180 protein-coding genes, 2 tRNA genes, 3 rRNA genes, 1 other RNA gene and 1 pseudogene (2 of these 187 cut by a window edge) are annotated in these 230,686 nt (G+C 58.0%); 144 read left to right on the top strand and 43 right to left on the bottom strand.

Annotation, left to right across the window (positions count from 1 at the left end; genetic code table 11):
• From HMPREF9451_RS07375 to tsaD, 4 genes are all read left to right on the top strand, one after another.
• Positions 1-1,152, top strand: partial view of a Sapep family Mn(2+)-dependent dipeptidase gene (locus HMPREF9451_RS07375; RefSeq protein ID WP_009139676.1) — the 3' portion only. It extends 270 nt beyond the left edge of the window; the window shows 1,152 of its 1,422 coding nt (coding positions 271-1,422); the start codon falls outside the window, past its left edge; it ends in the stop codon at positions 1,150-1,152.
• Positions 1,153-1,206: 54 nt separating this feature from the next.
• Positions 1,207-1,289: transfer RNA gene (locus HMPREF9451_RS07370), tRNA-Leu, on the top strand.
• A gap of 102 nt (positions 1,290-1,391) precedes the next feature.
• Positions 1,392-1,967 carry a biotin transporter BioY gene (locus tag HMPREF9451_RS07365; RefSeq protein WP_009139675.1) on the top strand — a complete coding sequence of 192 codons (576 nt, stop codon included), beginning with the start codon at positions 1,392-1,394 and terminating at the stop codon, positions 1,965-1,967.
• Positions 1,968-2,271: 304 nt separating this feature from the next.
• Positions 2,272-4,725 carry a tRNA (adenosine(37)-N6)-threonylcarbamoyltransferase complex transferase subunit TsaD gene (gene tsaD / locus HMPREF9451_RS07360; protein ID WP_009139674.1) on the top strand — a complete coding sequence of 818 codons (2,454 nt, stop codon included), beginning with the start codon at positions 2,272-2,274 and terminating at the stop codon, positions 4,723-4,725.
• 228 nt (positions 4,726-4,953) lie between these two features.
• On the opposite strand, the gene HMPREF9451_RS07355 is transcribed toward tsaD, so the two are convergent.
• On the bottom strand, positions 4,954-6,618 hold the full coding sequence (locus HMPREF9451_RS07355) for an AAA family ATPase (protein ID WP_009139673.1): 1,665 nt from the start codon (positions 6,616-6,618) through the stop codon (positions 4,954-4,956).
• A 271-nt stretch (positions 6,619-6,889) separates the two neighbouring features.
• On the opposite strand from HMPREF9451_RS07355, the gene HMPREF9451_RS07350 reads away from it, so the two are divergent.
• The 5 genes from HMPREF9451_RS07350 to HMPREF9451_RS07325 all read left to right on the top strand — a co-directional run bounded on the left by HMPREF9451_RS07350 (position 6,890) and on the right by HMPREF9451_RS07325 (position 13,817).
• Positions 6,890-8,182, top strand: a complete 1,293-nt coding sequence (locus tag HMPREF9451_RS07350; RefSeq protein ID WP_009139672.1) for an MFS transporter — start codon at positions 6,890-6,892, stop codon at positions 8,180-8,182.
• Between the two features lie 259 nt (positions 8,183-8,441).
• Positions 8,442-9,329, top strand: coding sequence for a trimeric intracellular cation channel family protein (locus tag HMPREF9451_RS07345; protein ID WP_009139671.1), 888 nt, complete (start codon positions 8,442-8,444; stop codon positions 9,327-9,329).
• Positions 9,330-9,539: 210 nt separating this feature from the next.
• The gene (locus HMPREF9451_RS07340) at positions 9,540-10,862 is read left to right on the top strand and encodes a hemolysin family protein (RefSeq protein ID WP_009139670.1); all 1,323 of its coding nucleotides are present in this window, start codon (positions 9,540-9,542) and stop codon (positions 10,860-10,862) included.
• 349 nt (positions 10,863-11,211) lie between these two features.
• Positions 11,212-12,744 carry an alanine/glycine:cation symporter family protein gene (locus HMPREF9451_RS07330; RefSeq protein WP_009139669.1) on the top strand — a complete coding sequence of 511 codons (1,533 nt, stop codon included), beginning with the start codon at positions 11,212-11,214 and terminating at the stop codon, positions 12,742-12,744.
• Positions 12,745-13,025: 281 nt separating this feature from the next.
• Positions 13,026-13,817: a peptidylprolyl isomerase gene (locus HMPREF9451_RS07325; RefSeq protein ID WP_009139668.1), complete on the top strand. Its 792-nt coding sequence runs from the start codon at positions 13,026-13,028 to the stop codon at positions 13,815-13,817.
• A gap of 76 nt (positions 13,818-13,893) precedes the next feature.
• Here the strand turns inward: HMPREF9451_RS07325 and HMPREF9451_RS10270 are convergent, their stop codons facing one another.
• Genes HMPREF9451_RS10270 through HMPREF9451_RS09505 form a run of 3 tightly spaced genes read right to left on the bottom strand, consistent with a single transcriptional unit; the run spans position 13,894 to position 15,373 of the window.
• Positions 13,894-14,100: a response regulator transcription factor gene (locus tag HMPREF9451_RS10270; protein WP_083851871.1), complete on the bottom strand. Its 207-nt coding sequence runs from the start codon at positions 14,098-14,100 to the stop codon at positions 13,894-13,896.
• Positions 14,097-15,026 carry a hypothetical protein gene (locus HMPREF9451_RS07320; protein WP_148508566.1) on the bottom strand — a complete coding sequence of 310 codons (930 nt, stop codon included), beginning with the start codon at positions 15,024-15,026 and terminating at the stop codon, positions 14,097-14,099. The genes HMPREF9451_RS10270 and HMPREF9451_RS07320 overlap by 4 nt, the downstream gene beginning before the upstream one ends.
• Before the next feature lie 47 nt (positions 15,027-15,073).
• Positions 15,074-15,373 (bottom strand): hypothetical protein, encoded by a 300-nt coding sequence (locus HMPREF9451_RS09505; protein ID WP_009139666.1) that lies wholly within the window; start codon positions 15,371-15,373, stop codon positions 15,074-15,076.
• Positions 15,374-15,659: 286 nt separating this feature from the next.
• On the opposite strand from HMPREF9451_RS09505, the gene HMPREF9451_RS07315 reads away from it, so the two are divergent.
• Together HMPREF9451_RS07315 and HMPREF9451_RS07310 are read left to right on the top strand one after the other, a co-directional pair.
• A complete protein-coding gene (locus HMPREF9451_RS07315; protein ID WP_009139665.1) occupies positions 15,660-17,345 on the top strand; it encodes an FAD-dependent oxidoreductase in 1,686 nt (561 codons plus the stop codon).
• Between the two features lie 130 nt (positions 17,346-17,475).
• Positions 17,476-18,129 (top strand): cytochrome c3 family protein, encoded by a 654-nt coding sequence (locus HMPREF9451_RS07310; RefSeq protein ID WP_009139664.1) that lies wholly within the window; start codon positions 17,476-17,478, stop codon positions 18,127-18,129.
• 99 nt (positions 18,130-18,228) lie between these two features.
• Here the strand turns inward: HMPREF9451_RS07310 and HMPREF9451_RS07305 are convergent, their stop codons facing one another.
• The 3 genes from HMPREF9451_RS07305 to HMPREF9451_RS07295 form a co-directional block, all read right to left on the bottom strand.
• Entirely contained in the window at positions 18,229-19,920 is a 1,692-nt protein-coding gene (locus tag HMPREF9451_RS07305; RefSeq protein WP_009139663.1) for an FAD-dependent oxidoreductase, read from the bottom strand.
• Between the two features lie 102 nt (positions 19,921-20,022).
• The gene (locus HMPREF9451_RS07300) at positions 20,023-20,625 is read right to left on the bottom strand and encodes a helix-turn-helix transcriptional regulator (protein WP_009139662.1); all 603 of its coding nucleotides are present in this window, start codon (positions 20,623-20,625) and stop codon (positions 20,023-20,025) included.
• Between the two features lie 146 nt (positions 20,626-20,771).
• Positions 20,772-22,199 carry a helix-turn-helix transcriptional regulator gene (locus HMPREF9451_RS07295; RefSeq protein ID WP_009139661.1) on the bottom strand — a complete coding sequence of 476 codons (1,428 nt, stop codon included), beginning with the start codon at positions 22,197-22,199 and terminating at the stop codon, positions 20,772-20,774.
• A gap of 188 nt (positions 22,200-22,387) precedes the next feature.
• Here HMPREF9451_RS07295 and HMPREF9451_RS07290 point away from each other — a divergent pair, with 188 nt between their 5' ends.
• Positions 22,388-24,145, top strand: coding sequence for an FAD-dependent oxidoreductase (locus HMPREF9451_RS07290; RefSeq protein ID WP_009139660.1), 1,758 nt, complete (start codon positions 22,388-22,390; stop codon positions 24,143-24,145).
• Positions 24,146-24,460: 315 nt separating this feature from the next.
• Here the strand turns inward: HMPREF9451_RS07290 and HMPREF9451_RS07285 are convergent.
• Together HMPREF9451_RS07285 and HMPREF9451_RS10160 are read right to left on the bottom strand one after the other, a co-directional pair.
• Positions 24,461-25,969 (bottom strand): annotated as a pseudogene (locus tag HMPREF9451_RS07285) (FAD-binding protein); the annotation flags it as partial.
• Between the two features lie 17 nt (positions 25,970-25,986).
• Complete coding sequence (locus HMPREF9451_RS10160; RefSeq protein WP_009139658.1) at positions 25,987-26,226, bottom strand: twin-arginine translocation signal domain-containing protein; 240 nt, start codon at positions 26,224-26,226, stop codon at positions 25,987-25,989.
• 301 nt (positions 26,227-26,527) lie between these two features.
• Here HMPREF9451_RS10160 and HMPREF9451_RS07280 point away from each other — a divergent pair, with 301 nt between their 5' ends.
• Positions 26,528-28,057 carry a helix-turn-helix transcriptional regulator gene (locus tag HMPREF9451_RS07280; RefSeq protein WP_009139657.1) on the top strand — a complete coding sequence of 510 codons (1,530 nt, stop codon included), beginning with the start codon at positions 26,528-26,530 and terminating at the stop codon, positions 28,055-28,057.
• Positions 28,058-28,127: 70 nt separating this feature from the next.
• On the opposite strand, the gene HMPREF9451_RS07275 is transcribed toward HMPREF9451_RS07280, so the two are convergent.
• The gene (locus tag HMPREF9451_RS07275; RefSeq protein ID WP_009139656.1) at positions 28,128-28,877 is read right to left on the bottom strand and encodes a VanZ family protein; all 750 of its coding nucleotides are present in this window, start codon (positions 28,875-28,877) and stop codon (positions 28,128-28,130) included.
• A gap of 12 nt (positions 28,878-28,889) precedes the next feature.
• Positions 28,890-29,642: a C39 family peptidase gene (locus HMPREF9451_RS09710; protein ID WP_009139655.1), complete on the bottom strand. Its 753-nt coding sequence runs from the start codon at positions 29,640-29,642 to the stop codon at positions 28,890-28,892.
• 227 nt (positions 29,643-29,869) lie between these two features.
• Between HMPREF9451_RS09710 and HMPREF9451_RS07265 the strand changes: the two genes are divergently transcribed.
• Both HMPREF9451_RS07265 and HMPREF9451_RS09500 read left to right on the top strand, forming a co-directional pair.
• Positions 29,870-30,604, top strand: coding sequence for a response regulator transcription factor (locus tag HMPREF9451_RS07265; protein ID WP_009139654.1), 735 nt, complete (start codon positions 29,870-29,872; stop codon positions 30,602-30,604).
• Between the two features lie 55 nt (positions 30,605-30,659).
• Positions 30,660-32,363 carry a sensor histidine kinase gene (locus HMPREF9451_RS09500; RefSeq protein WP_009139653.1) on the top strand — a complete coding sequence of 568 codons (1,704 nt, stop codon included), beginning with the start codon at positions 30,660-30,662 and terminating at the stop codon, positions 32,361-32,363.
• Between the two features lie 3 nt (positions 32,364-32,366).
• Here HMPREF9451_RS09500 and HMPREF9451_RS07255 read toward each other — a convergent pair whose 3' ends face one another.
• Positions 32,367-33,251: a LysR family transcriptional regulator gene (locus HMPREF9451_RS07255; protein ID WP_009139652.1), complete on the bottom strand. Its 885-nt coding sequence runs from the start codon at positions 33,249-33,251 to the stop codon at positions 32,367-32,369.
• Positions 33,252-34,000: 749 nt separating this feature from the next.
• Between HMPREF9451_RS07255 and rpoB the strand changes: the two genes are divergently transcribed.
• From rpoB to HMPREF9451_RS07230, 4 genes are all read left to right on the top strand, one after another.
• On the top strand, positions 34,001-37,576 hold the full coding sequence (gene rpoB, locus HMPREF9451_RS07245) for a DNA-directed RNA polymerase subunit beta (protein ID WP_009139650.1): 3,576 nt from the start codon (positions 34,001-34,003) through the stop codon (positions 37,574-37,576).
• Positions 37,577-41,959 (top strand): DNA-directed RNA polymerase subunit beta', encoded by a 4,383-nt coding sequence (locus tag HMPREF9451_RS07240; protein ID WP_009139649.1) that lies wholly within the window; start codon positions 37,577-37,579, stop codon positions 41,957-41,959. It abuts the gene before it with no gap.
• A gap of 231 nt (positions 41,960-42,190) precedes the next feature.
• Positions 42,191-43,405 carry an amidohydrolase gene (locus HMPREF9451_RS07235; RefSeq protein WP_009139648.1) on the top strand — a complete coding sequence of 405 codons (1,215 nt, stop codon included), beginning with the start codon at positions 42,191-42,193 and terminating at the stop codon, positions 43,403-43,405.
• A gap of 243 nt (positions 43,406-43,648) precedes the next feature.
• On the top strand, positions 43,649-45,739 hold the full coding sequence (locus HMPREF9451_RS07230) for a glutamine synthetase III family protein (protein ID WP_009139647.1): 2,091 nt from the start codon (positions 43,649-43,651) through the stop codon (positions 45,737-45,739).
• Between the two features lie 337 nt (positions 45,740-46,076).
• Here HMPREF9451_RS07230 and HMPREF9451_RS09875 read toward each other — a convergent pair whose 3' ends face one another.
• Positions 46,077-46,544, bottom strand: a complete 468-nt coding sequence (locus tag HMPREF9451_RS09875) for a putative quinol monooxygenase (protein WP_009139645.1) — start codon at positions 46,542-46,544, stop codon at positions 46,077-46,079.
• A 74-nt stretch (positions 46,545-46,618) separates the two neighbouring features.
• Positions 46,619-47,758: an SLC13 family permease gene (locus HMPREF9451_RS09705; RefSeq protein ID WP_040626708.1), complete on the bottom strand. Its 1,140-nt coding sequence runs from the start codon at positions 47,756-47,758 to the stop codon at positions 46,619-46,621.
• A gap of 372 nt (positions 47,759-48,130) precedes the next feature.
• On the opposite strand from HMPREF9451_RS09705, the gene HMPREF9451_RS07210 reads away from it, so the two are divergent.
• The 7 genes from HMPREF9451_RS07210 to HMPREF9451_RS07180 all read left to right on the top strand — a co-directional run bounded on the left by HMPREF9451_RS07210 (position 48,131) and on the right by HMPREF9451_RS07180 (position 57,069).
• Positions 48,131-49,641: ribosomal RNA gene (locus HMPREF9451_RS07210) — 16S ribosomal RNA — on the top strand.
• A 389-nt stretch (positions 49,642-50,030) separates the two neighbouring features.
• Positions 50,031-53,005 (top strand): 23S ribosomal RNA (locus HMPREF9451_RS07205).
• Between the two features lie 113 nt (positions 53,006-53,118).
• Positions 53,119-53,233 (top strand): 5S ribosomal RNA (gene rrf / locus HMPREF9451_RS07200).
• Together the 16S, 23S and 5S rRNA genes form the textbook arrangement of a ribosomal RNA operon.
• 447 nt (positions 53,234-53,680) lie before the next feature.
• Positions 53,681-53,977, top strand: coding sequence for a YerC/YecD family TrpR-related protein (locus tag HMPREF9451_RS07195; RefSeq protein WP_040626139.1), 297 nt, complete (start codon positions 53,681-53,683; stop codon positions 53,975-53,977).
• Positions 53,978-54,100: 123 nt separating this feature from the next.
• Positions 54,101-54,520, top strand: coding sequence for a molybdenum cofactor biosynthesis protein MoaE (locus HMPREF9451_RS07190; protein WP_009139642.1), 420 nt, complete (start codon positions 54,101-54,103; stop codon positions 54,518-54,520).
• 189 nt (positions 54,521-54,709) lie between these two features.
• Positions 54,710-55,894, top strand: coding sequence for a molybdopterin-guanine dinucleotide biosynthesis protein B (gene mobB / locus HMPREF9451_RS07185; RefSeq protein ID WP_009139641.1), 1,185 nt, complete (start codon positions 54,710-54,712; stop codon positions 55,892-55,894).
• 2 nt (positions 55,895-55,896) lie between these two features.
• Positions 55,897-57,069 carry a 4Fe-4S binding protein gene (locus HMPREF9451_RS07180; protein ID WP_009139640.1) on the top strand — a complete coding sequence of 391 codons (1,173 nt, stop codon included), beginning with the start codon at positions 55,897-55,899 and terminating at the stop codon, positions 57,067-57,069.
• A gap of 86 nt (positions 57,070-57,155) precedes the next feature.
• Here the strand turns inward: HMPREF9451_RS07180 and HMPREF9451_RS07175 are convergent, their stop codons facing one another.
• On the bottom strand, positions 57,156-57,509 hold the full coding sequence (locus tag HMPREF9451_RS07175) for a winged helix-turn-helix domain-containing protein (protein ID WP_009139639.1): 354 nt from the start codon (positions 57,507-57,509) through the stop codon (positions 57,156-57,158).
• 316 nt (positions 57,510-57,825) lie between these two features.
• On the opposite strand from HMPREF9451_RS07175, the gene modA reads away from it, so the two are divergent.
• The 5 genes from modA to moaC all read left to right on the top strand — a co-directional run bounded on the left by modA (position 57,826) and on the right by moaC (position 62,822).
• Positions 57,826-58,671 (top strand): molybdate ABC transporter substrate-binding protein, encoded by an 846-nt coding sequence (modA, locus tag HMPREF9451_RS07170; protein ID WP_232204097.1) that lies wholly within the window; start codon positions 57,826-57,828, stop codon positions 58,669-58,671.
• A gap of 31 nt (positions 58,672-58,702) precedes the next feature.
• Positions 58,703-60,091: a molybdate ABC transporter permease subunit gene (gene modB, locus HMPREF9451_RS07165; protein WP_009139637.1), complete on the top strand. Its 1,389-nt coding sequence runs from the start codon at positions 58,703-58,705 to the stop codon at positions 60,089-60,091.
• 3 nt (positions 60,092-60,094) lie between these two features.
• Complete coding sequence (locus HMPREF9451_RS07160) at positions 60,095-61,225, top strand: sulfate/molybdate ABC transporter ATP-binding protein (RefSeq protein ID WP_009139636.1); 1,131 nt, start codon at positions 60,095-60,097, stop codon at positions 61,223-61,225.
• Positions 61,226-61,296: 71 nt separating this feature from the next.
• On the top strand, positions 61,297-62,301 hold the full coding sequence (gene moaA / locus HMPREF9451_RS07155; protein WP_009139635.1) for a GTP 3',8-cyclase MoaA: 1,005 nt from the start codon (positions 61,297-61,299) through the stop codon (positions 62,299-62,301).
• An 8-nt stretch (positions 62,302-62,309) separates the two neighbouring features.
• Entirely contained in the window at positions 62,310-62,822 is a 513-nt protein-coding gene (gene moaC, locus HMPREF9451_RS07150; protein WP_009139634.1) for a cyclic pyranopterin monophosphate synthase MoaC, read from the top strand.
• 235 nt (positions 62,823-63,057) lie between these two features.
• Here the strand turns inward: moaC and HMPREF9451_RS07145 are convergent, their stop codons facing one another.
• From HMPREF9451_RS07145 to HMPREF9451_RS07135, 3 genes are all read right to left on the bottom strand, one after another.
• Positions 63,058-63,552 carry a MogA/MoaB family molybdenum cofactor biosynthesis protein gene (locus tag HMPREF9451_RS07145; protein WP_009139633.1) on the bottom strand — a complete coding sequence of 165 codons (495 nt, stop codon included), beginning with the start codon at positions 63,550-63,552 and terminating at the stop codon, positions 63,058-63,060.
• 96 nt (positions 63,553-63,648) lie between these two features.
• Positions 63,649-64,914, bottom strand: coding sequence for a molybdopterin molybdotransferase MoeA (locus HMPREF9451_RS07140; protein WP_009139632.1), 1,266 nt, complete (start codon positions 64,912-64,914; stop codon positions 63,649-63,651).
• A gap of 112 nt (positions 64,915-65,026) precedes the next feature.
• Positions 65,027-65,902: a class I SAM-dependent methyltransferase gene (locus HMPREF9451_RS07135; protein WP_051000988.1), complete on the bottom strand. Its 876-nt coding sequence runs from the start codon at positions 65,900-65,902 to the stop codon at positions 65,027-65,029.
• A 204-nt stretch (positions 65,903-66,106) separates the two neighbouring features.
• Here HMPREF9451_RS07135 and argS point away from each other — a divergent pair, with 204 nt between their 5' ends.
• Both argS and HMPREF9451_RS07125 read left to right on the top strand, forming a co-directional pair.
• Complete coding sequence (gene argS / locus HMPREF9451_RS07130) at positions 66,107-67,831, top strand: arginine--tRNA ligase (protein ID WP_040626137.1); 1,725 nt, start codon at positions 66,107-66,109, stop codon at positions 67,829-67,831.
• A 91-nt stretch (positions 67,832-67,922) separates the two neighbouring features.
• Positions 67,923-68,234 (top strand): thioredoxin family protein, encoded by a 312-nt coding sequence (locus tag HMPREF9451_RS07125; protein WP_009139630.1) that lies wholly within the window; start codon positions 67,923-67,925, stop codon positions 68,232-68,234.
• A 59-nt stretch (positions 68,235-68,293) separates the two neighbouring features.
• Here HMPREF9451_RS07125 and HMPREF9451_RS07120 read toward each other — a convergent pair whose 3' ends face one another.
• Positions 68,294-69,820 carry a response regulator transcription factor gene (locus HMPREF9451_RS07120; protein ID WP_009139629.1) on the bottom strand — a complete coding sequence of 509 codons (1,527 nt, stop codon included), beginning with the start codon at positions 69,818-69,820 and terminating at the stop codon, positions 68,294-68,296.
• A 328-nt stretch (positions 69,821-70,148) separates the two neighbouring features.
• Here HMPREF9451_RS07120 and HMPREF9451_RS07115 point away from each other — a divergent pair, with 328 nt between their 5' ends.
• The gene (locus tag HMPREF9451_RS07115; RefSeq protein WP_009139628.1) at positions 70,149-71,837 is read left to right on the top strand and encodes a molybdopterin-dependent oxidoreductase; all 1,689 of its coding nucleotides are present in this window, start codon (positions 70,149-70,151) and stop codon (positions 71,835-71,837) included.
• Positions 71,838-71,856: 19 nt separating this feature from the next.
• Complete coding sequence (locus HMPREF9451_RS07110; protein ID WP_009139627.1) at positions 71,857-72,936, top strand: molybdopterin-dependent oxidoreductase; 1,080 nt, start codon at positions 71,857-71,859, stop codon at positions 72,934-72,936.
• Between the two features lie 183 nt (positions 72,937-73,119).
• On the opposite strand, the gene HMPREF9451_RS07105 is transcribed toward HMPREF9451_RS07110, so the two are convergent.
• Positions 73,120-74,529, bottom strand: a complete 1,410-nt coding sequence (locus HMPREF9451_RS07105; RefSeq protein ID WP_009139626.1) for a helix-turn-helix domain-containing protein — start codon at positions 74,527-74,529, stop codon at positions 73,120-73,122.
• 215 nt (positions 74,530-74,744) lie between these two features.
• Here HMPREF9451_RS07105 and HMPREF9451_RS07100 point away from each other — a divergent pair, with 215 nt between their 5' ends.
• A complete protein-coding gene (locus HMPREF9451_RS07100; protein WP_009139625.1) occupies positions 74,745-76,394 on the top strand; it encodes an FAD-dependent oxidoreductase in 1,650 nt (549 codons plus the stop codon).
• A 189-nt stretch (positions 76,395-76,583) separates the two neighbouring features.
• On the opposite strand, the gene HMPREF9451_RS07095 is transcribed toward HMPREF9451_RS07100, so the two are convergent.
• The 3 genes from HMPREF9451_RS07095 to HMPREF9451_RS10265 form a co-directional block, all read right to left on the bottom strand.
• Positions 76,584-77,855 (bottom strand): aspartate aminotransferase family protein, encoded by a 1,272-nt coding sequence (locus HMPREF9451_RS07095; RefSeq protein ID WP_009139624.1) that lies wholly within the window; start codon positions 77,853-77,855, stop codon positions 76,584-76,586.
• 76 nt (positions 77,856-77,931) lie between these two features.
• On the bottom strand, positions 77,932-79,026 hold the full coding sequence (argC, locus tag HMPREF9451_RS07090; RefSeq protein ID WP_232204096.1) for an N-acetyl-gamma-glutamyl-phosphate reductase: 1,095 nt from the start codon (positions 79,024-79,026) through the stop codon (positions 77,932-77,934).
• 98 nt (positions 79,027-79,124) lie between these two features.
• On the bottom strand, positions 79,125-79,223 hold the full coding sequence (locus HMPREF9451_RS10265) for a LuxR C-terminal-related transcriptional regulator (RefSeq protein WP_148508705.1): 99 nt from the start codon (positions 79,221-79,223) through the stop codon (positions 79,125-79,127).
• A gap of 823 nt (positions 79,224-80,046) precedes the next feature.
• Between HMPREF9451_RS10265 and rplM the strand changes: the two genes are divergently transcribed.
• From rplM to HMPREF9451_RS07075, 3 genes are all read left to right on the top strand, one after another.
• Positions 80,047-80,484, top strand: a complete 438-nt coding sequence (rplM, locus tag HMPREF9451_RS07085) for a 50S ribosomal protein L13 (protein ID WP_009139622.1) — start codon at positions 80,047-80,049, stop codon at positions 80,482-80,484.
• Positions 80,485-80,486: 2 nt separating this feature from the next.
• Entirely contained in the window at positions 80,487-80,879 is a 393-nt protein-coding gene (rpsI, locus tag HMPREF9451_RS07080; protein WP_009139621.1) for a 30S ribosomal protein S9, read from the top strand.
• A gap of 253 nt (positions 80,880-81,132) precedes the next feature.
• Positions 81,133-82,548, top strand: a complete 1,416-nt coding sequence (locus tag HMPREF9451_RS07075; RefSeq protein ID WP_009139620.1) for a Na+/H+ antiporter NhaC family protein — start codon at positions 81,133-81,135, stop codon at positions 82,546-82,548.
• 704 nt (positions 82,549-83,252) lie between these two features.
• On the opposite strand, the gene HMPREF9451_RS07070 is transcribed toward HMPREF9451_RS07075, so the two are convergent.
• Positions 83,253-83,717 (bottom strand): S-ribosylhomocysteine lyase, encoded by a 465-nt coding sequence (locus HMPREF9451_RS07070; RefSeq protein WP_009139619.1) that lies wholly within the window; start codon positions 83,715-83,717, stop codon positions 83,253-83,255.
• A 281-nt stretch (positions 83,718-83,998) separates the two neighbouring features.
• On the opposite strand from HMPREF9451_RS07070, the gene HMPREF9451_RS07065 reads away from it, so the two are divergent.
• The 3 genes from HMPREF9451_RS07065 (at position 83,999) to glmM (ending at position 86,961) form a co-directional block, all read left to right on the top strand.
• On the top strand, positions 83,999-85,012 hold the full coding sequence (locus tag HMPREF9451_RS07065; RefSeq protein WP_198001812.1) for a DMT family transporter: 1,014 nt from the start codon (positions 83,999-84,001) through the stop codon (positions 85,010-85,012).
• Positions 85,009-85,470, top strand: a complete 462-nt coding sequence (locus HMPREF9451_RS07060) for a YrvL family regulatory protein (protein WP_009139617.1) — start codon at positions 85,009-85,011, stop codon at positions 85,468-85,470. The genes HMPREF9451_RS07065 and HMPREF9451_RS07060 overlap by 4 nt, the downstream gene beginning before the upstream one ends.
• Positions 85,471-85,590: 120 nt before the next feature.
• The gene (glmM, locus tag HMPREF9451_RS07055) at positions 85,591-86,961 is read left to right on the top strand and encodes a phosphoglucosamine mutase (RefSeq protein WP_009139616.1); all 1,371 of its coding nucleotides are present in this window, start codon (positions 85,591-85,593) and stop codon (positions 86,959-86,961) included.
• 77 nt (positions 86,962-87,038) lie between these two features.
• Here glmM and HMPREF9451_RS09865 read toward each other — a convergent pair whose 3' ends face one another.
• Positions 87,039-87,185: a hypothetical protein gene (locus HMPREF9451_RS09865; protein ID WP_156789201.1), complete on the bottom strand. Its 147-nt coding sequence runs from the start codon at positions 87,183-87,185 to the stop codon at positions 87,039-87,041.
• A gap of 121 nt (positions 87,186-87,306) precedes the next feature.
• Here HMPREF9451_RS09865 and HMPREF9451_RS07050 point away from each other — a divergent pair, with 121 nt between their 5' ends.
• From HMPREF9451_RS07050 to pth, 11 genes are all read left to right on the top strand, one after another.
• The gene (locus HMPREF9451_RS07050) at positions 87,307-89,904 is read left to right on the top strand and encodes an excinuclease ABC subunit UvrA (RefSeq protein ID WP_148508699.1); all 2,598 of its coding nucleotides are present in this window, start codon (positions 87,307-87,309) and stop codon (positions 89,902-89,904) included.
• 303 nt (positions 89,905-90,207) lie between these two features.
• Positions 90,208-91,857 (top strand): ABC transporter substrate-binding protein, encoded by a 1,650-nt coding sequence (locus HMPREF9451_RS07045; protein WP_009139613.1) that lies wholly within the window; start codon positions 90,208-90,210, stop codon positions 91,855-91,857.
• Positions 91,858-91,905: 48 nt separating this feature from the next.
• Positions 91,906-92,889, top strand: a complete 984-nt coding sequence (locus HMPREF9451_RS07040) for an ABC transporter permease (protein WP_009139612.1) — start codon at positions 91,906-91,908, stop codon at positions 92,887-92,889.
• A complete protein-coding gene (locus HMPREF9451_RS07035) occupies positions 92,882-93,817 on the top strand; it encodes an ABC transporter permease (protein WP_009139611.1) in 936 nt (311 codons plus the stop codon). Before HMPREF9451_RS07040 ends, HMPREF9451_RS07035 begins: the two co-directional genes overlap by 8 nt.
• Before the next feature lie 2 nt (positions 93,818-93,819).
• On the top strand, positions 93,820-94,755 hold the full coding sequence (locus tag HMPREF9451_RS07030) for an ATP-binding cassette domain-containing protein (RefSeq protein WP_009139610.1): 936 nt from the start codon (positions 93,820-93,822) through the stop codon (positions 94,753-94,755).
• Positions 94,749-95,339 carry an ABC transporter ATP-binding protein gene (locus HMPREF9451_RS07025; protein ID WP_009139609.1) on the top strand — a complete coding sequence of 197 codons (591 nt, stop codon included), beginning with the start codon at positions 94,749-94,751 and terminating at the stop codon, positions 95,337-95,339. Before HMPREF9451_RS07030 ends, HMPREF9451_RS07025 begins: the two co-directional genes overlap by 7 nt.
• A 182-nt stretch (positions 95,340-95,521) precedes the next feature.
• Positions 95,522-96,403 (top strand): tRNA (guanine(46)-N(7))-methyltransferase TrmB, encoded by an 882-nt coding sequence (trmB, locus tag HMPREF9451_RS07020; protein WP_009139608.1) that lies wholly within the window; start codon positions 95,522-95,524, stop codon positions 96,401-96,403.
• A gap of 175 nt (positions 96,404-96,578) precedes the next feature.
• Positions 96,579-98,006 carry a bifunctional UDP-N-acetylglucosamine diphosphorylase/glucosamine-1-phosphate N-acetyltransferase GlmU gene (glmU, locus tag HMPREF9451_RS07015; RefSeq protein ID WP_009139607.1) on the top strand — a complete coding sequence of 476 codons (1,428 nt, stop codon included), beginning with the start codon at positions 96,579-96,581 and terminating at the stop codon, positions 98,004-98,006.
• Positions 98,007-98,118: 112 nt separating this feature from the next.
• Positions 98,119-99,075 carry a ribose-phosphate diphosphokinase gene (locus HMPREF9451_RS07010; protein WP_009139606.1) on the top strand — a complete coding sequence of 319 codons (957 nt, stop codon included), beginning with the start codon at positions 98,119-98,121 and terminating at the stop codon, positions 99,073-99,075.
• Between the two features lie 245 nt (positions 99,076-99,320).
• Entirely contained in the window at positions 99,321-100,463 is a 1,143-nt protein-coding gene (locus HMPREF9451_RS07005; RefSeq protein WP_009139605.1) for an Mbeg1-like protein, read from the top strand.
• Positions 100,464-100,585: 122 nt separating this feature from the next.
• A complete protein-coding gene (pth, locus tag HMPREF9451_RS07000; protein ID WP_009139604.1) occupies positions 100,586-101,143 on the top strand; it encodes an aminoacyl-tRNA hydrolase in 558 nt (185 codons plus the stop codon).
• 230 nt (positions 101,144-101,373) lie between these two features.
• Here pth and HMPREF9451_RS06995 read toward each other — a convergent pair whose 3' ends face one another.
• A complete protein-coding gene (locus HMPREF9451_RS06995) occupies positions 101,374-103,338 on the bottom strand; it encodes an FAD-dependent oxidoreductase (protein WP_009139603.1) in 1,965 nt (654 codons plus the stop codon).
• Between the two features lie 317 nt (positions 103,339-103,655).
• Between HMPREF9451_RS06995 and HMPREF9451_RS06990 the strand changes: the two genes are divergently transcribed.
• From HMPREF9451_RS06990 to HMPREF9451_RS06965, 6 genes are all read left to right on the top strand, one after another.
• A complete protein-coding gene (locus HMPREF9451_RS06990; protein WP_040626135.1) occupies positions 103,656-105,101 on the top strand; it encodes a helix-turn-helix transcriptional regulator in 1,446 nt (481 codons plus the stop codon).
• A gap of 203 nt (positions 105,102-105,304) precedes the next feature.
• Positions 105,305-108,769, top strand: a complete 3,465-nt coding sequence (recJ, locus tag HMPREF9451_RS06985; RefSeq protein ID WP_009139601.1) for a single-stranded-DNA-specific exonuclease RecJ — start codon at positions 105,305-105,307, stop codon at positions 108,767-108,769.
• The gene (locus tag HMPREF9451_RS06980; protein ID WP_009139600.1) at positions 108,759-111,125 is read left to right on the top strand and encodes a RelA/SpoT family protein; all 2,367 of its coding nucleotides are present in this window, start codon (positions 108,759-108,761) and stop codon (positions 111,123-111,125) included. Before recJ ends, HMPREF9451_RS06980 begins: the two co-directional genes overlap by 11 nt.
• A 113-nt stretch (positions 111,126-111,238) precedes the next feature.
• Positions 111,239-111,919: an MBL fold metallo-hydrolase gene (locus tag HMPREF9451_RS06975; RefSeq protein ID WP_009139599.1), complete on the top strand. Its 681-nt coding sequence runs from the start codon at positions 111,239-111,241 to the stop codon at positions 111,917-111,919.
• A 40-nt stretch (positions 111,920-111,959) separates the two neighbouring features.
• Positions 111,960-113,012, top strand: coding sequence for an inorganic phosphate transporter (locus HMPREF9451_RS06970; RefSeq protein WP_009139598.1), 1,053 nt, complete (start codon positions 111,960-111,962; stop codon positions 113,010-113,012).
• 90 nt (positions 113,013-113,102) lie between these two features.
• Positions 113,103-113,732: a DUF47 domain-containing protein gene (locus HMPREF9451_RS06965; protein WP_009139597.1), complete on the top strand. Its 630-nt coding sequence runs from the start codon at positions 113,103-113,105 to the stop codon at positions 113,730-113,732.
• Positions 113,733-113,857: 125 nt separating this feature from the next.
• On the opposite strand, the gene HMPREF9451_RS06960 is transcribed toward HMPREF9451_RS06965, so the two are convergent.
• Positions 113,858-114,700: a SurA N-terminal domain-containing protein gene (locus HMPREF9451_RS06960; protein WP_009139596.1), complete on the bottom strand. Its 843-nt coding sequence runs from the start codon at positions 114,698-114,700 to the stop codon at positions 113,858-113,860.
• A 632-nt stretch (positions 114,701-115,332) separates the two neighbouring features.
• Here HMPREF9451_RS06960 and HMPREF9451_RS09860 point away from each other — a divergent pair.
• The gene (locus HMPREF9451_RS09860) at positions 115,333-115,497 is read left to right on the top strand and encodes a hypothetical protein (RefSeq protein WP_009139595.1); all 165 of its coding nucleotides are present in this window, start codon (positions 115,333-115,335) and stop codon (positions 115,495-115,497) included.
• Positions 115,498-115,695: 198 nt separating this feature from the next.
• On the opposite strand, the gene HMPREF9451_RS06955 is transcribed toward HMPREF9451_RS09860, so the two are convergent.
• Positions 115,696-117,177 (bottom strand): FAD-dependent oxidoreductase, encoded by a 1,482-nt coding sequence (locus HMPREF9451_RS06955; RefSeq protein ID WP_232204110.1) that lies wholly within the window; start codon positions 117,175-117,177, stop codon positions 115,696-115,698.
• Complete coding sequence (locus HMPREF9451_RS10150; RefSeq protein WP_009139593.1) at positions 117,090-117,389, bottom strand: hypothetical protein; 300 nt, start codon at positions 117,387-117,389, stop codon at positions 117,090-117,092. Before HMPREF9451_RS10150 ends, HMPREF9451_RS06955 begins: the two co-directional genes overlap by 88 nt.
• A 412-nt stretch (positions 117,390-117,801) precedes the next feature.
• Between HMPREF9451_RS10150 and HMPREF9451_RS06945 the strand changes: the two genes are divergently transcribed.
• From HMPREF9451_RS06945 to aspS, 4 genes are all read left to right on the top strand, one after another.
• Positions 117,802-119,262: a response regulator transcription factor gene (locus tag HMPREF9451_RS06945; protein WP_009139592.1), complete on the top strand. Its 1,461-nt coding sequence runs from the start codon at positions 117,802-117,804 to the stop codon at positions 119,260-119,262.
• Positions 119,263-119,831: 569 nt separating this feature from the next.
• A complete protein-coding gene (locus HMPREF9451_RS06940) occupies positions 119,832-122,870 on the top strand; it encodes an insulinase family protein (protein WP_009139591.1) in 3,039 nt (1,012 codons plus the stop codon).
• A gap of 269 nt (positions 122,871-123,139) precedes the next feature.
• Positions 123,140-124,534, top strand: coding sequence for a histidine--tRNA ligase (gene hisS, locus HMPREF9451_RS06935; protein ID WP_009139590.1), 1,395 nt, complete (start codon positions 123,140-123,142; stop codon positions 124,532-124,534).
• An 8-nt stretch (positions 124,535-124,542) separates the two neighbouring features.
• Complete coding sequence (aspS, locus tag HMPREF9451_RS06930; RefSeq protein ID WP_009139589.1) at positions 124,543-126,321, top strand: aspartate--tRNA ligase; 1,779 nt, start codon at positions 124,543-124,545, stop codon at positions 126,319-126,321.
• A gap of 353 nt (positions 126,322-126,674) precedes the next feature.
• Here the strand turns inward: aspS and HMPREF9451_RS10145 are convergent, their stop codons facing one another.
• The 3 genes from HMPREF9451_RS10145 to HMPREF9451_RS10260 all read right to left on the bottom strand — a co-directional run bounded on the left by HMPREF9451_RS10145 (position 126,675) and on the right by HMPREF9451_RS10260 (position 128,210).
• Positions 126,675-126,935, bottom strand: a complete 261-nt coding sequence (locus HMPREF9451_RS10145) for a hypothetical protein (RefSeq protein WP_009139588.1) — start codon at positions 126,933-126,935, stop codon at positions 126,675-126,677.
• A gap of 239 nt (positions 126,936-127,174) precedes the next feature.
• Positions 127,175-127,846, bottom strand: coding sequence for a nitroreductase family protein (locus HMPREF9451_RS06920; protein WP_009139587.1), 672 nt, complete (start codon positions 127,844-127,846; stop codon positions 127,175-127,177).
• Positions 127,824-128,210 carry an ArsR/SmtB family transcription factor gene (locus HMPREF9451_RS10260; protein ID WP_392391645.1) on the bottom strand — a complete coding sequence of 129 codons (387 nt, stop codon included), beginning with the start codon at positions 128,208-128,210 and terminating at the stop codon, positions 127,824-127,826. Before HMPREF9451_RS10260 ends, HMPREF9451_RS06920 begins: the two co-directional genes overlap by 23 nt.
• A 313-nt stretch (positions 128,211-128,523) precedes the next feature.
• On the opposite strand from HMPREF9451_RS10260, the gene HMPREF9451_RS06910 reads away from it, so the two are divergent.
• Both HMPREF9451_RS06910 and HMPREF9451_RS06905 read left to right on the top strand, forming a co-directional pair.
• Complete coding sequence (locus tag HMPREF9451_RS06910) at positions 128,524-129,363, top strand: deoxyribonuclease IV (protein ID WP_009139585.1); 840 nt, start codon at positions 128,524-128,526, stop codon at positions 129,361-129,363.
• 12 nt (positions 129,364-129,375) lie between these two features.
• Entirely contained in the window at positions 129,376-130,287 is a 912-nt protein-coding gene (locus HMPREF9451_RS06905; protein WP_009139584.1) for a Ppx/GppA phosphatase family protein, read from the top strand.
• Positions 130,288-130,458: 171 nt separating this feature from the next.
• Here HMPREF9451_RS06905 and HMPREF9451_RS06900 read toward each other — a convergent pair whose 3' ends face one another.
• Positions 130,459-130,902 carry an Hsp20/alpha crystallin family protein gene (locus HMPREF9451_RS06900; protein WP_009139583.1) on the bottom strand — a complete coding sequence of 148 codons (444 nt, stop codon included), beginning with the start codon at positions 130,900-130,902 and terminating at the stop codon, positions 130,459-130,461.
• Between the two features lie 546 nt (positions 130,903-131,448).
• Here HMPREF9451_RS06900 and HMPREF9451_RS06895 point away from each other — a divergent pair.
• The 19 genes from HMPREF9451_RS06895 to HMPREF9451_RS06800 all read left to right on the top strand — a co-directional run bounded on the left by HMPREF9451_RS06895 (position 131,449) and on the right by HMPREF9451_RS06800 (position 155,007).
• Complete coding sequence (locus tag HMPREF9451_RS06895) at positions 131,449-132,786, top strand: sodium-dependent transporter (RefSeq protein WP_009139582.1); 1,338 nt, start codon at positions 131,449-131,451, stop codon at positions 132,784-132,786.
• A 403-nt stretch (positions 132,787-133,189) separates the two neighbouring features.
• A complete protein-coding gene (locus tag HMPREF9451_RS06890; protein ID WP_009139581.1) occupies positions 133,190-133,786 on the top strand; it encodes a tryptophan transporter in 597 nt (198 codons plus the stop codon).
• A 30-nt stretch (positions 133,787-133,816) separates the two neighbouring features.
• Positions 133,817-135,700 carry an ABC transporter ATP-binding protein gene (locus HMPREF9451_RS10140; RefSeq protein ID WP_009139580.1) on the top strand — a complete coding sequence of 628 codons (1,884 nt, stop codon included), beginning with the start codon at positions 133,817-133,819 and terminating at the stop codon, positions 135,698-135,700.
• Entirely contained in the window at positions 135,697-136,467 is a 771-nt protein-coding gene (locus HMPREF9451_RS06880; RefSeq protein WP_009139579.1) for an energy-coupling factor transporter transmembrane component T family protein, read from the top strand. The genes HMPREF9451_RS10140 and HMPREF9451_RS06880 overlap by 4 nt, the downstream gene beginning before the upstream one ends.
• 178 nt (positions 136,468-136,645) lie before the next feature.
• Positions 136,646-137,731: an FHA domain-containing protein gene (locus HMPREF9451_RS06875; protein ID WP_009139578.1), complete on the top strand. Its 1,086-nt coding sequence runs from the start codon at positions 136,646-136,648 to the stop codon at positions 137,729-137,731.
• A 112-nt stretch (positions 137,732-137,843) separates the two neighbouring features.
• Positions 137,844-139,262: a Sel1-like repeat-containing protein kinase family protein gene (locus tag HMPREF9451_RS06870; RefSeq protein WP_187364036.1), complete on the top strand. Its 1,419-nt coding sequence runs from the start codon at positions 137,844-137,846 to the stop codon at positions 139,260-139,262.
• Between the two features lie 87 nt (positions 139,263-139,349).
• Positions 139,350-140,312 (top strand): vWA domain-containing protein, encoded by a 963-nt coding sequence (locus tag HMPREF9451_RS06865; RefSeq protein WP_009139576.1) that lies wholly within the window; start codon positions 139,350-139,352, stop codon positions 140,310-140,312.
• 5 nt (positions 140,313-140,317) lie between these two features.
• A complete protein-coding gene (locus HMPREF9451_RS06860) occupies positions 140,318-141,286 on the top strand; it encodes a protein phosphatase 2C domain-containing protein (RefSeq protein ID WP_009139575.1) in 969 nt (322 codons plus the stop codon).
• Complete coding sequence (locus HMPREF9451_RS06855; RefSeq protein WP_009139574.1) at positions 141,277-142,494, top strand: hypothetical protein; 1,218 nt, start codon at positions 141,277-141,279, stop codon at positions 142,492-142,494. Before HMPREF9451_RS06860 ends, HMPREF9451_RS06855 begins: the two co-directional genes overlap by 10 nt.
• 12 nt (positions 142,495-142,506) lie before the next feature.
• Entirely contained in the window at positions 142,507-143,394 is an 888-nt protein-coding gene (locus HMPREF9451_RS06850) for a serine/threonine protein kinase (protein WP_009139573.1), read from the top strand.
• Positions 143,395-143,510: 116 nt separating this feature from the next.
• Positions 143,511-143,604, top strand: an RNA gene (gene ffs, locus HMPREF9451_RS09685) — signal recognition particle sRNA small type.
• Between the two features lie 208 nt (positions 143,605-143,812).
• The gene (locus HMPREF9451_RS06840; RefSeq protein ID WP_009139572.1) at positions 143,813-144,481 is read left to right on the top strand and encodes a VTT domain-containing protein; all 669 of its coding nucleotides are present in this window, start codon (positions 143,813-143,815) and stop codon (positions 144,479-144,481) included.
• A gap of 256 nt (positions 144,482-144,737) precedes the next feature.
• Positions 144,738-147,833: a DNA polymerase III subunit gamma/tau gene (gene dnaX / locus HMPREF9451_RS06835; RefSeq protein WP_009139571.1), complete on the top strand. Its 3,096-nt coding sequence runs from the start codon at positions 144,738-144,740 to the stop codon at positions 147,831-147,833.
• Positions 147,834-147,973: 140 nt separating this feature from the next.
• Entirely contained in the window at positions 147,974-148,282 is a 309-nt protein-coding gene (locus tag HMPREF9451_RS06830) for a YbaB/EbfC family nucleoid-associated protein (protein ID WP_009139570.1), read from the top strand.
• A 10-nt stretch (positions 148,283-148,292) separates the two neighbouring features.
• On the top strand, positions 148,293-148,889 hold the full coding sequence (gene recR, locus HMPREF9451_RS06825) for a recombination mediator RecR (RefSeq protein WP_009139569.1): 597 nt from the start codon (positions 148,293-148,295) through the stop codon (positions 148,887-148,889).
• 1,029 nt (positions 148,890-149,918) lie between these two features.
• Positions 149,919-151,157, top strand: a complete 1,239-nt coding sequence (gene arcA, locus HMPREF9451_RS06815; protein ID WP_009139568.1) for an arginine deiminase — start codon at positions 149,919-149,921, stop codon at positions 151,155-151,157.
• Between the two features lie 105 nt (positions 151,158-151,262).
• Positions 151,263-152,258, top strand: a complete 996-nt coding sequence (gene argF, locus HMPREF9451_RS06810) for an ornithine carbamoyltransferase (RefSeq protein WP_009139567.1) — start codon at positions 151,263-151,265, stop codon at positions 152,256-152,258.
• A 31-nt stretch (positions 152,259-152,289) separates the two neighbouring features.
• Positions 152,290-153,228, top strand: coding sequence for a carbamate kinase (gene arcC / locus HMPREF9451_RS06805; RefSeq protein WP_009139566.1), 939 nt, complete (start codon positions 152,290-152,292; stop codon positions 153,226-153,228).
• Between the two features lie 300 nt (positions 153,229-153,528).
• Entirely contained in the window at positions 153,529-155,007 is a 1,479-nt protein-coding gene (locus HMPREF9451_RS06800; RefSeq protein WP_009139565.1) for a YfcC family protein, read from the top strand.
• A 293-nt stretch (positions 155,008-155,300) separates the two neighbouring features.
• Here the strand turns inward: HMPREF9451_RS06800 and HMPREF9451_RS06795 are convergent, their stop codons facing one another.
• Both HMPREF9451_RS06795 and HMPREF9451_RS06790 read right to left on the bottom strand, forming a co-directional pair.
• Positions 155,301-156,584 (bottom strand): IS256 family transposase, encoded by a 1,284-nt coding sequence (locus tag HMPREF9451_RS06795; protein ID WP_009139564.1) that lies wholly within the window; start codon positions 156,582-156,584, stop codon positions 155,301-155,303.
• Positions 156,585-156,919: 335 nt separating this feature from the next.
• A tRNA-Val gene (locus HMPREF9451_RS06790) sits at positions 156,920-156,994 on the bottom strand.
• Positions 156,995-157,364: 370 nt separating this feature from the next.
• Here HMPREF9451_RS06790 and cpaB point away from each other — a divergent pair.
• The 20 genes from cpaB to HMPREF9451_RS06690 all read left to right on the top strand — a co-directional run bounded on the left by cpaB (position 157,365) and on the right by HMPREF9451_RS06690 (position 175,421).
• Entirely contained in the window at positions 157,365-158,225 is an 861-nt protein-coding gene (gene cpaB, locus HMPREF9451_RS06785) for a Flp pilus assembly protein CpaB (protein ID WP_009139563.1), read from the top strand.
• Complete coding sequence (locus tag HMPREF9451_RS06780) at positions 158,222-159,553, top strand: AAA family ATPase (RefSeq protein ID WP_009139562.1); 1,332 nt, start codon at positions 158,222-158,224, stop codon at positions 159,551-159,553. The genes cpaB and HMPREF9451_RS06780 overlap by 4 nt, the downstream gene beginning before the upstream one ends.
• The gene (locus HMPREF9451_RS06775) at positions 159,550-160,872 is read left to right on the top strand and encodes a CpaF family protein (protein ID WP_009139561.1); all 1,323 of its coding nucleotides are present in this window, start codon (positions 159,550-159,552) and stop codon (positions 160,870-160,872) included. Before HMPREF9451_RS06780 ends, HMPREF9451_RS06775 begins: the two co-directional genes overlap by 4 nt.
• A gap of 332 nt (positions 160,873-161,204) precedes the next feature.
• Positions 161,205-161,843 carry a type II secretion system F family protein gene (locus HMPREF9451_RS09985; RefSeq protein WP_187364035.1) on the top strand — a complete coding sequence of 213 codons (639 nt, stop codon included), beginning with the start codon at positions 161,205-161,207 and terminating at the stop codon, positions 161,841-161,843.
• A 45-nt stretch (positions 161,844-161,888) separates the two neighbouring features.
• The gene (locus HMPREF9451_RS09475) at positions 161,889-162,551 is read left to right on the top strand and encodes a type II secretion system F family protein (RefSeq protein ID WP_083851862.1); all 663 of its coding nucleotides are present in this window, start codon (positions 161,889-161,891) and stop codon (positions 162,549-162,551) included.
• 29 nt (positions 162,552-162,580) lie between these two features.
• Positions 162,581-162,859: a class III signal peptide-containing protein gene (locus tag HMPREF9451_RS06760; RefSeq protein ID WP_009139558.1), complete on the top strand. Its 279-nt coding sequence runs from the start codon at positions 162,581-162,583 to the stop codon at positions 162,857-162,859.
• A 49-nt stretch (positions 162,860-162,908) separates the two neighbouring features.
• Positions 162,909-163,115 (top strand): hypothetical protein, encoded by a 207-nt coding sequence (locus HMPREF9451_RS06755; RefSeq protein ID WP_040626127.1) that lies wholly within the window; start codon positions 162,909-162,911, stop codon positions 163,113-163,115.
• A 15-nt stretch (positions 163,116-163,130) separates the two neighbouring features.
• Positions 163,131-163,637 (top strand): TadE/TadG family type IV pilus assembly protein, encoded by a 507-nt coding sequence (locus HMPREF9451_RS06750; protein ID WP_009139556.1) that lies wholly within the window; start codon positions 163,131-163,133, stop codon positions 163,635-163,637.
• Positions 163,638-163,673: 36 nt separating this feature from the next.
• On the top strand, positions 163,674-165,530 hold the full coding sequence (locus HMPREF9451_RS06745; RefSeq protein ID WP_040626668.1) for a hypothetical protein: 1,857 nt from the start codon (positions 163,674-163,676) through the stop codon (positions 165,528-165,530).
• A gap of 207 nt (positions 165,531-165,737) precedes the next feature.
• Positions 165,738-166,118, top strand: coding sequence for a hypothetical protein (locus HMPREF9451_RS06740; RefSeq protein ID WP_148508554.1), 381 nt, complete (start codon positions 165,738-165,740; stop codon positions 166,116-166,118).
• Complete coding sequence (locus HMPREF9451_RS09470; protein ID WP_148508552.1) at positions 166,115-166,507, top strand: hypothetical protein; 393 nt, start codon at positions 166,115-166,117, stop codon at positions 166,505-166,507. Before HMPREF9451_RS06740 ends, HMPREF9451_RS09470 begins: the two co-directional genes overlap by 4 nt.
• Positions 166,485-167,162 carry a hypothetical protein gene (locus HMPREF9451_RS09465; RefSeq protein WP_009139552.1) on the top strand — a complete coding sequence of 226 codons (678 nt, stop codon included), beginning with the start codon at positions 166,485-166,487 and terminating at the stop codon, positions 167,160-167,162. Before HMPREF9451_RS09470 ends, HMPREF9451_RS09465 begins: the two co-directional genes overlap by 23 nt.
• A gap of 203 nt (positions 167,163-167,365) precedes the next feature.
• Positions 167,366-167,770 (top strand): FeoA family protein, encoded by a 405-nt coding sequence (locus HMPREF9451_RS06725; RefSeq protein ID WP_009139551.1) that lies wholly within the window; start codon positions 167,366-167,368, stop codon positions 167,768-167,770.
• A gap of 164 nt (positions 167,771-167,934) precedes the next feature.
• On the top strand, positions 167,935-168,180 hold the full coding sequence (locus HMPREF9451_RS06720; RefSeq protein WP_040626658.1) for a FeoA family protein: 246 nt from the start codon (positions 167,935-167,937) through the stop codon (positions 168,178-168,180).
• A 147-nt stretch (positions 168,181-168,327) separates the two neighbouring features.
• Complete coding sequence (gene feoB / locus HMPREF9451_RS06715; protein ID WP_009139549.1) at positions 168,328-170,682, top strand: ferrous iron transporter B; 2,355 nt, start codon at positions 168,328-168,330, stop codon at positions 170,680-170,682.
• A gap of 5 nt (positions 170,683-170,687) precedes the next feature.
• Positions 170,688-170,933 (top strand): hypothetical protein, encoded by a 246-nt coding sequence (locus HMPREF9451_RS06710; RefSeq protein ID WP_009139548.1) that lies wholly within the window; start codon positions 170,688-170,690, stop codon positions 170,931-170,933.
• A 193-nt stretch (positions 170,934-171,126) separates the two neighbouring features.
• Positions 171,127-171,561, top strand: a complete 435-nt coding sequence (locus HMPREF9451_RS06705; protein ID WP_009139547.1) for a metal-dependent transcriptional regulator — start codon at positions 171,127-171,129, stop codon at positions 171,559-171,561.
• A 217-nt stretch (positions 171,562-171,778) separates the two neighbouring features.
• Entirely contained in the window at positions 171,779-172,459 is a 681-nt protein-coding gene (gene thyX / locus HMPREF9451_RS06700; protein WP_009139546.1) for an FAD-dependent thymidylate synthase, read from the top strand.
• Positions 172,459-173,610 (top strand): DUF1385 domain-containing protein, encoded by a 1,152-nt coding sequence (locus HMPREF9451_RS06695; protein ID WP_009139545.1) that lies wholly within the window; start codon positions 172,459-172,461, stop codon positions 173,608-173,610. The genes thyX and HMPREF9451_RS06695 overlap by 1 nt, the downstream gene beginning before the upstream one ends.
• 515 nt (positions 173,611-174,125) lie before the next feature.
• Complete coding sequence (locus HMPREF9451_RS06690; protein ID WP_009139543.1) at positions 174,126-175,421, top strand: hypothetical protein; 1,296 nt, start codon at positions 174,126-174,128, stop codon at positions 175,419-175,421.
• A gap of 174 nt (positions 175,422-175,595) precedes the next feature.
• Here the strand turns inward: HMPREF9451_RS06690 and HMPREF9451_RS06685 are convergent, their stop codons facing one another.
• Positions 175,596-176,252, bottom strand: a complete 657-nt coding sequence (locus HMPREF9451_RS06685; RefSeq protein ID WP_009139542.1) for an MBL fold metallo-hydrolase — start codon at positions 176,250-176,252, stop codon at positions 175,596-175,598.
• Positions 176,253-176,409: 157 nt separating this feature from the next.
• Here HMPREF9451_RS06685 and HMPREF9451_RS06680 point away from each other — a divergent pair, with 157 nt between their 5' ends.
• Positions 176,410-177,183, top strand: a complete 774-nt coding sequence (locus HMPREF9451_RS06680) for a DNA/RNA non-specific endonuclease (RefSeq protein WP_009139541.1) — start codon at positions 176,410-176,412, stop codon at positions 177,181-177,183.
• 2 nt (positions 177,184-177,185) lie between these two features.
• Here HMPREF9451_RS06680 and HMPREF9451_RS06675 read toward each other — a convergent pair whose 3' ends face one another.
• On the bottom strand, positions 177,186-177,947 hold the full coding sequence (locus HMPREF9451_RS06675) for a mechanosensitive ion channel family protein (RefSeq protein WP_009139540.1): 762 nt from the start codon (positions 177,945-177,947) through the stop codon (positions 177,186-177,188).
• Between the two features lie 342 nt (positions 177,948-178,289).
• Here HMPREF9451_RS06675 and rpsA point away from each other — a divergent pair, with 342 nt between their 5' ends.
• The 10 genes from rpsA to HMPREF9451_RS06615 all read left to right on the top strand — a co-directional run bounded on the left by rpsA (position 178,290) and on the right by HMPREF9451_RS06615 (position 192,051).
• Positions 178,290-179,480: a 30S ribosomal protein S1 gene (rpsA, locus tag HMPREF9451_RS06670; RefSeq protein ID WP_009139539.1), complete on the top strand. Its 1,191-nt coding sequence runs from the start codon at positions 178,290-178,292 to the stop codon at positions 179,478-179,480.
• Positions 179,481-180,323: 843 nt separating this feature from the next.
• On the top strand, positions 180,324-181,436 hold the full coding sequence (gene mnmA / locus HMPREF9451_RS06655) for a tRNA 2-thiouridine(34) synthase MnmA (protein WP_051001030.1): 1,113 nt from the start codon (positions 180,324-180,326) through the stop codon (positions 181,434-181,436).
• 158 nt (positions 181,437-181,594) lie between these two features.
• Complete coding sequence (locus tag HMPREF9451_RS06650) at positions 181,595-182,626, top strand: 3-deoxy-7-phosphoheptulonate synthase (protein WP_009139537.1); 1,032 nt, start codon at positions 181,595-181,597, stop codon at positions 182,624-182,626.
• Positions 182,627-182,698: 72 nt separating this feature from the next.
• Positions 182,699-183,289, top strand: coding sequence for a dephospho-CoA kinase (gene coaE / locus HMPREF9451_RS06645; protein ID WP_009139536.1), 591 nt, complete (start codon positions 182,699-182,701; stop codon positions 183,287-183,289).
• Positions 183,290-183,443: 154 nt separating this feature from the next.
• Positions 183,444-185,849 (top strand): glycoside hydrolase family 3 C-terminal domain-containing protein, encoded by a 2,406-nt coding sequence (locus HMPREF9451_RS06640; protein ID WP_009139535.1) that lies wholly within the window; start codon positions 183,444-183,446, stop codon positions 185,847-185,849.
• A 221-nt stretch (positions 185,850-186,070) separates the two neighbouring features.
• Positions 186,071-188,230 carry an excinuclease ABC subunit UvrB gene (gene uvrB, locus HMPREF9451_RS06635; protein ID WP_009139534.1) on the top strand — a complete coding sequence of 720 codons (2,160 nt, stop codon included), beginning with the start codon at positions 186,071-186,073 and terminating at the stop codon, positions 188,228-188,230.
• A 231-nt stretch (positions 188,231-188,461) separates the two neighbouring features.
• The gene (locus HMPREF9451_RS06630) at positions 188,462-189,853 is read left to right on the top strand and encodes an MFS transporter (RefSeq protein ID WP_009139533.1); all 1,392 of its coding nucleotides are present in this window, start codon (positions 188,462-188,464) and stop codon (positions 189,851-189,853) included.
• A gap of 137 nt (positions 189,854-189,990) precedes the next feature.
• Positions 189,991-190,713 carry a DUF554 domain-containing protein gene (locus tag HMPREF9451_RS06625; RefSeq protein ID WP_009139532.1) on the top strand — a complete coding sequence of 241 codons (723 nt, stop codon included), beginning with the start codon at positions 189,991-189,993 and terminating at the stop codon, positions 190,711-190,713.
• Complete coding sequence (locus tag HMPREF9451_RS06620; RefSeq protein WP_009139531.1) at positions 190,710-191,273, top strand: manganese efflux pump MntP; 564 nt, start codon at positions 190,710-190,712, stop codon at positions 191,271-191,273. The genes HMPREF9451_RS06625 and HMPREF9451_RS06620 overlap by 4 nt, the downstream gene beginning before the upstream one ends.
• A 37-nt stretch (positions 191,274-191,310) precedes the next feature.
• The gene (locus HMPREF9451_RS06615; RefSeq protein WP_009139530.1) at positions 191,311-192,051 is read left to right on the top strand and encodes a metallophosphoesterase family protein; all 741 of its coding nucleotides are present in this window, start codon (positions 191,311-191,313) and stop codon (positions 192,049-192,051) included.
• Positions 192,052-192,059: 8 nt separating this feature from the next.
• Here the strand turns inward: HMPREF9451_RS06615 and pth2 are convergent, their stop codons facing one another.
• Positions 192,060-192,482 carry an aminoacyl-tRNA hydrolase gene (gene pth2 / locus HMPREF9451_RS06610; RefSeq protein WP_009139529.1) on the bottom strand — a complete coding sequence of 141 codons (423 nt, stop codon included), beginning with the start codon at positions 192,480-192,482 and terminating at the stop codon, positions 192,060-192,062.
• Between the two features lie 313 nt (positions 192,483-192,795).
• On the opposite strand from pth2, the gene HMPREF9451_RS06605 reads away from it, so the two are divergent.
• The 6 genes from HMPREF9451_RS06605 to HMPREF9451_RS06580 all read left to right on the top strand — a co-directional run bounded on the left by HMPREF9451_RS06605 (position 192,796) and on the right by HMPREF9451_RS06580 (position 197,889).
• On the top strand, positions 192,796-194,169 hold the full coding sequence (locus HMPREF9451_RS06605; protein WP_009139528.1) for a M18 family aminopeptidase: 1,374 nt from the start codon (positions 192,796-192,798) through the stop codon (positions 194,167-194,169).
• A gap of 70 nt (positions 194,170-194,239) precedes the next feature.
• A complete protein-coding gene (locus HMPREF9451_RS06600) occupies positions 194,240-195,154 on the top strand; it encodes a ketopantoate reductase family protein (RefSeq protein ID WP_009139527.1) in 915 nt (304 codons plus the stop codon).
• 22 nt (positions 195,155-195,176) lie between these two features.
• Positions 195,177-195,518 (top strand): DUF3784 domain-containing protein, encoded by a 342-nt coding sequence (locus tag HMPREF9451_RS06595; protein WP_009139526.1) that lies wholly within the window; start codon positions 195,177-195,179, stop codon positions 195,516-195,518.
• A gap of 53 nt (positions 195,519-195,571) precedes the next feature.
• The gene (locus HMPREF9451_RS06590) at positions 195,572-196,198 is read left to right on the top strand and encodes an L-threonylcarbamoyladenylate synthase (protein ID WP_040626651.1); all 627 of its coding nucleotides are present in this window, start codon (positions 195,572-195,574) and stop codon (positions 196,196-196,198) included.
• Positions 196,146-197,174: a hypothetical protein gene (locus tag HMPREF9451_RS06585; protein WP_009139524.1), complete on the top strand. Its 1,029-nt coding sequence runs from the start codon at positions 196,146-196,148 to the stop codon at positions 197,172-197,174. Before HMPREF9451_RS06590 ends, HMPREF9451_RS06585 begins: the two co-directional genes overlap by 53 nt.
• A 37-nt stretch (positions 197,175-197,211) precedes the next feature.
• Positions 197,212-197,889 (top strand): prepilin peptidase, encoded by a 678-nt coding sequence (locus HMPREF9451_RS06580; RefSeq protein ID WP_009139523.1) that lies wholly within the window; start codon positions 197,212-197,214, stop codon positions 197,887-197,889.
• 33 nt (positions 197,890-197,922) lie between these two features.
• Here HMPREF9451_RS06580 and HMPREF9451_RS06575 read toward each other — a convergent pair whose 3' ends face one another.
• A complete protein-coding gene (locus HMPREF9451_RS06575) occupies positions 197,923-199,050 on the bottom strand; it encodes an aldo/keto reductase (RefSeq protein ID WP_009139522.1) in 1,128 nt (375 codons plus the stop codon).
• A gap of 134 nt (positions 199,051-199,184) precedes the next feature.
• Between HMPREF9451_RS06575 and HMPREF9451_RS06570 the strand changes: the two genes are divergently transcribed.
• Entirely contained in the window at positions 199,185-200,129 is a 945-nt protein-coding gene (locus HMPREF9451_RS06570; RefSeq protein WP_009139521.1) for an alpha/beta fold hydrolase, read from the top strand.
• A 220-nt stretch (positions 200,130-200,349) separates the two neighbouring features.
• On the opposite strand, the gene HMPREF9451_RS09460 is transcribed toward HMPREF9451_RS06570, so the two are convergent.
• Both HMPREF9451_RS09460 and HMPREF9451_RS06560 read right to left on the bottom strand, forming a co-directional pair.
• Positions 200,350-201,510 carry a helix-turn-helix domain-containing protein gene (locus HMPREF9451_RS09460; RefSeq protein ID WP_009139520.1) on the bottom strand — a complete coding sequence of 387 codons (1,161 nt, stop codon included), beginning with the start codon at positions 201,508-201,510 and terminating at the stop codon, positions 200,350-200,352.
• Positions 201,511-201,947: 437 nt separating this feature from the next.
• Complete coding sequence (locus HMPREF9451_RS06560; protein ID WP_009139519.1) at positions 201,948-203,852, bottom strand: FAD-dependent oxidoreductase; 1,905 nt, start codon at positions 203,850-203,852, stop codon at positions 201,948-201,950.
• 267 nt (positions 203,853-204,119) lie between these two features.
• Between HMPREF9451_RS06560 and HMPREF9451_RS06555 the strand changes: the two genes are divergently transcribed.
• From HMPREF9451_RS06555 to atpC, 17 genes are all read left to right on the top strand, one after another.
• Complete coding sequence (locus HMPREF9451_RS06555; RefSeq protein WP_009139518.1) at positions 204,120-205,754, top strand: helix-turn-helix transcriptional regulator; 1,635 nt, start codon at positions 204,120-204,122, stop codon at positions 205,752-205,754.
• 147 nt (positions 205,755-205,901) lie between these two features.
• Positions 205,902-206,159 (top strand): hypothetical protein, encoded by a 258-nt coding sequence (locus tag HMPREF9451_RS06550; protein WP_009139517.1) that lies wholly within the window; start codon positions 205,902-205,904, stop codon positions 206,157-206,159.
• Between the two features lie 189 nt (positions 206,160-206,348).
• A complete protein-coding gene (locus tag HMPREF9451_RS09455; protein ID WP_009139516.1) occupies positions 206,349-209,240 on the top strand; it encodes an AAA family ATPase in 2,892 nt (963 codons plus the stop codon).
• Between the two features lie 203 nt (positions 209,241-209,443).
• Positions 209,444-210,949 (top strand): glycerol kinase GlpK, encoded by a 1,506-nt coding sequence (gene glpK, locus HMPREF9451_RS06540; protein WP_009139515.1) that lies wholly within the window; start codon positions 209,444-209,446, stop codon positions 210,947-210,949.
• 129 nt (positions 210,950-211,078) lie between these two features.
• Positions 211,079-211,561 (top strand): ribose 5-phosphate isomerase B, encoded by a 483-nt coding sequence (gene rpiB / locus HMPREF9451_RS06535; protein WP_009139514.1) that lies wholly within the window; start codon positions 211,079-211,081, stop codon positions 211,559-211,561.
• A 179-nt stretch (positions 211,562-211,740) separates the two neighbouring features.
• Positions 211,741-212,991, top strand: coding sequence for a serine hydroxymethyltransferase (gene glyA / locus HMPREF9451_RS06530; RefSeq protein ID WP_009139513.1), 1,251 nt, complete (start codon positions 211,741-211,743; stop codon positions 212,989-212,991).
• A gap of 75 nt (positions 212,992-213,066) precedes the next feature.
• Positions 213,067-213,711, top strand: coding sequence for a uracil phosphoribosyltransferase (gene upp, locus HMPREF9451_RS06525; RefSeq protein WP_009139512.1), 645 nt, complete (start codon positions 213,067-213,069; stop codon positions 213,709-213,711).
• Positions 213,712-213,783: 72 nt separating this feature from the next.
• On the top strand, positions 213,784-214,251 hold the full coding sequence (locus tag HMPREF9451_RS06520) for a deoxycytidylate deaminase (protein ID WP_009139511.1): 468 nt from the start codon (positions 213,784-213,786) through the stop codon (positions 214,249-214,251).
• A 153-nt stretch (positions 214,252-214,404) separates the two neighbouring features.
• Positions 214,405-214,695, top strand: a complete 291-nt coding sequence (locus HMPREF9451_RS06515) for a hypothetical protein (RefSeq protein ID WP_009139510.1) — start codon at positions 214,405-214,407, stop codon at positions 214,693-214,695.
• A 25-nt stretch (positions 214,696-214,720) separates the two neighbouring features.
• Positions 214,721-215,515, top strand: a complete 795-nt coding sequence (atpB, locus tag HMPREF9451_RS06510) for a F0F1 ATP synthase subunit A (protein ID WP_009139509.1) — start codon at positions 214,721-214,723, stop codon at positions 215,513-215,515.
• Between the two features lie 130 nt (positions 215,516-215,645).
• Positions 215,646-215,864, top strand: a complete 219-nt coding sequence (gene atpE, locus HMPREF9451_RS06505) for an ATP synthase F0 subunit C (protein WP_009139508.1) — start codon at positions 215,646-215,648, stop codon at positions 215,862-215,864.
• Positions 215,865-215,917: 53 nt separating this feature from the next.
• Positions 215,918-216,526, top strand: a complete 609-nt coding sequence (atpF, locus tag HMPREF9451_RS06500) for a F0F1 ATP synthase subunit B (RefSeq protein ID WP_009139507.1) — start codon at positions 215,918-215,920, stop codon at positions 216,524-216,526.
• Complete coding sequence (atpH, locus tag HMPREF9451_RS06495) at positions 216,516-217,094, top strand: ATP synthase F1 subunit delta (protein WP_009139506.1); 579 nt, start codon at positions 216,516-216,518, stop codon at positions 217,092-217,094. Before atpF ends, atpH begins: the two co-directional genes overlap by 11 nt.
• Positions 217,088-218,653: a F0F1 ATP synthase subunit alpha gene (atpA, locus tag HMPREF9451_RS06490; protein WP_187364034.1), complete on the top strand. Its 1,566-nt coding sequence runs from the start codon at positions 217,088-217,090 to the stop codon at positions 218,651-218,653. Before atpH ends, atpA begins: the two co-directional genes overlap by 7 nt.
• A gap of 14 nt (positions 218,654-218,667) precedes the next feature.
• Positions 218,668-219,567, top strand: coding sequence for an ATP synthase F1 subunit gamma (gene atpG, locus HMPREF9451_RS06485; protein ID WP_009139504.1), 900 nt, complete (start codon positions 218,668-218,670; stop codon positions 219,565-219,567).
• Positions 219,568-221,025 carry a F0F1 ATP synthase subunit beta gene (atpD, locus tag HMPREF9451_RS06480; RefSeq protein WP_009139503.1) on the top strand — a complete coding sequence of 486 codons (1,458 nt, stop codon included), beginning with the start codon at positions 219,568-219,570 and terminating at the stop codon, positions 221,023-221,025.
• A gap of 1 nt (position 221,026) precedes the next feature.
• Positions 221,027-221,290, top strand: a complete 264-nt coding sequence (gene atpC, locus HMPREF9451_RS06475) for an ATP synthase F1 subunit epsilon (RefSeq protein WP_009139502.1) — start codon at positions 221,027-221,029, stop codon at positions 221,288-221,290.
• Positions 221,291-222,151: 861 nt separating this feature from the next.
• On the opposite strand, the gene HMPREF9451_RS06465 is transcribed toward atpC, so the two are convergent.
• Positions 222,152-223,735, bottom strand: coding sequence for a YfcC family protein (locus HMPREF9451_RS06465; protein WP_009139500.1), 1,584 nt, complete (start codon positions 223,733-223,735; stop codon positions 222,152-222,154).
• A gap of 364 nt (positions 223,736-224,099) precedes the next feature.
• On the opposite strand from HMPREF9451_RS06465, the gene HMPREF9451_RS06460 reads away from it, so the two are divergent.
• Positions 224,100-225,071 (top strand): helix-turn-helix domain-containing protein, encoded by a 972-nt coding sequence (locus HMPREF9451_RS06460; protein ID WP_009139499.1) that lies wholly within the window; start codon positions 224,100-224,102, stop codon positions 225,069-225,071.
• Positions 225,072-225,080: 9 nt separating this feature from the next.
• Here the strand turns inward: HMPREF9451_RS06460 and HMPREF9451_RS06455 are convergent, their stop codons facing one another.
• Positions 225,081-225,800, bottom strand: coding sequence for a B3/B4 domain-containing protein (locus tag HMPREF9451_RS06455; RefSeq protein ID WP_009139498.1), 720 nt, complete (start codon positions 225,798-225,800; stop codon positions 225,081-225,083).
• A gap of 72 nt (positions 225,801-225,872) precedes the next feature.
• Between HMPREF9451_RS06455 and HMPREF9451_RS06450 the strand changes: the two genes are divergently transcribed.
• The 3 genes from HMPREF9451_RS06450 to truA all read left to right on the top strand — a co-directional run.
• Positions 225,873-226,373, top strand: a complete 501-nt coding sequence (locus tag HMPREF9451_RS06450) for a phosphatase PAP2 family protein (RefSeq protein ID WP_009139497.1) — start codon at positions 225,873-225,875, stop codon at positions 226,371-226,373.
• A gap of 224 nt (positions 226,374-226,597) precedes the next feature.
• Positions 226,598-230,059 (top strand): DNA polymerase III subunit alpha, encoded by a 3,462-nt coding sequence (gene dnaE / locus HMPREF9451_RS06445; RefSeq protein ID WP_009139496.1) that lies wholly within the window; start codon positions 226,598-226,600, stop codon positions 230,057-230,059.
• A 4-nt stretch (positions 230,060-230,063) separates the two neighbouring features.
• On the top strand, positions 230,064-230,686 hold the 5' portion of the coding sequence (gene truA / locus HMPREF9451_RS06440; protein ID WP_009139495.1) for a tRNA pseudouridine(38-40) synthase TruA. Its footprint extends 190 nt past the window's final position; 623 of the gene's 813 nt are visible here — the first part of the coding sequence; the start codon lies at positions 230,064-230,066; its stop codon lies off the right edge, out of view.

The raw sequence follows: 230,686 nt of genomic DNA, 5'->3' as shown, positions 1-230,686 counted from the left end.
ATCTGCCATTCCGACGTGGTTGCTCCTGGTGTCGGCTGGACGCTCGACCCCTGGACGCTTCTGCGCAAGGATGGATTTTTGCTTGGACGCGGCGTTTTGGACGACAAGGGCCCGCTTGTCGCTGCGCTGTACTGCATGAAGTTTTTCAAAGACAAGGGCGAGAAACTTCCGTACACGTTGCGCATGCTTATCGGCACCAACGAGGAAACGGGTACTATGCGCGATGTCGCGTACTATCTGGAGAACTATCCCGCCCCTGCATTCACGTTTACGCCGGATGATATGTTCCCTGTTTGCTACGGGGAAAAAGGCGGCTTTGACGGCCTGATTTGCTCGAAGCAATTCACCGGCGGCAATATTATTGACTTCACCACCGGCGAGGCTTCTACCAATGCCGTACCGAGCCAGGCAACCCTGGTTGTCCGCGCCGACGCCGAGGCTCTTCCTGCGGCGGACAATATCGACATCTATGCCGAGGGCGATTACGCCATGCTCGTGGCGACCGGTCGCGGCGGCCACGCATCCATGCCCGCCGGCACGGTGAATGCCATAGACCTGCTGGTGAAATACGCGCTCGCAAACAATCTGTGCACGGAAGAGGAAAACGTCTTCTTGCGCATGATAGGCCGCATCATGGATTCCACGGACGGCAGCTCTGTAGGAATCGACACGTGCGACGGCTTCTTCGACCCCCTTACCTGTATCGCAGGAACCATTCACTTCGAAGAAGGTCGCCTGAAGCTGACCATCGACATTCGATTCCCCACGTCTACGAGCAAAGAAGACCTTCTGGCGAAACTCGTCCCCGTTGTTGAGGAAGGCGAGGCGACCATCGAGAACACCCTGCTCATGGAGCCTTTCTTGATGAAGCCCGATAGCCCTGCCATCGTTGCTCTTGTGGAGTCGTACCGCGAGGCTACGGGCCTCGACGGCGAACCGTTCACCATCGGTGGCGGCACGTATGCTCGCGAATTCCCGTGCGCTGCCAGCTTTGGGCCCGAAGACCCCCATGACGAATATCCCGAATGGGTTGGCCCGATGCATGGCGCAGACGAAGGCGTTTCCGAAGAAAGCCTGAAACGTGCAATGCGCGTTTACATTCTTACGATCAAGCGCCTGATGGAAATGGATCTTTTGGCGCTGAGCGAATAGCCGCAACTGGATCGGTTGTTTTTACGTCGAGCTTCGTTTATAATCCATCTCCGCGCCCGAGTGGCGGAATGGCAGACGCGGCGGTCTCAAAAACCGTTGTCTTTGACGTGCGAGTTCGACTCTCGCCTCGGGCACCATCTGCATTATTCGAACCCGTTGAAGCAGCGATGCTCGGCGGGTTCGTTGTTTTTCGTCCGCATTTCGTACTGGGCTGCTTTGCTCAGGAAAAGGAGGGGGTCATGGATCGAGGCGTTGCGATGAAGCGGAGTGAATCTATTGCGTTCAGCGGGTTGTCCATAGCTTTGCTGACGGTGTGTTCGTGGGTGAGCATTCCTTTCGGTCCGGTGCCGTTTACTCTGCAGACCATGATGCTTGCGTTCATCGTCGTGCTCTTCCCTGCGCGTGAGGCTTTGATGAGCGTTTTCGGCTACCTGATTATCGGCGCAATAGGTGTTCCGGTGTTTTCCGGAATGACGGGCGGCCTCGGAGCCATCATGGGACCGACGGGCGGATTTCTGATGGGCTTCGGCGTGGGCACGGCCCTTGTGGCGCTTCTGTCGTCGCGCTGGAAAGAGCCGGAAGGCAAGCTTGCGGCCACCATGCGCGAGGCTTCTTTCGCGGTGATTTTGCTTCTGTGCTCGTATGCGTGCGGTTGGGTGCAGTTCATGACAGTTACCGGAATGGAGCCTCTTGCGGCGTTCGCGGTGAGCATCGCCCCATTCATCGTGCTCGATGTTGTGAAGATGTCCGTCGGCGTAAGCCTTGCACACATGCTTAAAGTTGCAGTTCCGGCATTGCGCCGCAAGAAAATCTAAAAAAGCCTGAAGGCGCCGGCGAAAAGTCGGCGCTTTTTGCATGGGTTCCTTGCGCCGGTCGTCCGCTATAAGATTCTTGATTATGTGCGCAATCGTGCGGATTGGCGCGTCTTCTTCTGGCCTGCGTTGTAGAATTCACAAGATTGCAGCATGCGCCGCCGCGATGCACGGAGGCGCATGCTGTATTTTGCGGCGGTTCTTCTCTTGCGCGCGGGCCGCATTCGGCATCGCGGCCTGCGCGTAGGGGATGCGTGCACGTGTAGAAGCGCGTGTGTTATAGAAGAAAGATTCGGGGGTTTCGTCAATGGCTCAGGGGGCATATGTTCTTGCGTTCGATACGGCAAACGAGGTGGTCGCCGTAGGCGTCGGCCGTGTTGGCGTGCAGGACGAAGGCAGCTGCGCGTTCGTGCTGGCTCCTTGCTCGCAAGAAGGGATTGTGGCAACGAAGGAAGTTGCGGCGCATAGGGCGAGCAACACCGTTTTGCTGCACGAGGTTGATGCGCTTTTGGCGGAATCGGGCGTTTCGAAAGAGGAAATTGCGGCGGTGGTGTGCGGCCGCGGCCCCGGAAGCTTCACGGGCGTGCGCATCTGCATGGCAACGGCGAAGGGAATGGCTTCGGCGCTTGAGGTGCCGCTGCTTGGTGTATCGACCCTTGACGCCGTTGCATGGAATGCGTGGGCAAGCGGGGTGCGTGGCAGGGTTTTGGTTGCGGCCGACGCCATGCGCAAAGAGGTGTATCCCGTTCTTTTCGACATAGACGATCAAGGCGTGCGACGTTTGACAACCGATACGGTGGTCAAAGCCGCAGATGCGCCGTCGTGGGTGTCGGAAGCCTTGCAGACGTTTGGTGCAAACCAGGACCAGGGCAGCGCGCTTGATGCTATTTTGGGTGATGCGCTTGTGAAATACGCCGATATCTTCGAGCCGCTTGGCGCTCTTGCAGATGAATCGCTGTGGGCGGTAAGCGGCCGTGGCCTGCTTCTTGCCGAGCGTGCAGGGGGTAATCCCGCCACGTTGCTGCCCGTGTATACGCGTCTTTCCGACGCGGAGGAAAACGAGCGCATTCGTTTGGCGAAAGAGGACGGTGGTAAAAACCTCCGAACGGGAGTGCAGCTGTTCGAGGGGTCTCAGGATGCAGCTCCTCTTTCGTATAGGCCGCTCGATGCAGCCCATGCGCCCGATGTTGCCGCTCTTGAATCTGTCGTCATGGGAAGCGACGCGTGGAAGGCGTCTCTCGTCGCAGACGAGCTTCCCCGCAAAGACCGCACCTGGTGGGCTGCTTTCGACGGCAATGTGCTTGCGGGCTACTGCGGTGGATGGATCGTCGACGGACAGGTGCAGATTCTTAAAATAGCCACCGATCCGGCGTATCGCCGTCGCGGCATTGCGGCCGAGCTCCTTGCGTTGGTCGCCTCCGATGCACGCAATTTGGGCGCAACCGAAATGACCCTGGAGGTTCGTGCGTCGAATGCCGACGCACAGACGTTTTACGAGCGCATGGGGCTGCGCAATATAGGAACGCGCCCCCATTACTATAGCGACCGCGAAGACGCCGTCATCATGTCTGGTCCTCTGCCCGAGGCGCGCCGTGATGTTGCGGGCATGCGTTTGCATGTGGACGATGTGGCCCAGCAACCGGCGAACGCTTGCGAAGCGGATTCTCCCCGTAAAGCCGACTCCTCTTGCGAGGCGGATTCTTCGGGTGCGGCGAACCGCTCGCATCCGCTGATTCTTGCCATTGAGAGCTCGTGCGACGAAACCGCGGCGTCTGTCGTTGATGGCAACGGTGTCCTTCGTTCGGACGTGGTGGCTTCTCAGATTGACTTTCATGCGCGTTTCGGCGGCGTGGTTCCCGAGATTGCAAGCCGCAAACACATCGAGGCCATCTGCGGCGTATGCGACGAATGTCTTGATTCGGCGGCTCGAAGCCTGGGTACAAGCCGCCTTCGTTGGCGTGACCTCGATGCCGTTGCGGTTACGTATGCGCCTGGCCTGGTGGGGGCGCTCGTCGTGGGCGTTGCGTTCGCAAAGGGCGCTGCATGGGGCGCCGATATTCCGCTTATTGCCGTGAACCATCTTGAGGGGCATCTGTATGCGAACAAAATCGCGACACCCGATATTCAGCCTCCCATGGTGGTATCGCTTGTGTCGGGCGGGCATACCATGCTCGTGCACGTGAAGGATTGGGGCGAGTACGTCACCATGGGCTCCACAATCGATGATGCGGTGGGCGAGGCGTTCGATAAGGTGGCCAAGGCTCTTGGCCTGGGATATCCGGGTGGCCCGATTATCAGCAAGCTTGCTGCTAAGGGCAATCCCAAAGCGATTGGCTTTCCGCGTGCGCTCATGCATTCGGGCGATCTGCGCTTCAGCCTGTCGGGGCTGAAAACCGCGGTGACCATCTATATCCAGAAAGAGCAGCAGGCTGGCCGCGAGCTCAACATGCCTGACATTGCCGCAAGCTTCCAGCAGGCCGTGGTGGACGTGCAGGTGAAAAAAGCCATGGTCGCGCTTGACGAAACGGGCGCGAGGGAGTTTTGCGTGGGCGGCGGCGTATCCGCAAACCCGGGACTTCGCGCCGCGTACGAGAAGGCGTGCAAGAAACGCGGCGTGCGTTTGTCCATGCCGCCGCTTTCGGCCTGCGGCGACCAGGCGGCTATGATCGCGCTTGTGGCGCACGATCGCTACAAGCAGGGCAAGTTCGAAGACTGGTCTCTCGATGTGAAAGCGCATGCGCCGCTCGACGAGGCTTACTAGTTGCGTCGGCCTGTCGGCCGACGCAACGGAGTCGTCCGGCTACGGACGGACGGGGCGGCGCATTCGGCGCTCCAGGCGGGTCTTACGTACCGAAGTACGCTACGCCTCGCCTTCACGCCGACTGCATCCGCCCCGCCCGCCTTCGCCTGCGCTTCGGCGACCTGAAGGGATTTGCTTCTCAAGCCCTTCCAACCCAGGGCGCGCACGAAGCCTTGCCCGCGCCCGTTCTTATAGCAATCTAAACGCCAGGCTGTTCACGGCTTTTTGCTGCGCCTGCAAAGGAAATCCCCTGAATTCCGTGTAGTAGCCAAGTGCGCGGTCCTGGCTCGGTTCAAGACCTCCCGTATCGGCGGGGCGCACTCCGTCGCCGGTGCGGACAAAATTGCTCGGTTGCCACGACCAGCTGCCCGTTTCCTCTCCGTTTTCGTCCGTGTCGGGTGTGTACCTTGCTCCGCTTTCTATCTGATAGAACATCACATCGAGCGGGCTTTTTACCTTGCACGTGCAATCGGCCAGGGAAAGAAGCGTTCTGAGTCCTTTTGGCGTGCGATCCTTGGCGGAAAACCAGTCGCGCAAAAGCGAGAGAAGCGAGTTCAGCAGCACGATCTCCGCAAGTGTATAGTCGTTGGACGCTCGCAGCCCGTGTTTGTCGATTTCGATGGAGCTGCTATGTTCCAGGAGCGCTGCGGCGTATTCCACGTCGCTTTCGCCAAGAGACGCATGGGGGTCAAGCTTAATGGTTCCGTTGTGGGACATCAGGTAATTGTGCGTTTTGCTTAGGAGTCCGTATGCCGCACTGGCCGAAAGGCGTTCCTGCTCAGAGCGTTGAGGGGCGGGTTCGGGCATCTCGCTTGGCTCTCCCTGCTCAATGTCGAAGTCGAGTTCGCCGTTGCGCGCTGTGAGCGTGACGGACGCTACAGGATGCGTGTTTGCCAGAGCGCGCCAGAGCGCGCCGAAGAATACGTCGTTGATCTGCTGATTGATGGAACGCGCTCCATAGTGGGCCTCGAGCGCGTTTTCCACCAGCGCATCCTCGGCTGCGGGATCGATGGAAAAGCGTGCGCCCGCAGGAAGCATGCGGGCGTATTCGTTTTGCTTGTTGCGTCTGACGATCTCGCGCAGCGCCTCTTCGTTCAAAGCCGCAAGGAAACGCACTGTGGAAAGACGTCCCGCCATCTCGCGCGGCATGCCCCATGTTTCGACGTCTTCCAAAGAGACGCGCTCGCGCAAGCCGTCTTCCGAGAGGTCGTTCTCGGAGGGGGCGTTTTCTGAGGCGGAGCTGAACCCGATGGTCGAACGCGAGATGCCGATGCGCGACGCGATGATGTCCTCGATGCCGGTGAACGCGCCCGCCATCACGAAAATGCAGCGGTCGCAATCGAGAGCGTAGGGCGTTCCGTTGCGGGAGTCGTCCGACCCTTCGAGGATGCCGCCTTCAAGCGGCTTGAGCAGGTCGTAGATGGCTGTGCCTTCGCGGCTGGTATGGGTTTGGGCGAACAGCTTGTCCACCTCGTCGACGAAGATGAGGATGTTGCGATCGGGGTTTTCGTCGAGCGCCGCGCATGCCCTGACCCACTGTTTGCCGAATGAGTCGCCTATATACCCGGCGGCCGACATGCTGCTCGCGTCTATCTGTTGGAAGAGCAGGCCCGATGTTTTCGCGAACGTCTTGAGCAAGTGCGATTTGCCCGAAGCCGTCGGGCCCACGATAAGCGCCGAGCCGACGTTGGGAAGCGAGAGAGCGTCAATGCCTTGCTCGTGGATGATGCGCGATCGCGCGCATGCGGCGTCGGCGAATGTGCACAGCCAGTCGACTGCCTCGTCTTGGCCGATGACGGTCTTTTTTACCTCGGCCGCAATTTCGGCGAGACTCTTGTCGTTTCCTCCGTACATGCGATCGTCCTTTCCTCGCGTGCGGATTTTCGTTTGCCGAATCGTAGCACTTGTGCTACGATTCGGCTGCTCGCCGTTCTTGGGTGAGCTTTTCGTCTCCATCGTCGAAAGGATTTATGCAGGTGTAGTCGTCTTTCCTGTAGGAAATAGCTTGTTCGCATAGCGCGTTCGTCACGGCATGGCCGTCATGCGTTCTGCGTTTCTGCATCAAGCGGCTTTGTAGCCGCGGTTTTTTGCATACCTGCATTCTTTCAACGTAAGGAGAACTTCCATGGGTTTTTCTTCCCAACCGCTTCCGGGCAATTCCGCCGAATCGCGCCTGAGCGCATCCGGCCGTCCACTTTCCAGAAATTGGCTCGCAATCATTGCTTTCATCTGGGCGGGCCAGGCCGTTTCCATGTTTACGAGCTATGCGGCAAGCTTCGCCGCCGTGTGGTACGTTACCGAAACCACGGGCAGTGCCATTCTTCTCTCTGTCATGAGCATTTGCGCCTATCTGCCGCAGGGCATTCTTTCGCCGTATGGCGGCGTGATCGCCGATCGCTACAATCGCAAGGCGGTCATTATCGCGGCGGATATGGCGGTCGGGCTGGTGTCGTTTGTGCTTGGCGTGCTCATTCTGCTCGATGACGTAAGCATTGCTGCGATCATGCTCATGGTAATCGCTCGCAGCGTTGGCCAGGCGTTTCACGGGCCCGCCATGATGGCGGCTATGCCTATGCTTGTGCCTGAAAAGCATCTTCTGCGCATCAATACGCTCGATATGATGCTCATGAGCGTGGCGGGCATCGTGTCTCCGGCGCTTGGCATCATGCTCTACGAGGGCGTGGGCTTTCATGCGGTCATGTTCCTCGACTTCGTGGGCGCTGCGCTTGCGTGCCTCGCGCTGGTCAAGGCGAGCATCCCTTCCGTTCGCGATTGCGCGGCTTCATGCGAGAAGCGCCATCCGCTGGTCGAGATGAAAGAGGGCTGGAGCGCGCTGCGGGTGAATCGCGGACTGTTCCTGTTAATCGTGCTGATCACGCTGGGCATGGTGAGCTTCGGGCCGATGGGCTCGCTCTATCCGCTCATGACCTACGACCACTTCGGCGGCGACGGCTTCATGGTTGCTGTGGCCGAGGCTACGTTTGCGGGCGGTTTGTTTGTCGGGTCGCTTATCATTATGGCGTGGGGCGGCGGCAAGCGTCTGGCGTTGCTTTTGGCCGCATCATGCGTGGCATTCGGTGTTCTTGCCGCAGCATCGGGCCTGCTTTCCCCTACGATGTTTTGGGTGTTCGCTGTGCTGTGCGCGGCTATGGGCATGGTGTGCGCTTGGTTCAACGGTCCCACGGTCACGTTGGTGCAGCGTAATGTGCCCGAAGAGAAGATGGGCCGCGCGCTCGGTTTCGTCACGGCCGCCATGGGCTTGGCGTCCCCTGTCGGCATTGCTCTGGGTGGTATGGCGGCCGAAGCCATTGGCGTGGCGTCATTCTTCGTGGTTGACGGCGTTATCTGCGCGATTATCGGCGTGGTGCTTTATCTCCCGAAAAGCGTCCGTGCTCTCGACGAACCTTCTGCTGAATAATCATGTGCTGCTGCGGATTTGCGATGGAGCCGATCCGCAGCTGGTTTTTCATGCGGCAGGGTCGGCAGTGCGCCGGCGCCGCCTCCCGGTGCGGCTCCCGCCGCCTTCGATTTCGCGTCCGCATCTCGGCGCCGTGCATAAGGTGGGCTTGGCGCAATGGAGTGCCGGCGGCATTTGCCGGTTGGATGCATCTTTGCGCGAATGCTAAGATGCCAAAAGGCGTATCTTGCTTTGCCGCGTGCTTGTTCTTGGAGGGGCAATGGACGAATTGGTCGTATGGTTTACCGAGCGAATTGTTGCCAGCGGCGGCGTTGTCCCTGCGTTCATCGATTATTTTGCGGTTGTTGTGGGCGTGGTTACGGGCGCTATGTTTGCATGCGACCGAAAGCTCGATATTGTCGGAACCGTGGTGTGCGGCCTGTTCACGGCATACGGCGGCGGCGTGCTGCGCGACTTTCTCCTGCAGGATGAAGGCGTGTATTTCATGTCGCATCCGTACCTATTTCTTCTTTGCGTCTTTCTCTGCGTCTTCGTGTTCTACTTCCGCGGTCTTTTCCGACATCTTCCTTCGACGATTTTTCTGTGCGACACCCTTTCGGTCGCGCTTTATGCGGTTGCCGGCGCAAGCAAGGCTTTCGACTGCGGGAGCGGCTTTATCATGTCCATTGTCTTGGGCGCCATCGTCGGCGTGGGCGGCGGTGCCATTCGCGATTCGTTCGTCGGAGAGGTACCGGGGATCTTCCGATCGAGCAACTTCTACGCCGTGGCGGCGATCGGCGGTTCGTTCACGTATGTGTTGCTGGTCCAATTCGGCTCCGATCCGGCGGGCGCTGCGATTCTCTGCGTTGCCGTCGTGCTGGCGCTGCGCTATCTGAGCGTGTTCTTTGACTGGAGAACCGGCGACGACCCCATTGATTTGACTCCGTATGTCTCGCGTCCCTTGAAAAGCTTTGGCTACATCGTGCGCGGCTTGTTCTTGGGCGGTGGCAAAAAGGAACGCCGGCATTACGTCCGTTCGTTCAAAATGAAGAGTTTGTCCTCCGAAAAGGCTCAACGACGGTATGACCATGAAGAAGGGGATGCCGGTTCGGAGGGGCGCACGGAAAGCGAAGCGGGTTCCAACGACCCGTTAGCGTTCATGCGGTGATTTTTATCAGCCTTGAAAGCGGCGACGGGCACGGAGAATATATCCGATTCGTGACAGATCGGCGTAAGAGTTTTCCGAGGGGGCGTATTACCGCGCTGTCGGGTATTATGATGTGTTGCAATCGGGCAACGACGTTGCCTTTTCCGGAAGTCGTACAGCGACTTCCGATGAGACCCTTTGTAACCGTCTTGAAAGGAGAGAGTCTCACCTATGCCTGTTGGCCTAAGTTTGCTTCTTGTTCTGTTTTTTCTTTTGATGAACGCGTTTTTCGTCGTGGCCGAGTTTTCGCTTGTTCGCGTGCGCAAGTCGCAGGTGGATATGCTGGTTGAAGAGGGCCGGCCCGGCTCGAAATACGCTCAGTTGATTGCCAACAACGTCAACGCCTACCTATCGGCATGCCAGTTGGGCATTACGCTTGCTTCGCTTGCTCTCGGCTGGTTGGGCGAGCCTGCCGTTTCGGCTTTGTTCCATCCGCTGTTCACATTGCTCGGCGTGCCCGACAGCGTGAATTTCGCGGTGTCGGTGGCGATCGGCTTCTGCCTGGTCACTGCGTTGCATATCGTGGTGGGCGAGCTCATTCCCAAGTCTTTGGCTATTTTCAGCACCGAGAAATACGCTCTGTTCACGGCGGCTCCGCTGGTGTGGTTCTACCGTCTTACGTTCCCGATCATGTGGCTGTTCAATAGCATCACCAACGGCGTGGTGCGCCTGATGGGTCACGATCCGGCTGACGAGCACGATGTCTATACCGAAGAGGAGATTCGTCTGCTGATTGACGAAAGCACCGAAAACGGCCTGATCGATTCCGAGCAGAATGAGTTCGTGGACAATATCTTCGATATTGCGGACAAAGATGTCGAAGCCATTATGACGCCGCGTCCCGACATGGTGTGTCTGGGCCTCGAGGATTCGCTCGAAGAGAATCTGCGCGTGGTCGAAGAGCATAAGTTCACGCGATTCCCTGTGTATCGCAAAGATAAGGACGACATCGTCGGCTTCGTGCATATCAAGGACCTGTATCGTCTGGATGAGCATGCCACCATGGCGGACATCCGCATTCGCCGCATCGTCGCCGCTCCTGAGAGCATGCCGGTTGTTAAGCTGCTCCAGCTGCTGAAGAAGGAGAAGACGAAGATTGCCATCGTCGTCGACGAGCATGGCGGCACGTCTGGCGTTGTCACCATGGGCGATATTTTCGAGGAGATCATCGGCGATTACGACGACGAATACGTGCACAGCAACAACGAGACGTTGACCGAGGTGTCCGACGGGCATTATCTGACGACGGGCGCATGCTCAATCGACGATTTCGCCGAAACCGTCGGGTTCGATTCCGACGACTTCCCTGAGTACGAAACATTGGGCGGTCTTTTGCTTGAATCGTTCGACCGAATCCCCGATGTGGGCGATGAGACCACCTATTTCGAGGGCAATACCACGGTGCGTTTCATCGTGCGCTCCATGGAAGCCCGTCGCATCGGCCAGGTCGAGTTCTGGGTGAGCGTCGAAGAGCCTGACGACGAAAAGGAGTAGCGGGCTCGCTGCGCCGCGCTGCGTTCCTGCGTGCGAAAATTCAATACTGCTGACGAAAGGACGGCACCCCGGAGTGCCGTCCTTTTTTGCGTCATGGGGCCTTCGAGGTGCTCGAATGGGCGCCGTCAGGTGGTTCTGTTCGTGCGGAGCAAGTTGTGCATGGTCTGTTCGCCGTGTTTCCATGCGCGCATGAAAGCTTTTTCGTTTCGTGGGCGTCTTCCGTTCGGGGACCGATATGGGGCATCTTTCGATTTCGCGCTCTATTCTGGTGGATCAATTGTGAATTTCTGATAAAATTTGCAGCTTGGAATGTAAGGGATTCAACGAAAAACAAGAAAGGGGGCTCTGCATGAACGGAGAACTGATGGATTCCCTAATCGCAATCACGGGTCAAATCAGCGATTTCATGTACACCTACATCCTGGTGTTCCTGCTTGTCTTCTGCGCGGTTTATTTCACCATCCGCACGAAGGGCGTACAAATTCGCTATATCAAGGATATGTTCACCCAGCTTACGGAGAAAAGGCACGTAGAAGGCAAGAAGTCCATTTCGTCGTTCCAGGCGCTCATGGTTTCTACCGCTTCCCGCGTCGGTACGGGCAATATCGCCGGTATCGCCACGGCGGTTGCCACGGGCGGTCCTGGTGCCGTGTTCTGGATGTGGGTTATGGCCTTGGCGGGCGCCGCGTCGGCGTTTGTCGAATCCACACTCGCGCAGATCTGGAAGGTGCGTGGCAAAGAGGGCGAGTTCCGCGGCGGTCCCGCATACTACATCGAGCAGGCTCTCGGTAAGCGCTGGGTTGGTGTGCTGTTCGCCATTTTGCTCATCATCTGCTATGCATACGGCTTTAACGGCCTGCAGGCTTTCAACATGGCAAGTGCGCTTGAGTACTACATTCCCGATTACGCCACGAACGGCGCAGCGGTTGCTCTGGGCATTGTCCTCGTTGTCATGACGGCGTTCGTCATTTTCGGCGGTTCCAAGCGCATTAGCATCATCACCTCCATCGTGGTGCCCGTCATGGCTCTTGCTTATATCGGTCTTGGTTTGTTCATCACGTTCACCAACCTCGACCAGTTGCCGGCCGTTTTCGCCTACATTGGCGAATCCGCTTTCGACTTCCAGTCGATCTTCGGTGGCTTCGCGGGTTCGGTTGTCGTTCTTGGCATTAAGCGCGGCCTGTTCTCCAATGAGGCAGGTATGGGTTCCGCCCCGAACGCCGCTGCAACTGCAAGCGTCTCTCACCCCGTCAAGCAGGGTCTGGTGCAGAGCCTTTCCGTCTACATTGACACGCTGATCGTGTGCACCTGCTCCGCTTTCATGGTCCTGATTTTCTATGTACAGTCCGGTGGAACCTTTGGCGAGCTCAACGGCATGCCTCTCGTGCAGATGGCCGTCAATTCCGCTGTGGGCGAGATGGGCATTCACTTCGTTACGTTCGCGATTTTCGCCTTCGCGTTCTCGAGCTTGATCGGCAACTACTTCTATGCGGAAAGCAACATTCGCTTCATCAAGAACAGCCCTGTTCTTCTGACCGTCTTCCGCATCACTTGCTTGGTTGCCATCATGGTGGGCTGCCTGAACAACTTCACGCTGGCATGGAACTTCGCCGACATCACCATGGGCTTCATGGCCATCGTCAACCTTATTGCCATCCTGCTGCTGGGCAAGTGGGCTTTCAAGGCGCTTGACGATTACACGGCGCAGAGGAAGCTTGGCAAAGACCCCGTCTTCGTGGCTGACAGCATTGAAGGTATGCCCGCAACGCAGTGCTGGCATATTGGTAGCGACGATTTGAAGGATGTCGGTCCCCAGCCTGTAAAAGAATACTTCGAGGAAGCGATCGACGCCGACGGAGATTCTTTCGAGCCGGTTAAATAACGTCAGGGTTTCTGCGGCTGGGCGTTCCAAATGCGCCATGCTGCATGAAAGCCGCGTTCAATAAGCCCGATGCAACACCGGGCGAGGGCTCAAAGCCTTTTGGCGCAACGTGCCCCCATTTCTCCGAAACGAGAAATGGGGGTTTCTTTGTATTGGGGTGCATGCGACGAAGCGGCTTGCTGCAGGCCTTACGAGGAGTTATGCAAAATCGGATTATGGATGCGATGCCGTTTTTCCGAAGGCATGGTAGGGTTCGCTCGTTTAAAGAAAGGTGGACCGACATGGCAAGAATAGTTTTGCCGCTGTATCGACCCCGTTACATCCCGACGGGCGAAGAAGTGGCCGTGTTTGAAATGAGCAAGGGAACGATTAAGGCGCATTTGCTGGGGAAGGAATGCCCCCAAACGGTGGGAAGCTTCGTGGAGCTTGCCCAGAAGGGATTCTACGACGACCTCAATTTCTACGGCAGGGTCGAAGGCGATGTCGTGGTGGGCGGCTGCCCTATAACGCGTCCTTTGAATCCGCATCGCGTTCGAATGGCCGTGCGCGAACAGTTGCGCGGGGTTCATCCAGGAATCGGAAACTGCGGATATCGAATTGCCGACGAATGGGAGGGTAATCCCCTCAACCATCACGTCTTCGGGTCGCTTTCGTTGACGCATCGGATGGAGCCCGATTCCGGGTGCTGCCAATTCTTCTTTTCGCTGGCGCCGCGACCCGATTATGACGAGAAGTTCACCATGTTCGGAACGGTGGTGGAAGGCATCGAAGTCGTTCAGCAGCTTCAGATCGGCGATCCTATCAAGCGCGTTTTCATAGAAGGTGCGCATGAGCTTCCCTGCGACGACGAGGAAATTCTGGAAGCGGACCGAATTCAGCAAGATGATGCTGACGCGGCCGTTCAAGAGGCTACGGCTGCGGCTCGGGAAAGCGCGGAAAGCGAGCTTTCCGAAGAAGCGCTTGAACGCATATGCAGTCAAACGCGCGATGCAATCATCGATGACGAGCTGCATCAGCAGGCCCTGGCCATAGCGGGTCTTCGTCGAATGATGGCGAAGAAGAAGATCATGTAGCAATCGTGTGCAAGAAATCGGAAAGCGCCCCTGCGTCCGGCTTGGCCAATACGCAGGGGCGCTTGTCGTTGCGGGCTTATGCCTTCTTCTCCCATGCCTCCACCATGTCGATGAGGTCTTGTTGTTTGTGGATGCCCGTCTTCCGGTAGATTTTCTCGATGTGCGACCGTGCTGTGTTTTGGGCTATGTGCAGGTCGCGAGCAACAATAGCGAGCGTTCTTCCGCGTGCGAGAAAAACCAAAACTTCGCTTTCCCGCGGCGTGAGGCCGTAGGTCTGCGCTATGGCATGACAGGCTTTCTCAAGAGGAGGCGCATCGGGCTCCTCGGGGGGGGGGTATCATCCTTGGCTTTTTTCTGCAGTAGCATTCCCAGAGCGCTTTCGGGAAGTACGAGAAACGCCGTTATTGCCAGAAACGTCGTAGCGATGATGGCGACGCCTGCTGTTTCGATGGAGCCGTTTTGCAACGACGGGGCAATAGCAAACTGTCCCACGGCGTATCCGCCGGCCATACCGGCGAATGTGCAGCCGATTCCCATGCCGAACGCACGATACGCCGACTGCCCTTTTCGTTGGGCTATGCCGCTGAAGAGCACCCACGACAGAAGGTCGAAGAGTTCGTATCCAATGCAAACGCGCGCAATTGATACGGCGGCGTGCTGGTCGTAGAACAGCGCCACAACGGTGAGCCCGAATGCCATGAGGGGCAAAGAGAGTCTATAGACCAAAAGAATGTCGAAGTGTTTCTTTCGAAGTATTCCCACTATGGCGATAAACAAGACTCCGACAACAACCAGGGAGAACGTGGCGCTTCCTCCAAGCGGCGCGAATGGGTCGTTTCCGGTGACGGGCATTGCGTCGAAGATGCGAACAAGAAACGCAAAAGCTGCGGCGGAGAATATGAGGCGCATGGTGGGCTCGCCATGCGTTGGCTGCGTTTGATTTTGAGGCTCTTCCTCTTGACATGCGGCCTGTATGCGGGGGTGCAAGGTTGCGAATTCTCGAGTGGTTTCAAGTGCAAGAAGGCAAAGCGATGCAACCGGCATGACGATAAGGACGAAAGCGCTTAGCTCGGTCGATATGACGGCAAGGGTTGTTCCTGTGACGATCGCTGCCGTCGGAGTGCAGGCGAGCGCGAATTTCGGGTCGTGGCGAGTGAAGCACGTGCCCCAGGCAGCCTGAAGAAGGGCCGCTCCGGCTCCCCCTGCCATGAGGGCGACGGTCATGAGGGATGTGGAATGAAAGCACGCAGCCGCCGTCATGAAAGCGCAGGATAGCGCGACGCATGCGACGAGCGCGAGGGAAAAGACGGACGCTTTTTCTCGGAAAACGGTTTTTTGCCATCCGCTGCGGCGCACAAGAATGCGGCGAGCGCGCCTGCAGCGAGAAAATGCCAATTGATTCCCGATGGCTCGCTCGTTGCAACGCCCGCCGAAAGGCAGAAGACAATCCAGGCTCTGCAAAGGCCGAATCCTACCGTAGTGATGGCCCCGCTTGTAAGCAGCTCATCGTGACCGCGCTTGTTCGAAGACCGCACGGTTTCCTCCTGATGCGACATGGGTACTCCTCCATGATATCCGTACGAAATTCTATCCCATGACGAGTTCGCACTCTACAGCATGGAGGATGGTATAGGTGGCATCGGGGCTGCTCGGCTTCGTTTCGCATGGGGGATTGGGAATCCCATATAGAGGTATCAACCTGGTAAAACGCATTTTTTCGAAAAATCACATCCATCATATGCTGCGTTTGCGACGAGGGCTCTTTATGGTCTGTTCCGTTGGACGTCTTGCCCGGAAAGGGCATCGCTTAGAAGCGACTTTGTCCAGGAACAAGGAGGAAACATGGAGAACAAAGGACTTTCGCGTCGTTCCTTTCTGAAGGGTGCTGCCGTTACGGGTGCCGCACTTGCTGGAACGGCTGGTCTGGCGGGCTGCGCTTCGGGTTCTTCGGCTGCGGGCAATCCGCTTGCAGAAATCCAGAAGCCGGAAAACGCCATGCCTGAATCGTGGGATGCGGAAACCGACATTGTCGTGGTCGGCTACGGCGGAGCGGGCATGTGGGCCTCGCTGATCGGCTCCGACGAAGGCGCGTCGAGCGTTGTCGTGTTGGAGAAAGCTCCCGTCGAAGGCGGCGGAAACAGCCGCATCAACAACGGCGAATGGACCGTTATCAAGGATGTAGAGAAGTTCAAGGAATACTGCAAGGCGTTCGGCCATGGCCAGATCGAAGAAGAGATGACCGACGCGTATACGGAAGAGGCTCAGCGCCATACCGAGTATGCGGATAAGTACGGCATGACCTACGAGGTGGCAGAGCAGGCTTTGGCGGGAACCATCCCCGAGTATTGGTTCCTCGATGATGGCGCCTATGCTGGAATCATCGGCGTTGCCGACGTCGAGGGCTTCGGCATGACGACCTTCCATGAGCTCGAAGCAAAGCGCGCCGAGCTTGGCTTGCCCGTCGAGTTTCAGTTCGACTGCCACGATGAGCATTTGATTCAGAATCCCGAGACGCGCGACATCGTCGGCGTTCGCTACATTCAGGGTGACACCGAAAAGACCATCAAGGCTAAGAAGGGTGTCATTTTGACTTGCGGCGGCTTCGAGTTTAACGAAGAGCTCAAGAGCAAGTACCTCAAGATCTACCCCTTCAAGTTCGAAGGCTGGAAGTGGAACACCGGCGATGGTATCCGCATGGTCGAAGAGGTCGGCGCGAAGCTGTGGCACATGGACATGGTCATTTCCACCACGGCCATGTGGACGCGCGATCCCGAATACGACTTCGCTATCTTCGCACCCCCGCAGTCCGATGCATTCTTCAACGTGAACCGCCTTGGCAAGCGCTTCCAGAACGAAAGCAAGACCGGCGGCACGGCACACAATGGCTGGCATACGCTCATGTCCTTCAGCGACGCCATCGACGATTACGATCGAATTTCCACCTGGACTATTTTCGACCAGAAAGGTATCGACGGCGGCCCGATGGGTACGCAGCAGGGCGGCTTCTTCGAATGCGGAAACTACGCCACCGACTTTCCCGACGAATTGCGCGCATGGGACGGCTGGTTCGATGACAACCAGGTCGAGATCGAGCGCGGCTGGGTTTTGAAGGGCGACACCCTTGAAGAGCTTGGCCAGAAGATCAAGGAGTTCGATAGCTGGATGGACATTGACGCGCTGAAGGCGACGTTCGACGAATACCAGGGCTTCTGCGATGCCGGCATGGATGCTCGCTTCGATCGCGAACTGACGGCCGAGAACAAGCTGAGCGAATCTGGTCCGTATTACGCCATTTCCATCTATCCCGGTTCCTGCTCTACGCTGGGCGGCCCGAAGAAGAAGAATGCCAATGCCCAGGTGGTAGACCCCGCGGGTAACGTCATTCCTCGTTTGTACGCCGCAGGTTGCTTCGGCAATTTCCAGGCTCACAGCTATGGCATCACGGGCGGCAACAACTCCGAGAACATGGTATGGGGTCGTATCGCAGGCCGCCATTGCGCAGGCCTGGAGCCGTGGGACGCAAAATAGCAGTCTTTCGCAAGCGAGACTTGCGTTGACGTTGCCGGTATCGCTCCCTCCCTCCTATGCGATACGCGGCATATGCAAGCCCGGCCGGTTTTGCCGGCCGGGCTTTTCGGTATGAAGAAGGAAGTTCCTTATGACCAATGTAACAAACACAATGTGGAATAGAATCTTGGTCGCAGGCGTCGTTTTCGCCGCAGTAGCTTTGATGGCGGCATTGATTTTCGCCCTTGCGGGTTGCGCTCCAAAACAAGTGAGCGAGCCGAAGCAGGAGACGGACCCTATGGCAAACGTGGTGTTCGAGTGGAAAGACGATGCCGATTGTGCTGCATGCCATAAAAACGAAGAGGCCATGATGGCCGATGCTTCTTGCGCACAAGCAAACTTGCATGCCGACCTCGAGTGCTTCCAGTGCCACACCGACACCTCCAAGCTTGCGGAGGTCCATAACGGCGTGACATACGGTCAAACCGTTCCCGAGGAGGCAACGCTGGAGACGGTTGACGCGGCAACATGCCAGGATCCGGAGTGTCATGGCACTATGGAAGAGATGGCCGAGCTCACCAAGGACAGCACGGCGCTTGTGGACGAGAAGGGCAAAGTGCAAAATCCGCACGAATTCACGAGCGGAGAGCAGCATGACGCCAATCAGCCCCAGTGCACCGACTGCCACAAGATTCACTCCGAAGAGCTAGAGAAGGATGCCATGATGTGGTGTGCACAATGCCATCACAAGGGTGTCTTCCAGTGCGGAACGTGCCACGAGCTGCGTCAGCGCGCGGTGTCGTAGCCAAGCTTGCATTCGCAAAAAAGCGCGCCAGGCGGGAGGGGTGCCTGGCGCGCATGCGAATGGTTGGCGCTTGGAGGGCGTCAACTTCCGAGGAGTCGTTTACTCGAAATCAAGCTTGCTGACGACCGTGTCCTTGGCGATGGCCTGGCCGACCAGTTCGCCGAAAGTGACGCAGCGGCCGTGGCTGACGCCGGGGAAGTGCACCTGGTAATCGTCGCCGAAGAAATCGCCCTGAACGTTGCCGATGGCATACAGACCCTTGATGACCTGGTCGTCTTCGGTAAGAACCTGGGACTCTGCGTTGACGTGCAGGCCGAACGGGATGGTCAGCAGGCTGCAAACGTTCTTCGTGGCGTAGAACGGAGCGGTCTGGACGGGCGCGAGGAAGTTTGCAGGAACGCCGAAGTCGATATCCTCGCCATTTGCGGCAAGCTCGTTGTAGCGCTCAATGGTTGCCTTGAGGTTGTCGGCGGGAACGCCGATTTTCTCGGCGAGCTCTTCGATGGTGTTTGCTTTGACGAGAGTGCCTTTCTGCTCCCAGTCGGCCATGACGTCTTCCACGCCGTCCATGAAGCGATCGTAACGGGTTGCCTGCTGTTTTTGAACGTACGTGGGGTAGTCGGCGTCGAACAGCGACCAGGCAACGTTGCCCGGAGTGTTCATGCGGGCGTTGGTCAGCATGGGCTCGAACGGCATTTCGGCACCGTAGCGCTTGCCTTCGGAATCCACGGCAAGCCAGCACATGATGAACGAAGTCAGGTTCAGCGTGAGGGAGTCGGCGGTGAACTGGTGAATCATCGGGGCAGCGGTGCTCTTCTGGATTGCGGCACCTGCCCAGCAGCCCATGAGGATGCCGTCGCCGGTATTGCAGCCTTCGGGGGTGTAGGTGTTAGCGTCTGCGCGGTTGGCGATGGGGGCAAATACGTCGATCATCTCCTGGTTGCCGCCGATATCGCCCGTTGCCAGGATGACTGCCTTGGCGCCGTCATACTGGATATTCTTGCCGTCTTTCGTAGATGCGATAACGCCCGTGATGCCGCTTTCGGCGTCGCCAACAAGCTGCTCGGCATGGGTGTCGAAGATGAATTCAGCGCCGTTTTCGACGGCGGAGTCGTAGAGCATTTCGCCGAGGGTCCAGTTGACGGTCTTGCCGTCGCCGCGTACGTCGTAGGTCTCGTCGCCGCGAACGAAGGACACGGCGTCGGGATAGACGCGCCATTGGCCATCAAGCTGATCCCAGCCGTCGTATTTGGCGGTGCCGGAAAGTGCATGGGTCATGCTGACGCTAATGGGCTCGCCGAGCTTTTCGAGGTAGTCGAAAACTTCGCCGGAGCGGCTTGCCCAGACGGAGATGAGCTCATAGTTGGTTTTCTGGCGCGAGTCCGTATGAAGCTGGCGGGCGGGAATGTGCCAGTCGATGTCGAAGCCTTCGCTCTTGTGGAAGTTGCTTCCGATGTTGCCCACGTCAACGCCGCGGATGGAAATGCCCGTCGAGCGCTCGATGACGGTGACTTTGGCGCCGCTGCGTGCGGCGGATTCGGCGGCAGAGATGCCCGCGAGGCCCGCGCCGACGATGACGATGTCATAGCTCTTCGTTTCTGCGATGTCGGTAATGGGCTCGGGCTTTACTTCCCACGTGTGCTTGGCTTCTCCGCTCGTCGTCGAATCGACGTTGCCGTCAGAGCCGGAATCGGACGAAGCGGGGCTGCAAGAAGTGAGTGCTGCTCCTGCTGCGGCGACTGCGCCCGTGGCGAATGCTTCCTTGAGGAAATTCCTGCGATCGAGTTCCATGGTGTCCTCCCTTTCCTTGTGCGCGATGCTTTTGGCGCATCGCGAATCTTGCTCGAGAATGCAGGGTTTTTCCGGGATGGACAACGCGTGATTCGCTTGATTTTATTCTTCTAATTCGCTGCTAGTGAGACGTTTCTTTTCCTCATGTGATTCAGGTGATGTGACGGAAAATGCCAGGTCAATGAATTGCTGCCTGTCATGAACCTCCGTTTTCTGGTAAATGTGGCGCACATGGGTGCCCACGGTGTTCTCGGATATGCCAAGCATGTCGGCAATGCGCGGTTGCGTGCGGCCTTGCGCAAGGAGCACGGCGATTTCTTTTTCGCGTGCGGTGAAACGCATCTCGTCGCCCCATTGAGCAAGCCGTTCCTCTATTGTCTTTTCGGGCGAAGGAACCGATATGGGAAGTGGAGGCTGTGCGTTTCTAAGAAGGACTCGCGATTCGTCGCTGCTGATAAGCAAAACGGTGGCGATGACTACGAGGTATCCAACGAAGGTGGTCTCTTGGGACGCGAGCTGCCCCTGTGATTCCTGCATCATGGAAAGCGCGAGGGCTATGCCGCAGCCGAATGCCGCACAAAGACTTGCAAAAAGACGTATTACGGCATTGGTGCGAAGCATGTTTTTCGATTGCGTGCGGGCTATGTGGGAAAAGGCCACCCAGGTGAACAGGTCAAAAGCGGTGTAGCCGGCAATAATGAGCATGCCCGAAACAAGGAAATTCCCTCCGCGAAAAGTATGCCTGTGCGATGCGGGGGGCGGCCGCTTTTGGATTGAAAGCGTGCGTATCGAGCCAATTGGCGACGGTGCTCGATCGTGCCTGCTGCGCTTTCCGATCGCGCCCCTGCTGCCTATGCTTCGGAGTCAAGATCCACGGTCTCTATGAGGGATATGATTTCTTGCTTGCTGTGGACGTCTAGCACAAGGTAGAGCTTTTTGGTGTGCGTGCGCACAGTGTTTTCCGAGATGAAAAACCTCTTTGCGATGGAGGGGATATCGTATCCGTGCGAAAAAAGCACCAGAATCTCGTGTTGGCGTTCCGTGAGCTTGTATTGCTCCGCCAAAATGGCGCACTGCCTTTCTGCTCGGTCCTCGATATCTCGATGTGGCTGTTCGGCTTGCGTGTCAGGTGATTGGAGGGGCGTTGCCTCGTGGCGAGATTTTCTTGAAACGAGAAACATGACGATAGAGAGTAGGTAAACGAGCAAAAAGGCTGCTGCCATAGGCAGTGTGTCGTTAGGAATCGAGCTTTGCCCCAGAACGAAGGACACGCCGTCTCCGACAAAACGCGAAGCATAGGTTACGAAAGCGAATAACGCATACAGGCCGATAAGTCCCTCGTGTTTCTCTTCGGATATTTCTATGCACGATATCATCATGACAATGGAGAAGAAGGTGAATCCGAACGATGCCGCGAAGGATGCTGCTTGCTTCATTTCGTCCGAAACGAAGGGGAAGAAAAAGAGGGCTGTGACAAATAGGGGGAAGACGAGATAGTAGGCTCTTTTTATGGTGATGGCCTTGTCGAATGCAAACCACGCAACTCCAAGCACGATAGCCGACAGGACGTTTGCCCCATGGACAATGAATCCTCTTCCCATGAGGTTGCTGCCTTCGTTCGGCATTGCTCCGTCTATGACCGGGGAAATGACGCCGATTGCGAGGATGCAAAGAAGAAGCCCTGCGTACTCTTTGAGGCTTTTCGCATTAAGCGCGAAGGGGAGGTTTTCCTGCTTTTCGGGAATGGCTTTCAGACAGAAATACATCGTGGCGATGCTTCCGAATGCGAGAACCATGATGGCGAAAAGCGTCAACGAATTGTCGGCTGTTGCGAAAAAAGCAAAAGATGCCGCCGAGAGGACAGAGCCCGCAAGAATGCATAGCTTCCTTTGGCGGTCGCCCATGCGGGAGAACACCGTTTCCCAGCAGACAAAGCAGCACGTTGTTCCCACGCCGACGCATCCTCCGCTCAAGAAGAGCAGTGGCAGATTCTCGCTTCCTAGAAAACCAAGTAGACAGATCAAGCCGCAGGCGACAAATCCAACGGCTCCAGCGAGGGGTGGGTGTTTCGCCTTGTTTTTCGAGGCCGCAATTACGAAGACAAGAAAGGCCGCCGTATTGCTAAGCGCCAAAGGCAGGCTCCATGCTTTGTCGGCATGGGCGCCCATGACGAATTCGGGGAGGTATGAAAACCCCCAAAGCGAAAATGAATTCATGGCAAGAAAGCAGGCGAATCCTATCGAGGCCGCAACGATGGGCGCCCGTGCGTTGATCTTCAAGCGATTCTCCTTATCTGCTTATCTTTGAAACTTCGACATACGATAGTTTACCTGGGAGGATGACAAAATCACCCAATCTGTGTGAAACGCTTTTCGTTCATGCGTCCTATTGTTTTGGCCGTAAGCAGGAGCGCCTTCACGCAAGGGGCGTTCAGGCTCGCGTATCCGATTCTAAGGAGGGAATGGAAATGGAGCTGACGCGAAGGAATTTTCTCAAAGGGGCTTTGGCGGGCGGTGCCATGGCAGGGGCGAGCGCCGCTCTCGCTTCGTGCGCACCGCAAGGTTCGGGCGAGGTGGCAAGCGATTCGGCGGCATCGGCAATGACGGCGGAATCGTATGCCGATACGAAATGGAGCTTCGAGATTGCTCCCGATCCCGTTTCGGAAGATGAAATCGCCGAAACGATTACACGCGATATCGTAATCGTCGGAGCCGGCATGGCGGGCTTGTGCACCGCGTGCGCCGCTGCTGAAAAAGGGGCGGATGTCATCGTGTTCTCCGCGTCGAGCAAGCCCATCAGCCGTGGCGGATCGAATCATGCGGTAGGGTCGAAATATCAGAAGGAGAAGGGCATCGACTACACGCCCGAAGCTGCCCGAAAGATTGTCAAGGCCGAACAGACGGCGGGAACCTATTTCATGGACAAGAAGAAATGGGAGCGTTGGATCAACAACTCCGCCGAGTCGATTGACTGGACGATAGACCTCATGGAGGCGAAAGGGCTCAAGACCTCGCTAGAACCGGGATTCCCCGACCCCGATGGCGTGATAGAGATTCCTCCCGCGTCGCATAATTTCTTCAACGACGAACAGCCTTTCGGCGCTCTGTACGGCGCTCCCTTGCAGGCGCAAGCCTATGCGGACACGTTTACGGATGATTTTGGCGGAACGATAGACTACAACGTGGTTGCAAAGTACCTCATCAGGGAGGACGATAACAAAGGTCGCGTTTCTGCCGTTGTCGCTCAGCGCGAGGACGGTTCGTATGTGAAGTACGTCGCCAACAAGGCGGTTGTTCTTGCCACGGGCGATTTTTCCAAGAACCCCGATATGATGGCGAAGTACTGCCCGTTTGCTTGGGAGCATTTCAAAGATACGCTTTCCACGGGCGAAGTCGACTACGATGCCGAGCTGGTGTATTCGGGATTGATGCCGGGCGACGGCCAGAAGATGGGCCTTTGGGTGGGCGCGGCATGGCAGAAATGCCAGCCGAATCCGCCTATGATTAACGGTGGAGCAGCAGGTCCTTCGCACGGTGTGATTTCCAATTTCTGGGGCATTAACATGGACATCCATGGCGAGCGTTATATGAACGAAGTGACGAATTTCGCTTATGGCGCCATGGCCGTTTTGCAGCTCCCCCAGAAGACCGCGTATTCCGTGTGGGACAAAGCGTATGCGTATACGGAAGAGCAGTGGGAGCCGTTTGGAACCTGCATCGATCTGGTGAACGGCATCGTGCCCGCTACTCCCGAAGAAGAGATAGCAAGCTGGGATAAAAACGTCGACGACCCCTCGAGCGGCATCGGAACAGGCGCTGCATATTATCGTGCCGACACCATCGAAGAGCTTCTTGCCCAGATGGAAGGCATAGACGTCGAGGCGGCGAAGGCGACGATCGAGCGATACAACAAATATGCCGAACAGGGGCTCGACGAAGAATTCCATGTGAATCCCGAGTGCCTGCACCCCATTTCCACGCCTCCTTTCTACGGAGCGAAAATCACGGGTGCGACGTTTTTGACGGTATGCGGCGGCTTGCGCACCGACGAGCATATGCGCGTATGCGACGCTGACGACAATCCCATAGAAGGTCTGTACAACACAGGCATTATGACAGGCGATTTCTATGCCAATAGCTACAACTTCGTCATGCCCGGTCAAAACCTTGGCGCTGTGTGCGGAACCCTTTCGTACCTGCTGGGTCGCGACCTCGCGGAACTCTAGCCTATTATGCCCTCCCCAAAGCGTGCCCTGCTGTGCGTATCTGCGCATTGCGGGGCACGTTTTGTATTGGAGCTCGATTGTCTTAAGCGTTATGGAATCGTGTTTGGGCGGCCGTGCGGAACGGCTTGGTCCCGAAAGCAACAAAGACGCCGTCCGAGGGAGGGCGACGGCGTCTTTTGGAAAAATGCCCGAAAGAGACGAAGAATGGCGTTTGCTGGTGTTTTACGAACAGCGGAATGCGTTCTTTCAGGCAGCGAGTTGTCTAAGCGGAGCGCGCGAGGCCGTGCCATCGCGCGCTCCGAAACCAGTTCGCGCTTAGATGCCCTGCGCGGCGTTTTTGCCGGCGAGGCGACCGAAGCTCATCGCGGTGCCCAGGCTGATGCCTGCCACGACGACGGGGTATTCCACCAGGAAGCGGCGGCCCATGGTGTTGCCCGCCACGTAAAGGCCGGGAATGATCTTGTCTTCGGTGTCGAGCGCGTGCATGTCAAGGTCGCAGTTGATGCCGCCGCAAAGCACCAGCATGCCGGCGCTTGCGAACTTGCAAGCGTAAAACGGCGGGTTCTCCACGGGGAACATACGCTTGGACATCTTGCCGAAGTCCTCGTCAAGGCCTGCATGGCACAGCTCGTTGTAGCGTTCGATCTCGGCCTTTGCCACATCGGCGGGAAGACCCATCTGGGAGATGAGGTCGTCGATCGTGTCGGCCTTGATGGTGACGGCCTCTTCGACCATCTGGTCGGTGGTGTAGCCCAGTCCGAAGCCTGCGAGCACGGTGGGATACTGGTCAACCTGGTCGGCGGGGATGTAATGGTTCACATAGCCGTGTCCGTCGGGCATGTCCTTAATCTGCTCGGGCCACTTCGCATCGAAGATCTGCCAAGACTTCACGCCTGCCTCGCGGTCTTCGGCGCTTTCGGCCAAAGGCTGGCGGCTCAGCTGGTCGGCGATGTTCTGGCCGGGCACGTCCTCGTTCATGAAGCGCTTGCCCTCCATGTTGAGCTGCAGGTAGCCGTCGACGCCCAGGGCGCCACCCATGTGATGGGTCATGGGAGCGTGGGGGCCGAGTTCCATTTTGGCGCCCGCCCACATGCACATGAGGTGGCCGTCGCCGGTGTTGCAGATGGTGCCTGCGGCGTCGCTGTTGCCGTAGAAGCTCACGAACTCGTCGGCCCAAGGAATGTAGTAGCGGCGCATCTCCATGTTGTTGCCGTAGTCGCCCGTGGTCACGACGACGGATTTGCAGTTGATTTTGGTGTAGGCTCCGTCGGCGTCGTGAACGTAGATGCCTGCGATCGCGCCGCTTTCGTCCTTAATGAGCTGCTCGCCCCAGGTGCTGAACATGGTCTCGACGTTGCCCGTGGCGGCTGCGGCGTCCTGCGCGGCCTGGCATGCCCACTGCATGTTGGGGTTCGTGGTGATGGTGCCGTGGAAGTAGGGGTAGTACTCCTCTTTCCAGTCGTAGCCTTCAAGCGCGGGGAAGCACTTGGGGCGGATGTAGTTCGGCTTGTCGGTTGCCTGGTTGGCCGCCGTGGTGGGCAGGACCTCGTAATCGGCGCCCTCGATGAACCAGTCGAAGTCCTCGCCGGAGTGGTCGTACCAATAGCCCAAAAACTTCGGGTCGGGGCGGAAGGCCATGTCTTTCATCAGCTCGTTGACGATATCTTCCTTCGGTGCCCATTCGATGCCTAGGTCTTTCTGAATTTTGGAGCTGACCACGCCGAAGTCGCCTGCCATGGAGACTACGGAGTAGTTCTCTTCCGCCTGCTTTTCGACGACGATGACCTTGGCGCCTTCTTCCGCCGCCGCCTTTGCGGCTGCAGAGCCAGCAAGGCCGTAGCCTACGACGACAACGTCGCAATCCTTTTTTCCTTGACTTCGCCCGGAACTGCCGGAGCGGTCAGGAAGGACGGCTCGAAGGCCATGACGTCTCCGCCTGCGTTGCCTGCCGCGCCGGCGGCTTCGTCTGCCGCTTTTTCGCCGTTGCCGCTCGGCGCGCAGCCGGCGAGTCCTGCGCCGGCGACGGCTGCGGTCATGGCTCCCAGGCCTAAGAAGGCACGGCGGCTCATGTCTTGCTTCATGTTTCCCTCCTCTGTGTTGCCGCTTTTGGAAAGCGGCGTGCTTTCGCCCCGGGTTAGGGGGCGCTTTCAGCACGATGCGCAGCCGTGTGCTCGATGGGGCGCAAGGCCCCGCCAAGACCATCCTGCCGTTGAGCGGATTGTGCGGCCGATGCATCTGCGTTGATTCGAAAGATAGACCCTCATCTGCGCATATGCGCCACCTTATGCGGGTAGAGTTTTGAAGGCCTAGATGCCCTACCCGCAGCGAGTAGGGCGCAGTTCGGCGCTTGCGGTATACTTTTGGACACATTGAAGGGGGATTATGGAACGCGTACGCGATTTATGCGCAGGTTTCACGGCGCGCGAGCGTTTGCTATTCGGCGGCTATGCGCTGTACCTTGCCTTCGGATATATGGCGTTTGAGTCGTCGACGCTTCTTGCCTCGGGCGGTTTGGATGCCGCGTTCTCCTCCTCGCTTTTTCTTATTTCGGTTATCGTCGCGCGCGTGGTGGTGTATGTGTGCGGGGCGCTTGCATACCGCAGGCGCAATCTTGTCACTGTGCCGTGCGTTGTAGCATCGTGCGTCGCAGGCGCGCTGGGGTTCGTCGTCCTGGGCATGCTCGTGCAGTTTTCCGGCGTGCTGCCTCTTGACGGAGTGCTGTCCTGGCTTGCTCTCTGCGGCGGCGCTCTTGGCGTGGGCGGCTCTCTTCTCGGCATCCTGTGGATTCGCTTCGCTACGTCTTTTTCGCTTCGCTCGGTTTATCTGTTCGCCATGATTTCGAACCTGACCAGTCTGGTCGTGTATTTTCTTGCCATGTCGGCGCCTGCTGCTTTCCACGTCCCCCTTTGCGGCCTGCTCTTTGCGGCATCGGCGTGGTGTTCCTGGCGTTGTCTTGTTTTGCGTCCCGAAAAAGAGCAGCGCTACGAAAAGGCTGCGTTTTCTCAGGCATGGCGTATCTTGTGGAGGCCTGTGCTGAGTACGTCGGTTCTTGCATTTATGGCTGGATTCATGCTGCAAGTGGCAATGTTGCATCCTATTCCTTTGAATGTGTTTCAGGGGACATCGCTCATAACCCAGTTTGCGGTCGTTTTGGTTTTGCTCGTGCCGGCGCTTCTGGTGAAGAAGGCTTTCGCGCTCGAATCGGTCTACAAAGCCGCCTTGCCTCTTTCTGCTGCAGGATTTTTGCTGCTGCCGGTTATTTGGAACGGGGTCGAAGGACTGGCGAACGCATGTGCTCAACTGGGGATACTCGTGGCGGGTATCATTCTGTGGTGCATGGTGGCCGATGCGGCTCGTGTGTGCAAGGTGTCAAGCACGCCGTTGTTTTCCGTCTGCATGCTGTGCGTGTCGCTTGCCCAGCTGGCGGGCACGCTGTTCGGGTTTTTCCGGGCGGAATACCTGCAGCCGGGAGATATAGCGTCGACGGCCGTCGCGCTTGCGGCGCTGTATGCAGTGTTCATGATTTCGACGTTTTTATTCAAAGATAGAAGGTTCAAAGACGGGTCCGACCGGGCGGACGCGAGCGCCGAGGACTCGTTTGCCGCATCCGGCTTGGACGTTTCTTCGACTTCGAGAGAGCAGGCTGCGGCGTTATCGGCCGAGCTTTTGCGCGAAGAACGCGAAGCGGCCCTTGATGCTCGGTGCGCGCACATCGCTGAGCGAGCTGCTTTTACGCCGCGCGAACGCGAGGTCTTCGCCTTGGTGGCGCGCGGTAAAACGAATGCGGCGGTGGCCGAAGAGCTGGTGATGTCTGAGAACACGGTTAAATTCCACCTTAAAAGTATCTATCAGAAACTAGGTATCCATTCAAAAGCGGAAGTCATGAAGCTGATTGAGAACAATGATGAGTAGCGATACTCGCTTGGTGCGCTGTGCGCGAGCCGATGGACGAATACGCCTCTTTCGAGCGAAGCTTTCATTGTCAGAACCCGTACAACATGCCTGCTGCGGCCAGTTCGTTGAATAGCACGAATCGGCCGAGGAAGGCGGCTGCGGCAATTCCGAAAAACACAACCGTTGCGCCGCTTCGTCGTGGGCGGGCGCTCGTGCAGTCCCTATTTCGTTGGAGGGCCGTGCGAGCTGTGCGTCTTCGAAAGGCGCTGTCTTGCATGAGACGTGCGGCCGCCAGGGCGATTGCGAATCCAATGCAGCCTCCTAGCGTATTCATGACGAGGTCATCTATGTCGAACGTGCGGTTGCTCAAAAGCTGGCTCGTTTCGATGGCAAGGGAAAAGGCAAAGCTTCCCGCGGCCGTCTTTGCAAGGTTCATTGCCGTTCGCTTGCAGGCGCTTGCTCGCTTTTTCGTAAGGAAGTCATGCGGCGCTCTTCTGCCGAGAGCCCTGCCGAAAAAGCATCCAAAGGGAACGAAAAGTGCTGCGTTGAGCAGAAGCTGGGTTGGGTCTGCCCCGTTGACGAAGGGAACGAGATTGTATTGGTTCCGACTTCCGAATCCTCGCAGAAGCCCGTCATGAATGGTTCCTGCTCCTGTTATATGAAGCACTGCGGCTATATAGAGAGCGAAGGTGCCGTAGGTCAAGACTGCGGCCGATGTGGGGAGCTGCTTGGCTTTTCGGGAAAGAATCGCCGCGGTTATGGCGGCGGGCGCAAGTTCCGTCGCCAGTTCGTAGAGCAAGATCAGGGCATCGTTCGGAAAAGGGAGGATGTTGTTCATGCGTATGTCTCCTTATCGTGCGCTGTAGGCCCATAAGTTCGCGCATTGGTTGAGGACGTCTTGGGCATCCCAGCTTCGGCTGCTGCGTTCGGGGCTGTTGGGGTCGTGGACGATGAGATTTTCCGCTTCGTCGACGCCTGCTATGACGATGAAATGGCCGACGGTGGTGAAGTCCCCTGGTAGCACGGATGCTATGACGGGCCTGCCCTCGCGCAGGGCGGCAGTGAGCACGCTTGCGTCGGCGGGAAGTTCTTCTGCTGAAAGTCCCAGCATGGCGGCCCCTTCGGTCATGAAGCTCCAGGCAGTCATTCCCGAGTCTACGAATCCGTTTGCCTCGGAAAACGCCGCCATGGAGGCGGGGTCGTAGTCGGTTTTGCCCGTCAGGCCCGCATACACCATGGTCATGCAGGTCGGTCCGCAGCCGGCGGTGGCCACGTCGGACCCTGCGTACGCTTCGTTCGCCCATGCGGGGTCGGTTTGGTAAAGGTGAGGAATCGTTCCGCGCTTCCATGCGCTTTTCTCCGTGCTCGACGATGGCGCGCCTTGTTGTCCTGAGCCGAAGATGCGAAAGCTCTCTTCGAGGGTGCTTTGAACGCTGGGCAATGCCAAGCATGCGGCAAGAGCGAACGCGATGGCGAAAAAGAGAGCGAACAGCCAGCCTGTACGGGGCTGCTTGACGGGAGCCGGTCGCGGAGCAGGGACGGGCGCGGCGTATCGGCTGCGAAAAGGCGCGGGCTTTCTTGCGTCAAGGGTTGTGCGGCGCATAATGCGCTCCTTTCATGCGTTGGTTTCGGCTCTGCCGTGCATGCTAAGAGCGACGTGCCTTAATGGTCTTGCAAGGCATGGTCACAGATCGGGTTCGTTTCTTAATCTTTCCTTAAAGCGGTCAAGAGCCGCTTTGGGCTATAGGGCGCCAATGGTAGGATTTCGGGAAAACGAAGGCCTGGCATGCGGTCCCGGCCTGGTGTAGGACCGTATTGGAGAGGGCGGGCATGCAGCAGTTGCGAAGCGGAGAAGCCAATGGGGCCGTCGCGCCTCGTCGACGTATCTTGATATGCGACGACGAGTGCGAAATTGCCGATATGGTGGCAAGCCTGATGGAGCGCGAAGGCTTTTCTTGCAGGGCATGCTACGACCCCCGCAAAGCGCTCGAGATGATGAAGGAAAATCCTTTTGACCTGGTGATTCTTGATATTATGATGCCTGGCATGGACGGCTACGAGCTCGCACGTCGCATCAGGGCATTTTCGAACGTGCCGCTGATTTTTCTTTCCGCCAAAGACGAAGAGATAGATTCCGTACTCGGTTTTGCCGTCGGTGCCGACGATTATGTGACCAAGCCGTTCCGTCCGCGCGAGCTCGGTATGCGCGTGCGGGCTTGTCTTCGTCGTGCGCTCGCGTCCGCTTCGCCCGCGCCGAGCGGCTTGCTGAGCATGCGCGGCATCGAGCTCGACCCTCGATCCCACGAGGCGTCGCTTCATGGCAAACCCCTTTCTCTCACGCCGAAAGAGTTCGAGCTTTTGCGGGTTTTGATGGAGGCGGGAGGCGAGCCCCGCTCTGCGGCCGAGCTGTTCGAGTGCGTCTGGGGCGAACAGGCCGATGCCGCAGCGTCGAACACGGTTATGGTGCATGTGCGTCATGTGCGCCAGAAGCTTGCGGCCATCGATTCGTCGTTCGATTTCATCGTCACGGTGTGGGGCGTTGGCTATCGCATGAATGCCGAATAGCGGCAGCGTGATAAGCCGCCGAGCTCTTCATGTTTCGTCGAAAGGAAATGTCTGCATGAAAAGGCAGTCGGGCTATCGTAGTGAACAACTTCGCACGTTGAGCGGCGGTTTCGTTCGCAGGGTGGCCGTCGGCCTGATTGCCTGGACCGTGTTTTTTGCCGTTTGGCTTGCGGCGGTCGACGCCTTTATTGCCCCGCGCGCTGCGGATGCTATCTCTTCGGCGTGCCCGTGGCGGTCGGTTTCGGCGGAAGAGGCGGGGCTGGAAGATACCGTATGGTTCGAAGGGTCGCTCGAGCGGACGCGCATCACGATGATTTCGTGCTATGCCGCCATGCTGACGGAGGACCGGACGCTCTATGGCGAGGCGTCTGCGGACGCGCGCGGCACAGCGGATGCCCTTGCGGCTGGGCGGGGTGAAGCGGCCGGCGCGGATGGTGCCGTCGAGTCCGACGCCGCTGCGGCCGTTTCTGGCAACTCTGCTGACGAAGAAATCGCACTGCAGGATTCGACTGCGGCAGCCGACGGCGCAGAATCGGATGGGATGGGTTTCAATTCTGGGGCAACTCACGAATTCCGCTCGTCTTCTTCGTCGGATGACGCTATTGTGACCGAGGCCCTTGAATCCTTGGATGAATCCGCCGAAAACGCTCTGTTCGAAGAGGCCTGTTCGGCGCTTGAAACGTCGCCTTCGGCTGTGCGTGTGGAATCCCCCCGGTCTCAGGAGCAATCGAGGCAAATGTGGAACGAAATCTACTATGCCGACGGCCATATGGAATACAGGGATTTGCAGGTCTACGATTTCGTGCGTTCCTTGCGGCTTCCCGCGGCGATGCTTGTGTACTTGGCGGGTGCCTCTGTGGTTGTCGGGTTCGCGCTTTCGTGGTTGACGCGGTGTTTCGGAAGCCTTTTCGACGCCATGGAGGTGCTATTCTCGAAGCGAAGCGACGGACCGGAGCTTCCTCGCGAGCTTGCGCCCACGGCGCGTGCGCTTGCCGACTTGCGGCGTGCGCGCGACGATGCCGAGCAAGCGGCGCTTGCGGCCGAGCAGCGCAAAAACGAATTAGTGGCCTATCTTGCTCACGATATCCGCACGCCGCTCACGTCGATCGTCGGCTATCTTACCCTGCTTGCCGAAGCCCCCGATATGCCGGAGACCCAGCGTGCCCGTTATGCGCAGGTCGCGCTCGACCGATCGTATCGTCTTGAGGCGATGATGGAGGAGTTTTTCGAGATTACGCGCTACAACCTAAGCTCTATTCCCATCGAGCGCCAGCACTTTGACGCCGCTCTTCTATGCCGCCAGGTGGCGGATGAATTCTACCCGTCCGCCCAGGCGCGTTCGATCGATATCGAGGTGCGAACCGAGGAGCCGCTCGAATGCTTCGCCGATGCGGAGAAGGTGTCGCGCGTGCTGAACAATCTGCTGAAAAATGCCGTTGCCTATGCGGATGGGGAGTCGACTGTCGTGGTGAGCGCTCGTCGCGAGGAGGCGCTGGCGAGCGATGCCGATGGTAATAGGGATGCAAAAAGCGCGGCTCTTGTGGTTGAAGTAGAAAATCAGGGTCGCGAAATCAGCCCCGAGCGCCTGCAGGCCATCTTCGAGAAATTCTATCGCGAAGATGGAGCTCGTTCCACGCAGGGCGGGGGTGCGGGGCTCGGCCTGGCTATCGCGCGTGAGATTGCTCGAGCGCACGGGGGAGAGTTGACGGCACGAAGCGTCGAGGGGCGCACGACGTTCACGCTGCGCATTCCCGCATAGGATTTATTTGTTGCTTTTCGCAATCCACTGGCGAACGTATTCGATGAATGCCTTCGTCGCCATGGAGGCGAGACCGTGCGAGCGCACAGCCAAGGCAAGCTCTCGATGCATAGGGATCTCAAGTTCTACGCGAGCGAGCTCGAAGGGGGCGCTCTCAAGAACAAGCTGGGGGAACATGCTGAAGCCGAAGCCTTTGTTCACCATTCCCATCACGGCTTGGTCGTTGTCCATGACGAAACGCGTGCGGGGGGCTACTTCGTGGCGCGCGAATACGGCATCGAACTCGGTGTGGTCATCGCTGCTTCTTACTTTTATGTAAGGCTCGGTTGCCAGGGATTCTTTAGGAAAGAACGGGGCATGGGCGAGGGGGTGGTTGGGCGGGAGTACCACGTATACGGGGTCCTGCGCCAGCGGGATGGTGAAGAAATCGAGTTTTGCCGGCAATATGACGAAGCAGCAGTCGAACTCTCCGCGCCATGTGGCTTCTTCCATCTCGTTCTGGCTTTCGTAGGTCACAAGTTCGTAGTCTATATTGGGATGGTCGTTGAGAAACATTTCCATGATGCCGGGAAGCCACTGCACGGCAATGCTGCCGAAGGAGGCGACGCGCAGACTTCCGTATTCAACGCTGCGAAGTTCTTCGAGGCGGGTCTGCAGCGCCTGCTCGCTTGCGCACACGTCTTGTATCCAGGGGAGGAGGTTGCGTCCGTCGGCCGTGAGGCGCGCTCCGGAGTGGTCGCGTGTGAAAAGGGCGGTTCCCATCTCCTGCTCAAGCGAGCTCATCATGTAGCTGACACCCGCCTGGGTGTAGCCCAGGATTTCGGCGGTTTTTTTGAAACTGCCTGTTTTCGCGACGGTGACGAACGCTTCGTATTTCTGATTCGGCATGAGCTCTCCTGCTTTGCGCGCGGTTGTGCGCCTTGTGCCTGCACGCATAAGAATAGGTATAAGGAAATCCTAATTATTTATAAGATACACTCATTTTACTTTTATTGAATATGTAATTACTATGCACTTGTCGGGAGTTCAGACAGGCATGGCGACCGTCTGCTGAACCTGCATCCCGAATCCGACACCCATGGCGCGCGGCCGCGAGGCGCCGCATCTCAGCGACCTTCACGGCTGCGCGCATCCGGACTTCCGATTGATTGGACGTCCGTCAGGTGCGGATGTTGATAACCTTCTTCTTCGCGTTGATTTTCGCGAATTGGAACAAGGTGGGGCGCAACCTCTCTCTTGGCTTTCTCTTCCCCATACCGAAGCCTCGCCGCCTCACTTTTGATTTCGCATGCGACACCCTTCTCGGCCACCTCGTGCCCGTTTGCCGAGAAAGGTGTCGCTTTTTTTTGTGCCGTTATTGCCGGGCGGCTCTGCGTTCGGTCTACGACTCGTCTCATTCTGCGATTGCTCTCCTCGTTCCAAATCTTTTTATGTGTGATAGTTGCGAAAAGAAAGTTTATATTTTTAAGAAACCAACAATCTATAGCCCCAGTTCAGCTTGCAGGTACTTTAGATAGAATACAGAAAACATCCATACTTCCTTAAAAAAAGTCTTGACTTAATTTTTCAACGTGATTAAATTATTCGTTTGCGTATTTACGCCTGTATAGTCTATTTCCCTAACGGAAGGAAGACCTGTGGCCAAAGCAGAAAATTGCGCTCCCACCAGCCTTTACAGGGAACGTCGCAGCTTTGCGAAGATTCCCGACGTCATGGATGTCCCTAATTTGATTTCCATCCAGACGGACAGCTTCAAGTGGTTCATGGAAGAAGGAATCACCGAGGCTTTCAACGACGTGTGCCCCATCGAAAACGCAACGAAAGATATGTGCGTTGAGCTTGGCGCTCACAAATTCGGCGACCCCAAATACACGGTCGACGAATGCAAAGAGAAGGACGTGTCGTTCCAGGCTCCTCTGTTCGCTCAGATTCGCTTCATCAATCGCGAAACCGGCGAAATCAAGGAGCAGGAAGTCTTCATGGGCGATTTCCCGCTCATGACCCCGCGCGGCACCTTCATCATCAACGGTACCGAGCGCGTTGTCGTTTCTCAGCTGGTTCGCTCTCCCGGCGTGTACTTCAGCTCCGAGCGCGATAAGACTTCTGACAAAACTATTTTCGGCGCAAAGGTCATTCCTTCCCGCGGTGCTTGGCTCGAATTCGAGACTGACAAGCGCGACATTCTTTCTGTGCGCATCGATCGCAAGCGTAAGCAGCCGGCCACGCTGCTTCTGCGCGCTCTTGGCATTGCGGAAACCCGCGAGGAAATCGTCGAGGTCCTCGGCAGCTCCGAGATGGTTCTGCGCACCCTCGACCGCGACCCCGCAACCACGAAAGACGAAGCCCTCATTGAGCTGTACAAGCGCTTCCGCCCCGGTGAGCCGCCGACGATCGACTCCGCGCGTACGCTGCTCGACGGCTTGTTCTTCAACCCCCAGCGTTATGACCTCGCAAAGGTCGGTCGCTACAAGGCGAATAAAAAGCTCGGCTTCGATCCCGATTTCGACTCCTCTACGCTGACCGAGGATGACATCATCGCAACCATGCGCTACATCGTTGCTTTGCACGAGGGCGAAGAAGGCTTTGCTGTCGACGATATCGACCACTTCGGCAACCGTCGCATCCGCACGGTGGGCGAGCTCATCCAGAACCAGTTCCGCATCGGTCTTTCCCGCATGGAGCGCGTCGTGCGCGAGCGCATGAGCATGCAGGAGCCCGACGAGATCACTCCGCAGTCTCTGGTCAATATTCGTCCGATTGTCGCCTCCATCAAGGAGTTCTTCGGATCTTCTCAGCTCTCCCAGTTCATGGACCAGGCAAACCCCGCTGCGGGCATCACGCACAAGCGCCGCTTGTCCGCACTTGGCCCGGGCGGTCTGTCCCGCGAGCGTGCAGGCTTCGAGGTTCGAGACGTTCATAACTCCCACTACGGCCGCATGTGCCCGATCGAGACTCCTGAAGGCCCGAACATCGGTCTTATCGGCTCGTTGGCAACCTATGCCCGCGTGAACAGCTACGGCTTCATCGAGACCCCGTATCGCCGCGTCGTGGACGGCAAGGTTACCGACGAAGTAGACTACCTGACTGCGGATGAAGAGGAAAACTACGCAATCGCCCAGGCGAACGAGCTGTTCGACCAGGAGACCCGCGAGTTCGGTCGCACGGTCGACGGCGTGTTCGTGCCTGCCGAGAAGGTTCTCTGCCGCACGCGCGACGCCGCTGGCGTTTTCGGCGAGCCCGACGAGGTCGTTCCCGAGGCCGTGAACTACATGGACGTTTCCCCGCGTCAGATGACCTCTGTCGCAACGTCTCTCATTCCCTTCCTCGAGCACGACGACGCGAACCGCGCGCTCATGGGTTCGAACATGCAGCGTCAGGCTGTGCCTCTGCTGCGTCCCCATGCTCCGCTGGTCGGCACGGGCATCGAGCATCGCATCGCTGTTGACTCCGGCGAGGTTTTGGTCGCCCAGAACCCCGGCGTCGTCGACTACGTGGACGGCTCCACCATCATCATCCGCAACGACGAGGGCGAATTCGACGAGTATCTGGTTCCGAAGTTCCAGCGCTCCAACCAGTCCGGCTGCATCAACCATAAGCCCATCGTACGCAAGGGCGACGAGGTCCATGCGGGCGATGTCCTGGCGGACGGTCCTAGCTGCGACCACGCAGAGCTCGCGCTGGGCCAGAACCTCATGGTTGCCTACATGACCTGGGAAGGCTTCAACTACGAGGACGCTATCATCGTGTCCGAGCGCGTGGTTGCCGAAGACCTCCTCACGTCTATCCATATTTCCGAATACGAAATCGACGCGCGCGATACCAAGCTCGGCCCCGAGGAAATCACCCGCGAGATTCCGAATATCTCCGAGGATATGATCTCCGACCTGGATGCCGACGGCATCATCCGCGTTGGCGCTGAGGTCTTCCCGGGCGATGTCTTGGTGGGCAAGGTCACCCCGAAGGGTGAGACCGAGCTGACTGCAGAAGAGCGCTTGCTGCGCGCCATTTTCGGCGAGAAGGCTCGCGAGGTTCGCGACACGTCTCTGAAGGTTCCCCACGGCGCAGGCGGCCGCGTTGTCGGCATCTATCGCTTCAGCCGCGAGGCCGGAGACGAGCTTGCTCCGGGCGTCAACGAGCTCGTTCGCGTCTACATCGCGCAGAAGCGTAAGGTCCAGCAGGGCGACAAGCTGTCCGGTCGTCACGGCAACAAGGGTGTTATCTCCCGCGTTCTGCCCGTCGAGGACATGCCGTACCTCGCTGACGGCACGCCGATCGACGTCATGCTGAACCCCCTGGGCGTTCCTTCCCGTATGAATGTCGGTCAGCTGCTCGAGTGCCACCTTGGCTGGGCTGCGAAATGGGGCTTCTCTGACGACGAGAACGCCACCGCCGCCGTCGAGGGCCCGACCTATGTCGCAACCCCTGTCTTCGACGGTGCGACCGAGCCCGAGATCGTGGACGTCATTCAGAAGGCGAACGAGAACCTCATCAAGCTCAACCACGAGAAGTACGGCGATAAGGCGCGCGACGAGTTCGTCCCGCAGCTTTCTGTCACCGGCAAGACCACGCTTTACGACGGCCGTACTGGCGAGCCGTTCCGCGAGCAGATTACCGTTGGCTTCCCGTACATCCTGAAACTGGGCCACATGGTCGACGACAAGATCCATGCCCGTTCGACCGGCCCTTACAGCTTGATCACCCAGCAGCCTCTGGGCGGCAAAGCTCAGTTCGGCGGCCAGCGCTTCGGCGAGATGGAGGTGTGGGCGCTGTATGCCTACGGCGCATCCAACGTCTTGCAGGAGATTTTGACCATCAAGTCCGACGACACGGCGGGTCGCGTCAAGGCGTACGAGGCCATCGTGAAGGGCGACAACATCGACGATGCCGAGGTCCCCGAGTCCTTCAAGGTTCTTATGAAGGAAATGAAGTCTCTGGGTCTTAACGTCGAGATGGTCGCTCAGGACCAGCACACGATCAACTTCGATGCTGCCGACATGGAGACGAGGGGCCACGTCAACGCCGTTCAGTCGATGATGGAGGCCGATGCGGCCAAGACCGAGGCAGAAGAAGGGGATGCCCTCAAGGACATCGCTGCCGACCTGCGTTCCCTGATGGACGATGACCTTCTGGGCGGCGCCGACGCCGATGTGGAAAGCCTCATCGGCACCCAGAGCGCTACCGATACCGAAACCGGCGAAGGAGAAGAGCGATAAATGAGCGAATTCGACGTTAACAATTTCGACGCCCTGCGTATTTCCCTCGCCAGCGCCGAGGATATCCGCGGCTGGTCTCACGGCGAGGTGAAAAAGGCCGAGACGATCAACTACCGTACGCTCAAGCCTGAAAAAGACGGTTTGTTCTGCGAGAAGATCTTCGGCCCCACCAAAGACTGGGAGTGCGCCTGCGGCAAATACAAGCGCGTGCGCTTCAAGGGCATCGTCTGCGAGCGATGCGGCGTTGAGGTGACCCGCAGCAAGGTTCGCCGCGAGCGCATGGGCCATATCGAGCTCGCCGCTCCCGTGAGCCACATCTGGTATTTCAAAGGCTCCCCGTCCCGTCTGGGCTACCTGCTCGACATTGCTCCTAAGGAGCTCGAGAAGGTGCTGTACTTCGCATCTTCCATCGTGACGTGGGTCGACGAAGAGGCGCGCGAAGAAGACGTGGAGGAGCTGCGTGACGAGCTTGCGGCAGACCTCGAAGAGCTGGACGCCGAGCGCGACCGCCTCATCGAGGCCACCCGTCGCCTTTCAACCGAATATGTTCCCGAGGACGACGAGTTCATCGATGAAATCGACGAAGACGAGCGCATGAGCCCCGAGGAGGTCGACGAGGAAATCGCCGATATCTACGAGGAGTTCAGCGAGCGTAAGGCGCTTCGTTCCGAGGCTTTCGATACGTTCTTGAAGATCGTTCCGAAGCAGCTCGTTCCCGATGAGGCGCTGTATCGCGAGATGCGCCTCAACTACAGCGACTACTTCCAGGGCGGCATGGGCGCAGAGGCTGTGCGCGATCTGCTTGATGCCATGGACCTGGAGAAAGTGGCCGAAGAGCTCAAAGAGACCATCGAAACGGGCAAGGGCCAGAAGCGCGCCAAGGCCATCAAACGCCTGAAGGTCGTCGACGCATTCTTGAAGTCCGACAACAGCCCGTCCGACATGATTCTCGACGTTATCCCGGTCATTCCGCCGGATCTTCGTCCTATGGTCCAGCTCGACGGCGGCCGTTTCGCGACGTCCGACCTCAACGACCTGTACCGTCGCGTCATCAACCGCAATAACCGCTTGAAGCGACTGCTCGACCTCGGTGCCCCCGAAATCATCGTGAACAACGAGAAGCGTATGCTCCAGGAGGCTGTGGACTCCCTGTTCGACAACGGCCGTCGCGGCCGTCCTGTCACCGGTCCTGGCAATCGTCCGCTGAAGTCGCTCTCTGACATGCTCAAGGGCAAGCAGGGCCGTTTCCGTCAGAACCTGCTCGGCAAGCGTGTCGACTATTCCGGCCGTTCGGTTATCGTCGTCGGCCCGAACCTGAAGCTGCATCAGTGCGGTCTGCCTCAGCAGATGGCCTTGGAGCTGTTCAAGCCCTTCGTCATGAAGCGCTTGGTCGAGCTTGAATACGCTGCGAATATCAAAGCCGCAAAGCGCGCTGTCGACCGCGGTGCGAGCTACGTGTGGGATGTTCTGGAAGAGGTCATCGTCGACCATCCCGTTCTGCTCAACCGCGCACCAACCCTGCATCGTCTGGGCATCCAGGCATTCGAGCCGGTGCTTGTCGAAGGCAAGGCCATCAAGCTGCATCCGCTGGTCTGCACCGCGTTTAACGCTGACTTTGACGGCGACCAGATGGCTGTGCATGTGCCTTTGGGCAATGAGGCCCAGGCCGAGGCGCGCGTGCTCATGCTGTCCTCCAACAACATCAAGAGCCCTGCCCATGGTCGCCCGCTGACCATTCCTACGCAGGACATGATCATCGGCCTGTATTACCTCACGGCCGTGCGCGATGGCTTCCCGGGCGAAGGCCGCGTGTTCATCGACTTTGACGACGCGCTCAACGCCTACGACGCCCGCGCCGATCTGGACCTGCAGGCCAAGATTTTCGTTCGCTTGACCCAGGACACCCAGGTCGCAACCTCTTACGGCGTGTTCGAGGACCACAAGGCGGGCGAGCGCATCGAGACCAGCGTCGGCCGCATCACGTTCAACGCGGTGCTGCCCGACGACCATCCGTTCATCAACTACGAGATGAACAAGAAGGAAATCGGCCGCCTGATCGAAGACTGCAGCAACCGCTACAGCCTCTCCGAGATGCCTGCCATCCTGGACGGCCTCAAAGACGCAGGCTTCCACTACGCGACGCGCGCAGGCATCACCGTGTCCGTCTTCGACGCCACGGTGCCGCCGAACAAGGCCGAGCTGCTTGCCGCCGCCGACGAAAAGGTCGCTGCGATCGACGAAGACTACGAGATGGGCCTCATGAGCCCCGAGGAGCGTCATAAGCAGGTTATCGACATCTGGAACGAGACGGCCGACAAGGTCGGCGACGCCATGGCGGAGAACTTCGACAAGTTCAACCCCATCTACATGATGGCGTTCTCCGGCGCTCGAGGTAACATCAAGCAGATTCGTCAGCTTGCGGGTATGCGTGGTCTGATGGGCAACACGAAGGGTGGCACTATCGACCGCCCGGTTAAGTCCAACTTCCGCGAGGGCCTTTCCGTTCTGGAGTACTTCATCTCCACGCACGGCACGCGTAAGGGTATGACCGACACCGCGCTGCGTACGGCAGACTCGGGCTATCTGACCCGTCGCCTTGTCGACGTTGCGCAGGACGTTATCGTTCGTGAAATCGATTGCGGCACGCACGAGGGCGTTCCTTATCCGCTGCATAACGAAAAGGGAGAGCTGGACGAGAACCTGATCGGCCGCTGCCTCGTCGCTGACGCGGGCGACTTCAAAGAGGGCGAATACCTGTCTTCCATGGAAGACCTCAAGGCTCTCGAGGCCGCAGGCGTGGAAGAGGTCGTCATCCGCACGGTCATGACCTGCCATGCAGAGCACGGCGTATGCCAGAAGTGCTACGGCTGGGACCTTGCCACCGCTCGTCCGGTCAATATCGGCACGGCTGTCGGCGTTATCGCGGCTCAGTCCATCGGCGAGCCCGGCACGCAGCTGACCATGCGTACGTTCCACGCCGGCGGCGTTGCGGGCGACGACATCACCCACGGTCTTCCGCGTGTTACCGAGCTGTTCGAAGCCCGCAAGCCTAAGGGTCTGGCTGTTCTTGCCGAAATCGGCGGTACGCTGCAGGTTTCGTCCGACAAGACCACCAAGACGCTCACGGTACACGACCAGGAAGGCAACTTCCGTGAGTACGTTGTCTCCGCGCGTGCCCAGCTGCTTCCCGGCATTTTCGACGGCTGCCAGGTCAAGCCTGGCCAGCAGCTTACGAAGGGCTCCGTCAACCCGCATGACCTGCTGCGTCTGACCGACCCCAACACCACGCTGCGCTACATCGTGTCCGAGGTCCAGGACGTGTACGTCTCCCAGGGCGTAGACATTAACGACAAGCACATAGAGGTCATTGCGCGCCAGATGCTGCGCAAAGAGGTCGTCATGGACGCTGGCGATTCCGAGCTTCTGCCTGGTCGCCAGGTCAATCGTCACGAGTTCGAGCGCATCGCAAACGAGCTCATCGCGGAAGGCAAGCAGCCTCCTGTGGGCCAGCCTTTGCTGCTCGGCATCACGAAGGCGTCTTTGGCAACCGACTCGTTCTTGTCCGCAGCTTCGTTCCAGGAGACCACCAAGGTTCTCACCGACGCTGCGATTGAGGGCAAGACCGACGTGCTGTCCGGCCTGAAGGAAAACGTCATCATCGGCAAGCCGATTCCCGCCGGCACGGGCCTGTCCCGCTACCACCAGGTCGGCCTGACCTACAAGGGCCAGTCCGTCAATGGTGAAATCGAGGAGCAGCTGCCTGACTTCGCGCCCTCCGAGCTGCGTGAGATCGAAAGCCTGTTGCCTCAGCCTCAGGATTGGTCGCTCGACGAGAACTACATGAACGGCTATTCCAGCTACTTCGGCGGCAGCAGCTTCCGTGGCGGACATACCCCGCAGCTCTCCGACGAAGACGCGCGTCTGTACCTCTACGACGACCTTGGTGTGTCCCAGCGTTGGGCCAACAAGTTCAGCGAGGCTGGAATCGACACGGTCGCCGACCTCGTCGGCTACACCGAAAACGAGCTGCTTCGCATCGAGGGCATCGGCGCGAAGGCGCTCGAAGAGCTTAAGGCCGGCCTCAAAGAGCACGAGCTTGGATACCTGCTCGAAGACGACCTGTCTGCTTCGAGCGATGACATGAGCCAGCTGCTCGACATGGTCTTCAGCCCCGACGACACCATCCTCATCGGCGGCGACCAGTCTGCGACGTACAGCAACGACGGCGAAGAGATGCTCGGCGAGGCATTGCCCTCTCGCAGCTATCATCGCGATCTGAGCGAGCTTGATGCGCTGCTTGGCGGTCTTGGCGATTTGGGCTTCGGAGAGACCTCTGAAGACTCCGAGTCCGAAGGCGGCGAGGAAGGCGAAGACGAGGAATAGGCTAGTCCTGCTCTGAATTGCCTGACGCAGCGTTTGAGCATGCTTTCAAAGGCGGCAACCACGCAGGTTGCCGCCTTTTTGTATGTACTTGAGGGTTTGACCGTTTGCGCGGGGCGTGGGCTTTCGTTCGTGAGCCTTGTGGTAGGGTAGGAAAGAGAAACAAGCCAGCAGACCCTTTCGTCATGGGTATCGCGGAAAGTGCGGGGTCTGCGCAGCGAAGGAGCATGCAGCATGGGAACGGAGCAGCAAATCACGGAGCGAATTAAGGAGCTCGCTGCCGCCACGGAAGAGACCATCATCGCCGATAGGCGCTATTTTCACGCCCATCCTGAGCTTTCGAGCAAGGAAGTGAGCACGGCGGGCACCATCTGCGCACGTCTTGCGCGTATGGGCATTCCTTACGAGCGCGTGGCGAAAACAGGAATCATCGCCACCATCGCCGGCACGGCCGACGACGCTTACGACGCGCAGGGCAATCCGAAAAAACGCGTTGCTCTTCGCGCTGATATCGACGCATTGCCCGTTCTTGAACGCACGGGTCTTCCTTATGAATCGAAGAATACTGGCGTCATGCATGCATGCGGTCACGATTGCCATATCGCCATGTTGCTTGGCGCGGCGCGTATCCTCGTGCAGATGCGTGACCAAATCCATGGCGAAGTGCGCCTGATATTTCAGCCTGCCGAGGAAATTTCCATCGGTTCTCGCATGATGATCAAAGCAGGCGCCCTTGACGGCGTCGACGGAATTTTCGGCATGCATATCTGGAGCGAAATAGAGGCGGGTCTGATTTCTGCCGACCCCGGTCAGCGCATGGCCAACACTGATTGGTTCCGTGTGGACATCGAAGGCGTGAGCGCCCACGGGTCCATGCCCCATAAAGGAGTCGACGCCGTGGTGGTTGCCGCCGAGCTTGTCGTTGCGCTCCAGGTCCTGGTCAGCCGCGACATCTCTCCGTTCGAGCCGTTGGTCGTCACGGTAGGCGAGGTCCATGGCGGCGAAGCGCGCAACATCATGGCGGGTTCGGCGTATTTGACGGGCACCGTGCGTACGTGGAGCAAAAAGACGCGCGAGGCCATGCCCGATCGGCTAAGGCGTTTGATCGATCGCTCGGCCAAGGCTTTCGGCGCCACGGCCAAGTTGACATACGAAGCGGGCAATGCCGGCCTTTCCAATGACAAGAAGAGTGCCGAACGTGCGCAGGTAAGCGTCAAGAAACTCTTCGGCGAAGAGGCCCTGGCTGATTACCAGGGCACGCTTGCGGGCGAGGATTTCGCGGAATACCTCGAGCGAGTTCCGGGAGCATTCGTCTTTTTGGGCTGCCGCAACCCCAAGATGGACGCCGTGCATGCGCAGCATAGTTGCTATTACCGCATTGACGAAAGCGTGCTCGCAAAAGGGTCTATGCTCTCAACGCAATACGCGGTCGATTTCCTGGCTGAATAGCGCAGCGAACGGAACAATTATCGGTCGGCAGCGACGCGTGATTTCGCTGCTGTCGGCCGTTTTGCCTGAGCCTCCTTGCTGGCGACCGCATTTTAATTTGTGCATGCTTTCGCACGCTAAAGCATCTTTCAACGGTTACAATAATCGATTATTGAAAAGAGGATGTTTTCGCAGCACGCATTGAAGCGTCAGCCTTCTACGGCGCTTCAATGCGACAATCGGGCGTAGTCGAAGGAGTCGAGCATGACCGATCTTACGAAGAAGTACGGCACGATGGTCTTTTCGGAGCACGTGATGAAGCAGCGTCTTCCTTCGGATACGTACAAGAAGCTGTCCAAAACCATCAAAGAGGGCAAGCCGCTCGATCTTGACGTGGCGAATTCCGTCGCGCATACCATGAAGGAATGGGCCATCGAGCACGGGGCAACGCATTTCGCGCATTGGTTCCAGCCTTTGACGGGAATCACGTCCGAAAAGCACGATGCGTTCCTCGACCCGGTCGGCGACGGCACGGCTATCACGAAATTCTCCGGCAAAGAACTCATCCAAGGCGAGCCCGACGCGTCGAGCTTTCCCAATGGTGGTCTGCGTGCAACGTTCGAGGCGCGCGGATATTCCGCATGGGATCCCACGAGCTATGCGTTCATCAAGGACGAAGTGCTCTGCATTCCCACGGCGTTTTGCTCTTATACCGGCGAAGCGCTCGATAAGAAAACGCCTCTTCTGCGCTCTATGGCCGCCATCGATGAGCAAGCGAAGCGCGTGCTCGCCTTCTTCGGAAAGAAGCCTGCCAAGGTTACGGTCAACGTCGGCACCGAGCAGGAGTACTTCCTTATCTCTGAGAAGGACTACGCCCAGCGTCAAGACCTGGTGATGTGCGGCCGCACGCTCTTCGGCGCGCCGCCGTGCAAGGGCCAAGAGCTCGACGAGCATTATTTCGGCGCCATTCGCCCCACGGTGAACGATTTTATGAAGGAGCTCGACGACGTGCTGTGGGGCTTCGCCGTGGCCGCGAAGACGAAGCATAACGAAGTCGCTCCTGCTCAGCACGAGCTCGCGCCCGTGTTCTGCAACGCGAACAGGGCCATTGACGAAAACCTTCTTACCATGGAGATGATGAAGCTGCTGGCAAGCCACCACGGCCTTGTGTGCCTTCAGCATGAAAAACCTTTCGAGGGAATCAACGGTTCCGGCAAGCACAACAACTGGTCCATCGGTTCCGAGGACGAAAACCTCCTTGATCCGGGCGATACCCCTGAAGAAAATCTCCAGTTCTTGGTGTTTTTGACCTGCGTCATTTCTGCCGTGGACGATTACCAGGATCTTCTCCGCATGAGCGTTGCGTCATGCGGCAATGACCATCGCCTTGGCGCGCACGAGGCGCCTCCGGCGATTATTTCAATCTTTTTGGGCGATGAGCTCTCCGATATCATCGACGCTTTGGCCGAAGGCCATGAAGCGGGCCACGCGTCGCGCGAGTCTCTCGATTTCGGCGTGGCGGTTCTTCCTACGTTCGACCGCGACACCACCGATCGTAACCGCACGAGCCCCTTCGCCTTTACGGGCAACAAATTCGAATTCCGCATGCCCGGCTCTGCCGTTAACGTTGCGGATGCGAACACTATGCTCGACACGGCGGTCGCAAAGGCCCTGAAGGATTTCGCGGATGCGATGGACGAGCGTGGAGACGCCTCCTTCGAATCGGCCGCAATAGCCTACATTCGCAAAAGCCTTGCCGCCCACAAGCGCATTCTGTTTTCGGGGGATGGGTACTCGGAGGAATGGCACGAAGAAGCCGTTCGTCGCGGCCTGTGCAATTTCCCCACGACGGCGGATGCGCTGCCGGCCTTCGTCGAGCAGAAGAACATAGATCTGCTTGCGGGCATGGGCGTGCTTTCCGAGACGGAGGTGCGAAGCCGCTACGAGGTCAAGCTCGAGAAGTATAACAAGCTCATGAATATCGAGGCGACCACGATGGAGCGCATGGCGCGACGTACGTATCTGCCCGTCATCAGCGCGTATGCGACAAAGATCGCCAAGGGCATCACTACGGTTACCAGCGCCATGCCGGCTGCGGAGATGTCGCACGAACGACGCGAGCTCTCCACGCTTCTTGACGGCGTCGATGCGATCTACGAAGGCATCGACAACCTCGCCGACCTCCATCGTAAGGCAAAGGCTTTCGAATGCGCGCAGGACCAGGCGAATTGCTATGCGCACGAGGTTTCTCCCGCGATGGACCGTTTGCGCGAAGCGGTCGACGCAATGGAGCCGATTGTCGCCCGCGAGTACTGGCCTGTTCCTACGTATGACGACCTGCTGTTCTACGTGTAAGGCGTAGCGGCTTATAAACAAGCGCCCCTTTTCGACCCCTTCGGTTTCTGAATGCAGAAATCGAAGGGCGTTTCCGAGGAGGGGCGCATTGCGTTACGCAGGGGTGGATGCTATCGTTCGATTCCTGCGATAATACGGAAGTGACGGGCAATGCGCCTGGGAAAGAAGGAGTCGTGCAACAGACGAATTCGAGCGAAGACTGCCTCTGCCGAGAGCCGATGTATGCTCAAGAGACTTCCCAAAACGAAGCATTGACGGAAAAGGCTGGGTGTTCGCCGAGCAAGGGCGCGTCCGTTTCGACTTCGACTGCTTCCGAAGAAGTAGACCGTGCTGTTCTTCATGGCGAATCATCCAAGAAGAGTTTCGAAGGAAGAGAGCTCTCATCAATAAATGGCCTCGCTTTGGGACTCTGTCTCGGCGTTGCCTTCGGCATTATTTTCGACAGCCTGGCGATCGGCATAGGATTAGGCCTTGCCCTGGGCGCCGCCTTCGACGCCCTCAAGGGAAAGATTGGAAAATAATCAACCAAATCTCTCGACGTGCGTTTCTTGCACGGAGCGGTCTTGATTTCCATCGACGCTGCCGTATGCGGTTGCTCGAGATAGGCTTGCCGGCAGGCTCGCGAAGTCCATTTAAGGAGAAGAGCAAGGCTTTCTTTCTTCGCCGAGCAGTAGCAGCGGTATTCGAGACAGCTGTTTTCGCGGCGAACTTTATCGAGCAAGCCGCTGTCGAGGACGTCTTTCAAAAAGGCGTTGCGCATTCCGGGCTTGACGGTATAACGGACATGCAGCACGCAATTGCCCATGAGCAGCTCCTTTTCTCGCGCTGAAAATCTCGAAAATCCGCCTTGAGCATAGCGCGAAGGGATGAGCGTCTGGTTTACATCGGGTAAAACGCCTTGAACGCAAGGTAAAGGGCGCACAGCAAGGCGAGAAACGCCGCATTCGCCACGGCAAACTCCTTCAGGAACGTAGATAGTCGGGTTTCCGGGGTGTGAAGGTAGAGCCTCATTGCTATCAAGCTTGCGAGAGAAGCGATAGGCGTTCCGAGTCCTCCCAGGTCGACGCCAAGCAAAAGAGCAGGCCAATTGGAGGTGAATTCCGAAAGCAGAACGGCTGCGGGAACATTGCTTATGACCTGGCTTGCTGCGAGGGCAACGGCAAAGGGAGCCGCGTTCATGGCCGACCCAAGCGTTGTCTGGACAAAGGGGATGGACGACATGTTTCCCGAGAAGACGAAAAAGCAAAGGAACGTCGCAAGCAGTCCGTAATCGATTTTTCTATATATACCTCGGTCGAATAGAAGAAGGGCAAGCAACGTGACGGGGAAAAGAACCGAATAAGGAAGGATTCGGACAGCTGCGGCAAGGCAAAGAAGAAAAAGGGCGGAATGGAGCAGCGCCCTGCTTCGTCGAATCGGCTCGCTTCCAAAAGAAACGGACACGTGGACGTTTTCTCTGGGAAAAGTCAGGCAAACGACCGCAAGAACGAAGAGCGTTGCAAGCGCGAAGGGGAGAAGGGCGAGGAAGAACTGCAGGAAGGGCGTTTGGAACGTCGTATATATAAAAAGATTCTGAGGGTTGCCAACAGGCGTGACCATGCCGCCGATATTGGCGGCGACGGCCTGAAGGACGACGATTCGTGGGAGATGGCGTTTTTTGTCCGTGATGCTGAGGGTAAGAATGGCGAATGGAACAAATGCCAACAGCGCGACATCGTTCGTCACAACCATGGCGGCGAAGAAGGGGAGGGCAACAAGAAGGAAGCTAAGCTGCCTGAATCCAGAGACCCTCGAGAGAAGACAATGCGCGCTGCGGGAAAGCACGCCGGCGTTCTGAAGGCCCGCCGTTGCGCCCATCAGGCAAAACAGAAGAACAATAACGCGAAGGTCGACCGATGAGGCGAAATTATGTCCTGCGGGAACGAAGAAAGAGGAGACAAGCGCGCAGATGAAGGCGATGCAGAGGACCGCTTCATTTCTGCAGAAAGAGGCAATTGTTCTAAGGATGTGTGATTTCATATCTTTAGTATACGTTGAAGGAAGAGCGGACGCCTTCACTTTCGAAAGCATGTCTTTCAGGTTGTTCAGCCGCGGGGCGGGCCGTGCCCGCGGCCGATGGCGTACCGCGGCTCGCGCCCCGTATATGGAGGAAATATGGAGAGCGAAACCGGCCCTTGCGCAGGGGGCGGGGGGCGCGTAATATACAACCTCGCCGCTTGACGCGGCAGCCCTCCGAAGGGAGGGCGGGGACCTTGAAAACCGGATACTGTGGAACAGGAATTAGGAACAGCCATACACCCCTCCTCGGAGGGGGTCGATTCCGATGAAGGATAGACAATAAACGGACCGGGACGATCTCACAGAACACGACGCCCCCCCGGGGGCGCTTTTCGAACGGAGAGTTTGATCCTGGCTCAGGATGAACGCTGGCGGCGTGCCTAACACATGCAAGTCGAACGGTTAAGGCGCCTTCGGGCGCGCATAGAGTGGCGAACGGGTGAGTAACACGTGACCAACCTGCCCCCTCCTCCGGGACAACCTCGGGAAACCGAGGCTAATACCGGATGGTCCCGCCGGGCCGCATGGCCGGGCGGGGAAAGCCCAGGCGGGAGGGGATGGGGTCGCGGCCCATCAGGTAGTAGGCGGGGTGACGGCCCACCTAGCTGACGACGGGTAGCCGCGCTGAGAGGCGGACCGGCCACATTGGGACTGAGACACGGCCCAGACTCCTACGGGAGGCAGCAGTGGGGAATTTTGCGCAATGGGGGAAACCCTGACGCAGCAACGCCGCGTGCGGGACGAAGGCCTTCGGGTCGTAAACCGCTTTCAGCAGGGAAGAAGAATGACGGTACCTGCAGAAGAAGCCCCGGCTAACTACGTGCCAGCAGCCGCGGTAATACGTAGGGGGCGAGCGTTATCCGGATTCATTGGGCGTAAAGCGCGCGTAGGCGTCCCTTCAAGCGGCACCGTCGAAGCCGGGGGCTCAACCCCCGGAAGCGGGCCGAACTGGGGGGATCGAGTGCGGTAGGGGAAGGCGGAATTCCCGGTGTAGCGGTGAAATGCGCAGATATCGGGAAGAACACCGACGGCGAAGGCAGCCTTCTGGGCCGCCACTGACGCTGAGGCGCGAAAGCTGGGGGAGCGAACAGGATTAGATACCCTGGTAGTCCCAGCCGTAAACGATGGGCGCTAGGTGTGGGGGGAGATGTCCCTCCGTGCCGCAGCCAACGCATTAAGCGCCCCGCCTGGGGAGTACGGCCGCAAGGCTAAAACTCAAAGGAATTGACGGGGGCCCGCACAAGCAGCGGAGCATGTGGCTTAATTCGAAGCAACGCGAAGAACCTTACCAGGGCTTGACATCACCGTGAGCCGCCGGAGACGGCGGGGCCGAAAGGAGCGGTGACAGGTGGTGCATGGCTGTCGTCAGCTCGTGTCGTGAGATGTTGGGTTAAGTCCCGCAACGAGCGCAACCCCCGCCGCGTGTTGCCAGCATTGAGTTGGGCACTCGCGCGGGACTGCCGGCGTCAAGCCGGAGGAAGGTGGGGACGACGTCAAGTCATCATGCCCCTCATGCCCTGGGCTGCACACGTGCTACAATGGCCGGTACAGCGGGCTGCGACGCCGCGAGGCGGAGCGAATCCCACAAAGCCGGCCCCAGTTCGGACCGCAGGCTGCAACCCGCCTGCGCGAAGCCGGAGTTGCTAGTAATCGCGGATCAGCATGCCGCGGTGAATACGTTCCCGGGCCTTGTACACACCGCCCGTCACACCACCCGAGTCGTCTGCACCCGAAGCCGCCGGCCGAACCCGCAAGGGGCGGAGGCGTCGAAGGTGTGGAGGGTGAGGGGGGTGAAGTCGTAACAAGGTAGCCGTACCGGAAGGTGCGGCTGGATCACCTCCTTTCTAGGGAGACCCTAGTTCCAGAGAAAGTCCCCGACGACGCCGGTCCGGCGCCGGGGCAGGCTCCTCCCCCGTTCCCAGCATCCGGCTTCCAGGGCACCCCTGGGGCACCTTGACAGCCGCATAGCGTTTGAGAGAGACGAATCTCTGATTGCGCAACCACGAATCAGAAACGTGAAGCTGCATGCAAAGACCATCTTTAGGATGAGAGTCTTCGCCGGCTTCCGCAAAGAGGTGGTCGCATCGAGATCGCGAATAGACTAGACAATGGAATCTACCCAGATTCCTCGGTCGCCCCGGAAGGGGCGCACCGAGCGACTCATATTTTCTCATGACCTACTACATCATGAGCCTTCAGGTCTAATCTCCGGGCGGGGCGCGTCCCCGCTCGGGAGCAAGATACCGAGGGCGCACGGCGGATGCCTTGGCATCGGAAGTCGACGAAGGGCGCGGCAAGCTGCGATAAGCCCCGGGGAGGCGCAAACGGCCTTCGATCCGGGGATTCCCGAATGGGGGAACCCGCCAGGGGCCATGCCCTGGCACCCCCGCCCGAACACATAGGGCGGAGGGAGGCAACCGGGGGAACTGAAACATCTAAGTACCCCGAGGAGGAGAAATCAAACGAGATTGCGCGAGTAGCGGCGAGCGAAAGCGCACCCAGCCCAAACCCGCGTACGCGTTACAGCCCGGAGGCGCTGCGACGCGGGGGTCGCGGGCCCGCACCGCCCGGGGCTTCGGAGCCCGGGGCGCGGTGACAAAGGGGAGAGGGAGCGGAACGGCCCGGACAGGCCGGCGAGACAGGGTGAAGGCCCCGTACGCGAACCCCCTCCCCCCGCGCGATGCGGGGCCCGAGTAGCGCCGGACACGTGAAATCCGGCGCGAAGCAGGGGGGACCACCCTCCAAGGCTGAATACTCTCCGATGACCGATAGCGAACCAGTACCGTGAGGGAAAGGTGAAAAGCACCCCGAGAGGGGAGTGAAACAGTACCTGAAACCGTGCGCCCACAAGCAGTCGGAGCGGACAATGCGTTCCGTGACGGCGTGCCTTTTGTAGAATGAGCCTGCGAGTCGCGGCGCGCGGCGAGGTTAAGGACTACCGAGCCGCAGCGAAAGCGAGTCTGAACAGGGCGTTCAGTCGCGCGCCGCGGACGCGAAGCCGGGTGAGCTATCCATGGGCAGGCTGAAGCGGGGGTAAGACCCCGTGGAGGGCCGAACCCACTTCGGTTGAAAACGGAGGGGATGACCCGTGGATAGGGGTGAAAGGCCAATCAAACCCGGAGATATCTCGTTCTCCCCGAAATAGCTTTAGGGCTAGCCTCGGGCGTTAAATGGCGGAGGTAGAGCACTGGACCGGCGAGGGGGCCTCACCGCCTACCGACCCAGACCAAACTCCGAATGCCGCCATTCGAAAGCCCGGGAGTCAGAGCATGTGGGCTAAGCTGTGTGCTCGAGAGGGAAACAGCCCAGACCGCCCGCTAAGGCCCCCAAGTCCGTGCTGAGTGGCAAAGGATGTGCGTTTGCCTAGACAACCAGGATGTTGGCTTAGAAGCAGCCATGCATTTAAAGAGTGCGTAACAGCTCACTGGTCAAGTGGACATGCGCCGACAATTCACGGGGCTAAGCACGGCGCCGAAGCGGCGGACCGTATACATTACGATGGTAGGGGAGCTTTCCGCGCAGGGCGGAAGCCGGAGGGGCGACCCCCGGTGGACCGCGCGGAAGTGAGGATGCAGGCATGAGTAGCGAGAGCAGGGCGAGAAACCCTGCCGCCGCAAGCCTAAGGTTTCCTGGGCGAGGCTAATCCCCCCAGGGTCAGTCGGGAGCTAAGGCGAGGCCGGGAGGCGTAGCCGATGCGCAACGGGCGGACATTCCCGTACCGCCGGGGCGGCGCTTACGACCGATGGGGCGACGGAGAAGGGTAGCCGGGCGGGGTTCTGGACGTCCCCGTGAAAGCGCGTAGGGCGCGAGGCAGGCAAATCCGCCTCGCATCAGGCCCGAGACGCGAGACGAAGCTTCGAGCGAAGCCGGCGATCCCACGCTTCCGAGAAAAACCCCTAGGCAGGCGCCCCGGCGCCCGTACCAAAACCGACACAGGTGGGCGGGTAGAACATACCGAGGCGATCGGGTGAACCATGGTCAAGGAACTCGGCATAATGGCCCCGTAACTTAGGGAGAAGGGGCGCCCCCCGCGGTGAAGGAGCGAGCCTCCGGAGCGGCGGGGGGCCGCAGCGAAACGGCCCAAGCGACTGTTTATCAAAAACACAGGACTCTGCCAAGCCGCAAGGCGACGTATAGGGTCTGACGCCTGCCCGGTGCCGGAAGGTCACGGGGAACCGTCAGCCGAAAGGCGAAGCGGCGAACCTAAGCCCCGGTAAACGGCGGCCGTAACTATAACGGTCCTAAGGTAGCGAAATTCCTTGTCGGGTAAGTTCCGACCTGCACGAACGGCGTAACGATTTGGGCGCTGTCTCGACCATGGACCCGGCGAAATTGCACTATTCGTGAAGATGCGAATTACCCGCGGAAGGACGGAAAGACCCCGTGAACCTTTACTGCAGCTTGGCATTGGCCGACGGCGCGTCGCGTAGAGGATAGGCAGGAGCCCGCGAAGCGGGGGCGCAAGCCCCCGTGGAGGCGACCTTGGAATACTGCCCCCGGCGCGTCGGCGGCCTAACCCCGACCCGTGCACCCGGGCGGGGGACCGTGCCAGGCGGGTAGTTTGACTGGGGCGGTCGCCTCCCAAAGAGTAACGGAGGCGCGCGCAAGGTTGGCTCAGGGCGGTCGGCAATCGCCCGCAGAGCGCAAGAGTGCAAGCCAGCCTGACTGCGAGGCCCACAAGCCGAGCAGGGACGAAAGTCGGCTCTAGTGATCCGGCGGCCCAGAGTGGAATGGCCGTCGCTCAACGGATAAAAGGTACTCCGGGGATAACAGGCTGATCTTGCCCAAGAGTCCACATCGACGGCAAGGTTTGGCACCTCGATGTCGGCTCATCGCATCCTGGGGCTGAAGTCGGTCCCAAGGGTACGGCTGTTCGCCGTTTAAAGCGGTACGCGAGCTGGGTTCAGAACGTCGTGAGACAGTTCGGTCCCTATCCTCCGTGGGCGCAGGAGAATTGAGGAGGTCTACCCCTAGTACGAGAGGACCGGGGCGGACGGGCCTCTGGTGTCCCGGTTGTCGACCAACGGCACGGCCGGCTAGCCACGCCCGGAACGGATAACCGCTGAAAGCATCTAAGCGGGAAGCCGTCTCCGAGATGAGTTCTCCCTCCGGTAAGGGCCCTCGTAGACCACGAGGTCGATAGGCCGCAGCTGCAAGCGCCGCGAGGCGTTCAGGCGAGCGGTACTAATAGCCCGAGCTCTTGCTTCCCGACCCCGGATGCCCGGGGCGGGCGGTCTCGAGAGGAGGAACGTCTCCCGAACGACGCTATGCGGCCGCCAGGGCGCCCGTGGGGTCCCGGACGCGCAGGGGGCGCCCTGCGCGAGCGCGGCCACGGAGGCGGGGATCGCCCGATCCCATCCCGAACTCGGCAGCTAAGCCCGCCATCGCCCAAAGTACTGCGGAGCAAGTCCGCGGGAGGACGGGACGCCGCGCTCGCGCAGGGCGCGTCCGCCCCCATCGGGGGCAGGGCGCGCGCAGGGGAGGGGCCGCAGGGTCCCTTCCGCGCTTCCAGGGGGCCGCGAGGCCCCCTTTCCTTTTTTATGTTGAATCGCAGCCAGCACAGGCTTTTTGCATGCTTGAGGACTGGATATCACGCTTGTTGACGCTATTGGTGCCAGGTCATCATTTCTTGTTTACAGATTGTCTTACGATATACAGCCGACGTCTCGCTCTTTGTCGAGACGTTTTTCTGTATAGGGCGGTATTGGTTTGCAAATTCGCAAGATGAACAGGCATTACTGCTCTTTACCACCTTTTCAAGAGACGAATTTGAATTATCCATGCATTCCTCCCCTCTGTTGGGCATGAACCCGTATTTCTCTGAAACACTCCATCAAAGTGGAGTACAATAGCGTAGTGAGAGAGATTGAAAGTGGGTGGGATATGAGCAACCTGCGTACGCCGGAGGTCGAGGACCTTCTTGAGGTTCTTAGCTCTATGACAGACAAGGACGCGCTGTACGCCTTGTTTGAAGACCTTTTTACTATTCGCGAGATTAAAGAGACCTCGCAGCGTTTGTCTGTTGCGCGTCTTTTGGACGACGGAAAGCCGTATACCGCGATTGCGGAAGCTACGGGTGCATCGGCAACGACCATAGCACGTGTCTCGAAGGCATTGAACTACGGGAGCGGCGGATATCGTCATGCGCTTGACGTGCTATCCGGATCGGCCGAAGACTGATATTTCAAACCCTGCAAATGCGGGGTTTTTTATGCCCAATTTTCATTCTTGCGATAAGCTTCTAAGCTAATCGGTTTTACGCTCGTCCAAGACTCTTTGGTCGGCACGATAGAAGGAGCAGGAATGTCTCATCCCATCCCGTCCATGGATGAATGGCTTCGCGAGGCGAAGCTTGATCCCGATGCCCCTATGGTGGGCATGTATCTCACGCATAACGGCGTAGTGCGAGCGACCCCGAAGAAGCAAGTGCGCGCCGTCTCGGAGGAAGAGGCCGCTCAGGGTGCTTCGCTTGGAGAAGTGGTCTCGATTGATTTCTCTTATGATGCTCAAGGTCTTGAAGACGCCATTGCTGAGGCTCGTACGTGGCCGGGCGTATACTATGTTCGCGTATGGCTGAATGAGGGCGTGCTCGAGGTGGGGGATTCTCTCATGTACGTGCTTATCGGCGCGGACATTCGTCCTCATGCTGTGGATGCGCTGCAGCGTTTGGTCGGTCATATTAAAAACAATCTTGTGGTGGAAAAGGAACGTTATTCCGCATAGCGATACTTCGGAATAGATCGTTTTGCTCCGAGGGGCGATATGTCGGTGCTTCGAATGCGTTTCGTGAATGCATGCGTCTTTGAGCGCGGCTCACGAATCTATCATGGGAATGGTGTCGCCTGTTCGCGGGGCGGCTTGTGAATAATCGCGTTCGTTATGCGATGGGCGTGAGTGCGTATAAGGGGAACTATGGAATTGGGATTCGACAAGCCTAGTCCGGCAATTTCTTTTGTGGGGAGGCATAATTCGGGAAAAACCACGCTTATCGTCAAAGTAATCTCTGAGCTTGTTTCTCGGGGCTTGAATATCGGCTCCATCAAGCATCACGGGCATCCAGACTTCGATATCGATTATCCGGGGAAAGATTCATATCGTCATCGTGAAGCGGGCTCGTGCGATGTCGTCGTCATCTCTCCCGCTCGCATGGCTCGTATTACCGAGATATATGACGAGCCATCGTGCGACGAGGTGGTTGCTTCTATGCCAAATCATGATTTGGTGATTGTGGAAGGATATCGTCAGAGCGGACTTCCTGTCATCGAAGTGCTTCGCCAGGGCAACGAAAGAGACATACCGGCGGCAGAGCAGCTTTGCACTGAAGGTCATGTTCGAGGTGTCGTCCCCGTTGCTGTCGTCACCGATATGGAATCGGTTGTGTCTTATGCGAAGAGCGAGGCGATTCCTTGCTTCGATATCGACGACGTGCAAGGTGTTGCCGATTTCCTCCAGAATCGGTATGCCCGCCCGAAGCTTACGGTGGCTATTCAGGCCGGCGGCGAGTCGCGTCGCATGGGCCAGAGCAAGGCGACGGTGCCGTTCCTTGGGCGGCCTTTGATCGAACGTATCGTTGAACGCGTTGCTCCCGTCGCGGATGAGATTGTGATCACAACCAATGAAGCGGAGAATCTCGCGTTTCTCGATACTCTTGACCTCTGCTGCGACCTTCGCTTGGTTCCCGACGTGTACGAGGAGCGCGGCGCACTGCGGGGTCTGTATTCCGCGCTGAGCGCGGCATCGAATCCTTGCGTTGCGGTTGTGGCGTGCGACATGGTGTTCGCGTCGGCGCCGTTGATAGCCCATGAGGCCGTTGCCATGCAAATGCGCCGGGCCGATGCCGTGGTGCCGTGCAACAGGTTTGGCTTCGAGCCGTTCCACGCGGTGTACAGGGCGGATGCTTGCCTTCCTGCCATTTCCGATGCTATAGCTCAAAGAAAGGTTCGAGCTCGGGACTTTTACGAGTGCATCAATCTAAGCCGCTTCGGGCGAGAAGATATAGAAAAAGCCGCTCCTGGAGGAGGATGCTTCGCTAACGTGAACACGCCCGAAGAACTTGCGCGCATGGAGCGCTCGATTCAGGAAAACGGAGATAGGTAGTCATGCCTTCAGTTATGGACATGGTCGAGATCATGGAGAGGCTTGAAAGCAAAGCGCTCCATGTCGACCCCGCGCACTGCGTGAAAATACGGAACAGAAACGCTTCATGTTCGCGTTGCGCCGACGCGTGCCCTTCGGGTGCTATTGCGCTGCATGACAATGCCTTAGACATAGACAGCGAGAAATGCATGGCATGCGGAGCCTGCGCTTCGGCGTGCCCTACGAACGCAATCAGCTTCATGAAGCCGACTGACGAAGAGCTTGATAGCGCCGTGGACGAATCTGCTCAGGCGCTCGAGGGCGATGCGGTGGTCGTGTGCGCTCGCGTAGCCTCGCACCGCGCGGCCGACGTTGAAGCGACGGCAACTGTGCCGTGCGTTTCGAGGCTCGATACGCAAGCTCTGGTGGGCGCGTGCGCAAGAAACGACGCTTCTCTTGTCGTAGTGGACGGCGGGTGCAAGACGTGTAAGTATCGGTTCGCGAGCCGCCAGTTCGACATCTCCCAAAAAGAGGCGAATGAGCTTCTGTCGGCATGGGATGTTCCTTTTCGCATCGAACGAACCCAGCAAGTTCCTCTTCGGGCTGCTGCCAAAGACGCATCGCAGGGCGTCGGCGGTGTCTCCCGCCGTGGGTTCTTCACGGAAATGAAGGCTTCCGCCAAAGATATCGCAGTGGAAGCCGTCAATGTGACCGTCGAAAGCGAGCTTGGCATTCGTCGGAAGGGCCCCGATTCGCTTCGCGATATATTGAAGGTCGACAACGACGGAAACATGCCTCGCATTGCTCCCGCAAGGCACGATGCCCTTATGGAGTATCTTTTCGAAATGGGGGAGCCGAGGGAGGGCTCTTCTGTGAAGACCAGGCTTTGGGGCAAGGTTGATATCGACGAAACCCTCTGCACGCGTTGCGGAATGTGTGCTACGTTCTGTCCGACGGGGGCTCTCTCGAAGGTTTTCGGAGAAGAGGACGGGAAAAAGAGGCCTTCGATAGAAGGAATTGAGTTCCGCCTTGCCGATTGCGTGCAGTGCCGTCTATGCGAAGACTCCTGCATGCAGAAGGCGCTTCGTGTGTCCGATGAGATTCCTTGCGATCTCATTCTTGATCTTGAGCCAAGGCTGTTCAAGGGAGAGGCTCGAAAGGCCGGATCCGCCATGCGGGGCTTGTTCGGAAATTAATCAGATCGAATGACGCTTCTTTTCTTGCGGGGCTTGCCGCAGGACAAGAGGCGTCTTTTGATGAGGGCGAGCGTTCGGTGAAGGCTCTAAGGCTGCCTGTTCTTCAGGATTTCCTCGAGCTGCTTTTCCGCGTAGAGAGCAACACGTTGTTGCAGCTCGTCATAAGCATGAAGGAGCAGGGCTCCTTCGGAGGTGAGGATTGAACCGTGCGCGCCGTTGCGCTCGAGGAGCTGGATGCCGAATGAGGCCTCGGTGTGTTTCATGATCCTCCAGGCTTTGCTGTAGGCCATGTTCATCTCTTTTGCCGCCCTGTTCAACGAGCCCCATTGCTCCACGCCGCGACAGAGCTGAGCGACGCCGCTTCCGAATACGGCGCTGTCTTGTCTGCTTTGGGATTGCAAGCTGAGCTTGATGCGCGGGGCTATGCGGGCGATATCCATGCGTCCTCCTAGACGGCCGGTTGGGTCAAATTTCGTATGACTTCAGCACTTTCTCATCCAAGCGGGCAGAGCTGCTGAACGCAGAGTCGAAGTCCGTGATTCCATCAATCATAACGCATGGCGCACGTGCTCTTGGGATTCGCTTTGCGAATGACGAATCGATCTTGCTTTGCGTGCGGTTCCTTTAATCTTGACCGAGAATTATTCTTATGAGAGAATAATTCAATCGAATAGGGAGGGGCTGTGGAGAATTCTTCCAAGACGCTCCCGTTGGCTTGGGCAGGAGGCTTCAATGCGGTTGTGGAAAAAGATATCGATGACTTTCGCCACGGCAGCGGCTTTGACCGCGCTCGTGGCTCTTATCGGTTGCTCAGGGGGATCGAACGCGGCTGACGAAAAGGCGGACGCCGCCGCAGAGGGTGCTTCGGAGCCCGTGCAGCTGCAGATTTTCGCGGCGAATTCGCTTTCGAAGGCGCTTGATGAAGTGCAGAGCCTCTATACGCAGAACAATCCCGACGTGACGTTTGCCGATACGCAGTACAAGGCTTCTGGCGAATTGGTCGAAATGCTGAAGGCGGGTTCTTCTGCGGACATCTTCATTTCGGCTTCCAAGGGGACGATGGACAATGCCGTCGATGGCGGATTCATTGACGAAGGAACGCGCTTCGATATGTTCACGAACGACCTTGTTATGGTGACGGGCGAGAGCAATACCGACATTCCCGAGGGCTTGACGCTTGAAGAGGCCGTATCGGGCGATTACACCATTTGCGTGGGCGACGAGTCTGTTCCTGCGGGCAATTATGCATGCCAGTCTCTGTACACGGTTGGTGCGTATTCTGACGAATCCGGTAAAGGCGGCGAGTTCACCGGCGCTATCGCCGACAAGGTGGTGCTCGACACGTCCGTGGGCAACGTATGCAAGCATGCCGAATCGGGCGACGTCGACATCGCGTTTGTCTACAGCTCGGACGTGTATCGTTTCGGCGGCGTGAAGGTTCTTTCCACCGTTCCCGCCGATACGCACAAGGCAATCGTGTATCCTGCGGCTATCACGGCGGGAAGCGAAAACGCCGAAGCTTCGAAAGCGTTTTTGGATTGGGCGGTAAGCGATCCTGCCGCCTTGGAGATTTGGCAGAAATGGGGCTTTGAGCTTGCCTAGACGCGCACTACAAGCACTGACGGCATTTGTTATGGGCATCGCATTGGCGGTGCCCATTTCGGCATATGCCCAAGAACCCGATTTCGCGGCGTACGAATCGGCCGTTTCGGACGTTGTCGCGGACGAAGGCGGGCTTGCGTCGATTCCCGTGGATGCTTCGGGAATCGAAATCGATCCCGAGGGGGAGGATGCGCTTGCGAACGGAGCGCCCTTCGACGTCGCCGGTTTCTCGCGTGCGCAAAAAGGGAGCAATCGCGCTATCGACGGCGCCTATCAGGGGTATTCCTATCTCCAGGGTGACGCCCGAAACGACGTATGCCTCGTGGCAGTCGACGGCTATGCGGTGCTCTACGTGGATTCTGGAGCGCTCGAGGAGAGAATCGGTTCGGGTGATCGTGACGCAGGCTTGTCCTGGGTGGTGGCGTATCTTCAAAAGCTTGACGCCGAGGCGGCAAGCGGTTCGGCTCGGCTTAAGCCGGAGACGCCGGTGTATGTGACCGCCGATGAATCGTTCGACCTTGAGGGCGAAGGCCTTCGCTTCCTCTTCAACCAGGAATACACATCCGGCGCATTCTACACCAGCGTGATAGGAATCGACGGCTCCGATGTGACGGATTCGGCTTCCGCTTCGTATGCCGAGCTTCGCTACGCGGACTTTCTCGATTTTGCCGCATGGGAAGAGGGAACGTTCGTCGAAGAATCTTCTGCCATGGATAAAGCCGGCCAATTTCTTGCAAAGCTCGATTGGAGCCCCTTGTGGGTGACGCTGAAAACGACGGGTACGGCGATCGTCCTTGTGTTTGTACTGGGTCTTCTTGCGGCATGGTGGAGCCTCCGTATTCCTTCAAGAGCGCAGGATATCGCCGACTCCATCTTCACCATTCCCATGGTTTTGCCGCCGACGGTGTGCGGCTTCGTACTGTTGCTTCTTTTGGGCAACAACACGGCGCTCGGCCGCTGGTTCATCGACATAGGCTTTCCGCTCATCTTCAGCTGGCCTGCCACGGTGCTTGCCGCGGTGGTGGTTTCGTTTCCGCTCATGTATAGAAGCGCCCGCGGCGCGTTCGAGGGCATAGACCGCAACATGCTCGATGCCGCTCGCACGCTGGGCTGGAGCGAGGGGCGCATCTTCTTCAAGCTTATGCTGCCTTTGGCATGGTCGTCCATTGCGGCTGGCACGGTGCTTGCCTTTGCACGCGCGTTGGGAGAGTTTGGAGCGACGCTGTTTCTTGCGGGAAACTACGTGGGAATCACGCGAACCATTCCCATCGCCATCTATTTCGAATGGATGAACGGAAACACCGATGTTGCCTTGTTCTGGACGGCGGTTATCATCGCGTTCAGTTTCCTGGTGATATTGTTCATAAACCTTTGGAGCCGGCGAACCACGCGCTATCGCTCGCGTCGGCAGGAGGAGTAGGGCATGAGCCTTGAGGTTGACATCAAGAAGGACATGGGGTCGTTCAAGCTCGATGTCTCATTTTGCGCAGGTGATGAGACGCTGGGATTTCTCGGCGCATCGGGCTGCGGTAAATCCCTGACGCTGCGCTGCATCGCAGGCATCGAGAAGCCCGATGAAGGCCGTATCGTCGTGAACGGCGTGACGTTTTTCGAAAAAGAGGCAGGTAGGCGCGCTCGCGTCGATTTAACGCCGCAGCAGCGAAAAACGGCGCTCTTGTTTCAAAGCTACATGCTTTTCCCGAACATGACTGTCGAGCAGAACGTGGCTGCGGGCATGGAACGGAGTCTTGCCGAGTCTGAGAAGAATCGTATTGTGGGCGAGCAGTTGAAGCGTTTCGGCCTGATCGGGATGGAAAAGCGCTTTCCCGCCCAGCTTTCGGGAGGCCAACAGCAGCGCGTTGCCCTTGCCCGCATGCTTGCTGCCCGCCCGGGGATCCTCATGCTGGACGAGCCGTTTTCGGCGCTCGATGCCCATCTGAAAAGCTCGCTCGAGCAAAACCTGATCGGGCTGTTCGAGGAGTATCGAGGGACCATTCTCTATGTAAGCCATGACATCGACGAAGCATACCGGTTCTGCGACCGCATTGCTGTTGTGGACAATGGGCGTATATGCGAAATCGGGCCGAAGCATCGCGTGGTGCACCATCCCGAGAGCCTTGCCGCGGTGAAACTGTCGGGGTGCAAGAATACGACGCCTGCGCGTTACGTGGACGATCATACGGTTGAGCTGCCCGATTGGGGCATCAGGCTTGTAAGCGAAACCCCCGTGCCTCGCGACGTTCGCTGGTTCGGCGTGCGCGCGTTCTTCCTGCGGCGTGCTGAAAAGCCGGGGCCGAACGTGTTTCGCGTTCGGGCCGATCGCGTGAGCGACTCGCGCTTTGAGCGCACGGTCATGCTTTCGTTTCTCGATGCGGCCGATAGCCCTCGCTTGAAACACGATATGGCCGAAGAGGATGCGACCATGAAGTTTCTCAAGATTCATGTGCAGTGGAAGGTGGACAAGCTCGCGGTGCCCGAGTCCCAGCTGCCTTGTGAGGGCGACGAGCTTCTTATAGAAATCCCCTCCGAAAGCATGTATCTGGTTTCGCGATAACCGTGCGGCAAACGGGTTCTTTGCCGCACTATCCTTTATACTGTAGCGAGAATATAGAGGAGAGGGATTTCATGAAGGATTCTCACGGTAGGACCATCGATTATCTGCGCATCTCGCTCACTGATCGTTGCAATCTTCGCTGTATATACTGCATGCCCGAAGAGGGGGTTTCTGCCCTTTCGCACAAGGACATTCTTTCGCTCGAAGAGATAGAGCGCCTTGTGTCCGTTGCGGCGGGCATAGGCATCAAGCGATTGCGCCTCACCGGTGGCGAACCCCTGGTCCGTCTGGGCGTTGCCGATTTGATTCGCGGTCTGAATCGCATTCCCGGCATTGAGAGCATCGCGCTTACGACCAACGGTATTCTCTTGCCGAAAATGGCCGACGAGCTCAAGTCGGCTGGGCTTTCGCGTGTGAATATTTCGCTCGATACGCTCGACCCGGCCCAATACGCGGCCATCACACGACGGGATAAATTCGACGAGGCAATGGCGGGTATCGATGCGGCGCTCGAGGCGGGCTTTGACCCCGTGAAGCTGAACTCGGTGGTGGTGCGCTCGCTTGACCAGGATGTATTCGGTTTTGCCCGCATGTCGATCGATCGCCCACTGCATGTGCGCTTCATTGAATACATGCCCGTGGGCGAAAGCGCCGGGTCGTGCGGCTGCGGCTGGGGCAAAGAAGATGTTATCGAAAGCGAAGAGCTTTTCGGCATGATAAACGAACAGGCCGTCGCGTCCGGTCTTGGAGAGCTTAAGCCTGCTGGGAGCCGCAAGCCTGCTGGCTGGGGTCCTGCGCGTTACTTCGAGTTCGAGGGTGCGAAGGGCACGGTCGGCTTCATTTCTCCGCTTTCGCGCCATTTTTGCAGCGAATGCAATCGCCTTCGTTTGACGGCGGATGGCAAAATTCGTCCGTGCCTTTTCTCTGACGAAGAATTCGACGTGCGTGCCGCATTGCGTTCGGGCGAAGGAGACAAGGCGGTGCGTGACGTGCTCTTGAGGGCGCTTGGCGCAAAGCCAGACGAGCATCATGACAAGGTGGGAACCGAACGCAATATGAGCCAGATCGGCGGATAGGAGTATTGATGGCGGAACAGCAGCTTACCCATATTGACGAAGCCGGCGACGTTCGCATGGTTGACGTTTCCCAGAAGGCCGACACCGAACGCGTTGCGGTGGCTGAGGGCTTTATTGCCATGCGCCCTGAAACGCTTGAGCTCATCACGTCGGGCGCGGCGGCGAAGGGCGACGTGCTTGCGTGCGCCCGCGTGGCGGGGGTGATGGCAGCGAAGAAGACGAGCGAGCTTATTCCTATGTGCCATCCGCTTAATATCACGAAGGCGAAAGTGTCGTGCGAACCCGTGCGCGAAGGCCAGCGCGAGGATGGGTTGGTGGGCATTCACGTGGTCACCACGTGCGGCGTGACCGGCAAGACTGGCATCGAGATGGAGGCGCTGACCGCTGCGAGCGTGGCGTGCCTGACCGTGTACGACATGTGCAAGGCCGTCGATCGCGGCATGGAGATTATGGACGTTCGTCTGTTGAAGAAAGACGGCGGGAAAACAGGACTCTGGGAGCGCTCGCAGGGGCGCGAGTAAATCGCCCACTGCGCTACCGCCCCTCTTCGAGGGGCTATGCGCTTCGTTCTGCGTTTTCGGTTTTTTTAAATAAAGGAAGAGCGAGAAACGCAAGCGATTTTCTCGCGCCCCTGCTCGCTTGGGCCTTTTGGTTGACCTGCGGGGCGGGGAAAACGCTTCGCTCTTCCCCTTTCTGGTCTGATCTTTATACGCAAAAGGAGCCCGATCGGGCTCCTTTTGCGTTGCATGCGATCTCTTAGTGGCCGCCGCCTTGTTTCATGAGGGCGGCATGAGGGAGGACGTCGGCGATGGCTTCCCAGTTTTCACGGGCGGCTTTTTCGCTGCCGGGGAAGTTGATGACCACGCTGCCTTCGCGCTCCATGCAGACTCCGCGGGAGAGCATGGCGCGCGGGGTGATGAGCATGCTGTGGGCGCGCATGGCCTCGGCGATGCCGGGTACGTTGCGCTTGCATACGTCGATGGTTGCTTCGGGGGTGACGTCACGCGGGGAAAGGCCGCTGCCGCCGCAGGTCAGAACGAAGTCGGCATGCAAATCTTCGATGGCGTGCAAAAGCGCTCCGGAAATGAACGGGCGCTCGTCTTCTACGACAACGTGTTCAAGGCATACCCAGCCGCGCTCGGCGATAAGCTCTTTGAGGGCAGCGCCCGCCGTATCGGTTTCGAGGGTGCGAGTGTCTGAGCATGTGATGATAGCGAACGTGGGCGTTGGTTCGGTGTATTCGGAAGACATGGCGTTCCTTTCGTATTAATTGGTTTGGAGCGGCAACGGTGTTTGTGCTGCGTGGCGGCTCCGGCTGAGGCTTTTAGACGGTTTGATGCGGCAACGTTACACGATGGCCTCTTCGGGCACGTCGAGAAGGATGCACTCCACCAAGTCTCCTTCGTTTACGGGGTCAAGGCCTTCGGGAATGACGGCGATGCAGTTGCTGCGCTGTATGACGCCGAAAAGCCCCGAGCTCTGGTTTTTCGCGGGCGTGACTTCGAGCACGCCGTCCTCGTTGCGCGCAATGGTGGCTCGCTCGAAAATGCGGCGCGGGTCCTTCTTCTTTTTGCCGCGGGTGATGCGGGCCTGTACGTGCGGATGCTCGAGCGCGGAGTATCCCTGCATGGCGCGAAGTGCGGGACGAATGATAAGCGAGAATCCCATGTAGGCCGCCGCGGGGTTTCCAGGCAGGCCAAAGACCGGCGTGCCGTCGACGATGCCGAAGGTCTGCGCTTTGCCGGGTCGCATGTTGACGGTGGTCATGTAGAGGGTGCCTAGGCGCTCCACGACGGGTTTGATGAAGTCGAAGTCGCCGTTGGACGCACCGCCGGTGGTCACCACGAAGTCATACGTCTTGCAGGCTTCCTTTACGGCTTGCGCCAGGGCGTCTTCATCGTCAGGCACGATGGGCAGCATGTCGCATGCTGCTCCCGCCGCATGCGCGCATGCGGCCATGGCGTAGCCGTTCGAGTTGCGGATATGGCCGGGGCCGGGCTTTTCGGAAGGTTCGACGAGCTCGCTGCCGATGGGAATGACCGCAATGCGGGGCCGGCGATAGACGCTTGCTTCGAGGGCTCCGCATCCAGCTAGAAAACCAATGCCTGCGGGGTTGATGATCTCGCCGGCACGAACGATAACCTCGCCTTCCTTGGCCTCTTCGCCTGCTTCTCGGATGTTTGCACGTGCTGCGGGCACGGAGGCGAAGCGGACGCGGCTTCCGGTTTTGCCGTCTCCGGTCACATTCTCGACGATTTCGTATTTCACGACCGCGTCGGCATCGGCCGGGAGCGCGGCGCCTGTCATGATGCGCACGCATTGGCCCGCTTCGATGCTGCCTTCGTATGTGGCCCCTGCGGGCACTTCGGCAATTACGTCGAGCTCGACGGGCAGGTCGGCTTCGTTGCTGGGAAAGTCGGCAAGGCGTACGGCGAAGCCGTCCATGGCCGCATGCGCAAAGGGGCTAACATCCATATCGCTCGTGATATCCTCGGCAGCTACGCGTCCTGACGCTTCGATGAGAGGCACGGTTTCGGCGGGGATGCGGGTTGTGTGGGAGAGGACGAGCTCTTGTGCTTCTTCAAGGGAAATCATTCGGGGAATTTCGGTCATGGATACTCCAATCGTTTTACGCGGGCGGCTGTGTGAAAAGCATCATGGTTTACTGCGCGCTGCACGCCGCGGACGGCGTTGCTTGGGCGCAGGCGAACGGTTCGAGGGCGGTCTAGTATGCGCTCTGCCCCTGCGTGTCCCAGGTGATGCACGCCCAGGATATGACGCGAAGGACGTCGAGGCAGAGAATGCCTTCGGGCAGGCCTTTTTTGTCGGGCTTGCCGGCATCGGGGTTTTCGACGATGTGCTCGGCGAGCCATTGCGAAAGGCGATCTTTGGCGATGGCCTTCTCTTCGTCAGAAAGCGGGGTGCCGCATCGTTCTATCATGCGGGAGAAGTCGCAAAGCGCCTCCTCATGGGAGTCGAACGTGTCTTTGCGCGTGGAATATAGATAGTCGACGCGAGGTTCGAATCCTTTTTGGGCAAGGGTTCCGAAAGCATACAGATAGTCCTTCGTGGGCGATACGGGAACGCCGATGGCGGAAAGTATGCGAGCGTCTACGTAAGGGGCTGTTCCGGTGGTCATGGTGATGCAGCAGTGGCGGCGCGCGATACGCGTGAGTTTGTCGAGCGCTTCGTCGAGGCGGGGGACGGTCATGGAGCGCGAGGCTATGGCGACGTCTACCATATTGTCCGCTAATCCGAAATGGGACCAGGTATCTTCCCATCTCATCTTGATGGCGTCGATGCGCACATCGTGCATGCGTGCATTTTCGGAGAGCTTCTCCAGCATCCCGTCGCTGAAATCGGCGGCAAGAACGCTGTGTCCTTGCTGAGCAAGAAGGACGTCTATGGTTCCCGTACCGCAGCCCATGTCGAAGACGGATTCGCCGGGCAGTATTCCGGCCTTCTTGATGAATTCTTCGGCGTAGGCGTTTTTTGCGTCCTTATTGTCGTAGCGGGCAGAGCGCTTGTTCCAGCCTTGGGCATCCGTCGGCTTCGGGCGCGTTTGCTGGATGAATTCCCATTCCTTTTCGAAATCGAGCATAAGGGGCCTTTCGCCGTGGGTATTATTCTCATATATGATAACGCGAAGGGCGGGTTTCGTTGCGCCCGTTTCTGGGTGCTTTCCCTTTTCGTGTGCCTTTATTTTGCCCGTAGTTTGCGTGGTACAATTGAAAAGCTTGTAGGTATTTTTAATAGCAGGCTTATTCTCAGAAGGTCTGCGGCTCGAACGAAAGGGAAGAACCCCATGCAACCACGTGAAGAATTGACGCAGCTCATAGGCGCTGCCCTGGATGCGGCAATTGCATCCGGAAAACTTCAGATGGAAAAAGCCCCCGAAATCACGCTCGAGCGACCCCGAGATGAGGGCCATGGCGACTGGGCATGCACGGCGGCAATGCGCTGCGCGAAAGAGGCCAAGCGCAATCCTCGCGAAATTGCACAGGATATCGTCGACGCCCTTCCTGAGAACATCCTGGTGAACAAAGTCGAAATTGCAGGTCCCGGCTTTATCAACTTCTACCTGAACAACAACGCGCTGCAGGATGTGGTTTCCAAGGTTCGTTCCGAAAAGGGCGATTACGGCCGTGGCACGGTTCCCGAGGGCAAGCGCAAGATCAACATCGAGTATATTTCCGCAAACCCCACCGGTCCTATGCATGTAGGCCATGGTCGCTGGGCCGCGCTTGGTTCCGCTACGGCGAATCTGATGCGCCATGCGGGTTATGACGTGTTCGAGGAGTTCTATATCAACGACCACGGCGTGCAGATGGACAAATTCGGTCTGTCTATTGCGGCGCGCTACCTTCAGCAGCTCGGCCACGAAGACGCTGAGGTTCCCGAGGGCGGTTACAACGGCCTCTACGTCAATGACATCGCCAAGGAAATCATCGACCGCGACGGCAACAAGTGGGAAAACGCCGACGAACATGAGCGCATGGTGGAATTCCGCGAGTATGGCTACGCTTACATCATGAAGATGTTCCGCGATATCACGACTCGCTTCGGCAACCACTTCGAACGTTGGCAGTCCGAGCGCGAGATGTATATTCCCTCTGACGAGTTCAATGGCCAGAGCCCCTTTGATTTCTGCCTGGGTAAACTGCGCGACAAGGGCGACATCTATGACGCCGAAGATGCGGTGTGGTTCCGCTCTTCCAAATACGGCGACGAAAAGGACCGCGTTGTTCGCAAGGCTGACGGCGACTACACGTACTTCGCCTCCGACGTTGCGTATCATTACTGGAAGAAAATGCGCGGGTTCGATCACCTGATCGACATCTGGGGCGCCGACCATCACGGCTACATCGCCCGCGTTGCGGCCGTTTTGTCGGCCATGGGCTATCCCGGCGCGCTTGAGGTCATGCTCGGCCAGCTGGTCAACCTGTTCCGCGACGGCAAGCCTGTGCGTATGTCCAAGCGTACCGGAGAGATGATCACGTTCGAAGAGCTCATCGACGAAGTGGGCATTGATGCAACGCGTTACTACATGCTCAGCCGTTCGAGCGAGCAGCCTATCGACTTCGACATCGATGTGGCGAAGAAGCAAGACGCCTCCAACCCGGTTTATTACGACCAGTATGCCCATGCTCGCATTTGCAAGCTGCTGCGCGACGCTTCCGGCCACTCGGGCGAAGAGAACCTGGATATGGACGCCGTTGCTGCCGAGTGCATTCCTTCAGACGTCGATTTGAGCGTGCTCACCGACCCGTCCGAGTTCGCCCTTATGCGCAAGATGAGCGAGTTCGGCGACCTGATCAGCCTTGCCGCCCGCGACCGCGCTCCGTTCCGTCTGACGCATTATGCGCAGGATCTGGCAAGCCTGTTCCATCAGTTCTATACGAACTGCCCGGTGCTCAAGGTTGAGGACGAAAACCTCAAGAACGCCCGTTTGGCCCTTTGCGACGCTACGCGTATCGTCATGTCCACCACGCTGGGTATTCTGGGTATTTCTTCGCCGCAGCGTATGTAATGATCGCCTGACGTGCGTTTTCGAAAAAGATAATGTCTTTGCCGGGTTCCGATGCGTCGGAGCCCGGTTTTTTATCATGAGGGGGATGGGTATGAAGCTGATACAACTCGATAAGGAGAACTTCGACGAGCTGGTTACAAATTCCGATAAGCCTGCGATCGTGGAATTCTTCAGCCCCGGATGCGGTCCGTGCAACGCGCTCGCAATGCTTCTCGAAGAGGTGGCCGATATGCATCCAGAGGTGCGCTTCGCCGCTATGGATACCGTTCGTTTTCCTGATGTCGCCTGGGCGTTCGATGTCATGGCGGCGCCGACTACGGTGAAATTCGTCGAGGGGCGAATGGTCACTTCGGTGGCAGGCTACGTTCCTCGAGAGCGCATAGAGGAGCTTTTGCTCGAGTAATTGCCGGGTCGAATACAGGGCGGCTTGCGTTGCGGCTCAATGCGCCGCCGCAGCGATGTTCAGCGCCGCTGTGGTTCTTCGTCCTTCTGCCCTTTGAGTTCGGCTTTGTTTTCGGCGACGTCCAATACGATATCGATCATGTCTTGCCGATCACGTACGCCCAGTTTCGTGTAAATGTGGGCCACGTGGGACTTCACGGTGTTCTCCGCCAAAACGAGCTCTTCTTGAATGTAGGTTCGCGTGCGGCCTTGCGCCAAAAGCACAAGGATTTCGCTTTCGCGTGGTGACAGCTTATAGGCTTCGGACACTTCGGCGCAGCGTTTTTCTAGCGCATCCATCACGTTCGTCGCAGAAGGAGAAGGCTCGTTTTCGCCTTCTCGTTTATTCCAGCTGTAATGCATCGACGCCATGGCGAGTACGTAGATGACGACGATGACAATAAGGTTTTCAACGGCGTCCGCATTGCCGAGGAAAAGCACCCATGCGATAGATCCTGCGGAATACAGCGATGCCCCTATGCCTATGACTCGATACGAAGGCGTTGCGGAGATGTCCAGAAGAATGGAGACGACGGCCCAGAACATAAGATGGGAAAACGAATCGTTGAGCCTCATCAGGGTGTCGAGCAGCGCGGGGTCGGCATGAGGGTCTCCTGCAAGAATCATCGACACGGAAAGCGTGATGATGATGGTCACGAAAGACGGCTGAAAGCGCAGTCGCAGCGACCAATTCGCCGTGCGTCCGAGGGCGGCGTATGAAAAGACGGCGAGGCCCGCGGCATAGCCGAGCCAAAGCAACGGGTTCGATGTCATAGAGGGCTCTCCATCGGCATCCATGTGCCCTTCTCCCCAAAGCCCCACGAAGCTCAGGCTTCGCACGGTCGCAAGCAGCAGAGAAGCCGCTGCTATGAGGATGAGCGCGCTGCTCGTGTCGCTTCGTCCTTCGGCTGCGGAAGGGGTGCGCGGCCGCGAGGGGATTCCAAATACCGTACGTCCGCTGCCCTTCTCGCTGCTTCGCTGTTTAAGTGCGGCGTGGCGGGCGCATTGGAAAAGCGCTGCGGACAGGATGGGCATCAAAACGACGATGGACACCTGTAGTTCGGCATGCAGGGAATGCTCCACGAATGCGACGAGCATGGGTTCGACGATAAGGGAAAACGCCAAGCAGGCGATGGTACAGGAATAGGTTTGCGTTCGTGCAAGAAGCAGGACGAATCGGGCGGTAAGCCAGAAGTATCCTATGCCGAATAACAAAAGTCCGCCTATGGAGAGAACGGCGGGGGAGAAAGCGCTTTGGCTTGAGGCGATGGCGAAACACGCCGTTCCCATGCAGGCAAGAAGCGCTACGGCAGGCCACAGGGATGCGTCAACCTCGCGCGCTTTTCTCGGCAAAACGGTGAAAACCACGCTCATGACGAGGATGCCCATAAGAAAGAATGCGCGTGGATTCACGGGAACGTCCAGGCTTGCAAGGGCGTTGGTGAAGCCGGGCGTATGCCCTGCGAGCGTACACCACGTCAGGTTCACGGTAAGGCCGACGGCGGCGAAAAGCGCGCAAAAGCCGGCATCCTTGAAAGATGCGAGCATTTCCCCTCCCCTGGTTGTGCAACGAGGCCCGAAGACGCGCCTTTTCGATGCGAGGCGTTTTCGATGTGTGCAACATTGTCCGTTAAAACGGCGGAGCTGTCTATCGCGTCCTTTCGAGCGAAAGCTCGAAAGGACGCTTTTCTCGCATCAACCAAAACGGGCTATGTCCTCTACCAGGCATTTAGCGCGGATGTGTTGATGCGCGCGCGTATAGCGCAGCGGTATTGTCCTGTGCGTAAGGCGGGCTTTGGAAAGCCCGGAGGGGGCGACGGCGGGTTCGTTTTCGACAGGGCGAAGCGAGCCAGCTGTCGCGAAAAGAGAAGGGGGAATGATGAAGAAGGTGACGAAGCGTGGCGCCATGGTGACAGGCATCGCGGCAGTGCTCGCAGCGTCGGCTCTCATAGTGCCTGCTTTTGCTGCTGACTCGGCTTCCACTGCGGACGAGATCGTCCGAGGCGGAGAGCCGGACGGCGACGTTCAGTATCCTGGCAAGGAATACATCGTCGAAAACTACGAGAAGTGGGACCAGATCGCTGAGGACTACGCGCCTGAAGTTCGCCAGCTTCCCAACGGCAAACTGGTGCAGCGTACGCCGAGCGAGTACGAGTGCCCGCATTGGATGCAGCAAAGCTGGACCATTTCGTACAACACGTACTATCTCGACGCCGACAAGAAGGGGTGCAACTCCTGCCATGCCGACCTCAACGAGATGATTATGGGCATGGAATACCGTCATGCAGTGCTTCCTAACAAAGATCTCGAAACGTACAGCGATGTCGAACAGTGCATCACCTGCCATCGCGACAACGGCGATGAGTTTGGCCGCTTGATACACGGCATCCATTTCAACAGCCGTAATACCGAGAAGTTCTCCGAAGGTCTCAACGGCACGTGCGATTCCTGTCACAGCGCTACGGGCAACGGCGAGGGCCTTCAGCTGTGGGAGAACGTGAAGTACGAGGCGCTCGGCGATAGCATTACGACGGTCGAAAACGTCGAGGGAACATTCAATTTCACGCAGGACAAGGTTCAGGGCATGGACGATCTGTATAGCTATGATTTCGTTCACGGCTACTACGACCACATGCGCTACGCCTGCAGCGAGGCGGCTCTCAATCTTGAGCTTCCGCAGAGCATGATGGACGAATGGGAAATCACCATCGAGGGTAATGTGCCCAATCCCTACACCGCAAAGCTCGTTGATCTAATCAAAGAGGCCGAAGAGGCCGGCGTCGTGGTGACCAAGCCTTCCAAGATGGTCTGCGAGCTCAACCCCATCGGTGGCGGCGGCATCGGCCAGACTGAAATCACGGGCATTCCTGTAAGCTGGCTTATCGAGCGTGCGGGCGGCATGACCGAGGGGACGAATTCTGTCCGCTGCGTGCGTGCCGACGGCTCCTCCAAGAGCGGTATTGACGTCGCCAAGCTCGAAGACAATTATCTGGTCTACAAAATGGGCGGCGAATACCTTGATGCCCGTCGTGGCTTCCCCTGCACCAACTGGGTTGAAGGCTATGACGCGCAGATTTTCAGCAAGCAGCTTTCTGGCTACATGGTTTCTTCCGACGTCATGGACGAGCGAGTATGCGGTCAGGTGAACCAGGAGGATGCGCATGTGAACCGCCCGAACGCAACGATCTGCGGAACTCCCGAGGGCGTCATTATCGAGACGGGCAAGCCCTATACCTTCCAGGGTTACGTGGACGCGTTCGACCATAAGGTCAAAAGCATCGAATTCTCCATGGACCACGGCGAAACGTGGACAACCTACGACCTCGGGGACACCGATGTGAATCGTTGGATCTGGTGGACGTTCGAGTGGACCCCGCCCGAGCATGGCGCATATTGCCTAAGCGTGCGCGCCACCACTGAAGAGGGCGAAGTGAGCTATCGCGAGCACGAAGTCATGGTGAACGCGAAGGACGAGTTACCGGCAGAAGACAAGGTCATCAAGGCCGGCGGTCCCGATTCCGATCTGCCCTTGATGTTCTCGACCGGCCTTGAGAACGAAGCATAGAGCGAAGGAGCGTTTTCTTATGAACAAGAAGAAAGCAATGGCTGCAGGAGCGGCTGGTGGCGCCCTTCTGCTGGGAATGACCGGCGTTGCCGTGGCGGCGGGCGGTCCTGCGATCCTGGACGGTTCGGATGCCCCCGAGGGCGCGACGCACGAAAACAACGGGTATCAGATTGATTCCCATACGTTGATGCTCGAGGAGAGCGACTATACCAAGATTGCCAACAAGGAGGGCGCGTTCTTTTTCAACCAGGACGGCGTGACCCCTAATGACGAGTTGTTCAACGTGTTCGGCACGGCCATCACCTCGATGTGTTCCAAGCCCGCTAACGAGCTTATGGCGGGAGAGCCCGCCGAAGGCGTGGCGACGTATTATGTCAACGTCGGCGGCAATATCAAGGAAAACTTCTCCGTGAACCTCGAAGATATGGAGGACGAATCCGAGGAGCAGACCATGGTGTGCTCGTGCGCGACAGGCGCGCCGTTCGGCCAGGCCGCTGTGGTGGGCGTTCCGCTTGCAGCCGTGATTGATATGGCCGACCTGGAAGACGGCGTGAACACGGTGACTGCCTACGGCGTTGACGGCTTCGGCCAGGCGCTGCCTTTGCAGTACTGCCTCGACCGCGACGCGCTGCTGGTCTACGAGGTTAACGGCGAAAAACTCCAGAGCGAAGCCGGCCCTTCCGCCCAGCTGTGGATGCCCGAAACCGTGGCACGTTACTTCACGCGCAACGTTGTCGACATCAAACTGACTGCCGAAGAGCGGGTGCCCGATGTGCAATCTGTCGATCCTGCGTATCGCAACAAGATTGAAATCATGAACAGCGCCGACGGCTGCGTGTTCTTCGCCGGCAACTCCATTACGTTCGAGGGCGTGGCGGACGATCTGGGCAGCCCCATCGAGGCGATCGAATTCTCCTTCGACGGCGGCGAAACCTGGACCGAGTGCCCCACCGAAGGCGCTACCGCCGACAAATGGGTGAACTGGCAGTTCGAGACTTCGTTCGAAGAAGCAGGCGAGTATCAGCTCACCGTTCGCGCTCGCACGACTGACGGAGTGGTCTCTCCGCTCGAAGCGAGCCTTTCGTTCGAGGTTCTGTAACCTTTCGGGCGGTTCTTGCCGAAGCTGGGCATGCTGAAGACGAAATCGCGGCTCTGCTCTTGATTTGTCTTCGCATATTCTCGTACGCCCGCGCGGGCGACGCCCCCTCCTTTTCGTCGCCAAGAGCGCTTGCGGCCCCTTTTGCTATCCGTGCGAAAGGGGCCGTTTGTCGTTCGCGGACGATTACGCCTGCTCTACGACGTCATAAAGGCTTCGCCGATCGCTTACTCCGAGTTTACGGTAGATGTTGCTCACATGGTGCTTCGCGGTTCCTTGCGCAATGACCAGCTCGTTGCATACGTCTTGTACGGTGCGTCCGCGCACAAGCAGACCGAGTACCTCGGCTTCGCGCGACGTCAGGCCGGCGGACTTCACTATCGCGTCGCAACGCTGCGAGAGCGTGGGTCTTTCGTCGTCGAGCGACGTACGCGGGGTTTCGTAGCATTGCTGCAGGTCGGTCTGCGTGAATAAAAGCGTTCCTGCGATGGCGAGCACCCCCAGGCACAGTGCGGCAAGGGTAATAAACGAGGCGTCCCAGGCCATGTGCGGCATCATGGTTGCTCCGGCAACCGACCCGAGGAGCGTTCCGCTGCGCGATACGAATACGGCGGTTCCGAAAATGCGCGTAGTGGGGATTTTGCACCGAAACGCCAGGTCGGTCGATGCAAGCATCAAGAACATGTCAAGGCAGTAGATTCCCATGGCAATGAGGCCGTTGCCTATGAAGGCGAACGACGGTGGCAGCGCTATGAGGGCCATCAGCCCCGCCGCCATGGCGGGTATGACGGGGCGATAGAGCGCGGCGGTTTCGGACGGCGGTGCGCTGAGGGTGAGATTAAGAGCGAACGCCCCTATGGCGATGCCAGCCACGAACATAGTCATGCCCATGAAGTTTCCCGAAGAAGCGTTTGCGGCGACGTGAGGAACGATGTTTTGGCTGATTCCCCACACCATGCTGAGAACCAGCATGAACGCGATGGCTTTTATGGAGGAGACCCTGTTGATTGTATGAGGCGAAAGTCCTTGCATTCTTTTAGGCTCGCTTTCGCACGAATGAAGAATAGTCGCCGAAAGCAAAGGGAAGGTGCAGACCAGAAGACCTGCGAACGGATGGGGGAGGGCGAAGACGCCGAAGAAGAGCAGGAATGCGAATGCATAAGAGAGGTAGAGATGCCTTCCGACCCGCCCCGTTGCAAGCGTTCCCCAGAGCTCTCCCCACATCATGAGAAGCGATGCATTGCCGAAGGATATGCTTGTGAGCGAGAAGACCAGGGCGACAACTTCAAGGCTTGGGTCGCTGAGGTACGGTGCGAACATCAAGACGAGCGTGCCGAAGGCCATGGAGAAAGACGACCCCATGAGGTCGAACGGTCGCTTGGGACGCAAAGCGCTTTTCTCGCTTGCCGCCATGACGACAAGGTAGCCAAGCGTCGTGCACGCTATGGCGAGGGTCTTGAGAGAGATGCCCGAATGGGGCGTATCGTCGATGATGGCACTCGAACAGAAAGCGGCCATTTGCCACGCCTGCCAAAACCCGAGTCCGATTAGATGATGTCGCGCCAGGCTGCTCGTGTGCGCTGCGGGCTGTCCCATTACTTCCCCTCCTGTTTATTCGAATGCAGGCGATTATAGCGTTTTACCTGATGGATGCCATATGGTCCAATTCGGCCCATATGGCGAAATGGGTCGCAGCGCCGATTGGGCGCGGCAGCTGTCCGTGGCATGCTTCATCTGTCGACGCAAGAGGAGACAAAACAAAAAGGAATGCTCTTGCGGCGTACAAAATCCAAATACAGGAGGAGGGAATCATGAACGAAGGGATTTCGCGTCGTAATTTTTTGACCGGTGCGGCATTTGCCGGGGTTGCCGCAGCGGGCGCCGGGCTTGTCGGCTGCTCGCCTTCCCAGGGCGGCGGCGAAGGGACTTCTGGCTCCGAGACCGCTGCAACGGGCGAGGCTCGCTATGAGTGGGAAATTGCCCCGGAACCTATCACCGATATCGCAAAGACGGTCGATACCGACATCCTGGTTATCGGTGCAGGCCTTGCCGGTTGCGCAATGGCATGCTCTGCTGCCGAAAACGGCGGCAAGGTGACGGTTGTCGAGAAAACCTCGAGCTGGAATGGGCGCGGCGGCGGATTCGGCGCCATCAACTCGCGTTATATGGACGAGCTGGGCATCAAGGTTGACAAGGTGAACGCGAAGCAGCATTGGATCGCTCAGTGCGCAAGCCGTGCCAACGAAGACCTCATCGTCAAGTTCTTCAACAATTCCGAAGAGGCTAGCAACTGGCTGCTCGACAAGGTGGAGGCCATAGGCGGCAGCGCCATGGTGGGTGCGTTCTACAGCCACGACGACGTGTATGCCGAACAGCCCGGGTACCACATGCTCATTCTTCCCGAGGATAGCGGTCTTACTTCGACGGGTTTTGCCGGTGCTGAGATTCTGTACAACGGCGCCGTTGAGGCTGGTGCGGAGTTCGTGTTTGATTCTCCGGCGGTTCAGCTTGTCAAAGAAGGCGAGAAGGTGACCGGCTGCATTTGCGAGACGTCCGAGGGCTATGTGCAGTACAACGCGAGCAAGGGCGTGGTGCTGTGCACGGGCGATATCGGCGGCAATCTTGAGATGTGCAAAGCGTACGCTCCCATTTGCGTCGAATACGGCCAGCCGCGCAGCCAGTACACGCCAGTGGGCATGAACACGGGCGACGGTCACAAGATGGGCATGTGGGCCGGCGCGCAGCTGCAGGATCTTCCGTTCCCGACGATGATGCACCCGCAGGCGTTTTGCTGGTTCCACGGTCCGTTCTTGTTCGTGAACGACAACGGTGAGCGCTTTATGTGCGAAGACACGTGGGTTCAGGGCAAATCCCTGGCCATCAACCGTCAGCCCAATGGCGAGGCGTGGTCTATCTTCGATGCGAACTGGGAGACCGACTTGGTGGACGGCCTTCCGTATGGCGGCGGCATGTTCTGGGATAGCTTCCGCCCGTATGGTTCCGACCTGAGCCTGGCTCCCGAGTACTTCAAGACCCAGATTCCCACCTATATTGAAAGCGGCATGGCATATCAGGCGGACACGCTTGACGAGCTCGCCGAGAAGATCGGCTGCGACGCCGAGACGTTCAAGGCCACGGTTGAGCGTTACAACGGCATGTGCGAGGCGGGGGAAGACACGGACTATTACAAAAAGCCCGTGTTCCTGACGCCGGTCAAAGAAGGCCCGTTCTATGCGCTCAAGGTCGGTCCCGCGCTGCTTGCGGTTACGGGCGGCCTGAAGACCAACGTAGATTTCCAGTGCCTTGATGCCGAAGGAAAGCCCATTGAAGGCCTGTATGCGCTCGGCAACTGCCAAGGCGACATCACTGCGGTGGACTATCCGATCAACGTTGCCGGCAACAGCCACGGCCGCTGCATTACCTACGGCTATCTGCTCGGTCGAGACTTGGCGAAAGCGTAGGCGCAAGCGCGTGAATCAATTCTCGCAAACGCATACCCCCTCCCTTACGCGTTTGCTTTCACGAAAAGGGGCGAGCCGTTTGGCTCGCCCCTTCATTTGTTTGCCGATGGCGGTGATTGCCGCTGCGCGTTTCGATGAAGACGATGCATTTCTTATTCGGCTGCGTGTCCGAATTCCACTTGTTGGCAGTTAGCTTTGCGAGACTTTCTCCAAAACGCGATCCAGCGCTTCCACGAAGGCGTCCGCGTGCGATTTTTCGCAAATCAGGGGAGGAAGCAAACGCAGCGTGCGCGGGCCGGTTGCATTGAGGACGAACCCTTCGTCAAGCATGGCGGCAACGATATCGTGCGCGTCGGGCATTCCTTCTGCGAGGTCGCATCCGATCATGAGGCCTTTGCCGCGCACCTCGACCACGTGGTCAAGCGCGGAAAGGGCATCGGAAAGATACGCGCCCACTTCTTTGATTTTTTCGCGATAGCCGCCCTCGTCAAGCTCGGAAAGAACGGCATGGGCGGCGGCACAGGCGAGGGGGCTTCCGCCGAAGGTGGTGCCGTGGTCTCCTGGGCGGTATACGTCTGCGATTTCCGCCCGTGCGGCACAGGCGCCCATGGGTACGCCGCCCGCAATGCCCTTCGCCATGGTGAAGATGTCGGGGACAACGTCGAAGAGCTGGAAGGCGAAAGGTGCTCCGCAGCGGAAGACGCCCGTCTGTACTTCGTCGCAGATCATGAGCGCGTCGTTTTCAAGGGTGAGGCGTCGAACGGCCTGCATGAACGATTTCGTCATGGGGTGCACGCCGCTTTCGCCCTGAATGGGCTCGAGCATGACCGCGCAAATGTCCTTGCCGTGTTCGGCGAAGATGCGCTCGAGCTCGTCTTCGTTGTTCGGGGTGCAGGGGAGAAAGCCGCCGGGCAGGGGCTGGAAGTCATTCTGGAGGCGGTCCTGCATGGTTGCGGCAACCGTTTCAAGCGTGCGTCCGTGGAAGCTTCCCCTGAGGCAGACGATGGTGTTGGCGCTTTTGCCTGCGCGTTTCTGGCGAAGGCGAGCGAGCTTCATGGCGCATTCGTTGGCTTCGGCGCCGGAATTGGCGAAAAACGTCTTCCAGGCGACTTCCTTCCCCGATGCGGATTCGTCGGCACGTTCGGCGGCGTCGGCGCGTTCGTTGGCAAGTTTGTTGATGAGCTCGGCCACTTCGGCGCGATGTTCTACGTAGAAGTAGTTGGAAACATGCAGGAGATTTCCGGCCTGTTCCTGCAGCGTCTTCGTCAGAACGGGGTGGTTGTGGCCAAGGCTGCATACGGCAATGCCAGCGAGGAAATCGAGGTAGGTTTTACCGGTGGAATCGGTAAGCTCCATGCCCGAACCCTGTACGAATTCGACATTGTTGCGGGCAAAGGTGGACATGACGTAGCGGTCTTCGAGCTCTTTTACATGGGCGATCGATTGGGATGGCGCATTCATGGGGTTCTCCATTCTCTAGGGTCTGCCATACCTGATGGTGCGGGTGATAGGTCGGTGGTTGCGGGCGCGGCGTTGGCTAAGGGATACATGCGAGCAGCTCAAGGCCGGTGTTTTCGGGCAGGCCGCATACGATGTTGGCACATTGGACCGCCTGGGCCGATGCGCCTTTTCCAAGGTTGTCGATGGCGCACATGCACACGGCAACCTGCTCTTCCTCGTTGACCGATACGTTGACGTGCGCGCGGGCCGTTCCTTCGACCGACGCGGTTTTGGGCCACACGCCTTCGGGAAGCACGGAAACCAAAGCTTCGTCGGCATAGTGCTTTTCGTAGAGCGCGTGAAGATCGCGGGTTGTGGTCTGCTTCGCGAGGGGAATGTAGACCGTGGAAAGAAGTCCGCGGCGAAGCGGTGCGAGATGCGGCGTGAAAATGACATGCACCAGGCCACCGTCGTCAAGGCGCGGATGAAGGCGGGCGTAAGCCTGGGCTATTTCGGGTGCATGGCGATGATGGGGAAGCCCGTACGCTTCAACGGATTCGTCCGCGGAGCAGAAGTGGGTCTTTGCCGTGGCTTTGCGTCCGGCTCCGGTGACGCCGGATATGGCATCGATGATTACGGGGGATGCCTCCTGCGCAAGCCCTGCGTGCATGGCGGGCGCGGCGGCGAGGATGGATGCCGTGACGTAGCAGCCGGCGCACCCTACGACGACGGCATCCCCTTGGGCGTGTTCTTCGGCGAGGCGGACGAGCTCTGCGCGCATGGTTTCGGGTTGGCCGTACACGGCGTGTTCGAGGAGTTCCGGCGCGGTGTGGGTGGTTTTGTAGATGCTCTCGTAACGGTCCTTGTCGGAGAAGCGGAAGTCGGCGGAAAGGTCGACGACGGAAACGCCTGCTTCCGCAAGCCGTTGTGCATGCTGCATGCCAGCGGTGTGGGGAACGGCGGTAAACACTACGTCGCAGGAAAGCAGCGATTCGTCATCATGGGGTACGAGGGTTGTCTTGGGATAGGCGTGTTCAAGTGCTGGGTAAAGCTTGCCTATTTCGGTGCCCGCTTCGGCTCCTGCCGTAAGGGCGACCGCCTCAAAGACGGGATGCTGCGCGATCAGCCTGGCAAGCTCTGCTCCGGCGAATCCTGTTGCGCCGACGATTCCTACGCGTATGCTGTCCATCATGGCCTCCGTACCCCAGTGTATTCGTGACTATGCATTTTACAGCATTAAAATTCATAGTTATCCATTGAATTGGAGTAATGTCGGGCTCAAATACGCCTTTAGGCACTCTCCATGCGATCGATGATTTCCTGGCGCGAATGCAGGTCGGTTTTAGCGTAGACGTGCTTGATGTGCACGCGCACGGTTGCGGGCGTGATGAAAGGTCTTCGGCAATTGCCTGCTGGGTTTTGCCCAGGGCATAAAGCGCTATGACCTCGGCTTCACGGTCGGACAGGCCGAATTCTTCCTTTAGCTTTTCTGCATCGTGCAAGATGAGCTCCTTGCGCATGGAAGCGCTGCTGAGCTGCGTTCCTTTCAGGCCAAGGAGCTTTTCAAGGCGCTGCGTGTTTTCCTGCGCGGCTCCTGCGTCGCTGTATGCCGTTTTAAGAAGCCGGATGAACACGAACGGCGAGTCCCCGCGCCGCTTAAAAACGACGATAGAAGTAATTTCTCCGCTGTTTTTTGGTGGTGATGGCCGCCGTACCGCTGACTTTCGTCATGTAGCGGGCCGCATGGTAGCTTGTCGGGAAAGAGCAGACTAGGCGCTTTGGCGCCAGAGAGACCGGGCATCCCCCGGTCTCTCTGCATGTATGCAGTCAACAGGTTCGTGCATGCGGCCATCGGCTTCGACGGGTCGAGTCTGTGCTTGCGGGTGCTTCGTGTTTTCCGAGGACTTCGGGCCTTCTCGAGGCGCATCGGGCAGGCGGCTGCGAAATGTTGTCGTGCGTTTATGGTTTCTAAAAGAAACCGCATGTCATATGCGGAAAATGCACACATTTTTTCGTTAATTTTTATTGACGGGACGTTGGGTCATTTTTATACTGAAAAAGTTCGCTTTCAAAAGCCCCGTACTTGCTGCGCAAAAACAGGGCACAGCGCTTAAGGAAGTCCAGATCCGGCGGCGTTGGTTTGGCGTAGGAACCCGAACAGTCTTGTTGCCAGCACTTTTGAACTAGAACAAAGATTCTATTGGAGGATACAGTGAAGACGTATTACGCAAAGCCGCTTGAGGTTGAGCGCGAGTGGGTCGTTATCGACGCCACCGACCAGGTTCTGGGTCGTGTTGCCGCTAAGGCTGCCCATATTCTCAAGGGCAAGCATAAGCCGCAGTACACTCCCCATGTTGACACCGGCGACTTCGTCATCATCGTGAATGCTGACAAGATCCGCATGACGGGCACCAAGGCTACCAGCAAGGAATACTACCGTCACTCCGGTTTCCCCGGCGGCTTGAAGATGGAGACCTTCGCTGAGGCCATGCAGAAGCATCCCGAGCGCGTTATCGAGCATGCTGTCAAGGGCATGCTTCCCAAGAACACGCTTGGCCGCAAGCAGGGCAAGAAGCTGAAGGTGTACGTCGGTCCTGAGCATCCGCATGCAGCTCAGAAGCCTCGTGAGATCAAGATGGAGGAGAACTAACAATGGCAGGTGAAGCAATCTATTACGGCACTGGCCGTCGTAAGAACGCCGTTGCTCGCGTCCGCTTGGTCCCCGGCACCGGCAAGATCACGGTTAACGGCCGTGATGGTCAGGAGTACTTCGGCCGCGAAGCTCTCGTGAACTACGCTGCTGCTCCTTTCAAGGTCACCGACACCCAGGGTCACTTCGACGTCATCGCTCGTTGCAATGGCGGCGGCGTGTCCGGTCAGGCTGGCGCTCTTCGCCACGGCATCAGCCGTGCTTTGCTCGAGGCTGGCGAGTATCGCCCCGAGCTCAAGAAGGCAGGCTTCCTGACTCGTGACCCCCGTATGGTCGAGCGCAAGAAGTACGGCCTCAAGAAGGCTCGCAAGCGCCCGCAGTTCAGCAAGCGCTAAGCATTACATATATCTGTATGCTTCAGAAAGCCCGCTTCGGCGGGCTTTCTTTGTGCATGGAGTATTTTGGACAATTGCGCAACGATGCATAGGCTGGTCCTTTGTGGTGTCGGGACGGTATCGACCCCGCTTGAGGCCGGCTCGTCGATGCTGCAGCGAATAGAATCGAAAGAATACGCGCTACTGCATCCATCGGCCTTTCGGGCATGGATTGCATGCATGCGTGGTTTCGGAATGCGAAAGAAGGTTAATCGTGGCTGGGAAGACAAAGACGAAAAAAGAGGTGAAATTCCGTCACGGACTGCTCGCCTTCGCTCTGCTTGCGGCGGTCATGTTCGGATGCGTCGTAGGCCTGGGGTCGGAGCCGCAGATTCCCATGGTCGCGGGTTGTGCTATCGCGGGCGCTATCGCGATGTATTTGGGCAACAGTTGGGAGGAGGTTCTCAACGGCGCCATGAAGGGCGTTCTCGATGCCATGGAGGCTGTTCTTATCCTGATGTGTATCGGTATGCTCGTGGGTACGTGGATTCTCTCCGGCACCGTGCCGACCCTTATTTACTACGGGCTTAGCGTAATCAGCCCTGAGCTGTTTTTGCCTGTGGCATTTTTAGGAACGCTCCTGGTGGGCATCGTGCTGGGGTCGTGGGGCGCTGCCGGCACAATTGGCATTGCGTTCATGGGCATTGCCGCTGCGCTTGATATTCCGCTCGGCATGGCAGCGGGTGCCATCATCGCCGCTGCTTATGTGAGTGAAATTGCCTCGCCTCTGACGGACGGCCCAGTGCTGTGTGCGGCCATCGCCGACGTAAGCGTGTTCTCGCTGTGCAAAAAGTTCCTTCCCATCGTGATCGCGGTATGCCTCGTGAGCGTCGGGCTGTATTTCTTTATTGGCAGCACGCTAGGAACCGGCATGACGGAGGCAGGCGCGAGCCAAGTCGATGAGCTGCTTTCCGCGCTTGACCAGTCTTACGCGATCGGGCCTGTGACGTTGATTCCTCTCGTGGTTATGATCGCCTGCATCGTAATGCAGGTCCCTGCCATTCCTTCATTTTTGCTCGGTGTGCTTCTGGCCATTGTCGAAGCGGTGTTGTTGCAGGGGGCTGACCTGGGCGTTGCCGTGGCCGCAGCGAACACCGGCGTGGTGAGCGAGACGGGCTTCGAGGTGCTCGACAGCCTGTTCTCCACGGGAGGCATCGAAGAGATGCTGCCGACCATTTCCATCGTGATTCTGGTCATGGCCTATGTGGGTATCCTCCAGCATACGGGCCTCATGCAGTCGCTTATCGAGCCCATTACCTCGAGGCTTAAAAGCTTCGGGTCGCTTGCTGGGGCAACCGTCGCGAGCGGCGCCGCATTCAACGTGCTGCTTCCCGATCAATATCCGGCTATCGCGCTTTCGTGCAAGATGTACGGCGATGCGTTCAAGGAGCGCAAGGTGCCGGGCGAGGTATGGAGTAATATCGTGAATTCGAGCGCGGGAATCACTTCCGTTCTTGTTCCGTGGAACACCTGTTCAATCTACATGGTCACGATTCTCGGCGTGGCTTGCGTAGAATACTTGCCCTTCGCCTTCTTCTGCTATCTCTATCCTATTGCAGTCGCCATTGTGGCGGTTCTGCTCGGAAAACGTCTTGGCTGGACGGCTTGCGCCGAAAAGCCCGCGGCTTAGCCTCTTGCGTTCGGCGGCTCCGACGTCATGTTCGTCCGAAACCACCGGATATCTTTGGGAGCCTTCTTTCGATTTGCGAACGCGTCGCGGTGGCTTCAGAGCTCTGCTCAGGGTTTGTCGGGTCGTGTTTGTGCTTGCGCGTTAAATGGGTCGAGGCGTTTTGCGTTGGTTCGCTTCGTTTGCATGGTCAATGTGGCTGAGTATGGAGAAACGCGGACGCTCTTTTTGCGGCGCGTGGTCAAACGAGGGTGATATGGAGAATTCTTCCCTTGATTGCGAAGAACCGTCGTCGCTCTGAACAGGCAATATGCAATTGGCTGTTTTCAGGTCATCTTAGTTGAGCGCTTTTCGATGGGTAAACGGGCGTAATACGGCGGTGAACGGCAAGCATCTTTCGCCATATTAGGGGTTTTTGACCATGGATGCTAAACAGGACGGAACTACTTCGCCACATGATGCGTTTTTGGCCAATTCCGGAATCGATTGCTCATCGTCAAGAAGGGGGCTTTGCGAGAAACGAAGAAAGCCGCCACTGTGGCGGCTTTCTTGCATGCGGGATAATTCAGCGCGGGTGCGCGGGTGCGCGGGTGCGCGGGTGCGCGGGTGCGCGGGTGCGCGGGTGCGCGGGTGCGCGGGTGCGCGGGTGCGCGGGTGCGCGGGTGCGCGGGTGCGCGGGTGCGCGGGTGCGCGTTTCGCCGGGGGCTCTATTTCTCGTATGCCAAGTCGGCAGGAGTCCAATCGCGCAGAATGGGAATCATCTTGCGTGCGATATTCTTAGCACCCTCGAGGTCTTGTTCGCGGTAGTTGCCGCATTCAACTTCGGTTGCGCCGGGAACGTCGCCTTCGAAATCGGCGATGAAAGCCAGCATGTCGTTGATGAGATCGATGGCAACGGCAGGTTCCATATTGCGTACGAGGAAGTAGAATCCCGTGCGGCAGCCCATAGGTCCGACGTAAATCACCTGGTCGGACAGTTCCGTGCTGCGAACATAGGTGGCAAAGAGGTGCTCGAAGCTATGAATGGCCGCGTAGGGGAGATAGGTGCCGCAGTTCGGCTTCACCATGCGAATGTCGTAGGTGGTGATGTCGCCGTCGACGCGGGAGGTGTACATGCCCTCGACGAGTTTGGTGTGGTCTACCTGAAAGCTTGCAATCTGCTTCAATTCCATAGGGTGCTCCGTTTCGCGCTAAGAGGCCCCTTTGCGGGACGCTGCGTATCTTTTGGTCGTCGTACAGAATAGCGCACTCAGAGGGAAAGCGCGCGTTGCGGGGGCGTGTTGCCTCGCAACGGGGAGAAGCCGTGCATTGTGGGGCGTGTTGCCTCGCAACGGGGAGAAGCCGTGCATTGTGGGGCGTATTGCCTCGCAACGAGGAGAAGGCCATGTGTTGCGGGCGCGTATCGTCGGATGGCGAAGGGCGGGCGCGCTGCGGGGCAAACGGGAAGAGGAGCGTGTCGCTGAGCCGTTCGTTTGCGACGTTCGTGCATGTTATCCTGTTCGTCATGAAAACGAATCGAAATACACGCGGCGTTTTGCTGGCTCTCATCGGGGGCACGGGCTGGGGTTTTTCTGGCGCATGCTCTCAGTATCTTTTCGCTCAAAACGTCGATCCTTTATGGGCATCGGCGGTGGCTATGGCGGTTGCCGGTGCCGCTTTAATGCTTTATGCCGCAACGCGCAGAAGAGAATCGTTGCGCGCATTGTTCTCGAACCCGCGCTCCGTTGCTCGGCTGGTTCTGTTTTCCCTGGTAGGACTCACGCTTTGCAGGGTGACGTATTTGCTGGCCATTCAATATTCGAACGCGGGCACGGCAACGGTGCTGCAATACGTCGGCCCCGTTCTCATCGTTGTGGCGTCGTGTTTTTCAAAACGCCGTCCTCCAAGCGCGAAGGAGGCCGTTGCGGTTGCGTGCGTGGTGCTGGGAACGTATTTGCTTGCCACGCATGGCAACCCCTCGACCATGGCTTTATCTTTCGAGGGCGTGTTCTGGGGGCTGTCCGCCGCCGTCGCCGTGGCAATTTACTCCCTGCTTCCTGGGTCTCTCATGAAAGAATACGGGAGCGTGTCAGTTGTCGCATGCGGCCTGCTTTTGGGCGGAGTGGTGCTATACCTAGGTGCTGGCTGCTGGAACCGGGCTCCTGATCTTGACATTGCGGGGCTGCTCGCCATGTACGGCGGTCTGACGGGCGTCGGCACGCTCGTGGGATTCGCGGCATATTTGACGGCCATCAACGACATCGGCGCCGCTCGCGCAAGTCTTCTTGCAAGCGTCGAGACGGTTTCGGCAACGCTATGCGCGCTCTTGTGGCTGCGGACCGAATTTGTAGCGATGGACATGATCGGGTTCGTGCTAATCATGGCAACGGTCTTTCTTTTGGCGAAGAAAGGCGATGCAAGCCAAGGGAAGAAAGCCATTCGAGAGGGCGACAAAGACTCGCTGGAAGGGAAAGGGAGTTTCCAATGATGCAGCCTCCCCGTATTGCGGGCGGTATTCTTGCAACGGTGCTTGCCGCGGTGCTGTTTTTCGTCGTGGTGGGTATCTGCGCGCTGTTCCAGGGCGGCGTCATGTCCTATCTAGGGTTCGAATACGAATCCGTCGGCGCGTTCTTCCTCTTTTTCTTTTTGGGGTATCTGATTTGCACCCCGTTTGATTTCATTGTCGAGGCAATCCCCGTAGCGCTTTTCAAGATTGGCGCGTTGAAAAACGAAGGGGGCGTAGGCTTTTACGCGCTTCACACCGCCGCAGACGCGCTTTTCACGGCTGGCTGCCTTGCGGTGGTCGATGTCTTTATGGATTCCGTGTCTGCATCATGGGCGGCGCTTGCCGTCTCTTCGCTGGCGCTTGCGGTTGTCGATTCGTGGATAGATTACCGCTTCATGAAGCGGTTGTCCGATGCGGGCGAGATGGGCGCAGGCAACTAGCGAGCGCAAAGAAGAGGCGACCCCCGGCGCCTCGGTCTGCCCACGTTCGTCGGCGCGTGAACGCTCTTTTAGCCTGCAGTGGTAGAATGTAGGAGTTCATTCACCTGAAAGGAGCACTTCATGGCTCGACTTTTCGGAACCGACGGTGTGCGCGGCGTCGCAAACGTCGATTTGACGTGCGAACTCGCATACCGTTTGGGACAAGCTTCCGTTGCATTCATGGGCAAGACCATCGTGCTCGGCAAGGACACGCGCAAAAGCGGCGACATGCTGGAAGCGGCCGTTGTTGCGGGCATCACCAGCGCCGGTGGCGACGCTCTGCTTGCCGGAGTGATTCCCACGCCCGCCGTGGCGCTGCTTACGCGCGAGCTGCACGCCGACGGCGGCATCGTCATCTCCGCTTCTCACAATCCGCCGGAGTACAACGGCATTAAGTTCTTCGACGCTCAGGGTTTCAAACTGCCTGATGCCGTGGAAGACGAAATCGAGCAGTTTATCGCCGAAGGCGGTCTTGAAGGTGCGGTCGAGCGCGTGCTCAAGCAGGGAGAAGAAGCTTCCATGCCCGCAGGCGCCTTGGTAGGCGTTGCCGTGGAGGTCGAAGATGCCTGCGAGATGTATATCGATCACGTGGTGAATTCCATTCAGGCCCAAGGCATCGATTTTTCGGGGCTGCATGTGGCGCTTGATACTGGCCACGGCGCTTCGTCTCTTACCAGCGCAGAAGCGCTTCGCCGCCTAGGCGCCGAGGTGACGGTCATCAACGACGACTTCGATGGAAACGACATCAACGTCGAATGCGGATCGACCCACCTGGGTCCGTTGTCTGAGCTTATGGCGGAAAGCGGCGCCGACGTGGGCATTGCTCACGATGGCGATGCCGATCGCGTCATGATGCTTGCCGTTGACGGCACAGAGATTGACGGCGACATGATGGAGGCCGTGCTTGCCGTTGACCTGAAGAATCGCGGCTGCCTGCCGGGCAACGTCGCCGTTTCCACGGTCATGACCAATCTGGGCTTCGTGCATGCAATGCGCGAAGCGGGTATCGAGGTGCTTCAGACCAAGGTGGGCGATCGCTATGTGCTCGAAGCCATGCGCGAAGGCGGCTACGTCCTTGGCGGCGAGCAGTCGGGCCACATGATTTTGCTCGAGCACAATTCCACGGGCGACGGCCTTATGACGGCATGTCAGTTCCTGGCGGCGGTTCGTCGAAGCGAAAAGCCGGTCGAGGAGGCTATCAAGGTCATGACTCGCTTCCCCCAGACGCTGATTAACGTGCGCGTGAAGGACAAGCATGCGCTTGACGGCAACGAGGCAATCTGGGGCGCCGTGCGTACCGCCGAAGAGGCCATGGGGGATTCCGGCCGCGTGCTGGTTCGCACTAGCGGTACCGAACCTTTGGTGCGCGTCATGGTGGAGGCTGAAACGCAGGATGTGGCCGACGCCCATGCTCGTACCATCGCCGATGTGGTAGAGGCGCAGCTGGCGTAAATTCGTTTCGTATGTACAGAAGGCTGGTGCAACAGGATTGCGCCAGCCTTCTTCGTTAATTCAAGATGCGATTGTTGTCAGTCGGTGTTGCGGAGGTATTTCAGAAGCGCCCTGATGCCAAGGACAAGGGCTACAATGAGCAGCACTCCGATAACGAGGGGAATTGCGAAGACGGCAGAAGTGATTGCCAATTCGGGAAAGCCGAGCCCAAAAACTTTCATCATGGCTCCTTTCTATCCTGATATGCATATTGTACCAGCTCAAATGCGCCCCAAGGCGCTCTAGCAAGGTTTTCTGGCTATGAATGAATGGGCTTCGAAAGACGAAAGGGGCGGTATGCGAAAGATGCACGAAGAAGGTGGCAGGGGCGCTCAGGCGTTTGCCGCACCGGATTGCATCGAGGTGCGCGGCGCGCGGGTTCACAACCTGAAGAATATCGACGTCGATATTCCCCTGGGAAAGCTTGTGGGCATTGCGGGCGTTTCCGGCTCGGGCAAAAGCTCTCTTGCCTTGGGCGTGTTATACGCCGAAGGCTCGCGCCGCTACCTCGATGCGCTTTCCACGTACACACGTCGCCGTATCGCGCAAGATTCTCGTCCGCAGGTCGACGAAGTGCTGCACGTGCCCGCGGCCATTGCGCTTCGTCAACGCCCGGGCATTCCCGGCGTTCATTCCACGTTCGGCACCTCCACGGAGCTGTTGAATTATCTTCGCCTTCTGTTTTCGCGCGTAGCGGAGCACGTGTGTCCCCACGGCCATTACGTGCCGGCTTCGGTGAATGTGGCGCTTGAGAGGCCGCTTGCGTGTCCTGTCTGCGGCGCGGAGTTCTTCGGCCCTGGCGCCGAAGAACTAGCGTTCAACAGTGCGGGCGCCTGTTCTGCGTGCTCGGGCACAGGCGTGGTGCGCGAAGTGGACGAATCCACGTTGGTACCGGACGAATCGCTGAGTATCCAAGACGGCGCTGTGGCTTCGTGGCGTCAGCTCATGTGGTCTCTCATGCCGCAGGTGGCGCAGGAGATGGGCGTGCGCATAGACGTGCCGTTTCGCGAATTGACCGAGCAAGAGCGCGATATCGTATTTCACGGTCCTGCGGAGAAGCGCCACATTATCTACCAGTCTCCGAAAACGGGCCAAGTCGCCGAGCTCGATTTCACGTATTTCAACGCGGTCTATACCGTTGAAAATTCGCTTTCGAAGGCAAAGGACGAAAAAGGTCTTGCTCGCGTGGCGAAGTTCCTGAAAGAAGGCGTTTGTCCCGATTGCGGGGGAACGCGTCTTGCCGCCCGCGCCCGCGCGCCGCGTATTGGCGGCGTTACCTTGCCGCAGGCAAGCGCGATGGTGCTCGATGAACTTTCGGCATGGGCGGCTTCGGTTCCCGATGCGGTGCCCTCCGAAGTGCGCGATATGGCACGCGCGATCGTAGGCGAAATGGCCGAGCCCATGCGGCGCCTGCAGCAGCTGGGCTTGGGGTATTTGAGCCTTGATCGTGCAAGCTCATCGCTTTCGACGGGAGAGCGTCAGCGCGTACAGCTTGCTCGTGCCGTGCGGGGTCGTACAACGGGTGCGCTTTATGTTCTTGATGAGCCGTCCATAGGCTTGCACCCCTCGAACGTCGACGGTCTTTTGGGCGTGGTGGACGATCTTCTTGCCGACGGGAACTCCGTGGTGCTGGTCGACCATGACGTAAGGGTGCTTCGCCATGCCGACCATCTTGTGGAGATAGGCCCCGGATCGGGTGCGAACGGCGGTCACGTCATAGCGCAGGGGTCTCCGTCGGAGCTCATAGAGTGCCCTCGGTCTCGGACGGGCGCGTTTCTTTCGGGCGGCCGGCGCGTGCGTGTGCGCAATCGTGCGGAAAAGGCGACCATGTTCGACCTTGGCTGCATCGAGCTTTCGACGGGCAAGATGCACACGGTCAAGCCGCTTTCGGTGCGCATTCCTCGTGGACGCCTTGTGGCGGTGACGGGTGTTTCCGGCTCGGGGAAGACCACGCTGGTTCTCGAGGGGCTTGTGCCCGCGTTGCGCGCGGTCGCCGAAGGCGCGGCAATGCCGAAGCATGTAAGGAGCCTTGAGCCGGCTGGTATCGAGCGTGTTCATCTGATTGACGCGAGTCCTGTAGGGGCCAATGTGCGCTCGACCGTAGCGACGTATTCAGGCGTGCTTGACGATTTGCGCCGCGCGTACGCGAAAACGCCTGTGGCGCAGGAGCGAGGCCTTAAAATGGGCGCATTTTCCTACAATACGGGTTCGCTGCGTTGCGAAGTCTGTGATGGAACGGGTCAGGTTTCGCTTGACGTGCAGTTCCTTCCCGATGTGGACATGCCGTGTCCCTCGTGCGGAGGTTCGCGCTATGGCCGCGAGGCGTATGAGGTGAAGCGAACGGTTTCGGCGGGCCGGCTAAACGGCGCCTCAGACGTTGAGGTTGCCGGCGCTTCGTCTGAATCGGTCGCATGCGAACAGGAGGTATCCCTTCCTGAGCTTCTTGCCATGACGGTGGATGAAGCGTGCGGCTCTGTTGCGGGTTTGCGCAGCGTTAAGACCAAGCTCGACGTTCTGCACAATTTGGGGCTGGGATACCTCACGCTCGGCGAGGCGACGCCGGCGCTTTCGGGCGGCGAAGCGCAGCGCCTGAAGCTTGCGGGGGAGTTGACGCGCAGCCAGGACAATGCATTGTTTGTGTTCGACGAACCTACCATCGGGCTGCATCCTCTTGATGTGGAAGTGCTGTTGGACGTTTTGCAACGTCTGGTTGACGCCGGTGCCACCGTGGTGGTGATTGAGCACGACCTGGATATGATCACCAACGCCGATTACGTGATAGATCTAGGGCCTGGTGGTGGCGAGGACGGCGGTGAAGTTGTGGTGTGTGGCACGCCCGAAGACGTTGCATCGTGTGAGCGAAGCGTGACGGGGCGCTATATCAAAGAGGAGCTTGAGCTCTAGCGTGCTCGTGCGAAGCGCAGCGTTCGGTGCGTGCATGCAGGTTGGACGAGCAGGAGGGCTCCGTGTGGGGCGCGGTGTTTGGCGTGCGGATGCGGAGGACCTCGAAGGGGGTTTGGGTCCCGCGGCCGTGCGACGCGCCTCCCGTGACCCCCTTCGCTCTTTCTACCGCTTGCAGCAATCTTGAGCCTCTGGTGTTACGAATATTGATTAAGTAATACCCTTGCTTTATGGTGTTACGAGTTTTGAAAAAGTAACACTCTTGGGTGCGGAGCAAATCCGCGCCGCTCTTTCGAAGGAGAAGCCATGTCTGCACTTCCCACGAATATGACCCGCCGCCGTTTTGCGCAGCTGATTGCTGCCGGAGGTGCGAGCGTCGCATGCGCCGGCGTGCTTTCCGCATGCGGCGGCAACGGCGCCGACGGAAGCCCTTCTGCGAACGACGCGGGGGTAAAGAACCAGGTCATTGTTGCCATGAACATGAACAGCGAGCCGGCCGCCGGCTTCGACCCCTTTGTGTCGTGGGGCTGCGGCGAACACGTGCATGAGCCCTTGATCCAATCCACCCTCATCACCACGGATGCCAATCTCGAGTTCGTCAACGATCTTGCCACGGAGTATTACTGCGCAGACGATGGAATGACCTGGTATTTCACTATTCGTGACGACGCGAAGTTCACCGACGGAGAGCCTCTGAGCGCATCTGATGTGGCGTTCACCATCAACGGCATTATCGAATCCGAGGCGGCCGAGGCCGACCTTTCCATGGTCGAAAAGGCCGTGGCGACCGATGACACGCATGTGGAAATTACCATGACGAAGCCTTATAACGCGCTTCTGTACACGCTTGCCGTCGTGGGCATCGTGCCCGAGCATGCCCATGGGGAGGACTACGGCGCCAATCCGATCGGTTCGGGCCGCTATATGCTTGAGCAGTGGGATCGCGGCCAGCAGGTCATTCTCAAGGCGAACCCCGACTACTACGGCGAGGCCCCTAAGATGGAACGCGTCGTGGTGGTCTTCATGGAGGAAGATGCCGCTCTTGCTGCGGTGCGCGCCGGTCAGGTGGACATTGCCTACACGTCTGCCACCTACAGCGACCAGACAAGCGAAGGCTACGAGCTTTTTGCGTGCGAAACGGTCGATTCGCGTGGAATTTCTCTTCCGAGCATCGCTGCGGGGCAGACCAAGGCCGACGGAGCGAACGAATATCCTGCCGGCAACGACGTGACCTGCGATTTGACGGTTCGTCGAGCCATCAACTACGGTGTGGACAGGCAGGCTATGATTGACAACGTGCTCAACGGGTACGGCACACCGGCGTACAGCGTATGCGATTCGTCTCCGTGGGGAAGCCCCGATATGAAGGTCGAAACCGACGTCGAGGCTGCGAAAAAGCTGCTTGACGAAGCCGGATGGGCCTTGGGCGAAGACGGCATTCGTTCGAAAGACGGCGTTCGTGCGGCGTTCGACATGTATTACGCGTCGGACGACTCTGTTCGTCAGGCGTTGGCCGCCGAGTTCGCCGACCAGATGAAAGAGCTGGGCATCGAGGTGAGTATCAAGGGGGCAAGCTGGGACGACATCTATCCCCACGAGTTTGCCACGCCCATTCTGTGGGGCTGGGGGTCTAATGCGCCGACGGAGCTTTACGAGCTCACCTATTCGAAGGGCTGGGGCAACTACGCATGCTATGACAACGCCGAAATCGACAGTTATCTGGACGAAGCGCTCGCTGTTCCCTATATCGAAGATTCCTACGAACTGTTCCAGAAGGCGCAGTGGGACGGAACGCAGGGGGTTGCTCCTCAGGGCGCGGCTACGTGGGTGTGGCTTGCCAACGTGGACCATCTGTACTTCAAGCGCACAGGTCTCGAGGTTGCCGAGCAGAAGCCTCATCCGCACGGGCATGGCTGGAGCCTGGTGAACAACGTCGACCGGTGGAGCTGGGCGTAGCCATCGCGCGGCTTCGCACGAACGAAGAAAAGGTACAATAGCAACCCTATGCTCAAATTCATCGCTCGACATATCGTCAAATTCGTGCTGCTCATGCTTGCGGTAAGCGCGGTGGTGTTCATCCTGGTGAGCCTTTCGCCGATCGATCCGGTGCAGGCCAATGTTGGACAGGCTGCCTACGTGAGCATGAGCGAGGCGAAGCGCGCCCAGTTGGCGTCCTATTGGGGGGTCGACACCCCGCTGTGGGAGCGTTATGCGAACTGGTTGGTTGCGTTCGTCCAGGGCGACATGGGAACGTCGCTGCGGTTCAATGCGCCCGTTTCCGAGGTTGTTGCCGTGCGGTTTTTGAATTCATTTGCGCTCATGGCCGTCGCCTGGGCGGTAAGCGGCGTTCTCGGGTTTGCTCTTGGCGTTATAGCCGGCGTGTTCAAGGGGCGTTGGCCCGATCGCGTGGTGAAGGGGTATTGCTTCGTGCTTGCTTCCACGCCGACGTTTTGGCTTGGTCTTGTGGCCTTGATGGTATTTTCCGTATGGCTTGGGTGGTTCCCGCTGGGCTTCTCCGTTCCCATCGGCATGTCTGCTGCGGACGTGACACTTGCTGACGCCGTGCATCATATGGCACTTCCCGCGTTGGTGTTATCCGTGGTGGGCGTTGCCAACATCGCGTTGCATACGCGTGAAAAACTGGTCGACATCCTGGAGTCCGACTACATGCGGTTTGCCCGTGCGCGCGGTCTGAGCACGTGGGCGGCAGTCCGCCGTCACGGTCTGCGCAATTTGGCGCTTCCCGCTTTGACGCTGCAGTTTGCGTCTATTTCCGAAATATTCGGCGGTTCGGTCCTTGTGGAGCAGGTGTTTTCCTATCCTGGGCTCGGCCAAGCGGCCATCACGGCCGGTCTTGGCGGCGATGCCGCGCTGCTTGCCGGCATTGCCGTTGCATCGGCTGCGCTCGTGTTCGGAGGCAATTTGGCCGCGAACATTCTCTACGGCGTCATCGACCCTCGCATGAGGAAGGAGACGCGCCATGCTTAAAGAGCCTGCTGTTCAGGCCGCGGCCTCCCAGGGGGCTTTTTCGCTGCGCGGGGGGATGTTCGCGCAGCGCCCGTTGACCGAAGGCGTGCTGCTTCATGCTCCATGCGTGAAGTCTTCGAATCGCATGGCGACTCTTGTGAAATTTGCCATTGCCGTAGCGGTGCTTGCGTCAGTGGTCGTTGCCGGCGCTGTGCTGCAAGACGCGGCAAGCGCGACGGACTTCACGCAGAAGAATCTGGCGCCGAGCCTTGCTCACCCGTTTGGAACCGACTGGATGGGACGCGATATGCTGGTGCGCACCGTGGCGGGGCTTTCCACCAGCGTGTTGGTGGGGCTTCTGGCTGCGGGGGTCTCCTCGGTCATAGCCGTGGTGCTCGGAACGGCGGCCGCCCTGGGAGGAAAGCGCGTCGATGCCGCGGTGACCTGGCTCATCGACCTTATGATGGGCGTTCCTCACATTGTCTTGCTCATTTTGATCTCTTACGCGCTCGGCAAGGGCTTCTGGGGCGTTGCCGTGGGTGTCGCTATTACGCATTGGCCGAGTTTGGCGCGTGTGGTGCGTGCCGAAGTGCTGCAATGCAAGGAGGCGGACTTTGTGGCGATGGCTCGAAGGCTTGGGAAAAGCCCGGTTGCTATAGCCGTTCGTCACATGCTTCCGTATGTGTTTCCCCAGTATCTCGTGGGCTTGATCTTGCTGTTTCCCCATGCCATATTGCACGAAGCGTCTATTACGTTTCTGGGGTTCGGCCTTCCGCCCGAGCAGCCGGCCATCGGCATCATTCTCAGCGAATCTATGGGTTACCTTTCCGCCGGCATGTGGTGGCTCGCGGTGTTTCCGGGCTTGGCGCTGGTAGCCGTCGTGCTGCTGTTCGACATGGCAGGGTCCAGTTTGCGCACGCTTGTCGATCCCCATACGTCGCAGGAGTAGCTATGGTAGAGCAGAGCAACGAAAGCGCATTTGCGCACGAGCAGACCGACCATGCTTCGGCCGAGCTGCATCATCACCATAGCCACGCGACGGCTTCGAAGCATATCGGCGGGCATCATCTGCTCCAGGTGGAAAACCTCGGGGTTTCGTTTTCCATGTACGATTCGTCCGACAGGTGTTTTTTCCGGGCGAGGAAACGAACGGTCCAGGTCATTCACGACCTGAGCGTTTCGGTGCATGCGGGCGAGATTGTGGCTGTGGTGGGCGCGTCGGGTTCGGGCAAGACGCTTTTGGCCGATTCCGTTCTGGGCCTTTTCGAGCCGAATGCTACGGTGACGGGAACGATTTGGTTCGACGGACGGCAATGCGACGCGCGAGACCTCGAGCGCTTGCGCGGAAGAGGCATATCGCTGGTCCCCCAAAGCAGCGCGAACCTTGACCCCCTCATGAAAGTGGGCCGTCAGGTGCGCGGCGTGGCGAAAGACGCCGAAGATGCGAAAAGGCGCGCCGCCCTTCAGCGGGAGCTTTTCGCACGTTACGGTCTTGAGCCGCAGGTTGCCAATCTGTATCCGTTCGAGCTTTCGGGCGGTATGGTTCGACGTGTTCTTCTGTGCTGCGCGCTGGTGGACGAGCCGAAGCTCATCGTTGCGGACGAGCCGACGCCCGGGCTTGACCTCGACCTGGCCGTGAGAGCCTTAGACGACCTGCGGTCGTTCGCTGACGGGGGAGGCGGCGTCTTGCTGATCACGCACGACATCGAACTTGCGCTGCGCGTTGCTGACCGCGTGGCGGTGTTCAAGGACGGCACCGTGGTAGAAGAGACCGCCGTCGCAAATTTCGCTTCTCCGGATTTGCTTCGTCATCCTTTTACCAAGGAGCTTTGGCGCGCGTTGCCCGATCACGATTTCGACATCCCGAAAGGTGGTGGGACATGCTAGAGGCTCTCGATATTCGTTTCGCCTACCCAGGAGACAGACCGTTGTATGATGGATTCTCGCTCTCGGTGGACAAAGGGGAGCGCGTGGCGCTTTCTTCGCCGAGCGGTACGGGAAAGACCACGCTGTGCCGCATTCTTTCCGGCTATCTTCGCCCGCAGCAGGGCAGGGTGCTCGTAGACGGCGTTGCTTTGCCGAAGCGGGGAGCATGCCCCGTGCAGCTCATAGGCCAGCATCCCGAGCGCATGGTCGATCCGCGCATGCGCATGCGGGCCGTTTTGGAAGAGGCGGGCCCGGTGCGCAGCGACTTGTGCGAAGCTTTGGGCATTCGCGAGGAATGGATGCTTCGCCACCCGCATGAGCTTTCGGGCGGAGAGCTGCAGCGGTTCTGCATCGTTCGCGCCTTGGCATCGAATCCGCGATATCTCATCTGCGATGAAACGACCGCCATGCTCGACGCCGTGACGCAGGCCCAGGTGTGGCGTTTCCTCATGGAATACACGAGCGATCGGGAAATAGGCGTTTTGCTAGTCTCGCATTCTCCCGCGCTGCTGCGACGCGTGGCGACTCGCATGGTCGAGCTGTAGGGATATTCTTCGTTGTTTTTTCTCGTCAAGAACGCCCTGACGCGTTAAGATTGGCGATTGCTTCGCACGCCCGATCGTTTGCATGCCGGATCGTTTTTCGCGTATCCGATTGCTTTATGCGTTCGGTCGCATGCGCCGATTTTCGCGAAGCGCGTTCATTGCCGTCAGAAAGGACCGTCCCCATGCGCACCGCTCGCTCTCGTATGCCGAAAAGCTTTTCGCTCGAAGAGCGCCTTGCGGGATGCGCCCGGGCGGTGGAATCTCAGCCCGGTTCATGGGCCGGTTCGTGGCGCAGGTGGGCTCCTCAGGAGGAGCCTTTCGCCGAACGAGCCTTCCGCGAAAGGCCATACGAACATGTGTGCCTCGATTTAGGCTGCGGAAAAGGGGAGTATACGGTGGCATGCGCGAAGGCGAACCCCGACGTGCTGTTCATCGGGCTTGATATCGAAGGCGTGTGCGTGATGCGCGGCGCCGAGCGCGCTCTGGCCGAAGGCGTTTCGAACGCGGTGTTCGTGTTCGAGGAAGATCCCGACCTCGATCTTTCGACCATATTCGCTCCGGGCGAGCTTGATGCCATCCTGCTGAATTTCTCGACGCCGTTTCCCAAGAAGAAAAAAGCCCCGTTGCGTTTGACGTACGTGGATAGGCTCATGGCGTATCGCGCCGTGTTGGCCGAAGGAGGCATGGTGCGTTTGCGCACCGACAGCCAGCCGCTGCGCGATTTTTCTCTGACGCAGCTCGAGCTGGCGGGCTATGAGGTACGTTGGTGCACCGATGATGTGCGCGCGATGTTTCCGGAAGAACCTTGGAGCGGCTACGAAAACAAGCTGGTTGCCCAGGGCGCTACGGTATACGGCTTCGAGGCCACGCCGCGCATTCCGGGCCCTGACCCGGAGAGCATCGTGCAGACTGCTCCGTTGAGCCTGGTGAGCTATTTGCCCGAAGATATCGAGAGCTTGGAATACGTTCCCCACGGCATGCAAGGCTGCGTGGAGAACATGCGCGGCCGCCGCGCGAACAGACGTGCGAAGGGTCTTCCCGAATGGACGAGGCCGATTATCTGATTCGCGCGCTTTTTCTTGCGCGTTGCGTCATGTTTGAGCGCCGCTTCGCTTGATGGCGCCCATTGCCCATTTGTTTCCTGCGAATTGCGTGGGTCTTCGTCGTAGCTGCAAGGGCTTGGAGCTGACCTGCGGTATACTGCGCGTGTCTTATTGTCGATGCGAAGAAGGTTCTCGCATGAACGCTAAAGCTTTGATTCTTGCTGCGGGTGCAGGCACTCGCATGAAGTCGGAGAAGCCCAAGGTGGCACATGAGGTTTTGGGCAAGCCGCTTGTCCGCTGGGTCGTCGATGCGGCGCACGATGCCGGTATTTCCGACGTTATTTCCGTTCTTGGCCATATGAGCGAAAAGGTGGCTCCCTTGGTCGAGTCCGACACTCAAATCGTCATCCAGACGCAGCAGCTTGGCACGGGCGATGCCGTTAATGCCGCTCGTGAAGCCATGACCTGCGAAGACGGCTCTATTGCCGAGGGTTCTTTGGTTGTCCTCTCGGGCGACTGTCCTCTGATCACCCCTGAAACCATCTCTGCCCTTGTCGCCAAGCGCGAGCAGACGAACGCCGCCGTGGTGGTGCTCACCATGAAGATGGACGATCCTTTCGGGTATGGTCGCATTGTGCGCGAAGGCGAAGGCGATTCGGTTGCCCGCATCGTCGAGCAGAAGGACGCAACGCCTGAAGAGGCTTCCATCAACGAATGCAACGCCGGTTTCTACTGCTTCGATGCGCCGGCGCTTTTCGACGCGCTTTCCCGCATTACGAACGACAACGCGCAGGGCGAGTACTACCTTACCGACGTGCTTGAGATCTGCCGCAACGACGGCCGCGACGTGCTTGCCCTGGTCACCGACGATGCCGAAGAGGCCATGGGCGTTAATTCGCGCATCCAGCTCTCTCAGGCAAGTGTTGCCATGCAGCATCGCATCAACCAGCGTCACATGGCCGCCGGCGTTACCATGTGGGATCCTTCCACGGTATGGATCGGCCCCTACGTCAAGATAGAAAACGATGTCGAACTGTTGCCCATGACGTTTCTGATGGGAAAGACTTCCGTCGGTCGCGATAGCGTTATCGGTCCTAATACGCGCCTTACGGATACCGTGGTAGGCCGCGGCTGCCGCATTGACGAGACGGTCGCCGAAGACGCGCGTCTCGATGATCGCGCGACGTCCGGCCCCCGCGCATACCTGCGCCCCGGCACCCATCTGTGCGAGGGAGCCAAGGCGGGCACGCATGTGGAGATCAAGAAATCCACCATCGGTGCCGGCAGCAAGGTTCCGCACCTTTCTTATATCGGCGATACCACCATGGGATCGGGCGTCAATATTGGCGCGGGTTCCATCACCTGCAACTACGACGGCGTGAGCAAGCATGCCACGGTTATCGGAGACGACGTATTCGTCGGAAGCGATTCCATGCTGGTTGCTCCCGTGACCATCGGTGAAGGCGCCATCATCGGCGCGGCGTCGTGCATCACGCGCGATGTCGAGGCTGACGCTCTTGCGCTCGAACGTGCCGAGCAGCGTCAGATTCCGGGCTGGGCGTCCAAGCACATGGCGAAGCTGCGCGATAAAAAAGCCCAGGCGCAGCAGGCGAAAGCTGAATAAGTTCGCGCAATAGGGCATAATACGCTATACGTACACGCGCTCCTGTTCGCGCACTTGGCGGGCAGGAGCTTTTTTCGGCAGAGGTCTTGAGGAAAATAAGGAGCGATCATCCATGACCGAAATGAAGAAGAGCATAGCCGTTTTCAGCGGTTCCGTGAACCCTGAGCTTGCTGACCAGATTGCCAATGAGCTGGGAGTTTCCCTTGGCAATGTGAAGCTCGAGAAGTTCGCGAACGGCGAAATCTATGCGCGCTACCTTGAGAGCGTGCGCGGCGCCGATGTGTTCTTGATCCAGTCCGTCGCTGGTGCTCACATCAACGATGCGCTCATGGAGCTTCTGATCATGATTGATGCCGCCAAGCGCGCGTCCGCCCGTACCATCTCGGCCGTTATCACCCACTTCGGCTATGCGCGTCAGGACCGCAAGGCCGCACCGCGCGAGCCCATCACGGCGAAGCTCGTGGCCGACCTGCTTGAGACCGCCGGCGTGAACAACGTGATTACGATCGACCTTCATCAGGATGCTATCCAGGGCTTTTTCGACCGTCCGGTCAACCACATGACCGCTATGCCCATCTTTGTCGACTACTTCAAGAAGAAGGGCTTCGACCCCGAGAAGCTGTGCGTCGTTTCTCCCGACGTTGGACGTGCCAAGGCCGCCAAGAAGTTCCAGACCATGCTTGGCAGTGATATCGCGATCATGCACAAGGACCGTCCGCGTCACAACCAGGCGGAAATCACCGCTTTGATCGGCGATGTCACGGATAAAATCTGCATCCTCAACGACGATATGATCGATACGGCGGGCTCTCTTGTCGCCGCCGCCGAAACGCTGAAGGCGAAGGGCGCTGCGCAGGTCTTTGCATGCGCGACGCACGGCATCTTCAGCGGCCCGGCATATGAGCGCATTGCCAATTCCTGCATCGAAGAGGTCGTCGTCACCAACGTTATCCCCGTTCCTCTTGAGCGTCAGACGGGCAAGATCAAGGTTCTTTCCGTTGCTCCGTTGTTCGCAAAGACCATTCGCAACGTCTACGAGAACGGCTCTGTTGCATCTCTGTTCGAATAAGAGCATGCGCGCATGCGTGCGCGTTTGACGTTTTGCTATCAATCGGCCCGTCGCCTTGTGCAGCGGGCCTTTTGTATGGGAAGGTGATGGCGCGTCGAAGTAACGGGCTTGCAGGTGCACGGAAAACCTTTTGCGGCCATTTTCGCGGACAGGCTGCCTTGTCCGTGTCTTCGGGCCTCCTTCGTTGGCAGTCGTTTACGGGCGCTTGTTCTTGTGGGTAAGGAATCTATGCGGAAAGGTCGCGTATGAAAACCATCATGGATTATCTGGCGACCGAGTTCGCCACATTCGAAGAGGTGCCGTTTTGTGCGGTCGACGCGCTTGTTCTTTCCGAGTTCTGCATGGTGCGCATGGAGAAAGTTATGCCCCCCATGCGAGAAGAGAAGACGCTTGGTGGCATTGCTGCGGCACGTTTGCGCTCGGTTTTAGCGTCTCAGCGGGGCCTTCGGTTCAAAGACGCGCTTCTTGCCGAGTGCTACGACGAGATGTTCGTCGGCCTTGTTCCCCATAAGATCAAAGACCTCATGCTTGCCTTGGCGGCGAGTCCTCGGTTTCGCGATATGCATATGAGCGAATGCGCGAGCGTGTTCGACGAGAAGAACAACACGCAGTTTGCCGCGCTTTCGTTCTCGTATAAAAACAAATTCGCCTTTGTGGGGTTTCGCGGCACGGACTGCTCGTTTACGGGATGGCGCGAAGATTTCGATATGGCCTACATGGACCGCGTGCCCTCTCAGACGGGCGCGTTGCGGTACTTGGAAGCCGTTGCGTGCCGTCTGCCGAAGACGCTGTATGTCGGCGGTCATTCCAAGGGCGGAAACCTCGCCGTGTACGCCGCGGCGAAATGCAACGAGAAGACGCGCAGGCGCATCCGGCGCGTGTACTGCCTCGACGCTCCTGGTTTTCGCTCGGGCATGTTTTCCGAAAACGAACGTGCTGCGGTTGTTCCTCTGATAGAGCGCTATGTGCCGCGTGAGTCGTTGATCGGCATGCTCATGAAGCACGCTTCTCCGTATACCGTGGTGAAATCGAGTGCTTCCGGCGCTTGGCAGCACGATCCTTTCACATGGGGGATAGACGGCTTCGAATTCGAGACGTGCGACGAGCTTTCCCAATCGGCCCGGTTCGCGCACGACGTCTTGAACGATTGGCTTGCTCGCTACGATGACAAAGAGGCTCGCGTTATCGTGGACGCGATGTTTTCGGCCATGCGGGCGAGCGGGGCGCAGGATTTTGCCGAAATCATCCAGCCGGGGCCTAGGACTCTCGCGCTGCTGCGGGACGCTGCCAAAAACACCGACGAGAAGACGCGGGCTACGCTCATGGACGCTATCGGGGATCTGGCCGAGGTGGCGGCGCGCCGTGCATGGTATGGGCAGAAAAGATAAGGGCCGATTATGCGCGGATCGTTGCCAAGAAGGCTCAGCACGGGGTGCGTGTTTTGTGCATTTCGGGAAGCGCTGCGTGACGCATGGCACAATTCTTGTCGAAATACTGCAAGGAGGAATGCATGCGATTGATTGTTGGCCTGGGAAATCCCGGCGACGACTACGCCCATACGCGCCACAATGCTGGCTTCGATGCCATTGACGATTTGGCCGAGCAGCTTAGGGCTACATATTGGAAGACCGAATGCGGCGCTCTGACCGCAAAGGTGAAATACCGCGGTGAGGAGCTCATCTTGGCCAAGCCGCAAAGCTATATGAACGTTTCGGGCGGGCCGGTGAAGCAGCTGTGTGCTACATACAGAATAGCACCTGCCGACATCGTGGTCATACATGACGAGCTGGACATAGACCCCGGCACGGTTCGCGTCAAATTCGGTGGCGGCTTGGCGGGGCATAACGGCTTGAAGTCGATTGCTGACAAGCTTCAGACGAAGGATTGGACGCGTGTGCGCACAGGGATCGGTCGCCCTCCGGGACGCATGCCTGTTGCGGACTGGGTTTTGAGCCTTCCGAAAAAAGAGGCGCGCGATGATTTCGACCAGGCCACACATCTGGCGGCCGAAGCGGTGCTGTTCTTGTTGGAAAACGGCTTGGAGAAAACCCAGCAGCGCTTTAACTGATACAGCCCGCGTTACCTGTCTTCGTCTGCTTGGTGTGCCGAGGAAGACGGCGCTGAAAAGAGAACGAGAAAAAGGACAGCCGAAGCTGTCCTTTTTCATGGAGGGGTTGGTGTTTGCGCCGTGCCGCCTTGAATGCATGCAGTTGATACGGCGCTATCGCAAAACTTGGATAAGGCGGGATGCGCGATATAAAGAGGGAGGGGCGTGCATCCCGCGATTGGGAATGGCTCTTACAGGCCGGCCTTTGCCAGGGCGTCTTTGGTCGCGTCGATGATGGCGCGGCTCGACATGGTAGCGCCTGCGACGACGTCGACGTCGGCCGAGTTGGCCTCGACGATTGCGGAGGGAATCGTCTCGATGGCCGGCGTGCCGATGCCGGCGGTTTCATGATGCTCGACGACTTCGACGTTGGTGATGGTGGAGCCGTCCAGCGTCACCTTGACGAGCGCCTGGCCGCCCATGCCCGAATCGGAAGCGCCGACGTACTGGTTCGCCTCGGTCTTGACGCTTGCCGGGTCGGTTTCCACGGTGCTGCTGCCGCTGCCCTGCGTGTATTCGATTTCGGATTCCACGTTGACGGGCAAAGGAGGCAGCGGATCTTTCTGCGCTGCGGCGCCCTTGCCGGCGAGGCGGCCGAAGATCAGACATTCCGCCATGTTGCCGCCGCCGTTGTACTGATACGGGGTGATGCCGCCGAATTCGCCCGCGCTGTACAGATGGGGGATCGGCTCGCCGTCGATACCGATGACCTCGGCGTTACCGTTGCGGCGCGCGCCGCCCTGCGTGTTGAGGATGGCCTGGCGCAGCTCGATGGCGTAGTAGGGGCCGGTTTCCGAGAAGGGTCGCATGGATTCGGGGGCGCGGCGGAAGTCGGGGTCGAACCCGTCTTTGGCGGAACGGTTGAATCCGTCGATGGTCGACTGCAGCGCGCCTTCGCGGATGCCCAGCGCAGCTTCAAGTTCGGCGATGGTATTGGCGGTCACGAGCGTCTCGTCATAGCCCGCAAGGCCGTTCATCTTCTCGATGAGCTCGTTGTGCGCGCTGTCCCAAACCCACCAGGTGGTGTGTGGGCGCTTGATCATGACCCATTCGCCGTTCACGGGCATGTGTCCGTGACGGGCCACGGCGTCTTCGGTCATATAACGCTGGCCGTCGTCGCCGACCACCACGTAGCTGCCGCTGACCAGATACGGGTTGTTCATGACGCTACGCAGGGAATGCTCGGTCTCCTTGATGGGGAAGGACGCGCCGCCGAAATGGAAGCAGTTGCCCTCGTAGGCCTCCATGTGCCAGAAATCCGCGCCGACTTCGGAGGCGAGCTTGATGCCATCGCCCGTGTTGAAAAGCGTTCCGCTGACGGTGAACTTGGAAAGGCCCAGGTAGCTCTCGACCATCGTCTTGTTGTTCTCGAAGCCGCCGCAGCTCAAAACCACGCCGTTGAGCGCGCGCACGTTGACGGGCTCGCCGTCTTTTTCGACGGTCAGGCCGATGACGGCCTTGCTCACGGGATCTTGGAACAGGTGCGTGGCGGGCGCGTTGCACCAGACGTCGATCTTGTCGCTCATGCTGTCGATCTTCTTGCGGTAGGCCTTCCACAGATGCGAGAAGCCCTGCTCTTCGCGGTTGACGCTGATGAGGTCGAGCGCTTCGCCGCCTTCGATTTCGGGGTACTCGGGAAGGAAGTGCGCGATCAGCGGCTGCAGGCTGCAGTCGTCTTTCCAGTGCTGGAAGTTCTCTTCGGGCACGTCGAAGTCGTTAATCAGCATCTGCTTGGTCTCGGTGAGGCCCTGGCAGTAGGTTTCCAGCACGTCTTCGGGCAGGTCGTGTCCCGCCGCGAGGCCCGCGTAGTACTTCTTCATGGCCTCTTTGTCCTCGGAATACACGATGAGCTGGCCGCAATAGCGGGTGTTGCCGCCCTCGTTGCCGAGCGGGGCCTTGTCGATCAGAAGCACTCGGGCTCCCTCTTCGGCCGCATAGCGCGCGGCCACCGCGCCCGCGCCGCCGAAGCCGACCACCACGACGTCGTATTCGCCGTTCCACTCAATCGTGTCGGCGTAGGTCATGCCGTCTTTGGCAGCGCCGCCTCCGGAGCCGGCGCCTTTCGGAGCGCAACCTGCAAGCGCCCCTGCGCCTGCCATGGCGGCAAGGCCGACGACGGAGCCTTTGAGGAAGTTTCTGCGTGAATACTCTCCCATTGTTCCCTCCTGTGTTTGAATGCGGTATGCGTCGATACATCACGCGTCGATGCGTCGCGCTTCGCGGCGATTCGTCTTCGTGCAGGCTTTGACTCGCTTGCGTGGACGAAGCAGCGCAATTGCCCGCTCTTGCGGATTGGCGAACGCGCATCGACGCTGCTACCATAGCGTTGGCAAAAGGGGTCAATAATGAGTAACCTCTGCGGCGAAAGCGGTGCTTTATTACGCCGTTCGGGGGTTATTGGCCAATAACCCTGCGCCGCATTGCTCTTGAAAGCAAGCGTTTTGCCTGTTCAACGAATTTCGATGGGGGAATCGTGAAAAAGACGACGAAGGCGGCCACTATGCTGCATGCGCTTGATGCGCGAATGCGCGACGCTTCGCGCGACGGCCTTCTTGTGGGAATGGCGTGCAATTTCGCCTTCGTGACCCAGGTGTTTTTCGCTCCGGCGATGACGCATGTCACGCCGTTCATGCTTTCGTTTACCGACATGTCGTATGTATTCGGCGCCTTGTGTGCGGCGTTTTTGCTCGTGCGCTCTCGCGGCTCGTTGCCCCGCATGAGCATGCCGCTGCTTTGGGGGCTTTCGCTTGCCATGGCGGTTTTGTTCGCGCTGTACGGGCTTTTGATAACCGACGTGAACGACATAGCCTCGGTGAATTTCGCCACGAACGCGATGTTTCTTGTCGGCGGGGCGCTGTTTGGGGCATACCTTGCATACGTGATTCCCCTGTGGCTGCGGGTGTGTGCGGCCCACGACCCCGAAGAGATTGTGTGGACCATCCTGCTTGCTGGCGCGCTTGGATCGGTGCTCGTGTGGTTTTTGGGCGACATGGGTCCGGCGCGTCTTTTGGTGGCGTCGGACAGCATGCTTTTGCTGGGGACGTACATGCTTGGGAGGGCGGTTGCCGCCGCGCAGGAAAGCGTGTTTTCCCGGTCGGGGGAAAGCGATGGCGAGCAGAAGCTCCCCGTGCGTTTGTTCGCGGCCTGCTTTCTGATGGCCTTTGCGTTTGCAATTGCCATTTCGTCGGCGGAGTCTCGCGGAGCTTCGTCATCATATGCCACAGGTACGTTTTTCGCGCCCGTGCTGATTGCATGCGTCTGTTTGCTGGTGCTTCGCGGGCTTACGGTGTCTTCGCTTTTGAACATGGCCGTGCCCATCATCACCGCCGTGGTCATGTCTGTGTCGTTTTTCGGGGTTGAGCCCGTGCTGTCGTTCGATCTGGCCGTTGCGGGCATGTTCCTTTTTCTCGTCCACGCCGTCATGACGGTCCTGTTTTCCCTGTACGGTTCGTCGTCTGCTTCGTACCGGGCGTTTCTTGCCATTGCCGCCTCGTTTGCCGGCGGTTGCGTCGTGGGGCGTATTGGCTCGGCGTTCGCCGTTGCATGGGGTTCCGTTTCGTCGAATACCGTCATGTTTCTGTCCATTCTTGCGGTCATGGGCGCGCTTCTTCTATGTGTCAGGGCCGGCTCGTCGTCTGTGCATGAATCCGACGTGGACTTATGCGTCGCCCCGCTTGCCCGGCCTTCTGACGAGCTTCTTGTGCAAAGGCGCATTGATGCCGCAGCCGACCGGTGCGGCCTTGGCCGCCGTGAGAAAGAGACGCTTGAGCTTTTGCTTGCTGGCAAAACCGCGGCTGAAATTGCCGAAGCCATGGTTGTTGCGCCCGGCACGGCGAAATCGCACGTTTGCCACGTGTATCGAAAGCTCGGGGTTCACAGCCGCGCCGAGCTTTTCGACGAATTCGGCCTGAATTCGTGACGTCTTGCTCAAAGCGCCTGGTTTAAGCCGCGTCGGCAGCGTCTTCGCAAGCCAAGGAGCAAAGGCCCGGGCTCCGTTTCGCTCTGCGGTCCAAAACGTCTGCGGGTTCATCTGTGCAACCTCTGTTGCTGCATCTTGAAAGCGCGTCAAATGTGCGACAATGACACGTGAAAAAGAGTTCATGACCTAAGGCATGTGACATTATGACAGCGCAATTTCATGTGGCGTCGACCGACGAGACGCTTGTTTCATCTTTCCAGCAAGAATTCGGCTTGCCTCGCTTTATCGCCAAGACCATGGCGGCCCACGGTATCGAAAGCATCCAAGAGGCCGAAGCGTTTCTTTCGCCCGACCTTGCCCGCGATTGGCGCAATCCTTACGAAATTCCTGACATGGACCGAGCGGCCGACCGTCTTGAGGAGGCTGTTCGTTCAGGCCAGAAGATTCTCATCTTCGGCGATTTCGATCTTGATGGCATCTCGGCCACGACGGTGCTTACCCGGGGTTTGCGCGCGCTTGGCGCGAACGTTACGCCGCTTATTCCCAAGCGGTTCGAGGAAGGCTACGGCCTTACTTCTGCAGCCCTTGAGCGGGCGAAAGGGTACGACCCCGATCTTATTGTCACGGTGGACTGCGGCATCTCCTGCAAAGAGGAGGTGGAGGCGGTCAAGGCCGACGGAATAGACGTGGTGATCACCGACCATCACGAGCCCGGTTCCACGGTGCCCGAGGGGGTTCCCGTTGCCGACCCGAAATGCGATCCGAAATGCGAAAGCTCTATTCTTGCGGGCGTCGGTGTTGCTCTCAAGATGGTTCAGGTGCTCGGCGGTCGCCTCGGAAAGCCCCATCTGTGGCGTGATTACACCGATTTCGCCACCCTGGGAACGGTTGCAGACCTCATGCCTTTGCGTGGGGAGAACCGCGCCTTGGTGGCGGACGGCATAGAGAAAATGAACAAGCATCCTCGTCCTTGCATCGCCGCGCTCGTAGGCGTGTGCAACGTGGCGGGGAAACCGCTTTCCTCGACGAACCTTTCGTTTTCGCTTATTCCTCGCTTGAATGCGGCGGGGCGAATGGGCATTGCCGATCTAGCTCTTGAGCTTTTGATGACGGACGATTTCGAGGCCGCTCAGGCGAAAGCTGCAGAGCTGGACCGCGTCAACGACGAACGCCGCGCAATCGAGGCCGACCTTGCCGAAGAGGCACGCGCGAAGGCGGATGCCATCTACGACGGTCAGCGTGCGCTTGTCGTGGCAGGCGAGGGGTGGCACGAAGGAGTCAAGGGCATCGTCGCGTCCCGACTGGTCAATGCGTTCGGCGTTCCGTCTTTGCTCTTCACCATAGAGGACGGCGAAGCGCGCGGGTCGGGCCGAAGCGTCGGTCAGGTGAACCTGTTCAAGGCCGTCGAATCCGCATCCGACATTCTCACGCGTTTCGGGGGGCACGGAGCTGCGGTTGGAGTGACCCTTCCGGCCGATAAGCTTCCGGAGTTCTCCGAGCGATTGCGCGCATATATGGACGAGCTTCCCGAGGACAGCTTCCATCCGCTCATCGAGATCGACTCTATGGTCAATCTTTCGGAGCTCACGATTGAAAACGTCGAAGAGCTTGATCGTCTTGCTCCTTTCGGCCAGGAAAACCTGACGCCGCGCTACTTGGCCCGCAATGTTCGCCTTGCTAACTGCCGCGCAGTCGGCGCGGGAAAGAACCACCTCGCCTGCACGCTTACCGATGGGGCTTCGTCGGTCGATGCGATTATGTTTCATTGTGACGGGATCGATTCCCTCATGGCCTGCGGAAGCGTGGTGGACGCTGCATTCCAGGTGCAGATTGACGAATGGCGCGGTCGCAGGACGGTCAAGTGCATGCTCGACGCCATAGAGCCGGCTTGTCCATGCCCCGCGTTGCGCGCTTGTCTTCCGAGCGAGGATGTGGACTTCATCCAAGAGCTTTGCGAGGCAACGCAGGAAATGGAGGAAACCGCCGATTGCGGGTGCGCTTCCGAACGGTGCCGCCGCCGCGAGCAGTGGGAGGAGATCGCACGTCGCGAGCCTGAGGCCCTGACAGGAAGGCTGGTGGAGGCATGCATTGGGAAAAGGGCTCTGCATCCTTCTCAGGAACGTGCGCTGAAGTGCCTTGCCGAGGGCGTCAACACGCTTGCCGTCATGGGAACGGGACGCGGGAAATCGCTCATCTTTCAAATACATGCCGCACGCTGCGCCTTGAGCCAGGGCAAGGCGAGCATTCTGGTGTATCCGTTGCGCGCTCTCATCTCCGACCAGGAGTTTCATCTCAACGCGCTTTTCGAACAGTTCGGTCTTCGCGCGGCTGCCCTGACCGGTGAGACGCCTTCGGCTCAGCGCGGCGCGGTATACGAGGGGCTTTCCAGCGGGGGAATCGACGTGGTGCTCACCACGCCCGAGTACCTCGCGTGTCATGCGGACGATGTGTCCGCATGCGGGCGTATCGGCTTCATGGTTGTTGACGAAGCCCACCATATGGCGCAAGCGGGCGCTGGAAAGCGGCCGGCCTATGACGTCTTGGGCGCGTTTGCCCGCAAGCTCGCAGACCCCGTGGTTCTCGCCGTCACTGCAACGGCCCCGATTGATGTTGCCTCCTATATTGTGCAATCGCTCGGTATTCAGGCGGTCGTACGCGACGAAGCTGACCGGTGCAACCTCACTGTCGACGACCACCGAAGCCTGCGCGACAAGGATAGCTATCTTGCCCGCATCGTCGCATCGGGCGAGAAGACGATTGTCTATGTGAATTCTCGCATGGGGTCGGTCGACCTCACGCGTCATTTGCGCGCTATGGTCCCTCAGGTTGCTATGCAGGTCGGTTTTTACAATGCGGGACTTTCGCGAGATGAGCGTTTGCGCATAGAACGTCTTTTCCGCGAGAACGTCTTGCGCGTCCTGGTATGCACGTCGGCTTTCGGCGAGGGCATCGATATCCCCGACGTGCGCCATGTGGTTCTCTACGGCATGCCGTTTTCGGAGATAGAGTTCAATCAGATGAGCGGTCGCGCTGGTCGAAATGGCGGCGATGCAACGGTTCATCTGCTGTTCGGATCGCGCGATGCCGCTTCGAACAGGGGCGTGCTCAACCAGGGAACTCCTGAGCATGACGCCATGGCCCAGATATACCGCGAGCTGCGTCGCATGCAGCGAGAGGCTGCCCAGGGTGTCGCTGTCGGCTCGTCCGGAGCCTTCGTGCCGGTTCGCGGTCGGGAAAGCGCCGTTGCCGGCGATGAATCCCGGATGGAAAAAGACGTCGTGTCCGTTTCTACCCACGATGGCGATGTTTTCTTTACAATGACTACCGATGGGTTGGCGCATATATGCACGCAGCGTTCGCCCCATTTCCCGATAACGCCCGATATGTGCGCGTGCGGGCTCGCCGTCTTCGAAGAGCTTGGCCTCGTGCGTATGCGTTCATGCTCGTGCGCATGCGACCAGCGTTACGAGGTCCATGTGTGCGATTTCGGCGGGAAGGTGGAATTGGGCGATAGCGTGCGTTATCGCGAAGGCATGGGGGAGGCCGAAGCGTTTGCGCACTTTACCGAATGGGTGATGCGCAGTCCCGCATCGGTTCTGCGCGATCGCATTATTCGACCCATCCTGCCCGATGACATGCAAGGGGAAGGGGGACGCGATGTCCGATGAGAAAAACGCTTCGCAGGTCGGTGCTCCGATCGATCCTGTTCTCGCCAGGGCTTCGGGAGCGTGGGCCTTCGAGATATACGAGGGCGGCATAGCCCCTTCCGCGAAGCCTTCCGAGGCAAGGGCTCCCGAAGTGCGCTTTGCGAAGCTTCAGGGAGTTACGGCGGAGTACATCAACGAAGATGATCAGGCTCTGCTTGAGAAAGCGTATCGTTTTGCGAGCGAGGCTCACAAGGAGCAAAAGCGTAAAAGCGGCGAGCCGTTCATTGCCCACCCCATAGAAGTGGCGCTCATTCTTGCCGATTTGCGCATGGACGCCGACACGCTGTGTGCGGCTCTTCTTCACGACACGGTGGAAGATACGCCGACGACGGTCGAAGAAGTGTCCGAGCTGTTCAACCCGCAGGTCGCTCAGCTGGTGCAGGGCGTTACGAAGATTACGCGCATCGAGGTGGGAAGCCTGACCGATGAGCAGGCGGCAACCATTCGTAAGATGTTCGTCGCCATGAGCAAAGACATTCGCGTCATCGTCATCAAGCTTGCCGACCGCCTGCACAACATGCGTACGCTTTCGGCGCTCAAGGAAGATCGCCGTATCTTCAAGGCGCGCGAAACGCTTGAAATTTATGCCCCTATAGCCCATCGCCTTGGTATCGGCTCCATCAAGTGGGAGCTTGAAGACCTTTCGTTCTACTATCTCGATCCGGCGAAATTCGGTCAGATCAGCCGCATGGTGGCGGAAAGCCGTGTAGAGCGCGAGCGCTACCTTGCCGACGTCATAGAAACGCTTACGGGCGAGCTTACCAAAGTCAATATCACCGGCCACATTGCGGGGCGTCCGAAGCATCTGTACTCCATCTATCAGAAGATGACGAAGCGCGGCAAAGGCTTCTCCGAGATCTATGACCTGATTGCCGTGCGCGTTATCGTGAAGACGGTCAAGGACTGCTATTCAGTGCTCGGCGCCGTTCATGCGTTATGGCACCCTATGCCCGGCCGATTCAAAGACTATATCGCCATGCCGAAGCTCAACATGTATCAGAGCCTGCATACCACCGTCATCGGTCCGTCGGGCCGCCCGCTTGAGGTTCAGATCAGAACCGAGGAAATGCATCGCATGAGCGAATACGGCGTTGCCGCGCATTGGCGCTATAAGGAAAAGGGCAGCAAGGCCGACGAAGCGTTCGATCGTCAGATCGCCTGGCTGCGCCAGATGGTGGACTGGCAGGAGGAGACGAAGGATTCCCGCGAGTTCCTGAGCGATTTGAAGGTTGACTTGGCGCCTACGGAGGTCTTCGTGTTCACGCCCGCAGGCGATGTCATGAGCCTGCGCAGCGGCTCGACGCCGGTCGACTTCGCCTACAACGTTCATTCCGAAGTGGGCAACCACTGCGTAGGGGCGAAGGTCAACGGCGCGATCGTTCCGCTTTCTTATGAGCTTCAGATGGGCGATCGCGTGGAAATCCTCACGCAGAAGAGCGCTACGCCGTCGCGCGACTGGATCAAGATGGTCAAAACTCCGTCGGCGCGCAGCAAGCTCCGCAGCTATTTTTCCAAGGTGAGCCGAAGCGACGATCTCATTCAAGGCCGAGACAAGCTCGCTCGCGAGATGAAGAAGCATGGCTTCGGGCTTGGGTCCACATCGTCGGTGCGCGCTCAGAAATCCGTCGCTGAGCAGATGGGTTACAAAGACGTAGAGGACATGATGGTTGCCATAGGCGCGGGCAAAGAGACCGTGCTGCATGTGGCCAACCGTCTCCTGAAGATTCTCAACCCCCAGCCGGTCAACGACACGCCGAGCATTCCCATGATGAGCAGCGGCGTCATGCCTCCGCTTATCACGTCGGTCAAGCGCCCGAACGTGCGCAGGAAGGCCCATGCCTCGAATGGGGTTATTGTCGCCGGGTTGGAAAATGCCCCGGTGCGCCTTTCTCGCTGTTGCAATCCCGTTCCGGGTGACGCAATCATCGGTTTCGTTACGCGAGGTCGCGGCGTGTCCGTCCATCGGGCCGATTGCCCGAATGCGAAAGACCTCATGCGTGACCAGGGACGCTTGATCAAGGTTGAATGGGAAGCAACCGCGGAAACTACAAGTTCGTATCAAGTGGAGGTCTTTATCGAAGCCCTCGATCGCATGAACCTTTTGCGTGATATTATCAACACGTTGTCCGATACGGGCGTAAACGTGCTTGCGTCGAACACGGTGAGCCATTCCGACGGCATAGTCGAGATGCGGTATTTGTTCCAGGTCTCTCAGGTGTCGCACATAGAGAACATCCTGGAGTCTTTGCTCAGGATCGACGGCGTCTTCGACGCCAGGCGCATGCTTCCAGGAGATGCGGCTCATAAGAAGAAATAGAGGTCTGTGCGCCTGGCGCGCAGACGCGAAGCCACCCCGGCCGGTTTTCGGTCGGGGTTGTAATATGCTGGATGCGAAAGCGAAGTGCTTTCGCCGGTTGAAAGGAATGTTCGATGCGTGCGAACTGCAAGCGTGTCGTTACCGATTCGAACGGTTGCGTCCCGGTGACCATCCTCGTTATCGGAATGATGGATAATAACTGCTTCATCGTGTCTGACGGCCGCGACGAAGGGGCTCCGGCGCTCGTGGTCGATCCTGCGGGCGACCCTGAAGCCATCAAGAAGGCTCTTGGCTGGCTCGACCTTCAGTACATAGTTTGCACCCATGACCATAACGACCATCTGGTGGGCCTTCCCGCGCTCGCAAAGACGACGGGAGCGAAGGTTGTTTCGAGCGTTGCGGATTCCAAAATCATCGAACGCGGGCAAGGCGGCTATTTCGGAGACTGGGATGCTGTCGCCCCTGTTCACGTCGATCGCAAGGTTAAAGACGGAGAGACCATCAAGCTTGGCTCCCTCGAGCTCGAAGTTCTGCTTACCCCTGGTCACACCAAGGGAGGCATCTGCCTGTATCTGAAGGGGTTCGACGGCAAGCCCGGCATTCTCTTCTCGGGCGATACGTTGTTCCGCGGCGCGACGGGTCGCGTGGACTTCGAAGGCGGCAGCGAACGCGAAATGCGCGAAAGCCTTCGTACGAAGCTCGCTCCGCTTCCCGATTCGACCATTGTCTATCCCGGCCACGAAGGCTTGACGACGATCGGCATGGAGCGCCGTCGCGTCATCCAGGCTTTCTAGCGGGCTTAGACCTGGCGCATTCGTGTGATCGGAGGACCTTTTGAGCGTCGAGCTTGGAACTTTTGTCGCGGGGCTTATGTCTGACCCCCTCATGCTTGCGGTGACCCTTCTCAATATCGGCGTCATCGTAGTGAACGGAGCAACCGATGCCCCGAACGCTATTGCAACAGTGGTTTCCACTCGCTCTATGAAACCGCGCCCCGCCATCGTCATGGCGGCCGTGTGCAATTTCCTAGGTTTGCTGGTGGTGTCGCTTTTCACGAGCGCCGTCGCCAACACCATCTTCAAAATGGTCGATTTCGGCGGAGACAACCAGGCGGCCCTTGCCGCCCTAGCTGCCGCGATGGTGGCCATCATCGTCTGGGGCGCGGCTGCCTGGTTTTTCGGCATACCCACGTCGCAGAGTCATTCGCTTATCGCCGGCTTGACGGGTGCGGCTATAGCCGCGGTCGGCAGCTTCGACGCCATCAACTGGAATGAGTGGATGAAGGTTATCTATGGAATCCTTCTTTCCACGTTTCTGGGTTTCGGCATGGGATGGCTTACTGCGCGCCTTATCGCGCGACTTTGCAGAAGAGCTCCGCGCAATAAGGCGAACCAGGTCTTTCATTGGGGCCAGATAATCGCCGGCGCAGGCGTCGCCTTTATGCACGGTGCTCAGGACGGACAGAAGTTCATGAGCATCTTCATGCTTGGCATTGCGCTTACCGCCGGATTAGGACAGCCCGCTGAATTAGCGCTTCCCGTATGGCTGATGGTGCTCTGTGCGGTTAACATGGGCCTTGGCACGGCGATCGGCGGAGAGAGAATCATCAAAAACGTCGCCATGAACATGGTGAAACTCGAGGTTTACCAAGGCTTCGCGGCAAGCCTTTCTGCCACGTTGTGTCTCATGCTTGCCACGTTTACCGGCATGCCGGTTTCCACCACGCACGTGAAGACCACGGCCATCATGGGCGTTGGAGCGGCCAAGCGCAAAAGCGCCGTGAAATGGCAGGTTGCCATTGATATGGTGAAAACCTGGGTTCTGACATTTCCCGGGTGCGGTCTTATCGGTTTCTTAACGGCGGAGTTGTTCCTCCTGTTTGTATAAGAGGTTGCGCTTCGCTTCGTCCGAACTGTGCATGCGCGAAGCGCTCTGGGGAAGGCGCGGCTGTTGCCGCGCGAGCGAGAAAGGGCAGCGATGTCTCTCAAGCAGAAATTCAACTATTTCGACGCGTTCGAAAAGCAGGCCGATCTGGCATGCCGGGAGGCGGAGCTTCTTATTGAAATCATCGAGAACTTCACCACGTCTGACACGCTTCTGCCTGACATCGAACGTGCTCACGAAATCGAGCATGCCGCCGACAAGGTCTGCCATAGCATCTTCCAGGCTGTCAGCGTTGACTTCATCACGCCGATCGACCGAGAAGACATCATCTCTCTGACGCAGAGCATGGACGATATTCTTGACTACATGGAAGCGACCATCCAACGTTTCTACATGTTCAATCTCGCTTCCATGCACCCGCGCGCTATCGATTTTGCGCGCCTGCTGCTTAAGAGCTGCGAAGCCCTGAAGGTTGCCATGGGGGAATTCAGGAACTTCAAGAATTCCAAGAAGCTTCCTGCCCTTATCGTGAAGGTTGGCGATGCGGAAGAGGAGATGGATAGCCTCTTTTTCACGGCGATGCACGGTCTGTACAAGGAATCGCGAGAGGACGCTCTCGACATCTTCATCTGGGACAAGCTGTTCCAGCGCATGGAGAACACGGCAGACACGTGCGAGCGTGCATCCGACATTATGGACTCCATTATCATGAAGTACGCGTAAGGCGCTGCTTCGCTGGATATCTCGTACATGAGGTGCGCTTGAGGCCGCTGTTTCGAGGGATGGGTGCTTTTTCGAACGCGTTCAAAGCTGTCGCTGTTTTGCCGAATGGTTTCCGCTCGCGGTTTCTACCGTTGCAACAAATGCTCTACCGCCCAATCAAGCGCGACATCTCGTCGCGCTTTTTGATAGAGCATCCAGGTCTTTCCCGTAGCCGTAAGTTCTTCGAGAAGCTCTTTCTCTTTTCCGGGGGCAAGCTCTGTGAGCGTTGCGTCTATCTTGTCCTGGTCAACGGAAAGCCCTTGCTTGATGAATACAAGATCGAGCGCGATATCGGTTGAGAGTTCGTCGAAAGCTTCGTCATAAAGCTCGTCTTCGACTTCTTGGGGCTTTACGCGGTGGGCAATGCGGTACTCCCGATACGTCAGACCTTTGTCGGCGAGGTATTGCTGGAACTGCTCTTTCTTCAAAGCGAGGGCTTTGCGCAGCAGCCGATCGGGTATAGTGCCGTTGACCCGTGCGCGAAGTGTTTCCTGCACGAGGACTCGATCGGAAAGCGACGAGGTGCGACGCGCTCCGTCTTTTGCCGTTTTGGGACGCCTGCGGACAATGGGGGCTTCACAATCTATATCCATTGAGGGAACGGGGTAGACGCGGGCATGGAAAGAGAAAGACTCCTGTTCGCGCAAGGGCGAGTTGCTTTCGAGCTCGGGCGCGCCCATGAATAAAGGCGCCGTTTTCTCGAGGGCCGTCTCTGAGGCGCGCGCCATAATGGTTTCTTCGAGAAACTTTTGTATCTCACGTGCGGTGAGAAGCTCCTCGGTACGTTGTCGCACACGGCTTTCGTCGCATTTGAGAATACGAGCCATGCGCTTCCATGCGCCGGCTGCAAGACTGTCCACTTCCTCCGCCTCGAGACGTACGTCTATTTCGAAAGGGGAGGTTTGCCCCTCCATTGCGCTTATTTCCACGGAAGCCTCCTTGCATGCGAAACGCTTCATTCGACCAGAAGATGCCCTCATTGTGGCATAGGGCGCCCGACGTTCTGGTCGCAATGATTGTGCGGGAGAAAAAGAACAGAGGGAAAGGGCGGAGCATGCTTGCCGAAAGCGCCACGCGACTCGTTCATGCTGCGTGTCTGTTGGAAGTGCGGTATGCGGCAATCTGTCGGAGCATGCCACCGAAAGCGCATCGGGTGTTGTCTCCCTCGGGGAACGCCTGCCAAGGTGCGTCATACATGGCATCCATTGGAGTGCTTGTTGAGAGCGCATCGTGCGCCGCATCCATACTATTTAGGCGGTTTTTGCAGGGAAAATGCACGTTTTGCCTAGATAGTATGGATGCATTTCGGGTACTTGGGCGATCCTTGTGACAACAAGCCTGTGAACAGGGGTTTCATGTTTCGAAAAAAAACGCGGTCGACGATGTGCTTCGGAAATCCATACTATCTCGTATTCTCGTGCGTTTCGCGTGTCAAAAACCTACGAGATAGTATGGATGAACGTTGTTCAGGGGCCAGATGCTCGGAATCGGATAAAAGCGAGTCTTCGCGAAGACGCAAGGGAGGGGTTTTTCACGAGGGGTCTTGTGTGAGGGGTCTTGAATGGAGGGTAGGTCTTGCACGAAGGGGATTGCGCAAAGGGGCGCCTGGCGTGTGAAGGTTCGCTATGATGCGGCGCCGGTGCGTCGTTACGGCGTGGGCGCACCTCAGTATCGAGAGCGCGCCCACGCTGCGGAGGGTGGGTCTACGGTAGGAGGGTCGTCGTAGCCGGCAAATGCGCCGATGCGGGGCGAGCCGGCCGGCTGCGGCGACGGATGCGCTTGCGCGAAGCGCCGGCTGTCGCAGCGAAGGATACGCTTGCGAGAAACACCGGCTATTGCGGCAGCGGATGCGCCCGCGCGGTGTCATGGGTGCTGTCGGCACCGCGCGGATGTCGCCCGAAAAATGCTTCGGTATTCGGCGATGCTACTTCGCGGCCAGCGCCTTGCCGATCATACGTGCAAAGGTGACGGAGCATCCGCAGCAGTTGCCGGTGGACATATTCGGATACGTATGCGCGTAGTACGATCCCGAATCGACGCCCGTGACATAGAGGCCCTCGATCGCTTCGCCTCCGTCGTTTACGGCCTGGAAGTTCTCGTTGATGGTGATGCCGTCCAGGGTGCACAGCATGTAGCCGGAGGTGCGCACGCCGTAGAACGGAGCGGTACGGATAGCGGACAGACGGTGCGTGTCTTTGCCAAAATCGGGGTCAACGCCGGCATCGAAGTTTTCGTTCTGTCGCTCGACCGTCGCCTTAAGCGCATCGGCGGGGATGCCCAGGCCCTCGGCGAGTTCTTCGATGGTGTCGGCGACGACAATGTATCCGTCGTCGATCAGACCCTGGTTGAGGCCTTTGACGGCATCGAGCGTCATGTTGGTGGGAGCGCCGTTGACGCGTGCGCATCCGTGGATGTCGAACTGCTCGAGATACTGTTCGTAGTCCGAGTCCCAGATATCGACAACGGTATGGTGCGGTTGTGTCAGCGTGGCGTTGAGGATGTAATCGTACGGTGCGGCTTCGTTGGCGAAGCGCTCGCCGTTGAGATTGACCTTCAGCCACGGGTTGGAACCCATCCAGAACAAGGAGCCGACCGTGTCCGATCCGCCGAACTCGTCGGGCTTTACGGCAACGCGGTCGAAGACCATCGCGGTGTGGACCTCGTCCATGTGAGCGCCCGCCCACAGGCATGCCTTGATGCCGTCGCCCGTGGTGCCATCGATGGCAATGGAGAGGGAGTACTTGTCCATGGTCTGAGGCTGCAGGGCTTTGAGCATGTCTTCGTTGCGTGCGTAGCCGCCCGTGCACACCACCGTGCCTTTGCTTGCGTTGATTTTGATATAGCCGTCGGGTCCTTCGGCGATTGCGCCCGTTACTGCGCCGCTTTCGTCCTGGACAAGCTTGACCATGGGGGTGTTGAAGCGGAATTCGACGCCCTTGGATTCCGCGTAATCGCCCAGGACGATTTTGCCGTTGACAACGTCGGAAAGGCCGGCGAATTCAGTATCGGCGGGCCAGCTGGGAATATGGCCGGTAGCCCAGTGTTTGTACAGAGAGGGCTTGGCATCTTTCGCGCCCTCGAAGAAGAGCTCGAATCCTGCTTCTTCGAGACGGTCCTGATACCAGTCGATCGCCTCACCGGAGTTTTGCGCCCAGATGTGGTACAGGCGTGGGTTGCAGTAGTTGTCCGCGTAGCGGATCATGTCGTTGACGATTTCGTTTTCGTCGATCGTCTCGCCCGCCTCTTGCTGCAGTCGGCTGTTGAGTGCTCCGAGGTTGTCGCGCACGCCGCCGCCGATGGCGCCTTTTTCAAGGCAGACTACCTTTGCGCCTTCTTCGGCTGCGGAGCATGCGGCAAAAAGTCCTGACGTGCCTGCGCCGCAGACACTGACGTGCCTGCGCCGCAGACAAGGATTTCGGTGTCGATGGTTTCGACGATTTCGTCTTCGGCGATTTCCGGTGCGGAGCCGAGCCAGTCTTCGGCTGCGCCGCCTGCCTTAGGCGCGGTGGCAGGCTTTCCGGCGGAGCACCCGGCAAGGCCTGCTCCTGCGATAGCCGCCGTGGCGGCGCCAAGGCCCAAGAATGCGCGGCGAGACATGCCCTTGGTTTCGGTCTTCATGAAATTCCCTCCTTGTATGTCGTTTCTGCTTCGTATCCATATGCGGCGCGCTTGCGTTGCACAGCGGTGCAGCTGCGTTCGGCAAAAGACAGCGAGGCCGATGTTGCTGCGGACGCGGCCTTGCAGGTCGATACCGATACGGACGCGCCCTGCGGGCCGATGCTGGTGCGGACGCGGCCTTGCGGGTCGTGCAACGCGACGGCGTTTCACGGACGAAGCGTTCGAACGACGAAATCGTATGCCTCGTGTGCGAAAAACGCGTCGTACTACTCGGGTGAGATTTATCGAAATGTAATTTGAACTGGGAAAATGTAGTTGCGGTATGAGATGTTTTCGTACGCTTAGCCCGTACGTCGAGGAGTCTCTCCTGCTAGAATACCCTGCATGAATGCGCACTGTAAGGGAGGGTTTGGTGGGCAATATCATGCAGCGGGCCATGTTGGCCAAGGCTCGTGCGTGCGGGGGAGAGAACGGTCCGACTATGCTGTGCGCCTTGGCGCTCACGCTGACGTTTTCCGAATACTGGCTGCTGAATTACAGCGCCTTTCCGCTGTTCGACTTGATTTTCATATGGACGCGCGAAGTGAGCGCGTGTGTCGGAGGAGCGGCGCTTGCCGCTATCGCCGTATTGTCGTTTTGGAGGTCGCATCCTCTCGACGGCCGCATTTTCACATGGGGTGTCGTCTTCTTGATGGCGGTCGGCGGCGCGTTGTGCGTGGCGGGGACGTTGTGCGATTCGGTTTTTCTCACGGTTGCGGGCGCTTCGCTTGTAACTGTTGGGGGAGGACTTGCAAACATCTGCGTCGGTCTTGCCTGCACCGGTCTTACTTTGCGTCGTGCCGGCATCGTCGTCGTGTGGTCCTATGTCGCATCGTTTGTGCTTCGCGGTCTTTTCCGCATCCTGCCTCTCGAGGCAAATCTGGCGATGTTTTTGCTTTTTCCGATCGGGGCCGTTGCTTTGTCGGCGCGGCTTTCGCTGCGTGTGCGTGATTTTTCCAGCAGCGATTCTCCTGCTCAGATATCCATCACTTCGCCTGGTTCGTTCGTTCCGTTCGGCCATCAGGTGTTTATATCGCTGGTCGTCTTTCGATTTGTTTACGGCTATTCTCTGACTTTCGGCGAAGTCGATCGCGTACCCGTGGTTGCATTTTCGGCGTTGGCTGCGCTGTGTGCCGTTGCCGTGTGCGTGTTCGCCAGCAGCAAACCTCTTTCTTCCGATGGGTTGTTCCGCGTGTCGATTCTTGTCTCGGTGGCGGGTTTTCTCGTTCTCTCCATAACGGGCACTCCGCGCGACGCGCTTGCGAGCTCGCTGCTCTCTGCGGGGACGGGCATCTTCGAGATACTCATGTACTACGTGCTTATTGCAATCGGAGCGAAAAATCCAACGGGCGCTCTTTCCGTGTTTGCTTGGGGTAACGCAATGGCTTCGTGGGGAACCATCCTGGGGGCTGTGTTCGGAAGGGTGACGAACGAGGCGTATCGGACCGACGGCACGGTTCTTGCTATCATCTCGGCTGCTGTGGTTTTCGTTCTGGTTGCCTACGTGCTGTTCGTGCTCGGCACATTCAGCTTCTCGAAGACCATCGAGTCGGTTTTGCCGTCCGTCGACGTCAAGGTCGTCGAAGGAAAAGAAGAAGGCGGCGACGAAGGGTCGCTGGAAGAGCGCTGCGGCAGGCTTGCCACAGACGCATGCCTGACCGAGCGTGAGCGGGAGGTGTTTCTGCTCTTGGCGCACGGGCGCAATGCTCGCTATATCCAGGAGACCCTGGTCGTTTCGTACAATACGGTGAAGACTCACGTTTCGCACGTGTACGCAAAGCTTGGAGTGCATTCGCATCAGGAATTGATAGACCTTGTTGAATCGAAAGGATGAGTTTCGCAGGCCGACAAGTGGGTGCGATGAATCCTCCTGTGTCGGCGCCGGTCGGCATCCTATCGACGTTGCGTCGCCCGCTTTTGCTCGGTAGTTCGAGGCGCCGTTTTTATGTCGTCCATGCTCGACATTGTATCGGTGTCGTGCCTGCGTCGTGGGACAAAGTGCGGGAGCCTGCGTTTTTCGGGCTCGAAAGACGCACGGATTCGTTCCCTTGGGTTCGGAAAACGCATGGGTTCGCCCCTTCGGACTCGCAAAATGCACGAGCTCGCTCCCTCGGATTCGCAAAACGCACGAAGTGTATCAATGCGTTCCGAGCATTTCAGGATATAATCTATGAAAATAGACAAAGTATTGATAAATGTGGAATAACGTGAGGGAAATTGTGCTATGAGCTGCAGGCGCGCTGTAAATCGGGTACGTTTCGCGCATTTTGCGAGTTTCGCACGGCAGTTTGGTGCATTTTAATCTGCGTCTGAGCCTTTTCGGTGTGTTGACGGGGCGTGAACGGCGGCGGCAAGGGCGTGGACTATAATTCTCCGCATTATCCAGATGCGAAGGGACATTCCATGCTTTCATCTCACGATTCATCTTTCGATTTCGCGCCGGGTGTGCAGACGCACGGCTTCATCGTCCAATCAAGCGAACCCTTGTCGGAAATTGACGGGTTTGCGCATGTGATGAGGCACGAGAAAAGCGGCGCTCGGCTACTTTTCCTTCAGAACGAAGATGCCAATAAGGCATTTTCCATAGCGTTCAAAACACCGCCTGCGGATGACACGGGCGTCTTTCACATCTTGGAGCATTCGGTACTGTGCGGATCCGAGAAGTTTCCCGTTAAAGAGCCTTTCGTGGATTTGCTCAAAACGTCCATGCAGACGTTTCTTAATGCGTTGACGTTTCCCGATAAAACCATGTATCCGGTGGCCAGTACGAACGAACAGGACCTGATTAATCTCATCGACGTCTACATGGATGCGGTCTTGCATCCTGCGATTTATGGTAAGCGCGCCATCTTCGAGCAGGAAGGATGGCACTACGAGCTCGAAGAGGCCGAAGGCGAGGCTATCGCCGACGCTGCTGCTTTCGAGGGTGGGGCGGCCGCCGAGAATGGCGCGCCTGATAAGGTCGCCATCGAAAAAGACGCTTCAGGTGAGCGCCTGCGCTACAACGGCGTTGTTTTCAATGAAATGAAAGGTGCGCTATCCGATCCCGATAGCGTGCTCTACCACGCAGTGAACAGGGCTCTTTTCCCCGATACGTGCTACGCTTTCGAATCGGGCGGGCATCCGAGGGCCATCCCCCAGTTGACCTATGAGGGCTATCTGGATACCCACGCGCGCCACTATCGCCTGGACAATTCTTATATCGTGCTGTACGGAAACCTCGATGCCGACCGTATTCTGGGCTTTCTGGACGAAAACTACCTTTCGGTGTTCGAGCCGTGCAGTGATGCGGCGCCGAACGCCATTGGAACCCAGGAGCCGTGTGTGACGCTCGACGAAACGGTTCGGATGGAGACCGCTCCCGAAAACGCGGGTGTCGGACTGGCCTATGTCGTGGGCGAGGCGCGCGATTTCGAGCGCGTGCTGGCGTGCGACATCCTTCTTGATGCGCTGATGGGCGGCAACGAATCCCCTATCAAGCGCGCTATTCTCGATGCCGGTCTCGGCGGTGACGCCATGGCCTATCTTCTCGACTCGCAGGCGCAGCCTGTGGCGATGTTCCAGCTGCGCAATGCCAACGACGGCGCTGCGCGGCCGTTCATGGAGCTTGTTGAATCCGAGGTCCGTCGCCTGGTTCGTGACGGTATTCCCCGAGACGTGCTTGAGGCGTCGCTTGCGCAGATGTCTTTTGACCTGCGCGAACGCGACCGCGGCATGGCTGACGGCGTGCCCTTGGCCATGAATGCGCTTGCGGGTTGGCTGTATGACGAAGACATGCCCACGACATACTTGCGCTACGAAGACGCGCTTGCCCATATGCGCGCCGGTCTCGAGGGGCGCTATTTCGAAGACGTGCTCGAAGCGCTCGTATGCAAGAGCAACCATAAGGCCTTAGTCGAGCTTGTCCCTGAGAAAACCGAGGGCGATTCCGAAGAAGCCGCCGAACTTGCGACCAAGCTTGCACAGATGGACGAAGCGGACAAACAAGAAATTCGCGACGAGGTGGCTGCGCTGCGCGTAATGCAGGAAAGCCCCGATGCCCCCGAAGCCGTCGAAACCCTTCCGCGTCTGCACGTGAGCGATATAGGCCCCGCGAGTCCTGACCCCGAGATGCAGGTTTTTGCGGAGGGGCCCATCACGTGCCTGTTCCACAACGTGCCCACGCGCAAGATAAGCTACCTTTACCTATATTTCGGTATCGACGACCTTGCGTGGGAGGACGTACCGTACCTGAGCGTGCTTGGCATGCTTCTTTCGCGCCTCGATATCGAGCGCCATACTGCGGCCGATCTGGATGTCCTTATGCGCTTGCACCTGGGATCTCTGCGCTTTTTTGCCGATGCGTTCGTCGACGACGCCGACCCTTCGAGGGTGTCGCTCAAGATGACCGTCGCCACCAGCGCGCTTTCGGAAGAGCTCGAGCAGATGGCGTGCATCCCGCGCGAAATCTGGGAAACCACAAAGTTCGATGACGCCGACAAGATTCGCGATATCTTGGTGCAGCGCCGCATTGCCATGGAGCAGTCGTTTGCCAACGAAGGCCACGTGCGCGCGATGAACAGGCTTTCCTCGTACGAATTCAAATCGGGGGTTTTGAAAGAGGCCATGGGGGGCGTGGATTTCTACCGCTTCCTGTGCGATTTGATCGACAACTTCGACGAACGTTTCGACGCGTTGCAATCGCGTTTGCGAGACGTGTGCTCGCGTGTTTTCACGAAGCGCGATGTGGTGGCGAGCTTTACGGGATCGGAGGCTGACAGGGAGGCTTTCTTCCGTATGGCGGGTGATTTCGGCCTGCCTGGAGAGGCAAGGGCGTTCGACGGCAAGCCCTCTGTTCCCGCTTTCGGCGAGAAGATTCCCGATCCCGTAATGAGGCGCGAGGCGTTCATCGTGCCGAGCGACGTGTGCTATGTTGCCAAAGGCGCCGACGTGGGCAGCCTTGGAGCGTACGCGGGCGAATGGCAGGTGCTCGCAAGCGCGCTTTCATTCGACTACCTGTGGAACGAAGTGCGCGTGAAAGGCGGCGCGTACGGCGTGGGCTTCCGTCGTACGCCCGAAGGCTTCGGACGGTTCTACTCCTTCCGCGATCCAGCGGTCGACCCGACCATCGAACGTTTCGACGCGGCGGGTTCGTGGCTTGCGTCGTTTGACCCGAGCGAAGAAGAGATGGAGGGCTACATCGTAAGCACGGTGGCATCGCACGATGCTCCGGCGAAGCCGAGGCAGGTTGCCCGGCGCCAGGATGCCCAGTTCTTCTGCGAAAAGCCTGCGGGCTACCGCGAGCGGCTGCGGGCGGAAAAGCTGGCCACAACGCCGGAAAAGCTGCGTGCGTGCTCTGCGGTGCTCGACGAAGTTGCCCGACGTGGCAGCGTCTGCGTCTTCGGCGGGGAAGAGGTCGTGCACGCTTCGGCGGAGAAACTCGACGTTATCGAATTGATATAGGCTAAGACTGTTTATAGAAAGGGGCGCAATCGCTGCGCCCCTTTCTACGTTGCGGGTTCACGAAGTATTTGCAGGCCTGTGGCGTAGCGGCAAGCCGCAGGCGCTCCTGCGCGTTCGGGGGTCCTTTGGTGCGCATCCTGCCCGACGGGCATGCGACGCGCCGCGTCTTGCGTTGAAAGCGTGGCGCGTAGCGCGTATTCTCATCAGACTTCCCACGCAAGGTGCTACAATGTTGCGTTACGAATAACGCCACGTCGCAAAGGATGTCCATGCCTTACAATGCACCCGAGGGAACTGCCGACATGCTTCCCGCCGTCGCGCGCCTGTGGCGCTCAACGACGGAAACCGCGGCAAAGCTTTTTGCTGCGTATGGCTACGAGCCCATCGATACGCCTATCTTCGAGATGACCGAAGTGTTTACGCGCGGCATCGGCGAAGCAACCGATGTCGTGGGCAAAGAAATGTTCACTGTTCGCAGCGGCGAAAACTACAAACGCGCGCTTGCTGCCGGCTCCGACGAGGGCTTGAAGTCCAAGCAGAAGCTTTCTCTTCGCCCCGAAGGTACGGCCGGTGTGGTTCGTGCGGTGGTTCAGCATAATCTGGTCGAGCAGGGAGCGGCTCCGGCGAAGCTCTTCTATGCTGGTCCGATGTTTCGCGCGGAACGTCCCCAGAAAGGACGCCTGCGCCAGTTCCATCAGATAGGCGTCGAATGCCTGGGCGCAACCGAACCCACGGCTGACGCTGAGATGATTATCATGCTCATGCGCTTCTACGAAACCATGGGTGTACCTCGTCAGAATATGCGCCTGCTCATTAATTCCATGGGCGACGACGCATGTCGTCCTGCATATCGCGAAAGCGTGCGCCAATTCATTCTCGACCATGAGGACGAAATGTGCGAAGAGTGCCATCGTCGTGCGGAAACCAACCCGCTGCGTGCGTTCGACTGCAAGAACGAAACGTGCTCTCGCGTTATGGAGGCCGCCCCGAAGATCACCGACAATCTGTGCGACGATTGCCGAACCCATTACGAAGCGGTCAAGGCTCTGCTTGACGCTGCGGGCATTTCCTACATCGAAGATCCCACGCTGGTGCGCGGTCTCGACTACTACACGCGCACGGTTTTCGAGGCTCAGGTCACCGAGGGCATGGGTTCTCAGAGCGCCATCGGCGGCGGCGGTCGCTACGACAAGCTTGCCGAATCTGTAGGAGGCCGTCCCACTCCGGGCCTCGGCTTCGCGCTCGGTTTCGAACGCATGGTTCTCGCGCTTGAGGCCGCCGGCGCTCTGGGCGAAAGCACCAAGCGTGTTGACGGATATGTCGCCTGCGTGGACGATTCTGTTCGCGCGGCCGCTTTTGATTTGGTATGCGCCGCTCGCGACGCCGGGCTTTGCGTCGAGATGGACCATCAGGGGAAGAGCCTGAAAAGCCAGTTCAAGATGGCAGACAAAGTCAATGCCCGCGTTGTGATCGTGCTCGGTCCCGACGAGCTTTCCCAAGGCAAGGCGCGTATTCGCAACATGCGCAGTCACGCCGAGAAGCTGGTCGATATTGCTGCGGCGAAACGTCTGCTTTCCCAGTTCGGCGGGCAGCGCGTAGGGGGCGCTTCGTCTCCCATCAACATCGATACTGTGTTCTCGCTTGAGAATGACGATAAGGAGTAAGAGAGCAAATGACGGATTACTTGAACGATTACTGCATGCATGACCACACGTGCGGCCAGCTGCGTGCGTCCGACGTGGATTCCCAGGTCACGCTGACCGGCTGGGTGTGGCATAACCGCGACCACGGCGGACTTATCTTCGTCGACCTGCGCGACCGCGAGGGATACACCCAGGTCGTCATCGACCCCGATTGCGTCAGCGCCGAAGACTTCGCCGTCGCGGAGCATTTGGGCCGCGAGTACGTTGTCGAGATCGTCGGCAAGGTGCGCGCTCGTGCGGAGGGCACGGTCAATCCCAATATGGCAACCGGCGAAATCGAGGTCTTGGCGACGTCCGTCAAGGTGCTCAACACCTCCGTCACTCCGCCGTTCTCCATCGAAGACGGCATTGAGACCGATGAGACCACTCGCATGAAGTGGCGCTATATGGATCTTCGCCGTCCCGAGATGTTTAACGCCATCAAGCTTCGTCACACCGTGGCGCAGGCTATGCGCTCCGCGCTGAATGATCGCGGCTTTATCGAGGTCGAGACCCCTATTCTCGCGAACTCCACTCCCGAGGGCGCACGTGACTACATTGTTCCTTCTCGTCCGAACCCGGGTAAATTCTACGCGCTTCCGCAGAGCCCGCAGCAGTTCAAGCAGATGCTGATGTGCGGCGGCATCGAGCGCTACTATCAGATCGCCCGCTGCTTCCGCGACGAGGATCTGCGCGCTGATCGTCAGCCCGAGTTTACCCAGGTGGATATTGAGATGTCCTTCGTCCAGGGCGAAGATGTCATGGATATGATGGAAGGCGTCATGAGCGAAGTGCTGGCCGCCGCCGGCGTTGAGCACGAGTTCCCGCTGCAGCGCATGCAGTACGCAGACGCCATGGAATACTACGGCTGCGACCGCCCCGACGTTCGCTTCGATATGAAGCTCGTCAACCTGACCGAGATAGTGCGCGGCTGCGGCTTCGGCGTATTCGCCAAGGCCGTGGAGGCCGGCGGCGTGGTCAAGGCAATCAACGCCAAGGGCGCAGGTGACTGGAGCCGCGGCGACATTGACAAACTGGCAAACATCGCTGCAGCCAACGGCGCGAAGGGTATGGCGTGGATCGCCTACACCACCGACGGCGCCGAGAAGAGCCCCATCATCAAGTTCTTCGATGACGAGACCTACGCAAAGATGAAAGAGGCTTTGAACGTGGAGCCCGGCGACCTGGTGCTTTTCGCCGCTGACACCGCCGATGTAGCCAATGCCGTGCTGTCCGCTTTGCGCCTTCATATGGCAGAGGCTCTCAACATCCCGCGCGAAGGCCATGCGCTTTTGTGGGTCGTCAACTTCCCCATGTTCCGTTACGACGAGGAAGAGAAGAAATACGCTGCCGAGCATCATCCGTTCACCATGGTTCCTCCCGAGGAGCAGTATAAGATTGAAGAGGCTCCGCTTGAGTGCGGCAGCTATTCCTACGACCTGGTCATGGACGGTTTCGAATGCGGTGGCGGTACCATCCGTATTCACACTGCCGAGCTGCAGCGCCGTATTCTGCGCGTGTGCGGCCTGACCGACGAGCAGATCGACGAAAAGTTCGGGCACCTCATCCATGCTCTCGAGCTGGGCGCTCCTCCGCACGGCGGCATCGCGCTCGGCCTCGACCGACTGGTCATGCTACTTGCGGGCAAGCAGTCTATTCGCGATGTCATCGCGTTCCCGAAGACCTCTTCCGCGTCCGACCCCATGACGGGCGCTCCGAACGAGGTTACGAGCCGCCAGCTCAAGGAAGTAGCGCTGCGTACGCTCTAAAAGCAATGCTGCGTGTGTCCTGGCTTGCCGGCCCGAAAGGTGGCAACGGACGCATTTCAAGGTTCTTTTGAATATGATTAAGGACGTTGGCTCAGGTCAGCGTCCTTTTTCTATGCTGTCGAAATTAGAAAAGCCGCCTGCACGAACCGCAAGGTGTGGGTGCGATTCAAAGCGAGGCGGCTTCGACTAAGGAGGCTAGGGAATTCGATACCGCAGCCTGCGGCATGTGCGCGGTTGCAAAAAAGCGGTTGCTGCCCGATCCTTCGGCCCCGCGGTTGGAGGGGGGTGAAATGCGGGGCCGAAGGCGCGGCTGTCGGTATCGGAGGAGGGTGGTTGCGGTACGCTTGCCGAGGTTACGGCATGACGGCCATAAGCAGACCAAGACCGATGAGGGCAAGGCCCGGGCCGGGCAGGATAAGAAGCGGTACGCCGATGAGCGCTATGCCCAAACCAAGGAGGCGTCTGCCAAGATGGAGGCTTCTTTTCGGCATGGCCGCCGCGCCTGATGCGCTTGCGAAGGGTTTCTGCCCAACGAAGCCGGCGGGGATGGCCGTCTTGCTTCCATCCTTCTCAATGACGTATGCCTCAACTGTCTGTGCGTTGTTCGTGCTCATTGCGGTGCCTTTCTCTGCATGAATGCACTATGGCATAAGAGGAAGGCTTTCCTAGGCGTCGTGTGCGTTTCGTCATTGCGGCGTCACGCGTGCGTTTCCGTGCCGTAAGCAGTCCTCCTTTGTATCGTCATAATTGACTTCGGTTGTCATGTGGCCGCAGCGAATATCGGTTTATGACGGAGCGAGATGGTTTTGCGTCTGTGCTCGTAGAGGTCGCCGCCCTCTGGCGCTTTCGGCGTTTATCTCCAGTGCCACGAGGGCAGGACGCTTTGTGCGCCAATTTCGAAATGACGTTTCACGATGCCAAGGTCGATGGCGGTGCAAGGGCCGCCAAGCGATGATATGTGCACGGTTTTTTCGTTCAGCTCGATGAGGAAACGCTGTCGGTTCATAGCGGTCGGTGCAAGCTGTGCGGCACGGGCTCCTGCGATGAACCAGTCAGGTGCAGGATTTTCGTCGCAGCGGCAGAGCTTCTCGAGCGATTTGGTGACGTGGGATTTTCCTTGATTGGCGCCGTATCCAATCGCTAGGACGCAAGGACACGTTTCGTCGGGTCCTATACGTGCCTTCAGATGCTTTTTGCGATACGTTAAAGCTACCCAGCAGCTGTTCAGACCGGCCCGCTGCGCTTCGAGCGCGATGAGCTCGCCATAGTAGCCTATCTTCTCCTCGAGACCGTCTTCTTGTCGCCCGACGAAAGCGATGCAATCACGTACGCCTTTGAACATGCCGTATGAGGCGAGCCGCGAGAAGGCGGAGGGACATTCTCTGACCAATTGAAAGCGAAGACCCCCTTCGGCGTTGCACCGTGCGATGACCTTCTCGAGGTGTGCGACAGCTTCATGTGAAAGAGGCTTGTCTCGATAACTTCGCACGGCATGGCGCTCTTCAATTGCTTGCATCAGGTCCATCGATGTTCCTTTCCTTCCCGAAGGTGAGCATCCTCTGGCATGTTTCTTTCGAGGCTTCTTCTTCAACGAAGCGATACGCTTTCCAAGCAAGCTGTGAAAGGGTTTTCCACGGCTTCGTATTTTCGTTCGGATGATAAATTCGTACGGTTCCGATATGCTCTACCGATACAATGCCTGCCTTTTTCATGATGCTGAGATGATGAGATACGGTCGGCTTCGAAAGGCCGACGTGCTCGGCGATTTCATACGTTCTCAAGCCGCCCCAGTTACGAAGAAGGTCAAGGAAAATAGCCTGTCGGTTTTCGTTTCCCAAGGCAGAAAGCAACGCTGAGCAGGCAGAGAATTCCTCGCCAAGAAGGACCATATGCTGTGCCATTTGGGACCTGCCGTTTGCTTCGTCCGATTTGCATGCGGATGAATCATGCGCTTGCTTGTGCGGGGGTTTTCCCATCATGTGACAGGTAAGTCGGTTCTCCATGGCTTCGTCTCCGTTTCCGATGCTGCGGATACGGGGGATTGTAGGGCGCAGACGCCGTTTCGTCAGCATTGAGAAAGAAAATCGATTCGAAGCGTCTTTCGCGCCCTCCCTTCATTTCGGGTGTCATTTGATATGGGTTTTGCAAAGGCTCTTTTTGTCCGCGCTATACTAGTGGGGTTTTGCAAAGAGGAAGGAAACCATGCTGTCTATCGGATGTCATCTGTCATCGTCAAAGGGGTTCGCAGCCATGGGAAATGCTGCCTCTTCCATCGGGGCGAATACGTTTGCGTTCTTCACGCGCAACCCAAGGGGTGGTGCGGCGAAGGCAATCGATCCGGCGGATGCGGAGGCGTTGCGCGCGCATATGGAGGTGGAAGGGTTTGCCAAGCTCGTCGCGCATGCGCCGTATACCCTGAATTGTTGTTCGGATAAGCCTCATGCACGGCAGTTTGCCCGCCAGGCAATGGCGGAAGACCTGCAGCGCATGGAGTTTCTGCCGAACAATTACTACAACTTCCACCCTGGAAGCCATGTGAAGCAGGGCGCCGAAGCGGGCATTTCCATGATCGCCGAAGTGCTCAATGACGTTCTTGCCCCCGATCAGAGCACGGTTGTGCTGCTTGAGACCATGGCGGGCAAAGGTACCGAGGTCGGCCGCACGTTCGAGGAGCTTGCTGCCATCATTGACCGCGTTGAGCTTTCGGACCACATGGGCGTATGCCTAGATACCTGCCATGTGCACGATGCCGGATATGACATTGTCAACGACCTTGATGGGGTGCTCGAGGAATTCGACCGGGTTTTGGGCATCGAGCGTCTTCGTGCGGTTCATATCAACGACAGCAAGAACCCGTGCGGCGCGCACAAAGACCGCCATGAAGTGATAGGAAAAGGCTATATCGGTCTTGAGGCGTTCGAGCGCATCGTGAACCATCCCGCCCTGAGTGCATTGCCCTTTATTCTAGAAACACCCAACGAACTGCCCGGGTATGCTGAAGAGATAGAGCTCTTGCGCGGGTTCTCGAAGCCTTGTTCGTAAAGGAAACGCAAGATGAACTATGGAGTAATCGACGTCGGGTCGAACACGGTGCGCTTGTGCGTCTACGATGTGTCGGCCGACGGGAAGAAGTTCAAGACCATCATGAATCGCAAGACCATGGCCGGTCTTGCGTCATATGTGCGCGATGGAAAAATCAGCGAAGAGGGTATCGCCGTCGCTGCGGAAAGCATAAGCAAGTGCCTCAAGCGTGCGAGCTATTTGAAGCCGGTGCGTGTCGATGTGTTTGCAACGGCGGTGTTGCGCAATATCTCGAACAGCGCCCAGGCAATCGCGGCCATCGAGTCCGAGGCACATTGCTCGATCGTGCTGCTTTCGGAAGAAGACGAGGCCCATCTGGGGTTTGTCGGAGCATCTTCTCGGGACACGATGGAAAATGGCGTGCTGATCGATATCGGGGGAGGCTCTTCCGAAGTTACGCTCATCGTGAACGGCAACGACGTGATGCGCGCAAGCCTGCCCGTGGGGTCTCTGTCGTCCTACAAGGGTCATGTTGGGGATATTCTTCCGACGGAAGAGGAATTCGCATCCATCCGGCGTGCGGTGCGAGACCTTCTTGACGCCGATGCCCACGGCATGTCCGAGCACAGGGTACGTCGCCTGTTCGGCGTCGGCGGAAGTATCCGTGCACTTGCCGGAGTGAACGCACGGATGCTTGACGATGCCTCCGAGCGGGACATGACGCACGAAGACGTGGACAGGCTCGTGTGCGACCTTTTCGAAAGACGGCGTGCGTTCTTGGACGCGGTTCTGCACGTTTCGCCGGAGCGCGTGCACACGATTGCGTGCGGCCTGGCTATTCTTGTCGAGCTTTTCGACGACTTCGATGCAAGCATGCTGCATGTATGCGCGAATGGCGTGCGTGAGGGATATCTGATCGATCGCATGCTGAAAAGCGTGCATTAAGGTCAGGAAAAGCCTATCGACTTGAGGCTTGTGGGATGATGGATATCGCATGCCCGGCTTGCGATACTCTTCGAAGAACGAAGAAGGGGACCCGAATGAATCGGGTCCCCTTTGTGCATACGCACCGATGCTTTGGAGGTCGATGGCCTAGAGGCTGCGCCTTGGCGGGAACTACCCTTCGATCGAAATGAGCTTCTTGGCATCTTCGGGAGCGGGAAGCTCCTTCTTCGGAACGACAATGCGCAAGATGCCGTCTTCGAACTTCGCACGGATATCGTCTTCCGATATTTCCTCGCCTACGTAGAAGCTGCGGCGGCAGCTGCCGGTGAAGCGCTCTTTGCGCAGGTAGGTGCCGTTTTCAGACTTCTCTTCGGTCTCGGATTCAGTGCTTGCCTGAATGGTGAGGTAGCCGTCCTGCAGTTCGGCGTGGACGTTTTCCTTCTTAAAGCCCGGAAGGTCGATATCGAACTCATAAGCCTTTTCGGTCTCCTTGATATCGGTCTTCATCATGGAAGGCATGGCTTGCTTCGGCTGCGGACGGCTGCCGAACGCATCGAAGGGGTCGCTCAGAAAATCGGCGAAGAAATCGTTCTTACGTGCGGGAACCAACATCATGGTCATCTCCTGTCTGTGCGGCGGATGCTATCTCGTAGGGTTCTTCGTTGCGGGATGTGCTCTGCATTCGCTCGACTTGCTTGATTACGTCTCGTACTATAAGCCCGTTATTAGCACTCTGCAAGTGAGAGTGCTAATACGCCACCGTATCGTTACCTTTCAAGATTGCGCGGGAAGCCGCGTCGTGCCGCCCGCATCTCCGTCTGCCGACTCTTGTATTCTGCAGTGGCTCCTAACACTTTCTTATGGTAAAGTGACCGCCATACGGAAAGCGGCACGGCATGGTGCCGTTTTGCATGCAGGCTGCACGCGGTTCGCCGGTGCGCTTCGGTCCGAAAGGAGTTGTAATGAACCAGACGTTTTCCATGTTCGTGACTATTGCTCCTTCTCGGGCATGGTGGTGGCGAAGCTCCTAATCACTCGGTCGATCGAGAGCTTTCGTCACGCAAAAACGTGGAATAAAAGGCTTCGGGCGACCGGGGCCTTTTCTTATGGAATCCTTGAGGCAAGCCGCCTCTCTTCGGGACTTTTTGGAAGGAAGAACGCATGGCAACCTCTACCTCATCGCGCGACTCGTTCACTTCGCGCACGGCGTTTATCATTGCCTGTATCGGCTCGGCCGTGGGCATGAGCGCCATCTGGCTTTTTCCGTATCGCGTTGCCGAAATGGGCGGTGCGGCGTTTCTTATCCCGTATCTCATCTTCGTCGTCCTGCTTGGCCTGACGGGCGTTATCGGGGAGATGGCGTTTGGGCGAGCTATGGGCACTGGTCCTATGGGCGCATTCTCGAAGGCGCTTGAAAAGCGCGGGGTCAACCATGCCGGCCCCTTGGGCAAGGTTATCGGCGCCGTTCCCACGCTCGGCTCGCTCGGCATTGCTATCGGGTATTCGGTGGTTTTGGGCTGGTTTTTGAAGTATCTGCTTGCTGCGGGAACGGGTTCTCTTTTGCAGGTTCCCGACATGGGCGCGTATTTCGGCACCCTGGCAAGCGATTTCGGCAGCGTGGGGTATCACGTGGCTGCGCTGGCTATCACGTTTGCCGTCATGTTGCTGGGAATCTCGCGTGGCATCGAGCGCCTGAACAAGATTATGATGCCCCTCTTTTTCGTCCTGTTCGTCATCATGCTCGTTCGCGTTGCCATGCTTCCGGGTGCTCTTGAGGGATATAAATATCTCTTCGTTCCCGACTGGAGCGCGCTTGCCAACCCCCAGACGTGGGTGTTCGCGCTCGGTCAGGCATTCTTCGGACTCTCTCTTGCCGGCAGCGGAACGCTCGTCTATGGCAGCTACCTGAAGAAAGACGTTGACGTGGTATCTTCTGCGAAAAACGTCGTGGTTTTCTCCACGTTGGCGGCGGTGCTTTCCGCCATGATCGTGGTGCCCGCCGTGTTCGCGTTCGGCTTGGATACGCAGTCCGGCCCTCCGCTGATGTTCATTGCGCTGCCTCAGGTGTTTCAGGAAATGCCCGCGGGTGGCATCTTCTGCTTCGTGTTCTTCCTGGCCGTCGCCTGTGCCGCCATTACAAGCCTGGTGAACTTGTTCGAAACCCCCATTGAAGCGCTGCAGGAGCAGCTGCATCTTCCCCGTTGGGGCGCGGTTGCCATTGTTGCGGCCGTTGCGTTCGGCGTGGGCGTGTTCATCGAAAGCGGCGACGCGGTGAGCGCCTGGATGGACGCCGTGTCCATCTACGCTATTCCGCTTGGCGCGCTGCTGGCGGCCATTATGTTCTTCTGGGTGTGTCCGAAGCATTTCGCCAAAGAACAGGCGCAGCTCGGCCGTGACAAGAAGATCGGCGCATGGTTCGAACCTATGACGAAGTATCTTTTCGTCGGCATTACCGCAGTGGTTATTGTTTTGGGAATTTTCTACGGTGGCATTGGATAATTCTGCCTCGTTGTTTTTAGTTCGAATTAACATCGCTGTTACACTCTGCTGTGATAAAGTAGTTGTACACAAGAGCTTCGCTGCGAAGCGAAGCACGATTCTTCAGAAAGGAGTGCGAAATGGCTCGCATTGCAAACAGCACCACGGCGTTTTCTTTCTCCATGAGCTGGTGGTGGCGCAATGCTGAAACGGTCGTCCGATCGTGAGCTTTTCGCGCCTCTGATTTCGCAGGTGAAGGCTCCCGGGCGAACCGGGAGCCTTTTTCTTTGCCTGCATCCTGGTTCGTTCGTTGTTTTCATATGTGCTCGGTGGCGCGAAGCTGCTTCCGACCGTTTCGGCATTGCGCGCCTCCGTTGCAAGGATACGCGCGGCATGACGCCGCAATACCGAAAGGAAAACAACCATGTCTCAGGAAACCGCCTCCGTTCGCGCTTCTCAGCCTCGTGTCGTTTCTTCCGTCGAGAAAAAGAACGGCACGCTCGACATATCTGCGCTTGTTCTTATTGCCATCCTGCTTGCAGCAGGCGCTGTTCTCAAGCTGACGGTGGGTTCTCTTCTTGCTTCAATGGGAATGAAGCCCAACTTCATCATCGCCATGTACTGCCTGGCCATCATTCTAGTGAGGCCGAAAGTGGGACAGGCCGTGATTGTCGGATTGCTCGCCGGTGTCTTGTGTCAGATTCCCATGCTCAACGCAACGCCTCTTCTGAATATTCCTTCCGAATTGCTCGGTGCGCTTGCGTGCGGTCTTCTCATCAAGGTTCCTATGAACATTGGCGGCAAGCTCGATTTGAACCCCTTGGCGACCACGTTCGTTTCGACCCTCATCTCCGGCGGCGTGTTTGCGGCGCTTTCCATCTGCATCAACGTCGTTTCCACAGGCGGCGACATTTTCGTCGCATTTGCGGCATACGCGGCGATTGTTCTCGGCACGGCTACGTTCAATGCCGTGATCGTTCAGATCCTTGTCGTGCCGTTGCGCAAGGTCCTGAAGAAATAGCGTTGGAATGCAGACCGCGGGGAGTTGGAGATGATACAGCTACGAGATTTCGGTTTTCGCTATCGCGAGCATGCGGAGTGCGCGATACATGATGTGAACTTGGACATTCCAGAGGGAGCGTTCGTCGGCATCACGGGCGCGGCGGCCTCGGGGAAATCCACCCTGACCTATGCGCTGAACGGGATCATCCCGCATTGCTATTCCGGGGATTTTTACGGTAGCGTCGTCATTGACGGCGTCGATACGGTGGAGGCGAGCCTGACGGAGATATCCCGCCTGGTAGGAAGCGTCTGCCAAGATATCGAAAGCCAGATCGTTACCCCGCTTGTGGAAGACGAGATTCTCTACGGCCTTGAAAACTTCGGCGTTGCGCGCGACGAGGGCGTTGCGCGCATGGAGGATGTTCTTGGCGCAATGGGCATAGAGGAGCTGCGTTCATGCGAGATATCGTCGCTTTCGGGCGGACAGAAGCAGAAAGTGGCCATAGCTTCCATTTTGGCTTTGCGCCCGCGTGTGCTCGTTCTTGACGAGCCTACGGCCGAGCTCGATCCGGCGGCTTCCCGCGGCGTATTCGACCTTTTGAAGCAATACTCTCGAGAGCATAAGATCACTGTGGTGGCGGTTGAGCAGAAGATTGCCCTGCTGTGCGACTATGCCGACATGATCGTGGTCATGGAAGAGGGTTCTGTCCGCGTTTCGGGAACGCCCGACGAGGTTCTCGTGCGCGCCCCCGAGCTCTATGCCATGGGCGTGAACGTTCCTCGCGTGACGTCTCTGACGAGGTCGCTGCGTGACAAGGGCGTCTATGAGGGGCCGGTGTGTCGCACCGTCTCGCAGGGTGCGTTGCATATAGCGCAGTCTCTGCGGGCGAAGGGCCAAGCCATCCCGCCGGATGCTGCACCGGGCGGTTCTTTTGCCGAATGCGTCGCTTCATGCGAAAAGGAGGCAGGGAAAGGCGAAGAGCGGACAAGGAGAAACGGGAAAGCCGGGCTTGCCGCCCTTGAGTTCCATGATGTCTATGCAGGCTACGAAGGAGAGCTGGCGGTCTTGAAAGGCGTGGATTTCGCTATTCAAGAAGGCGAGTTCGTGGCGTTCGTGGGAGCGAACGGGGCGGGAAAATCTACGACGATGCGCCTGATGAACGGCTTGATCAAACCCAGTGCGGGCAAAGTTTCGGTGTTCGGCACCTCGACGGCGTCATGCCCGACGAGCGAGCTTGCGCGCACGGTAGGGTTTCTGTTCCAAAACCCCGATCGTCAGATCTGCAAGACGACGGTGCGCGAGGAGCTTCTGTTCGGGTTCGAGGCCACGGGGCGCGTTGACGCCCGGGCGCAACGTGCGGTCGATGAGGCCATAGAGAAGTTCGGGCTCGACGCTTCGGCCGATCCGTTTCTGCTGAGCCGAGGGTCGAGGCAGCTTCTCGCTTTGGCCTCCATCGCGGTGAGCGCTCCGCGCGTGGTTGTCTTGGACGAGCCTACGACGGGTCTCGATTACCGCGAATGCGAGAAGATCATGCAATGTGTGAGCCGCTTGCACGAAAACGGAACGACGGTCGTCATGGTTTGCCACGATATGGAGGTCGTTGCCGACTTCGCCGGTCGCGTTATCGTCATGACGGCGGGGTGCGTAGTGGCCGACGGCCCTATTTTCGAGGTCATGCGCGACGAAGAAGTGCTGGCGAAGGCTTCGATAGAACCTTCTCAGATGACGGCGCTTTCGATGCTTCTCGGGAAAGGTCTGTCGGGAGGGCTTCGCGAACGCGTCTTGTCCTCTAACACATTGGAAGAATTGAGCATCGTCTTGGGCGATGCTCTGGCCGGCGGCGCTTCGGCATCTTCGGCGGTCCACGACCTTTTACCTGGACGCGCCGCCGGTGGTAAATGCCGCGTTCGCACGGAAGGGGAACTGCGATGAAGGGTTTTCTCGAGTATGTCGATGGCACGAGCGTGCTTCACCGAATGAATCCTGTTGCAAAGCTCGTTTGCTCGTTTTTGACCTGTATAGCGTGCTTCTGCACGTCGAACCTGCCTTTCCTGTTCGCGGTGCTTGTTGGCGGTTTTCTCCTTGCCGTTTCCTGCGGAATGGCCCGTCAGGTCGTGGGACTTGCGAAGGCGGTCTTCATGTTTTCCCTGATCCTTGCCATCGTGCAGATTCTCACGACGTCGGGCGGCGCCTCCCTTGTCATGCTGCCATGGGGGCATATCGGAACGGCGGGCCTTGTGGCCGCGTTCACCACGGTAGCTCGTCTGCTTGCGGCGGCCGTCCCGTTGTTCTTGACGCTGTACGTGACGCGGATGACAGACCTTGCGAATGCGCTGGTGAAAAACGTGCGTCTTCCGTACAAATACGCATTTACGTTCACGTCCACGATCCGATTTATCCCCGCTTTCCTCAATGACATGGCCGCCATCATAGAGGCCCAGACAGCTCGTGGCGTGCAATTCGACCAAGGGGGCATAGTGAGCAGGGTGCGTTTGACCGTGCCTTTGTGCGTGCCGCTTCTGGTGTCTTCGGTGCGCAAGGTCAACAGCGCGGCCATAGCCGCGGAGGTGCGTGGATTCAGCCTTCGCAATGCGAAGAGCGGGTATCGGGAGTATCCCATGGCGCTTTGCGACGGCATGGCTGTGGCGGCCTGCGTGTTTTTGCTTGCGGCGGCTCTTGCCGTAAACGTTCTTTTCTAATCGCCTTGCCCTTGTAGCCGGATGAGACGTCTCGGCCGGGTTTATCAAAGCGAATGCGAACCGGGTCAGAGTGTGCCTTTTCCGACCTGAGGGCGGCGGGCGACGAAGCGCGCTTCTCTTGCTGCGTTCTTATAGCGATACAATGGCATCGTGTACGAAGCGGAAAGGCGTTGCTGCTATGAAGGAATGGTATTACTCGGGGCTTCAGGGTTTGTGCGTGTCTTTGTCCAAGCATTCCTCGGCCTTTGACGGAAGCGCTTCGGCTTCGGCGCTTCTCGCTCGAGAGCTTTTCAACGACGATAGTCGCTTCGACAGCGCATCGAACGTTTCGCGCACGTGGAGGCTTTCTTCCGCGCGTCGCGCCCGTATGTTCGAGGAGCGATGGGCCTCTATGGGACGTTCGGTCCGGGCTTCGGACGACGTGCGTGCGGTGCTTGCTTGTGTGGCACACCTGCGCGCTTCCGAGGAGTCTTTCCTGCTGCGCGAGGCTCTCTGCGACGTTGCGGATGCGGTTTCCATCGTGAAGGATGAAATCTTGCCGGCTATGGAAAGCGGCTTTACCACGGAGCGGTATCCCGATTACGCGATTCGCGCCTTTTCCGACGACGCGCGCTCGCTCGTGGCCGCGTTCGATTGCTTTGACGAAGATGCGGCAGGGACCTTGCTGGTGCGCTTTGTCTCGGCGGCCGTGTACGGACCTTTGCATACGTTGGCGCTTTCATCCGGCCGCGCGCGCACGGATTTGGCGGTTGGGACGCAGGGGTCGTCTGGCGATGCGTTCGAATCGCAAGGGGTCGTTCTCATGCAGGTTGAAGATCCGTCGGTCGCGCGCGTGCGCGACGTTCGCATGGTGGGCAGCGATACCGCGGTGTTCATCGGCCGTTCTGCCCGCATGGAACGCTATGAAGAAGCGGCGTCTGATCTGTCCGACGTGCTGGGCGGCAAAAAACGGGAGCTTTTTCATCTTACGGAGTCTTTTCGTCGCGTGTCGGCATGCCATGGCGTGCTGGTTGAGACGGGCGGACGCTGGATGTATTACGATCTTGGGTCAACGAACGGAACCGCGGCGGGCGACGAAGGCTCTATGGTCGATGTGAACCCTGCGGTCATGGTCAAGCCGGGCGATTTCTTATGGTTGGGTGCATCGGCTTCGGAGGCGAAAGGCGTCGCGGAATCGGGGCGTGGTGCATTGCTGAAAGTCGCCGAGCATGTTCGCTCGTTCGGGGCCGAGGAGAACGGGGGCGGTCATGGCCTCTGCGGCTAGTTCGGGCAACTCGTGCGGTTGGACGGAGCGGACAGATGCAAACGCCGCGAAAGAAAGCCGCCGCACGTTGGCGGCGCTGAACGGCTCATTGGTCCGTTTCAGGGTCGATCGCATGCGAGAAGCACCGTTTTCCCTGCTGAGCGGCATGGTCTGTTTGTCTGTGGAGTACTCGGTCGCATGTGGAGGGCAGGGGGAGGTTTTTCGAGCCTCGGCGTTTTTGGACGATTCTTCGTATTCGGCACCGTGCGCTCTGAAGGTTTTCTCCACACGGGAGGACGCCTATACGGAATGGGATATGCTCGTGGCCCACGAAGACGACCTGACGGTTCCTTCTCCTTACGCGGTGGGCTTGGTAGAGCATGAAGGCGTGCAGCGCTGGGCCATACTCATGGAATTCGTCGAGGGAACCAGCCTGTCCGAGCTCATGAAGGATGCCCGGCGCCGAACCGGGCGCGGCATGTTCCTGGAAGACGCTCTGCGCATCATGGCCCCCATCGTGCGGTTCGCGGCGAATTGCTGTCATTCGCGCCGCGTGGACGTTCATCGCGATATAAAGCCGTCGAATATCGTGATCGATGTGAACCAGACAACCCGTCTTCTTGATTTCGGGATCGCCTCCAACGCGCGCGGCGGCCGTCGTGCGCGCGGTACGGAGTTCTTCGCCGCGCCGGAGATTCGCTTTCCCGAACGGAGCCAGGGCGATCCCGACGATGCGCGCGTCGATTCATATGGCATCGCTGCGACGCTGTACGCTCTTACGCTGGGTGAAGGCGAGCCTCCTTCTTATGCCGCGAATTCCCGCGCGTTGGGACGTCCGTTTCTCCATGACGATGCCATGCGTGCGGCCGTTGTCAAGAAGACTGCGCGTATGGCGGAGGAACGCTTTTCTGTCGAGATGGCCCCGGATTCGATCGAAAGAGCGTGCAATGCCGCGTTTTCCCATATGGACGAACGCGTGCGCGACGCCTTGACGAGGGGCTTGGCCTTGCATCAGGCCGACCGCCCCGATCCCGCGAAGCTCGAACGCCTTCTTCCGCTCGATCGCGACGAATACGAATATCGGTTAGTCAGCGAAGCTGTGCAAGAGTGTCTTCGCTTGGCATGCGAATGCGGCGCATTTGCCGATCATGTTCTGGCCGACGAATCGGGTCGCGATTTCATCGACGCCTTGGATGCGTTCAATGCGGGGCGTTACGGCGAGGCCGTTCCCATCCTGCGCGCGCAGGCGGCGAAAGGCAATGCTGCGGCAACCTACTACCTGGGCGTGTGCGTGAGGGACGGGCTCGGCGTCGATGGATGCGATTTGCAGCAGGCGGCATGGCTTTTCTCCGAGGCGGCGGAGGCGGGCAATATGCTCGCCCAAAACGCCCTCGGCCGCATGCTCTACGAAGGACGCGGCGTGCCGAAGAACGAAAGGCTTGGGGAGCAATGGATTCGCGCCGCCGCGCGCGACGACGCCGCATCGGGTCGATGCGGATTCGCTCCTGCGAAGGAATGGCTTGCCTCCCGCTCAATTTCAAGCCAAGCGTAAAACGGCGTGCGCCATTGCGCAATTCGCTTTCTTTCTCTCCTTTTACGATATGCGCCAGCAAGGCGGATTTCGAAGAAAGGAAGAGCCATGATGTTCGCCGATAGGGTTACGAGGGCGTTTTCGGGGTCGGGCGGCCGTGCGCGCCGCGGCGGTTTTTCGGATATGCCGACGCGCGCTTTCTCAAAGACTCGGGTCATGTCGAGGGGAAACGCTGCCTCGAGCTCGTCGTTTGCGGCAGGAACCTCCCGAGAAGACGGTCGGGAAACGATTAATTCGCGCGACTCGCGTTTCGGAGTGCTTCCTTGGGAGGCGAACGTGACGCTTCTTTTCGATGCGTCGAAATCCATGCCGCAAAGCGCCCTTGACTACGTATTCTCGGAGGGATTGCAGGCCATATTCTCCGCTCTTTCCGCCACGCAGGCATCGGCGGGCTATCGCTACAACCTCCGAATCGCGGCCTTTTCGAGCGGCGTGAAAGAGATTCTTCCCTTCACTTCCCTCGAAGAGGCGAAAAAACTGCGCTATCGAGCGCCCCAGGCTGCGGGCGTGACTATGCTCGAAGAGGCCATGCGCGACGTTTTTGGCAAGACTGACGAGCTGAAGCGCGAGCAGGATGGCGCCTATCCCCGACGTCCTCGCGTCGGCAGCCTGGTTGTGGTGGTGACCGACGGCCGTCCTACCGATTGCCACGGTAATCGCCAGCCGCTCTCTCGCGCCTTGGTTCGCGAAATAGCCGAACGCAATGAGACGCGCAAGACCACCACGTTCGCCATAGGCATGGGCAACGCCCACGACGATATTCTCAAAGAGCTGGGTCCGACGAGTTTTTTGTTCGAGCAGGGTTCGTACCGCGAAGTGCCCCACGCGATTCGCTACAAGGGGGAGACCTACGACGATGTAGCCTGCTGGAGGACCGCCTGCGACATCATTGGCAGCGCCTCGTCGAGCCGGTCGGGCTCTCCTTCAATCGTCTACCGAGGAAGCATTGACCCTGTGGCCTGCGAAGACGTTGTCGAAATAGACCCAGAACGCTATGCGATCGTGAGGTGATAGCGGTGAGGTGCTACAGGTTCACCCAGACAGGCGCCGCCCATGCGCTTCGGGGCGGGGGCAACGAAGACGCCTGCCTGCTTGCGCACCGCGGCGACACCGTGCTCGCTTTCATGGCGGACGGCATGGGCTCGGCAGCGTTCGGGGGAGATGCCGCGCGGTTGTGCGTCGATGTTGGAAGCAGGGTGGCATGCGCGGCGTTCGCTCCCCATGAGCTGATGAGCGACGAATCGGGGGCCGTGGCGGTGAAGGCCGCGTTTCTGGCGGCCTTCAACGAGCTGCAGAAGGATTCCGTTCTCGCAAACCATCCGCTTGCCGAGCTGCAGACGACGTTCATGGCGGTCGCCTTCGACGCTCGAACGGGCGTGCTCCGATTTGGCTATTGCGGCGACGGCGGGCTTTTCGTCTGCCTCAAGGACGGTTCGTTCGCCGTGGCCGCTCAGCCCCAGAAGGGCGAAAACGTCAACCTGACAAACGGCGTTCTGGACTGCGACTCGTGGACGTTCGGAAGGCTTGAGAACGTGGCGGGTTTCATGATGGCGACCGACGGATTGTTCGATCGCATGTCGAAGGTCGACGGCAGCGGGCGCGTCATTGCGACGTTGGAGGCGCTTCGGGCGTTCGCCGCCGCGTTTTCCGGTGCTCAGAGCGGCGCCTACTGCAATGCTGATGCCCTGTTCGCCTCGTTAGATGCTGCAGAATCAACGCCGTTTTCCACGGTTTCCGACGATAGGACGGTCTGCGTTGCGGCGTCGGAGGATGTGCGGCTTTCGGCGCTTCGGCTCGCCTCTTTCCGCCCCGATTGCGAAAGACCGTTTTGCAAAGACGATGCAGCCGAGCCTTTGTGCGATGAATCGGTCGCAGGGGGCGATGCTTGGAGTGAATATGTCCCGCTTCCGCTTTGTCGTTCATCGCGCGGGAAGAGGACGGTCATGCGACGGGCTGCGAAGAAGGGGGCATTGCCATGGAGCTGAAGACGGAGACGGGCGCTTCGGTTGCCCTGGGGGAAGAAATCGGCCGCGGCGGACGCGGGTCGGTGTATGCGGCGTTCGGAGGGAAAAAGGCCGTGAAGGTTTTCAAGGGCCAATCCCGCACGGAGCGCCGCCGCAAGAAGGTGGCATGCGAGCGAAAGCTCGCCAAGACATGCGAGGCGTCGGTTGCCTGGCCTCTCGACGATGTGTTCGAAGATGGGTCGTGGGCGGGTTATACCATGAATCGCATTATCGGGCGCGGCCTTGACGAAGTGAGCCACGACGAGGACGTTTCGTTCGTCGATCGCGTCAGGTATGCGCTCGAAGTCTGCATCATTGTCGACGATTTGCATAAAAGCGGCATCGTGATGGGGGACCTCTCCTTATCCAACTTCGTTGCTTCCTGGGGGCGCCGCAGCAAGGTGGTTGCTATAGACCCCGATTCCTTTCAGGTCAAAGACGACGAGGAAGGCGTGTGCTACCCCACAACGGAGAGTCGCGAGAAGTCGCTTGAAATGATCGATCGCGGCAATCTTGGGACGTATTTTCTCACGTCGCGCAGCGATGATTTCCTGCTGGCATGTGCGGTGTTCGAGCTGCTTTTCGGCGTGCATCCCCTCGATGACGGGCGGTCGGATGTTTCTCCGACGCAGTGTCGTCAGCAAAACGCGAAAAGCCGCACGTTCGCCTTCCTCGAGCGTCCGGGTGCGGAGCTTTCGTCTGTCGGCAAGGACCTGGAGGCGCTTTTCATGAGGTCGTTTGCGGGCGATGGAAAGGTTGTTCCCGCAGCCTCGGAGTACGCTTTGGCGCTTGGCGACCTGTTGGACGAACTGTATGACGAGCTGTATGACGGGGGAGGGTCTTTCATGGTGAGGGCTTTGGCTGGATTGGCGAGGATTGTCGGCGTGGTTTTTCCTGCCGTGGTGGCGCTGCTCTGTCTTTGCGTCCTTGCGTTCGATAGCACCGTCCTGTTCGTTGAGACGGCCGATTTGAAAGGATGCGCGCTGGTCTGCTGCGCTCTGGCTGCGGGATCTGCCCTGTTCGGACGGTGGTTCTCGTGTGCGAGCATTGCGGCGACCGCTTTGTTGCTGGGATATTCCGACGCTGCAATGTATGCCGTCTACACCGCCCCGGATACGGTGCAGGCGATATTTTGCGCCGGGGCCAAATACGCGGACGGCGCCTTCGAGGACGCCAGCCTTCTTCTGTAGAGGAGCTAGACCATGCTTTATATGGATGATGCGGCGGGTGCCGTCAAAGGTGGGAATGCGAGCGTGTACAGGGCCTATGACGACGAACGCCTCTCAACGGTGGTGTTGAAGGTCTCAGACGAACGCAAGGGCGTCTTACGTGAGGAAGGATGCACGAAGTCTACCGAGGCGGCCCCGTGCTCTCCCGATGCTATGCTGCGCTCCGAATACGATTTTCTCACGCTGCTTGCTATGCGAGGATGTTCGTGCGTGCCGAAGCCGTATGCGCTGCGCACGGTGTACGCTCCGAGGCGAACGGAGATTCACGAGCGCGCATGCCTCGAGATGCAGCGCCTCGAAGGGACCACGCTCGCCGATGCGCTCGAGGCCCGCGAAAAGACCCTGAGCGAATTTCAAGCGGCGTATCTTGCGTACGAAGTCATGCGCGCGGGGGCTCAGGTACAGCATTGCGGGGTGCTTCACCGCGACGTTCATCCTGGCAACGTGCTTCTTGGCAGCGGAGGGGTCTATCTGATAGATTTCGGCACCGCATGCACCGTCGAAGCTGCGGAAAGGGGAGATGCCCTATGTCTGACCAGCGGATATGAGCCTCCCGAGGCATGCGTAGGGGGCTTATGGAGCAAAGCGAGCGACGTGTACGCCATTGCTCGCACGGTGATTCGTGCGCGATGGGGCCGCCTCTTCGCCTCTCCCGAGGATATCCCTGACACGGTTCTCGGGCGTTGGCTTGCGCGTTGCGTCCAGCTCGAGCCGAAGATGCGCTTCTCGTCATGCGCGGAGGCCGTCTCGTGCCTTGAGGTGGCGCTGTCGAAAAGACCTCTGCTGCGTTGGTCGTGCTCTCCTTCGCTTCGGCGCGCTATGGAGTGGCATCTGGTTGCGAACCACTGCGGAATCGTTTGATCGGGCGATGGTTTATTGCGGCTCGGCTCGCTTTCGTCGATACGTGACGGTTTCGTGACGGCTTTTGGAGCGGAGCATATTTCGGGTATACTTCCCATGTCGAAAACCAGTGCTACGGATGGGCTTGGGCGGCGCCAAGTTTCGAACCTGGTCAGGTCCGGGAGGAAGCAGCCATAAGGGACCGCTGACGAGCGCCCATGCCTATCCGTAGCACTGAGCCTTTACGGCAATGCAACTCGACACCGCAACGGCCTGAGGCGTCCCGTTTTCATCGCAGCCGTGCGCTATGCGTACGGCTGCACGTTCGGGACCTCGGGCTGTTTTCATGATGCAACGAAGCACGCAATCGTTTCGTTTCGGTTGGTTGCGCTCTCCTTCGTACGGTTGCCTTCGTGTCTTTCCAGTCGAAAGGTCTGCCTTGGAAATCATTCAGTTTTTCATGAACCTTCTTTCCGATCCCCGTGGCGCCATTGCGGGATGGATTGTGGCTTTGGGCCCGTTTTGGGTTTACAGCCCCCTCTTCCTGATCGTCTTCGTTGAAACGGGCTTAGTGTTCTTTCCGTTTCTGCCTGGCGACTCGCTGCTGTTCGCGGCCGGTGTGTTTTCTGCCGATGGCGGCGGCCTGAATATATGGGCCACTCTGTTCATCTTCTACGCAGCAGCAATTTTGGGTAATACGTCCAATTACTGGATTGCTCGATTCTTCGGATCGCGCATCATCGACTCGGGCAAGGTGAAGGCCCTGACCCCCGAGCGCATGGCCAAGCTCGATCATTTCTTCGCAAAATACGGCGGCCTGACCATCATCATTACGCGCTTTATGCCGTTTTTCCGCACGTTCGCGCCGTTTATTGCCGGTACCGGCCATATGAACTTCGCCAAGTTCACCCTGTTCAACGTTATAGGCGGCGTTTCGTGGGTCACTTCGTTCGTTTTGGTGGGATACTTCTTCGGCGGCATTTCGTTCGTGCAAGAGCACTTTGAGGTCATTGTGCTCGGTATCGTGGCTGTTTCCGTTGCGCCGGCGATTATCGGTGCCATCAAGGCTGCGATGAACTCGCGTAAGAAAAAAAAGGAACAGGCGTAGTTCGCGTTCTTTCCGATTAAAACGACTGACGAAGCCGTTGCGCTCGATGATGCGCGGCGGCTTTTTCTGTTGCGGCGTATGAGCTTTCCGGCGCAGATGGCGGCATGCGCGGTGCGGAAAGTGGGCCGTGCATGCGGTGTGCAAGGCCCGACGGGCGGCTTCAAGCGGTTCTGTGGCGAATGCGCGACGCCGTTTTCTATCTCTTATAATGTCGTGAAACACTTGTGCGAACGAGGGAAATCGGAGACGCAACGCTATGGCAGAGGCATTGTATAGAAAGTATCGTCCGCAGACGTTCGAGGACGTGGTGGGGCAGACCCATATCGAACGCACGCTGAAAAACGCCATCGAGTCCGATAAGGTCAGCCATGCGTATCTGTTTTGCGGGCCGCGAGGCACGGGCAAAACAACCACGGCTCGCTTGCTGGCCAAGGCGCTTCTGTGCGAGCACGGTCCCACGCCTTCTCCCGACGGTACGTGTGAACAGTGCCTTGCCATCGCCGAGGGGAACCACCCCGATGTCAACGAACTCGACGCCGCAAGCCGTACGGGTGTAGAGAACGTGCGCGAAGAAATCATCGGGCGCGTTCAATACGCTCCCACGCGTGGGCGCTATAAGATCTACATCATCGACGAGGTCCACATGCTGTCAACGGCGGCGTTCAATGCGCTTCTCAAGACGCTCGAAGAGCCGCCGAGCCATGTTGTTTTCGTCCTGTGCACCACAGATCCCCAGAAGGTTCCCGAAACCATTCACTCGCGTTGCCAGCGCTTCGACTTCCATCGTCTTTCCAACGACGAGATCGTGTCGCGTCTTGGTGCGGTGTGCATGGCCGAAGGAGTGGAGTTCGAAGGCGATGCGCTCGACCTTGCCGCGCATCGCGCGCAGGGCGGAATGCGCGACGCTCTCACGACCCTTGAACAGTTGATCGCCTTCGGCGGCGGAAAAGTGACGCTTGAGGTCGCGCAAAGCGTTCTTGGCTCCATTGATGCAACCGATATTTCGACGGTCGTGAACGGCATCGTGAAACGCGATGCCGCCATGTGCTTCACCTGGCTTTCCGAGTACGTTGAAACCGGGGCCGATCTTGCGCGATTCGCCCGCGATCTGGCCGCCTATATACGCGATCTCTATGTGCTGTGCCTGACCGATGGCGCCCTTGCGGTGGATGCCCCTCAGGCTTCGCGCGCTTCCATGGCTGCGGAAGCCCAGGCTTTCGGAGCCGACAGACTGTCGTATGTATTGCGCGTTCTGGGGGATTTGAACAACGAATTGCGCACATCGACCAATCCTCGTCTTTCTTTCGAAATCGCCCTCACGCGCATGGTCCGTCCCGAAAGCGACCTGACTCTCGAAGCGCTCGCGGCGCGTATTGCTGCTCTTGAACAGCTTGTTGCGTCTGGTTCGCTGTCCTCCTCGGCCGCAACCAGCGTTGAGGCTTCGCGGCCCCATGAATCTGCAGGGAGCCTTTCGGTCCGGTCTTCTGCGGGTTCGGCTTCTCCCATTCGCGACCAGAAATCGATCAGTGACGCGTCTCGTCCTTTCGAGGAAGAGGGTCCCAATCCCATGATGATGCGCGCTTCTTCGGCCTCCGCGTCGAGCGGGCCTGCTCGACGCGAGATTTCGCAGCCTCAGACGACGCCGCAGATGCAGGCGTCGGTTCCCCCCGTATCAGGGGGGTTCCGCTCTCCCGAGCAGCGTCCTGTTCCATCTCAGGCATCGCCCGCGGTCGTTCCTCCCGCAACGGTGATGCATGCTGCTGCGGCAATGGATAGGGCGGCGGCGTTTCGGGCGAAGCTTGAAGAGCGCAGGGCTGCGAATGCGGCAGCTCGACAGGCGGGTGCGACCGCGTCGCGTCCTCCGGCGTTTTCCGAGGGCGCGTATGCGGCTTCCTCGACGGCGGTTTCTGCGCCGGAGTTTGCTCTGCGCGCGGATGCTCGCGGCGGCGACGTTTCCATGCCTCATTTCGATGGGGCTCGGGACGCTTCGTCGGCCGCGCTTTCCCGAGAAGGCTCGGACGCTTCTGCTGCCGCCTTGTCTCAGAATGCGCCGATTTCTTCCGGGGAGGCTTCTGCGGATGTGAGGGCAAAACTGTCCGACCCGTCGGCGCTTCAGCGCTGCTGGAAGGCGGCCATAGCCGATCTTAAGCGTCAACGGGCAGCTTATGGAGCCCTGCTTCTTTCCGCGCGTGCGAGCGTCTCTCCCGACGGTGCCAAGCTTCTCATAGAATTCTCCCAGGAGAACACGTTCGCCTTCTCGGCTGCGCAAAAGCCTGATTTCGCCCAGGCGGCATCGGCGGCTTTGCAGGCGGCGTTCGGCGGCTTCGTTCCCTTCGAGGTCATCCAGGCAGCTTCGGCCTTCGCTCCTCGCGCTGCAGGTGGCCAGGGGTTTGGGCAGGGCGGCCAGGCGCCGGCTTCTTCTGCGCCGACATCGTTCGGCGGCGCTCCTTCGTATGAAGACGACGATCGGGTTCCGTATACGGACGCAGATGTTGCCTCGTACGCAGACGACGTGGTTCCCTACGATGATGCGGACGCGTTTTCGTATGGTGAACAGGAGGCACCGGAAGAGGGCGTCGCGCTGGCCGAATCGCCTGCTCCTGCATATCGCGCACCATGGGATGCTGCAGACTCGCTCGATGCGTCTCAAGAAGTACCTCAGAAAGAGCCAGCCTCTCCGGCATCTTCTGCGTCTTTCGGTTCGGCCGAATCGACGGATGCCGCCTTTGAGGTTCCATCCGGCTCGGATGGTCGTGTCGTTTTGGGCGTAGCAGGTCCTGAGCCTGTTGACCCGTACATTGTGGGCAAAAAACTCGGGTTCGATTCGATGCCTCAACCGAAAAAGCGGCATAAGGGGATGATCGATCCGAAGGGCTGGCCCGAGCGAGGCGTTGATGCTTCGCAATCGAACACGCCCGCTCTTTCCCAGGAGCCGGCTGGTTCTCAAGTTGTTTGCGCGGGCGGCTCTTCATCGCAGAATGCAACGGATGCCGCGTATTCGCGCGGCGTTGCCGAAAACGCTGATGCAGGGGCAGAAGCTTCAGGCCAAGATGGCGCTGCGGAACGCGATGCAGCGGGCACGGCGTTCTCTTCTCCGAGAGAGGCGGGTGCCGCAGCGTCCCCCATGGGAGCGGGCGCCGAATCGGCGGATACCGTTGCTGTCGCTTCGTTTGGTGCCGTGCCTGCGCGACCAAATCCGTTCGCCTCACGTCCCATGCCTGCAGGAATCGGAGCTCAAAAACCTGACGAGCAGGTGTTTTCTGCAAGCGGTCTCTCGCACGGCAACGAAATGGACGTCGCTGACATATTCGGCTCGTTCGGCGTTTCGTTCGACAGCGTGCAGGAGGAGTAATTCGATTTATTATTCGTCATCGCGGGCGAGCGGTGCGTTTGACCTCTTCGGTATGATAGGCTTTCGGTCGCAGCGTGCTGTGCGCTGCGGTGAGAGAAGAAAAATGCGTGCCGCTCGGCACATGGAAAAGGAGATTTGCCATGGATATGAAGGCAATGATGCGCCAAGCTCAGAAAATGCAGGTCGAGCTTGCAAAAGCGCAGGAAGAGATCAAGAGCATGACCGCCGAGGCAACCGCTGGCGGCGGCATGGTGAAGGTCGTTGCTCAGGGCGACATGACCATTCAGTCCATCGTCATCGACCCTGCGGCCGTCGATCCCGAAGACACCGAAATGCTGCAGGACATTGTCACCGCTGCGGTGAACGAGGCTCTTCGCGCCGTTTCCGCGCAGGGCTCTGCTCGCATTAATGCTGCGACCGGTGGCATGAACATCCCGGGCTTGATGTAGGAATCGGTTCGTGGAATCTGCTCCCGCCATCCAGAGGCTGCTCGACGAGCTCGAACGCATGCCGGGCATAGGCCCGAAAAGCGCTCAGCGAATTGCGTATTGGATGCTTAATTCCGATCGAGAGACCGTGCTGCGTCTTGCCGAGGCCATCGTCGAAGTGAAGGAAACGGTGCATTTTTGCTCGAGATGTTTCAACTACGCCGAAGACGAGCTATGCGAAATATGCTCTTCGGCGAAAAGGGACGCTTCGGCCATATGCGTGGTAAGCGAGCCGCGCGATATTGCGGCTATAGAACGGACGGCGGTTTTTTTCGGCACATACCATGTGCTAGGAGGCGCTTTGTCTCCTATGGACGGCATCGGCCCTGATGACCTTCATATTGCCGAACTCATGCAGCGCCTCGCAAGCGGGGAGGTAAAGGAGGTCCTGATTGCGACGAATCCCAATGTTGAAGGGGAGACTACCGCGGCGTATTTGGCGCGACTTATCAAGCCTCTGGGAGTCGAGGTGACAAGGCTCGCAAGCGGTTTGCCCGTCGGGGGCGATCTTGAGTTCGCGGACGAGATCACGCTGGGCAGGGCTATAGAAAGCCGGCGCGTCTTGTAAGGATGGCGTCCGAAGTTTCCGGCGTCCTTTATTGAAAACGGTCTCGCGTAGTATTCGGGGCAAGGAAGGCGTCTTCTGCCGGGGAGAATTGGTATCTTTTTCCCAGGCGAAAGAGTACAATGCTTGTATATTACAGAGGCGAAATAGCTTCGGTAAGGATGAGGGTTCTGTTAATAGGAGGGGAACAGAACCCTCTGTCTTTGTATCGGGCGCATTCGCAAGCTTGATTTATGCACGATATCGCACGTCAGGGCCGCCTGGGCTTTGAGCCGCGTCTTTCGAGTCTGGATTTAGAAATGAAAACCCAGACTCGAAAGACGCGGTTTGTCCCAGGCGGTCTTTTACGTTGATGCAGCGTGGTCGGATATTGCAGCAGCGTGTGGCTCCTTCTTCTGTCCGTACACATGCTTGCGGGTCGTCTGCACCGAGCAAGGTATATATAACCGTTTGCCGAATCCCTCTCTTTCGCACATAAATGAATAAAAGAAATTCTTTTCATCATCTTCGCAAAGGGTTTTGCCTTGCGACGGCAAAGGGACATCGCGAAGAGAAAAGAGGCCATTTCGCATTTTCTGAGTCGGTCTTTTTTCGATTGCGAAGATCCCGGCTTCATTTATATGTAAATGCATACTAAAGTAAATATATGCATTATATAAAAACAATATGCAGAAAAACCAGCATAAAATGAATAGTATGGCAGACAAAAGAGAATTATCCGTAAAAAAATGCATATATGCATGAGTTGTGTAAAACCGAAAATCACTCATCACGTAAAACTGTTGATTAATTTTAGATGTATCGACGGAATTTAGTGAATAGCAAAAAATTTGATTCAAATTAGCGCGAATTAGCCTCAATAAGGCGTTTGAAAATATTAAGTTTTGGATAAATGTCAAATAAGATACAAAAAAGTGAGTTTCCCCAGTTCAATGAGGTAAAAAAAAGACTTGCAATTTTGTGCGATGGGGGCGATGATGACTTAGTCGGATTTGGGAAGACCGACAAGAGAGAGGAAAAAAGGAGGCTCACATGAAGGGTATTCATGTAACGAGCGAAATTGGCAAGCTTAAGCAGGTTTGCCTTCACCGTCCTGGTGATGAATTGCTGAACCTTCCGCCGTTCGAGCTCGAGCGTCTGCTGTTTGACGACGTGCCGTTCTTGGAAGTTGCTCAGGCTGAGCATGACCGCTTTGCCGAGCTTATGCGCGAGCAGGGTGTCGAGGTTCTCTACCTCGAGAAGCTGGTTGCCGAGGCTTTCGATGCCGACCCGACCGCTCGCCAGGATTTCTTGGAGGAGTATCTCGCCGAGGCCGACATCAAGGGCGGCAAGGCAATGGTTCAGGTTGTTCGCGAATACCTGGAATCCATCGAAGATAACTTCGAGTTCGTCAAGAAGACCATGGCTGGTATCGCCAAATCCGAAATCGACATGCCCACGGCGCTCGACTTCGAATCCATGGCATTCTCCGGTGAGCAGTCCGATCTGGTCATCGACCCCATGCCGAACCTGTACTTCACCCGCGACCCGTTCGCGACTGTCGGTGAGGGCGTCAGCCTGAACCATATGTACTCCGTCACTCGTAACCGCGAGACGCTGTACGGCAAGTATGTCTTTACCCGTCATCCCGAGTATGCAGGAACCGCATTGTGGTACAACCGCGATGCCAAGTTCAGCATCGAAGGTGGCGATATCCTGAACCTGAGCAAGACGGCTTTGGCCATCGGTATCTCTCAGCGTACCCAGGCTGCTGCTATTGAGCAGATTGCTCAGAACATCTTCTGGAAGACCGAGGGCTGCCTGATTGAGAAAATCTTCGCCTTCGACATTCCTAACAACCGTGCAATGATGCACCTTGACACCGTCTTTACCCAGATTGATATGGATAAATTCACCATCCATCCCGCAATCATGGGCACGCTGCGCGTCTTTGAAATCACCAAGGGCGCACACGAGGGCGAAATCGAGGTCAAAGAGCACACCGATTCTCTCGAGAAGATTCTCGACTACGCTCTCGGCGTTGACGGCGTCAAGCTGATTCCCTGCGGCGGTGGCGACCCGATCGCAGCTGCTCGCGAGCAGTGGAACGACGGTTCCAACACGCTTTGCATCCAGCCTGGTCAGATCGTTGTCTACCAGCGCAACAACGTCACGAACGACGTTCTCTACAAAGAGGGTCTGGATCTTCTGGTTATGCCTTCCGCTGAGCTGTCCCGTGGTCGTGGCGGCCCGCGTTGCATGAGCATGCCGTTCCAGCGCGAGGACCTCTAACAATTATCGCGACCCCGCCCGTGAATAGCGGGGTCGCATTATTCTCTTTACTTTGCCGTTTTAGAGACCTATATGGGAGGTCTCTAGTAAGAAAGGATGGACAAAATGGGTGTCAATCTTAGCGGTCGCAACTTCATTCGTCTCCTTGACTTCACCACGGAAGAGATTGAGTACCTGCTCAAGCTCTCCAAGAACTTCAAGGACATGAAGCGTGCTGGTGTTCCCCATCGTTACCTCGAGGGCAAGAACATCGTTCTTCTGTTCCAGAAGACCTCTACCCGTACCCGCTGCGCATTTGAGGTTGGCGGCATGGATCTCGGCATGGGCGTGACCTATCTCGATCCCGGCAGCTCCCAGATGGGCAAGAAGGAGTCCATCGAGGACACCGCTCGCGTTCTTGGCCGCATGTATGACGGCATCGAGTTCCGCGGCTTCGCTCAGGCTGACGTCGAGGAGCTCGGCGCAAACGCTGGCGTTCCTGTCTGGAATGGTCTGACCGACGCATGGCATCCCACTCAGATGCTCGCTGACGTTCTCACCATGCAGGAGAACTTCAACTACGATCTCAAGGGCCGCACTGTCGTCTTCATGGCTGACGCTGCTAACAACGTTGCTCGTTCCATGATGGTTGTCTGCGCTAAGCTTGGCATGAACTTCGTCGGCTGCGCTCCCGAGACCAACTGGCCCGACGCTGAGCTCGTCGAAGAGTGCAAGGCTATCGCTGCTGAGCACGGCGCAACCGTCAAGCTGACCGCTGACGTGAAGGAAGCTTGCACCGGCGCTGACGTCATCTACGCTGACGTTTGGGTTTCCATGGGCGATCCCGACGAGGTTTGGGCTGAGCGCATCAAGAACCTCGAGCCGTATCGCGTTACCAAGGAAGTCATGTCCTACGCTAATGATGACGCTATCTTCCTGCACTGCCTCCCCGCATTCCATGACACCAACACCGTCATTGGCGCTGAGAAGGCTGAGCAGTTCGGTCTCACCGAGATGGAAGTTTCCGACGAGGTCTTCGAGTCCAAGCAGTCCAAGGTCTTCGACGAGGCTGAGAACCGCATGCACACCATCAAGGCTGTCATGTACGCTACCTTGAAGTAAAGTCTTCTGAGTATTAAGAGGTAAATTAGCTATGGCAAACAAGCGTCTCGTTATTGCCCTGGGCGGTAACGCTCTCGGCAATACCCCCGAGGAGCAGCTCGAGCTGGTTTCCAACACCGCTGCTCCCATCGTTGACCTCATCGAAGAGGGCTTCGACGTCATCGTTACCCACGGTAACGGTCCCCAGGTCGGCATGATCAAGGTTGCAACCGACAACTCTGCGACGAAGGTGGGCGGCACCCCGTCCATCCCGTTCCCCGAGTGCGGTGCTATGAGCCAGGGTTATATCGGCTATCACCTGCAGCAGGCTATGCAGCGCGAGTTCGCTCGTCGCGGCATGGACAAGGCTTGCGCTTCCATCGTGACGCAGACCGTCGTCGACGCAGCCGATCCTGCTTTCCAGGATCCCACCAAGCCCGTTGGCGCTTTCTTCACCGAGGAAGAGGCTGCCAAGCTCATGGAGGAAACCGGCAACAAGTATGTTGAGGATGCTGGCCGTGGCTGGCGCTGGGTTGTCGCTTCTCCCGCACCGGTTCGCATCGTCGAGCTTCCGCTGATCAACAACCTCGTCGAGGCTGGCATGTGCGTCATCTCCACCGGTGGCGGCGGCATTCCCGTCATCGAGGAGGACGGCGGCTACAAGGGCGTTCCTGCCGTTATCGACAAGGACCGCTCCGCTGCACTGCTCGCTGGCGAAGCTAACGCTGATATGCTGGTCATCCTGACCGCTGTCGATCGCGTTTGCATCAACTTCAACAAGCCGGATCAGCAGGAACTCGCTTCCATGACGATTGCCGAAGCTGAGAAGTACATGGAGGAAGGTCAGTTCGCCAAGGGTTCCATGCTGCCCAAGGTTGAGGCGTGTCTCTCCTTCGTCAAGGCAAACCCGAACGGTAAGGCCCTGATCACCTCTCTCGAGCGTGCTAAGGAAGCTCTTGCTGGCGAGACTGGTACGGTTATCACCGCTTAAGTCTCCTTCGGATTTTGTTCTTTCTTGTCTGCCGAGGGCATTGTGCCCTCGGCAGATTATTGGATGGCACATCTTGCCGTCAATGCGAGCTTTTCAGGTAGGGGTGCCTGGTGGGCTCGTTGAATCAGTTGGGTATGGTGACACCGACTGTCGGGATTCGACGCATCAGGGGTGATTGCGGAGAATCTCGATTCCATGGGATGTAGTAGGGGTGCTCGTCTCATGGGTATGCGCACTTGCATGCACATTCATACGTGCTTCGTCTAAACGATGCTCGTTAGCCCATTTGAAAGGGACAACATGGCTGACAAAGTTAAAAAGAAGAAGGACCCTATCAGTTCCTTCAGTATCCTCCTTATTTTGCTGGTCGTTCTTGCCGTCGCTTCTTGGATCGCGGCAGCGGCTACTGGTGGCGTCGTTACCGGCGCATCTCTTTCTAATATTCTGACTGCTCCCATTTATGGTTTCGCAGGTGCTCCTGAGAGTATCGTCGAAAGCTCCGTCAATCCCGAAACGTTTCCGGGTGGCGCTCTCGAAGTCTGCTTCTTCGTCATGATTCTGGGCGGTTTCTTGGGCGTTATGACCAAGACCGGTGCGCTCGATAACGGCATCGGAGTGCTCGTCAAGAAGCTTCATGGCAACGAGCTTGTTCTTATTCCGATTCTGATGATTCTGTTTTCGATCGGCGGTACGACGTACGGTATGTGCGAGGAAACCGTTCCGTTCTACGTCCTGCTTGCCGCTACGATGTATGCGGCCGGCTTTGACGTCATGGTCGGATCGGCCGTGGTTCTGCTCGGCGCAGGATGCGGTGTTATCGGTTCTACCGTTAACCCGTTTGCGGTCGGTGCTGCCGTTTCTTCTCTTATCGATGCGGGTATCGAGGTCAACCAGGGTATCATCATTGCCCTCGGCGCTATTCTCTGGATTGCCACTACGGCGATTTCCATCATCTACGTTATGAAGTATGCGGCGAAAGTCAAAAAAGACCGCGGTTCCACGATTCTTTCCCTGCAGGAGCAGGCTGACGAGAAGGCCCACTTCGGCAAGGACGGCGATGCTCAGGACGAGATTACGCTGACCGGTCGTCAGAAGGGCGCGCTTGTCGTTTTCGCAATCGCCTTCGTCATCATGGTTATCAGCTTCATTCCCTGGGAGGACTTCGGCATCAACATCTTCACCGGATGGTCTGCCGTCGTTACGGGTCTTCCGTTGGGACAGTGGTACTTCCTTGAGGCCGCGTGCTGGTTCTTCGTGCTGGCCATCATCATCGCTGTTATTGGCGGATTGTCTGAATCCGAAACCGTCAAGGCGTTCATCGACGGTTGCGCCGACATGATGAGCGTTGTCATGATTATTGCTTTGGCTCGTGGCGTTTCCATTCTCATGGCTGAAACCGGAATGTCTGACTGGATTCTGCTGAATGCGTCCAACGCGCTCCAGGGTGTATCCGCGATTGTTTTTGCGCCGGTCTCTTGGCTGCTGTACGTCGTTCTGTCTTTCCTGATTCCCTCCAGCTCCGGCATGGCTACCGTTTCTATGCCCATCATGGGTCCCTTGGCTGCTAACCTTGGTTTCTCCGTCGAGACTATGGTTATGATTTTCAGCTCCGCCAATGGCTTGGTGAATCTGTTCACTCCTACATGCGGAGCCATCATGGGTGGTCTTGCAATTGCAAAGGTTCAGTATGGAACGTGGCTTAAATGGGTCTGGAAGCTTCTGGTCATTCTGGCCGTTGTCTGCCTGGTTGTGGTCACGACCGCTATGATGATTCTGTAAGCAAGTCATTTTTTCGGACTTCAAAGAAGCAACCTTCGGGTTGCTTCTTTTTTGTCTGGATTCGGTTTTGGGGCTATAGTCCGGTTTTCCTATGGGGGCATAAGAGGCCCAGCGGACAAGATGGTAGGAAAGCTTTGGGCAATAGGTGGTCTTTCAGCAGAAAGGCGGTAGTGTCGCGGATGCTGGTGTAAGCCGTTCCAGCGAGGAGCCGCCGAAGGCGGCCCGAGCGAACGGCAATTCGAGACAGGGAGGGGCTTTGGCCCTCGCCTTGACCTGGAATCTGGCTGGATATGCTACGCCGCCTCGACCCTTTCCGCAAGCTCGAGGCTCGCGAGGATCATCTTTCTCGCCTCTTCCATGAGCTCGGCCGCGGACTTTTCAGGGGCGGACGGCGACGCGGCGCGCCCTTCGTCGTAGAGCTCCTGCATCTTGTCGAGCGCGAAGTAGCGCGATTCCGACCAGATCTCGTCCTGCTCGCACATCGCGGCCCCGACCAGGCGTTCCAACGACTCCTCCGACGGGAACACCTGCACGACGCGGCTGCGGCGCTTTATCTCGCGGTTGGCGCGCTCCTGCACGTTGTTCGTGCGCAGGCGCTTCCAATGCGAAGGCGGGAATCCCAGATAGGCGAGCGCGTCGGGCTCGGCCTCCCCGGCCACGACGGCGGCCTTGGGGCAGCAGTCGCGCAGCATGTCGCAGGCCACGTGGTACATGGCCTGCGCCGTCGCGGCGTCTTTGGCGCGAAACACCGGCGAGAGCATGCGGCCGACCCTCCTCTTGAGCTGGCGCGACCCCGCCTCGCGCATGCAGTCGCGCATCAGGTGGACGACGCATCTCTGCCAGGAAGCGCCCTGGAACACCTCTTCGATCGCCCTGACCAGGCCTTTATGGGCGTCGGAGGTCACGAGCTGCACGCCGCGCGCGCCGCGGTCCTTGATCGAGCGCAGGAAACCGAGCCACGAGTCGTACGACTCCGTGTCCACCACCGACAGGCCGAGGACGCGCCGCCAGCCGCCCTCGTCGCAGCCTATCGCGGTCACCACCGCGGTGGAGCAGACCCTTCCGCCCCGGCGGCGCTTCACGTATGTGGCGTCGAGCCACAGATACGGCGTGCGCGATTCGCCCAGATCCCGCCCGAGCAGCTCGGCCACGTCGGCATCGAGGTTCTTCGCTATCGCGCTGACCTGGTCCTTCGACAATTTGGAGATGCCGAGCTTCTCGGCGACCCGCTGCACTTTGCGCGTCGACGTGCCCGTGGCGTACATCTCGGCAACCGCCGCCACCACTGCGCGGTCGACGCGCTGGTAGCGCTCGACGATATCCTCGGGGAAGAAGCTGCCGCTGCGCAGCTTGGGTATGCGAAGCGTGATGTCGCCGACGCACGTCACGAGGTTGCGCTCGCGGTAGCCGTTGCGGCTGTTGGCGCCTCCTGCGCACAGCTGGTCGGCCTCGGCGTCCATTATCGCGTTGACCACGTCCTCGGCGAGCGTCCTTATCAATTCCCGCAGGTTGATCGAACCGTCCTCGAACCTCGGCATCGCGGCTTGCGCGGACATGCTTTCTGCTAGACTTTCCATTGCGGCCCCCGACCTTTCTCTCGAATCTGTTATGTCAGCTATTCCGGATTCTAAGGCGAGGGCCGCTTTCCCTCAAAGCCATCTCAATTTGCTGCGCTTACACCAACATTTCTGACGCGATCAGAAAGGCGCAAACATGTTCGCAGGACGGGCAGCGGACGGTGGGGCAATTTTGCAAACGGGAGCTGATCGGCTTGGCATTCGTTTTGCGTAAGAAACGTCTCGTGCAAGAAACAGGTAGAAGCCCTTTTTGTCCCAAAGCCCTATAGTTCTGGATTCCTCCCTGAGAATGGTTGCACAAAAAAAGCTGCCAATGGCAGCTTTTTTTAATTCGATGGTGGGCGATGAGGGATTTGAACCCCCGACCTTGTGCTTGTAAGGCACCTGCGCTCCCGCTGCGCCAATCGCCCGTGAGCAAGAAGTATCTCACATTATTGAGGAAATGTCACGGGAAAAGTTTGCGAGAACTCAAGGCTCGATGCATTCCAATGTGCTCGCTTGCAGGCGAGGGCAAAGTTGCGGCACGGTTGCTGTAGCGCCCGTCTTGCCTGTTCGTTTCGCCTGTGTGGATTTCTAGCACCTAGGACCTTTCCTGATCTACAGAAAGGATAAGAGATGGGCTGAGATGAGTGAAGAGCTTGGCAGAAAACGCAGAGTAGCCGGTAAGAAGCAAAGGGCTGCGCTGGCGGAGAAAGTGAAGCACGGGCGTTCATCATGATGTCTGCAAGTCGAAGGCAATCGCATCGGCCGCAGTACACGAGGTGAACAACAGGAGGTTCCATGCGTCGGAAAGCGAATCTAATTGCGGGAGCCGTATGCGGCGCGCTATGCGTCTCAAGTGTGCTCGCCTACGGCGCAGAGGTGCAGAACTCGTTTGAGAAAGAGCGCGCCGAGGTTCTTGAGCGCTATGGGGGCGAACAAGTCGAGGTGTGCGTGGCCACGGAGGATATAGAGGTTGGAGACGTTTTGGGAAGCGCCAATACAGAGAAGCGTCTCTGGCTGGGGGAGCTGCTTCCAGAGGATGCTGTGTTTAGCGTCGAGGATATGCAGGGCAAGCCCGTATCAAGCCCGATATACCAAGGGGAAGTGATCACGGAGCGACGTTTTGAGAAGAGCGAACATGTGGCCCTCCAAGTTCCTGATGGACTATGTGCGGTGAGTGTGCCAGCTAAATCCGTTTCGGCAGTGGGAGGCTCGGTCGAAGCGGGCTCTTACGTGGATGTGTATGCCGTATCGGGGGCAGCCACCGACTGCATTGCGTCGGGTGTTCTCGTCTTGTCCACAAGCTCCACGGAAGAGCAGTCGAAATCGGACGAGGATATTGCGTGGGTGACGCTTGCCGTAGAACCTGATCTTGTCAAAGAGGTCATTACCGCAGCGCAGAAAAGCGAGCTGTACTTCGTGCTTCCCGCTGACGACGAAGTGAGCGCCAACCGGGCAGAGGCAGACGACGAGCGGGTGAAAACGGATGGAGAGCGGGTTGGGGCGGATGCCGATCGAAGCGAAGCGGACAGTGAGCAAAGCGAATCGAGCGTCGAGCGAAGCGAATCAGGTGTTGACCAAAGCGGGTCGGACGGAGGAGAGGCCAAGACGGGAGTAGGGCATACGGAGGAGAAAACAACGGAGGACGGTGAGCAATGACGAAGCGAGTGCTGCTTTGCGCGGACGGTCAATCGCTGGCCAATCCGACGCTTCTGGGGCTTGATGACGAGCGACTGGATTCCATTTCCTGGCTCGCTTGCGTCTCGTCCGCCGAATCGTGCAGGAGAACCGCGCATGCGACAAGTTCTCTCGAGGAGCTCTGGGTTGTGTCTTGCGACGACATGGACCCAATCAATGTTGCGGCTGCGCTGAAGAGGGACGATCCCGAAAAGCGGGTCTATCTCGTCTCTTTCGGAAATAACGGCTCTCTTGCGAGCAGGGCCGCCGCTGCGAAGCTCGATGGCGTGCTGAATGAGCTGCTGTTCGTGAAGCGCTACGAACAGGTGAAACGGGCCTGTGGCATTCAGGGAAAAACACTGAGCCTGCAAAGTGACGAGGAGTTTTCTGGGCAGGGGGCAAAGGGCGCGAAGGGGACGGGTTGCCTCCAAGCGGAATGTGGCGTCTCTCCTTCGCGCGCGATAACTGAGCCGCAAGCCCTGCGCGATCCTTTGCCAAGATCCCCGATTTCGGCAAAGGAGCCGAAGGCAACTACGATTGCGGTTGTATCGGGAAGCGGCGGGTCTGGGAAAAGCACTATAGCGGCGGTTCTTTCGCTCCTTTCGAAGAATGCAGGCTTGTCAACCGCGGTTCTTGATGCTGACCTGCAGTTCGGTGATATGGACTATCTACTTGGCGTTCAAGAGCCGATTCGCATAGAGGACATTGCGGAAGATGGAGGAAGGCTGCGAAACCTTGCGGGCCAGGGTGCAAAGGAAAGGCCGGCTCTTGTTGCGGCGCCAAGGAGAATCGAGACATCGGAAGTCGTTGTCTCGGAGATTCCGAGAATACTCGAAACGCTGAAGAGCATGTTCGATGTCGTGATCGTCAATACCGGCGCATTCTGGTCGGACTCTCAGGCCATGGTTCTTGAATCAGCAGATTCGGTCGTGTTCGTCATGGACGCTCGTCCGTCCTCGTTGCGCGCAACCGCCCATGCCATGGAGCTGTGTGTGCGCTTGGGGGTTGCCACGACGGGTTTCACTTTTGTGGTGAACAAGCATGAGAAAACGAGCTTGCTTTCAGCGGTTGATGTCGCATGCGCGCTTCATGGGGTAAAAGCGTCCGAGGCTCCTTATGGAGGGCGCGATGTGGATGAGCTGCTTGGTGCTGGATATCCCGAAGAACTGATTGCTTCGAAGAATTCGTTCGTCGAGGCGATGGCGGATTTGCTGGAGAACCTTCTTCCCGACAAGAAGAGGGAAGTGGTTGGGAGGGGGAGAAGAACAAGGAAGAAGAGGTCATTTTTCTCGAGAGGAGGACGGCCATGACGCTTATGGAGCGTGTGAAAGTTGCGGAGGCGGAATGCGGAAGCATCACTTCGGTTAGCAGGGATGCGTGGATGCTTGATGAGCTGAAAGACGAAGTCGGCGCCGTTATTCCGGGAGATGTCCTGGCCTCGCTTTCTGTTGAGAATCCTAAGCGTGCGCGAAGCGAGCTAAGAAGGGCGGTCCAGAGCATATACGCCCGGCCGAAATGGGCATCGCGTCCATCCGATACGAAAGACCGCATATTCTCCGATTTGGTCGATGTTGTTTTCGGGCTGGGTCCGCTGCAGTCGCTCGTGGAAGACGAATCGGTGACCGAGATCATGGTGAACGGAACGAAATCGATATTCATCGAACGCGAAGGAAAAATAGAGCCATGCGGGCCGCTTTTTTCGAACCCTGCTCAGCTCAGAGCGCTTATCGACAGGATTCTTGCTCCGCTTGGCAGACGCGTTGACGAGAGCAGCCCCATGGTCGATGCTCGCCTTCCGAACGGTCACCGCGTGAACATCGTCATTCCGCCGATAGCGCTCGATGGTCCGACGATTACTATTCGCAAATTCACCGACAAGGTCATGTCTCTTGAGGAAATGGAGAGCAAAGGGTCCTTCGACGAAAGGGTGAGTCTTTTATTCGCCTGGGCGGTGAAAGCGCGCAAGAACATCGCCGTGTGCGGAGGAACGGGCAGCGGCAAGACGACGCTTCTGAATGCGCTGTCGTGCATCATCGCAAAAGAGGAACGAATTGTCACGATTGAGGATTCGGCCGAATTGCGGTTCACCGAGCATCCTCATGTCGTGCGGCTCGAATCGCGCGCTCGCAACGCAGAGGGGGTCGGAGAAGTCTCCATTCGAGATCTTGTGCGCAATGCGCTTCGAATGAGGCCGGACAGAATCATCGTGGGGGAATGCCGGGGCGCGGAAGCTCTCGATATGCTCCAGGCCATGAATACGGGTCACGACGGTTCTCTTACCACCCTTCATGCTAATTCGCCGAAGGACATGATTATGCGCTTGGTGACGATGGTCCGTTACGGCGTAGACCTGCCTGTGGACGTTATCGAACGCAATATAGCATCCGCAATTGACCTGGTGATTCAGGTGGCTCGATACAAAGACGGCAGGCGCTTTGTAAGCGAAATATCCGTTATCGAACAGGATGGACTCGAGCCGTGCGCAACGCGGCCTCTTTTCGAACGCAGCGGTCTTGATGCGTGCGGCACGTGGCACGCGTTGCCTGCATGGGTGGAAGAGTCGGTTGCTCAGGGGCTCGTAAAGGAAAGCGAGGTGAAGCGATGGAGGCAAGTGCCATGTTGTTCGTAGGGTGCACATCGGGTTTTTTCTGCGCTGCCCTTTTGGGGAAAGGAATGTATGAAGGGGTCCATTTTGCTTTTTTGGCCTCGAAGGCCAACGAAGAGCGCTCAGACGCCCTTGAACGGGATGGGGCGGGGAGAACGCTTCGTCTCATGGCGCGACACTACGCTCGCAATGGAGTGCCGTCGCTTGTTCCCTTGGTTCGTTTTCTCGGGCGCGCTCGATGGCTGGAAAGGACGTTTTCAAATGCGGCCTCTTTTTTGAGGCGGCGGGGATGGGCGTCTGGGCCAGAGAGTGCGGGAACCCTTTTCGCGGCATCGTTTCTTTTCATGACGGCGGCCGTGTTTTTTACCGCACGCTCTTTCGTCGCGGCTCTGCTGGTTCCTTCGTGCGTGTTTCTTGCCGCCGCGGTTTACCTGTCCAGGGAACGCGTTCGCGAGCAAGACCTTCTCCGCGACCAGGTACCAGACGCCTTGAGGTGCATGGAAGCGTGCCTTCATGCGGGACTATCGCTGCCGCAGGCTTTTGCCGAGGTTGCCGAAGAGATGGAAGCGCCCGCGAAAGAGCTGTTTTCCCGCGTTTCTCGCGACCTTGACCTGGGATTTTCCGTCGAACAGTCGTTGTCTCGATTTCGGGATAGCTCCGAAATAGAAGAACTTGCGTTTGTGGCCATGGCGCTCGACGTGCAGTACGTATGCGGAGGGAACGCAAAACCGGTTCTGCAATCGGCGGAAGATTCCATTGCTCGGTCTCTCGATCTTCGGCGGCTGCTGCGAGTCCAAACGGCGCAAGCGCGTTTCTCGGCCCAGATTGTCAGCGTGATGCCCATGTTCTTGCTGGCAATCGTGTCCGTCGTGAGCCCCGGGTTTCTCAATCCGTTTTTCGAAAGCGCCGCGGGCCTTGCCCTACTCGTTGTTGCTGCGGGAATGCAGGTGGTGGGGATATTGCTGGTGAAGCGGACGCTGGAGATAGAGGTGTAACGAGAAGAACGGCTTGTCGATGAGGGGAGGTGGCGCGTGGCTTGGATGGTAATGGCGACCATAGGGGCATCGGCTTTCGGCTGGATTGTCTGCGCGGCAGTGCTTGAGAGGCTTGAGGAGAGAAAGCGTGTAGATAAGTTGGTGCACCTGTTGCCGGGAAATGACGACAACAGTCGCTTCGTGGAATCGACGCCGAAGGAAGCGGGCCGTTTCTCAAGAGTCTTGCGCGGGAAATCGGCCTTGTCCCAAAGACAGCGTACCAAGGAGCGCCTGGAGATTCAGAGGCATATTCCGGAAATGGTCGATGCTGTTGCGCTGGGGATGCGGGCGGGCCTTTCGTTCGAAAGCGCGTTCGAGCTGTATTGCGAGCGTTTCGACGATGTTTTGTCGCGCAAGTGCCGTCGGGCGCATGCATGTTGGGAAAGCGGCCTTGTTTCGCGCGATGCGGCCCTGCGAGCCTTGGCCGAAGAGGTAGACGTTCCGGTGATGACGAGGTTCGTGGGAAACGTTATTCGCTGTCTTCGCTATGGAAGTCCCATGTCGCGGGTTTTCGAATCGGTGGCAAGCGAGGCAAGAAGCTGCTATCGATCCCAGATGGAGGAGGTGGTGGCAAAGGCTCCGGTGAAGATGCTCATGCCGACGGCGGGCCTCATTCTTCCGGCCATGCTCATTGTTGTCATGGGCCCTGTGTTGTTGGAATTCGTATAGGTGGAATTCGACGGATCAAGGAGAAGACGATGGAAAACATGGTTGTTAACAAATGCTTTGCGGCGGGAAGCGAAGCGAACGGGCGCGCGCGAGGCGTTCGTGACGCGCTTGACCGCATGCGCGCACGCATGCGTTGTCGTGCAGCGAGAATGCACGGCTTTCTTGCGTGCAAGAAGGGGCAGGGTACGACGGAATACGCAATTCTGGTGGGCGTTTTGGTGGTGATAGCGATTGTCGCCATCACGTTGTTCCGTCCCAAAATCGAGGAGCTTTGGAATGCTATCGCGGATGGAATCAACGGTCTTTGAACGATTGTTCTTTCGGCGGAACGAGCAAGGGCCAGGTCCCTGCCGGCGCATGGGTTGCAATGTTGAGCAGCGTCGCTTTCGGCGAGAGGGGCAGGGAAGCGTCGAGTATGCGCTGGCAATCATTGCGTTTCTTGCCGTGGCGATCGCACTGGGAGTCTTGTGGCATTTCGTCTCGGAGGGAAACTTCGCGCAAGATGCGGCGGAGGCTTTGACCCATCGCATTCCCTGGGGTGTGTCCGACGTATTGTTGTTCTGATCATCGGAGGCTGATATGCGCGGAAGGGGAATTCGAAAGAGTTCGGATGCGGGCCAGGCTACGGTCGAGGCCGCCTTTTTGGCCCCTGTCGTTCTTCTGGGGGTCTTGATGCTCGTCCAGCCTGCGATTGTTCTTTACGACCGAATGGTCATGGAGTCGGCTGCGTTTGAGGCGTGTCGGCTTCTGAAGACGCTGCACCCTGACGACGCGAGCGCTTCTCGGGAATACATCGAGCGTCGTTTGGACGCAATTCCGCAGGTTGATGTGTTTCATGGGGGCGAGTGGGAAATCGAGGTCGAAGGGGGCGAGGGGTCTGAATACGTCCGCGTCCGTATCGAGCACGGATTGCGTCCGCTTCCGCTCGTGGGCGCGGCAATGGGGTTTCTCGGGCTTACGGACGGGACGGGGCTGTACCGCCAGAAAGTTCGTGCGGAAATGTCGCCGCACGACGATTGGCTCGTTGGTTCCGAATTCGGTGTAGATCCGTCTGCGTGGTCGAGCAGATGGGAAGAAAAGGCGTGAAGAAGGGAAGGGGGTGCCGACGTGACAAGGGGGCGCGTGAAAGAAAACGGGACAAGACGGTATCCGACCGAATGGTTTCGGGGCGAATCGGGGTATACGACGCTCGGGGCCGCTTGCGCGATTCTGGCGGCTTGCTCGCTCGCGTTTTTTTGCGCGTGGTTCTCGCGCAGCTATTCAAGAGCGGCAGGGGTTCAGGCGGTTGCCGACGCTGCCGCTCTTGCGGCGGAAAACGAAGTGGCCGAGTTCGTTATAGCCGTACGCGTTGCTGATGCGACATTGCTGAGCATGTCGTTGACGGGGCTTACGCTTGTTGGCGTCGGCACGATCTGCTGCTGCGTTCCGCCTGCCGCTTCGGCGGGGAAAACCCTGATAGACACCGGAACTCGAATTCTCGAGAAGCGCGACGACGTTGCCGAAACCGCCAGAAAGACGCTCTCGGCAATGCAGGATGCATTGCCTGCCGCCGCTCTTCTTCAGGCGGAGACCCTTGTGCAAGAAAATGCCGAAGAGCTTGGAGGCAACGCGGTGGCGTATGCGGAGCTTGTTCCTTCGACGGGGGAGGAGATATCCATAGGGGATGTTCAGTCCGCTCGTTTAGCCGCCGAGGAGGCGCAGGATAAAAGCGACCAGATTACCGAAGCGGCCCAAAAGGCGTCAGAGGCGCAAGATCGTGCTGACGAGGCCTTGAACGAAGGCTATCTGCACGATTGCGGAAACGCTCCGGGGTATTGCATGTACGAGCGGGCGGATAAGCTCGCAATGCTCCCGTCGTCTGAGAACCCGATGTTTCACAGCGTTAATACGTGGTCGTTCTCCGTCGCTCTCGAAAGAGCCAAGGCATACTACCGCTTCAGGTCCGTGCATGAAACGCCTGAAGGGGAAAGCCTGGAGGAGCAGGCAAAAAGCGCGCTGAGAGTTCGATTCTACGAATTCGCTTCCGCGGAGCTGGACAAGGGGTATGTGCGCGAAGGAGAGGGAAGTGCACCCGATATCGAGCTTCCCTTGTTGCCGTCGAATACGTCGGAGATGAAGGAAACCAGCCTTTATACCGAAGTCGCATATCCGGTTGCAAACGGGAATCTTCACGCTTGGAGCGGTTGCCCCGAAGCAGCGGGGTCTGGCGGCCTGGGCTCTCTTGCCCAGCAGGATGAAGGTTTGTACGGGGTGTGTCCGACATGCGATTTCGACGCGGTCTCGCTTGGGAAGGTTGCAGCCGCATCGACGTCGATAGAAAACGGCTTCGAATACCACTACGAAAAGGTGGCGAAAGCTGCTCGGGATTACGAAGAGGCGGCGGGAGAGGCTTTCGTCGCGGAGCATGAGGCCAAAGAAGGAGCGCAGGGAGTTTTCGACAAGATATCAGAGGCTCTTGGAGAGCTTGCGGGAAGCAGGATAGAGGCGTATCCGCCTGGAAGATTCGGCGCTTTAGCGGCGATTGCGTTCGATGCCGAAAAAGAAGGCGATGTCCCTTTCGTTTCCGTCGTGCAGCAGACGGGCTCGTTCGCTGCCGTCTCTGCGGCGGTTCTTGCCGAAGACCAGGAAGAAGACGTGCTTTCATCTCTTCTTGACGGCATTGCGGATGAAGTGGGCCCTCCTCTGTCGGACGCTGCTCCTGCGGTGCTGTCGCTTTGGAATTCCATGCTCGAGGCATACGCGGCAGGTACCGACGGATTGCTCGGCGCCGTGGAGAAGCTCATTGGCAGCATTCCGCTCATCGGGTCAACGGGCTTGGGTACGTGGGCGTCCGGCGCCTTGAAGGACGGAATCGAATCTGCGGGGCTTGAGCCTGCCAATACGTTGTCGGCGAAACCGTTCGTCTCGAATACCGTCCATGTCGCGCAGCGGGGGGACGGGGTCATCGCCCAGGCTATTCTTGCCGCAAAAGGAGGATGAGGCGGTTCTTGTCCAGTGGCGGGCGTCTTTCTATGCGTGATTCGCGAAAAGGGGATGTTCGAATGGGCTTGGAGCGTAGGCGGAGCGTCTTCGAAGATTGGGGGAGGCATGATGTCAATGGGCTGTTTGGCGCATGCGCGTGAACGGGTTTCGGTGGAGCAGGGGGCGGAGAAAATGCAGAGGCATCGGTGGCATTGTCGCGGTCAAATGGCCGTCGAGTGCGCTTTTGTCTTTCCGGTTGTGGCCGTTATTGCGTTCATTGTGGCGAATGCTCTGGTGTTTGCGGGGGATTGTGCGGCTTTCGACCAGATTGTGCGCGAGGCGGTTTGCATGCAGGCCGATGACGGGCGGGAAGACTCGGGAGCCACTGAAGTCAGGGCGCGCGTCGTAGAACGTCTGAATAAAGACCACATTGAAGTGAGTGTTGTGGCCGAAAACAGGGCTATGGGACATATCCGGTATAGGGCAACGGCATCGTACAGGCCTCCGTTTCTATCGGGGGCGACGGTGTTCGGGGCGCGAGTTCCGGCTTTGACGCACGAAATCGGTTTTACGGTGAGTCCGTATAGAAAAGGAGTGGTGGCGTGATGACTCGTAATAAGGAATTGATGCTGGATTGTCAGAGGGGTTTCGCAATCCTGACGGGCTTGTTTGAGCGGATGAGGGGGCTGAAAGACCCGGCGCTTCGGGCGGGAACGACGGTCGTTCTTGCGCCCTGCCGCGACATCCACACTGTGGGCATGGCCGAGGCTGTCGATGTCGCCTTCGTCGATAAGGGAGGGGTCGTCGTGGGCGTTCATCGAAGCGTTCCTCCCGGGAGGCGCTTGAGGTGCATTCGCGCGAAGCTGACAATCGAAAGGGCGTCAAGGCCAGGAAAATGGTACGAAATAGGTGATAGGGCGCTTGCCCTTCCGTCATCGGAGTCTTTAGAACAGGGGTTGGAAGGAGAAGACCATGAAAATATGTCCGACCTGTAGCGCCCGTTGTTTTGATGATATGGAGCTTTGCTACGGGTGTCTTCATGATTTCAGCAAGCATTTCGCCGCTGCAGCGACGAACGGCCAGGCCGCTGCGGCAGCAAGCGACCAGAAAGGCTCGTTTTTCGAACGAGATCGGGATACCGAGCAAGACTTGGATATAGAGGAGCGCCTCGAATTCGATTGCGCGCCTGACCGAAGAACGGGAATCGAGAAGTCATGCGACGATTCGGGTCGTCTGCTGGATAGACGCGCGCTGCCATCTCCGCTGGAAGAGCGCGTCAAAAGTGGGGAAGGTTCGATCGGCGAATCGGCGGAGGAGGCCTCAGGGTTAGGGAAAGAGAGAAGGGAGGTAACGATAAGGATAGAACTCGATTCTGGCAAGGCATGCTCGGGCCGCAATGCGGAAACGAGTTGCGGGTTTTTGCGGCATGCCGTGGGAATCCCCATGCTGACCGTCGTCGGGAAAACCGATGAGGAAAGCGAATGGGTTGCGCGAGACGGTGTCGCGAAAAATAAGGATGGTGTCGCTGTTGTTGGGGCGAGCGACGGTCGAGAGGCGGATCTCGTTTCGTTCGAAGGGTGTTCTGGCGAGGGCGGCCCTGCATCGGGGCAAGAGCGTGCTGCATGCTGCGTCACTATTTCTGTCGCATAGTCTTTCAGAATTGTTCCTGGGTGCCGCCCTGCGTTTCGGAGCTCCCGTTTCCCTTCGCTTTCGGCGCCGCACCCTCAGCGGTTCCTGCAAGACGGTGTCGTATTAAGGATTCATTAAAAGTTACTCTAGGCTTTCTTTTCTTCCGATGAAGTGGTACAGTGTCGTATTGTTATCTTCGTCTTACATTAGGAAGTGAAAGAAACATGGGAATTGCTGCCGCGAGAAATGCCATTTTCTCCCTGCGCGCCTCAAAGCCGAGGTTTCGTGCGGATGCGGAATCGAAAGAGGCGTCCGGTCCGGTTTCTCGGCGCCCAGAAGCATCTGCGGACGTTTTGGATCTTTCCTCCGAGCGGGGCGAAGAACGGGCTGTTGGGCGCAAGGCGGCGTCTTCGCTGCCGCTCGCATTCGTGGGTGCGGGCAATAAGGCCCGAATCGAGAAGGTATGCGGAAGCGAGCAAATGCATCACCACCTGGAAAACCTTGGCTTTGTCGAGGGTGCTTTCGTAAAGGTTGTGAGCGAGACGGCGGGAAATCTCATCGTCGAGGTCAAAGGGGCGCAGGTCGCTTTGGACCGTCATGTGGCGCTGAAGATAAAGATGTCTCTCTAGCGCGGAGGGGCGCTGCGTTTGACGAGTTGGGAATCGACGATTACCGAGAGCGATTGTTTTTCACGGAAACGGACGCGCTGCGTTTGTTTGAGGCGCGAAGGTGTTTTGGATGCGGTTGGTAGAAGGGTTGCATGAGCGGCCCGCACGAAAAGAAGGGAACGAAGATGGAGCAGGGACAGACGATGACGTTGCGCGACGTGCCGGTTGGCGAACGCGCCCGTGTGAAGAAGCTTTCGGGGGAAGGCGCCGTCAAACGCCACATCATGGATATGGGAATCACGAAGGGCGTTGAAGTCTTCGTTCGAAAGGTTGCTCCGCTGGGCGATCCGCTGGAGGTCACCGTGCGGGGGTATGAGTTGTCGCTTCGGAAAAGCGAGGCGGAGAACGTGCTTGTAGAGCGTATCGCGTAGAGGGCGTATCGCATAGCGTTTTCACTTTCGGGTTTATTGGCGGATGCATATTTCGTAGAAAGCACATTCGCCGACCCGCTAGCCACGGATGTGGCATTTTTTCAAGACATAAGTTAGCTAAGAGCAACTTAAAGAAAGGGACAAAGCATGCAGATACGAATAGCGCTTGCGGGCAATCCCAATTGCGGCAAGACCACCATGTTCAACGTTTTGACGGGGTCGGCTCAGTATGTCGGCAATTGGCCGGGTGTGACGGTGGAGAAGAAGGAAGGGTATTGCAAGGGCGACAAAAGCATCGTCATCACCGACCTGCCCGGCGTGTACTCCCTCTCTCCGTATTCTCCCGAGGAAATAGTGAGTAGGGATTACCTGATCGAGGAACGCCCCGATGTCATTGTCAATCTGGTGGATGCAACGAACCTTGAACGCAACCTGTATTTGACCACGCAGATAGTCAACCTGGGCTTGCCCGTTGTCGTCGCCCTGAACATGTCTGATCTTGTGAAGAAAAACGGCAATGTCGTCTATCCAGAGAAGCTTTCCGAACAGCTTGGATGTCCTGTTGTGGAAACGAGTGCGCTGAAAAACGAAGGTTTGGAGCACTTAGTCGACGTCGCCGTTTCCCTTGCAAAGGAAAAGCGGCCTGCGACCCCGTCCTTCTCCTTTGATGCAGAAGTAGAGGATGCTCTGAGCGAAATCGAGGAATGCATCGGGGAGTTCTCTCCCAAACATTTGCTTCGTTGGAATGCCATCAAGGTTTTCGAGGGAGAAGAGCGAACGATCGATGCGCTTTCGCTTCCGCCCGATGCGCTCGATCGCGTTTCGAAGGTCAGAACTCTTGCCGAAGAGCATTTCGACGATGACGCGGAAAGCATCATGACCTCGGAGCGCTACGACGCCATAGCTCATATTGTCGACGGCGCCCTGAAGAAATCTGCGAAAGGTATGACGCTGACGCAGAAGATCGATCGCGTGGTTACAAACCGTTGGCTCGGATTGCCCATTTTCGTTCTGGTGATGACGCTCGTGTATTACCTTGCCGTATCCGTGGGAGGCGGCGTTGTGACCGATTGGGCCAATGACGGCATTTCGGGTGATGGATGGCTTTATACGGGCGGCGCCGCATACGAGGAGGCGGTCGCCTCGTGGGAGGAAAGCATCGCGGAGGCCGAGGCGGCTGGTGACGGCGCCCTTGTCGACCAGCTGTCGGAGGAAGAGCCCGACCCCTCGGCATTCGGTTTGTGGATTCCCGGCTTAACGCCGATCGTTTCGGGTGCGCTCGAGTCCATAGGGTGCGCAGCCTGGCTGCAGAGCCTTGTCGTTGACGGCATCGTGGCCGGTGTCGGCGCTGTTATTGGCTTCATTCCCCAGATGGTCATCCTCTTCGTGATGCTGTCCTTCCTCGAGGGGTGCGGTTACATGGCGCGCGTCGCCTTCATTATGGATCGCATTTTCCGCAAATTCGGACTTTCCGGCAAAAGCTTTATCCCCATGCTTATCGCATCGGGCTGCGGTGTTCCCGCCGTCATGGCCACCAAGACCATCGAAAACGAGAAAGACCGCCGTATGACCATCATGACCACCACGATGATTCCGTGCGGCGCGAAGCTTCCCATCATCGCTCTTGTCTTCGGTGCTTTGGCCGGTCAGGTTTCCGATGACGTGTGGTGGGTCGCGCCGATGTTCTACTTCATGGGCGTCGCCGCCATCATTGTTTCGGGAATCATGCTGCGCAAGACGAGGATGTTTGCTGGAGAGGCGACCCCGTTCATCATGGAGCTGCCCCAGTATCACCTTCCTACGGTTCGCTCGGTATTGATGGCCATGTGGGAGCGCGTCCGCAGCTACATCATCAAAGCCGGTACGATCATCTTCCTGTCCACGATTGTCATTTGGTTCCTGATGAATTTCGGCTTCTACGAGGGTTCTTTCACCCTGCTTGATTCCGAGATGGACGATTACATCCAGTACAGCTTCATGGCGATGCTTGGAAGCATTCTGGCTCCGCTTTTCGCGCCTCTCGGATTCGGCGATTGGCAATCTGTTGCCACGTCGGTCACGGGGCTTGTCGCTAAAGAGAACGTCGTCGCTACGGTAGGCATCATTACCAGCCTCGGGGACGCGGGCGAGGCCGACCCCGGCATGTGGGAGGCGTTCGGCGCCATGATGGGCGGTAGCGCCCCGGCGATTATGGCGTTCTGCGCGTTCAACCTGCTGTGCGCTCCGTGCTTTGCCGCCATCGGCACCATTCGTCGCCAGATGGCGTCTGCCAAATGGACCTGGTTCGCCATCGGGTACATGACCGTGTTCGCGTATGCTGTTGCTCTGATGATTTATCAGTTCGGGATGTTCTTCTCCACGGGCAGCTTTACCGTCGCTACGGCATTCGCTGTAATTGTTCTGGCGGGCATGTTATTCCAGATTTTCAGGCCCATGCCGCGCTTCGAGGATAAGCGCCAGAAGAACGACCGCCTTGTTTTCGCTTATGGAAAGGAGCAGTGAACCTCGTGAACGTGTCTACCGCTTTGGTTCTAGCCGTCGTTATTGCGTGCGTGTGTCTTTCCATCCGTTCCTTTCGCAAGAAAGGCATGTGCGGATGTAAAGAGCACTGTTCAGGCTCGTGCGGATCGGGTTCGTGCTCGGCATGCGCCTCCGCTTCGCATTCGGCGTCTTCTTCCGAATCGTGCCCCGCGTACTCCATGGTCGAGGCCATGAAGCGCGACGTGGAGGGCGACTCGAAGATCTTGTCGTAGATTTCAGACGAACCGTTTCGGTTCGCCCGCGATTCGGATTCGTTCGGAGCAATTTTGCGATGCGCGCTTTGTCTGCGCAGCCGGTTCGCAATTCGTGAGCCCGCCTCCCGTCTATTGGGAAGCGGGCTTTTTCGTGCAATGTGATATGGTGTAGCGAACGAACCGTGTATCGATCCTGAGAGCGAGGCCCCCAATGTCTGAAGCGAAAACGATGACCGTCTTGGAGTCTCGTAGTGAAACGCTGAGCCATTCGCTTGAGGATTACCTCGAGGCCATGGTCGATTTGACGGAGGCGACAGGCTCTTCCGTTCGCGCCGTCGACGTGGCGAACAAGCTGGGTGTTTCGAAGGCGTCGGTTTCGAAGGCCATATCGAACCTTAAGGAAAAAGGCTACGTGGAGCAGCCCTATTATGGCGATATAACCTTGACGGAAAAGGGCCGCTCTTATGGCGAGGCCTTATGGCGTCGCCACAACCTGCTGTATCGTTTTCTTGCGGAAATCGTCGGCATAGACCAGCAAACGGCGAATTACGAAGCGTGTCAGATGGAGCATGCTATCAGCGAGGATTCGTTCGAAAAATGGGAGAAGTACTTTTCCTCTGTTGGCATCGAGTCCAAGAAGGCGTAGGGCCTGTTCCGTTCGCCGAAAGGCGCCGTGGCTCGGGCGTTTTTCGAGAGCGCTCGATGAAGGCCTCTGATGGTTTGAGCTGTGGAGCGGCCCGCTTTCGCGTTGAATGCGAAAGCGGGCCGACGTGTCTTTTGCGGAAACGTTGCGAGCCGTCTTTCCCCTCGGCTTTCGTGGGCTATCATGATGCGAAAACCCGATGAGAACAGGAGTCGTATCTATGCAGGTAGAACTTCTTTACCATACTCCCGATCCCGAGCGCGCCATTGCCACGGCGGCGCGTCTGTGCTATGCCCCCGTCGGCGCATCCGAACTCATGGAGACCATGCCTCCCGAAAGAATTCAGAGCGTGCTCTCTACCATTATGAAGAGCGGTCATTTTTCGACGCTTGAGCATGTAAGCTACACGTTTGCGATCGACGGCGTCTCCCGCGCGATGACGCATCAGCTGGTGCGTCACAGGTTGGCAAGCTTCAATCAGCAGTCGCAGCGCTATGTGAAGTTCAAGGACGGGCTGAATACGATAAAGCCGGCAAGCGTCGCCGAAAACGAAGAGGCGAGCGCGCTGTTCGACGAGGCTGTGGACGCTGCGGTCGAAGCGTACCAGAAGCTTCTTGATGCCGGCGTTCCCGCCGAGGATGCGCGCTATCTGCTTCCCAACGCTGCCGAGACGAAGATCGTGGTCACCATGAACGTGCGCGAGCTCCTTCATTTCTTCGAGCTGCGCTGCTGCAATCGCGCCCAATGGGAAATCCGCGAACTTGCCCACAAGATGCTCGAGCTGGTTCGCCCTACGGCCCCCTATGTGTTTTTTGACGCCGGCCCGTCGTGCGTGCGCGGTGCTTGCAGCGAAGGCAAGATGACCTGCGGAAGACCGTACCCGAAAGCGGTGCGTTCGTAGTGAGGAAAAGCGAAACGAAGCGCGCCTTCTCCGAAGACGGCGCGCATAAGACCCATGTGGGCGGTCAAGCTCTGATTGAAGGCGTGATGATGCGCGGCAAGTACAACTGGGCTGCCGCCGTGCGCGAGCCGAGCGGCTCGATCTACGTCGAGGAGCACGACCTTGCAAGCGGTAAGAAAAAGAACGGCTGGCTGTACTGGCCCATCGTTCGCGGATGCCGCGCGTTCGTGGAGAGCTTGGTTCTAGGCTACAAGGCTCTCGAAATTGCCGCGCTCCACGCGTTTAACGACGACGCCGTGCCCGACTCTTCGGAGGATGAGCCGTCGCGGCGTCAAGTTCAGGATGGCGAAGACCGCCTGGAGCTTTCTGCAGAAGGCGAGGCGTCGTCTCGTTCCCGGGTTTCTGCTGATGATAGCCGTAACGTCGCATCGCAAGATGCGACGTCCGAAGACGCTGCCCTCGAGTTCGGCAAGAAGGAAATGGCCGTTTCCATGGTGCTCGGCCTAGTGCTCGGCGTGGTGCTCTTCATTGTCGCTCCGGCGCTCATAGCCAATTTCATCGTGGGGGAGTATGACAGCAACACGCTTGCTTGGAATATCGTAGACGGCATCGTGCGCGTGGCCATTTTCGTGTTCTACATATGGCTGATCGGTCGTATGGAGGACATCAAGCGCATGTTCGGCTATCACGGTGCGGAGCATAAGACCATCCATTGCTTCGAGCACGGCCTTGCGCTTACGCCGGAAAACGCAAGAAGCTTCCCTCGTCTTCATGTGCGGTGCGGCACGGCGTTTCTTATCATGGTCATGATTATTGCCATCCTGGTCTACACAATCACGCCCCTCAATGCGCTTATCGCGGCATGGGGCGTGCCCGACGGCCCTGTCAAACTTGCTCTTGTCATCGCAGTGCGCATCGCCTTGATGCCGGTGATTGCTGGAATCAGCTATGAGATTACGGTGAAGTGGGCGGGCAGCCATCCAGAAAACCCCCTGGTCAAGGTTATTCTGTGGCCTGGTATGCAGATGCAGAAGCTTACGACGCGTGAGCCTGATGACGGTCAGATCGAATGCGCAATCGCCGCTATGCGCAAGGTTCTTGAGCGTGAAGACGCCGAAGCGGCGAAAGAAACAAACGCGTTGGCTGGATAGCGCCGAAGGACGGCGGACGGCAAACCTTTGATGGCTTGTGGACTGTCCCCCGTGTTAACGATGCTGCTGTGGTCGCATACGCTTGCTCAAGGCCCTTGGCATGCTTTCGATATGCGAGAAGCCCCTCGATCCGTGTGTCGCTTCGGATCGAGGGGCTTCTGCTTACCGGGCTTGCGCCTGGGTTTTAAGGAGGCGAATTAGCGCAGCGTTACCGGCCAGCAGGAATTATTTCCTTCGAGGCCCATGGCTTCCAGAATGTGGAAAAACGCCGATTCGTGATGGGTGTTGGTGGTGCTTGACTTCATATCTTTCTCCTTCTTGGGAGCTAGCTTGTCTCTGCACCTCTTCACTATACCCTCCTCATTTCTTATATCAATATCTAAAAAATTGATAAGTACTATAATTTAATTTGATAATGCTTCTAATGGAGATTGATAGTACATTATGAAGATATGCGCTGATGAGCGTTTGTTTTCGAGCTATGGCCTTGGGGAAGTGGTCGATAGGGGGAAGCAATGGAGGAGCGACCGCAATGCGCAAAAGAAGACATCTTGGCGCTTATGGACGATGAGAGACTTCGTCGCCTGAGGTCCGCGGCCGATGTCGGCTTGCTGCTTTACGAAGATTTAGACGACTATGAACTTCCCGAAGGCTACGACAAAGAAAGCATGTGGAGGCTTTTAAGCGCGATTCGCAAACAGGCGGCCGTGTTTCTGCCCGATGATCCCTACCGATCGGCCGATTGCTGGTTCGTTACCACGACTTCGCTTGCCCTCGATTCGAAGATGCTCGAGATTCGCTGCAAAACGGGCTATCCGCTCGATAGAGATATCGATGCCCTCAAGGGCTCTCCTTTTTTGACGCGTTCGATCGAAAGAACGCTTGCCCGCGCCCTCGAAGCCGAAGGGGCGCTTGTCTCAGACGAGCGAATCCACGATATTTTCGCCGGCAGACGAACTCCCCGCTCTCCGCTTGACCGTGTTATCAGCAACTATATCGAAATCAGCAGCAATGCCGACGAGCTTGCCATGAGAGAGATTACCTACGGCCTTATCGAGACGATTTATTACCGACTCATAGAGGGCGTTGACGTGGAGAATATTCCGCGTCGCGAAAAAGTCTGTCCGCTCGATGAGCGGATTCAGCCTCCCGATAGCGCCTCATGCATCGATGCCATATGCCGCAGGGCTCGGATGGGAAACGAAGGGGAGATGAGGTTCGGTCCCATCCAGCGCATCATCAGCATAACGTGGTACTTCTGGAACTTCGACATATTCCCGTGCCTGAACTCCCTCGTCGGAGTGCTCCTGCGAAACGTCATTGCCATCAAATGGGGGTATCCCGTGCTGAGCTGGGTTCCGGTTGGGTACTATCCGTTCGGAGACCTTAACACCCCCCTGATGGAGTCCGTCTTTAAAAGCTGGTCGGTCGACTACGGCTTCGGATTCGACTTCACGTCGTATTTCATTATGTACACGAGGTTCTACCTCAAAGAGGTCGATCGTTTGGAGAAGACGCTCTACCAGCTTAAGAACCTGAACGACCGTATTGGTGCCATGTTCGATTTCCCTATGAACGACCGGCAAAAATCGATCATCTCGGCGCTTTGCAAGGAGCCGAATGCGGCATTGCGCATAGGCCCGCATCAGCGTACGTTTGCCGTTGCCTATGCAACGGCTCGCGCGGATTTTCTTGACCTAGAGCGTCATGGGTGCCTGGTGAGAGAGCACGAGGGGAAGGCATTTGTCTTCAAGGCCTGCCCCGCTTTGCGTGAATCCGTCATTCATCTCGGAGAGGCCGCCACGGAATAGCGCGTGTCAAAGGCCGTGCGTTGTCTGACCCGTTGCGTTCTGAAGGCTTTGCGCGTTCGGTGGATTGTCACGCGTGTTGCTGAGTTTGGCGCGCGTACTGCCGGTCCCAGTGCATTTGTCTGGCGCGCTGTCGGTTCCGTCGATTCGCCGGTCCAAGGCCGGCCGACGCCTTTTTTACCAGTTCTCTTTATTCGGAAGCGAACGGCCGTGTCCGAAGTGGATGGTTGCTTCCCCGAACGACGCGATGCGTTGCGCGCTTGTCCTGGCGTCTTCACCGTTGCCGTAGAACATGGCGCTTGACGGGTAGACCAGATTCATAAGCGCATCTCCCACGAAAAGGGCGGGGTGTCCCGATTGTCCCTGCGTTACGAATCCTATGGAGCCTTTCGTATGGCCCGGAAGTTCGATGACATAGATGTCGGGAAAGCCGAAGTCCACGAGGGTCGTGCCTTCTTCGAGGAATTTTGCCGGGCGGAAATCCTCTATCGTCTCGTTTTCGAATCCGCGTTGCGAGACCGAGAGAACAGCCCTGCCTATGGCGGTGTCGGCCTGCATGGCCTCGGCGCAATTGTCCTGGATAAGGGGGAGGTCTTTTTCACTCATCACGATGGGGACGTTGAGTTCGTTCGAGAGGAAAGCAGCGTTTTGCGCATGATCGTAATGTCCGTGCGTAAGCGCTATGGCGCGCATGTCGAAATTGCGGCATGCTTCAAGAATGCGGTCGCGGTAGGCGCTTTTTCCGGTGTCTACGAGCACCGCTTCACCGTTGCGATGGATTAAAAAGCAGTTGGCGCTGCCGGCTTTCATGAGTTCGATATGGCATGGCTCCATGCGCAGCCCCCGTTCCTGTGTGCATGCATATAAGGCTACTATGCGATTTCGAAGAGTTCAAGGCACGGTTCGGGGCGGGTTTGGCTACCATGCCGCTTTGACTGTATCGAGATATTCGGCCGTCGCATCCGGCGGGGGCGGTATGGATGGGAGAATCATGAGAAAGCTTTTTGCGGATCGCGCTCGCGGTCTGGCTTCGTTGTTTGCAGGCATTGTTCTTGCGGCCGCCTTATCGTGCGCGGGGTGTACATTTCTTGAAGAAGCGGCTTCTTCTCGGGAATCTCCCGTGTCCCTTGAGACAACGGTGCCGGAATCGGAAGCTCTCGATTCCGCGGCATATGCTTCGAGCGGTATAACCTTTGAAGAGGTGAACGGAAACGTCCCTTCGTTCAACGAAGCGGACGTCGCCTATGCTCGGGAAAACGAAGGATTCGAATATTACGCACCCCTCGATTGGCAGGGTCGATGCACGGGTGCGGTTGCGTGCTTGGGTGAAGAGACCATGCCCAAGAAAGGAGAGAAGCGCGGCAGCATTAGCAGCATTCATCCAAGCGGGTGGCATTCGGTCCGCTATGGGTTCATTGACGGGGAGTCCCTGTACAACAGGTCGCACCTTATCGCCTGGAAGCTCGGAAGCGAAAACGCGAACGATCGCAATTTGGTGACGGGGACGCGCTTCATGAACGCCGAGGGGATGCTGCCTTTTGAAGAGGAGGTCATTCGTTATATCGAGCGCACGGGAAACCACGTTCTCTACAGGGTGGTGCCTGTCTTCAGCGAAGACGAGCTGCTTTGCCGAGGGGTCCAAATGGAGGCGTTTTCCATCGAAGACGGCGGCGAGGGTGTCTCGTTCAACGTGTTCTGCCCCAATGTGCAGCCTGGCATATCAATTGATTACGCTACGGGCGACAACGAATTGGACTATCGGTAGAGCTAGCGAGTGATAGGGGCGATGGCCCTGACAACCGCGTCTACGGCCGAGCCTGCCAGGCTTCCGTCCTCGATGCGCATGATTATCTTGCCTTTGAACCCGTATTCGGTTACCTCGGAGAAAAAGATCTTGGGATCTTGGGTGATGGGGGATATTTTCGCGGCGGCGTCTTTGGCGGCTACGAGCAGGTCGGCCTTGACGTCGTCCATGGGTCGTTCGCTCGTGACGGCGAAAGGAATGCTGATCTGGTTTACCGGGGGGAGCTGGACCAGGGACGTCTTGGATATAATCGAATTGGGAATGATGACGGTTTCGCCTCGCGCGTTGGTGATGGTGGTATGGCGCCAACTTACATCCTGCACAACGCCGGTTTCCGTTCCCACCTCGATGTTGTCTCCCGGCTTCACGATGCGCATGATGGTCATCTGCACGCCGCCGATGAGGTTCGACAGCGTGTCTTGGAAGCCGAGGGAAATGGCGATGCCGCCTACGCCAAGGGCGGTCACGAGTGCGTTGGGGTTGATGCCGAAGCAAGAGTCGAGGATGGTGCTGCCGCCTATGATCCAGATGACGGCGCGTACGATGTTCACGAAAATGCTGCTTGAGGGCAGGGGGTTATCGTCTCGGTTGAGAAAAGCGCGCAGTCCTTTGGCGACGATGTGCGATACGGCGGCCGTGACGGCGGCCAGGGCAACAGCCCAGAAGATGTCCCTCACCCATTCCTGGGAGATGAATTCGACAACGTGTGCGAAAAGCTCATCCATGGCGTTCCCTTCGGTTTGGCATTGCGAACGAGGCGTTGGTCGGCAGAATATCACGCCTTAGCGGCAGGGGCGTGAATCCGCTTTTTCTACATGCTCTTTTAAACAAGGTAACTTTTAGAAACCAAGACCCCTTTTAGATTTCTTGCAAAAACCGTGAAATGGCTTATGAGGGCATATTTTTCAGCAGGTCGATACGTGCTCTGTGATACAATGCAACAGCTTGTCAGCGACGGTTGGCGAGCCCCGTCTCGAATAGGCGAGCGGGTAGATAACTGTAGGCCCCCGAGACATGTTGATTTAACCACCATGACGAAGGGTCCCCGTGCTTGAAAGGGGTCCGTTTTGACCGAAATCAAGAACACGTCCGTCATCGACTTCGAGGACATCTCCGACGACCAGATGAACGAGATGATCGATGGCACCCTGACCAACTTCGACGAAGGCGACCTGGTCAAGGGCACTGTCGTGAAGCTCGAGCATGACGAAGTTCTGCTCGACATCGGGTTCAAGAGCGAAGGCGTCATTCCTTCCCGCGAACTCTCCATCCGCAAGGATGCCGATCCTTCCGATATCGTTGCTCTCGGCGACGAAATCGAAGCTCTGGTGCTGCAGAAGGAAGACAAAGACGGTCGTCTGATCCTGTCCAAGAAGCGTGCTGAGTACGAGCGCGCCTGGATTCAGGTCGAAGAGAAGTTCAAGGCTGGCGAAGTTGTCACCGGCGAGGTCATCGAAGTCGTCAAGGGCGGCCTCATCCTCGACATCGGTCTGCGCGGCTTCCTGCCTGCATCCTTGGTCGACCTTCGTCGCGTCAAGGATCTGGATATGTACCTCGGCACCGAAATCGAAGCACGCGTCATCGAGATGGACCGCAACCGCAACAACGTTGTTCTTTCTCGTCGCGTTCTCCTCGAAGAGGGCCGCAAGAACGAGCGTGCAGAGATTCTTTCCAAGCTCGCCAAGGGCATGCGCCTCAAGGGCACCGTTTCCTCCATCGTCGACTTCGGTGCATTCGTTGACCTGGGCGGCATCGACGGTCTGGTTCACATCTCCGAGCTTTCTTGGAACCATGTCAACCATCCCTCCGAGGTCGTTAAAGTCGGCGACGAGGTTGAGGTTGAGGTTCTCGACGTCGACCTGCAGCGCGAGCGCATCTCTCTCGGCTTGAAGCAGACCACCGAGGATCCCTGGCTGAAGCTCGTCGAGTCCTATCCCGTGGGCTCCATCGTTGACGGCAAGGTCACCAAGATCGTTCCCTTCGGTGCGTTCATCGAGCTCGGCAACAACGTCGAGGGTCTGGTTCACATCTCCGAGATGGCTGCCAAGCACATCGACACCCCGGCTCAGGTCGTCAAGGTCGGCCAGGAAGTCAAGGTCAAGGTCATGGAGATCAACCCCGACCGTCGTCGCATCAGCCTGTCCATGAAGGCTGCTGCCGATGAGCTCGGCTTCGAGATCGAAGTTGACGAGACCATCCAGGCTCCCGAGCCCCGTCAGCCCAAGAAGAAGGCTGAGAAGGCTGCTGACGCTGAATAGCAAAGCATTGCCTGACTGATGCGTTTCGGCGCATCGGTTCTTTATGCGAAATATCGCACTTGAAAGCGACCCCTTCGGGGGTCGCTTTTTATGTGGGGCTGCGTTGCGAAGAGCACGCTGCGCCCCCCCGAAGGGGTCGCCTTGCGTGGCGAAGGGCGCACCGCGCCTCCGGGGAAGCAGCCTTGCGTTGCGAAGAGCACGCTGTGTCTCCGAGGATGGCGTCTTGTGTCGCGCGCTGCGTCCGTAAGTTTGTCGCCTTGCGTCGTCGACCGCATGCTGCATCCTCGAAGCCATCGCTTTGTGCGACGAAGGGGGGTCGCTATGCTATTTCGTCGTTTCGTGCACCGTCCGTGGCAGTATCGACGAAATAGCATGCCCTCGCGCCGCATTTTCGGGCCCGGGGAAATTCATTGCCTTTCTGACCTGGAGTTTTGAAACAGCCGCTGTCGGAATCCATGGCTCATCCATGCTATTTCGTAAAAACTGCCAAAACGCGTGCGCAAACGAACGAGATAGTATAGATGAAGGGTCGAAGGCAGATGAAATGCCTCATCCGGGGGGGCGAAGGTCGCGTCGGAGAGACGAAGCGGACGAAATGTCGCGTCGGAGGGACTGAATCGAGTGAAAGATTGCATGGAGGGACTGAAGCGGACGAGGTGCCGCGTCCGGGGGAGGTCGCGTGGAGCGACGAAGCAGGCGAGATGCTGCGCCCAGGGGCTCGTGGCCGGGCGGCGCGAGCGCGGAGGCTTGCCTGCATGCAAAAGAATCGCGGCCGATTGATGGTTTCGAATAAAAATCGCTATCGCACGCTAAAGCGACGATTATTCGTCTAAAATGGCGCCCATGATTTCGTTTGAAGAACATACAGAATTACACCCAGGTGCGCGTGTCGTCCTGGGGATGAGCGGCGGCGTCGATTCGTCTGTTGCGGCGCGCTTGCTTATGGATGCGGGGCTGGAGGTAATCGGCGTTACGTGCGTGTTCGTTGACGACGATGCCTCTCGCAAGGCAATCGAAGACGCTCGCTGCGTTGCCGAAATGCTGGGAATCCAGCACGAGGTGAAAGATTGCACAGCGGTTTTTTCATGTCAGGTAATAGACGCGTTCGTGAGCGAATACGCTGCAGGTCGCACGCCGAGCCCATGCGTTGTCTGCAATAGAACGTGCAAGATTCCCGCGCTTATAGAGGCGGCCGACAGCCTCGGATGCGATTTTGTGGCAACAGGTCATTATGCCAACGTCGTGCGCCGTCGGGGCCGTTTTGCCATTGCTCATGCGGCGTACGAACCGAAAGACCAGTCGTACATGCTTGCCCTGCTTGCTCAAGACCAGCTCAAACGTCTCTTGCTTCCCTTGGGCGCTTTCGAGGAGGGCAAGACGGCTGTTCGGGCGTTGGCGAGAGAATGGGGACTTCCCGTAGCGTCGAAGTCGGACAGCCAGGACATATGCTTCATTCATGGTTCTCACCTGGACTTTCTTGCAGATAGGGGATTGGCTGAAGAACCTGGTCGCATTGTTTCATTGGACGGTAGGGTTCTCGGCCGTCACGAGGGGCTGCATCGTTACACCATCGGCCAGCGCAAGGGTCTCAATATCGGCGGAGCCCCCGAGCCGTATTACGTCGTTGAAAAGCGGCCCCATGCTAACGAATTGGTTGTGGCGTTTGCTTCGGAGGCGATGATTGGTTCCGCGTGTGTTTCCCATATGGTGTGGCAGTCGGTTGCGCCGGAAGAAAACGCGCGGCGCTGTGATGAACAGGGATCTTTCTCGTGTTCGGTCAAGCTGAGGTACCGCCAAGCGGCTGTTCCGTGTCGCCTTGCTCTTGGCACACCTGACTCCGTGCGTGTCGTGCTTGATAGCCCCCAAGCCACCACTGCGCCAGGGCAGTATGCCGTGTTCTATGACGAAGGGGTTGTGATTGGCGGCGGCGTTATAGAGCAGACTATGCGCGATTGAGGTTTGGCCCGTGAGGGCGAAACGGCGCTTTAGGTGCCCGGTTGGCGGAGTCGAAGCGGGATGCTTGACGCGGTCGAGGCGGCCCGGCGAAGCGGCATCTTGGCAAACTGATGTGAGGACATCAATGCGGCTAGGCGCTTTGAGGAGAGGACGAACAAATGGGAATGAAGGTCAACAGGATTTTGCCCGAGCCGTCGGAGCTGAAGGCGGAATACCCCCTGTCAAGCGATTTGGCGGCTCTCAAGGCTCGCCGCGACGCCGAGATTCGTGATGTGTTCACGGGCGAGTCCGACAAGTTCATCGTTATCATCGGCCCTTGCTCCGCCGATAACGAAGATTCCGTATGCGAATATGTAAGCAGGCTTGGCGCCTTGGCCCCGCTTGTTTCCGACAAACTCATTCTCATCCCCCGTATTTACACGAACAAGCCCCGTACGACGGGCGTGGGCTACAAAGGAATGCTTCACCAGCCCGACCCCGAAGCCGCTCCTGACCTGTTGGAGGGCATCAGGGCTATTCGTCGCATGCATATTGGCGCCATGGAAGAAAGCGGATTGACGGCGGCGGATGAGATGCTGTATCCGGAAAACCGCACTTATCTGGATGATGTTCTTTCGTATGAAGCCGTAGGAGCTCGTTCTGTCGAAAACCAGCAGCATCGTCTGACGGCTTCGGGCATGGATACGCCTGTCGGTATGAAGAACCCCACAAGCGGCGATCTTTCCGTCATGCTGAACTCCGTTGTTGCCGCCCAAAGCCCGCAGCAGTTCATCTATCGCACGCAGGACGTGTCTACCGACGGCAACCCGCTTGCGCACGCCATCCTTCGCGGCGGTGTGGACAAATACGGAACCACCATCCCCAACTATCATTACGAAGACTGCATGCGCTTATGGGAGATGTACCAAAAGCAGGGCTTGGCCAATCCTGCCGTTATCATCGATGCAAACCATTCGAATTCCGGAAAACAGTTCAAGGAGCAGATTCGCATCGTGGGCGAGATTACCCATACACGCAAACACAGCGCCGATCTGCGCAAGCTCATCAAAGGCGTGATGATTGAAAGCTATCTGGTGGAAGGGCGCCAGAACATAAGCGATAACATGACCTACGGCCAATCTATCACCGACCCGTGCATTGGGTGGGATGACACGGTGCGTCTCATTCGCGAAATCGCGGAGCGTTGCTAGCACAATCGCTTGCCGACGCAGGTCGGAGCTTCGTCGCGTCAGAAGGGTGCGTCGTGGGCAAGGGGGCAGGATATGAAGAAGATTGTTTTAATCGGCGGAATAGGATCGGGAAAGTCTAGCGTATGCGAGGCGCTTGAGCGTCTTGGGGCGGGCGTGGTGAAGCTTGACGATATAGGTCATGAGGTGTTGTCGTTCCCGGCAACCAAGGCGGCGTTGCGCCAAGCGTTCGGCAATGCGATTTTCGATGACGGGGGAGATGTCGTGCGTTCTCGTCTTGCCGCCGCCGCCTTCGATTCGGCCGAGCATACGCAACTGCTCAATTCGATTACGCATCCTGCCATTATGGACGAGTGCTTCCGACGCGTGGACATGCTGGGAGAGGCGCATGATATCGTCGTTGTGGAGGTTACATCGGGCGAGATGACGCGCGAGGCGTTTTCATGGGCCGATGCGGTTGTTGCGGTGAGCGCTCCCGAAGAAGTGCGTCTTGCTCGCGCGTGCGCTCGGGGCGGACAAAGCGAATCCGATGTTCGTGCGCGTATGGCGCAGCAGCCAAGTGATGAGCAGCGGGCGTCCATTGCTGATTACGTAATCGACAACGGCGGATCTGTTCAGCAGATGGACCATGCGGTTCAGACTGTATGGAGCGCTCTCGCACGCTGATTGGAAGTTTCGTGCGTGATTTCTCTCCGTTCGGCAACGTCTGCGCGATTTGGGTTTTCTCAAGATGGTCGCGTATACAATGCCTCCAGAGTCGTTTTCGGAAAAATCGACGTGCATGCCCATAGTGCGCAGCGGCATGCGGAACGGGGTCAGCATGGATGTCGCAAGCGTTGTGTCTTCTTTGACGACGGCTGAGAAAGCGTCGCTTCTAGCGGGCGCTTCTCATTGGAAAACGAATCCCTTGGAAGATCGCGGGGTTTCCTCCGTGGTGTTTTCCGACGGCCCCCATGGCTTGCGAAAGCAGGAAAACGGTTCCGACCACTTGGGCATTCATAAAAGCAACCCTGCGACGTGCTTTCCTACGGCGAGCGCTTTGGCCTGTTCGTTCGACGAAGCGTTGATCGAAGAGGTCGGTGCGGCTATTGGCGAAGAAGCCCGCGACCAGAAGGTCGATGTGGTGTTGGGTCCGGGCGTCAACATGAAGCGCAGCCCCTTATGCGGCCGCAATTTCGAGTATTTCAGCGAAGACCCGTTGCTTTCGGGCGCGCTTGGCTCGGCTATGGTACGCGGCATCCAGAGTCGCGGCGTGGGGGCGTGCGTGAAGCATCTGGCGGGAAACAACCAAGAGCATGCACGCATGATTGGCGATTCCGTCATCGATGAGAGGGCTTTGCGCGAAATCTACCTTGCGCCGTTCGAGCGCGTGGTGCGCGAGGCGAGGCCGTGGGCGGTCATGACGGGCTACAACCGTCTTAACGGCGTGTACTGCTCACAGCATCCGTGGCTTTTGCGCGACGTACTGCGTGGCGAGTGGGGCTTTGATGGGGCCGTGGTGTCGGATTGGGGCGCTATGAGCGAAAGCGTCGCATCGGTTGCGGCGGGGCTTGACGTGTGCATGCCGGGTCCGCGAGCGGACCACTCCCAAGCGGTTGAAGAGGCCGTCTTATCGGGAAGTCTTTCCCTCGACGCCCTTGACGAAGCGGCCTGCCGTGTAGTTGGCCTGGAACAAAAAGCCCGGCGGGGAAGAGCCCTTCCTTTCGAATGCGATTATGCGCGCCATGCTGAAATAGCCTATCGTGCCGCAAGTGAAAGCGCCGTCCTGCTCGAGAATGACGGCATCCTGCCGCTTCAGGGCACGGAGAAGGTGGCTGTCATAGGGGCGTTCGCTCTGCTTCCGCGCTATCAGGGGGCGGGCTCTTCGAAGATCGACCCTGCTCGCCTAGACGATCCATGGAGCGCGTTTCTTGATGCGGGCATCGACATGGGGTACGCCCAGGGCTACGATGCTGCATCGGGCGATTCTTCCGAAGAGCTGCTTGACGAAGCGGCCGCGCTGGCGGCGCAAAACGACGTTGCGGTGGTATTCGCGGGGCTTCCCGACCGGTTCGAATCCGAGGGCTTCGATCGCAAGCTCATGGTGATGCCGAAAGGCCATGTTTCTCTTATCGAGCGTGTTTGCGCGGCCAATTCGAAAACCGTTGTGGTTTTGCAGGGCGGATCGCCCATGGAAATGCCGTGGCGCACGAAACCCGCGGCAATTCTTCTGATGTATCTATCGGGATGCCGCGGTGGCCATGCGACGGTCGATATCCTGACCGGACGGGTGAATCCAAGTGGGAAGCTTGCCGAAACCTGGCCCGAGCATTTGCAAGACACGGCGCTCGGGCGAAGTTTTCCCGATACCGACAGGGAGGTCTTGTATCGCGAGAGCATCTATACAGGCTATCGGTATTTCGATGCGGCGGGCGTCGAACCTGCGTATCCGTTTGGTTTCGGCAGGTCATACACATCGTTCTCCTATAGCGATCCGACTGTGTCGTTCATCGAGGGCGGTATCGAGGCATCGTGCACGGTGGCGAACACGGGTGCGTGCGAAGGTGCGGAAACGGTGCAGCTGTACGTGGAACCTTGCGCGCGTACGACATTCGGGGAGAGGCGTCGGTTGGTTGCGTTCTCGAAAGCGAAGCTTGCGCCCGGTGAAAGTGTGCGTGTTTCCATGTGCGTCGACGAACGCGCGTTTCGCTTGTGGGATACGCACGAGCATCGCTGGCGCATCGACGAAGGCTGCTACGACGTTTTATTCTGCGCCTCCAGTCGCGATGTGCGCCTGACGTGCGATGTTTTTCTTGGTGCGGGCGAGGGCCAAAGTCCGTTTCCCGTCGATTCTGCGCGTTCTTGCGCGCCCAAGCACAAGGCGACTGCGTCGTATTACGAAGTTGTGCCAGGAGGGTTTTCCGATGCGGCCTTCGCGGCGCTTTACGGCGCTCCGCTTCCGCCGCGAAGGCCGGTGAAGCCTTTCACGCCCGATTCTCCCGTGAGCGATCTTGGCACGACGTTTCTCGGACGGCAGGCGTTTCGTATCGTTGATTTCCTGATGGCAGGGCAGTCGAAGCACATGAGCGACGATATGAAGGCCATGATGGACGAGATGGCGGCCGATATGCCGTTGCGTTCATTCACGTCTGCGGGTGTTCCGTTCGGCGTTGTGGAAGGATTGGTTGACGTTTTGAACGGGCATTGGGCAAAGGGTCTTGCGCGCGTCTTGAACATGGGTCGATGAGGCTTTGCTAAAAAAGCGTCCTGAAACGCGGTTTGCTGTCCACGCTTTAGGAATTGTCTTTTTGCGGACCTGCGCCGCGGCTGCCGGTGGATTCACGGGCGTTTCTTGAATTACGAATATATGTTCGATAAATATTGGCATGTGATATTCTGGTTGCATATCACGAATCCGCGCGATTGCGTATGCGCGCTGAGAAATGCTTGGAGTGAAGGAGCGGGCTCATGTCTTCTCACCTGCAAAACATAGAAGGCGTTTCCATGAAAGGAAAGCTGCCCGAGGTGCGTCTTGCTTCTACGCCGCTCAAGGTGGAAAGCCCGTACGAACCTGCGGGCGATCAGCCCCAGGCCATCGAGGCTCTTGCTGATGGCGTGCGCCGAGGGCTTCGCTATCAGAATCTTCTCGGCGTCACGGGGTCTGGCAAGACTTTCACTATGGCCAAGGTAATAGAGGCCGTTCAGAAGCCCACGCTGGTCATGGCACCCAATAAAACGCTTGCTGCGCAGCTTGCTGCCGAGCTCAAGGAGTTCTTCCCGCACAACGCCGTGGTCTATTTCGTGAGCTACTACGACTATTACCAGCCCGAAGCCTACGTTCCTTCTACGGATACGTTCATAGAAAAAGACGCTTCCATTAATGAGGAGGTCGAAAAGCTCCGTCATGCGGCAACGTCGAGCCTGCTTTCGCGTCGCGATATTATCGTGGTTGCGTCGGTGAGCTGCATTTACGGCATCGGCTCGCCCATGGATTACGCGGGCATGGCCGTGTTCGTGGATAAGGAAAAGCCGGCCGAGCGCGACGATGTCATTCACGAACTGATAGACATCCAGTATGACCGTAACGATTACGAGCTCAAGCGCGGCACGTTCCGCGTGCGCGGCGATGCGCTCGACGTGTTTCCTCCTTACGCGGACAATCCCGTGCGCATAGAGTTCTGGGGAGACGAGGTCGAGAGCATCCAGGAGATAGACAACGTGACGGGCGAGGTCTTGAACGAATACGAGGCGCTTCCCATCTGGCCTGCTTCGCATTATGTGACTGCCCGCCCCAAGATGGACCGCGCCATCAAGAGCATTCAAGAAGAGCTGCGCGACCGCCTGACGCAATTCAAGGAAGAAGGCAAGCTGCTCGAGGCGCAGCGTCTTGAGATGCGCGTGAACTACGACCTCGAAATGCTCGAGACCATGGGGTTCTGCAGCGGAATCGAGAACTACTCGCGTCACCTTGACGGCCGGGAACCGGGCGAGCCTGCGTATACGCTGCTCGATTACTTCCCCGATGACTTCCTTTGCATCATCGACGAGAGTCATGTGACCGTGCCGCAGATTCGCGGCATGCATGAGGGCGACCGTAGCCGCAAAGTCACGCTTGCCGAGCACGGCTTTCGTCTTCCAAGCTGCTTGGACAATCGTCCGTTGCGTTTCGACGAATTCGAAGAGCGCATTCCGCAGTTCATCTACGTGTCCGCTACGCCGGGCGATTATGAAGAAAAGGTCACGCAGAACCAGGTGGAACAGATTATTCGTCCCACGGGCCTGCTTGACCCGGAAATCATCGTGCGTCCCATAGCAAGCCAAATCGACGACATCATCGACGAAGCGAAGGAGCGTGCCGAGCGCGACGAGCGCGTGCTTATCACCACGTTGACGAAGAAGATGGCCGAAGATTTGACCGACCACCTGCTTGATCAAGGGGTGCGTGCGCGGTATATGCATTCCGACATTGCCACGCTCGAGCGTGTCGAGATTCTAAGCGCGTTGCGCAAGGGGGAGTTCGATGTCTTGGTGGGCATTAACCTGCTGCGTGAGGGTCTCGATCTTCCCGAGGTAAGCCTCGTTGCCATCCTTGATGCGGACAAAGAGGGGTTCTTGCGCAACCACAGAAGCCTTATCCAGACGATAGGTCGTGCGGCGCGTAATGCATCGGGTCAGGTCATCATGTATGCCGATAAAATGACCGATTCCATGGAAACGGCCATTTCGGAAACGCGGCGTCGTCGTGAAATCCAGATGCAATACAACGAAGAACATGGTATTACGCCTCAGACCGTGCGCAAGGCGATTAACGACGTCATGGGCTTTATGTCGGACGGAGACGGCGAAGAGGTGGGCAGTGCCGAAGACGTGAACAAGACCTTAGCGGAACTTTCGCGTTCGGAGGTCATGCGCGTCATTTCGAGCATGGAAGACGAAATGATCGCCGCATCCGCGAATATGGACTTCGAAGAGGCTGCCCGTCTGCGCGACCAGGTGGTCAAGCTGAAGGCGCAGCTTGAAGGCTCTGCTGAGAAGGACGTTTTGGCCGATTTGAAGAAAACGGCGCGCAAAGGCAGCGCTTTCGCCGCCGGCCGCAAAAGCTCCTATGGCGGAGGACGGAGGTCGTAAGCGCGCAGCGCTTAATCGTTGGAATCTTGGGCTATAAGACAGATTGGGCTTCGGGCCGAATCGGGCTTTTGGCTCTCTTGTTTCGTGCAGGTTTGGTCGACACTGTGCCCTTGCGCGCGTAAGAATGTTCGAAACATTTTCTTTACGCTTCGTGATGGCTCTAGCGGTGCTACGTACGCCTTGATACTATCGTCGTTCGAAAGACACAGCAATTGAAAACGGACGGTTTGCATGAGTGACTACCAAGAGCATGGGAAAAAGGCGGGATCGGTCTCTTCTAAACAAACGAAATCCGACATTGCGGTAAAAGTCCAGGCCCAAGCGCCCGAGCTCTCACACAGCTGGAAACGCATCATCGTGACAATTTGGATTGGTCAGGCGTTTTCCATCCTGACGGCGTATTCGTCCATGTATGCAGGCGTGTGGTACGTCACCGAAACCACCGATTCGGCGTTCATGCTGGCGGTTGCCTCGCTGTGCTCGATGCTGCCGCAAGGTCTGCTCTCTCCGATCGGCGGCGTGATAGCTGACCGCTTCAACAGGAAATACGTGCTCATGGCGGCCGATGCGTTCGTCGGGGCCATGGCGCTGATCATGGGCATGATTATCATGATGGGCCACGTGTCGGTCGAGCTGGTGCTCATCATGAGCGCGTTGCGCAGCGTGGGACAGGCGTTTCATATCCCGGCGATGGAATCTACCATGCCTTTGCTTGTTCCGAAGCGCCACTTGGTACGCATCAACACCCTCAATCAGAGTCTGTGGTCTTTGGCGCTGATTGTCGGACCCGTGTTCGGCATCTTCCTCTATACCGTCATCGGTTTTCAGATGGTACTGTTCCTCAACACGCTTGGCTGCGCGGCGGCGGTGCTTACTATCGCCACAGCGAAGATCCCCGATTTCCACGATACGAGCGACGAGGCGCGCCATCCGATCAAAAGCCTCAAGGCGGGCTTTGCCACGCTCAACGCCGACCGCGGCCTTTTGGTCATGGCGGGAATCGTCATGGTGGTCATCTCCATGTACGCGGGCATCAATTCACTGTTCCCGCTGATGACCTATGATCAGTTCAACGGCGACGGCTATATGGCCTCGACCGTCGAGGCGGCCTACGGCGTGGCCTCGCTTGTGGGCATGGGCATTCTGTTCGTATGGGGCGGCGGGCGCCGTCTGTTGCGCCTGGTTGCCCTGTCGGGTTTCGGCGCAGGTGTCATTTTGGTTCTGACGGGCTTGCTCACGCCTGACATGTTCGTGTTCTTCGTCATTCTGACGGGCATTTCGGGCGTGGTAGAGGCGTTTTTCAACGGCCCCTTGCTGGCGGTGTTCCAAAAGCGCGTGCCGCCCGAGAAAATGGGTCGCGTCATGGGGCTTTTCACCACGGTGACGGCTCTTTCGTCACCGATCGGCCTTGCGCTGGCGGGAACCTGCGCGGAATTCACCGGCGTTGCCAACTGGTTCGTCATCGCGGGCGTCGTGGTGTCGATTGGCGGCATCTTGCTAGGCACGCTGCCTATTCTGCGCAAGCTCGATAAAGAAGTGGCCGCCACGTTCGACGACGCGAAGGTCGTTAAACGCAAGGTCGAGCTACGTTCGGAAGGGTCGAACGCGGCTGCTAAGGAGTAAAATGCGAAAGGCACGGCGTACGCCGTGCCTTTTTTGCGCTTCGCCTTGCACGCATGTTCATGGCCATGCTTTCATGCTGAATTGCTGCGAATCGGAGTTCGGGGCGGCGGTAAGGATGGGGGCAGGAAGGGGCTTCGATGGTTATACTCGGGTCGCTGGTCAACGGCATCGCGACGGTGTTCGGTGGCGTGCTCGGTCTGCTGTTCAAGCGCCGCATGCCGAACGACCTGGGCGATTTCCTTATGAAAGGCTTGGGGCTGTGCGTCATCCTCGTGGCTGTGCAGGGTATGGTCAAAGGCGGGGACGTGGTGGTCACGGTGCTTTCGGTCGTGATCGGCGGAATGCTCGGCTTTGCCATCGACATCGACGGGTGGATTCATCGTTTTGGCGATTGGGTGCAGGCGAAGATAGACCGAGTGTTTCGCGGCTCCACGGCATTGGGCAATTTCTCCGACGGCTTCGTTTCCTCATCATTATTCATCTGCATCGGATCTATGGCGGTGTTGGGGTCGTTGCAAAGCGGCTTGCAGCTCGATCATTCCACGCTGTTCGCCAAGGCAGTAATCGATATGGTGGTTGTCATGGTTATGGCCACCACGCTTGGCGTAGGCGTGCCGTTTTCGGGCATTGCGGTGTTTGCGTACGAGGCGGCTTTGAGTTTGGGGGCAAGTCTAATTGCGCCGCTTTTGACCGATGCGGTCATTAACGAAATGGTGTGCGCCGGCAGCCTGCTCCTTTTGGCTATCGGGCTGAACATGCTCAAACTCACCGATATTAAGGTGGCGAATTATCTTCCAGCGGCGTTTATGCCCATCGCAGTATGCGCCGCCATGCAATACATACAGGGGGTTTTGGTATGAGCATGGTCGAAATCATCGTGCTGGGTGTGGCGTTGGCGATGGATGCCTTTGCCGTCACAATTTCCAATGCGTTTTGCTATCGGGGCGCATCGCGAGCGCGTCTGTTCGTGTTGCCGATTGCCTTCGGCGTCTTTCAGGGGCTCATGCCTTTGCTGGGCTTTTTTCTCGGGGGAATCATCGGAAATATCATCGAGGCGTACGCAGGCATTGTGACGCTGGTTATTCTGGGCATTATCGGCGGCACCATGATTAAGGAAGGCGTGTCGGCACTGCGTAATCCAGAGGAATCGTGCTCCATTGAGGCGCAGCGGCTTACGGCCGGGCTCATTTTGATGCAATCTGTGGCCACGAGCATTGATGCGTTCGCTGTCGGTGTGAGCTTGCGCGCCGTCAACGTGGATATTGCGTTATCGGCGGCAATTATCGCCCTGACTACGTGCGCGTGCTGCTTTGTCGCTTTGGCGCTTGGTAAAAGGTTCGGCAACGTCTTGGGCGACAGGGCGCAGATTGTGGGCGGCGTTGTGCTGGTACTTATCGGGTTAAAGGCGATGTTTTTCTAGGCGTCCTTTGCTTTCGGTCGGACGGAAAGGAGATGCTGTGGCGAATCGTATTTTCATCACGGGCGATACGCACGGGTCGATGGACCTGCGCAGGCTCGGTTCTGGTTTCTTTTCGACAGGCTGCGAGCTCGATAAACAAGATTACGTAATAGTCTGCGGAGATTTCGGCCTGGTTTGGGCCGATAATTCCGAAAGCAACTACTGGTTACGTTGGCTTGAGAAAAAGCCTTTTACAACATTGTTCGTGGATGGAAACCACGAGAATTTCGACATGCTCGAGTCCATGGAGACGGAAGAGTGGCATGGCGGATTGGTCCACCGCGTCAGACCTTCAATCCTTCATCTCATGAGAGGGCAGGCGTTCACGATATCTGGTCGCTCCTTCTTCTGCATGGGAGGCGCCCGTTCGGTCGACAAGGCATGGCGCACGCCGCATAAAAGCTGGTGGCCCCAGGAAATGCCTTCGTCTGAAGAATATGCTCAGGCGCTGGATACGCTCGATGCATTGAGCTGGAAAACCGACTACGTGCTCACGCATTGTGCGGCGAGCAACGTTCAGTATCGGCTGAACCCGACATACGAAAACGACGAGCTTACGCGCTTTCTCTTTGATGTGGAGCGAAAGCTTGATTACCGCCACTGGTTTTTCGGGCACTATCATGAAGATCGTGGCATTGGCGATCGCCAGACTGTCATCTATAACGACGTGGTGGAAATTGTTCCTTCCGCCGACGGAGACGATCTGCGTCGCGTTCCTGACGGCTTTCGAGCGCAATAAGGCGCAGGTTAATACAGCGGCAAATCGCCGGTGAGCGGGTCGATTTGCTCGGGATACAGGGGTTCGAACGCCATGCAGGTGTAGGTGGGTTCGCCGTGGAACTCGGTGTGTCCTGCATCCTGGATGAGCGCGGTGACGAAGCCGAGTTCTCTTCCTCGGCGATCAAGGTCGAGCAGTGCTTCTTCGGAGTCTACGTATACGCATATTTTCGCGACGCCGTTTGCAAACCATTCGGAAAGAGGCGTTGCTTCGCGGTCTTTGTTCTCGAGGGATATCCACCCATTGGTCGCATTCACGTCGTTCAAACGGTCTTCCTTCGCAAGGGCCAGAAGCACCGCCTCAACGCAGGCGTGCCCCGATTGCGCGGCAATCTTTCCTTTGCGCATTTTGAGGTCGCGTCTCACGACGATGACTTGCTTTGCGTTATACATTGCTCCCCCCCTGTCGTTCATGTGCAAAACGCCGTTCTCTCAAGCACGTCGCGTTTGAATTCAACGAAGGCATCGATGGCGAAATCTGCGCGCTTTGTTTCGTCTGTTGTGCGGCTTTGTAGTCTAGCGCAAAGGAACGCATCCCGGCATGCAGGGCAATCGCGATGTTTCTTCTTGTGCTTTATGCTTGCCGGTATCGTAAGTTCGTTCGAATTCGGCGAAAATACGGCTTATCCGAAGAAGGCCGCTGAACGTCCGAGGCATTCGCTTCTCGTTGGCGCATGATGCGGCGCATGCGAGAAAGGACGGCTCTATGCCAGATTGCGAAGTGTTCGGCGCGCCGTCGGAGGACGCCTGCAGCCAAGCTCGACGACTCTGCTCGTTCATTCAGGCTTCTCCGAGCGCGTTTCATGCCGTTGACGAGATAACGTCTCGTCTTCGTGACGTGGGTTTTCGCTATCTTCCTGAAAACGCCGCGTGGAGCATGGAGCCGGGCGGCTGCTATTTCACCACGCGTAATGCCTCGAGCGTTATTACATGGCGCATTGGCGACAATATGCCCGAAGACGGCTATCACTTCCAAATTGCCGCATCGCATAGCGACTCCCCGGCGTTCAAGGTCAAAGACGCCGCCGAGCTTTCGGCTCCGGGAAATGCGCTTCGTCTCAATGTGGAAGCGTATGGGGGCATGATCGACTACACCTGGTTCGACCGTCCTCTCGGCCTTGCGGGGCGCGTTATGGTGCGTGACGACTCTCGTATCGAAAGCCGCCTGTTGTTTATCGATCGCCCCGTCGCTCTTATACCAAGCGTCGCCATCCATATGAACCGCGAGGTCAATAAAGGGTTTGCGCCTGATAGGCAGGTGGATGCCTGCCCGCTTTTTTCCGCCGGAGCGCTTGGGGCGGGTTCGTTCGACGCGTTTCTTGCGGGCGAACTCGGCGTTGATCCCGCGCAGATCGTCGGTCGCGATGTTTTCCTGGTGAGCTTGGAAGCCGCGCGTATTTGGGGAGCGGCGGACGAATTCGTCTCGGCGCCGCGGCTCGACGACCTCATGTGTGCGCACGCTTCGCTCGAGGCGTTCCTTTCCGCAAAGCAGAACGGTTGCGTTTCGGTGTATTGCTGCTTCGACAACGAAGAGGTGGGGTCGAACACCAAACAGGGGGCCATGTCAACCATGCTGCGCGACGTCCTTGAACGCATAAACGACGCTCTCGGCTTCAGTTGGCAAGACCTGCGCCGCGCTCTTGCGGCGAGCATGATGGCAAGTTGCGACAACGCCCATGCGGTGCATCCCAACCATCCCGAAAAAGCCGACGAAGGCAACAGGTGCTTTCTCAACGGCGGCATCGTGGTCAAAGAGGCCGCCAACCAGGCATATTGCACGGATGCTTTCAGCCGAGCGGTCTTCACGGGGATTTGCGCCGATGCGGGCGTGCCCGTGCAGCGCTTTGCGAACAAAAGCAATATGGCGGGCGGTTCCACGCTCGGCAATCTCTCGAACATTCAAGCGAGCATGCACGCTGTGGACATAGGCTGCCCGCAGATCGCTATGCATTCCTCGTACGAGACGGCGGGCGTGCTCGATGCGCTTTATGCGCGCCGGGCGCTGGAGGCGTTTTTCGAAACGGACATTCGCATAGACGGGGCGTCGTCTGCGACACTGGTTTCGCCGCAGGAGGCGTAGGCGTTCTTGCATTAGAGTCGGTTGCGCGCACGTGCGCGGTGTGTTCAGAACGGGAAAGGCAGGTTTGTCGGTGCGGATAGAGAAAGCGGCCATCATCGGCAAAGGCGCCGTCGGCCTTTTGTACGGAAGCCTTATCGCGAGCAATATCGGACCCGACGCGGTCGAGTTCGTCATGGACGACCAACGTTTTAGGCGGCATTCTGACGACAAAATCCGCATCAACGGCGATCCGTGCGAGATCAGGACCGTCCCCGCTTCCGAAGCGCAGCCTGTCGATCTTTTGATACTCGCCATCAAGGCCACCGGCATGGAAACCGCGTTGCGAACCATGAAATCCTGCGTCGGTCCGGAAACTCGAATCATTTCGCTTTTGAACGGCATCACAAGTGAAGAGCGCATCGCCGAGGTGTTCGGTTGGGGCAATCTCGTGCTCAGTGTTGCCCAGGGGATGGACGCGGTGTATATCGGCACGGAGCATACGTACACGCATCCTGGTCAGATCAGGTTCGGCGCAGCTCCTCATACCGACGAAGGGGTCGTGGACGAAATCGCCGACTTCTTTGCGAGGGCGGGTATCGATTTCGTCGTTGAGGACGACATTCGCCACCGTATGTGGACGAAGCTCATGATGAACGTGGGACTGAACCAGACCTGCATGGTGTATGAAGGGACTTACGGCACGGTTACCGCCGAGGGGGAGCAGAATCGCAGCCTCGTCGCCGCCATGCGCGAGACCATGGCGGTTGCCCGCGCAGAGGGCGTGGAGCTGACCGAGGCCGACCTTTCCCAGATGGTGGCGCTTACGGAATCCCTCGATCCGAACGGCATGCCGTCCATGGCCCAGGACCGAATCAACAAACGGCCGAGCGAGGTGGAAGAATTTGCCGGCGCCATCATAGGCCGCGCCGAAAAGCACGGCATTCTCGTGCCTCAGAACCGATATCTCTATCGTCGTGTACAAGAGATCGAATCCTGTTACGAATAGCGTTACGAAGAAGGGAAGTTTCATGACGGAAATCGCTATAGGGCTGCTGGTATCCGTGGCATGTCTTATCTCGGCGCTCGTGCTTTTTTCAGGGCACGGCGTTTTCATGGTTGCCTCGCTGAACCGTATGGACCCAGCAGAGCGCGAAGCGAACTATGACGTGAAGCGCGCATGCCGCGCAACGGGCGTGTTTGCCCTGGCTGCCGGCGTGCTCGTGCTGGTGTTTATTGCCTTGAAGTACGCGGTGCTTGTGGAGGGGCTTTCCGCAGGTGTGCTTACGCCCTATACCTGGTTTATGATCATTGCCATCATCGGCGTGCTTATCGCGAGCAACTACTACATTTCAACGCGCTGCAAGAAGTAAACATCCGCTTACGACGGTTCATTCGCAAGCCTCGATGCGCTATGGTGCGCTTGATGGATTTACGTGAAAGCGAGGTTGCCATGAGGCAAACTGACAGCATCCAAAAGACTGCGGCGTCGCTTTTCGCCGGCAAACCAGTCGTGTTTCCGACCGATACCGTGTACGGGGTAGGGGTGGCCGTCGGGCTTTCCGAGTCTCCTCAATCGCTCTTCGATATTAAACGCCGCGATGCCGAAAAAGCCATTCCGTGGCTTGTAGGCAGCAAGAGCGCGCTGCAGTTCTATGGGTGCGATGTTCCGGATTACGCATTGGCTTTGGCAGACGAATTCTGGCCTGGTCCGTTGACGCTTATTGTGAAGGCGGCGAACAACGTTCCCCAGGCGTTTCGCGCGGTGGACGATACGATTGCGCTGCGCATGCCGGACGATGCGGTTGCACTTGCCCTTATTGAGAAGGTGGGCTTTCCCTTGGCTACGTCAAGCGCTAATTTCCAAGGGGAGCCGCCGGCGCATACATTTGACGAGCTGAATCCCGAGTTGCTTGCCAAGGTTCCCGCCGCGCTCGGCGACGGCAGCCCGCGTAGCGGCATTTCTTCGACGGTGGTCGATTGCACGGGGGATGTGCCTCGTGTCATACGCGTCGGCGCTATTACACCTGACGACATCGCCCGATTTGCGTAATTTTGCCATGGAGGCCCTCGACCGCAAGGGACGGTACTGCTCCGTATGCATTCGTGCGGTACGCGGTTCCATGACGCGCTCCATGAACGACGTTGTGGCCATGGAGGCGGCTTCGCTGTTCATGGAGGAATTCGCGCGCAGAAGCGTTGCATCTCCGCACATGCTTCTGCATGGCGTATGGCCTAAGCATCCGTTCGACGATGCGGTTGAGCGGCTCTCGTCGTTTTTCGAGGCTCGATTTTCTCCGGGTGGGTCGTTGTGGCGCATTGGGCGCGAGCTTGAGCCTGCGGCATATAGCATCGCGTCGAGCTGCGAATGCGCCTCTTGCGGCTGTATCGGGCATATTGTTCAAGAGGCGCTTTACGACGCTTCGGCCGAGGCCATTGGCGCAACGTCTCGTGCCTGGGTGAACGACGCAGGAGAGAAAGCTGCGGATTTTTCAGCTGTTGAACAAGCGTTTCTTGGGTCTTCGTGCCATGACTTCGATGCGTGCGGCGGTATTGTGTGCTGTTTGAACTTTGCTTCCTTTCTTTTTCACCAACGTAGGGCCGTTTGCGCATCTACTCCCTCATGCGATGCTCCGTTTATTTGGGAGAGGAAAGACTACGAAGGCTTCGTCGGAAGCATCGATCGCTCGGGGGCAGAATCCAAAGTGTCGGCATCGGCCTTCATGTTTTCTCCTGTGCAGGGGGCGGCGATTCCGTCTTCCTGCCTTTTCAAAGACCCGTTTTCCCTCGCGCTTGATGAATTGGTCGGGGCAAATCCCGAAACAGAGGCTCTTATGACGGCGGCGCTCGGGGACGCGTCCGTGCGTGATACGGTTGCTTTTCAAGAGGCTATGCGCCGTCTTGCCGAGCTTACGCTTGCCTGGTGCGGCAAGACGGGGCGGGAGGATCCGCGCGCATACACAATTCGGCGTTGCGGGGAGGCGGGGGCCGTTCTTTTTGAAAAGGGGTCTTGGGGAGAGGTGTCCTGACGCCGCTGAAAAGGCTGTGCGTTTTTCGGAAGAAGTCGTGGAGGAATTCGAAAGGTGTTCCACGGTGAATGGCACGGTGGAGGGAAGAAGGCTCCTTCATGATGGAGCCATGGATTCTTTTCTCTACATATGCCCGCTCTTTGTCTGCGAACGAACCTGTATCGCCCTTGCCTGCGCGGGTCTGGCATGCGTTTTGGCGTGGATAAGCATCGCCGACGTTCAGGAGCGCATCATTCCCCATGGAGCGCTTTTGGGGGCTGTGGCAATCTGGTGCATACTCATAGCGTGCACGGCCGCTTTCGGTTCGGAAGGCTCGGCGTTTCGGGCGGCTGCGGCAGGCGTTGCGGGGGCGTTCGCATTAGGGGCGGGGTCGTTTGCGACGTCATGCGTGGCGGATGTGTTCGCCGGCCGCGAAACGTTCGGGGCCGGCGATGTGAAACTGCTATTCGTCGTGGGTCTTTTTTCGGGTGCGTTCTGGGGCGCGGTTGTTCTCGTGCTTGCTTGCGTTTTGTTGCTCGCGGCGGCGTTTGTTCGTGCATGTCGCGATGGTTTCCTTAGAAGGCATCCGTCGCGAAAGGGCCGTTCTATTCCGGTCGGGTTTCATGGCGGCTCCTCCGACGACGGCATGTTTCCTTTCGCACCTTTTGTCACCGTTGCCGTCTGTGCGGTATTCGCTGTTCTTTCATGCGCCGAAGGAGTGGCGCCTATGGCTTAACCTGCTGCTGGGACAGCTCCCAACCTTGACCCGTTATTCGAAATGCTCGGCGGCGCGTTTCAGCTGGTTGATGATATCGATCTTCTGCGGGCACATGTCTTCGCACGCACCGCATTCTATGCATTCGCTTGCGGGCGCTTTCGCCTGCCAGGCATACTGCCCCTTTGCGAACTCCCTGTTTTCGGTGTAGGCCTCCAAATTCAGCAGGCCAAGGATGTTGGGAATGGCGATTCCCTGCGGGCAGTCTTTCATGCAATAGCGGCAGTTCGTGCACGCAATGGTGTCCACGGCATGAAGCGCTGTTACCGCTTCGTCGAATGCCAGCTGCTCTTCGGGCGAGAAGGGCTTAGAGCCGAAGGAGCGGTAATCGTCCACGTTCTCGCGCACGTGCTCGATGCTGGACATGCCCGAAAGCACGGTGATGACGTTGGGGAGGTTGTAGCAGAAACGATACGCCCACGATGCAATGCTTCTGTCCGGTGCTGCTTTTTTGAACACGTCGCTCACGCGTGCGGGAAGGTCTATGAGGCGGCCGCCACGTGCTGGTTCCATAACGATTACAGGCACACCGTGTTTCTGGGCTACTTCCATGCAACGACGCGACTGGACCACGGGATCTTCCCAGTCCAGATAGTTCACCTGCAGTTGGACGAAGTCCATGTCGGGGTGCTCAGTCAGTATATCGTCGAGTGTTTCGGCTCCATCGTGGATGGAAAAGCCCACATTGCGGATTTTGCCCTGGTCTTTCATTTCGCGGACGAAATCCCACATGCCGTATTCGTCGAATTTTGTCGTGCGGGGCCCGCCGACGTTGTGCAGCAGGTAGAAATCTACGTAATCGAGCCCAAGCCGGTCGAGGGAGGTCTGCAGATTCGATTGCGCGGTGGCCGCATCGGGCGCTGCCCAAGCGAGGCATTTCGTGGCGACGGTATAGGCGTCGCGCGGATAGCGTTTCACGAGCGCCTCGCGCAAGGCCGTTTCCGAGGTGCCGTTGTGGTAGACGAACGCAGTGTCGAAATACGTTCCGCCTCCCTCGATGAAAGCGTCGACCATTGTTTTGAAATGCTCGATATCGATGCTTGTGGGATCCTTTTCATCAAGAAGCGGCAGTCGCATGCAGCCGAATCCGAGTTTTGGGGTGTTCAAGAGAGATTCCTTCATGGCTTCCTTTCTTTCGTGCGAATGCTAACCTACTGCTTAGAGCATGGTTCAAGTCAAGCATTTTTTTTTGGGATATGGGCTGCCACGGACGTTTCGCAAACGCGCGCTGTGTGCAATACAGAGGGGGAAGAGGCATGGAAGCGATTGAATTGCAGTACGAAAGCCATGATGGCGTCTCGGAGATTCGGGCGCTTCTGTGGCAACGGGACGCCGTTTCTTGCGAAGCGCCGCGCGGCATCGTGCAGATCGTGCACGGCATGTCCGAACACGTGGAGCGCTACGCTCCTTTCGCGTCGTTCCTGGTTTCAAAGGGTTTCGTCGTCTGTGCAAACGACCACGTTGGCCATGGGAAGAGCGCTTCGGATAAGGAATCGCTCGGCCATATGCCCCTTCGCAACGGGGCGGAGGTTCTTATAGAAGACGTTCACGAATTGCGAAAGATGATGCAAGGGCGCTACGGGGAGGAAGTTCCCTTCGTCATGTTCGGCCATTCTATGGGAAGCTTTGTGACACGATGTTATCTGACCAGGTATGCGAAAGGTCTTGCGGCAGCGGTGCTATGCGGCACAGGCCAACAGCCCCGTGCGCTTTCGAGAGCCGGAAACGCGGTTTGTCGTATTCTTGCCGCCTTCAAGGGGGAGAGGTACTGCAGCGCATTCGTAGATTCGCTCGGCGCAGGTGCGTTTTCGAAAGCCATTTCCGGCGCACGCACCGAGGTGGATTGGATTTCGACGGATCCGGAAGTGGTGGACGCGTATCGCGCCGATCCCGCGTGCGGGCAGATGTTCACGTTGGGAGCGTACGCATCTCTCACAGCTTTGACGCTTGAGGCAACCGACCCGAAGCGGGCGCGTCTTATTCCGAAAGACCTGCCGCTGCTTTTCATTGCGGGAGGCGAAGACCCCGTCGGCAATTGCGGCAAGGGCGTCGAGCGCGCTGCCGAGCAGTACCGGGCAGCAGGCGTCCTGTGCGTTGATATGAAGCTGTACGACGGTATGCGTCACGAGATTCTTAACGAGCCGGTGAAAGAGGAAGTCTTCAACGACGTGGATCGCTGGCTGCGCAGCAAAGGCATATAGAACGGTCGCAGGTGATATGCGCCGATGGGGCGCTTGGCTCTCGCGCTCCATCGGCGGGGTGATCGGTACGACTTCTGGATTCCTGGCCCCCGAGCTCTTGGCTGCGGTTTTCCCGGCTTCGGTTCTCTCGAATGCTCAATTCTGCGCCCGATCGAACACGAGCTCGGCCGGACTTTCGGACAATTGGGATGTTGCACCTGGGGTTTTCGCGACGGCCGGCTTATCGCGTCACGCTGCGGAAGGGAATGGCAATCCATGCGATGACGCAGGCAAGCGCGCCGATGATCAGAGCAAGCGGCCAATGAGGGCTGTGCAGAACGAAGAGCATGACGAGCACGACGATCGCGGAAAGCGTCATGATGATGCCCGCTGCGGCCTTTCTCTGCTCTCGGACGCGCTGGTGGAGCATGTTCGCGTCAAGGGATTGCGTGTCGGACGGGCACGCCCCGGCATCGCTTTGCGCGCCGTGCGGCATCGCGGCGGCGCTCGGGGCGAGCGCCGATTCGGACGGGGCGCATCCCACCTGCGGGCAAGCGTCGGCTGCGGCATGGTTCTCGAAGCCTTCGTATGCATCGCGCGCGGCAACGTCGCGGCCTGCGATCAGAGAAAGGCGGCGCGCTTCGGAGTTTTTCCGTGCGGCTTTTTCTTCATAGCGTCGGTTGTAGGCGGCGATGTCGGTGCGCGATACGCCCATCGAAGCGTGAACGACAAGCCACGATGCACCTGCAAGCGCGATGTTCAAAGAAGCGAGTCCGCCGTAAAGATGCTGGAAGAAAACCGTTTGGAACCAGCAGATAGCAACGCCGACGACCGTGATGACGGCCGCTGCCGCCCAAGAGGCATTCCTGCGTTTTCGTGCGCGCGCCTTATCCGCTTCGGTGTAGAAATCTTCGACGAAGGGATGGCGACGCGTGAACGTGCGCTGCACGTTACAGGCGAAGCCGAACAGCACGCAGGCGAGAAGCGTGCCGGCAAAGAACGCATACTGGCACGCGATGCGATACGCATCGGCAGCCGAGGCCGCGATGCCTCCGGTGCCGCAAAACCCCGCGATGCCGAGGAATATGCAGGCCACGCCCGAGGCCGTAAGGGTGGCCCGCAGGCGCATGCGGCGGTCGTAGTCGCAGATGTCGGTAGCGGGGCCCGGGGAGACGGCAAGGGCGTGCTCGCGGGTCCGATGCGTCAGGTCTCCACGGGCGAGTTCGTCGAGCGAGCATTCGAAGATGTCGCACAGGCATAAGAGCTTGTCCATTTCGGGGTAGGCGGCATCCGATTCCCATTTGGAGACGGCCTGCCTGCTTACGCCGAGCAGCATGGCAAGCTGCTCCTGGGTCATCGACCGCGTTGCGCGAAGATGCTGAAGGTTTGCGCTGAAGCTCATGGTGTCCTCCTCTGCCGGATGGGCGAATTCCGTCGCACGCCGCGTGCGTCTGAGTGTTCGAACTTACCGTCAGTTTCTTCGCTTCGAATGGTTGCGTCCACCATGTTCCGGTTGCGTTTTCGCAATTTCGCCGGTTGCGCGGCGCAGAAGCGCGCGATTATCGGGCATATCCGACATTGCCGTCATGCGACCGGACCGTCTTGCCGCCGGCCGATTGCGGCATGTGTGTGCGTTCGGCGGGAAGATGCCCTTCATAGCGCAAGGCCCCCGAAAATCCTCGGGGGTCTTGCGCTCTATGCCTCGGTCTGCGGTGCCGGGCGCCGCTAGTTGAACCGTTCGGCGCGAAAGGGAGGGGAAGCGCGAACGGAGGCGGCGTCCTGGCTTTGGGATGGCGGCGAGCTGGGTGACATCGGGCCCGCCGCCGCATCGAGGACGGGCTAGGCGATTTCGGACGCGACCGTCTCGGCCATGATGTAGCCGTAGTTCATGGCGGCGTCGAAGCCCATGCCGTACTGTTTGCCGTCTTTCTCCTCGATCGAGCCGCACACGTCGCCTGCGGCGTACAGGCCGGGGATCACGGTGCCGTCTTCCTTGGTCACATGGCAGGAGGTATCGATCATCAGACCGCCCGTGGTCAGGTAGAAGGTCGGCTCGATGCCGCAGACCCAGATGCCGTCATGGGTGTCCAGATAGGGGAGCTTGGAGCGCTTCCACTCGTCTTCCTCGCCTGCCAGCGCATGGCCGTTGTGCTTTTCGAGGGTGGCGGCCAGGTTGGTGCAGCCGGTTGCCTCGGCGGCTTCTTCCACGGTGTTGTAATGCACCATGTCGCCGCGCTCGAAGACGGCCTTGTAGGTGTCGAAGCCCCAGGTGAGGTTATTCATCGTGGTAACCGCGCCCGACTCGTCGGTGATCCAGTAGAACTTGCCGCCGTTGGCCTCTTCGTCGCACAGGGCCTGTCCGATGACGAAGTGGTTCGCCTTCATGACGTTGCCGAACTGGTCGCCGTGGGCGTTCACCATGATGCCCGGGGTGGTCTGATACATGAAGGCGATTTCCATGCGCGAACCTGCCTGCGAGGTGGTGGACATGTAGGCGCCCAGCTCGCGGCCCATGCATTCGATGCCCGCGCCCACCTTCTGGCCGAGCACGATGCCGTCGCCGGTGGAGGCGGGGCAGCAGTTGAAGGAGCGGCCGGCATACTGCGGGTAATACTGGTCGACCATTTCCTGGTTGGCACCGAAGCCGCCGGATGCCAGCAGCACGGCCTTGGCGGTGGCGGTGTAGACCGAGCCGTCTTTACCCTCGGCCACAAGGCCGGTCGCGCGGTCGCCGTCCATGGTGATGTCGGTCACCTTCGCGCCGTAGACGATGGTGCCGCCCAAAGCGCCCACGCGGTCGGCGAGGTACTGCATGGCCTGGCCGCAACCGCCTTCGTAGCAGCCGGGAGCCAGATACGGGGTGATGCCGTATGCCTTGTTCACGCCCATGCTGTAGAAACCGACGCCGATCTCGTGCAGCCAGTCCACCAAAGCGCCCGAGGTGTCATACATCGCATGGTCGTAGGGCATGGCGCCGTCGAAGCGGTCGAACTCGGGGTTCACGTACTTGGAAAGAACGGCCATCATGGCGTCTTTGTTGTAGTTCGGGTTGTCGTCGAAGCGGCCCTGGGAGTAGTTCTCCTGCAGCTTGCTGCCCGCGCTCGCCACGCCGGAGTAGGTCATGGACATGGAACCGCCGGGGATGTCCTGCTTCTCGAACAGGGTGACCTTCACGCCCTTTTCCAGCAGGCGGGTGGCTGCCACAAGGCCTGCGGTGCCGGCGCCCATGATGATGACGTCGGTGTCGATGGCCTGCTCGGTGCCGCCGGTCAGCTCTTCGGGGCCCTTCTGGAATTCGCTTGCGTCGATGCCCGCATTGCCGAGGCATTCGAGCGCGGCATTCTTGATGGCGTTGCAGGTGGTGGTTGCGCCGGAGATGGCGTCAACATCGAGGTTCTGGGTTTCGAGCACCTTCGCGGGCCACATGGTGGCGGCCAGGCTGCCGATACCCGGGGTTTCGTCGTGGTTGAGAACCTGCAGGCTGGCAATCGCGCCGTCTTTGACCACGGTTTCGACGAAGACGTAGTTCTCGTGGCCCATGGCCTTGGCTACGTATTTGCCGTCGGTGGCCTCGCTCATCTTCTTGTATGCGGTTTCATTGGGGGTTTTCGCGGTGCTTGCTGCATCGGACGATTTGTCTTTGCCGGACGGGGACGGGGCGCATCCGACTCCCATTGTTGCAACGGCGCCCAATGCGCCGACAACGCCTGCACCCTTCAAAAAGTCGCGACGATTCAAATCCATGGTCATTCTCCTCCTTGTGTTCCTCCCTTTTCGAAGCGTGTGAAAAGTCGCTTCGAAGATGCTTCGACCATAGGCCTATTACCTCGCTCTGTCCTCACCGAGTATCGGTGAATTTATTAAAATGCCTGGTCACGTCTTTGACAGGCATGTGTGGTGTAGGTATTGTTCGTGAGGTGTCAGACCGTGTCTTTCTGAAGGGTGAGAAATGGCGCGCCGTTCGGCGATTGAGCGCGATACAATGGCACGAATTGTACGGGGGGAGGGGTTATGCGCGATTTCGCTTCGAGGATCGCAGCGGTGTCTGCGTGCGGTTTCGGACTGTCGAAGGCGGCAACATCTATCGGATACCTGTCGGCGATGGGGTCCGTTACGCGGAATGTGGGTTTTGTGACCGAACTATGGTTCATGCTTGCAAGCGAAGCGGTCTCGCTTGTTCTTGCCATTGTGGTGGCTTCTTTGGCCGCTCGTGGCCACCTTCGTCCGCGCTCTATTCCCCAGTGGCAAGCGTTGCTGGTGTTTTTCGCAGGATTCCTCCTGAGCGCATCGGGTGTGCTCGCGCCTGTACCTGAGCCATATTCTGCGGCGCTGCTCGGCTGTATATACGGAGTTGCGTCTTTTCTGTTCTGCATAACGTGGATGGAAGAATTTGCCTATCAAGATCCGTCGGATTCCCATAAGAGCATGGTGGCGGGACTCTGCATTCAAACGGTTCTCGTCGTTGTGGTGTCAATGCTTCCCGGGCTTGCGCTGACTTTCGTCGCTATGGCGTCCGCGTTTATTTCCGTGCTGTGTCATTTCGATATCGTCATGCGTAAGACGGGCGTTTTAGGCGAGAGCGCGCATGGCGAGCTCTCTTCCGCGTGCGAGGTTTTCGAGCCCGTGACGGCACGTGCATTCGTTGCGAAGTTCGGCACCGCGTTTGCTTGCCTTTTCGTGCTGGTGGGCGTTGTGGGCATCTTGCATACGTCGGTTCTGGGGTCATCGTTTGAACATATCGTCGGTGGGGTGTCTATGTGGATCCCTCTTGCCTTTGCCACGGCTGTCACGGCGGTTGCCGGCCTGGCGGCGTTGCGTCTGCCGGATCCCACGTCGGTGTATAAGGCTGTACTGCCCGTCATGCTGGCGTTGCTCACGCTGCTTCCGTTCGTGGGCGATTACCTTGGATCGCTTGCGGGCGGGGCTATGATCGCTTGCTACGACGTATGCGGCATGCTGTTTCTCTTCTTCATCGTGGACGCGGCGCATGGGCATCGTCAGCAAAGTTATCTGCTTTCGAGCGTGTACATGGGCGGCTCGAACGGTTTTCTGGCATTGGGTCTTGGCATAGGGCTGCTCGTCAACTATCTGAGCGGCGATTACGATATCTCTCTCATGACGCTGCTCGCTTTTGTTGCCATGTATCCTCTGGGCATTGCGTTCGTCATGGTCATGCGTCGCAGCATGCAGGGCGTGCGGCCAGCTGCAGATGGGAGCAATCTTGGGGGGCAGGCTCAGGCGCAGTGCCTCGCACAGGACGCGAACCCTTCTTCCAACGGAGCGCTGGGACGGCATGAGCAGGCGCACGAAGATGGCTCGCGCGGAGACGAAGGCGCGGTCGATACTGCCTCCGACTCTCTTGATGCGGCAGCGTCGATTCCCGAAGAGCGAAGCGAGGTCTTTCCGGTCGAGCCCGATTGGGAGGCGGCCTTGCATTCGTTTGCCGAACACTACGGGCTCACGAAGCGCGAAACGGAAATATGCTCGTATCTTGTGCGCGGCCGTTCCGCAAAGCGTATTGCCGAAGAGCTTTTCATTTCGGAAAACACCGTATGGACGCACACGAAGAACGTGTACGCCAAAACGAAGGTGTCGGGCAAAGATGACCTCATGAACCTTTTCGAAGACGAGGCGTTCGGGCGATAGGGCATCGCAATCGAAGCATGGCGTTTTTCAATCGGAGGTGTTTTGGCGGAAGGCGTCTAGCCCCGGCGGAGCCTTTGCTCAATGCCTGTCCGTATCGAACGCTACAATACAAAGCTAGACTGCGTATAGTTACTGAAAGGAACGTTTATGAAGCGTCTGACTTCCCGCGCTGCCGACGGCACGGCTTCAGTCGATCCCTCTATGGTTGATGAGGCCATTCGCCGTCTGGCTGCATACGAAGACATGCATGATGACCTCGAGGCTAGGCTCGCCGATCTTGAGGAGACTGTTGCTGAGCGAAAAGCGGCAGGTACGCTGAACGCCTCCACGGGCAATCAGCTTATTGCGCAGAAGGTGGCCCTTAAGACCACCATCGGCATGTTCGATATCTACGGAATTGAATAAGGCGCAACCTCGCTTGTCTTGGTTGCGGATTTCCGATGTCGCCTAAGATGCCTTGTTGTTTTCCGGCTTATGGTCCAGTTTTCAAAAACCTTGCTTACATACATGAGGGGTTGGAGAAAACGGCTATATGCTTGGCGCCTTGACGTTGTCTGCGCCCCTTAGCGAATGGTCGCGTTCGAGAGGGGCTTTATGCGGATTTACGTGGTTGAGATTTCTTCGTCATACGCCGAAAGGGAGGTATCGGGCGGTTTTATGAGTTCCCGGAAGCCCCTTTATCGCGAGATGGACAAGCGATGCTACATTTCGTGCTGTCCGATGGAGCGCATGCTGCGCGTTCCTTTGTTTGCCGTCATCGTGTTCAACAGGCCGTTCGTTGATAATACGGAGTACGTGAAATGCTGCGTTGCCCGTGCATGTCGCATCTGGGAATTTTCATACGACGACCATCTCAAGGAGCACCTCAAGGTCAGGGAGGCCACGGCGAAGGAAGCGCTTGACGAGGCGGGGCAGCAAAGTGGTGTTATGGCTTCGTCATCTTTGAGCGAATGCCACGCTTTCGAGTTATATCTGGCTGCGTGTCGCACGATATCGAGCAATTCCTTTTTGCTGGAATCCATGGTGGTGAAGGGGAATTCGCGCGATGAAAGAATAAGGCGGGCCCGCATGACGGAGTACGGGCCTGATCTTGAGGCCGAGCTCGAGCGCATCCACGCCTGTGGCCCAGTCGATGCCGACGGCGGCCGACGTACTCCCGTCCATTACATCATGGAAGGGCTTGACTCGCCGCGTTGCGAGGTTCCCTTTGATCTTCTGATGGACGCTTTGAACGAGGCGGGAAGGCTTCCTTCTTCGCATGTATACCGTTTGCGGTTCTCTCCTTTGATGAAAGAATCCCATGCCGCGTTTCGTCACGGAACGGCTTTCGAATGGCTCAACGAAAATCTCATCGATGCGCTCTCCGACAACGTATTGGTCATCGAATATGGCGAGGGCGCAAACGACGCTGATTTCGACTTCGATCTCTACCGTATGTTCATGCATACCATTGAGATGTTGAATAATTCTCTCGATTCCGTGCAGGTTGTATTTCTTCTTCCCTTCGGAAGCGATTTTCTCCAAGAGCGCATCCGCCGTGCGTTTATGGCTCCGCTTGTTACAATCGCCCGATCGAAGGGGACGGCAGCCTGGCGTCAGTGCGATGCTTCCGAGAGGTTAGTCGAATTGGCTCGAGCTTCGGACGTTGAGACGAATCCGTCGTTGGAATCGTTGCTTGAGCGCTATCGGTGCAATCGAGTTGAAAAACCTATCGAAGACGTGTTTTCCGACTGGATGGCTCTCGAACGGGCGCGTCAGAATTTTCCCGTGTATGCATCGAGCTTTGAAAGGTTCTATCAGTCCTCGAACGCGGCCGACGATGCCTACTCCCGCCTGGACAGCCTGGTGGGTCTTGAGAAGCCCAAGAGGCTTGTCCGCGAAATCGTCGGCAGGCTCCGCATGAACAAGCTCCTCGCTCAGCATTCCCTTCCTGTTCGTCCGTTTTCGATGCATATGATTTTCTCGGGCTCGCCAGGCACAGGAAAGACCGAGGTTGCGCGACTGTACGGAGAAATTCTTCGTATAGAGGGCGTCTTGCCAGAGGGGCGTCTGATGGTCATTTCCGGCTCGGATGTTGCCCCTGGTTTTGAGAGAACCTTTGCACGCGCAAAAGGTTCGATTCTTTTTATCGACGAAGCCTACTCCATAACCTCGTCTGTCGGATTGGCCGAATTGATCGCCTTGATGGAGTCTCATCGCGAAGATACGGTCGTCATCCTTGCGGGCTATTCTGATCGCATGGAAAAACTGATAGAAAGCAATCCGGGCTTTCGATCTCGCATTGGGTTCACGGTGGAATTCGATGACTATACGCGAGAGCAGCTGTGCGAAATCTTCGAGCTCATGGCGAAAAGGGCTGGCTTGCGTCTTGAAGACGGGGTAATCGAGGCGGTGCGCGATGAGGTTTCGAAGGGCGGGCGAAGGGACGACCAAGGCAATGCACGCTTCGTGCGCAGGCTATATGAGGATGTGCTTGGCGCGCAGCAGATGCGCCTTTCCAAAATTGCGAATGAGGAAGGGATAGAGGCGCTTGTCAAGGATGACCTGCGAACGATTAAGGCTTCGGATGTCGTTTCGCGCTGTGCTTGGAGGCAGGATGCGAGCGATGCGAAGAGTGCGTCTGCGACCCTCGCGTCGCGCGAACGCCTTGAAAGGCTTATTGGGCTTGCCGATGTCAAGCGGGCGGTGCTCGATCGTCTTTCGTATGCGCGTGTTCAGAAAATTAGGCGCGATCTGGGCGTGAGCTCGGAGTTCATTCCGATCCATATGGCGTTTCTGGGCAATCCTGGTACGGGCAAAACCGAGGTGGCGCGATTGGTTGCTCGTATCCTGAAAGAAGAGGGCGTGCTGTCGGTGGGCGATCTGTACGAGTGCAGTCGAAAGGATTTGACTTCCTGCATCGTGGGGGAGACTTCGGCCAAGGTATACAGCTTGTTCAAGCGTGCGCGCGGCTCGGTGATCTTCATTGATGAGGCATACTCTCTTATCGACGGGGTAAAAGGTGGCGTTGGCGACGAGGCTATTACCGCCATTGTCGACTGCATGGAAAAGCTGCGGGATGAAGTGGTCGTCATTTTTGCCGGTTATACCAAGGAGATGGGCGACTTAATATCCCTGAATCCAGGCCTTGCCTCGCGCGTTAAGGTTCGGATTTCGTTTCCCAATTATTCGAAAGACGAGCTGTGGAGCATCCTCGAGCTGATGGCGGATGAATGGGGGATGAATCTGGGCGACGGGGTTCGTTCCGTATTTGACAGAAAGATGGCAAAGGCCATGCAGCGCAATGATTTCGGCAACGCGCGCAGCGTGCGCACGTTTCTTGAGGACGCTATGGTCGCACAGGCGGCGCGCCTTGTCGGATTTGGAGGAATGGACGAGACGTTCGATGTTGCTGACGAGCGTCTTTCGACGCTCGAGCCATGTGATTTCGAACGGTCGGGATGCGCGAGCGATACAGCTCGGAGGTCTGTCGGATTTGTTTCGTAATTGCGCGCATGCCATGTTTAGCGAAGGCGGTCGCCAGGCCTTTCGGCGTTCGGTCGCGCTTTTTCCTTTGGTTGCTCGTCGAACTTCGTTGCGCAAGCGCGCGGTTGCGCCCGTGTATAATCGAGCGGAGGTTCTAGATCGCCGCCGTATGAAGCAACGCAAGCGGGATGCGACGGCCCGATTCGTACGGATGGTGAATCGTCATGGAGAAGAAATACATCTTGGCGCTCGACCAGGGCACCACGTCTTCGCGGGCGCTTGTCTTCGACAGGCAAGGCCGTATCCATGGTTCGGCGCAACATCCTTTTCGCCAGATATATCCCCAGCCAGGATGGGTTGAGCACGATCCGCGTGAAATAGCATCGTCTCAGCTCGGCGTCATGGTGGAGGCGATGGTTTCGAGCAGCGTTTCGCCTGATGAAATAGATTCTATCGGCATCACCAATCAGCGCGAGACCACCATTGTGTGGGACAGGCGCACCGGCAAGCCGATTTGCAACGCCATCGTCTGGCAGTGTCGCCGCACGGCTCCTCTTGTGGAGGCGCTATGCGGCGATCGCTCGGTGGCCGCCATGGTCAGAAAAAAGACAGGGCTTATCCCCGACGCCTATTTCTCGGCGAGCAAAATCAGATGGATTCTCGATCACGTAGAGGGGGCGCAAAACCTTGCCGAAGAGGGCCATCTTGCGTTCGGCACGGTTGATTCATGGCTTATTTGGTGTCTAACCAGCGGATCGGTGCATGCGACCGATGTCACCAACGCAAGCCGTACCATGTTGTTCAACATCCATACGGGCAAATGGGACAACGAACTGCTCGATCTGTTCGGCATTCCCTGCTCTATGCTTCCCGAAGTGCGACCCTCTTCTGCCGATTACGGCGTTACATCGTATCCGGGCCTTCCTGAGGGCATTCCGATTCGCGGTGTTGCAGGCGATCAGCAGGCGGCTTTGTTCGGGCAATGTTGTTTTGAATCGGGGCGTGCCAAAAATACCTACGGCACGGGCTGCTTCATGCTCATGCACACAGGCAACATAGCGGTTGAATCTTCCCACGGTCTGGTGAGCACGATTGCGGCGAGTGCGCCTGGCACTTCGCGCCTTGAATACGCCCTCGAGGGAAGCGTGTTCGTGGCCGGGGCTCTTATTCAGTGGTTGCGCGACGAGCTGGGTATCATCAAAAGCGCCCAGGAAAGCGAGGCTCTTGCCTTGACAGTTGAGGATTCGGCAGGGGTCTACATCGTGCCTGCATTTACGGGGCTTGGCGCTCCCTACTGGGATGCCGATGCACGCGGCGCTATATACGGCTTGACGCGTGGCGCCACGCGTGCGCACATTGTCCGCGCGGCGCTTGAGTCCCTTGCGTATCAGGTGGCCGACGTGGCACGTACCATGGAGCAGGATTCAGGCATGAGAATTGACGAGCTGAACGTCGATGGCGGCGCCTCGGACAACAACCTGCTCATGCAGATTCAGGCCGACATCCTCGGTGCTCAGCTTAATCGCCCTGCTGTTATTGAAAGCACCGGCCTCGGCGCGGCGTTTCTGGCGGGATTGAACACGGGGTTTTGGGAAGATCTTGACGAGATACGTTCCATCCGCGCTCATGACGACCATTTCCTTCCCCGCATGGATTCATTGGCGCGCAAGCAATGCATGGCCGGGTGGCATGATGCCGTAAGGCGCACGTTGTCTGCTTCGGACGAATAGGGCGCCGCACGCTGCGCTTTTCGTGGTGCTCTTGGGTGTTTGGCGGAAGAATGGGGCCGTGAGGTTTGCGTTCTTGCTATGATGAATCGGTATGAAAAAAGCGCTTATGCGCGAAGAAAGGAACAAGGAATGATTATCTCCATCGCAAGCGATCATGCGGGTTTCGATCAGAAGCAGAAGCTGGTCGATTACCTGACGGGTCAGGGCTACGATGTGATCGACCGCGGTCCCGACAGCGACGACCGTGTCGACTATCCCGATTACGCGGCCGCCGTAGCTCACGATGTGTCTGGCGGAACCGCTGATCGAGGCGTGCTCGTGTGCGGCACCGGTATCGGCATGGCTCTGGCCGCCGATAAAGTGGTCGGTGTCCGTGCCGCCAATGTTATCAACGTGCAGTTCGCAGAGCTGTGCCGTCAGCACAATGACGCCAACGTCGTCACGCTTTCGGGCCGTTTCGTCGAGCTGGAGGAAAACAAGAAGATCGTGGATGCGTTCCTCACCACGAAGTTCGAGGGTGGCCGCCATGCCATGCGTGTGGCAAAGATCATGAAGCTCGACGCCGAAGGCGGAGCTACGATCGGCGCCGATGGCAATGTGCGTCGCGCATAAATAGGCAAGTTGAAAATCGGTCGCTTCGGCGGTCGATTTTACATTTGAACGATATGTGTGTGGAAGTGCGCCGTCGATATGCTTCTCCGTAAGCCCCGTCTGAAGCGGTGGTAAAATAGGCGGATTCGTTGTGCTTGCGGCTTTGAGTGGCCGCAGCGAGTGAAAGAAAGGATGTATCCATGCCTTTTTCCTATCTGGACAAAGATCCTCAGGTGGCTGCCGCCGTCTCCGCAGAGCTTTCGCGCCAGCGCGATTCAATCGAGCTGATCGCGTCAGAGAACTTCACGAGTCCGGCAGTTATGGAGGCCATGGGCAGCGTCCTTACCAATAAATACGCCGAAGGCTACCCTGGGAAGCGCTATTACGGCGGCTGCGAAAAGGTTGACTTGGTAGAAGAGCTTGCCCGCGAGCGTGCGAAGGAGCTTTTCGGCGCAAAGTTCGCCAATGTGCAGCCTCATAGCGGCGCGAATGCGAATCTTGCCGCGTATTTCGCACTCATTCAGCCGGGCGATACTGTGCTGGGTATGAGCTTGGATAACGGCGGTCATCTCACGCACGGTTCGCCGGTCAACTTTAGCGGCAAGCTGTATGATTTCCACGGCTATGGCCTGACGGATGATGAAACCATCGATTACGAGGCCATTGAGCGCATGGCCGCTGAACTCAAGCCCAAATTGATCGTCGGCGGCGCTTCTGCGTACCCTCGCGTGATCGATTTCGAGCGCATGGCCGACATCGCCCATCGCCACGGCGCATATTTCATGGTGGACATGGCTCATATTGCGGGTCTTGTCGCTACGGGCGCCCATCCTAGCCCTGTTCCGTATGCGGACGTCACCACCACTACCACGCACAAGACCCTTCGCGGTCCACGCGGCGGCCTTATTCTGTGCAATGACGAGGAGATCGCCAAAAAGATCGACAAAGCGGTGTTTCCGGGAAGCCAGGGCGGTCCGCTCATGCATGTGATTGCAGGCAAGGCGGTTGCTTTCGGCGAAGCGCTGCAGCCTGAATTCAAAACCTACATCGACAACGTGGTCGCGAACTGCGCCGCCATGGCGGAAGGCCTTACCGCCGGCGGGCTTCGCCTGGTTTCTGGCGGTACGGACAATCATCTGTGCCTCGTGGATCTGACCCCTGCCGATGTCACGGGTAAAGACGCCGAGAAGCTTCTTGAGAGCGTTGGTATCACCGTGAACAAGAACTCCATTCCCAACGAGCCGCGTTCTCCCTTCGTGACCAGCGGCATTCGTGTCGGGTCCGCCGCCGCTACCACGCGCGGCCTTGATGAGAACGACTTCCACCGCGTGGGCGAGCTGATTGCCGCTACGGTTTTCGCAGCCGGCGACGAAGAGAAGCTTGCCGCTATAGCCGCGCAGGTCCGCACCATCCTGGATGCGCATCCGCTGTATCCCGAATACGATTTCTAAACAAGGCTATCGCTTGATTCAAGCCGCTCGGCGATTCTTATTCGTCGAGCGGTCTTGTGCGCCAAGGAGGACGAAATGGCTTTTGAAAACGAAGAACGGGTTGTGCTCGTCGACCATCCCATGGTGCAGCATAAGCTTGCGATCCTGAGGGATAAGACCACCCCTTCCAAGCAATTCCGCGAGCTTGTCCGCGAACTCGCCATGTTCGAAACGTTCGAGGTCACGCGCGATCTTCCCCTCGAAGAAGTGTTCGTCGAAACACCGGTCGCGGAAGCGAAGTGCAAGATAGTCAAAGGCCGCAAAATGGCGATTGTCCCCATTCTTCGCGCAGGCCTTGGCATGGTGGAAGGCGTGCTCGACCTCGTGCCCGCCGCATGCGTCGGTCATCTGGGCATGGAGCGAGACGAGCAGACTCATCGCCCGCGCGAGTATTACGCCAAGATGCCGAAAGACATCGCCGATAGGGATGTGCTTATCGTCGATCCTATGCTGGCAACGGGAGGAAGCTCCCTTGCCGCCATCGAGTATCTTCGCGAATGCGGGGTCAAAAGCCTTAAGCTCATGGTTTTGGTCGCGGCGCCGGAGGGAATTCGCGCCGTGCTCGATGCAGACCCCGATGTGACGGTGTATACGTGCGCGATTGACGACGGCCTCAACGATGCCGCTTATATCGTTCCTGGTCTCGGGGATGCGGGCGATCGCATTTTCGGAACCAAATAAATCGGTGAAACCACGAACGGCTTGCTGTGCGCGCCTGCGCAGCAAGCCGTTTCATTGTATAGGGAGGCTAGCATGGCGCAAAGGCATATCGAGCGTCCTTCGTGGGACGAGTATTTCATCCATCTCGCATTCGAGGTCGCGAAGCGTTCGACCTGTCTTCGTCGCGCGGTGGGGGCTATCATCGTGAAGGACCGTCGAATTCTCGCCACAGGTTACAACGGCGTTCCTTCGGGTCTGCGCCATTGCGAAGAAACGGGTTGCCTGCGCGAACAGCTCGGCGTTCCTTCGGGGCAGCGTCACGAAATCTGTCGCGGCCTTCATGCGGAGCAGAACGCCATTATCCAGGCGGCGCGCTACGGCATAGATATAGAGGGCTCGTCTATCTATATAACAACGCAACCTTGCTCGGTATGCGCCAAGATGCTCATTAATGCCGGCATTAAGGAAATCGTTTTTGCAACCCCGTATCCTGATGCATTATCAGAGGAATTGCTTTCGGAAACGGACATTCTTATTCGTAGTGTCGATGAATCCGTATAAAAATCGTATAAAATTCACCCCGTTTGCGTGTTTTTTTCTTCTTTTACCATCTTCATGCGAAATTGATATACATTTTTTGCTAGAGTGAGTGAAGTTTTCGACATATGTCGGTGAAAAGTTCGATCGGATAATAAGGAGAGTGAACAGCTCGATATGTTCATCGCCCTAGGGGTTTTGACCGGATTTCTCGGGTTTCTGCCCATGTTTATTGCGTTGAGGTTATCGCGCCGTTCTACTTCCACCCAAGCTCTCACCATAGGGCTGTACGGCCTTGCAGGCTCTGCCGTTTCTCTGGTTGTTCTGATCGTCGGCCTTGTTGCATGCGGATTGTTGGCTCGTGAGGGTCTTATTTCTTATGTTATAGCGGAAATACTCACATTTTTGGTATCCACGATCGCGTTTGTCCTTTATAAAAATGTGCTTGCAAAACGCAAGCGCAGGTAATGATTGCAAGTAAGGAAGGAATCTCATGGGCGAAGCTCTCAATCAGTTCGTCGCGGAAGCGCAGGGTCTCGCGGCGCACTTCGATCCCCACACGGTGTTCAGCATCGGCGGTTGGGAAGTCACCCAATACGTCATCTGGCTGTTCATCGCGCTCGCCGTTACCTTCGCGGTCGTGCTTATCTCCGCGAAGAAGCTCCAGCTCATTCCTACCAACAAGTTCTTCAATACGGTGGAATACGGCTATGAGTTCGTGAACAAGAGCATTGCCGAAGACGTTATCGGCAGCGGCTTCAAGCAGCATGTGCCCTTCTTGGCCACGATGTTCTTCTTCATTCTGATCTGCAACATCCTTGGTCTTATTCCCGGCTTTAAAACCGCAACGGGCGCTATCTCTTGTACCTGGGCTCTTGCTGCAATCTCGTTTGTCTACTTCAACTACTACGGCTTGAAGAAGTTCGGCCTTCTGGGCTACTTCAAGAATCTTTGCCCGAGCGGCGTTCCGAAGCCCATGGTTCCGGTCATCTGGTTCCTCGAGCTCTTCTCCATGATTATTCGCGTGCTTACGCTTGCAGTCCGACTTTACGGCAACATGCTCGCCGGCCATATGATGCTCGCCATCTTCGGCATCGCAACCACCTGTTTCATTCAGCAGGCTCTGTTTGCCGGATCTATGGACCTCATCGCCGGCTTGCCTTCCATCGCATGGTTCGTGCTTTTGGTGCTTATGTATGCCATGGAGTGCTTGGTCGCATTCATCCAGGCGTTCGTTTTCGCCATCCTTTCCGCGTCTTACGTCAATACGGCGACCCACGCGCACTAAGCGCATAAAGCGCACACGTCCGCCGCAACGTATGCGGTCTGATTACGGTGTTTCAGCTGCACCCCTCAGCTGGCAAATATAGGTAAGAAACCCCGAAGAAAAGGCATGGGGTTCGACAAAGGAGGAAACTGTGGAAATCACTGTCGCACTTGCCGCACTGAAGGTCGTCGGCTACGGCCTCGCCGCTATCGGCCCTGGCATCGGCATTGGTATCGCTACCTACGGTCTGTGCGTCGCTGCTGCTCGCCAGCCTGAGATGAAGGGTCAGCTCATGGGCTACTTCTTCATCGGTGCTGCAATGTCTGAGGCATTGGCACTGCTCGGCTTGGTTCTGTTCTTCATCGGTTAATCCATTCGATTCACTGCATGGTTTTTACGAAGAAAGAACAGGAGGCAAGCGAGTTGAAAGCGTACACAACCAAGGCAGGCAAAGTCGGCGCCATTGTTGCATCTGCAGCAACCGTCGCTCTTTGCAGCCCCGCGTATGCATTCGCTTCTGAGGGCGGTGGCGTCGAAGCCATTCTGCCCAAGATGAATGAATTCATCCCCATGCTCGTCGCCTTCATCATTTTGTGGGTCATTCTTGCGAAGTTCGGTTGGCCGGTTTTCGACCGTATGCTCGAGAAGCGCGCCAACACCATTCGCGATGACCTCAAAAACGCCGAAGAGGCCCGCCAGGAAAGCGAACGTCTGCTCGAAGAGTACAAGCAGCAGCTCGCCGAGGCTAAGGCTGAAGCTTCCCGCATCGTTTCCGATGCGAAGAAGACCGGCGAAGACGTGAAGGCCGACATTACGGCGAAGGCGCAGCAGGAAGCCGCCGACATGATCGAGAAGGCGCATGCAGCCATCGAGGCTGAGAAGAAGGCTGCTGTTTCTGAGCTGCAGGCTTCCGTCGCCGACCTTTCGGTCGCAGTAGCCGGCAAGCTTATCGGCAACGACCTGTCCGACGAACAGCATCGCGCTATGATCAAGCGCTACGTCGAAGAGGCGGGTAGTTTCAATGCCAACTAATCGTCTGCTTGTTAAAGAAGAAATCGCAACGTATGCCGGCATGCTTCTTGATGCGGCCTTTTCCGAAGGCGGTCAGGAGCGTGTGCTGGACGTTCGCGACCAGCTGGAAACCGTGCTTTCGCTGTATCGCGGCAATACCGATCTGCGCGAAGCGCTGACTGATCCGGCGTATTCTCCTGAACAACGTGGACGTTTGGCCGCCAACGTGTTCGAGGGAATAGACCCCTTGGTCAACAGTGTGATCACCGTTATGGCGGAGCGTAACAATCTCGGCGAGCTTTTGCAGGTTGTCTCTGCATTCTACGAGACTTCCGAGGAAAAGCTCGGCGTTTGCGTCGTCGACGTGACTACGGTCGTCGCGCTTGATGACGAGCTGCGCTCGGTTATCACCGAGAAGCTTTCCAAGGATTTGGGCAAGAAGGTCGTGTTGCGCGAGCACATTGACACGTCCATCCTGGGCGGCATTATCATGAGTACCCATGGAAAACGCATCGACGCGAGCATTGCTTCTCAGCTGGAGCATACTCGCAACGTGCTTACGGAATCTAACGATGGAGGTGAATGCTAGTGACAGAAATCACCGCAAAGTCTATCGACGAAGCATTGCGCAAGCAGCTGGATTCTCTTCAGACCAGTGTCGATGCCCGTGAGGTCGGTACGGTCGTCCAGGTAGGCGACGGTATTGCACGCGTCGACGGTTTGAAGGGCGCCATGGCAGGCGAGCTCCTGGAGTTCGTCGGCATCGGCGGCAAGGTTGTCTACGGCCTTGCTCAGAACCTCGAGGAAGACGAAGTCGGCGCCGTACTTCTCGGCGATGTCACCGCAATTCGAGAAAACGACCAGGTTCGTACCACTGGCAAGATCATGGAGGTTCCTTCGGGCAAGGGCTTGCTCGGCCGCGTTGTGAACCCTCTCGGTATGCCTATCGACGGCAAAGGCCCCATTAAGGCCGAAGGCACCCGCCCTGTCGAATTCAAGGCTCCCGGCGTTATCAGCCGTAAGCCCGTTCATGAGCCCATGCAGACCGGCATTATCGCCGTCGACGCCATGGTGCCCATCGGACGCGGCCAGCGCGAGCTGATCATCGGCGACCGCCAGACCGGCAAGACCGCTATTGCGATCGACGCCATCATCAACCAGAAAGACACTGACATCATCTGCATCTATGTTGCAGTCGGTCAGAAGGCTTCCACGGTTGCAGGCGTTATGGAGACGCTCGAGAAGCATGGCGTCATGGACAAGACCATCATTGTCGCGGCGAACGCTTCCGACTCTGCTCCGCTTCAGTACATCGCTCCTATGGCCGGTGCTGCAATGGGCGAGTACTTCGTCTATACCGGCGAGAACGGCGAGCCCGCAGGCCCCGAGAATCATGGCCGTCACGTGCTGATCATCTACGATGACCTGTCCAAGCAGGCTGTCGCTTATCGTCAGATGTCTCTGACCCTGCGCCGCCCGCCGGGACGCGAGGCATATCCTGGCGACATCTTCTATCTGCATAGCCGCCTGTTGGAGCGCGCTGTGAAGATGTCCGACGAATACGGCTGCGGCTCGATGACCGCTCTGCCGATCATCGAGACCCAGGCTGGCGACGTTTCCGCGTATATTCCGACCAACGTAATCTCTATTACCGATGGTCAGATCTTCTTGGTTACCGACCTGTTCTATCAGGGTCAGCGTCCTGCAGTTGACGTTGGCATCTCGGTTTCTCGAGTTGGCGGCTCCGCTCAGACCAAGGCCGTGAAGTCCGTTTCCGGCACGCTGCGTCTTGACCTTGCTTCTTATCGCGAGCTTCAGGCGTTCACCCAGTTCGGTTCTGACCTGGATAAGTCCACGCAGGACCAGCTGAACCGCGGTGCGCGCATGACCGAGCTCTTGAAGCAGGAGCGCTACAAGACCTTGGCGTACGAAGAAGAGGCTGTTGCTGTCTATGCGGGCGGCAAAGGCTTCCTCGACGACATCGAGGTCAAGGACGTCGTTCGTTTCCGCAACGAGCTCATCGACTACCTGCGTGCAAGCCATGCCGACGTGCTGAAGAAGATTCACGACGATAAGAAATTCACGCCTGAAAGCGAAGAGGCTCTTGTTGCGGCAATCAATGCTTTCAAGCAGCAATTCGCGGCGTAAAGGAAGGCTAGAACATGCCTAACCTGCACGACATTGAAAAGCGCATCAAGTCGGTTTCTTCGACTATGCAGATTACGCGCACCATGGAAATGGTTGCAGGCGCGAAGGTGAAGCACGCTTCCGAGCGCATCATCACCGCCACGCCGTATGCCGAATCCATGACCGAAATGCTTCAGGGCGTTGCGGAGCGCGTGCAGGCCAGCGAAAACCCTTTGCTGGAAAAGCGTGCGGACGTTAAGCGTATGCTGGTGGTGGCCGTGGTTTCCGACCGCGGCCTTGCCGGCGGCTTCAACTCCAACGTTCTGCGTACGGTAGAGAAGCTGATTCGCGCGAAAAAGGCGCAGGGTGTCGAGGTCGAAGTTATCGCCTGCGGCAAGAAGGCTATTGGATTTTTCAAGTATCGCAAGATCGAGCCGGTGCTTGATTTCAAAGATCTTTCTGCCGACCCTACGCTTGAAGAGGCGAATGCCATCGCCGATTACGCCGTCGCGGCGTATGAAGAAGGCCGTGTCGACGAGGTTGTTTTGGTGTACAACCACTCGAAGAACGCTGCTGAGCAGGTTCTGCGCGAGGAAGTTATCCTGCCCGTCGATACGCAAGCTGTTATGACCGCTTCTGCCGAACCGGCGGAAGCCGCAACCGAGTCCATTCCCGCGAGCGTCGAGTTCGAGCCCGAGCCGGCTGACGTGTTGGCCCGTCTTCTGCCCGCATATCTGCGCACGTCGATCTACCATGCATTGATCGACTCTGCGGCAGGCGAGCAGTCTGCGCGACGCACTGCCATGCATTCGGCAACCGAGAATGCGAACGAGATGGTGGAAACGCTATCCAGGTTGTATAACCGTGTACGTCAAGGTGCCATCACCACTGAGATCTCCGAGATCGTTGGTGGCGCTGCAGCTTTGGAGGATTAAATGGCTGACGAGAAAATGCTTACCAAAGCGGAGCTTGAGGCCAGCAAAGGCGCTACGGGACGCATTGTGCGTATCGTCGGCCCTGTTGTTGACGTCGAGTTCCCTGCGGATCAGCTGCCGGCGATTTACAATGCGCTGACGGTTGATGCCGTAACCCCCGTCGGCGAAATTCACGTCGTTCTGGAAGTTGAGACCATGCTTCCCGGCAACCTCGTGCGTTCCGTCGCGATGAGCTCTACCGATGGCCTGGTGCGTGGCGCCGAGGTCGTTGACACGGGTCATCCCATCATGATGCCCGTTGGCCCTGAGACCCTGGGCCGCATTTGGAACGTTGTTGGCGAGCCTGTGGACGAGAAGCCCATGCCTGAGGTTTCCGGCTACATGCCCATCCATCGCCCCGCTCCCGAATACGACAGCCTCATCACGAAGACCGAGGTCTTCGAGACCGGCATCAAGGCCATCGACCTTATCGAGCCCTTCATCAAGGGCGGTAAGACCGGCCTGTTCGGCGGCGCAGGCGTTGGCAAGACCGTTATCATCCAGGAGCTCATCAATAACCTCGCCCAGGAGCATGGCGGCACGTCCGTCTTCACCGGTGTAGGCGAGCGTACCCGTGAGGGTACCGACCTGTACCTGGAAATGAGCGAGTCTGGCGTTATCAACAAGACCTGCTTGGTCTACGGTCAGATGAACGAGCCCCCGGGAGCACGTCTTCGCGTCGGCCTTGCAGGCCTGACCGAGGCGGAGTACTTCCGCGATCAGGGCCAGGACGTTCTGCTGTTCGTCGACAACATCTTCCGCTTTACCCAGGCGGGTTCTGAGGTGTCCGCACTTCTCGGCCGTATGCCTTCCGCTGTAGGCTACCAGCCTACGCTGGCAACCGAGATGGGCGACCTGCAGGAGCGTATTACGTCTACCACCACGGGTTCCATCACCTCGGTGCAGGCTGTCTACGTTCCTGCCGACGACTTGACCGACCCTGCTCCGGCTACGACGTTTACCCACCTCGATGCGAAGACGGTTCTTTCCCGTTCCATCGCCGAGCTTGGTATTTACCCCGCGGTCGACCCGCTGGAGTCCACCTCCCGCGCGCTCGAGCCCGCGATCGTCGGCGAAGAGCATTATCGCGTTGCTACCGGCATCCAGGAGCTTCTGCAGAACTACAAAGACCTGCAGGACATCATTGCAATTCTGGGTATGGACGAACTTTCCGAGGAGCAGAAGCTTACCGTGTCTCGTGCACGTAAGGCTCAGCAGTTCTTCGGTCAGTGCTTCCATGTTGCAACGCAGTTCACCGGCCTGCCCGGCAAGTATGTCAAGATGGAGGACACGGTTCGTTCCTTCGCTGCCATTCTCGACGGCGAATGCGACGAGATTCCCGAGCAGTGCTTCCGCCTGAAGGGTTCCATCGACGACGTGTACGCCGATTACGAGGCCCTGAAGAAGAACGAGGCATAAGATGGCTAAGTTCACCTGCGACATCGTGACGCCTGAAGCGAAGTGCTACACCGGCGAAGCTCACTTCGTCGTTGTTCCCGGCACCGAAGGTGAGATGGGCTTTTTGAGCGGCCACATACCTCTGGTTTCCACGTTGAGCGACGGTGTCGTTCGCGTGCAGGAAAACGAGGGCGGTCCGTTCAAGGAGTTTGCCGTCGAAGGTGGCTACGTGCAGGTTAGTGGCACGAAGGTCATCGTCCTCGCGGACAAAGCCGAACTGCGTTAAGCGTTCGTATGGTTTAATGACATTTGAATGCCGGGGCATTCAAATGCAAAGAAGAGCGGTCCTTCGGGGTCGCTCTTCTGCATTTTAGGGACTTCTTCTACAGGAGATGAGTCGGGCGTTTCTATCACGCAGGGGGTAGTGGTGAGTGCCTTTGCGGGGTCTTTCCGCGCAGAGGAGGAACCGCGGTGTTTCGTGACGGCTTTCAGCATTGGAAAGATCTGCGCCATATTCATGCGGTTTTCTATGCAGAGAACGAACTATGCCCTTTCTGCGTTTCGTGATCGAAAATACGTGCATCTCGAAGATAATGCAGATCAATCAGCGGTTCGAGAGGCTTTCGATGCTATCCGTCTTAAATGGGGATTTTCTTCAGGCCATCAAAGGCATTCTTGGGTAAAGGCGGAAGACTCGTGCTATTTGCGGGAACATTGTTTTGCCGTCTCGAAAAGGCCGAAGCAACATGAATTTTGCCGCCTTGGAACGAGTTCGGTGGCGTTAACGATCGATGTCCTGAGCGCCTGCTACGGGGGTAAGGGCGTAGTTTGTTTGTTGGCGCGAAGTCTTAGAGAGTCCCGTTCGCTAGCACGGTATTGCGAAAAGGGATTGTTTATGGTGTCTGATGGTGCTTGACGTCGCAGTCGTCTGTCGCAAGTCTCAATTGCTGCCATGAGCGTTTGCTCGCGAATTCGACCGTCTTGGGACGTTTCGACTGCAAAACGAAACGAGCCGCCCTAAGGAGAGGGGCGACTCGTTTCTTAAAGGGGTATGGCGACCGCCGCTAAGGGCAGCGAATCTTCATTCGAGACAAAGCCCCGAGGTTCATGCGGTGCAGCTTGTAAAAAGCCGCGGTCTTGCTTGAAACTACGCTCCAACCATGACTTGGATGACCAAGAGTGCTCCGCCGAAGACGAACAGGAAGCCTACCATCGGAAGTACGAACTTCAACCAATGTGTGTACTTCATGTCCAACATCGTCAATGTTGCCATGACCAGGCCGGTCGGTGCGAGGTAGAGCATTGCGTACTGACCCCAGTTGTAAGCGGAAACGATGATGGAGCGGTCGATGCCAACGGTGTCGGCCAGCGGTGCCAGAATAGGCATAGCGAGTACTGCCAGGCCCGAAGAGGACGGCACGATGAAGCCGAGCAGGAAGAAGATGACCATCATCATGATGATGAAGATGGCGCCATCCATGCCCTGAACCGCATTGGAAGCCCAGTACAGCAGCGTGTCGGAGATGAAGCCTTCCTCCATGATTAGGTTGACGCCGCGTGCCAAGCCGATAATCAAGGACACGCCGACGAGGCTGGATGCGCCGTTGATGAAGGAGTCGACGACGGTCTTCTCGTCAAGGCCGGTCAGGAAGATGCAGATGATGGCAATGAACAGGAAGGATGCAGCCATCTGCGGGAACCACCAGTGCAGGTTCACGACGCCGTAGATCATGATGATGAAGGCGGAAACGAACAGCACCAGGATGAGCTTACGACGCCAGTCGAAAGCGGGGATGGTGGAAGAGTTGGAATCATGCACGCTGAAGAGCTTTGCGAAGTGCTCGCGATCCTCGTAGGTATAAGAGGCCTCGGGGTTCTTCTTAATCTTCTTGCAGTACCAGAACAGGTAGCTCACGACTACGATAGCGCCCACGACGCAGCCGACGACACGCCATTCGATACCTTCGGTCCAGGCTACGCCCGCAGCATTGGAGGCGATAACGACGGAGAACGGGTTGATCGTGGAGAACGTGGTACCCATGGAGCTGGCGAGGAAGATAGCGCCGACGCAGACGATGGAGTCATAGCCCAGGGCGAGGAATATAGGCACGAGAATCGGATAGAACGCGACCGCTTCCTCTTCGAGGCCGCAAGTCGTACCGCCGAGAACCATCAGGATGCTGACGAGGAACACCAAGGCGAATTCGCGACCTTTTGTCTTCTTCGTCAATGCGACAAGGCCCGATTCGAACGCGCCCGATGCGTTGACGACGCCGATTAAACCACCCAAGACAAGGATGAAGACCATGATGTCGACGCCGTTGATGGTGCCGTTGACCATGGCTTTCGTAACGTCGAACAAGCCCTTAGGCTGCTGCGGCAGCTCCTCGTAGGTGCCAGGGACAGAAACAGGCTTGGTGATGGAGCCGTCGAGGAACTTGTTCACGTCGACTTTCATGTCGGCAAGTTCGGGGTCGGCGCGGAATGCCTCTTCGGTTGCCGGTATGGTGCGAACATCCCCGCTGGGCTCGGTGATCTGGAACTCCGAGGATTCGGGCAGGTATGCCAGCTTCGAGTAGGCGCCTGCGGGAATGAACCACGTGGCGATAACCGCCAGAATGGTGATTACGAACAGAATGGTGAACGCGGTAGGTACGCTGAATTTCTTTTTCTTCTTCGGCGGTGCCTCGACCGTCGCGGTCGCTGTTGCGGCCGTCGCTTCTGCTGACATGAATTCCTCCTTGTGGTGTTTGCGCCGCCGTGCTTGCTCGGGCGGCTTCCTCTCTTCTATCAGTAAGCCGTTCCTTCCCATCGGCTTATGTAGACACGCTTTTTGCGCGCGAGACGTATCTCGTGCGTGTATGCTGCGGGTTTGATGAAGGTTTAGGAGCTCGTGTTCGCCGGCTTGGTGCGGCGTTACGTTTCTGTAAAGAATGTATGCCCTAGACATACATAAAGCGATATTTAACATGGTATGGGGACGGGTCTAATTTGGGTGTAGAATGATAAACGTACGTTTTCACGTGCGATTTTGTTCCGGTGTCGTTTACCGCACCGGTTAATGCCGGGGTATTTCGACAAACGGGGCTTCATTCATGACCACGATCGTTTTGTTCTATTACACGCTGTTTATTCTTCTGGTCAGCATCACCGCGGCTGCGTTCTGCCTGTCCGGATACCTGATATCTCATCGACGACTGTTCGCATATGCATGTGTCGGTTTCATCGCCTATTTCCTCGACGTGGCGCTGGTTTTCCAGGATGATTTTCTATTGCGTGGCGTGACGTCGGTCGCTCCCGACTCGGTCTATTTCGTCGGCTCCCAGCTGCCGTCTATCGTTACAGGCCTCGGCATTCTGATGGCGTTCTGGCTTTGTATATGCGATTTTTTCGAAGTGAAAAGCAAGCCGCTTATCGTCGTTCCCGGCATCGCGTTCGTCGTGGGCAGCCTTGTCGTGTTTTTCTTGACGGACAGCGGTCCGGTGGGCTTGTTCGTCTTCTACGGCATGCGTTCGCTTTTCATGGTGTGGGTTCTGGCCTTCGTGGGCGTTTGCTACATGCAGTCCTCCGACGGCGCCGTGCGCGAACGGCTGTGGCGTTATCGTTGGTTCTATGTCGGAGCGTGGGCGCTCGTGTTCGCCATCGTGGCGGAAAACGGTGTGCTCATGTTCGTGATTGACCCTGCGCTGGTCTCCACGGGGTCGGTGCCGTTTTTCCCTGAGCGCAATTTCGCGGAGAATATTCTTATGATGTGGTTTGCGGGATTCGTGTGCGTGGATTGCTGGAAGCTGTTTTCCCTGCATTTCAAAACGCCGCCTGCGGACAACGGCGACAAATCGGTCGCGTTCATCGATAACGGCCTGGCGTCTTATCAGGATCGCTACGGTCTTTCCGCACGCGAGGTCGAGGTGCTTCGGGAGGTTTTGCTGGGCAAGGACAACCAGCATATTGCCAACGATATGAGCCTGGCGCTTTCCACGGTCAAGGTGCACGTGCACAACATCCTGCATAAGACAGGGCAGTCGAACCGTCAGGATCTCATGCGCGATTTCCGCATGAGATCCTAGATTGCTTGCTTACCCGATCGCGATGCTCGGGCTTTCCTTAGTCACGACGGCGCTGGTTTCAACGGTTGCGCCCAGGTTGTGCTGCAGGAGGGCAGAAAGCTCGGCGAGGGCCGCTTCGAGTTCTTCTCGGCGAGCGGGATCGACGCTTTCCACGATGACGAGCGCGCTCTTGGAGCTCGCGCGGTAGACGGTTCGTTCTCCGCTGCACCAGTTCCAGCAGCGGCGAACGGCGCCTTCGTCGTCCAGATAGCACACTTCGCCAGCAAGTGCAGGGTCTTTCGTCCAGGAGTCGAGAGGCTGGAAGTCATTTCCGCCGGCGGTCACGCACAGCCTTAAGTTCCCGACGATCGCATCGTAGTCCTCTGCGCTGACGGGAAGGGCGTGCTTGAGCGAGACGATGTTGCAGATGTCTGCGAGCGGGTTGACGCTTTTGACGGGATCGTGTTTCAACACGTGCTTCAGAAGAACTTCGATGGTGCTTCGTGCGCCTCTTTTCGTCTCGAAGAGGCGGTATGCATCGCGCCAGACCTTGACGACGTCGTTTTCCGCGATATTGCTATCGGGCAGATGCAGCTGCGCCATGCCGTTGGCAGCGGCGAGCAGGCGCGATAGGGCATCGAGCTGCGGCGAGGGGATGTTCTCGGGAGCCGTGAGCTCCTTTGCCGCAATGACGCCAATGGCGGCGTCGGGGAAGAGTTCCCAAAACGATTCTTCTACGGTGAATTGCATGCTTGTCCTTTCGCGTGCGATTGGCTGCGATTACGCTACAATCGCGCGAGAAGGAAAGCAAGGGGGTTGCGGGTGAACGCATTGCAGTATGAAAAGATTTCTGCGCCGTTTCGCGCCCGTCCTTCGCTTGCGCGTGCACTGTTGGCGGCAAACAAGGTGCTCACTGCCGCGTTTTATGTGCTCTATCCCGTTTTGCTGGTAATGCTTTTCTTTACGCAAAGCGCGCTGCTTGTTCCTTGCATGTGCGTTCCCGCCGCAGGCTTCGTCTGCTTGAGTGCGTTTCGCGCACGGTTCAATGCACCGCGTCCGTACGAGCTGCTTTCTATCGACCCTTTGATCAAGAAAGATACGTCGGGGCGGTCGTTTCCGAGCCGTCACGTGTTCTCGGCGACGATTATTGCCATGTGCTGGCTTGCCTGGTGTCCCTTGGTTGGATGCGTGCTGCTTGTGGCCGATGCATTCATGGCCGCCGTACGCGTGATAGGCGGCGTTCATTTCCCCAAAGATGTTGTGGCGGGCGCTGTCGTTGGCATTGTTTGCGGCCTTGGCGTGCTGCTGTGGCCGCTAGGATAGGGGCGCGCAGAGGTCAAGCGGCGCGATCCGCCGGCGGCAAGAACCTCGAAAGAAAAAAGATGGATTCGGGCAAGAAAAGTTGTGCGAAAAACTCCATATTCTGTTCGATGTTCGAAAGTTTGTTCGCCTGGTATGATGGCATGCGGAACACGACTCGTTACGTTTCTCGATAAGAATGCAATTCACAGGAACACACGGCATAGGCAGCAAGGAGCAAGCGCGCAATGGCATTCGTTCATCTTCACAATCACACCGAATATTCCATGCTCGACGGAGCCACCAAGATCAAGGACATGGTTCGTCGCGCCGCCGATCTTGACATGCCCGCTGTCGCCATCACCGACCACGGCGTCATGTGCGGCGTTCCTGAGCTGTGCGATGCATGCGATGCGGTGGAAAAAGAGACTGGCAAGCGCGTCAAGCCTATTTACGGCTGCGAGATTTATTTCACCGAAGACCCCGAGGTGGGCACGAAGAACAAATCGCGCCTGTACCATATGCTGCTGCTGGCGAAAAACAATGTGGGCTACCACAATCTTGTGCACCTGGTGTCCGAATCGCATGTGGATAACTTCTACTACAAGCCGCGCACCACGTTCGACATGTTGCAGCGTTACTCGGAAGGTGTTATCGCCGCCTCGGCGTGCATTGCGGGCATTATTCCGCGCTACATTGACGCGCGCGATTATGAGGGTGCGCGCGAGTGGGCGTGCAAATTCGCCGATTTGTATGCTCCCGGCGATTTCTACCTCGAGCTGCAAGACCATGGCATCACCACTAACGGCGGTATGACTCAGCACGAGATGAACGTCGAATTGGTGAAAATCGCCAACGAACTGGGCTTGAAGACCATCGCCACCAACGATTTCCATTACCTGACGCGCGAAGACGCCCGCGCGCAGGACATCATGCTGTGCATCGGCACCGGCTCCAACATGGACGACGAAAACCGCATGCGCTTCGAAAACGACGAGTTCTATATGAAGACCGAGGAGGAGATGCGCGAGGTCATGCGCGATTTCCCCGAGGCGTGCGACAACACCGTTGAGTTGGCGGAAAAGTGCAACGTTGAGCTGGAACGCGACTCCATTCTTCCGCGCTTTCCCTTGCCCGAAGGCGAAACCGAGGAAAGCTGGTTTCGCAAGCGTGTAAACGAAGGTCTTGAAAAGCGCTACGGAACGCCCGTGCCTTCCGAGGTGCAGGAGCGTGCCGACTACGAGATGGGCATCATCATCCAGCAGGGCTTTCCTGCATACTTCCTTATCGTGCAGGAGTATATTGAATGGGCGCGAAGCCAGGGAATCGGCGTAGGACCGGGCCGTGGTTCTGCGGCAGGCGCCATCGTGGCGTATGCCATGGGCATTACCGACCTCGATCCGCTTTCCAACGGCCTGCTGTTCGAGCGATTCCTGTCGCCCGAGCGTGTTGAGATGCCCGATATCGACGTCGACTTCGAGGACGAGCGTCGCCAGGAAGTCATTGAGCACATCAAAGACGTCTACGGCGAAGACCACGTTTCCGGCGTTATCACGTTCGGCAAGCTGCAGGCGAAAAACGCCATCCGCGATGCCGCGCGCGTGCTGGGGCACCCTTACGGCGTGGGCGACCGCCTGTGCAAGATGGTCGGCGAAGAGCTGGGCATCACCATCGACAAGGCGCTTGCCACCAATCCCGATTTCAAGAAGGCCTACGATACCGAACCCGAATCGCGTGAGGTCATTGACGCGGCGCGTTCCATCGAGGGCAACGTCCGCGGCGAGGGCGTGCATGCATGCGCCACGATCATCTGCCGCGACCCCATGGCCGATCACGTCCCCATGAAGCGCGACACCAAGGGCGGCGGCATCATCACCCAGTACGACGGTCACTACACGCCCGATTTGGGCCTGCTCAAGATGGACTTCTTGGGCCTGCGTACGCTGGGTGTGCTTTCTCGTGCATGTCGTAACATCAAAGATCGTTTCGGCGTAGAAATCATCCCCGAGGAAATTCCTACGGAGGACGAAAAGGCGTTTGAGCTCATGCAGTCCGGCAACATGGACGGCTTGTTCCAGGTAGAGGGTTCGCTCTACGTGGGCCTGTTCGCACGTCTCCCACCCAAGCGCTTCTCCGACGTCGTGGCGTCAATTGCTTTGAACCGTCCGGGCCCGTTGGAGTCCGGCATGGTCGAGGACTACATCAAGGTTGCAAGCGGCAAGACGCCTGTTCATTACTATGACGATCGCCTGCGTCCTCTTCTCGAGGAAACGTACGGCACCATGGTCTACCAAGAGCAGATCATGCAGATTTCCATGGTCATGAGCGGTTTTTCGGCCGGTAAGGCCGACAAGCTTCGTAAGGCAATGGGCAAGAAAAAGCTCGACGTCATGATGAAGCTTAAGGACGACTGGTGCAACGGCGCGGTGGAAAACGGCTATTCGCTGGAAATCGCCGAGAAAATCTGGGAAGACGCGGAGAAGTTCGCGAAGTATGCGTTCAACAAATCGCACTCTGCGGCATATGCCATTCTGGTTATGCGCACGGCGTATTTGAAGGCATACTATCCGCATGAATACATGGCTGCGGTGCTTTCCAGCTATATGGGCAATGCGGACAAGCTGATTAAATACATCGCTAGCTGCACGCATAGCAATATTCCTGTTTTGCCGCCCGACATCAATTCGTCCAACCTTGAGTTCACGCCGCTTGACGAAGGAATCCGCTTCGGTCTGGCGGGCGTGCGCGGTGTTGGCGGCGCAGTGGCCGAGGCCATCATCGCCGAGCGCAATGCGAACGGTCCTTATACCAGCCTGCACGATTTCGTGAATCGTCTGGATACGAAGTGCTACAACCGTAAAACGCTCGAGGCGCTTATCAAAGCGGGCGCGTTCGATAGCACGGGTTATACGCGCAAGCAGCTCATGTACTTCATTGAGGAAACGCCGCTTCTTGAGAGCGCGTCCAAGCGTCAGCGCGATCGCGATGCCGGTCAGGTGAGCATGTTCGACATGTTTGCCGATGTGGAAGACAGCGGCTTTGAGGAGGATATTCCTCCTGCGGACGGCGTCGAATGGGACAAGCGTACGCTGCTTGCCTACGAGAAGGAGATTCTGAAGATCTACGTTTCGGACCATCCGCTTCGTCCGTTCGAGGGTGCGCTGCGTCGCATAACCAAGTTCCATCTGGGAGATTTGGCGGAGCACAAGGGCGATATCCCCAGTGCTATTTTCGCTGGTCTGATCACCAGCGTGGGCGTGAAGCTTACGAAGAAGGGCAAGAAGATGGCCAACTTCGTGCTCGAAGACACGACGGGGCATGTTGAAGGCGTGTGCTTCAAGTACGACGACTTCCAGGATGCGCTGCAGGAAGACGCCATCGTGAAGATCAAGGGCAAGTTCGAGCACTCGGAGCGCGGCGATCAGATCATGGCGTTCGAGGTGGAGCGTCTGGAGCTTGACGAGGCCAATGCCGGTCCGAGCCATCTTGAGATCAAGCTGAATTCCTCCGACTTCAATGCGGCCACGTCTGCGCAGCTGCAGCAGATTCTTCGCAGCCACCCTGGTCGCGATGCCGTGGTGTTGAAGGTCCAGCAGGCGGACGGTAGGAAGTTCCGTGCCGAGCTTCCTTTCACGGTTGATGTGACGAACAATCTTCTGTATTCGGAGATTCTCGACCTGTTTGGCCGTCCTGTTTGGAAAGCGAGCTAGAGCAATGCCTACGATTGCCCTTGCCGTGGCGTACAACGGCGAACCCTTCGCGGGGTTCGCCCGCCAGGCAGAAGACCATGTGAAAACCGTGCAGGGAGAGCTTGAGCAGGCATTATCGCTGTTGTACCATCGTGAGGTAAAGACGGTCTGCGCCGGTCGCACGGATGCGGGCGTACATGCGCTCGGGCAGGTTGTCAGCTTCGATATCTCCGAAGAAGAACTGCAGGCAAAGCCGTTGCGGTCGCTGCAGCGCTCGATGAACGCATTGGTTGACGAGGCTATTTCCATTTCCGCCGCAGAGGAGAAAGCGGAGGGGTTCAGCGCGCGCTTCGATGCCCAGTGGCGCGAATACCACTACCATATCTGCACGCAGAGCGCGCGGCCGGTCTTGATCATGCCTCTTGTGTGGCATCTGGGCGGTCTTTCGCTTGATGTTGATGCCATGAACCAAGCGGCGGCACGCTTTGTGGGCGAGCATGACTTCAAGAGTTTCTGCATGGCGGCGTCCGCCCATATCATCGAAGCGGATGGGCGTTCTACGTGCCGCAATGTCATGACGTGCGGCGTTTACGAAGAAGTGCTTGCGGGCACGCCGGTGATCACGGTGCGCGTAGTAGGCAACGCGTT

Source organism: Slackia piriformis YIT 12062, assembly GCF_000296445.1.
Taxonomy (GTDB): Bacteria; Actinomycetota; Coriobacteriia; order Coriobacteriales; family Eggerthellaceae; genus Slackia; species Slackia piriformis.
The sequence above is the reverse complement of the archived record's forward strand: the minus strand, read 5'-3'. Positions and strand labels throughout refer to the sequence as shown.

Excerpts from the sequence above, each read along its gene's own strand:
- HMPREF9451_RS07365 (WP_009139675.1), top strand. The coding sequence starts at position 1,392 with ATGGATCGAGGCGTTGCGATGAAGCGGAGTGAATCTATTGCGTTCAGC.
- tsaD (WP_009139674.1), top strand. The coding sequence starts at position 2,272 with ATGGCTCAGGGGGCATATGTTCTTGCGTTCGATACGGCAAACGAGGTG.
- HMPREF9451_RS07355 (WP_009139673.1), bottom strand. The coding sequence starts at position 6,618 with ATGTACGGAGGAAACGACAAGAGTCTCGCCGAAATTGCGGCCGAGGTA.
- HMPREF9451_RS07350 (WP_009139672.1), top strand. The coding sequence starts at position 6,890 with ATGGGTTTTTCTTCCCAACCGCTTCCGGGCAATTCCGCCGAATCGCGC.
- HMPREF9451_RS07345 (WP_009139671.1), top strand. The coding sequence starts at position 8,442 with ATGGACGAATTGGTCGTATGGTTTACCGAGCGAATTGTTGCCAGCGGC.
- HMPREF9451_RS07340 (WP_009139670.1), top strand. The coding sequence starts at position 9,540 with ATGCCTGTTGGCCTAAGTTTGCTTCTTGTTCTGTTTTTTCTTTTGATG.
- HMPREF9451_RS07330 (WP_009139669.1), top strand. The coding sequence starts at position 11,212 with ATGAACGGAGAACTGATGGATTCCCTAATCGCAATCACGGGTCAAATC.
- HMPREF9451_RS07325 (WP_009139668.1), top strand. The coding sequence starts at position 13,026 with ATGGCAAGAATAGTTTTGCCGCTGTATCGACCCCGTTACATCCCGACG.
- HMPREF9451_RS07320 (WP_148508566.1), bottom strand. The coding sequence starts at position 15,026 with ATGGCAGGGGGAGCCGGAGCGGCCCTTCTTCAGGCTGCCTGGGGCACG.
- HMPREF9451_RS09505 (WP_009139666.1), bottom strand. The coding sequence starts at position 15,373 with ATGTCGCATCAGGAGGAAACCGTGCGGTCTTCGAACAAGCGCGGTCAC.
- HMPREF9451_RS07315 (WP_009139665.1), top strand. The coding sequence starts at position 15,660 with ATGGAGAACAAAGGACTTTCGCGTCGTTCCTTTCTGAAGGGTGCTGCC.
- HMPREF9451_RS07310 (WP_009139664.1), top strand. The coding sequence starts at position 17,476 with ATGACCAATGTAACAAACACAATGTGGAATAGAATCTTGGTCGCAGGC.
- HMPREF9451_RS07305 (WP_009139663.1), bottom strand. The coding sequence starts at position 19,920 with ATGGAACTCGATCGCAGGAATTTCCTCAAGGAAGCATTCGCCACGGGC.
- HMPREF9451_RS07300 (WP_009139662.1), bottom strand. The coding sequence starts at position 20,625 with ATGCTCATTATTGCCGGCTACACCGCTTTTGACCTGTTCACCTGGGTG.
- HMPREF9451_RS07290 (WP_009139660.1), top strand. The coding sequence starts at position 22,388 with ATGGAGCTGACGCGAAGGAATTTTCTCAAAGGGGCTTTGGCGGGCGGT.
- HMPREF9451_RS10160 (WP_009139658.1), bottom strand. The coding sequence starts at position 26,226 with ATGAAGCAAGACATGAGCCGCCGTGCCTTCTTAGGCCTGGGAGCCATG.
- HMPREF9451_RS07280 (WP_009139657.1), top strand. The coding sequence starts at position 26,528 with ATGGAACGCGTACGCGATTTATGCGCAGGTTTCACGGCGCGCGAGCGT.
- HMPREF9451_RS07275 (WP_009139656.1), bottom strand. The coding sequence starts at position 28,877 with ATGAACAACATCCTCCCTTTTCCGAACGATGCCCTGATCTTGCTCTAC.
- HMPREF9451_RS09710 (WP_009139655.1), bottom strand. The coding sequence starts at position 29,642 with ATGCGCCGCACAACCCTTGACGCAAGAAAGCCCGCGCCTTTTCGCAGC.
- HMPREF9451_RS07265 (WP_009139654.1), top strand. The coding sequence starts at position 29,870 with ATGCAGCAGTTGCGAAGCGGAGAAGCCAATGGGGCCGTCGCGCCTCGT.
- HMPREF9451_RS09500 (WP_009139653.1), top strand. The coding sequence starts at position 30,660 with ATGAAAAGGCAGTCGGGCTATCGTAGTGAACAACTTCGCACGTTGAGC.
- HMPREF9451_RS07255 (WP_009139652.1), bottom strand. The coding sequence starts at position 33,251 with ATGCCGAATCAGAAATACGAAGCGTTCGTCACCGTCGCGAAAACAGGC.
- HMPREF9451_RS07240 (WP_009139649.1), top strand. The coding sequence starts at position 37,577 with ATGAGCGAATTCGACGTTAACAATTTCGACGCCCTGCGTATTTCCCTC.
- HMPREF9451_RS07235 (WP_009139648.1), top strand. The coding sequence starts at position 42,191 with ATGGGAACGGAGCAGCAAATCACGGAGCGAATTAAGGAGCTCGCTGCC.
- HMPREF9451_RS07230 (WP_009139647.1), top strand. The coding sequence starts at position 43,649 with ATGACCGATCTTACGAAGAAGTACGGCACGATGGTCTTTTCGGAGCAC.
- HMPREF9451_RS09875 (WP_009139645.1), bottom strand. The coding sequence starts at position 46,544 with ATGGGCAATTGCGTGCTGCATGTCCGTTATACCGTCAAGCCCGGAATG.
- HMPREF9451_RS09705 (WP_040626708.1), bottom strand. The coding sequence starts at position 47,758 with ATGAAATCACACATCCTTAGAACAATTGCCTCTTTCTGCAGAAATGAA.
- HMPREF9451_RS07195 (WP_040626139.1), top strand. The coding sequence starts at position 53,681 with ATGAGCAACCTGCGTACGCCGGAGGTCGAGGACCTTCTTGAGGTTCTT.
- HMPREF9451_RS07190 (WP_009139642.1), top strand. The coding sequence starts at position 54,101 with ATGTCTCATCCCATCCCGTCCATGGATGAATGGCTTCGCGAGGCGAAG.
- mobB (WP_009139641.1), top strand. The coding sequence starts at position 54,710 with ATGGAATTGGGATTCGACAAGCCTAGTCCGGCAATTTCTTTTGTGGGG.
- HMPREF9451_RS07180 (WP_009139640.1), top strand. The coding sequence starts at position 55,897 with ATGCCTTCAGTTATGGACATGGTCGAGATCATGGAGAGGCTTGAAAGC.
- HMPREF9451_RS07175 (WP_009139639.1), bottom strand. The coding sequence starts at position 57,509 with ATGGATATCGCCCGCATAGCCCCGCGCATCAAGCTCAGCTTGCAATCC.
- modA (WP_232204097.1), top strand. The coding sequence starts at position 57,826 with ATGACTTTCGCCACGGCAGCGGCTTTGACCGCGCTCGTGGCTCTTATC.
- modB (WP_009139637.1), top strand. The coding sequence starts at position 58,703 with ATGGGCATCGCATTGGCGGTGCCCATTTCGGCATATGCCCAAGAACCC.
- HMPREF9451_RS07160 (WP_009139636.1), top strand. The coding sequence starts at position 60,095 with ATGAGCCTTGAGGTTGACATCAAGAAGGACATGGGGTCGTTCAAGCTC.
- moaA (WP_009139635.1), top strand. The coding sequence starts at position 61,297 with ATGAAGGATTCTCACGGTAGGACCATCGATTATCTGCGCATCTCGCTC.
- moaC (WP_009139634.1), top strand. The coding sequence starts at position 62,310 with ATGGCGGAACAGCAGCTTACCCATATTGACGAAGCCGGCGACGTTCGC.
- HMPREF9451_RS07145 (WP_009139633.1), bottom strand. The coding sequence starts at position 63,552 with ATGTCTTCCGAATACACCGAACCAACGCCCACGTTCGCTATCATCACA.
- HMPREF9451_RS07140 (WP_009139632.1), bottom strand. The coding sequence starts at position 64,914 with ATGACCGAAATTCCCCGAATGATTTCCCTTGAAGAAGCACAAGAGCTC.
- HMPREF9451_RS07135 (WP_051000988.1), bottom strand. The coding sequence starts at position 65,902 with ATGCTCGATTTCGAAAAGGAATGGGAATTCATCCAGCAAACGCGCCCG.
- argS (WP_040626137.1), top strand. The coding sequence starts at position 66,107 with ATGCAACCACGTGAAGAATTGACGCAGCTCATAGGCGCTGCCCTGGAT.
- HMPREF9451_RS07125 (WP_009139630.1), top strand. The coding sequence starts at position 67,923 with ATGAAGCTGATACAACTCGATAAGGAGAACTTCGACGAGCTGGTTACA.
- HMPREF9451_RS07120 (WP_009139629.1), bottom strand. The coding sequence starts at position 69,820 with ATGCTCGCATCTTTCAAGGATGCCGGCTTTTGCGCGCTTTTCGCCGCC.
- HMPREF9451_RS07115 (WP_009139628.1), top strand. The coding sequence starts at position 70,149 with ATGATGAAGAAGGTGACGAAGCGTGGCGCCATGGTGACAGGCATCGCG.
- HMPREF9451_RS07110 (WP_009139627.1), top strand. The coding sequence starts at position 71,857 with ATGAACAAGAAGAAAGCAATGGCTGCAGGAGCGGCTGGTGGCGCCCTT.
- HMPREF9451_RS07105 (WP_009139626.1), bottom strand. The coding sequence starts at position 74,529 with ATGGGACAGCCCGCAGCGCACACGAGCAGCCTGGCGCGACATCATCTA.
- HMPREF9451_RS07100 (WP_009139625.1), top strand. The coding sequence starts at position 74,745 with ATGAACGAAGGGATTTCGCGTCGTAATTTTTTGACCGGTGCGGCATTT.
- HMPREF9451_RS07095 (WP_009139624.1), bottom strand. The coding sequence starts at position 77,855 with ATGAATGCGCCATCCCAATCGATCGCCCATGTAAAAGAGCTCGAAGAC.
- argC (WP_232204096.1), bottom strand. The coding sequence starts at position 79,026 with ATGATGGACAGCATACGCGTAGGAATCGTCGGCGCAACAGGATTCGCC.
- rpsI (WP_009139621.1), top strand. The coding sequence starts at position 80,487 with ATGGCAGGTGAAGCAATCTATTACGGCACTGGCCGTCGTAAGAACGCC.
- HMPREF9451_RS07070 (WP_009139619.1), bottom strand. The coding sequence starts at position 83,717 with ATGGAATTGAAGCAGATTGCAAGCTTTCAGGTAGACCACACCAAACTC.
- HMPREF9451_RS07060 (WP_009139617.1), top strand. The coding sequence starts at position 85,009 with ATGATGCAGCCTCCCCGTATTGCGGGCGGTATTCTTGCAACGGTGCTT.
- glmM (WP_009139616.1), top strand. The coding sequence starts at position 85,591 with ATGGCTCGACTTTTCGGAACCGACGGTGTGCGCGGCGTCGCAAACGTC.
- HMPREF9451_RS09865 (WP_156789201.1), bottom strand. The coding sequence starts at position 87,185 with ATGATGAAAGTTTTTGGGCTCGGCTTTCCCGAATTGGCAATCACTTCT.
- HMPREF9451_RS07050 (WP_148508699.1), top strand. The coding sequence starts at position 87,307 with ATGCACGAAGAAGGTGGCAGGGGCGCTCAGGCGTTTGCCGCACCGGAT.
- HMPREF9451_RS07045 (WP_009139613.1), top strand. The coding sequence starts at position 90,208 with ATGTCTGCACTTCCCACGAATATGACCCGCCGCCGTTTTGCGCAGCTG.
- HMPREF9451_RS07040 (WP_009139612.1), top strand. The coding sequence starts at position 91,906 with ATGCTCAAATTCATCGCTCGACATATCGTCAAATTCGTGCTGCTCATG.
- HMPREF9451_RS07035 (WP_009139611.1), top strand. The coding sequence starts at position 92,882 with ATGCTTAAAGAGCCTGCTGTTCAGGCCGCGGCCTCCCAGGGGGCTTTT.
- HMPREF9451_RS07030 (WP_009139610.1), top strand. The coding sequence starts at position 93,820 with ATGGTAGAGCAGAGCAACGAAAGCGCATTTGCGCACGAGCAGACCGAC.
- HMPREF9451_RS07025 (WP_009139609.1), top strand. The coding sequence starts at position 94,749 with ATGCTAGAGGCTCTCGATATTCGTTTCGCCTACCCAGGAGACAGACCG.
- trmB (WP_009139608.1), top strand. The coding sequence starts at position 95,522 with ATGCGCACCGCTCGCTCTCGTATGCCGAAAAGCTTTTCGCTCGAAGAG.
- glmU (WP_009139607.1), top strand. The coding sequence starts at position 96,579 with ATGAACGCTAAAGCTTTGATTCTTGCTGCGGGTGCAGGCACTCGCATG.
- HMPREF9451_RS07010 (WP_009139606.1), top strand. The coding sequence starts at position 98,119 with ATGACCGAAATGAAGAAGAGCATAGCCGTTTTCAGCGGTTCCGTGAAC.
- HMPREF9451_RS07005 (WP_009139605.1), top strand. The coding sequence starts at position 99,321 with ATGAAAACCATCATGGATTATCTGGCGACCGAGTTCGCCACATTCGAA.
- pth (WP_009139604.1), top strand. The coding sequence starts at position 100,586 with ATGCGATTGATTGTTGGCCTGGGAAATCCCGGCGACGACTACGCCCAT.
- HMPREF9451_RS06995 (WP_009139603.1), bottom strand. The coding sequence starts at position 103,338 with ATGGGAGAGTATTCACGCAGAAACTTCCTCAAAGGCTCCGTCGTCGGC.
- recJ (WP_009139601.1), top strand. The coding sequence starts at position 105,305 with ATGACAGCGCAATTTCATGTGGCGTCGACCGACGAGACGCTTGTTTCA.
- HMPREF9451_RS06980 (WP_009139600.1), top strand. The coding sequence starts at position 108,759 with ATGTCCGATGAGAAAAACGCTTCGCAGGTCGGTGCTCCGATCGATCCT.
- HMPREF9451_RS06975 (WP_009139599.1), top strand. The coding sequence starts at position 111,239 with ATGCGTGCGAACTGCAAGCGTGTCGTTACCGATTCGAACGGTTGCGTC.
- HMPREF9451_RS06965 (WP_009139597.1), top strand. The coding sequence starts at position 113,103 with ATGTCTCTCAAGCAGAAATTCAACTATTTCGACGCGTTCGAAAAGCAG.
- HMPREF9451_RS09860 (WP_009139595.1), top strand. The coding sequence starts at position 115,333 with ATGGAGGGTAGGTCTTGCACGAAGGGGATTGCGCAAAGGGGCGCCTGG.
- HMPREF9451_RS10150 (WP_009139593.1), bottom strand. The coding sequence starts at position 117,389 with ATGAAGACCGAAACCAAGGGCATGTCTCGCCGCGCATTCTTGGGCCTT.
- HMPREF9451_RS06940 (WP_009139591.1), top strand. The coding sequence starts at position 119,832 with ATGCTTTCATCTCACGATTCATCTTTCGATTTCGCGCCGGGTGTGCAG.
- hisS (WP_009139590.1), top strand. The coding sequence starts at position 123,140 with ATGCCTTACAATGCACCCGAGGGAACTGCCGACATGCTTCCCGCCGTC.
- aspS (WP_009139589.1), top strand. The coding sequence starts at position 124,543 with ATGACGGATTACTTGAACGATTACTGCATGCATGACCACACGTGCGGC.
- HMPREF9451_RS10145 (WP_009139588.1), bottom strand. The coding sequence starts at position 126,935 with ATGAGCACGAACAACGCACAGACAGTTGAGGCATACGTCATTGAGAAG.
- HMPREF9451_RS06920 (WP_009139587.1), bottom strand. The coding sequence starts at position 127,846 with ATGGACCTGATGCAAGCAATTGAAGAGCGCCATGCCGTGCGAAGTTAT.
- HMPREF9451_RS10260 (WP_392391645.1), bottom strand. The coding sequence starts at position 128,210 with ATGGTCCTTCTTGGCGAGGAATTCTCTGCCTGCTCAGCGTTGCTTTCT.
- HMPREF9451_RS06910 (WP_009139585.1), top strand. The coding sequence starts at position 128,524 with ATGCTGTCTATCGGATGTCATCTGTCATCGTCAAAGGGGTTCGCAGCC.
- HMPREF9451_RS06905 (WP_009139584.1), top strand. The coding sequence starts at position 129,376 with ATGAACTATGGAGTAATCGACGTCGGGTCGAACACGGTGCGCTTGTGC.
- HMPREF9451_RS06900 (WP_009139583.1), bottom strand. The coding sequence starts at position 130,902 with ATGATGTTGGTTCCCGCACGTAAGAACGATTTCTTCGCCGATTTTCTG.
- HMPREF9451_RS06895 (WP_009139582.1), top strand. The coding sequence starts at position 131,449 with ATGGCAACCTCTACCTCATCGCGCGACTCGTTCACTTCGCGCACGGCG.
- HMPREF9451_RS06890 (WP_009139581.1), top strand. The coding sequence starts at position 133,190 with ATGTCTCAGGAAACCGCCTCCGTTCGCGCTTCTCAGCCTCGTGTCGTT.
- HMPREF9451_RS10140 (WP_009139580.1), top strand. The coding sequence starts at position 133,817 with ATGATACAGCTACGAGATTTCGGTTTTCGCTATCGCGAGCATGCGGAG.
- HMPREF9451_RS06880 (WP_009139579.1), top strand. The coding sequence starts at position 135,697 with ATGAAGGGTTTTCTCGAGTATGTCGATGGCACGAGCGTGCTTCACCGA.
- HMPREF9451_RS06875 (WP_009139578.1), top strand. The coding sequence starts at position 136,646 with ATGAAGGAATGGTATTACTCGGGGCTTCAGGGTTTGTGCGTGTCTTTG.
- HMPREF9451_RS06870 (WP_187364036.1), top strand. The coding sequence starts at position 137,844 with ATGCGAGAAGCACCGTTTTCCCTGCTGAGCGGCATGGTCTGTTTGTCT.
- HMPREF9451_RS06865 (WP_009139576.1), top strand. The coding sequence starts at position 139,350 with ATGATGTTCGCCGATAGGGTTACGAGGGCGTTTTCGGGGTCGGGCGGC.
- HMPREF9451_RS06855 (WP_009139574.1), top strand. The coding sequence starts at position 141,277 with ATGGAGCTGAAGACGGAGACGGGCGCTTCGGTTGCCCTGGGGGAAGAA.
- HMPREF9451_RS06850 (WP_009139573.1), top strand. The coding sequence starts at position 142,507 with ATGCTTTATATGGATGATGCGGCGGGTGCCGTCAAAGGTGGGAATGCG.
- dnaX (WP_009139571.1), top strand. The coding sequence starts at position 144,738 with ATGGCAGAGGCATTGTATAGAAAGTATCGTCCGCAGACGTTCGAGGAC.
- HMPREF9451_RS06830 (WP_009139570.1), top strand. The coding sequence starts at position 147,974 with ATGGATATGAAGGCAATGATGCGCCAAGCTCAGAAAATGCAGGTCGAG.
- arcA (WP_009139568.1), top strand. The coding sequence starts at position 149,919 with ATGAAGGGTATTCATGTAACGAGCGAAATTGGCAAGCTTAAGCAGGTT.
- argF (WP_009139567.1), top strand. The coding sequence starts at position 151,263 with ATGGGTGTCAATCTTAGCGGTCGCAACTTCATTCGTCTCCTTGACTTC.
- arcC (WP_009139566.1), top strand. The coding sequence starts at position 152,290 with ATGGCAAACAAGCGTCTCGTTATTGCCCTGGGCGGTAACGCTCTCGGC.
- HMPREF9451_RS06800 (WP_009139565.1), top strand. The coding sequence starts at position 153,529 with ATGGCTGACAAAGTTAAAAAGAAGAAGGACCCTATCAGTTCCTTCAGT.
- HMPREF9451_RS06795 (WP_009139564.1), bottom strand. The coding sequence starts at position 156,584 with ATGGAAAGTCTAGCAGAAAGCATGTCCGCGCAAGCCGCGATGCCGAGG.
- cpaB (WP_009139563.1), top strand. The coding sequence starts at position 157,365 with ATGCGTCGGAAAGCGAATCTAATTGCGGGAGCCGTATGCGGCGCGCTA.
- HMPREF9451_RS06780 (WP_009139562.1), top strand. The coding sequence starts at position 158,222 with ATGACGAAGCGAGTGCTGCTTTGCGCGGACGGTCAATCGCTGGCCAAT.
- HMPREF9451_RS06775 (WP_009139561.1), top strand. The coding sequence starts at position 159,550 with ATGACGCTTATGGAGCGTGTGAAAGTTGCGGAGGCGGAATGCGGAAGC.
- HMPREF9451_RS09475 (WP_083851862.1), top strand. The coding sequence starts at position 161,889 with ATGGTAATGGCGACCATAGGGGCATCGGCTTTCGGCTGGATTGTCTGC.
- HMPREF9451_RS06760 (WP_009139558.1), top strand. The coding sequence starts at position 162,581 with ATGGAAAACATGGTTGTTAACAAATGCTTTGCGGCGGGAAGCGAAGCG.
- HMPREF9451_RS06755 (WP_040626127.1), top strand. The coding sequence starts at position 162,909 with ATGGGTTGCAATGTTGAGCAGCGTCGCTTTCGGCGAGAGGGGCAGGGA.
- HMPREF9451_RS06750 (WP_009139556.1), top strand. The coding sequence starts at position 163,131 with ATGCGCGGAAGGGGAATTCGAAAGAGTTCGGATGCGGGCCAGGCTACG.
- HMPREF9451_RS06740 (WP_148508554.1), top strand. The coding sequence starts at position 165,738 with ATGGCCGTCGAGTGCGCTTTTGTCTTTCCGGTTGTGGCCGTTATTGCG.
- HMPREF9451_RS09465 (WP_009139552.1), top strand. The coding sequence starts at position 166,485 with ATGAAAATATGTCCGACCTGTAGCGCCCGTTGTTTTGATGATATGGAG.
- HMPREF9451_RS06725 (WP_009139551.1), top strand. The coding sequence starts at position 167,366 with ATGGGAATTGCTGCCGCGAGAAATGCCATTTTCTCCCTGCGCGCCTCA.
- HMPREF9451_RS06720 (WP_040626658.1), top strand. The coding sequence starts at position 167,935 with ATGGAGCAGGGACAGACGATGACGTTGCGCGACGTGCCGGTTGGCGAA.
- feoB (WP_009139549.1), top strand. The coding sequence starts at position 168,328 with ATGCAGATACGAATAGCGCTTGCGGGCAATCCCAATTGCGGCAAGACC.
- HMPREF9451_RS06705 (WP_009139547.1), top strand. The coding sequence starts at position 171,127 with ATGTCTGAAGCGAAAACGATGACCGTCTTGGAGTCTCGTAGTGAAACG.
- thyX (WP_009139546.1), top strand. The coding sequence starts at position 171,779 with ATGCAGGTAGAACTTCTTTACCATACTCCCGATCCCGAGCGCGCCATT.
- HMPREF9451_RS06690 (WP_009139543.1), top strand. The coding sequence starts at position 174,126 with ATGGAGGAGCGACCGCAATGCGCAAAAGAAGACATCTTGGCGCTTATG.
- HMPREF9451_RS06685 (WP_009139542.1), bottom strand. The coding sequence starts at position 176,252 with ATGGAGCCATGCCATATCGAACTCATGAAAGCCGGCAGCGCCAACTGC.
- HMPREF9451_RS06680 (WP_009139541.1), top strand. The coding sequence starts at position 176,410 with ATGAGAAAGCTTTTTGCGGATCGCGCTCGCGGTCTGGCTTCGTTGTTT.
- HMPREF9451_RS06675 (WP_009139540.1), bottom strand. The coding sequence starts at position 177,947 with ATGGATGAGCTTTTCGCACACGTTGTCGAATTCATCTCCCAGGAATGG.
- mnmA (WP_051001030.1), top strand. The coding sequence starts at position 180,324 with ATGATTTCGTTTGAAGAACATACAGAATTACACCCAGGTGCGCGTGTC.
- HMPREF9451_RS06650 (WP_009139537.1), top strand. The coding sequence starts at position 181,595 with ATGGGAATGAAGGTCAACAGGATTTTGCCCGAGCCGTCGGAGCTGAAG.
- coaE (WP_009139536.1), top strand. The coding sequence starts at position 182,699 with ATGAAGAAGATTGTTTTAATCGGCGGAATAGGATCGGGAAAGTCTAGC.
- HMPREF9451_RS06640 (WP_009139535.1), top strand. The coding sequence starts at position 183,444 with ATGGATGTCGCAAGCGTTGTGTCTTCTTTGACGACGGCTGAGAAAGCG.
- uvrB (WP_009139534.1), top strand. The coding sequence starts at position 186,071 with ATGTCTTCTCACCTGCAAAACATAGAAGGCGTTTCCATGAAAGGAAAG.
- HMPREF9451_RS06630 (WP_009139533.1), top strand. The coding sequence starts at position 188,462 with ATGAGTGACTACCAAGAGCATGGGAAAAAGGCGGGATCGGTCTCTTCT.
- HMPREF9451_RS06625 (WP_009139532.1), top strand. The coding sequence starts at position 189,991 with ATGGTTATACTCGGGTCGCTGGTCAACGGCATCGCGACGGTGTTCGGT.
- HMPREF9451_RS06620 (WP_009139531.1), top strand. The coding sequence starts at position 190,710 with ATGAGCATGGTCGAAATCATCGTGCTGGGTGTGGCGTTGGCGATGGAT.
- pth2 (WP_009139529.1), bottom strand. The coding sequence starts at position 192,482 with ATGTATAACGCAAAGCAAGTCATCGTCGTGAGACGCGACCTCAAAATG.
- HMPREF9451_RS06605 (WP_009139528.1), top strand. The coding sequence starts at position 192,796 with ATGCCAGATTGCGAAGTGTTCGGCGCGCCGTCGGAGGACGCCTGCAGC.
- HMPREF9451_RS06595 (WP_009139526.1), top strand. The coding sequence starts at position 195,177 with ATGACGGAAATCGCTATAGGGCTGCTGGTATCCGTGGCATGTCTTATC.
- HMPREF9451_RS06590 (WP_040626651.1), top strand. The coding sequence starts at position 195,572 with ATGGATTTACGTGAAAGCGAGGTTGCCATGAGGCAAACTGACAGCATC.
- HMPREF9451_RS06575 (WP_009139522.1), bottom strand. The coding sequence starts at position 199,050 with ATGAAGGAATCTCTCTTGAACACCCCAAAACTCGGATTCGGCTGCATG.
- HMPREF9451_RS06570 (WP_009139521.1), top strand. The coding sequence starts at position 199,185 with ATGGAAGCGATTGAATTGCAGTACGAAAGCCATGATGGCGTCTCGGAG.
- HMPREF9451_RS09460 (WP_009139520.1), bottom strand. The coding sequence starts at position 201,510 with ATGAGCTTCAGCGCAAACCTTCAGCATCTTCGCGCAACGCGGTCGATG.
- HMPREF9451_RS06560 (WP_009139519.1), bottom strand. The coding sequence starts at position 203,852 with ATGGATTTGAATCGTCGCGACTTTTTGAAGGGTGCAGGCGTTGTCGGC.
- HMPREF9451_RS06555 (WP_009139518.1), top strand. The coding sequence starts at position 204,120 with ATGCGCGATTTCGCTTCGAGGATCGCAGCGGTGTCTGCGTGCGGTTTC.
- HMPREF9451_RS06550 (WP_009139517.1), top strand. The coding sequence starts at position 205,902 with ATGAAGCGTCTGACTTCCCGCGCTGCCGACGGCACGGCTTCAGTCGAT.
- HMPREF9451_RS09455 (WP_009139516.1), top strand. The coding sequence starts at position 206,349 with ATGCGGATTTACGTGGTTGAGATTTCTTCGTCATACGCCGAAAGGGAG.
- glpK (WP_009139515.1), top strand. The coding sequence starts at position 209,444 with ATGGAGAAGAAATACATCTTGGCGCTCGACCAGGGCACCACGTCTTCG.
- rpiB (WP_009139514.1), top strand. The coding sequence starts at position 211,079 with ATGATTATCTCCATCGCAAGCGATCATGCGGGTTTCGATCAGAAGCAG.
- glyA (WP_009139513.1), top strand. The coding sequence starts at position 211,741 with ATGCCTTTTTCCTATCTGGACAAAGATCCTCAGGTGGCTGCCGCCGTC.
- upp (WP_009139512.1), top strand. The coding sequence starts at position 213,067 with ATGGCTTTTGAAAACGAAGAACGGGTTGTGCTCGTCGACCATCCCATG.
- HMPREF9451_RS06520 (WP_009139511.1), top strand. The coding sequence starts at position 213,784 with ATGGCGCAAAGGCATATCGAGCGTCCTTCGTGGGACGAGTATTTCATC.
- HMPREF9451_RS06515 (WP_009139510.1), top strand. The coding sequence starts at position 214,405 with ATGTTCATCGCCCTAGGGGTTTTGACCGGATTTCTCGGGTTTCTGCCC.
- atpB (WP_009139509.1), top strand. The coding sequence starts at position 214,721 with ATGGGCGAAGCTCTCAATCAGTTCGTCGCGGAAGCGCAGGGTCTCGCG.
- atpH (WP_009139506.1), top strand. The coding sequence starts at position 216,516 with ATGCCAACTAATCGTCTGCTTGTTAAAGAAGAAATCGCAACGTATGCC.
- atpA (WP_187364034.1), top strand. The coding sequence starts at position 217,088 with ATGCTAGTGACAGAAATCACCGCAAAGTCTATCGACGAAGCATTGCGC.
- atpG (WP_009139504.1), top strand. The coding sequence starts at position 218,668 with ATGCCTAACCTGCACGACATTGAAAAGCGCATCAAGTCGGTTTCTTCG.
- atpD (WP_009139503.1), top strand. The coding sequence starts at position 219,568 with ATGGCTGACGAGAAAATGCTTACCAAAGCGGAGCTTGAGGCCAGCAAA.
- atpC (WP_009139502.1), top strand. The coding sequence starts at position 221,027 with ATGGCTAAGTTCACCTGCGACATCGTGACGCCTGAAGCGAAGTGCTAC.
- HMPREF9451_RS06465 (WP_009139500.1), bottom strand. The coding sequence starts at position 223,735 with ATGTCAGCAGAAGCGACGGCCGCAACAGCGACCGCGACGGTCGAGGCA.
- HMPREF9451_RS06460 (WP_009139499.1), top strand. The coding sequence starts at position 224,100 with ATGACCACGATCGTTTTGTTCTATTACACGCTGTTTATTCTTCTGGTC.
- HMPREF9451_RS06455 (WP_009139498.1), bottom strand. The coding sequence starts at position 225,800 with ATGCAATTCACCGTAGAAGAATCGTTTTGGGAACTCTTCCCCGACGCC.
- dnaE (WP_009139496.1), top strand. The coding sequence starts at position 226,598 with ATGGCATTCGTTCATCTTCACAATCACACCGAATATTCCATGCTCGAC.